Below are 225144 nucleotides of genomic sequence, written 5' to 3' on the forward strand. Positions count from 1 at the left end.
CTGCACGAAGCGCATCAGCCCGCGCCTTTCCTCCGAGGCGGCACGGTCGAGGAAGACCGGCCCGGCGCTGCTCATGAATATTTCGACCCGCAACCCGCGCCGGTGCGCCGCCAGCGCCAGGCCGTAGGGGTCGCAGCCGCCCGGGCCGCTCGGGCCGATGATGGTGGTGGCCTCGCGCCACAGCTCGACCTCCAGCGAACGATCCGGCAGCAAGGCCGGGTCGAGGCCAGCCATGGCCATGGCGAGCGCCGACGGTCCGCAGGTGAAGCCCGCCGTCTGCGGCCAGGACGGCGGTATACCCTCCGGCCGGCGCGTCGGCCCGGCGCCGATCCAGCGTTGCAGGAACCCGTCCCCGTGCTCCCATTGGCCGCCGATGCGCGGCGCCATATCCTCGTCGGTGCGCAGGCAGAGGACTTCTTGCGCAAGCGCCTCCGTCTCCAGTGCCTCCAGCAGGCACGGGCCGTCGCCCGCGATGAAGCTGTCGGCGGACCAGGACAGGGCAATGCGCATCATCGCCGCCGACGGCCGCCGCTGGCCGACCATGATCGCCTCCGGTCGGCCTTCCCTGTATCGCGCCACGCCGGCGACACCGGCAATCTCCCGCAAGCCGGCCAGACGATCGCCGATCTCCGCCGGCACGACCGCCATCAGGTCCGTCCAGACGGATGCGTCTTCGGCCGTGAAGACTGTCACGCTGGCCCTGCTGGTCGGCAACGAAGCTGGCATGGGGTCGTCTCCATTGAAAATCGATACCGGCCGGGTTGCAGCAGCCGGCAGCGTCATGATTTTAGCGGCAGCAGGCCTTCCTGTCGCAGCTGTTCCGTCACCACCTCCGTCGCTTCGCGCAGGATGGCGGCCAGCTCGTCGATCTCGGCCCTGGTGATGATGAGCGGCGGCGACATGATCACCATCGAACCCATCGGCCGCACCATGAGTCCGCGCGGCATGGTCTCGCGGATGATGCGCTGGGCGATCTGCCAGGCCTGCGGCGGCACGGTCCTGGCGTTCTTGTCGCTGACATATTCCACGCAGGCCATCAGGTGGCTGCCGCGCACGTCGCCGACGATCGGCGAGTCCATCAGCGGCTTCAGCGCGGCCTGGAAATAGGGGCCGACCTCGCGAACATGGGCGCAAATCCCCTCGCGCTCCATGATCTCCAGATTCTTCAGGCCGGCGGCGCAGGCGACCGGATGCGAGGAATAGGTGAAGCCGTTGGCGAAGATCCTGCCTTCGGTTGTTTCCGCGATCTGCCGGTAGAGTCGGTCGGACACAATCACCGCGCCCAGCGGCACATAACCTGACGTCAGCCCCTTGGCGCAGGTGATCATGTCGGGCACGATGCCATAGACCGGTTCCGAGGCAAAGATCGCGCCGTTGCGGCCGAAACCGGTAACGACCTCATCCGAGATGTAGAGCACGTCATGGCGCCGGCAGACCTCCAGCGTGCGGCTGTGATACCCCACGGGCGGGACGATGACGCCGCCCGAGGCCAGGATCGGCTCGGCGATGAAGCAGGCGACGTTCTCGGGCCCAAGCTCCAGGATCTTGTCTTCGAGCTCCCGCACCTTCTGATCGAGGAATGCCTCGGCCGACACGCCTTCCGGGCGCCGGTAGGGATTGGGTGCCGAGATATGGTGGATCGTGCCCTCGACAAGGTCGATCAGCCCTCGGTCGGACGGCTTGCCCGACAGCGAGGCGCTGAGATGCGTCGAGCCGTGATAGGCGAGATCGCGTGTGATGATGTGGCGCTTGCCGGGCCGTCCGGTGACATTGAAATAGAAGCTCGCCAGCCGCATCGCGGTATCGACCGCGGTCGAGCCGCCGGTGGTGAAGAAGACGCGGGTCAGGTCGCCGGGCGCGTAGGAGGCTAGCTTTGCCGCCAGCTCGATCGACGGCGTGTTGGAGAGGAAGCCGAACGGCGAATAATAGCAGAGCTTCTCCGCCTGGGCGGCGATCGCCTGCGCCATCTCCTTGCGGCCATAGCCGATGTTGACGCACCACATGCCGCCGATGCCGTCGATCATCCGGTGGCCGTTGCTGTCGCGGACATGGACGCCATTGCCCTCCTCCAGGATCAGCACCGGCTGCTCGCGGAAATCGGTCCAGGGATGGATCAGGTGGCGCGCGTCGAGCGCTGCGCGTTGGTCGTTGGCGAGGTCCTGCGGCGGCATGGCACGGCTTCCTGTTTTCCTGGCAACCGTTCCTGCGTTTCCGGTTGCGGCTGGCCGATAATCTCGTAGACTGATTGATCAGTCAATGATGATTGTGCCAGTGGACCGTCGCATGAGGGGCAGCGCCAACGCTCCCGAAAGGGAGATGGAAGGCCCACCGCCTCCAGTGATCGCCTGCACGCACGGCCATCCACCAAGCATTGCTTCGCCGGCCGAAAACCGGATACGAAACCACTCCAGGGAGAACGTCGCCATTGAGCAAGCCCGACAAGAAAAGCCGCGATGCCGAAAAGGTCGCGCGCCGGCGGCAAAGCCTGACCCAGGCGGCGATCACCGTTATCGCGCGAAAAGGCCTGCCAGGCGTGACGCTGGCCGATGTCGCGCGCGAGGCCGGCTGCGGCTACGGCCTGGTCTCGTTCCACTTCGAGACCAAGGACCGCCTGCTTCTGGCCGCTCTCGACGCCCTGGTCGAGGAATACCGCGCGGCCTGGCATGCGCGCAGCGACGCCCATGACGATGCCGCGGCCAAGCTCGAGGCGCTGATCGATCTCGACCTCGGTTCCGATGTCACCGACGACAGGCACATCGCCGTGTGGACGGCGTTCTGGGCCGAAACCTCGCGCAACGCCGACTACCGGGCGCGGTTCAGCGAACTCAACAGGGCCTATCTGGCGCGGCTCGAACCGCTGATATCGGCCCTCGCCCAAAAGGAGCCGCCGGCCGCGGACTACCGGCTGGTCGCCGGCGGGCTGAGCGCCATTTTCGATGGGCTGTGGATCGAAAGCCAGGTTGGCGACGGGCAAGGCAAGACCGACTGGACGCGCGCCCGCGCCATCTGCTGGGCTTATCTCCGCGCCTTCTTCCCAAAAAGTTTCGGTACCGAAACGAGCAAACGGCCATGACCCTGCGCAAGCTGCTGCCCTCGCCCAATGCGATCTTCATGTTCGAGGCAGCCGCGCGCCATCTCAACTTCACCAGCGCGGCGCGCGAGTTCAACGTCACCCAGTCGGCGATCAGCCGCATGATCGCGCGGCTGGAAAGCCATCTCGACGTCAAGCTGTTCGTGCGCGCGCCGACCGGCATCGACCTGACCGATGACGGCCGCCTGCTCTATGGCGCCGTCGGCAGCGGCTTCCAGCAGATCGAGATCGCGCTCGACGATATCAGGGCGCGCCAGGGCGAGGCCGGAACGGTGACGCTGTCGCTGTCATCGGCCTTCGCCATGCACTGGTTCATGCCGCGCTTCGACCGTTTCCAAGCCAGCTTTCCCGGCATCGATCTGCGCTTCCAGCTGGTGCGCGGCGAGCCGACCGGCCCGATCGAGGATGTCGATCTCGCCATCCGCTATAACCAGCCGCCCAATGCCGAACAACAGAGCTGGGCGCTGATGGAAGAGGTCGTGCTGCCGGTGTGCAGCCCGTCCTACCTGGCCGAGCACGGCAGCCTCGACGATTGCAGCGATCTCAGCCGGCACACGCTCGCTCATCTCTCCGGCGCGCTGCGCATTCCCTGGCAGCACTATCTCGCGCAGTTCGACTATCCACAGCCGGTGGGCAGCCGCAGCCTGACCTTCTCCGACTACACGCTGGTCGTCCAATCGGCGATCAAGGGTCGCGGCATGGCGCTCGGCTGGTGGCATGTCGTGGCCCACGAACTGTTGCAGAAGGGCCTGGTCAAGGGCGGCAGGCATGAGTTGCGCACCGGCGACCACTATTACCTGGTGGCAACGGCACGGCGCCCGCTGCGCAAGCCGGCCGTGCTGGTGCGCGACTGGCTGCTCAATGAAATGGCCGTGCTGAAACGGGAAATCCTCGCTGGCTGAACCGCCGATGGCCGCGTTTGCCCTTACCCCCATGACTGCAGGTCATCGCCTCGTGACTATTCGGAGCGTGCGCGAACGTTTCCCGGTTCTATAGTCGCCATCGGTCCGACAGCTCGCAAAACCAAAACCAGAGCGCCGGGACGAGATGGCTTTGGGAACGAGCCGTGGGAGGAAGAGATTTGGCTGGGATTCCTGCCGCCCTCGGTGGCATGACGAACGCAGGACATCGTCTCGATCCGCTGTTGCGGCCGGCGTCGATCGCCTTCGTCGGTGCGTCCGTGCGCCCCAACACGCCGGGCAATACCATGGTGCGCGCCGCGGCGATGGATGGCTACTCTGGCCGGCTCTACGCCATCAACCCGAAATACGACGTCGTGGAAGGCGTGCCGTGTTTTCCCGATCTGGCGAGCCTGCCGGAGAGGGTCGACCATGTCGTGCTCGGCGTCGCCAATGACTATCTCGAGGACAACCTGCTGGCGGCCGCCCGCCATGGCGCCAAGGCGGTCACCATCTTCGCCAGCTGCGACCTGACCGGGGCGGCCAATGACCCGCTCGCCGACCGGCTGACCGAAATCGCCCGCGAGGCCGGCATCGTCATTTGCGGCGGCAACGGCATGGGCTTCTGCAACCCCGGCATCGGCCTGCGCGTCTCCGGCTTTGCCTCCAGTCTCGCCATGAAGCCCGGCGGCGTGGCGCTGATCACGCAATCGGGCTCGGCCTTTTCCGCGCTCGCCTACAACGACCAGCGGCTGAAATTCCAGCTTTGCGTGTCCAGCGGCCGCGAACTGACGACGACGACATCAGACTATGTCGACTGGGCGCTCGACCAGCCCGACACGTCGGTCATCGGCCTGTTTCTCGAAACCGCGCGCCGGCCGGACGATTTTGCCCGCTGCCTGGAAAAGGCCGACCGGCTCGGCATTCCGGTCGTTGTCCTGAAGGTCGGGCGAACGGAATTGAGCGCCGGCTTCGCCGCCAGCCACAGCGGCGCGATTGCCGGCGACAATGCCGCCTACGAGGCGCTGTTCGACAAATGGGGCGTCTTCAGCGTCGAGACGCTGGACCAGCTCGCCGCCAATCTCGCTCTGTTTTCGGCCGGCCGGCCAGCCGCCAGCGGCGGCCTTGCCAGCCTGCACGATTCCGGCGGTGAACGCGAAATGGTCGCCGACCTCGCGGCAAAGGCCGGCGTGCCGTTCGCAGCCATCTCGGAGCGGACGAAGGAGGGGTTGCGTCTGCATCTCGACAGCGGCCTGCAGCCGGCGAACCCGCTCGATGTCTGGGGCTCGGGCCTCGACTTCGAGACGCATGTCGAGGCCTGCATGGACGCCATGCTCGCCGACCCCGACACCGCCATCGGCGTGCTGTTCCAGGACATACGCGACGGCTCCTACGTCGCCGAAGGCTTTACCCGCGCCGTGATCCGTTCTCACGCCAAGACCGGCAAGCCGGTTGCCGTGGTCAGCAACTACGCCACGGTGAACCACCGCGCACTCGCCTTGTCGACCACGGAGGCCGGCGTGCCGGTCATCGACGGCACCGATGAAGGCCTGCAGGCCATCCGCAATCTGCTGGCGTTTCGCGACCGGCGCGCCGCGACCCATACCTATCCCGACGCCGTGGCGCGCGAAGTCCGCGAGCGCTGGCGCCGGCGCCTTGGCCAGGAGAAGCCGTTCGGCGAAAGCGAAGCGCTGGCGCTGCTGGCCGACTATGGCATCGCCACGCCGCGTGCGATCGCCGCCGCCACGCCGGAAGACGTTGTCGCCGCAGCGCGAAAGATCGGCTTTCCCATTGCCTTGAAGACCGCCGCCGCCGGCATCCAGCACAAATCCGATGTCGGCGGCGTCCGCCTCGGCCTGGCCGATGAATCGGCGCTGGCAGTCGCCTATGCCGACATGACGGCGCGGCTCGGTCCGCAGGTGCTGGTTGCCGAAATGGCGCCCAAGGGCGTCGAGATCGCATTCGGCCTGATCCGCGACCAACAGTTCGGGCCGTATCTGGTCATTGCCTCCGGCGGCATCTGGATCGAAGCGCTCAGGGACCGCGCGGTCGCCTTGCCGCCGCTCAGTCTCGAACAGGCGCAAGCCCTGGTCGTCAGGCTGAAGACAAGCCCGCTGCTCGACGGTGGGCGCGGCCGGCCGGCCGCCGACAGGGCAGCGCTCCATGCCGCCCTGGCCCGGTTCTCGATGCTCGCCGCCGATCTCGGCGACCTCATCGACGAGATGGACGTCAACCCGCTCCTGGTTTCCGACCATGGCTGCATGGCCGTCGACGCGCTCCTGCTCGGCCGCAACGCCGGGCGCCCGACCTGATGAACTGCTTTTAGAGGACTGCCATGAACTTCGATCTCAGCCCGCGCGAAAAGGAACTGTCGAAGAAGGGGCGCGACTTCTGCGACCAGGTGCTGCTGCCGCTGGAAGCGGTCACCGACGAGCACGGCGAACTGCCGATGGAGCGTCGGGAGGCCGTCCGGCAGCAGGTGCGCGACTGGGGGCTGGCCGGCATCAACCACTCGAGGGAAAATGGCGGCCTCGGCCTGACCATGGTCGAGCAGACGGCGATCGAGGAACAGCTCGGCCGCGTCACCAATGGCCTGTGGAGTTGTGTCTGGCGCCCGCCGGTGAGCCTGAAATTCGGTACCGAGACGCAGAAGCAGGACTATCTGATCCCGTCCTCGCACGGCCATCGCCGTGGCGCCTTCGCCATCACCGAGCCGGAGGCCGGCTCCGACCCGCGCAGGGTCAAGACCAGCGCGCGCTTGAAAAATGGCCAGTGGCACCTGACCGGCGAGAAATGGTTCGTCACCTCCTACAACGCATCCGATTTCGTCATCGTGCATGCCCATGTCGACGACGATCCCGACAAGCCGACCTTGTTCCTGGTCGACAAGCCGGTAAACAACATGGTGCATCTGCGCTCGCCGAAATTCATGCACAATTTCGCCTTCGACCATGCCGAATTGCGTTTCGAGGGCACCACGGTCGGCGAGGACAAGATGCTCGGCAAGATCGGCCAGGGGCTCGAGCTGACCAAGGACTGGTTCGTCGAGGCGCGCCTGCAGATCGCCTCGCATGCCGTGGGTGCCGCGACCCGCGCCGCCGAGATCGCCAATGACTATGCCACCTCTCGCCACCAGTTCGACCGGCCTATCCGCGATTTCCAGGGCGTGGAATTCATGCTGGCCGACATGGCGGTCGAGATCTTCGCCGCCAAGTCGATGCTCTACCGCGTCGCCTGGGAGATCGACCAGGGCCTCGACCGCAAGCGCGTGCACGCCCATGCCAGCGCGTTGAAACTCTACTGCTCGGAAGCCGCCGGCCGTGTCATCGACAAGGCGCTGCAGGTGCTGGGCGGGCGCGGCTACATGCGCGAGAACCCGATCGAGCGGCTCTATCGCGACATCCGCGTCGACCGCATATGGGAAGGCACGTCGGAAATCCAGCGCGTGGTCGTTGCCGGCCAGATCCGCAAGCGCGGCATCGGCGTCTTCAGCGAGGTGGCCTGGGCGTGACGGTAACAAGCACCTTGCCGGAGCCGAGAGCGCGGGCCGCCTTGCCGTCGCGCCGGCATGTCGAGACCGCATGCCTGCTCGGCCCGGCTCTGATCGTGCTGGCGTTGCTGTTCGTGGTGCCGCTGGCGCGGCTTTTCTCGCTGGCCTTCACCGACCCGGCCGGACCGTTCGCGACCTTCGGCGTGCTGGCCGAAAGCGCGGTCTACCGCCAGGTGATGTGGAACACCTTCGTCGTCGCGATCGTGGTCACCGCGCTCTGCACTTTGCTCGCCTGGCCGGTCGCCTATGTACTGTCGCGCCTCGACGGTGTCTGGTTCGGCCTCGCTCTTTACGGTGTGCTGTTTCCCTTCTGGATCTCGGTGCTGGTGCGCACCTTCTCCTGGATGCTGCTTCTGGAGCGCAACGGGCCGATCAACCGGCTGTTGATGGCGACCGGCATCACCGACTCGCCGCTGGCGCTGCTGTTCAACAATGTCGGCGTGCTGGTCGGCATGATCCACATCCTCCTGCCTTACATGATCCTGCCGCTCTACGGCGCCATGGTCCGCATCGACCGCCGCCTGCTGCTGGCAAGCGATGGGCTCGGCGCCAGCCTCGTCGACACCTTCCGGCGCATCTACCTGCCGCTCTGCCTGCCCGGCCTTGCCGGCGGCGCGACCTTCGTCTTCCTGCTGTCGCTCGGCTTCTTCATCACGCCTGCCCTGCTTGGCGGCTCGAATGCCATCACGCTGTCGATGCTGATCGCCAGCTTCGTCAACGACCGCCTCGCCTGGTCGCTCGCCGCCGCCGGCTCGCTGGCACTGCTCGCCATCGTGCTGGTGCTGATGGCGCTGGCCGCCCGGCTGCTGCCGATCGAGAGGGGGCTGTTCGCACGATGAACAGGTTGCCACTCCTGCTCCGCGTGTCAGCCAACGCCGGCGCCAGCCTGGTGCTCGCCTTCCTCGTGCTGCCGATCCTTGCCGTGGTGCCGGCCTCCTTCAACAAGGCGAGCTTCATCTATCTGCCGCCCCGCGCATGGTCCGGCGTCTGGTACGAGCGCTTCCTCGCCGATCCGGAATGGCGCACGTCACTCATCAACAGCGTCGAGGTCGCCATGCTGGCCACGATCATCGCGGTGGTGCTCGGCACGCTCGCGGCGATCGGCCTGCGCCGCATCGACGGCCGCCTGCGCACCCTCGTCACCGGCCTGTTCCTGGCGCCGATGATCGTGCCGGTCATCGTCACGGCGGTGGCGCTCTACCGCAGCGCGCTCGATGTCGGCCTGAGCGGCACCATCCTTGGCATGAGCCTCGGCCATGCCATACTGGCCCTGCCTTTCGTCGTCATCAATGTCGGCATCGCCCTGCGCGCCGTCGACGACAACTGGCTGCGTGCCGCCGCCGGCCTTGGTGCCGGCCCATGGCGGATCTTCCGCACCGTCACATTGCCCAACATCACGCCGGGCATCGTCGGTGGCGCCATCTTCTCCTTCATCACCTCCTTCGATGAAGTGATCATCGCCGTGTTCATGGCCGGCTATGCCTCGAAAACGCTGCCGGTGAAGATCTGGGAATCGATCCGGCTTGAATTCACGCCGGTCATCGCTGTCGCCGCGACGGTGATGATCGCGCTGGCCATCGTCCTGTTCGCGCTGGCGCAGATTCTCAGCCGCAAATCCGGGAGCCCGAGCCGATGACCGTGATCCATTCGGGACAGTCGCTGCGCTTGGCCGGCGTGTCGAAGACCTATGGCGGCTTTCGGGCGCTAGAGCCCACCGACCTCGACGTGGCATCAGGCGAGTTCCTGACGCTGCTCGGACCCTCCGGCTCGGGCAAGACGACGCTGCTCAACCTCACCGCCGGCTATATCGAGCCGACGGCGGGCGAGATCCGCATCGGCGAGCGCGACGTCACTCGCATGCCCGCCCGCCACCGCAACATCGGCATGGTGTTCCAGAACTATGCGCTGTTTCCGCATATGAGTGTCGGCGAGAACGTCGGCTATGGCTTGAGTGTGCGCCGGCTGCCCAAGCCCGACATCACCAGGCGGGTCACCGACATCCTGGCGCTGATGCGGCTCGACGGCTTTGCCGACCGCCCCGTCCAGCAACTCTCGGGCGGCCAGCAGCAGCGCGTGGCGCTGGCGCGCGCGCTGGTCATCGAGCCCGACGTGCTTTTGATGGACGAGCCGCTCGGCGCGCTCGACAAGCAGCTGCGCCGCTCGGTGCAGCTCGAACTGCGCCGGCTGCACCAGAAGCTCGGCCGCACCACGATCTATGTCACCCACGACCAGGAAGAGGCGCTGGTGCTCTCCGATCGCATCGCGGTCATGGACAGCGGCCGCATCCAGCAACTGGGCACGGTGGACGACCTCTACGACCGTCCCGTCAACGCCTTCGTCGCCGGCTTCATCGGCGAATCCAATCTGCTGCCGGTGCGCGTGCTCTCCTCATCCGGCGGCAAGGCCTCGGTCGATGTCGAGGCGTTCCGCAAGACCATCGCCGTCGACGCAGCGCCGGGAACGGCCCCGGGCGAGCCGGCGCGGCTGCTGATCCGGCCCGAGCATGTCGAGCTCGGCCGCGGCGGCGAAGGCGTCGCCGCCGAGATCGTCGAGGTGATCTATCTCGGCGAGTTGACCCAGCTCACCTTGCGGCTGGAGAGCGGCCAGACGCTCGCCGCCCGGCAGATCACCGACCGGACATTGCGGGCCGGCGCCAGGGTCCATGTCTCGTGGAAGCCTGGCCATGTCCGCGCGGTTCCTCATTCCCCATCCAAACCCACCAAAACGGAGAAAGCCGATGCATAGGCGTACTTTCCTTCTGACGGCAGCGGGCGGCGTGCTGGCCGGCGCGACGGGTCTTCCTCGACTGGCGCGCGCGGCGGACCGGCCTTTCACCTTCACCTCCTGGGGTGGCGCCCTGTCCAACGCCGAAAAAGCGGCTTTCATCGACCCGTTCGGCCAGCTCAAGGGCATTCCGGTGGTCAACACCTCGCCGACCGAGACCGCCAAGATCAAGGCCATGGTCCAGGCCAAGGCGGTCGAGTGGGATCTCGTCGACGTCGGCGGCCGCACGGTCTGGCAGGGCGCCAATGAAGGCTTCCTCGAACCGATCGACGTTTCGAAAATCCCCAATGCCGCGGCACTCGAAAAAGGCTGGGTCGCCCCCAACGGCATCGCCACCTCGACCGGCGCCACCGTCATCGCCTGGTCGAAGACGGCATTCCCGGATGCCGGACCGCAATCCTGGGCCGACTTCTGGGACGTGAAGCGCTTTCCCGGCCCGCGCGGCCTCTACCGCTTCTTCTACTACAATTACGAGGCCGCCCTGCTGGCCTCCGGCCTCAAGCCTTCGGAAGTGTTCCCCTACACGACCGAGAAGGCCGACATGGCGATGGCCAAGATCAAGGAGCTGAAACCGCATGTCACCGTCTGGTGGGGTAGCGGCGCGCAGCCGCCGCAGCTGCTCTCCTCGGGCGAGCTGGCGCTGTCCTCGGCCTGGAGCGGCCGCGTGCTGGCGGCGGAAGCGGAAGGCGCGCCCGTCGGCTTCACCTACAAGGACGGCATCGCCTGGGCGAACTGGTGGGTGATTCCCAAGGGGTCGCCCAATGTCGAGCTGGCGCATGAGGCGATCGATTTCGCGCTCGCGGAAGCCCAGCAGGCTAAGCTGCTCGCGCTCAGGACCTATGGCCCGGTGCTGAGCAGCGCGACAACGGGCGCCGATGCCGACACGAAGAAGATACTCGTCATGTCGCCCGACAACATCAAGGACATGCTGATCCTCAACGAGGGCGAAGCCGACAAATATTCTGTCGCCTATGAGGAAAAGTGGAACCAGCTGATGCTGCAGTGAACCGCGCCGACCGGCGTGGCTGATCCGAAACCCGCCACGCCGGAGCATCGGCCCAAGGACGGCGCCCGCGATTGAGGCGGCGCATCGCACGATCTCGCCGGAGTAGACATGCCTGTTGACCCACCCCAAGCCTTGCCGGCCAGCCTGTGGGCCGCGACCGCCACCCCCGCCCCGCTCTACGCCGGGGCAAAAGGCGATGCCGTGGCCGACGTCGCCATTGTCGGTGCCGGCTATACGGGCTTGAGCGCCGCCCTTCATTTGTCGCAGGCCGGCAGGAAGGTGATCGTGGTGGAGGCCAGTGAACCCGGCTGGGGCGCTTCCGGGCGCAATGGCGGGCAGATCATCGCCGGGCTGAAGCACGATCCCGACACGCTCGAAGCCAGGTTCGGCCGGAAACTGGGCAGGGCCATCACCGAGACCTTTGGTGCCGGCGGCGATCTGGTCTTCGATCTCATCGAGAAGTACCGCATCGACTGCCACGCCGAGCGCAGCGGCTGGATCCAGGGCGCGCATGGACCCAGGCCTTTTTCGGACATCGTGACGCCCCGCTTCCGGCAATGGCACGCCAGGGGCGTCGAGGCGCGCCTGCTCGACCGCCAGCAAATGGCCGATCTCACCGGCTCGGCGCCCGAGGCCTATCATGGCGGCTGGTTCGACCCGCGCGGCGGCGTGCTGCAGCCGCTGAGCTACGCGCGTGGCCTGGCCGCCGCCGCCATGTCGCAGGGCGCCACCGTGCTGGCGCGTTCGCCGGCGCTCGGCCTCAGGCGCGAAGGTGACAACTGGCGGCTCGATCTCGGGCAGGCCTCGGTCCGTGCGCGACAGGTCGTGCTGGCCACCAACGCCTACACCGGAAACCTGTGGCCAGGGCTGCGCCAGACCGTCATCCCGGTGACCAGCTTCCAGATCGCCACGCAGCCGCTGGCGCCGGCGCTGCGCCGCACCATCCTGCCGGGCGGCCAGGGCGTCGCCGACACCAGGCGGCTCCTGCTCTATTTCCGCCTCGACCATGAAGGCCGGCTGGTGATGGGCGGCCGCTCCCCGGTCGATGACAATCCGACCATGGACGATGCGGCGCCCCTGAAGGCCGCCCTTGCCCGCATCTTCCCGCAGGCCGCGGGCGTCCCTGTCGAATTCGTCTGGAGCGGCAAGGTCGCGATCACCAAGGACACGATGCCGCATATCCACATGCTGGCGCCTGGCCTGTTCACCGCGCTTGGCTGCAACGGACGCGGTGTTGCCGCCTGCACTACGACAGGCCGGCTGCTGGCCGATCTCGCCCTGGGCACCGCGCCGGCCGACCTGCCGTTCCCGGTCACCGCACCCGACCGCTATGCGCTGCATGCCCTGCGCAAGATCGGCGTCTTCGCCTTCAGCCAGTATTACAGGTTGCTCGACAGCCGAAGCGCCGCATGACCGGAAGATCAACCGGTTAGTGGCGGGTCAGTAGAGCGTGACGAAGGCCGGGAACAGCATGCCCGTCTCGCGGAAATACTCGATCAGCTCGATGGCCGGGAAGATGGCCAGGAAATAAAGCCCGTCATAGAAGGTGCGCTTGAGCGCGCGCGTCGAGAACTGCAGCTCGTCATTGTCACGGTAGAGCAGCGGATTCGGCCAGAACCTGGGCGTCGCCTTGATGTAGGCCGCATAGGCCGGGCCGAACTTGCCCAGGAGATATTCGGCTTCCTTGCGCGCCGTGACGCGGAAGATGAGAAAGCTGGCAAGGCCAAGGACTGCCGCCGCCACCAGCGAGCCATAGAGCAAACCGATGCCGACCGCGCCGACCGTCGAAAAGAAATAGAGCGGGTTCTGGCTCATGGAGAACGGGCCGGTTGAAACCAGCTCCTCGTTCTTCTTGCCGCCGACATAGAGAATGCTCCAGAGCCGGCCGGCGACGCAGACCAGCACCAGGCAGAAGCCGAAGAATTCGACGGCCTCGTGACTTTCCGAGCCCTCGGTGAGCGCCGGCTTGGTGAGAAACAGGAGCAGCACCGCCAGCACCGCCGCCACCCGCACGAAGATCAGCCGTTTGCGTTGGACGAACGCCTTCGAAACCGGCTTGAGGGAAGCATAGGTCATTCGGGTTTTCCTGGGGCACGGATTTCAGGTTCGGGCACTGGGGCACGCCATTGATGGCGGATACAAGGCGATGGCTTCTATCAGCGCAGCGCGCGCGGTTCGTAAAGGCCTTTTGCGCGGCCCATGTCCATTCTTACAAATTTGTATGCCGCCGGACAGGCTGGAGTGAAGTCGCTTCCCTATCGTTCGAATGCCAGCACGCCATCTTGGGGCCGGCTTCAGTTTACGGCAGCCGGACCACCGGCATCAGACAGGGAATGGTTTCATGAGAAAATTTGCGTTTGCGGTCGCATTGGGCCTCCTCGCCGCATCCGGTCCGGTTTTCGCGGCCCCCGCGCCTTGCGAGGCGACGCTGAAGGCACTGCGCGCGGCGGAGGCGGCGGCCAAGCTCAACGACGCGGACAAGAACAAGGTCTCGGAACTGGAGACCAAGGGCATCGAGCGCTGCAACGCGGATGACGACAAGCGCGCCGACGACTTCTTCGCCCAGGCGATGAAGGTCATGGGCAAGTAATCCATGCCGTCCAAAGCACCCTCGGGGATCATCCGAGGGTGTGCGGGCGATCGAGAAAGACATGCATCGAACAGGGGCGGATCGCATGAATCCCTCGCGATGCGCTTTCATCCCGCCACGACCACCAACCTCAGGACTTCAGCCATGCTCCCCAGCAACAAGCAGCCCGCCGGGCCGGCCCAGAACAGGGTTCCGGATGTCACCCTCGATTTCTGGCTGATCAAGCTGATGGCGGTGACCATGGGCGAGACGGCGGCCGACTATCTGGCCGTCAACCTCGGGCTCGGGCTGACCGCCACATCGCTGATCATGACCGGCGTTCTGGTCGTCGCCCTTGTCCTGCAGTTCGCGCAGAAACGCTACGTACCCTGGGCCTACTGGCTGGCGGTGGTGCTGATCAGCGTCGTCGGCACGCTGATCACCGACAACCTCGTCGACAATTTCGGCGTGCGCCTGCAGACCACCACGATTGCCTTCAGCGTGGTGCTCGCGGCGACGTTCGCGGTCTGGTACGCCAGCGAGCGGACGCTCTCGATCCACACCATCTTCACGACCAGGCGCGAGATCTTCTATTGGCTGGCGATCCTCTTCACCTTCTCGCTCGGCACCGCCGCCGGCGACCTGGTCGCGGAAAGCTTCGACATGGGCTATCTGACCACGGGCCTCCTGTTCGGCGGCGTGATCGCGCTCATCGCGCTTGCCTACTATCTCCTCCATCTGGACGCCATCCTGGCCTTCTGGCTTGCCTATATCCTGACGCGGCCGCTCGGCGCGTCCTTTGGCGACCTGCTGTCGCAGCCGGTCGAATATGGCGGCCTTGGTTTCGGCACCACTTTTACCAGCGTGATCTTCCTCGGCTGCATCGTCGCCCTGGTTCTCTACATGACGTTGAAGAGAACCGCCGACGACGCCGACGAGATCCTGCTGGAATCTGATTGAGGCTTCGGCATGCACTGCGTGGCTTGCCATTCCCTGACCGTCCTAGGAACGGACCCGTCCCGGTGATAGCCTGTCCCCGATATCGGCAATCACCCGGATAAGCCAATGCGACTTCTTCTTGTCGAGGACGACCACAGGACGGCGGACTACATCGTCAGGGGATTGACCGAGGCCGGCCATGTCTGCGACCTCCTGCGCGATGGCCATGACGCGCTTTTCGCGGCGACCAGCGGCGTCTATGACGTGATCATAGCCGATCGCATGATCCCGGGTCTCGACGGCCTGTCGATGATCAAGGCGGTCCGCGCCGCCGGCGTGCGCACGCCGGCCATCTTTCTCACCTCCGTCGGCGGCGTCGACGACCGCGTCGAGGGGCTGGAAGCCGGCGGCGACGACTATCTGGTCAAGCCCTTCGCCTTTTCGGAGCTTCTCGCCCGCATAAACGCCCTTGGCCGCCGGCCCGCGGCGTTGGAGCAGAAGACCGTTCTGCGAGTCGGCGACCTCGAAATGGACCTCATCATGCGCCGCGTTGCCAGGCAGGGCCAGCCGATCGACCTGCAGCCCCGCGAGTTCAGCCTGCTGGAGGTGCTGATGCGCGGCGAAGGCCGCGTTATCACCCGCACCATGCTTCTGGAGCGCGTCTGGGACTTTCATTTCGACCCCAAGACCAGTGTCGTGGAGACCCATATCAGCCGGCTGCGGGCCAAGATCGACAAGCCGTTCGAAACCCAGCTCATCCACACCGTCCGCAACACCGGTTACAGCCTGCACGCACCGCTCGCGTCATGACCGGAACCTGGGCCCGCCTGCTGCGCAGCACGCCGTTCCGGCTCGCCTTGACGTTTGCTTTCCTGTTCATGCTGGCCTTCGTTCTGGCGGGCGCCATCGTCTACCAGATGATGAGCGCCGATCTTGCCGATCAGCTCGATGACAGCATCAAGGAAACCTACTCCGTCATCGCCGCGACCTATGCCGACAACGACCTCAAGGAACTGGTGGAGACCGTCCAAAGCCACTCCACGCGCAGCCCGAGGAAGGAGCAGCTTTTTTCGCTGACCGACGCGGCCGGCAACCGTCTGGCCGGCAACTTCACCGCGGCGGAGCTTCCCGACGGCTTTTCGATGTTCGGGGCCGAAATGCCCGGCCTGCCTCCGGATACCGAATACCGCGCCTATTCCGGTTCGGTCGGCGGCAACAATCTGACCATCGCCTTCAGCCTGTCCGAGACGGAGGAACTGGAGACGATCATTCTGATGAGCTTCGGGTGGGCAACCCTGATCATCACCGGACTGGCGATCGCCGGCGGCGCCCTGCTCGCCTCGCGCGTCCAGCGCCGTCTCGACGGCATAGCCGCCACCATGGTCGACGTCTCGCATGGCCGGCTCGACACGCGCATCCCGCTGACCGGCAATGGCGACGACATCGACATGGTTTCCGGCCAGGTCAATGCGGCGCTCGACCGGCTGTCGGGCCTGGTCGACGGCATGAAACAGGTCAGCACCAACATCGCGCACGATTTGAAGACGCCGCTCAACCGGCTGCAGATGATCCTGGAAGGCGCCGCCGACAAGGCCGCGCGGGATCAGGACGTCTCCGACGATCTCGCCGATGCGCGCGCCGAGGGCTATCAGATCAACGAGACCTTCGATGCCCTGTTGCGGATCGCCCAGATCGAAGCCGGCGCGCGCAGGGCCCGCTTTACCGATGTCGACCTCGACGATATCCTGCGGACCATGGCCGAGATCTACGCCGACGTCGCCGAGGACGACGGAAAGGTACTATCGTTCTCGCAATTGAACGGAAGCGGAGACCGTATCCACGGCGACAGGGAACTGTTGACGCAGATGTTCGCCAATCTGGTCGAGAATGCGCTGCGCCATTGCCCGCCCGGCACGACCATCAAATTGTCGGTGGCACATCAGGGTGAGCGTGTCCTCGCCAGCGTCGCCGACGACGGACCCGGCATTCCTCCGGAGGAGCGCGAAAGGGTATTTCAGCGGCTCTACCGGTTGGACCACAGCCGCTCGACCCCGGGCAGCGGCCTTGGCCTCAGTCTTGTCAGGGCCATCGCCGATCTGCACGGGGCATCCATCGCCCTTGACGATTGCCGGCCCGGCCTTGCCGTTGTGGTGAGCTTCCCACTCGTAAGATCGCAAGCGCCCTGAGGCCGCAGCGAGCCAAAAGCTTGCAAAGCGCCGATAACTTACAAAAACGTATGGGACTGGCGACCCGTCCGTAAGCTTGCGGCGGCATACTGGATGGACCTCACCTTCCATCGAAAGGCCGTGGAAAATGATCCCCCATTTTCGGAAAGCCATCGGCGTCCTGCCGGCACTCGCGGTCGCGGCGTGCCTGGGCACGACAAGTCTGGTTCTGGCGCTTGGCTGCTTGCCGGCCTCGGCCGCCGAGAAGCCCATCCGGCCGGAGAAGAACCCTCCGGGCGACATTCCAGACTCGCAGGTCTTCATCGACTATACCTCACCGGAAGGGTTCAGCCTGAAGGTGCCGGAAGGTTGGGCACGATCGGACCGTGCCGACGGCGCCAGCTTCATCGACAAGCTGGACGGCGTCGTTGTCTCGGTTTCCAAGGCGGACGCCGCACCAACTGTCGACAGCGCCAAGGCGGACTATGTCGCCAAGCTCGAAGCCGCCGGACGCGCCGTGCAGGTGAGCGCCGTCAAGCAGGTCAAGCTGCCGGCCGGTGCCGCGATCCGCATCGTCTACACCTCGAACTCCGAACCGAACGCGGTAACCAACCGGCAGGTTCGCCTCGAAAACGAGCGCTATCTCTATTTCAAGGACGGCAAGCTCGTTGCACTCGAACTCTATGCGCCCAAGGGCGCCGACAATGTCGATCAGTGGCAACTGATGTCCGGTTCGTTCCGGTGGAAATGAGATGCACGCACTGACCGCGCATGAGATCTATCGGTTCTTCCACATAGGCGATGACGAGACGGCCGCCTTGCGAGGCGTCAGCTTCCACGTCGCGGCCGGTGAGATCGTCGCCCTGGTCGGGCCCTCAGGCAGTGGCAAATCCACTCTGCTGGCCTGCGTGACCGGCCTCGACGAGCCCGATGGCGGCTATGTCGAGGTGGCTGGCGTCCGGCTGACGCGGCGGCCGGAGGCGCATCGCACGCGCATTCGCGCCGCCAGTTTCGGTATTCTGCTGCAGTCGGGAAACCTTTTTGGCCACTTGAACGTTGAACAGAACCTGAAATTTCAGATGCTTCTGGCGCAGAAGCCGAACGACCGACGAATGGCCAGCCTGCTGGAAAGTGTCGGTCTTTCGCATCGCGCACGGGCCTTTCCGACGGAGCTGTCCGGCGGCGAGACGGCGCGCGCGGGCCTTGCCGTGGCGCTGGCCGCCGATCCGCCGATCCTGATCGCCGACGAGCCGACCGCGGAGGTTGATCGCGATACCGAATCCCGGCTGATCGCCCATTTCGAGGCAAGGCGCGACGCCGGATTGGCGACGCTGCTGGCGACCCACAGCAAGGCGTTGGCGCAAAAGGCCGATCGCATCGTCAGGCTGAAGGACGGGAGGATCGACCGTGGCTGAAACACTCGTTGTCGCAAAAGGCCTCGGGCGAGACTTCCGGGACGGCAACGCCGGCCGGATCGACGTGCTGCGCGGTGTCGACTGCGAGATCGCGTCGGGCGCGCGCATCGCCCTCGTCGGACCTTCCGGCAGCGGCAAGACGACCCTGCTGCATATTCTTGGCGGCCTCGACAGGCCGACCGCCGGCACCATCGAATGGCCTGGGCTCGGCGCGTACGAGACCCTGAGGCCGCGCCATATCGGCTTCGTATTCCAGTCGCCCAGCCTGTTTCCCGCCCTCACCGCTGTCCAGAATGTCGGCCTGCCCATGCTGCTGACCGGAGCGAACGCAGGCGCCGACGACATGGGAGCATCGCTTCTGCGGTCGTTCGGCCTCGGCGAACTCGCCGACAAGCTGCCGGAGGAACTGTCCGGCGGCCAGGCCCAGCGTATCGCCATGGCGCGCGCCCTGGCCATGGCTCCGAAGCTTGTGCTGGCCGATGAGCCGACCGGGCAGCTGGACAGCCGAACCGCGCTGCGCTTCTTCGACGCCGTGCTCGACCGCCTGGAAGGCACCGACACCGCCCTGGTCGTCGCCACGCATGACGAAGCCATGGCCAACCGCATGGCAACGCGCTGGACGATGGATCACGGCCGGCTCACCACCGGGCATCGGCCAGGGGCGGCCGCGGCATGATGGTCCTGCTGTGGATCCGCGGTGTGCTCGCCCGCCGCTTCCTGCGCGTGGCCGGCGCCGCGGCCGGCATCGCGCTGTCGGTCGCCTTGCTGGCCACGATGTCGCTCTTCCTCGCCGGGGCCGGTGCATCGATGACCGGACGCGCCGTGTCCGCGGTTCCAATCGACTGGCAGGTGCAAGTGATCCCCGGTGCCGATCCGGACCTCATCGGCAAGGCGCTGGCGCAAGCTGTTCCGGTCAAGGCCGTGCATCAGGTGCGCTATGCCGACGTCGCCGGCTTCGAGGCTCGGACCGGCGATACGACCCAGACCACCGGCCCCGGTCAGGCGGTTGCTTTCGACAGCCGGTATTCCGGCGATTTCCCGGCGGAAATCCGCTCGCTTTCCGGCACACTTGACGGCGCGCTGATTGCCCAGCAGACAGCCGCCAACCTTCATGTCGGTCCCGGCGACACCATCTCGATCCAGCGGATGGGCCTGCCGCCGGCGGAGGTGAGAATTGCCGGCGTGGTCGACCTGCCGGACGCCGACGCCCTGTTCCAGGCTGTCGGCCTGCCGCCCCAGGCAGCGCCGCGGGCCCCGCCCGACAATGTCCTGATCCTGCCGCGGGACATTTGGCGGCAATTGTTCGATCCGCAGCAGAAGGCCCGCCCCGACACCACCCGGCTGCAATTGCATGTACGGCTTGCCCGTGAGGCGCTGCCGCCGGATCCCGTCACGGCCTATACATTTGTCACCGACGCCCAGCGCAATCTCGAGGCAAGGGTCGCCGGCCAGGCGATCGTGGCCGACAATCTCGGCTCGCGCCTCGGGGCGGTCCGCGAGGATGCGCTGTACGCCTCCGTGCTGTTCCTGTTTCTCGGGTTGCCCGGCATCGCGCTGGCGGTCGCGCTTACCTTTGCGGTCACCGCGGCCGGCGCCGCACGCCGACGCACGGAACAGGCGCTGCTGCGCGTCCGCGGCGCGACGACCAAGGACATCCTGTTTCTGTCCGCCACCGAAGCCGCCATGGCGGCAATAGGTGGAACCGCCATTGGCCTGGCCGCCGCAGCGCTCCTTTCCGGTATCGGACCAGGTTTCAAGGCAACGCCTGGCGTTGACGGCCCGACATTGCTTCTTGTCGCCTCCCTCGGGCTGCTGGTCGGGTTCATCGCCTTTCTCTATCCGGCTTGGCGCGATGCGCGCTGGGCGACCGTCAGCGCGGCGCGGCGCACCGTGAGCCGGCTACAGGCGCCACTGTGGCAGCGCCTGTGGCTGGACATCCTGTTGCTCGCGGCGGCGGGATTGTTCTTCTGGCAGTCGGCGAGCACCGGATACCAGGTCGTGCTCGCGCCCGAAGGCGTGGCGGCAACGGCGGTGGACTACAAGGCGTTCATCGCGCCGGCCCTGTTCTGGGTCGGCATGGCGCTGCTGACGATCCGGCTGTCGGCCACGGTCATCGCCCGCAACGGCGCGCTTCTGCGCATGGCGGTTGCTCCGGCATCGGGAACATTGGCGCCCGTTGTATCGGCCGCCCTGTCGCGGCAAGCGGGGCGGCTGACGATCGGCATTGCCATGACCGCGCTGGCGATCTCCTTCGCCGCGTCGACCGCCATCTTCAACACCACCTACAATGCCCAGGCGCGCATCGACGCCGAGCTCACCAACGGTTCCGATGTCACCGTCTTCGGCACGACGGACAAGCCCGCCGGAACGCACTTGGCGGCTCTCGCCTCGCTGCCCGGCGCGGCGGCGGCGGAACCCATGCAGCATCGTTTCGCCTATGTCGGCGCGGATCTGCAGGACCTCTATGGCATCGACCCCAGCCGAATCGGACACGCAACCAGTCTTTCCGATGTCTATTTCAGCGGCGCCAGCGCGGCCGGCACGCTTGCCCTGCTCGCCGCGACGCCGGACGGTGTCCTGGTGTCGGAAGAGACCGTGCAGGATTTCCAGCTCCAGCAAGGCGATACCATCAATTTGCGGCTCATCGATGCCAGGGATCACCAGTATCATCCCGTGGCCTTCAAGTTCATCGGCGTCGCCCGCGAATTTCCGACCGCGCCCAAGGATTCCTTCCTTGTCGCCAATTCGGCCTATGTCGCCCGCATGACCGGCTCCGATGCGTCCGAATACGTGCTCATGCGCGCCAAGGCGGATCCTGCGGCGCTCGCGCGGCAGGCTTCGTCGATGCTCACATCCGATCCGTCGCTGAACGTGGGCGATATCGGCCAGGCAGCACATCTCATCGGCTCGAGCCTGACCGCGGTCGACCTCGGCGGCTTGACGACAATCGAACTGGGCTTCGCTGTCGTCATGGCCGCCGCCGCCGCCGGGCTGATGCTGGCCCTGGGATTCCTCGAGCGCCGCCGGCCTTTCGCCATCCTCGCGGCGATCGGCGCCAAGCCGCGCCAGCTCGCGGCCTTCCTGTGGAGCGAAGGTCTGCTGATCCTTGTCGGCGGTATGGTGTTTGGCCTGCTTTCGGGCCTGCTGACGGCGTGGATGCTGGTCAAGCTGCTGACCGGCGTTTTCGATCCGCCACCCGAGGCATTGTCGATCCCCTGGCTTTATCTGGCGATCATGCTCGGCCTCGTGGCCGCTTCGGTGGTTGCCGCCGTTTGGTCCGCCAGCCCATCGGCGGGACGGGCGGCGGAACAGTTGCGCGACCTGTGAGCTGGACGTCGGTTACTTATCTGTAAACTCGCGGCCGGCCCGCCGAAAACTCCACAGCCTAGGCTCGTTCAGCCGCCCGAAAGGCCAATGGCCGGCGGCTTCACAACCAGGCAAAAACGGGAAAAGACCATGAAGAAATCCGCTATCGGCGCCACTTGGAATCCATAAGGTCGAGGTTCGCCGGCAGCGATCCCGACAGCTGTCGGCGGGCTCCTTCAAAGTATTCCAGTGACCAGCCGATCGAGCCGGGTGTTTTCCCGGTACGCGAAGCGAACCAGGCCCGCGGCCAGAAAGCCGGTCGCGGCACCACCGAGAATGTCGCTGGCGTAGTGGGTACCGAGATAGACGCGCGACAGCCCGATCAGCAGCGCGGCCGCAAGGAACCAGAATCCGCGCCGGGACAGGCCGTGGACAAGAAAGGCCGCCGCGATGGCGAAACTTGCCGTCGCATGGTCGGACGGGAACGAGAAATCGACGGTCCTGTCGATGATCAGGTGCGTGACATGCGCTTCGTAAGGGCGAACCCGTTGCACGAACAGCAGGATCAGCTGGTTGATGCCAAGCCCGATAAGGAAAGAAAGACCGGCCGCTATCAGGACATGACGGATGGCCGGATCGGCACGCGGCACCCACCACTGCGCCACGACCGCCAGCACCAGCAGCGGCACGCCTGCCGTCGAGACCCCGATCATCACGGAATCAATCGTCGAAGCATGTCCGGCCCATGTGTTGATCCAGGCGGTGATCGCGGCGTCGAATTGATACATGCGTGGTCGGCCTCGGTTGGAGCAATCTCCGGAAAGTGCCTAACGGGTTTCCGTCCGGACGCGCGTCAAGGCAAGGAAATAAAGCGTTTCCGTGCAACGGGGAACCGCTCTATTGGCGGCGCCAGGTGATTGCGGAGTTGGTGATGTAGTTCCATGCCGAGCCCACGATTGCGCCGGCAAGGCCGGCGACCCACCAGCGTGAGTGGCCGCTGTAGAGAAGCGTCGACACGCCGACACCGGCCACGACGCCGAAGCTGCAAAGCGCCGCGAACATAAGCAGGCCGGTCAGGAACCGCCAGCCGCGCCGGCGCTGGTCGCGATAGGTGAAGGCGTTGTTCAGCGTGTAGTTGAAGGCCATCGCCGTGAACATGGCTGCTGTCTGGGCGACGACAAACGACAGGCCGTGCGGCAGCAATGCATGCAGGACCGCGAGATGGACGACAACGCCGGCGGACCCGACCAGGCCAAAGGCAAGGAAGCGCGTGGAGATCAGGTCTCCCGACATTTTCGCGACCAGCAGGCCGGCATATTCAAGCGCGACCAGGGAGTCGAGCTTGCTCTGTCCGTGCAGCCGCGGCGCAAACACGTAAGGGATTTCCTTGATCCTGATGGCGGTTGACGAAGACGCGACAATGTCGAGCAGGATCTTGAAACCTTGCCGCGACAGCCGGGGCGCCACCGCGTCGACGATTTCCCTGCGCAGCATGAAGAACCCGCTCATCGGATCATGGATCGGCGTTCTCAGCAGCAGACGCGCAAGATACGTCGCCAGCCGGCTGACGCTCGACCGCAGCCTGGTGAATCCGCCCTGGGCGCTGCCGTCGCTCCCGTAACGGCTGGCAATCACCAGGTCGGCCTCACCGCCTTGCAGCATAGCGAACATCGCGGGCAGGCATGTTTCGTCGTGTTGCAGGTCACCGTCCATCACGGCGACGATCGGCGCCGAGCTCGACAGGATGCCCTCGAGGCAGGCTCCGGCGAGGCCTCGCCGAGCAATGCGCCTGATGCCGCGAACCCGGTGATCGCCGGCGGCAATATCATGAACCGCCAGGATCGTGCCGTCCTTCGAGTCGTCATCGACAAAGACCACTTCCCAATCGATGTGCGCCAGCGATTGCCGCAGCCGGGCCACCAGCAGGCCGATGTTGGCGCGCTCGTTCAGCGTCGGAATGACGATCGTCACTTCCGGGCCACCATGCATGACGGGGAACGCGCTGTCCGCCGTCAACGCCACGGGGGCGTCCTGATAGGTGGTGGCCTGGTTCATGGCTGTCCCCCGGACGGCTGCCCATCGGCCTTGGAGAGCGGCGGCGCTACGCGCTTCACCGGCAGGATCAGCATGTCGAAGACCGGAAATCCGGAGATCCGTTGCGTTATGTGCCGGGCGTCGCCGTCGACGACGAACAGGCCGCCGAGATTGTCGCGATAGGCTTTTTCCTGGGCGGCCTCGTCGTCGCGGAAATTCATGGCGCCGATGAAGAAGCCGGTGGCTTGGCTGGCGAGTCGCCTGTGGTCCATGAACTGGAAGTGGCGCGGATCTCCGGGAAGCACGTCGACCGGAATGTCCGGGCCAAGTTCGTAGCCAAGCTTTGCCGCCTGCATCCAGTTCGAGGCAACGACATATCCGTTGGCGCGCCTGATCTCGTCGGCAACCTTGCTGTCCGTCAGCGCGGACCAGTCGACGAGCTGCCAGTTGACGTCGAACTTCGGCGCCCTCTGGAAAAATGGCCTCGTCAAGGCGCCGGTTGTCGCCTGCACCGCAAACCCCGTGGCCAGAAGCGGAACGACAGCGGCGGCGATAACGATGGACACGATGAGCAGCGTTCGCCTGCGCATCGAAAATGCGCCGCACCATTGGCCGACGAGCGGAAAGGCAAATAGGAAGCCACTCATCGACCAGTGCGGCAGCGAGTGGGCACTGAACAGGGCGATCAGGTCGAAGAACACGACGGGCAGCGCCGAAAGCAGCACGAAGAAGCGATCCGTTGCCGTGCCGGCCCAGGCGCCTCGCCACAGGCACGCCATGGCGACCAGCCAGATCGGCGGCCAAACATAGAGCGCCTGGCCGAGCAATGTGACGGCAAGGTTGCCGGGATGCAGGAGATGGCCTTCGTTGGCGGTACCCCGGCCGGACTGGAATGCCAGGGAAATCCAGCCATGATCCACGTTCCATATTATGACCGGCAGCAGACCAAGTGTCGCAATGGCGCCGGCCACCCATGGCCCGGCGGTTCGAAGCTGGTCCCGTCCGGGCTTCGTCAGCAGCAGGACCAGCAGGGCGGACATGCAGAACAGACCGGCCTGATATTTCGACATCAGCGCCAGCCCGAGCGCCACGCCGGCCGCACACCAGCGCAGAAGGGCAAACCGGGTTTCAGCGCCGAGAAGCATCGGTGCGGCCAGACAGGCTGCGGTCAGCAGAAAGAAATCAAGCGGCCCGTCGGGAACGACGAAATGCCCGGCGGAGATAAGAAAGAACGGAGCGACCGTATACCAGGCCACGGCCCAGAATGCGGCAACGGCGCCATAGGCGTATCGGGTCAGCGCAAACAGCAGCAACGCCGACGCGGAGCCGAGCAACACATAGGGAAGTCTCACCAAAAGCCGGCATTCGCAGCCGGAAATATCCGCCATGAACCGGGCAAGCGCGAAGCCGATCGGAGGATGATCGAAATAGGAAAGCGAGTGGCTGCGCGACACCACCACCGCATAGGCTTCGTCAATCGAAAGTGGGATGACCGATGCAAGCCCTATCCTGAAGATCAGGAAGAAGAAGACGAGAAGTGCCATCTGAGAAATCGGGTACGCCGGAAAGGAGCACGCCGTGCCGGATGTGGACCATGTGGGAACCCCGGCACCTCGCCAGGTCTCGTCGTACTGCATGTGGGCGCTACCAGAACCAGAACAGATGGCTGCCGTATTCTGGTATCGGCTCGTTTCCGGACATGACGATCAGCAGCAAGGCAATGGCCAGCAACGCGATGCCGGTCGTGATCCAGATCCACCGGCCAGCCCGGACGGGAATATTGCGCGGTACGGACAAAGCCACCTCTCGGAACACGACAGGCTTTCGGCTTGGGACGGTCTTAGCCGCAGCGGTTCAGGCGCGACACTGCCTCGTCAATCATACTGCCGCCTTGCCGGGTTCTTACAAATCAGTAAGGGGTGGAATTGTTCACGGACGATCCGGCCCCACACAGCCGGCCCCGACACTCACCGGTCGATGCGCGTCGACAGGATGATCGACGATGAGGTCCGCTCGACCCCCTCCATGGCGCCGATCTGGTCGAGCAGCGCGTCGAGGTCGCGGATCGACGGGGCGTCGACAATGACGATCATGTCGAAATTGCCGCTGACGGAATGCAGCGTCCTGACCGGCGGCAGCGCCTGCAGAGCCCGCACCACTCTGTCGGCAAGCTTCGGCGTGACCGTGAGCAGCACATGTGCCTTGACCAGCCCTTGCTCATAGTCGGCCGAGAGCCTGACGCCGTAGCCTGCAATGATGCCGCGCTGCTCCAGCCGTTCGATCCGGCTCTGCACCGTGGTGCGCGACACGCCGAGCCGCCGCGCCAGTTCGGCCGTCGAGGCGCGTGCGTTGGCGCGCAGCAGGGAAAGCAGGGCCTGTTCGGCTTCACTGAGCATTTCGACGAATCCATTCGGCAAATTGGCTAATATTAGGGTTCGATCCGCCAGATTCCACACTTCTTTTCGACAGGCAAGCTGCGATGATTCCCGACGGATTGAACTGACAGGGGTTATTGATCATGAATAACATCGTTATCGTCGGCGCCGGCAAGATCGGCTCGACCATTGCCGGGATGCTCGCCGCGACGGGCGACTACCAAGTTACCCTTGTCGACCGCTCGGCGGCGCAGCTCGCCGCGGCCGAAGTGCCCGCCGGCGTCGAGACGCTCGAACTCGACATCGCGGCGGTCGGCGCGCTCGAAGCGGCGCTCGCCGGCAAGTTCGCGGTGCTCAGCGCCGCCCCCTTCCATCTCACCACGCGCATCGCCGAGGCGGCGGCCAGCGCCGGCGTGCACTATCTCGACCTAACCGAGGACGTCGTCTCGACCCGCCGCGTCAAGGAACTGGCGCGTTCGGGCAAGAGCGCCTTCATTCCGCAATGTGGCCTGGCGCCGGGCTTCATCTCCATCGTCGCCAACGATCTCGCCAGCCGTTTCGACACGCTCGAAAGCGTGCGCATGCGCGTCGGAGCCTTGCCGCAATACCCGTCCAACGCGCTGAACTACAATCTGACCTGGAGCACCGACGGCGTCATCAACGAATATTGCGAGCCCTGCGAGGCGATCGTCGAGGGCGAGCTGGTCGAAGTGCCGCCGCTGGAGGAGCGCGAGGAATTCTCGCTCGACGGCGTCACCTACGAGGCCTTCAACACGTCTGGCGGGCTGGGCACCTTGGCCGAGACGCTGAAGGGCAAGGTGCGCACGCTGAACTACCGCACCATCCGCTATCCCGGCCATGCCGCGATCATGAAGGCGCTGCTCAACGATCTCGGCCTGCGCCACCGCCGCGACGTGCTGAAGGACATTTTCGAAAGTGCTTTGCCGGCGACGCTGCAGGACGTGGTCATCGTCTTCGTCACCGTATCCGGCCGCCGCAATGGCCGCCTGCTGCAGGAGACCTACGCCAACAAGATCTATTCGCAGCGCGTCGGCAATCAGGTGCGCAGCGCCATCCAGATCACCACGGCGTCCGGCATCTGCGCCGTGCTTGACATGCTGGCCGACGGCAGCCTGCCGGCGACCGGTTTCGTCAAGCAGGAAGAGATCGCGCTGGATGCATTTCTGGCCAACCGCTTTGGCCGGGCGTATGCACAGCACGAGATGGTAAGCCGGCTGGCGAGCTGAGCATCTGATCTCCCCCCTCGAGGGGGAGATGTCGCCGAAGGCGACAGAGTGGGTCGGCGCGTGAAGCGCCAGCTTCCTTCTGTCGCAAGAAGGCCGCATCCAGTCGAACCGACCCCCTCTGGCCTGCCGGCCATCTCCCCCTCGAGGGGGGAGAGCACCCTCTAAATATGCAGTGCGTGGCCCAGCGCCTTCAGCGCCGCTTCCTGGAAGCCCTCGCCTTGCGTCGGATGCGCGTGGATCGTGCCGGCGATGTCCTCCAGCCGCGCGCCCATTTCCAGCGCCAGCCCGAAAGCCGCCGACAGTTCCGACACGCCTTGCCCGACCGCCTGGATGCCGAGCACCAGATGGTTGTCCGCGCGGGCGACGACGCGGACGAAGCCATCCTCCCCCATCTTCGTCATCGCCCGTCCGTTGGCGGCGAACGGGAACAGGCCGATCTTGACCTCGCCCTGCGCCTTGGCCTCTTCGGGCGACAGCCCTGATGTCACCAGCTCGGGATCGGTGAAGCAGACGGCGGGAATCGAGCGCTTGTCCCAGCCGCGCTTGTGCCCGGCGACGATCTCGGCCACCATTTCGCCTTGGGCCATCGCCCGGTGCGCCAGCATCGGCTCGCCGGTGACGTCGCCGATGGCGAAGATGCCGCGCATCGAGGTGCGGCACTGGTCGTCGACCTTGATGAATTTGCCTGACATGTCGAGGTCGATCTGGTCGAGGCCCCAGCCTTCCGTCACCGGCTTGCGTCCCACCGTCACCAGGATCTTGTCGGCGGCTATCTTGGTGTTCTTGCCATCCGCTGTCTCGACCAGCAGGGCATCGCCCTTCGTCGACAGGCCCTTGGCCTTTGCGCCTGTCATCACCTCGATCCCGAGCGCGGCGAGCCGCTTGACGACAGGCCGGGTCAGTTCGGCGTCATATTGCGCCAGCACGCGCGGCAAGGCCTCGACCACCGTGACCTTGGCGCCCATTTTCGCGAAGGCCATGCCGAGCTCCAGCCCGATATAGCCACCGCCCGCCACGGCGAGTCTCCTGGGGACCTCGCTCAAGGCCAGCGCTTGCGTGGACGATATGACAGGCCCGCCAAAGGGAAGAAAAGGCAGCTCGACCGGCGCCGAGCCGGTGGCGATGACGATGGTTTCGGCGTGGATCATCTGGCTTCCGGTCTCGGTCTCGACCTCGACGGTCTTGCCGTCGCGGAACGTCGCCCAGCCCTGCACGGTCTTCACGCCAGCCTTCTTGAGCAGGCCGGCAACGCCGCTGTTGAGCCGGCTGACAATGCCGTCCTTCCAGGCGACGGTCCTGGCAAGGTCGAGCGCGGGCGCGGTGACCGAAATGCCGAGCGGGCTCTTGCCGCCAGCCATGTGCGACACTTTCTCGAACTCCTCCGCCGCATGGATCAGCGCCTTCGACGGAATGCAGCCGACATTGAGGCAGGTGCCGCCGGGCTTGCCCGCTTCTACGATGACCGTATCGACGCCGAGCTGGCCGGCACGGATGGCGCAGATATAGCCGCCCGGACCGGCGCCGATGACGAGCAGCTTGCAGGAGATTTCTTTCATGTTGGCTGTCCTTTCGGCGACGGTCGATACGCGCCTTCCCTTCTCCCCTTGTGGGAGAAGGTGGATCGGCGCGACAGCGCCGAGACGGATGAGGGGTGCTCCAGGGAACGCCGACGCCTCACTCCGCTGGAACACCCCTCATCCGTCGCCTTCGGCGACACCTTCTCCCGCAAATGGAGAAGGGGGAGCTCAAACCCCGACGCTGGCGCCTTCTGAACCGTTTCGATCAACTCATCGCCCTCAATCCACGAAAATCAGCGCCGGTGTTTCCAGCAGCGCCTTGATGCGCTGGATGAACACCGCCGCATCCCAGCCGTCGATGACCCGGTGGTCGAAGCTCGACGACAGGTTCATCATCTTGCGCGGGATGAACTGCGTGCCGTCCCACACCGGCCGCACCATCATCTTGTTGACGCCGATGATCGCCACTTCCGGATGGTTTATGACCGGGGTCGTCGCCACGCCGCCCATCGCGCCGAGCGAGGTGATGGTGATGGTCGAGCCCGACAACTCCTCGCGGGTCGCCGTGCCGGACTTGGCCGCCTCGGCCAGCCTGTTGACCTCGGCGCCGCAATCCCAGATGTCGCGCGCCTCGACATGCTTGACGACAGGCACCACCAGCCCCGACGGCGTCTGCGCGGCGATGCCGATATGGATGCCGCCATGCTGGTGGATGATGCCGGCTTCGTCGTCGAACAGGGAATTGAGGTTGGGCTGGTCTGATATCGCCTTGACCATCGCCCGCATCAGGAATGGCAGCAGCGTCAGCTTCGGCCTCTCCACCCCACCCCTGGCGGCGCGCTTCTCCTTGTTGAGCGCGGCGCGCAATTCCTCCAGCGCGGTGACGTCGATTTCCTCGACATAGGTGATGTGCGGGATGCGCGATTTGGACAGCGTCATCTTCTCGGCGATCTTGCGCCGCAGTCCGACCACCTTGATGTCCTCGACTGTGTCGTTGCGGGCGAGGCCCGATGCCTTGGCGACCTGCGGCCCGCGCGCCAGGAAGGCCTCGATATCCTCGTGGCCGATGCGGCCGGCCGGGCCGCTTCCCGCGACCTGCCTGAGGTCGATGCCCGCCTCTTTCGCGCGCAGGCGCACGGCCGGCGACGCCAGCGGTTTTTCGCCCTCCGGGCGCGGGGCGCCGGCAACGGACGTGCGCCCGACACTTTTCGAAATGGCCGGCGCGGGTTTCGCCTCCGGGCTGCTGGCCTTTGGCTTGGTCTTCGCGTCCGGCGCCGCGCTCTCGGGCTTCGGCGTCGGAAGCTTCACCGGTGGCTCGGCCACCGCCGCCTCGGCCTTGGCGCCACCCTTAGGCGTTACATTGCCCTCGCCCGCAACTTTCAGCCGCACGATCGGCGAGCCGATCGCCACCGTGTCGCCGATCTCGGCGCCCAGCCACAGGATCTCGCCATCGACCGGCGAAGGGATTTCGACCGTGGCCTTGTCGGTCATCACGGCGGCAAGCACGGTGTCCTCGCGCACGATATCGCCGACCTTGACGTGCCACTCGACCAGCTCGGCCTCGGCGACGCCCTCGCCGACATCGGGCAGCTTGATGATGTGTTCGCCCATGTCAGGCCTCTCCCACTTTAGGCTTCCAAGGTTTCGATGAGAGCGCGGCCGACCCGGGCGGGACCGGGGAAATAGTCCCATTCCTGCGCGTGCGGATAGGGCGTGTCCCAGCCGGCGACCCGCGCCACCGGCGCCTCCAGATGATAGAAGCAGTTTTCCTGGACGAGCGCCGAAAGCTCGGCGCCAAAGCCTGAGGTCAGCGTCGCCTCATGCACGACGACGCAGCGCCCGGTCTTCTTCACCGAGGCGACTATCGTGTCGAGGTCGAGCGGCAACAGCGTCCTCAGATCGATGATCTCGGCATCGATGCCGGTCTCCTCGGCCGCGGCTTGCGCGACATAGACCATGGTGCCGTAGGCGAGCACGGTGATGGCCGAGCCGGCCCTGCGGATCGCCGCCTTGCCGAGCGGCACGGTGTAGTGGCCATCGGCGACCTCGCCGAGTTCGTGTTTCGACCACGGCGTCACCGGCCGGTCGTGATGGCCGTCGAAGGGACCGTTGTAGAGCCGTTTCGGCTCGAGGAAGATCACCGGATCGGGATCCTCGATCGCCGCGATCAGCAGCCCCTTGGCATCATGCGGGTTGGACGGCACCACCGTCTTCAGCCCCGACACATGGGTGAACAGGGCCTCGGGGCTCTGGCTGTGCGTCTGGCCGCCGAAGATGCCGCCGCCGGTCGGCATGCGCACCACGATCGGGCAGGTGAAATCGCCGTTCGAGCGGTAGCGCAGCCGGGCCGCTTCCTGGGTCAGCTGGTCGTAGGCCGGATACATGTAGTCGGCAAACTGAATTTCCACGCAGGGTTTGAGACCGTACGCAGCCATGCCGATGGCCGAGCCGACTATGCCGGATTCGTTGATCGGCGCGTCGAAGCAGCGGCTCTTGCCGTATTTGGCCTGCAGACCCTGCGTGCAGCGGAAGACGCCGCCGAAAAAGCCGACATCCTCGCCGAACACGACGACCTTCTCGTCGCGTCCCATCGACACATCCATGGCGTCGCGGATGGCCTCGATCATGGTCCGTCTCGGCATGGCTCAGACTCCCGCCTGCTGGCGCTGGCGCCTGAGATGCGGCGGCATCTCGGCATAGAGGCCCTCGAACATGTCGCGGGTCGACGGCTTGCCGCCTGCATGCAGCGTGCCGTGGCTTTCGGCCTCCTTCTGCGCCGCGATCACCGTGTCGAGGATCTCGGCCTCGGCCTGCGCGTGCCGCTCGTCCGACCAGACGCCGAGCCCGATCAGGTGGTTCTTCAGCCGCACGATCGGGTCGCCGAGCGGCCAGGCGTCGGATTCGGTCTTCGGCCGGTAGGCCGAAGGATCGTCCGAGCTGGAATGCGCGCCGGCGCGGTAGGTGACGTATTCGACCAGCGTCGGTCCGAGATTCCTGCGCGCGCGCTCCGCCGCCCATTTGGCCACCGCGTGCACGGCGAGATAATCATTGCCGTCGACGCGCAGCGACGGGATGCCGAAGCCGAGGCCGCGCGCCGCGAACGTGCCGGAGCCGCCGCGTGCGATGCCTTGAAAGGTCGAGATCGCCCATTGGTTGTTGACGACGTTGAGTATCACCGGCGCCTTGTAGGTGGAGGCGAACACCAGGGCCGAATGAAAATCGGATTCCGCCGTCGAACCGTCGCCGATCCAGGCCGCGGCGATCTTCGAATCGTTCGAGATCGCGGAAGCCATCGCCCAGCCGACCGCCTGGATATACTGCGTCGCCAGATTGCCGGAGATCGAGAAGAAGCCGTGCTCCTTCGAGGAATACATGACCGGCAGCTGCCGGCCCTTCAGCGGATCGGCCTCGTTGGAATAGATCTGGTTCATCATGGTGACCATCGGATAGCCGTCGGCGATGAGCAGGCCGGCCTGGCGATAGGTCGGGAAATTCATGTCGCCCGGCGCGAGCGCCTTGCGGAATGCGCAACTCACAGCCTCCTCGCCCAGATGCTGCATGTAGAAGGAGGTCTTGCCCTGGCGCTGCGCCATCTGCATGCGCGCATCGAAGGTCCGCAGCGTCATCATGTGACGCAGGCCTTCCAGCAACTCGTCGTTGGAAAGCAGCCCGGCCCACGGGCCGACGGCTTCGCCATTGCGGTTCAGCACGCGGATGATCGAAAAGGCCATGTCGCGGATGGTGCGCGGATCGACGTCGATCTCGGGGCGCGGCACCGAGCCGGCCTTGGCGATGGTCACGTTGGAAAAGTCAGGCGTGCCGCCCGGCCGCACTTCCGGCTCCGGAACATGGAAACGCAACATCCCAGCATCGGCCATGACCTTTGTCCTCCAATGTTGCCTGGCGCCGATATTTGCACATCCGCGCCGCCAGACCAGAGCGAATTCGTCGGGCAAGCCTTTCGCATCGGGCCGGCGACGCCGGCCGTTTCAGCCTCCCGAGTACAAGATGAAGATATGTCCGCGAAATTTCTTGTCGATGTTTCATCGCGGCGCGCAATTTGGCGCAAGATTGGCTCGGGGTTTCCGCCAGATAAGGCGATTGGGCGGCAACAATTGCGCTGCTCTTCCCTCGTGAGGGTGTCCGACGGGAGGTGAGAACCGAGGGCTGGCCAGGCCTGGATCTGTCCGAACCGGATAGATAGGTAACAGAATGGACCGATAGCGTGGGTGACAGTTTTCCTATCCTCCGCCGATCGGGGGAGAGGAAGGGTCCCAAGGTCAGCGAACACGCGTTTCTCCCATCCCGATCCGACACTCTCGTCAGGGTGAGGAACCCGAGCCGGAAGCCGTTCACCCGGCGCTCACGCTGTGCTAACCACCCTCCATGGCACAGAAGAAAGCTTTCGAGGTCGATTCGTGGCTCGCGAAGCCGGATCCGCGCATCTCCATCGTCCTGCTTTATGGCCCCGATCGCGGGCTTGTTTCCGAGCGCGCGAAGGTCTTTGCCGAGAAGACCGGCCTGCCGCTCGACGATCCCTTCTCCGTGGTGAGGCTCGAAGGTTCCGAGGTCGACCGCGACGAGGGCCGACTGCTCGACGAGGCCCGCACCGTGCCGATGTTTTCCGACCGGCGCCTGCTTTGGGTGCGCAATGCCACCGGCCAGAAGGCGCTGGCCGAGGACGTGAGGGCGCTGACGGCGGAACCCGCGCGCGATGCCATCATCCTGATCGAGGCCGGCGATCTCAAGAAGGGCGTTGGGCTGCGCGCCGTGGTCGAGGGCGCGGACAACGCCATGGCGTTGCCGTGCTACGCCGATGAGGCGAGGGATATCGACACGGTCATCGATGACGAGCTGCGCAAGGCCGGCATGTCGATGACGCTGGAGGCCCGCCAGGCACTGCGCCGCAATCTCGGCGGCGACCGGCTGGCTTCACGCGGCGAGATCGAAAAGCTCGTTCTTTATGCCCACGGCCAGAAGGAGATCGGGCTGGAAGAGGTGCGGGCGATGTCGGGCGACGTGTCCGGCGCTTCGTTCGATGATGCGGTCGACGCGCTCCTCGAAGGCAAGGTCGGCGATTTCGACACCGCCTTCACCCGCCACTGCCAGTCCGGCGGCCCGCCTTTCCTGGTACTGTCCTCGGCGATGCGGCAAATGCAGCAGATCCAGGTCATGCGCGGCCAGATGGATTCTGCCGGCCGCAACGCCGCCTCGGTCGTTGCCGGCGCGCGCCCGCCGGTTTTCTTCTCGCGACGCAAGTTGGTGGAAAAAGCGCTCGAGCGCTGGAGCAGCGAGGCGCTGAGCCGCGCGCTGACGCGGCTGCAGACGGCAGTGCTGCAGACGCGGCGGCGGCCGGATCTGTCAGTGGCGCTGGCACGGCAGGCGCTGCTGGGGATTGCGGTGGAGAGCGCGAGGCTGGGGCAGCGGTAGGAGAACGCTGCTCCCTGCTTCCATTGGTCAATTCATCATCATGGCGCCCGCTGGCTGAAAGGTGGGCAGCGCCTGCGGAAAGACCAGTACAGCCGCGCCGTAGAGCAGCAGGGCGACACCCGACAGCTTTGCGATCCCCTCTCCTGACGGGAGGGTTTTTTCCGCAAACACCAGCAAGGTGACCACGGCCATTGCGGCGACGTTCATGATCCCGAGGGGAAAGAGGGCCAGAAACAAAAGCCAGCAGCAGCCCAGGCAGAAAAGCCCATGCTCCAGGCCCATGCGGACCGCGCCCCAGTGGCCATCGCGCCATGCGGTCAGGATGAAGCCGATCGGCGTACGGCATTTGGCCAGGCAGAGATCTTTCAGGGGCGAGAGTTGATAGGCGCCCGCGATCATCAGCAGCGCCCCGCCAATGCGCGCGGCCGCCGCCGTCGACAATCCCGCACGCCCGGCAAGCATCTCCGCACCCGCCGCACCGGCAAAGGCGACAGCACCCATCACGCCCCAAACCAGCATGTACCCGGCTACGAACACCCAGCTCGAGACAAAGGTCTCGCCCCGGCTCTGTTTGCCGGCCTGGACCTGGTGAAACGTCAGGATCATGGGCGCGGCGGTTGGAAACATCATGGCAATCATCATGATCATCCAGACGGCGAGAAACAGCGGCGCCTTCATGCCCATGGTGAGTGAGCCCATTTCCATGCGCATGTCCGCGTCCATGCCCATCCGCTGCCAGACAAGCAAGGCCCACGCCGCCGCCGCGATTGCGATCAGCAGCGCGAGAAGGACGTATCGCTGTAACGTCGGCGCCATGGACGAGCCCGTTCCATGCTATCCGGCCAACAGCTACTGCTGGCCGGACCAATTGATCGGGGCGTAATGTCCGTTTCGGCGGGAATTGTCCCAGCTCATGCCATGGTCGCCGAATGTGCTGCCTTCGGCCCCCATCGCCAGGGCGAGCCAGTCGGGATTGACCGGATGGCCGGTGGCCGCCCACATCTGCCCGTCCTCGCGCATTGTCGGCAGCGGCTCGACCGCCAACCGCATGACGCCGGCAATCTCCGCCGACCGCTTCTTGCCGTTTATCCGGTAGTCTATCGGCACTTTCCTGGCACCGAGATTCGTGCCGATCATGGGTGCCAACACCGCCATGGGGCCGCCCGCGGCACCCGTGAAGATGGCACCCAGCGCCTCGGTTTGCCGGTCATCGGCCCGTTCGTCGATATAGGCGGCGGCCGTCCAATTGCCGTTTGCCATCGGACCCGGCGTGTGAGCAACCATCGCGACGCTGAGCCCATCCAATCGAACGTCGCCGTAATTGCCCTTATCGATATGGAAGACCAAACCGACGTCGCAAACGCCTCTCGTCGGCTTCGATGTCAGCTGCGCGTTGGTGGACAGCAGGCAAGGACACACGACGTCGCAGCTACAATTCTCGAAGTAACTTCCGGACAACTGCCAACGGACTGCCATTTGCACCTCCCACTTGCGTCAGGCGCGTCGGCATATTCGGCGAGGCGGTGCCATTTCAGGACACTTGCAGGAATGGCAAATAGCCCTCGCCGCGACTGACCGGCACGCTAGGGCAGATAATTAAGCCATATCTAATTCAGGCTACTCCGTTGCCCGGCACTGTCAAGCCGCGAGTGGCTGGGCTTGCGACAGGCGCTGCCACTCGCGGTGGAGAGCGCGAGGCCGCGGCAGTACGGATAATCTCCCCCTCGAGGGGGAGATGTCGCCAAAGGCGACAGAGGGGGTCGGTGCGACTGGATGCGACTTCCTTGCGGCGAATGTAGGCCGACACCTGGTCATACTGCCCGCCATCTTCCCCGAGGGGGGAGACCAACGCTTCGGCCTTTTGCCCAACCATCAGCGCCATAAAACAAGGGCGGACCTGGCAGCCCGCCCTTGTTTTTCGAAAGAAATTCGTCGGCTAATTACCGTTCCTGCCTCAATCTCCGGCACAGTTCATCGAGCTGCTCCAGCGAGCGGTAGGAAACGCGAAGTTCGCCGCCCTTGCCCTTGTGATCGATGGACACGATCATGCCGAGCGTATCGGTCATCAGCTTTTCCAGCGCCAGCGTGTCGGTATCCTTTTCAGGCGCGGCTTGCGCCTGCTTCGGCTTGGACGGCGTCGGACCGGCCGGCATCTGGGCCAGCGCCTCGGCCTGGCGCACCGAAAGGCCTTCCTCGACGATGCGCTTGGCGAGACCGGCCGGATCCTCCGCCGTCACCAGCGTGCGGGCGTGGCCGGCCGACAGCGCGCCGTCGACCAGCATGTCGCGGATCACCTCCGGCAACTTCAGCAGCCTGAGCGTGTTGGCGACATGGCTGCGGCTCTTGCCGATGACATTGCCGAGGTCGGCCTGGGTGTAGCCGTGATCGTCGATCAGCTGCTGGTAACCCAGCGCCTCCTCGACCGCGTTGAGGTCGGTGCGCTGCACATTCTCGATGATCGCCAGTTCCAGCGCCGTACGGTCGTTGACATCCCTGATGATGACCGGGATCTCGGTCAGCCCGGCGCGCTGCGCGGCGCGCCAGCGGCGCTCGCCGGCGATGATCTCGTAGCGGCCAGCCTGCGTCGGCGACGGTCGCGCCACCACCGGCTGCACCACGCCGTGCTCGCGGATCGACTGGGCAAGATCGGTCAGTTCGGCGTCGCCAAAGTGCCGGCGCGGATTTTTCGGGTTCGGGCTGACGAACTCGATCGGCACCTTGCCGTCCGCGCTCATGCCGGGCTTTTCCGGTGCCGCCGGGCGATCGATCTCGCCGATCAGTGCCGCCAGGCCACGCCCCAGTCTTTTCCTCGAAAGGTCTTCGCTCATCTCTATTCCAGGTTCTTCAGATCGTTTCGGTATCGAATCGGCTGTTAATCATGCATCCGATCTAATCAAGCGGCGCGCAATTTACGCTCGCGGCGGATCACTTCCGAGGCCAGTTGCAGATAGGCCTGGCTGCCCGAGCATTTGAGGTCATAGAGGATCGCTGGCTTGCCATAGGACGGCGCCTCGGACACCCGCACATTGCGCGGGATGATCGTCTCGTAGACCTTGTCGCCCATGTGCTGCCGCACATCCTGGACCACCTGGTTGGCCAGATTGTTGCGGCCGTCATACATGGTCAGCACGATGCCCTGGATGGTGAGGTCCGGATTGATCGAACGGCGCACCTGCTCGACAGTCTCCAGCAGCTGGCTCAGGCCTTCGAGCGCGAAGAACTCGCATTGCAGCGGCACCAGCACCGAATCGGCGGCCGCCATCGAGTTGAGCGTGAGCAGATTGAGCGACGGCGGGCAGTCGATCAGCACATAGCCGAACCCGGCCGAACGCGCCGAGGCCGCACGCAAGGCATTGCGCAGCCGCAGCACCCGGTCCGGCGCCGAGGCGATCTCCATCTCGATACCGAGCAGATCGAGCGTCGACGGCACGATGGACAGGCCAGGCACGGCTGTCGGAATGGCCGCGGCTTCCAACTCCAGCTCGCCCGTCAGCACATCGTAGGATGACACGGTCCGGTCCTTGCGGTCGATACCGAGGCCGGTGCTGGCATTGCCTTGCGGATCGAGATCGACGATCAGAACCTTTTCGCCGATTGCGGCCAAGGCGGTGGCTAGGTTGATGGCGGTGGTGGTCTTGCCGACACCGCCCTTCTGGTTGGCTACGGTGATGATTCGGGGGCCATTCTTCATCATGGGTTTATGCCAGAAATTCATTTTGGGTCGCCAGATAGCTCGACAAGTCGAAGATCAGACAGGTCGCAGATTTGACAGTTCAAGGATGACGCCATGCGGGTCCGTCACACTGCGATGTTCTACCAGATCGAAGGACCATCGGTTAACGCTTTCTTGCACTTCCGCGCGATAATCCCGGCCTTTGTGGAACAGCCCGCGCGCGCCTGATGTCAACCAGGGCGCCGACAGGTCGAGAAGGACCGAAAGCGAGGCCAGGGCCCGCGCCGTGACGATCTGCGGCGCCGCAACAAGCGCATGGCTGTCCTCAATGCGGCGCGCCACGATCCGAGCCGGCAGGTTGAACTGGCCGACGACAGCCTGCAGGAACGAAGCCTTTTTGCGGTTGCTTTCCACCAGATCGATGCTGGCCCCTGGGCGCTCGGCGAGCAGGAAAGCCATGACAAGGCCAGGAAATCCACCGCCGGAACCGATGTCGGCCCAACGCACGGCACCGGGTTCTATGCGGGCGAGCTGTGCGCTGTCCAATATATGGCGCTGCCAGACATCGGCCGAGGTCGACTGCGCCACGAGATTGATGCTGCGGTTCCATTTCTGGAACATCTGTTCGAATGCCACCAGGCGGTCGAATGTTTCACGTGAAACCGGGCCGGCGGCGGCCTCCAGGCTCTCCAGGGAAAAAGAGCTCACGCAACGTCCCTTTGGTCGCCCTGGAGCCTTTGCGCGCTTTCATGGTGGCGGACATGGGCGACGATGATCGCCAGCGCCGCCGGCGTCATGCCCTCCATGCGCTGGGCATCCGCGATGGAACGAGGCCGACGTGCCTGCATTTTCTGCTTCAGCTCGTTCGACAGCCCGGGAACAGCTGTGAAATCGACCGTCTCGGGGATCAGTCGGCTCTCCTCATGGCGAATCTGCGCGACATCCGTCTTCTGGCGATCGAGATAGACGGAATATTTCGCCTCCGTTTCGAGGCGCTCGGCGGTCTTTGCATCGATCGCGGCAAATTTCGGCTCTATCCTGGCCAGCCAGGCAACGTCGACGCTGGGATAGGCCAGCAATTCATAAGCGGACCGGCGTACGCCGTCGCGATTGATCTCCAGCCCGTGCCGCGCCGCCTCATTGGGCGTCATGGTCAGGGCCTTGGCCAACGCCCGCGCCGCGTCGAGACGCTGCATCACATCGCCATAGCGTTGGCTCCGTTGCGCCGAAGCGATCCCCAGCCTCTCCGCCAGCGGCGTCAGCCGCTCATCGGCATTGTCGGCTCGCAGCGACAGGCGGAATTCGGCGCGCGAGGTAAACATCCGATAAGGCTCGCTGATGCCGCGGCTGGTGAGGTCATCGACCATGACACCGATATAGGCCTCGGTGCGGCTGAGCACGATCTGCTCGCCGCCCGCCGCTCGCCTCGCCGCGTTGAGCCCCGCAAGCAAGCCTTGGCCGGCGGCCTCCTCATACCCCGTCGTGCCGTTGATCTGCCCGGCCAGGAACAGTCCGGCAACCCGTTTGGTCTCCAGTGTCTGATGCAGTTCGCGCGGATCGACATGATCATATTCAATGGCATAGCCGGGCTGCAGCATGACCGCGCGCTCCAGCCCCGGAATGGTCTTGAGGATATCGAGCTGCACATCCTCGGGCAGCGAAGTCGAAATCCCGTTCGGATAGACCGTATCGTCGTCGAGCCCTTCCGGCTCGAGAAAGATCTGATGGCCGTCCCGGTCGCCGAACTTGACGATCTTGTCTTCGATCGACGGGCAATAGCGCGGGCCGACGCCTTCGATGGAGCCGGAATACATGGCGGAGCGGCCAAGGTTGGCGCGGATCAGTTCATGTGTGGCTGGCGTCGTGCGCGTGATGCCGCAGTCGATCTGCGGTGTCTCGATGCGGTCGGTCATCAGCGAGAACGGAACCGGATCTTCATCCGCCGCCTGGCGGTCCAGCGAAGCCCAGTCGATGGTTTTTCCGTCCAGCCGTGGCGGCGTCCCGGTCTTCAGCCGGCCGAGCCGGAACCCTGCCCGGTCCATGGTCGCCGACAGGCCGAGGCTTGCCTGCTCGTTCATACGGCCGGCAACAATCTTCTTATCGCCGATATGGATGAGCCCCCGCAGGAAGGTGCCGGTCGTTAGCACCACGGCGCCGCATGCCAGACGGCGGCCGTCCCCCAGCAGGACGGCGGCGATCTTGCCGTTGTCGATTTCGAAATCCAAAACCTCGGCCTCGACCACGTCGAGATCGTTCTGCTGCCGAATCGCTTCTTGCATCGCAAGACGATAGAGCTTCCTGTCGGCCTGGGTGCGGGGTCCGCGGACCGCCGGGCCCTTGCGCCGGTTGAGCAGGCGGAACTGGATGCCCGCCGCGTCCGCCACGCGGCCCATCAGGCCATCCATGGCGTCGATCTCGCGCACCAGATGGCCCTTGCCGAGGCCGCCGATCGCCGGATTGCACGACATGACGCCGATCGTATCGAAGCGCAGCGTCACCAGCGCGGTCCTGGCCCCGGCGCGCGCGGCTGCGCTGGCCGCCTCGCAACCCGCATGGCCGCCGCCCACCACAACCACATCATAGTGATCGGTCATTTCGAATTTCCCGGGACTCAAAAGATTGAGGGACACATGTCCCCGCGGGGCGAGCCTGTCAAGAAAACTTCGCTGCAAGTTTCACGTGAAACAAAGGATTACCTAGCCTCCCCCTTGTGAGGAGGGTGAGCGTAGCGCCATGTTTCACGTGAGTCACAGCTGTCGCAGCTGTTTCACGTGTTTCACGTGAGTCATGCCCACGCATTGAGCGGCGAGCACCCGAGCCAGTCTCCAACTCATTGTTTCACGTGAGTCATTTCCCGATGCAGAACTGCCCGAAGATCACATCGAGCATATCCTCGACATCGATGGCGCCGACGATCCGGCCCAGGCGATCCGCCCCCAGCCGCAATTCCTCGGCGCGCAGCTCCTGGCCCTCGGCGCCGTCATCGGTGGCGCGAAGCAGATGACGATTGGCTTCGCCGAGCAATTCGACATGGCGCAGGCGCGATGGCAGAACATCGCCGATATCTCCGACCGCTTCCGCCGCGCGCCGACCGATTTCAGCAAGCAAGGCTTCCACGCCAGTCCCCCTTACGGTTGAAATGACGAGGTCATAACGGCTGGCGGCTTCCTGAGCCGCCTGCTCATCCAGCAGGTCGACCTTGGTGCCAACCCGAAGCAAAGCTGCGGCACCCGGCAATGGGCCGACATCCCCAGGAGACAGAATGTCTTCCAGCAACAGCAAGAGATCAGCGCGATCCGCCTTGGCCAGCGCCTTTTCGATGCCGATCGCCTCCACCTTGCCCGGCGCATCGCGCAGCCCGGCCGTATCCGTCAGCCTGACGCGCATCCCGTCGAGATCAAGCAGCACCTCGAGCAGGTCCCGTGTCGTGCCCGGCTCATCCGTTACAATAGCTGCATCGCGCCGCGCCAAGGCGTTGAACAGACTCGACTTGCCGGCGTTCGGCGCACCGAGGATGACCACCTCGAACCCGTCGCGGATGATCTCGGCGGTGCGAAATCCGGCGACATGGCGATCGATTTCCGCGATCATCGCCCGCACGTCAGACCAAACCGTATCCGAAACGGAACCCGGCACATCGTCCTCATCGGCGAAGTCGATCTCGGCCTCGATCATGGCGCGCGCATGGATCAGCCGCCGACGCCAGCCGAGATAAAGCGCGCTCTGAGCGCCCTCGGCATTCCGGATGGCAAAGCGGCGCTGCGCCTCGGTCTCGGCATTGACCAGATCCGCCAGCGCCTCGGTCTCCACCAGGTCCACCTTGCCGTTGAGAAAGGCTCGACGCGTGAATTCGCCGGGTTCCGCGTGCCTGACGCCATCAAAAGCGACGATTGTCTCCAGCATTCTGGCCACGACGGCACGTCCGCCATGGACATGGAATTCCGCCACGTCCTCTCCGGTAAAGCTGGCCGGGCCTGGAAAGAAGATGACAAGCCCGCTGTCCAGCAGCGATCCATCCGCTGTCCTGAACCTGCGCAGTACCGCCGCGCGGGCCTTAACCGTGCCTCCCGCAATCGTTTCGACAACGAATCGAGTCTGCGGACCGGAAATACGCAGCACGGCAACGCCAGCCGGAAGCCGGCCGCTGGACAGCGCCACAATGGAATCGCCTGAAATCATTTGCCCGCTCTGCTGAACCGCCCTAGCTTTCGCGACACGTTGAACCGAGTTGCCCGAGTTCCATTGTGACATTGCCCGCGCAAAACCTGCTTGCCGACGAGGCCAGCCCCTATCTGCGGCAGCACAGCGGCAATCCCGTCCATTGGCGGGCCTGGTCGCCGGCTTCGCTCGAGGAAGCCAAGGCCCTCGACAAGCCGATCCTGCTTTCCGTCGGCTATGCCGCCTGCCACTGGTGCCATGTCATGGCCCATGAAAGCTTCGAGAATGACGCGGTCGCCGCCGTCATGAACCGTCTGTTCGTCAATATCAAGGTCGACCGCGAGGAGCGCCCGGACATCGACCAGATCTATATGGCGGCCTTGTCCTCGATGGGCGAACAAGGCGGCTGGCCGCTGACCATGTTCCTGACCCCCGACGGCAAGCCCTTCTGGGGCGGCACCTATTTCCCGCGCGAGTCGCGCTATGGCCGCCCGGGATTCACTCAGGTGATGGAAGCGGTCGACAAGGCCTGGCGGGAAAAGCGCGCCAGCCTGAACCAGAGCGCCGACGGCCTGACCAGCCATGTCGAAGCGCGGCTCTCCGGCACGCACGCCAAGGAAAGCCTTGACCGCGGTACGCTGAGCGACCTCGCAGGCCGCATCGACGGCATGATCGACCGCGACCTTGGCGGCCTGCGCGGCGCCCCGAAATTCCCCAACGCGCCATTCATGCTCACCCTATGGCTGTCCTGGCTGCGCGATGGCAACGCCACGCATCGCGACGACGTGCTCGTCAGCCTCGAACAGATGCTCGCCGGCGGCATTTATGATCACATTGGCGGCGGGCTCAGCCGCTACTCGACCGATGCCGAATGGCTGGTGCCGCATTTCGAGAAGATGCTCTACGACAATGCGGAGCTCATTCGCTTCTGCAACTGGGCCTATGCCGCGAGCGGCAGTGATTTGTTCCGGATACGAATCGAAGAGACCGTCGGGTGGCTTATGCGCGAGATGCGCGTTGACGGCGGGGCTTTCGCCGCCAGCCTCGACGCCGACAGTGATGGTGAGGAAGGTCTTTTCTACACCTGGAGCCGAGAGGAAGTGGAAGCCGTCCTCGGCGACGATTCTTCTTTGTTTTTCAATTACTTCACGCTCTCTAGCCCGCATGGCTGGGAAGGCAAGCCGATTGTCCACCAAACCCGCGCCCAGCAAGCCCGGGGCGTGGCCGACCGGGAACGATTGATCCCGCTCAAGGCGCGGCTTCTCGCCGCCCGGGAGGAGCGAGTCAGGCCGGGCCTGGATGCAAAGACCCTCACCGACTGGAACGGCCAGATGATAGCCGCGCTCGCCGGGGCCGGCCGCTCGCTGAACCGGCCCGACTGGATCGAAGTGGCGGCAAAGGCCTTTGCCCATATCGTCGCGGCCAGCCACGACAAGCGCCTGCCGCATTCCATGCTCGGCCCGAGAAAGCTCTTCCCCGCTCTGTCGAGCGACTATGCCGCCATGGCCAACGCCGCGATCTCGCTGTTCGAAGCGTCAGGCGATTGGGATTATGTCGATCAGGCCAGCGGGTTCGTCGAACAACTCGACCGCTGGCACGCCGACGCCACGGGGACGGGGTACTACCTGACCGCTTCGGACAGCACCGACGTGCCGATCCGCATCAGGGGCGATGTCGACGAGGCCATTTCGTCAGCCACCAGCCAGATCATCGAAGCGCTGGTCCGGCTAGCCTCGGTCACTGGCGATCTCGACCTGCACGAAAAGGCCTGGCAGGTCGCCGAGCACGCGGCCGGCCGTGCCGCGCATCAGGCTTACGGCCAGGCGGGCATCGTCAATGCCTGTTCGCTTGCAATCGAGCCTCTGAAACTGGTCATCGTGGACAGGCTGGAAGATCCGAAGCTCGTTCCGGTAGCGAATCGATGCCCTGACCCACGCCGCGTCGACATCATTACGACGATTGGTTCGGAAGCGAATCGACCGCTGCTGCCCGGCGGCATCTTCCCGCCGACCAACAGGCCGGGCGCCTGGCTTTGCACCGGCCAGGTCTGCCTGCCGGCGGTGACGGATGCCGAGGAACTGGAGCGGTTGTTGCGGCGAAAGTGAACCGCCGGCCCCGGCGCTGGCCCACCCCGCTCCGCTGCGCGGATCGACCCTCCCCACAAGGGGGAGAGTAAGCGCTTTACGTGTTCATCGAATCGAAGAAATCGGCGTTGGTCTTGGTCTGCTTCAACTTGTCGATGAGGAACTCGATCGCGTCGGTGGTTCCCATCGGCGCCAGGATGCGGCGCAGCACGAAGATCTTCTGCAGGTCGGAGCGTGGAACCAGCAGGTCCTCCTTGCGGGTGCCGGACTTCAATATGTCCATGGCCGGATAGATGCGCTTGTCGGCGACCTTGCGGTCGAGCACGATTTCCGAATTGCCGGTGCCCTTGAACTCTTCGAAGATGACTTCGTCCATGCGGCTGCCGGTATCGATCAGCGCCGTGGCGATGATGGTCAGCGAGCCGCCTTCCTCGATGTTACGCGCCGCACCGAAGAAGCGCTTCGGGCGCTGCAGCGCGTTGGCGTCGACACCGCCGGTCAGCACCTTGCCGGATGACGGCACCACGGTGTTGTAGGCGCGGCCGAGACGGGTGATGGAATCGAGCAGGATGACGACGTCGCGGCCATGTTCGACCAGGCGCTTGGCCTTTTCGATCACCATTTCGGCGACCTGGACGTGGCGCACCGCCGGCTCGTCGAAGGTCGAGGACACGACCTCGCCCTTCACCGAACGCTGCATGTCGGTCACTTCTTCCGGTCGCTCATCGATCAAAAGCACGATCAGATAGCATTCGGGGTGATTGGTGGTGATCGAGTGGGCGATGTTCTGCAGCAGCACCGTCTTGCCGGTGCGCGGCTGCGCGACGATCAGGGCGCGCTGGCCCTTGCCGAGCGGCGCCACCAGGTCGATGACGCGCGGCGAGATGTCCTTGGAGGTCGGAACCTCCATCTCCATCTTCAGCCGCGAGGTCGGATAGAGCGGCGTCAGATTGTCGAAGTGGATCTTGTGACGGATCTTTTCGGGATCGTCGAAATTGATGGTGTTGACCTTGAGCAGCGCGAAATAGCGCTCGCCCTCTTTCGGGCTGCGGATCGGCCCTTCGACCGTATCGCCGGTCTTCAAGGAAAAGCGACGGATTTGCGACGGCGAAATATAGATGTCGTCGGGACCCGGCAGATAGTTGGCGTTGGCCGAGCGCAGGAAGCCGAAACCGTCCTGAAGCACTTCGACCACGCCGTCGCCGATGATCTCGACGTCCTGGGCGGCCAGTTTCTTCAGGATCGCGAACATCAGCTCCTGCTTGCGCATGACGCTGGCATTCTCGACCTCGAGCGATTCGGCGTAAGCGATCAGCTCCGGCGGTTTCTTGTTCTTGAATTCGGTAAGCTTCATTTCTTGCATAGACGGACTCTGGGTGAGCTTTGGGAAAAAATATCGGCGGGATGCGACAAATGCCGGGCGCGGCCGAAAACAATGAGGGGCGGCGCATGACGGGAAGGAAGACCCGTCTTTTATCGTCGGTCGGATGAAAGAGCAAGCCGCGTTTTGCGGGCCGAAAAAGGCCTGGAGCGCGGCATGTCGTAACCTAAAACCGCGACCGCTTTCGCGCGGCCTGCGTCAGAACGGCTTGACGACTACCAGGATCACGATTGCTATCATCAGCAATGTGGGGATTTCGTTGATCATCCGCCAGTGCTTCGCGGACTTTTCATTGCGATCCTCAGCGAATTTCCGCGCCGCGCCCGCCAGATAGCCATGGACACCGGACAACAGAAGCACCAGGCCGATCTTGGCGTGCAGCCAGCCGCCCTGGAAGCCAAAGACTTTCCAGGCGAGCCACAGCCCGAACACCCAGGTAACGATCATCGCCGGATTGATGATGCCGCGCAGCAGGCGCCGCTCCATCACCTTGAAGGTCTCCGACTGCACTGAACCTTTCTCGGCATCGACGTGATAGACGAACAGCCGCGGCAGATAGAGCATGCCGGCCATCCAGGAGATGACGGCGAGGATATGGATCGCCTTTGCCCAGGGGTAGAAGCCTTCGGGTGCGACCAAAAACAGAAGCGCCGTCAGCACAATCAGTACGCCGATGCTGATGACCATGCGCATCATCGCCTGGCCGGTGCTGTTGGTGTTGTTCATCTCGGCCATCAGCGTACCGCGCTCCTCACCTGTTTCACCATTGCTTCGACATGCGCGATCGGTGTCTCCGGCGTGATGCCGTGGCCTAGATTGAAGATCAGCGGTCCGTCACCCAGCGCCTTCAGGATGGTCTCGACGCCATCGGACAGCGCCTTGCCGCCTGCCACGAGACGCAAGGGATCGAGATTGCCCTGAACCGCACCCGAGCGCTGCAGATCCTTCGCCGCCGCCAGCGGCACCGTCCAGTCGATCCCCAGCCCCGTCACGCCGGTCTTCTGGCGATAGGTCCGGTAGCGGGCGCCGGCGCCCTTGGGAAAGCCGATGATCGGGACATCGGGATGGACCGCCCGAACCTGCCTGACGATCTCGGCCACCGGCCAGACGCAAAACTGGTCGAACGACGCATCGTCGAGCACGCCGGACCAGGAATCGAAAATCTGCACGACGTCGGCACCGGCCTCGATCTGGCGGATCAGATAGGCCGCCGAATGATCGGCCAGCACCTTCAGGAGCTGTTGAAACGCCGCCGGCTCGCGATAGGCGAACAGCCGCGCCGGCGCCTGGTCGGGGGTTCCATGGCCGGCAATCATGTAGGTCGCCACCGTCCACGGCGCGCCGCAGAAGCCGATCAGGGTGGTTTCTTCAGGCAGCTTTACCCGCAACCGGCGAACCGTCTCATAGACCGGTTCGAGATTCACGTGAAACACATCGCTTTCCAGAGCCATGATCTCGGCAACCGAGATCGGCGTCAAAAGCGGTCCTCGCCCTTCTTCGAAGCGCACGTCGCGGCCAAGCGCATGTGGAACGACAAGGATATCCGAGAACAGGATCGAGGCATCGAAGCCGAAGCGCTCGATCGGCTGCAGCGTCACTTCGACGGCGAGATCGGGATCGTAGCAGAGGTCGAGGAACGAACCGGCGCGCCTGCGTGTTTCACGATACTCAGGCAGATAGCGCCCGGCCTGACGCATCATCCAGAGCGGAGGCGGAAACACTGCCTCGCCCTTCAGGACGTCCAGCATGATCCGGCTTTTGGGCATTGAACGCTCGCCTCTCCCAGCCTTCCTATAATCAAAGATTCTTATATCTAAGATTCTTCTGATTCTAAGAGTCTGTTGGTTGTGGTGGTTGTCACCTGTCCCGCTTCGTCAGGCAAAAAGCCAGCAAGCATATTGTCGCGCGCTTCTCTCTCCCGGCTGCACGGTTCTGGGGACAGTCCGGAATCTATCATTGGAGTCAAAGCCTTGGAACATCCCGCAAAAAACCGGCCCTGTGGATGGCGGGAAGGCAAAAGCGCCCGTCCCCAGATTTGTCCCCAGCCGCCCGGCGAAGCTGACAGAGGATCGAATTGTGGACAAACCCGCATCTGATACAGTCGCCCGCCACGACCCTGCCTTTCCATTCGACCTTATCCACATCCGCCCACAGCCCCAGGTGATCCCTGTGAACAAACCCCAGAGCTTCTTTCACCTGCATCTGATTTCCGATGCCACCGGCGAAACGCTGCTCGCCGCCGGGCGGGCGGCCTCCGCGCAATACAAGGATGCGCGCGCCATCGAGCACATCTACCCGCTCATCCGCACCGAAAAGCAGGTGGCCAAGGTGTTCGAGGACATAGAGGAGGAGCCGGGCATCATCCTCTATACGGTCGTCGACCAGAAGCTGGCGCGCGGCATCGACGAGCGCTGCGCCACCATGGGCCTGCCCTGTGTCTCCGTGCTGGAGCCGGTGCTCACCGTCTTCCAGTCCTATCTGGGCACGCCTGCCGGCCGGCGCGTCGGCGCCCAGCACGTCCTCGACGCCGAATATTTCCGCCGCATCGACGCTCTCAACTTCACCATGGACCATGATGACGGCCAGTTGCCGCTCAACATGGATGATGCCGATGTCGTGCTGATCGGCATCTCGCGCACCTCCAAGACGCCGACCAGCATCTATCTCGCCAATCGCGGCATCAAGACCGCCAACATACCGATCGTGCTTGGCGTGCCGGTGCCCGAAAGCCTGGTCGCCGCCAAGACACCGCTGATCGTCGGGCTGATCGCCACCGCGGAGCGCATCTCGCATGTCCGCCAGAACCGTATCCTCGGCAACAGCAGCTCCTACGTGCCGACCGACTATGTCGACCGCGCGGCGATCAACGAGGAGCTCGCCTATGCCCGACAGATCTGTACCCGCCATGGCTGGCCGATGATCGATGTCAGCCGCCGCTCGATCGAGGAAACGGCCGCGGCGATCGTTGCCCTGAGAGGGAAGAACAGATAATTGGGGCCGGGCTGCGGGTTTGTTTGCATCCACCGTCGCGAAGCTCGAAGGTCACGCCATGCCGTGACGGTGGCCAAGGGGTGCGGCGGTCGAATACACGCCACTCAGCCAGCATCCCAACCACAAATATCCAGGCACAAACCATGACCGAAAAAATCATCCTCGCCTCCGGCAGTCCGTTCCGCAAGGCGATGCTCGTCAATGCCGGGCTCGACATCGAGGCAGTGCCCGCCGATGTCGATGAGCGCGCGCTCGAGGCGCCGTTGCAGGACAGCGGGGTTTCGCCCGAGGATGTCGCCCTGGTGCTGGCCGAGGCGAAGGCCACCGAGGTCAGCGAGCGCCGGCCCGGCGCGCTGGTGCTTGGCTGCGACCAGACCTTGTCGCTCGGCGACGAGGTGTTCCACAAGCCGGCCGACATGGAGGGTGCGCGCCGCCATCTCCTGGCGCTATCGGGCAGGACGCATCAGCTCAACAGCGCCGCGGTGCTGGTCCGTGACGGCAAGGTGCTGTGGCGCCATGTCGGTATCGTCTCCATGACCATGCGCAAGCTCGACCCCGGCTTTATCGGCCGCCACCTCGCCCGCGTCGGCGCCAGGGCGCTGTCCAGTGTCGGCGCCTATCAGATCGAAGGTGAAGGCATCCAGCTTTTCGAGAAGATCGAGGGCGACCACTTCACCATTGTCGGCCTGCCGCTTTTGCCGCTGCTGGCGGAACTGCGCACACTGGGAGCCATCGATGGCTGAGGCAACGAAAAGGGCCTTCGTCACCGGCCATCCGATCAAGCATTCGCGCTCGCCGAAGATTCACGGCCACTGGCTGGCCAAGCACGGCATCAATGGCAGCTACGAGGCCATCGACGTGGCGCCGCGGGATTTTGCCGAATTCATCGCGACATTGCAGGCAAACGGGTTTCGCGGCGGCAATGTCACCATCCCGCACAAGGAAGCCGCCTTCGCCCTCGTCCACCGCCGCGACCAGGCGGCCGAGGAGATCGGCGCCGTCAACACGCTGTGGGTCGAGAACGGTGTCCTGTGGGGCGGCAACACCGACGGCCACGGCTTTGCCGCCAACCTCGATGACTACGCGCCGGGCTGGGCGAACACCGGACCCGCGGTCGTGCTTGGCGCCGGCGGCGCGTCGCGCGCCGTCATCCAGGCGCTGAAGCAGCGTGGCGTCGCCGATATCCGCATCGTCAACCGCACGCTGGCCCGGGCACAGGAATTGCGCGATCGTTTCGGCGCCGGCGTTTCGGCGCACGGCACGGCGGCGACCGACGAATTGCTGGCCGATGCCGGCCTGCTGGTCAACACCACCGCGCTCGGCATGGTCGGCAATGAGGGCCTCTCCGCCGATTCCGCCTTGCTGCCGGACCATGCCGTCGTCACCGACCTCGTCTATGTGCCGCTGGAAACGCCGCTACTTGCCGCCGCGCGCGCCAGGGGGCTGAGAACGGTCGATGGCCTCGGCATGCTGCTCAACCAGGCCGTGCCCGGCTTCGAACACTGGTTCGGCGTCAAGCCGCAGGTCACGGCCGAGCTGCGCGCGCTCATCGTCGCCGATCTGGTGCCGAAACCATGATCGTGCTCGGCCTCACCGGTTCGATCGGCATGGGCAAGTCGACGACGGCGAAGATGTTCGCCGAGGCCGGCGTGCCGGTCCACGATTCCGACGAGACGGTGCATCGCCTCTATTCGGGCGCGGCGGCGCCTTTGGTGGAGGCCGCCTTTCCCGGCACCACGAGTGGCGGCGTGGTCGATCGCGCAAAACTTGGCGCGCGCGTCCTTGGCGATGCCGCCGCGCTGAAGCAACTGGAAGCCATCATCCACCCGCTGGTCCGCGCCGATGCCGACGCGTTCCTGGCCAAGCATCGTAACGCCGGCGAATCGATTGCCGTGCTCGACATTCCTCTGCTGTTCGAAACCGGCGGCCGTGGCCGCGTCGACAAGGTCGTCGTCGTCACCGCGACCGCCGAAGTGCAGCGCCAGCGCGTGCTGGCGCGGCCGGGCATGACGGAAGAGAAACTGGCGGCCATACTGGCCAAGCAGGTGCCGGATGAGGAGAAGCGCCGGCTGGCGGATTTCATCATCGACACCGGCCAGGGGCTGGATGCAGCGCGGGCGGCGGTCGATGCGATCATTGCGGAATTGATCGGGTGTCGCTGACGCTTCCTTCCCTTCTCCCACAAGGGGAGAAGGGAAAAGAGGCATTGCCATTTTGTTCCGGTCTCGTGATTCTGCTCCTTTGGAGCGACTGATTCGATGCGCGAGATCATCTTCGACACGGAAACCACCGGACTTGATTCGCGCGACGACCGCGTGATCGAGCTGGGCGGCGTCGAACTGGTCAACCGTTTTCCGACCGGCAGGACCTTCCACCACTACATCAACCCGCAGGGCCGGGCGATCCATGAGGAAGCGCAAGCGGTGCACGGCATCAGCGCGGCCGACCTCGCGGGCAAGCCGACCTTTGCCGAAATCGCCGAGGAATGGCTGACCTTCACCGACGGCGCCAAGCTGGTCGCCCACAACGCCACTTTCGACATCGGCTTCCTCAATGTCGAATTCGGCCGGCTCGGTCATCCCGTCGTCGATCCCGGCCGCGTCGTCGATACGCTGGCGCTGGCGCGCCGCAAGCACCCGATGGGTCCCAATTCGCTCGACGCGCTCTGCCGGCGCTACGGCATCGACAACACGAAGCGCACCAAGCACGGCGCGCTTCTCGATTCCGAATTGCTGGCCGAGGTCTATATCGAGCTGATCGGCGGCAAGCAGGCCGCCCTCATCCTCGACAGTTCGACCGCGCCGGCGCGGGGCGGCGAAAATGTCCGGCATATCGAAATCATCGTCGCCCAACGCCCGGCCCCATTGCCGTCGCGCCTCACCGAGGCCGATCGCGCCGCTCACGCCGCCATGGTCGCCACGCTCGGCGAAAAGGCGCTCTGGCTGAAAGCGACGTCACCCGAAGCGAATATCGCGACGTCGTCCTAGCCTCAGTACGGCCATTCGCTCCGGCCCAGTGCGCCAACCGCCGCGATGATGCGCGCGAGTGCCTCGGCGGCCGCGGGCATCGTGGTGCGGGCGCGCAGGAAACTGTGAACCAGGCGCTTCTCCTCATGCCACCATGCCTTGCCGCCGGCGGCCAGGATGCGGTCGCGATAGGTCTCGCCATCGGATGACAGCGGGTCGCATTCGGCCGTGATGATCACCGTCGGCGGCAGGCCTGAAAAATCGCTGTCGCGCAGCGGCGAGAAGGTGGGATCGTCAGGCGCTTGCCGCCTGGCCGAGCGGACGTCGCGGTAGAAGGCGATGTCGCCGACGGACAGCAGCGGCGCCTCGGCATGCTCGACGTAGGAACCCTTGCTCTCGTCGCCGCCAAGGCCGGGATAGATCAGAACCTGGCCGATCGCGGTCCGGGCGTGTCGGCGCGTTGCGTGCGCCACCGCGGCGGCCAGATTGCCGCCGGCGCTCTCGCCGCACAGCACGATCGGCAGATCGGTGGCGGCCGCTGCCCATGCGAAAGCGGTCATCGCATCGTCGAAGGCGGCGGGATGGACATGTTCGGGCGCCAGCCGGTAGTCGACCGACAGCACGTCGAAGCCGGTGCCGGCGCAGAGTTCGGCGCAGATGTCGTCATGGCTGTCGAGCCCGCCAAGGATGAAGCCGCCGCCATGGAAATAGAGCACCATGGCGCGCGCGGGGCTGCCGGCGGGCTGGTAGTGGCGGATCGGAATGCCGTGGCCCGGCGCGGCGACCAGGCCATCGCTGACCTTGACCCCTGCCGGGCGCCCTTGATGGAAGGCCCGGCACATCCTGTCATAGACCGCGCGCTGCCTGTCGATCGGCAGGCCGGTGATCTCGGGCGGATACCAGGCGTTGACGCTGTCGATATAGGCCCAAAGCGCCGGATCGAGCCGTGTTTCATATTTGCCGCGGCCGGTCATGTCGGTCTGCTCAACCTGTTCACAGATCGGCGTAGAGGGCGGCTGCGTTGTCGAAACTGAAGCGCAGCGGCACCGAGCCCTCGACCTGCCAGGCGGAGACCACCTCGCCGGCCAGCAGCCGGCAGGCGCCGTCCGTGTCGGTGACCGCGCCGCCATAAAGCCGGTTGGCAAGGTTGAGGATGCCGGTCTGGTGCATGGCCGCACTGCCGCTGCCGCAGGCATCCTTGACCAGCAGCACGCGAAAACCTTTCGCAACCGCATCCTTTACGGATGCGTCGATACAGGCCTCGGTCCACACACCGGCGATGACCAGCCATTCGATACCGGACGCCTTGAGTCTATCGGCGGCCGAACCGGTGCGAAAGGCGCTGGCCTCGGCCTTGATCAGCAGCGCCTCGCCATCGGCGGGCGCCACCTCATGGCAGATTTCGGTCAGCGGATCGCTCTTGTCGGAGAAAGCCGACTTGCCGTCGGCGCCGACGGGATGAAAGGGCCGGTCCTGCTTGTCGAGATCGACGATATAGGCCCAATGCTGGAGCGGCACGTGGTTGGCGCGCGCCGCTTCCTGCAGGCGCCGGACATTGGCCAGGATGCCGGCGAAGCCCTCGACCAGATAGCGCGGGTCCTGCCGGTGCTCCTCCTGCAGGTCGATGAAGACCGCGGCCACGGTGCCGCGCTTGATGGCGATGGGGCTTTTCATGCGGAGGCGCCTTGGCTTCGTGTGGCCGCCGCCGCCGCTCCTTTCAGTGAGCTGGCGCAACCGGTGGTGATTGGCCGTCGCCTCCCCACCTTCGTCATCCACGGGCGGAGCAGGAGCGAAGCACCGTCGCGGTGACCCGAGGATCCATACCGTGACCTTTCTGACGGGCGCAGCGGAGAAGAATTCAGGACCGTGGCGACGCGTTGGAGTCCCGGCATGAATCCCAGGGTCTGCGCCGCGTCGCTGCGCTCCTTGCTCCGCCCTGGGATGACGAAGGGATGGGTATTCGCGCTGATTGCCAACGGACGGAGACCCCCCATCAGACCTGCTTCTCCAGAAACTCATCCTCATAGGGGAAGCGCGACAGAAGCTCCGTCCCGGTGTCGGTGATCAGGATCTCGTCCTCCAGCTTGACGCCCTCGCGGCCGCCCTTCTCGCCAATATAGCTTTCCACGCTCACCACCATGCCTGGCACGATATGGCCGTCGCGGCCATAGGTCTCGTAATCCATGGCATGCGCGATGAACGGCGTCTCGCCATGCATGCCGACGCCGTGCATGACCGAAGTGTAGCGCTGGTCGACGAAGCGGTCGGGGATTTTCCACGCCTTCTCGGCGATCTCGCGGAACGCCATGCCGGGTTTGACGATCGAGATATTGTGCTGAACCTGGTCGTGCGCCATGCGGTAGAGCGACTTCTGGTAGGGCGTCGGCTTGCCGGGTCCGCATCGGAAGGTGCGCGAGAAATCGGAATAGTAGCCGTAGCAGCCGATCGTGTCGGTATCGAGCGCCAGCAGCTCGCCCGGCCGGATTTTTCGCCCGCTGGCCTCGTTGAACCAGGGATTGGTGCGTTGGCCGGACGTCAGCAGCCGCGTCTCGATGAACTCGCCACCCTGGCGGATGACCTCGCCATACATGATGGCGAACAGGTCGTTTTCGGAGACGCCGGGCCTGATGGCCTCGCGCACCGCATAGACCGCGGCCTCGGCGCCGGCCATCGACACCTGCAGGCATTTCACCTCCTCCGGCGTCTTCACCGCGCGCACGGCCAGGATCTCGCCCTGGCAATCCCGCACCTCGCAGCCACGCTTTTCCAGCGCCAGCGCCTGCAGATGGCTGCAGCGGTCGAGCCCGAGCTTCATCGAGCCGCCGCCATGCTTCTTCAAAAGCTCGGCGATCTCGTCGGCGAAGGGTCCGGCGGTTTCGTCGTCGCGGCCCGAGACCGACGACCAGACCAGCTTGGAAGGCCGCGCCTCGTCGATCGTGTCGAGCACCATCGAGACATGGTAGCTCTGCGGATATTCGAAAAGCACGATCGGCCCTTCGGTGGGGATGAAGAAATAGCGGGTCGAGTTGCGCAGGAAATAGCCGAACATGTTGCGCGAGCCGGTGGCATAGCGCTGGTTGTACGGGTCGAACAGCACGACGCCGCCATAGCCCGCCTCGCGCATCCAGCCGCGCAATTTAGCCAGCCGGCCTTTGCGCAAGGCGTCGGCATCGATGAAGGATGGCTCCGTATCGGACAGCCACATGCCGCCGGCCGGATCGGCCGCCGCCGGGTGACGCATGCGATCCTTGAAGTCGACGTCCTCGGTGCTGTCTGGTTCGAATACGACGATGCTCATGGGGTGCCTGGCCTTGGGTGGATTTGCTAGGCCGGGAGCATGGCGCAGGCGGGGCCGAAGGATTGTGCGGAAAACCGCGTGTGTTGTGCCGGATGCCGCTGACGCCTGCCTTCGTCATCCACGGGCGGAGCAAGGAGCGAAGCGACGCGGCGAAGACCCGAGGATCCATGCCGGGGCGTCTGTGCTACATTAAAGCGGTTCAGAACCAGGCATTCTCGCGGGGGACGACACTTGGACCGCTGCATATTTTGGCCGATGTCGCGGCATGGATCCTAGGGTCTCCACGCCGCTTCGCGGCGCTCCGCCCTAGGATGACGAAGATAGCCCCTAATGCCGCCTCGCGAGTTTCGGCGGATGTCCATGCTCTTCCCGGAAAGCCCGGGCAAAACTCGACATCGAAGCGAAGCCGCAGGCCAGCGCGACGTCGCGCACCGCGAGCGTCGAATGCGCCAGCAGGTCGGCGGCGCGTTTCAGCCGCAGGCGCCGGTAATAGCCGTTGGGCGAGATGGCGAGTTCGGAGCGAAAGGAGCGTTCGAGCTTGTCGGAGGACACGCCGAGCCGTGCGGTGAGCTCGGCCATGCCGAGCCGCTCCTCCACCGCATCCTCCATGATCGCGATCGCCGACAGCACCAGCTCGTTCTGGACGCCGGTGCGCAGGCGCAGCGGCATCAGCTTGCGGTCGACGCTGGAGCGCAGCTGGCTGTGCACGAACCATTCGGCGACGCCGGCGGCAAGCTCGGCGCCGTAATCCCTTGTGATGATCTCCAGCATCATGTCGAGGCTGCCGACGCCGCCGGCCGAGGTGAAGCGCTTGCGGTCGATGACGTAGAGGTCGCGCTTGAGCTCGATGTTGGGGAAGGCCTCGGTGAAGGCGGCCTGGCTGGTCCAGTGCAATGTACAGGCGTGGCCGTCGAGCAGGCCGGCCCGAGCCAGGAAGAACGCCGCATCCGCCACCGCGCCGATATGGGCGCCATTGCGCAGGCTGCGGCGTATCCAGTTGGCGGCGTCTTCGGCGACGAGATGATCGGCGTCACCCCCGGAGCATACGACTATGCGGTCGACCTTGGGCGCATCCTCGGCGTAGAAACCGGGCTGGATGACGACGCCGTTCGAGGCCTCGACCGCACCTTTCGTGCCGCCGACTATGATCCAGCGGTAGCACTCCCGCTTCGCCAATATGTTGGCGGCGCGCAACGGCTCGATGACGGAGCTGAACGCCATCATCGGAAAGCCGGGGAATACAAGCACCGCGAAGGTCAGAGTCTCGGTGGGCCTTTGGGGTTCGCGCGTCGCCATGGGCGCTACATCTCGGGCGAATGGCGCGCGAGGTCAACCGGGCGGCGGCTGATCGATATCATGAAGCGTTGGCGCCGCCCCTCACCTGCCTGCTGTCATCGATGGTTTCGCCAATCGCACGGCGTTGCGGCCAGCCTCTTTCTCCCCGTCACTATACGGGGAGAAATGCCCGGCAGGGCAATGAGGGGCGGCGCTGACCTTGGCTCTCGATAGGTCTAGCCCCCCAGCGCCTGCTCCAGATCGGCGATCAGATCATCGCCATCCTCGATCCCCGCCGACAGCCTTACCAGTGAATCCGATATGCCGATCTCCTCGCGCTTCTCGGTGGGAATGGAGCCATGCGTCATCAGCGCGGGGTGCTCGATCAGGCTTTCCACGCCGCCAAGGCTTTCGGCGAGCGTGAACAGCTGCGTGCGTTCGAGGAAGCGTTTGGTGCCGGCCAGGTCGCGGTCGAGCACGGCTGATATCATGCCGCCGAAGGCGTGCATCTGCTGGACGGCGATGGCGTGCTGCGGATGGCTGGCGAGGCCGGGATAGATCACCCGGCGCACATCCTTGCGGGCTTCCAGCCACTGCGCGATCTTCAGCCCGTTGTCGGAATGCCGCTCCATCCTGAGCGCCAGCGTCTTCAGGCCACGCAAGGCGAGAAAACTGTCGAACGGGCCCGATATGGCGCCGATGGCGTTCTGCAGGAATTTCAGCTGGGCGGCGAGATCCTTGTTGTCGCCGACAACCGCCACGCCGCCGACCATGTCGGAATGGCCGTTGAGATATTTGGTCGTCGAATGGACGACGATATCGATGCCGAGCTCCAGCGGCCGCTGGATATAGGGGCTGCAGAAGGTGTTGTCGGCGACCGACAGGATGCCCTTGCGTTTGGCGAGAGCCGCGACGCCTTCGAGATCGACGATGCGCAGCAGCGGGTTGGTCGGCGTCTCGACCCACAGCAGTTTCGTTTCGGGCCGGATCGCGGCCTCGACCGCCGCCAGGTCTGTGAAATCGACGAACGAGACCTGCAGGTTGGCCGAGCGTTTGCGCACCCGCTCCATCAGCCGGAACGAGCCGCCATAGATGTCGTCGGTGGCGACGATATGGGCCCCGCTATCGAGCAGTTCGAGCACCGTCGAGATCGCCGCCAGGCCTGAAGCGAAGGCGAAGGCGGCGGTGCCGCTTTCGAGGTCGGCCACGGCGCGCTCGAAGGCAAAGCGGGTGGGGTTCTGGCTGCGCGCGTATTCGAAACCCTTGTGCACGCCGGGTGACTGCTGGCCGTAGGTCGAGGTGGCGTAGATCGGCACCATCACCGCGCCGGTCAGCGGGTCGTGGCTCTGGCCGCCATGGATGGTGCGCGTCGAAAAGGCCAGGCGGTTCTTGCCGGCTGGCGGGGTGTGTTTGGTCATCGGGCGCGCCTCAGATGGTTGATCAGGTCGATGCGGGTTATCAGGCCGACGAACTCGTCGCCGTCGAAGATGATGGCGACCTCGTTGCGGTCGAACACCGGCAGCAGCGCATCCAGCGTCTGGCTGGCCTGCAGCGTGTGCAGATTGGAGGTCATGGCCGTGCGCACGGGGCCGTTGAACCGCTCCCAGCGGCCGTCATAGGGGCCGTCGACCTTGGCCAATATGTCGCTCTCGTCGACGATGCCGACGAGCTTGCCATTGTCGAGCACCGGCAGCTGCGACACATCCGAGCGGCGCATGCGGCCATAGGCGTTGAGCAGGCTTTCGTCCGGGCCGACATAGACCGTGTCGCCGGTGCGGTGCGAGCGCATGACGAGGTCGCGCAGGTCGCCATGCTGCTCATGCTCGGCCAGGCCCTGCTCGGCCAGCCAGAAATCGTCGAACACCTTGGAGAGGTATTTGTTGCCGCTGTCGCAGACGAAGGTGACGACGCGCTTCGGCACCGTCTGCTCGCGGCAATAGCGCAGCGCGGCCGACAACAGCGTGCCCGACGACGAGCCGGCCAGGATGCCTTCGCGTGACAGGAGATCGCGCACCGCCAGCATGCTCTGCTTGTCCGTGATGGAATAGGCCTTCCTGACCAGCGACAAATCGGCATTGGGCGGCACGAAATCCTCGCCTATGCCTTCCACCGTCCAGCTGCCGGCCTCTTCCATCTTGCCGGTCTTGATCAAGGGCGCCAGCACCGAGCCGACCGGATCGGCCAGCACCATTTCGGTCTTCGGCGACACCTGGGCAAAATATCGGCCAAGCCCGGTCAGCGTGCCGCCCGAGCCGACGCCGACGACAACCGCGTCGACATTGCCGTCGAGCTGCGAAAAGATCTCCGGGCCGGTGGTCGTCTCATGTGCCAGCGGGTTGGCCGGATTGGCGAACTGGTTGGCGTAGAAGGCGCCCGGCACCTCCGCCGCGATTTTCTCGGCCATGTCCTGGTAATATTCGGGGTGGCCCTTGCCGACATCGGAGCGCGTCATGCGCACCTCCGCACCCAGCGCGCGCAGATGCTGGATCTTTTCGCGCGACATCTTGTCGGGCACGACCAGCACGATGCGGTAGCCCTTGGGGATGCCGACCTGGGCAAGGCCGAGGCCGGTATTGCCCGCGGTTGCCTCGACGATGGTGCCGCCCGGCCTGAGCTTGCCTTGCTTTTCGGCGGCGGCGATCATCGACAGCGCGATGCGGTCCTTGATCGAGCCGCCGGGATTCTGGCTTTCGAGCTTGATGAACAGCCGGCATTTGCCGGTGTCGAACTTGGTCAGCTCGACCACCGGCGTCTGGCCGATCAGGTCGAGAACCGAGGCATAGGGAGGGCGCAGCCGGGATGTTGCGCTGTCCGAGGCGGCATTGTCCGACGCGGCTTGCCTGTGCTCGCTCATTTCGATGCTCCATGATCAAGCGACCGCCTAGGGGGGCAGAGCGGCAGCGTAGCCTCTTTTCCAGCCGTTTGTCGCCGGAAAGAAGATAGATCATGCCAATCAACCGGCCAGACGGGGAATGAAATTCCAGTTTGTGCCACGGTCGGTGGGGCAGGCCAGAGGGGCGCCGCAGAGCGCAACCCACCAACGATTCACCCCAGCAACTGCTTGCTCAGCCTTGCACACTGCACGCGAATATCCGGGATGGCGTCGATCTCGAAGAAGGTGCCGCGCGTCAGCGGGCCGACGGCGAGGATCTTTCGCGAGACCGTGCCGTCGCTGGCGATGATCTCGCAATTGGGCGACACGTCGAGGCCGATGCGCATCGGGTCCGGCCGCGCGAGCCCGCGGTCGACCAGCGAGCGCACCACGCTGTTCGACGAGGTCGAAATGTCACGCACGATGCCCGAGCAATCATAGATACGAGCAACCTCGAAAGTCTCGACAAGCTGGCTGTGGCGCGACTGGACGTCGACGGTGAAAGTCTCCCCCGGCACGATGCCGACGACGCGGCCGGCGACAAGCCGGATGCGGCCGGATTGCACGGCCTCGGTCACCTTGGCGTAGACTTCCGGCGCCATGCGATGGCGGTGGATGTCCCACCAGGCCTTGGTGTGCTCGACGAAGCGGCGCTTGGCGGAAGCCGGCCAGTTCTGCCAGATCTTCTGGTTGAAGGGGCGCAGGCCGTCGACCACGTCGCGCCAGTCGATGCCGGCCTTCTGGTTCTCGCGGATCAGGTCGCGGAACCAGCCGACGAAATAGGAAAGCTGGGTGCCGAGCGGGATGTCGGCGACGTCGAGCTTGATCGGATTGCCCTTGCGATGCGGCGACGGCAGCAGGCCGCGCCGGGAAACCGCGATGATCTTGCCGGTGTGGCCGCGCTGTTCCAGCGCCAGGAACGCGTCCACCATGCTGAGGCCGGTGCCCAGCACCATCACGGGGCTGTGCGGATCGAGCGCTGTATCGGCTTCCGAGCCCATGCGGATCGCATGGCCTTGCGCCGGCTGTTCGTCATGGCCGGTGGCGAGTATGGCCAGATGGGCGACGACGCTGGTGCCGTTGGCGAGCGCCACCTCGACGCCGGATGGGGTCGGCGTGATCGACAGGCTCTCCTCGTGGATCAGGCGCAGCCGCCCGGTCGGCTGTTCGCGCGCTTCGAGTTCGTCGAGCAGCTCGCCGAGATAGCGGGCATAGATGCTGCGCGGTGCGTAGAATGGTGTCTGTGGCGTCTGCTCCTGGCTCACAAGGCCGCGCGCCTGCAGCCAGCGCCAGAAATTGCCGGGGTCGTCGGCATAGGCGCTCATGCCGGCGGCGCTGACATTCAGCACGTGCGCCGACAGCAGCGTCGAATAGGCGATGCCCTGGCCGAAATGCGGGCGCTTTTCGATCAGCGTGACACGCAGATCCGAATTGGGCGATTTCAGGAGATGCGCGGCAAGCACGACGCCCGAGGCGCCGCCGCCGACAATGATGATCGAATTGGCGCGCCCGCTCATGCGCGTTCCCGCGGTATGCGATGCGTCAGGCCTGGACCTTCACCGCGATCGGAAGATCGTGGATCTCCCTCGCGGCTGGAAGCTCGTCGAGGCCGATATCGCGCATTTCGGCGAGGCTGCGCTGGTCGAGCACCTCGGCGATCGCCTGCCGGACCTCCAGCATCAGATGTCGGACTTGGCATGTCGCCTCGTTGCAGTCTTCGCAGCGCTGATATTGTGTGCGGCTGGCGCAGGGAATTGGGGCCAGCGGCCCGTCAAGGACGCGCACGACGTGGCCGACCTTGATCTCGTCGGCGGGCCGAGCCAGACGGTAACCGCCATCCTTGCCCTTGCGGCTCTGGACGAAACCGGCATTGCGCAGCTCGCCCAGGATGGCGTCAAGAAACTTCTTCGGGATGTTGTTGCCGGTCGCGATGTCGTTGACGAAAGCGAGCTGCCCGGCCGGCATCCGCGCGAGGTGTACAAGCGCCTTGAGGCCGTACTTGCCTTTTTTGGTGAGCATAAACCGAACGTTTCTCTGTCATGCGATGGCTTGAAGCCATCCGTTGCGAAACGCCTGGCGTGCCTCCCCGCCGCGCCCAAGCATCCATGACACATAAATTCTAGTGACATGATATACAAGCCGAGAACTGTTGATTTTGCTTTGTTTTCAAGCCGTTTAGGCCATTTGTCAGGCTTTTGTGCCATTAAGGGCACAGAAATGCACATCGACCGCCCAAAGCGACAGGATGGCTCCCGGCGAGACAGCCGTGTCGCGCGCCGACTCACACAACATCGACAGCCGAATGCCGCGAGCGATCATGGTGGTGGGGTGCCCGCTCATCGTCGCCTCCAATTCCCTCATGTCGATAAGGATACTATACTTACCCTCGAACACGCGGAACGGCTTGTCAATTCCGTAGCCGTTCGAGGCATGGATTTGCGTGGTGCTGGCCTGGGTAAGAATTTATCATTCGTGCGTGAACGGCACAGACAAGCAGTCGAGTGCCGGAGCCTCTACAACTTCGTCATCCACGGGCGGAGCAGCCGCGAAGCGGCGTCGCGGAGACCCGAGGATCCATTCCGTGACGTTGATCGAAGAGTGCAGCGGTGCAGAGTTCTGAACCGTGGCGACGCTTACATGTCGCGGCATGGATCCTAGGGTCTGCGCCGCGTCGCTTCGCTCCTTGCTCCGCCATAAATGACTAAGGTTGGAAGGTTCGCGGAGCGCCATTCCTGCTCCTACAGCGGTCTGTCATCGAAGCAGCGAGCGGCCACAGCCGACCTATGCGCTCCAGCCTTCCGCAACCGACAGCTTTTTTCCAACAACCCCGCCTTCGTTGAAACAATTTAACTCTACAAGGCCGATAGAATTAGCGGACTATAATGGGGCGATCCGATTTTCTCTGTTTTCATGGAGCCCTTTGATGTCCACCATTTCGCGACGCATTCTCCTTCTGTCGTCGGCCGCCCTTGCCGGGGCCGCCTTCCTTGGCCCGGCCCTGGCCGACGACCTGAAGATCACCATCGGCTACCAGACGGTGGTCGAACCCTCCAAAGTGCCGCAGGCCGATGGCACTTACGAAAAGGCCACCAAGGCCACGATCGACTGGCGCAAGTTCGATTCCGGTGCCGATGTCATCGCCGCGGTCGCTTCCGGCTCGGTCGACATCGGCTATGTCGGTTCGAGCCCGCTGGCGGCGGCGGCCAGCCGCGAACTGCCGATCCAGACGATCTTCGTCGTCGGCCTGATCGGGCCGTCCGAGGCGCTTGTCGCCCGCAACGGCGCCGGCATCGAGAAGGTCGCCGACCTCGCCGGCAAGAAGGTCGCCGTGCCCTTCGTCTCGACGACGCATTACAGCCTGCTTGCCGCGCTCAAGCATGAGAATGTCGATCCGAAGTCGGTCCAGATCCTCAATCTCAGGCCGCCGGAAATCGCCGCCGCCTTCGCGCGCGGCGACATCGATGCCGCCTATGTCTGGGATCCGGCACTCGGCCAGATCAAGACGACAGGCAAGGTCGTGCTGGATTCCTCGCAGGTCGCCGCCTGGGGCGCGCCGACCTTCGACGCCTGGATCGTGCGTACCGATTTTGCCGAGAAGAACCCGGAAGCGGTGCGCGACTTCGTCAAGGTGACGGGCGCCGCCTATGCCGAGTACCTCGCCAAGCCCGATGCCTGGTCGGTGTCTTCGCCGCAGGCCGGAAAGATCGCCAAGCTCACCGGCGCCAAGCTGGAAGAGGTGCCCGAATTGCTGAAGGGCTACGTCTTCCCGACGCTCGAGGAGCAGGCCTCCGACAAGTTCCTCGGCGGCGGCACGGTCAAGGCGGTCGCGGCGGCCTCCGCCTTCCTCAAGGAACAGGGCAAGGTCGACGCCGTGCTGCCGGACTATTCGAAATACGTGACATCGAAATACGTCACCGAGGCGCTGGCCTCGAACTGAGCCCAGTGCTGAAGCGTCCCCGCATGCCTTGGCGGCAATGCGGCGGCGCTCAAATGGCTCGCGCGCTCCTTCCCTGACGCCGCGTGCTGCCTGCCCCGGACCTGCTGACAGGAGCCGTTCCGGGGCAGTCGGATTTCCTCAAAGAGGGCCCCATGCCGCATCTCGTGCTCGACAAAGTCTCGATCCACTACGAGGGCCAGCCGGCACCCGCCGTCGAACGGGTGTCGATCGACATCGCCAAGGATGATTTCGTCGTCCTTGTCGGCCGCTCCGGCTGCGGCAAGACCTCGCTGCTCAATGTCGCCGCCGGCCTCGTCGCGCCGGCGCGCGGCACGGCCACGATCAACGGCCAGCCGATCACGGCACCTGGTTCGGATCGCGCCGTGGTGTTCCAGAACGACGCGCTGTTTCCGTGGCTGACGGCGCGCGAGAACGTTGCCTTCGCGCTGCGCCTGCGCGGTGTCAGGCCCGACGAGCGGGCGCGCCGCGCCGACGAGCTTTTGGCGCTGGTCAAACTCACCGATGCCGGCGACAAGCGCATCTGGGAGCTGTCCGGCGGCATGCGCCAGCGTGTCGGCCTTGCCCGCGCGCTCGCCGCCGAGCCGCAATTCCTGCTGCTCGACGAGCCGCTCGGCGCGCTCGATGCGCTGACGCGCGAGCGCATGCAGACGACGCTGCTCGACCTCTGGACGGCAAGCCATGCCGGCGTGCTCATGGTCACCCACGGCATCGAGGAGGCGCTGGTGCTCGCCACCCGCATCGTCGTGCTGGCGCCCGGCCCCGGCCGCGTGGTGCGCACCTTCGAACCCGGCTTCTCCAGGCGCTACGCCTCGGGCGAGGCCATCCGCGCGATCAAGGCCGATCCCGCCTTCGCCGCGGCACGCGGCGAACTGACCGACGCGATCTTCGAGGGAGAGGCGGCATGACCATCTCCTCCTACACCGAACGACCCGGCTCGAGGACCGAAGAGGCCGACGGCCTGTCGGTGCCGTGGTCGCGGCCAAGCCCGAAACGCAAGGGCGTTTCGGCCCGCATGATCAGCGCGGTCACCATACTGGTGGTGCTGGCGGCGTGGGCGCTGTCGGCCCGCCTGCAACTGGTGTCGCCGGTGTTCCTGCCCTCGCCAGTCGCCGTCTGGAACAAATTCATCGTCGTCATCAGGGATGGCTTCGTCGACGCGACGCTGCTGCAGCATGTCGTCGCCAGCCTGGGCCGCGTGTTTGCGGCACTCGTCGCGGCCATCCTCGTCGGCGTCCCGGTGGGTCTCGCCATCGGCATCAGCACCGTCGGCCGCGGCATCTTCGATCCGCTGCTGGAATTCCTGCGGCCGATCCCGCCGCTCGCCTATTTGCCGCTGGTCATCATCTGGTTCGGCATAGGCGAGCCGTCGAAGATCCTGGTGATCGCCATCGCCATGCTGGCGCCGGTGGCATTGTCAACGGCGTCGGGCGTTCGCGGCGTCTCGCAGGAGCGCGTCAACGCGGCGCGTTCGCTTGGCGCCACAAAGCGCCAGGTGGTCCGCCACGTGATCCTGCCCAGCGCGCTGCCCTCGATCCTGACCGGCCTGCGCATCGCGCTCGGCGCCGGCTGGTCGACGTTGGTCGCCGCCGAACTGGTCGCGGCGACGCGGGGTCTTGGCTTCATGATCCAGTCCGCGGCCCAGTTCCTGGTCACCGACGTGGTGATCATGGGCATTCTGGTGATCGCGGTCATCGCCTTCGTACTCGAATTCACCATCCGCAGGATCGAGCGCGCGCTCGTCCCGTGGGCGGGACGGGAGTGACCAACCGCAAGTGCAGGAGAGAATGACCATGACCCATTCCACCGCCGTGCTGTTCGCCCATTTCGGCAGCTGGCTGCTGGGCCTTGCCTCCGACCGCAAGGCGACGAAGGAGGACAACCCTCCATCGCCGGCGCCAGTCCCGTTCCAGGCCGGGCGTGACCGCCTGCCGCCGCGCGACGAGAGCTTCTACTGGGCCTGGCAGTACTGGTCGCAGTGACTGGCGAGACCATGGACAGAGCGCCCCTCGCCCCGTTTACGGGGGATGCCGGCAGGCAGGTGAGGGGCGGCGCAGACCCAGGTGTGCAATCGAGTCCGGCGAACACAGGTCCGATTTAATGCTGCAGGCTACCAGTCCAATGCCGGCGCTGCCCCTCATTGCCCTGCCGGGCATTTCTCCCCGTTCACGGGGAGAAAGAGGCTAGCAACGGCCGCCGCCGATTGACCAAGCGGCTGAAAAACCATTCCGCCCTCCAGCCTCATCTCGCAAAATCGTTCCTCTACTAAATTTATAGAACTACCTAGCCTTATCTCTCTTCCAACCGGCGAGGACATGCTCCCGGCGCCGATCCACAGCGAAGGAGAGGGATCATGTTCAATTTGACGAGGCGCGCTTTCGGCATCGGCCTTGTGGCCGCGACGGTTGCCCTGTCGTTCGGCGCCGCGGCGCAGGAGCTGAAGCAGTTCAGCATCGGCTATCAGAAAACCGGCCTGCCGGTGATCGCCCGGCAGCAGCAGGTCATCGAAAAGGCGCTGGGCGACAAGGGCGTCACCGTCAAGTGGGTCGAATTCACCGCTGGCCCGCCGCTGGTCGAGGCGCTCAATGTCGGCGCCATTGACGCCGGCTGGACCGGCGACGCGCCGCCGATCTTCGGCCAGTCGGCGGGCGCCAACATTGTCTACGCGGCGGCGCTGCCGTCCAATGGCGACGGCGAGGCGATCTTCGTCAAGCCGGCGTCGCAGGTCCAGTCGGTCGCCGATCTCAAGGGCAAGCGCGTCGGCGTCGGCAAGGGCACCAGCGCGCATAATCTGCTGGTCGTCGCGCTGGAAAAGGCAGGTATCCCCTTCGATCAGATCACGCCGGTCTATCTCAGCCCCGCCGATGCCGCCGCCGCCTTTGCCAGCGACCAGATCGATGCCTGGGCGGTCTGGGATCCCTTCTTCGCCATCGCCGAAACGCGTTATCAGCCGCGTGTTCTGGCCCGCTCCAGCGACGTGCTCAAGGTCAACACCTATTTCCTCGCCAACAAGGATTTCGCCAAGGCGCATCCCGAGATCGTTACCACGACGATCGCCGCCCTCGGCGAGGCGGCGAAATGGGCGGACCAGAACCGCGACAAGGTGGCCGAGGCGCTGCATGAGGTGACCGGCGTGCCGCTCGACGCACAGACCATTGCCGCCAACCGCACAAAATTCGGCATCTTTCCGATCACCGACGAGATCACCGCCGGCCAGCAGGCGACAGCCGACCGCTTCTACAAGCTCGGCCTGATCCCGAAGGCGGTCCGCATCTCCGACGCGGTGTGGACCGCGCCGGGCAACTGATTTTTCTCGCATGGCGCCGGGCGGAAACGTCCGGCGCCTTTGTCGTTTCCGCTGATATCTTCAGGAGATCCGCCCGTGACCGCGCCAGACATGACCACGCCGGCCGGCACCGCGCCGCTCGATTTCTTCTGGTTCATCCCGACCCATGGCGACGGCTCATATCTTGGTTCCGAGCAACAGCAGCGGCCGCCGGAGTTCGGGTATTTCAAGGAGATCGCGCAGGCGGTCGACCGGCTCGGCTTTCCCGGCGTGCTGTTGCCGACCGGTCAGAATTGCGAGGATTCCTGGATCACCGCGACAGGACTTGCGACGCTCACCGAGAAACTCAAATTCCTGGTCGCCTTGCGGCCCGGTGTGACGCTGCCGACCTTCGCCGCGCGCCAGACCGCGGCACTCGACCGGCTGAGCAATGGCCGGCTGTTGCTCAATGTGGTGGTCGGCGGCAATCCGACCGAGCTCGCCGGCGACGGCGTCTTCCTCCCGCATGACGAGCGCTACGCCCAGGCGCGGGAATTCCTCACCATCTGGCGCGGCCTGGTATCCGGCGAGCGCGTCAACTTCGACGGCAAATACTACCGCGTCGAGAATGGTCGACTCGACCTCTTGCCGTTGCAGGAACGGCCGCCGCTCTATTTCGGCGGCTCGTCCGACGCCGGCCAGGATCTCGCCGCCGACCTCGTCGACATGTACCTGACCTGGGGCGAACCGCCGGCACAGGTGGCCGAGAAGCTGGCCTCGGCGCGCGCGAAGGCGGCCCTGCGCGGCAGGAAACTGCGTTTAGGCATCCGGCTGCATTTCATCGTGCGCGAAACCGAGGACGAGGCCTGGCGCGCCGCCGACCGGCTGATCAGCCATGTCACCGACGCCCAGATCGAGAATGCGCAGGCGCGCTTCCTCAACCAGATGGACTCGGTCGGCCAGCGCCGCATGGCCGAGCTGCATGGCGGCCGCCGTGACAAGCTGGTCGTCTCCCCCAATCTGTGGGCGGGCGTCGGCCTGGTGCGCGGCGGCGCCGGCACCGCGCTGGTCGGCACGCCCGAGCAGGTCGCCGAGCGCATCCGCGAATACCAGGCGATCGGCATCGATACCATCATCGGTTCCGGTTACCCGCATCTGGAAGAAGCCTACCGCGTCGCCGAGCTGCTGTTCCCACGTCTCGGGCTTGGCACCAGGCGGCAGCGGGCGCACCAGGACATTGCCAATGAATTCTCGGTCGGCTTCCACGGTGCCGTCCGCCTGCAGGCCTCTTCATGAGCCTATCCGCGCGCCTCCACGCAAACGCCATCGGCTGGGTGTTGCCGATGCTGGTGATTGCTGGCTGGGAAGCTGCGTCGCGCGCGGGCGTCATGCCGGCCAATGTGCTGCCGGCGCCAAGCGCCGTTGCCGAGGCCTTCTGGCGGCTGACGCTTTCGGGTGAACTGATCCGCAACATCGGTGTTTCCACGGCGCGCGCGCTTGGCGGCTTTGCCATCGGCGGCTCGATCGGCTTCGCGCTCGGCCTCGCCAACGGCCTGTCGCGGCTCAGCCGCGGCCTGACCGACACCACGCTGCAGATGATCCGCAACATTCCGCATCTGGCGCTGATCCCGCTCGTCATCCTGTGGTTCGGCATCGACGAGGAGGCAAAACTGTTCCTGGTGGCGCTTGGCGTGTTCTTTCCGATCTACGTCAACACGCTGCTCGGCATCCAGGGCGTCGACCCGCAGCTGGTCGAGATGGGCCGCGTCTACGGCATGGACCGGCGCGCGCTGTTCTTTCGCGTCATCCTGCCGGGCGCGCTGCCGGCGATCTTCGTCGGCCTGCGCTACGCGCTCGGCATCATGTGGCTGACACTGATCGTCGCCGAAACCATCTCGGCCAGTTCCGGCCTCGGCTACATGGCCATGCAGGCGCGCGAATTCCTGCTGATCGATGTCGTCGTGCTGTCGATCCTGATCTACGCGCTGCTCGGCAAGCTCGCCGACAGCCTCGCCCGCCTGCTCGAGCGGCTGTCGCTCGGCTGGCATCCGGCCTTCCAGAACGGATGAGATGCTGTCCATGACCGCCGCCAGCCTGACCGCCGCCCGATCCTTCGTCGCCACGCCGGCGCCGGCGCGACCGGCCATGGCGGTCGAAGGACGGCGCGCCTTCGCCTTCAAGGGCGTGGGAAAGCGCTTCGGCGACAAGACCGTGCTCGACGGCATCGACCTCGAAGTGCCGGCCGGGCAGTTCGTTGCCGTCATCGGCAAGAGCGGCTGCGGCAAGAGCACGCTGCTCCGGTTGCTGGCGGGGCTCGACCGCCCGACATCGGGATCGCTGACGCTTGGAGCCGGGGAAGAGGGTCACAGCCGCACCCGTTTCATGTTTCAGGAGCCGCGTCTGCTGCCCTGGGCCAGCGTGGTGAAAAATGTCGAGGTCGGGCTGAACGGCATCGCTGCCGGCGCGGACGCCAGGCAACGCGCGCTCGATATCCTCGCCGAGGTTGGCCTCGCCGACCGCGCCGGTGAATGGCCCTCGGTGCTGTCCGGCGGCCAGAAGCAGCGCGTGGCGCTGGCCCGCGCATTGGTCGGCCACCCGCAGATCCTGGCGCTCGACGAGCCGCTCGGCGCGCTCGACGCGCTGACCCGCATCGAGATGCAGCAATTGCTGGAGCGCATCTGGCTCGCCCAGAAATTCACCGCCGTGCTGGTCACGCACGACGTCGCCGAAGCGGTCGCGCTCGCTGACCGGGTGGTGGTGATCAGCGCCGGCAAGATCGCGCTCGATCTGGAGGTGCCGGTGGAAAGGCCGCGGCGGCGCGGTTCCGCCGAGCTCGCCCGCCTCGAAGGCACGATCCTGGACCGGCTGTTCGGCTAGGGTAGTCTTGCGGCGGGGCATTCTGTCTGAACCGGATAAATAGGTAACAGAATGGCCCGACGGCACGGGTGACAGTTTTCTTGCTCACCGGGCTAGGGCTGTCTTGCGGTTACGCGATTGACGAGCGGCTTCCCCCACTCCGTCGCGGCTTTGCCGCGCCACCTCTCCCCCCTCCCGAGGGAGAGGAAGGGAGCCAGCCGGCAAAAGCTCGCGTCTTTCCTCTCCCCCGTCGATCGGGGGAAAGGTGTCGAGCGCAGCTCGACGGAGTGGGGGTCGACCTTACCGCCACCCACCCCCTACCGGTTCGCCCACACCAGTCCGGCCAAGCCGACCAGCATGGTGACGATGCCGATATAGAGCCATTGCGGCTGGCCGGTCATGAAGCTGCCGCCGACCACGCCGATGCCTTGCAGCGACCACAGCGCACCGATGGCCAGCACAATCAAGGCCAGCAGATTTTTGGTCAGTCTCATTGACGGATCTCGCTTTTCAAGTCGATCGTTGGCCGTGCCGTGACCGTGATGAAAGAGCCAAAGGAAGTGGCACAATCACACCGGATTCTACTTGGAAATTAATTTGTCATTTTGTCAAAACGATCTCGGATATCGGCGCTGAGATCATCGAGAATGGATCAAATTGTGCCGGAAAATCCCTGACAGACTGTTACTCGGTGACTCCAAACGTGTGATCTCGCCACGGAACGGACAGATGCTTGCCGCATTTCCTGCCTTATTCGGCACCTAACGGCTTGGGTCTGTCAAAAACGGAGCCACCCCTTACAGATGAAGAACCTAAACCAGACCGCGCTTGTCGCGGTAACGATCGCTGCTGGCCTGATGGTCGGCGCTTCCGCCACTTCGGCGACCGCCGCCGCCGGCCAGTGCGGTCGCGCTTCATGGTACGCGCTGCACTCGAAAACCGCATCGGGCGAGCGCATGAACCCCTCGGCGATGACCGCCGCCCACCGCACCTTGCCTTTCGGCACCAAATTGCGGGTCACCAACCAGAACAATGGCAAAAGCGTCATCGTGCGCATCAACGATCGCGGCCCGTTCATTCGCGGACGCGTACTCGACCTGTCGAAGGGCGCCGCCGGCCAGCTCGGCTTCATCGGTTCCGGCCATACCTCGGTCTGCATGGCACGCGTCTGATGTGATTATCCCTGGACCATGATCTCCTTCGAAAACAGGAACCGGTTTTCGGGATCATGGTTCCGGCGGCCCGACATATTTCCTACACATTTCGGCAACGCACACTGAGCCGGCTCCGCCATTCCGGGCGGATTTGCAAGCCTTTGGACGAAAGAACCATTGGTCACGCCACGTGACGTATTGCATCGCAGCAATTAGTTGTTAACTTCGCCGCGAGACATTTGAGGCTCGGCGCTGCTCGTCGTCCCTTCGGTCGCAGGCAGCAGCGGGGTTGTCGATGTTCTATCAGCTCTATGAATTGAACCATGCGGCGCTGCAGCCGGCACGGCTTTATGCCGACGCGGTGCGGATGTTCTACTCCAACCCGCTCAATCCGATTGCCCACACGCCCTGGGGCCGCTCGGTCGCCGCGGGCGCGGAACTCTTCGAACGCACCACGCGCCGCTATGGCAAGCCCGCCTTCGGCCTCGGCAAGACCGTCGTCGACTGGAAGAGCGTCGAGGTCACCGAGAAGACCGTCTGGTCGAAGCCTTTCTGCAATCTGGTCCGCTTCGAACGCGCGGTGCCGGCCGGCCGCAAGCCGGATCCGAAGCTTCTGATCGTCGCGCCGATGTCGGGCCATTACGCCACGCTGCTGCGCGGCACGGTGGAAGCCATGCTGCCCTATGCCGATGTCCACATCACCGACTGGGTCGATGCCCGCATGGTGCCGCTGGCCGACGGCGGTTTCGATCTCGGCGACTATATCGATTACATCGTCGACATGTTCCATGCGCTGGGTCCTGACACCCATGTGATGGCGGTGTGCCAGCCTTCCGTGCCGGTTCTGGCGGCGGTGGCGCTGATGGAGGCGAAGGGCGATCCCTTCGTGCCCTCGACCATGACCCTGATGGGCGGCCCGATCGACACCCGCCGCAACCCGACCGCGGTCAATCTCCTGGCCGAGGAAAAGGGCATCGACTGGTTCCGCGACAATGTCGTCATGCGCGCGCCCTGGCCGGTGCCGGGCTTCGGCCGCGAGGTCTATCCGGGCTTCCTGCAGCTGTCTGGCTTCATGAGCATGAACCTCGACCGCCACATCATCGCCCACAAGGACTTCTTCATGCACCTTGTGAAGCATGATGGCGACAACGCCGAGAAGCACCGCGACTTCTATGACGAATATCTGGCGGTCATGGACCTGACGGCCGAGTTCTACCTGCAGACCGTCGACACCGTTTTCGTTCGCCATGCCTTGCCCAAGGGCGAGATGACGCATCGCGGCACCCGTATCGACCCGTCGGTCATCCGCAATGTCGCCCTGTTCACGGTCGAGGGCGAGAATGACGACATATCGGGCCTCGGCCAGACCAAGGCGGCGCAGGATTTGTGCGTCAATATCCCGGCCGACAAGAAGGCCCATTACATGCAGCCGGCGGTCGGCCATTACGGCGTCTTCAACGGCTCGCGCTTCCGCTCCGAGATCGTGCCGCGCATTGTCGACTTCATCACCAGCTATGGCCGCCAGAACCGCGTCGCGATGAAGCCGAAGCTGGTCCGCACTGCCAAGCGATAGGCAATTCCGGGACAGAATCGGCTTCAGGGCTGATTCTGTTGCACAAGTGCCGCTGTCCCTCCCCGCGGGTAACCATGCTGCAAATCAGCCTGTCGTCGTAATTGACACGGACTGTCGATCGCCCTTAACGTTTCGTTAACAACAGGGTGAGCGGGGACAATGAATTCCTCAACAATGGCGAGAAGGCTGCGCGTGTGCGTGGCCGCGGCCGGTCTGGCAGCCACGGGAGGCTGGATGGCACCGGCCTTGGCGGCCGGGGCGATGGCGACCGGGGGCATCACCTCGCAGCCGATCGGCCACTATGATTTCTGCAAGCTGCACCCAGCCGAATGCTCGATCCGTCCGAGCAACCTGGCTCCGGCCAGGATGACCGACGGGCTGATGCGCAAGCTCGTCAATGTCACCGCCAGGGTCAACGCCGCCGTCAAGCCGATGAGCGACATGGACATATACGGCAAGGACGAGGTCTGGGCCTATCCCGACAAGGGCGTCGGCGATTGCGAGGACTATGTGCTGGAAAAGCGGCGCCAACTGTTCCGCTCGGGCATCTCGCTTTCCGATCTTCTCATCACCGTGGTGCGCAAACCGGACGGTGAAGGCCATTCGGTGCTGACCGTGCGCACCGACAAGGGCGATTACGTGCTCGACAATTTGACCGACAAGGTCAGGGCCTGGGACCAGACCGGCTACCGCTTCCTCAAGCGGCAGGCGATCGACAACACAGGCCGCTGGGTCTCGATCCGCGGCGGCCAGCAGGTCCTGGTGGGGTCGGTGGAATAGGGACTGGTAGCGGTTTTTTAGCCGTGGCTTTCACCCGTTGTCGGTTATTATAGCAGAGGCTGGCGCTGCCCCTCATTGCCCTGCCGGGCATTTCTCCCCGTATAGTGACGGGGAGAAAGACGCTGTTAGGCGCTTTCGCCAACGTACAAGCGCCAGCGGCGCGGCTGTTCCCCATCTCCCCGTCTCTACACGGGGAGAAGGTGCCGGCAGGCGGATGAGGGGCGGCGCCGACATGCCCAGTCGCGCACCTCGCGCATCCCTCCCGAAAATTTTCTCAATCTCTCCGTGAACCATTTCCGTTCGCCCGGCGACACACAGCCGTGAATGACGAAACCCAACCATGGAGACTTCAAATGACTGCTTTTCTGCGAAACACCCTTCTCGCCGTTGCCGCCGTGTCGGCCCTGGGCGGATCCGCGATGGCCGACCAGACGGTCAGCTGCGCCCACACCAACCTCAATGACCTCTGGGCCGGCCGTTGTTGTGGCACTGCCGGCGCATCGGACTGCCTGGGCGGTGGAAACAATGACCACGGCCATGATCGCCCGGGCACCAACGGCGGCAACCCCAACGGCAGCACGGCCGGCAAGAACTGATCTCGCCACGCCTGCCCGCTGGCCGATGCCGGCGGGCACTGTCTTGCGGCCAGGCGAACGTCCCGCCGTCGCGGAATGCGGATAAAACCGGTTACTTCAGCCGGCCCAGCGCCGCGCGGATCGAGGCGGTGATGCGGCGCAGCTCCGCTTCGTCGAGCTTTTCGATGTTCTCGGCCAGAAGATTGGCCAGCTCGGTGGCGGCGGGGCTGAGACCCGACGTGTCGAGCTTCACGCGCGGATGCGAGGCTTCGGCCAGCCGCGCCAGCTCCTCGGCATCGTCCCAGATGATGTTGAAATAGCCGATGATCTTCTGGATCAGCGTCCAGGTCGGCGCGCCGCGCCTGCCATGCTCGAGCGCCGACAGATAGGCGGCGCTGATGCCGATCGCCGCCGCCATGTCCTTCTGGGTGACGCCGCGATCGGCGCGAAGCGCCCGCAGCCTCTCGCCGAACGGTGTCATGCGCCCCGCCCCACGGCTTCAGCCCTCATGAACGCACCCGCCGCAGCCTGATATAGAGCGCGCCCGAGCCGCCATGGTTGCGGGCGGCATGGTCGTGGCTGGAGACCAGCGGCCGGAACGCCGGCGTCGACAGCCAGGCCGGCACCGCGCGCCGCAAGACGCCGTCGCCGCCGGAGGACGACCCCTTGCCGGTGATGACCAGGACATAGCGGACACCGCCGGCATGCGCCCGGTGCAGGAACGAGAACAGCAGCGAATAGGCCTCGTCCTGCGTCATCCCATGCAGGTCGACGCGGCCCTCGATCGGCAGCCGGCCCTTCGCCAATTTGTCCAGCGTCGGCTCGTCGAGGCGATGCGTGACATGCTGCGCCTTCGGCTTTGCCGCGCCCGGCGCATTGGCGGCGGGTTGCGCCGTTTGCGACGATGTCGGCATGGCGTTGGCGGCGATATCGGGAATGTCGACGGCGGCCCTGCCCTTCAGCGGCTTGGCCGTGCGCGCCACCAGGTTCCACAGCACCCGGTCGTCCTCGCTGAGCTTGTCCGGACGCTTGCTCATCTGGCGCCCCCGGCCAGCGGGCGCGGCACCAGCGCGTAGAAATCGGCGGCGTTGCGCACCACGCCGGCGATTTCGCCGGCCGCGTCGCCGGAGCCGGCGAAGAGATCGCCCCGCGCCGGCCCGGTGATGGCCGAGCCGGTGTCCTGCGCGATCATCAGCCGCCGGAACGGTTGTTTGTCAAAGGCGGTGAGCGTCGGCGCGTCGATGTGGAAGGGCGTGCCGAATGTGTGCAGCAGCCGGTCGACGGCGACGGAGCGGCCCGGCGTCAGCGGCACCTTGGCGGCGGCGATCGGGCCGAGGGCCGCGTCCTCGACATCGGCCTCGCGGAAGAAGATGTAGGAGCGGTTCTGCCACAGGATCTCGTCGATGCGCCCGGGATGCGCTTTGAACCAGGCGCGGATCGACTGCATCGTCACTTGCGCCAGCGGGATTTCCCCCAGCTCGCTCAGGATTTTGCCCGGCCCGGTAAAACGCTGGCCCGATTTGGCCGCGTAGGTGACGCGGCGCAGCCGGCCATCGGTCATGGCGAGCCGCGCGGCCCCTTGCACATGGACGAAGAAGGCGTCGACCCTGTCGGCCAGCCAGGCGATCTCCAGGCCCAGGCCCTCAAGCGCCCCGCGCTCGATCGCGCCACGGTCGAAATACTCGACCGTTCCGTCCGCCGTGCGGCGCGCGAAGGCGAGATAGGAATCCATCCCCCGCGGCCGGTTGGCGTCGTCAACATCGACGAGATCGGGCGGACGCGACAGGAGCGGCACGGCAAACCGCCCGGTCCGCACCGGCGAGGCCTCCACTTGCGGCTCGTAGAAGCCGGTGACCAGCCCGGCGCCGGTCTCGGGCCGCACCAGCATGGGGACAAAATGGCGCTCGAAGAAAGTTCGCGCCTCCGACCGGTTCACGGGCGGCGCGGTGCGCGCCTCCGCGTAAGCCGCCTTGAAGGCACTGAAATCGACGCCGAGGGCGCCGCTGCGATAGGGTTTTACCGGCACATGGAAGGCGGAACGGCGAAAAGCCTCGAAGGCCGGCAGGTGGTCGTCGTCGCCCCAGCCGGGCAGGTCGTCAAAGGATTTTTCGAGGAAGAGAGGCGATAGCGACACCGGAGCCCCGTCGCTTTAAAGCGCGTCGTGTTTGAAGAGCGTCATGCGACGCGCTTCGAGTCTTGGTTTTGATGCAAGTCGTCGTCCCAAAACCGCTTCGCACTTTTGGGCGACATGCATCGGGACTCAGTCTTCTTCTTCGGTGGCGACGAGCTTCCAGTTCGGATCGCGCGAGCGCGTGTCGCGGGCGAAGGTCCAGACATCCTTGACCTCGGCCACGGTTTCCGGATCGCCGTCGATGACGGCGCCCGCCTTGTCACGCGTCGCCGAAATCAGCTCGCTGATGATACGCAGCGTCACATGCGCCTCGCCGCCCTTCATCTCGGCCGAGACGATGTCGGCCTTGTCGATGCCGACGAAGGAGGACTGGATCTTTTCCGACTTGGCCTCGCGCTCGCCGATCGCGGCGACGAAACCGTCATAGACTTCGCGCGACAGAAGGTTCTTCAGCGTTTTGCGGTCGCCGTCGGCATAGGCCATGACGATCATCTCATAGGCCATCTTGGCGCCGTCGACGAAGCCCTTCGGATCGAAGGACGGATCATTGTCCTTGATCGCGCGCAGGCCCTTGTTGAGATCGGTGTCGGGCTTGGCGAAAGCGTCGATCGCCGTGTAGGCATCGGCCGGTGCCGGCTCGCCCGGCAGCCGCTTGCGCGGCAGCGAAACGACATTCTCGGGTTTCTGGGTCGCGTCCTTGTCGGTGCGCGCCGCCGTGTAGGGGTCGAAGGGCGGCCGCTCGCTACCGGTCCGACGGCCCAGCACGTTGCGCAGCTGGAAGAAGATCACCACCGCCGCGATCAGGAAGAAAATCGTGCCGAAGTCGAAGAAACCCATATCTTCCGCCAATCAATCCCTGCCTCTAGGCCGGACCGTCCAGCCAACAGGCCGCGGTCGCATAGCGTTCAACATTCAAAGCATATAGAACGCAAGGTGCAATCATTCAAATCAAAGGCAGGCATACCTATCTAACAGCCTCCGTGCCAGCGGCGATTGGTCGCCAGCGGGCAAAACAATCGAATGGTCGGTAAAGACTTGCGCATTTCGCTGCTTCCCCTCTTCCTCCTCGCGCTCCCGCTGCTGGAAATCGCCGGTTTCGTCATCGTCGGCCGAGAGGTCGGCGCGCTGGCGACGGTCGGCCTGGTGCTGGCCTCGAGCATCGCCGGCGTGCTTTTGCTCCGGCACCAGGGCTTCGGCGTCATGGCCCGCATCCGCGCCGAGATGGATGCCGGCCATGATCCCTCCCGCCAGCTGGCGCATGGCGCCATGATCGTGGTGGCGGCGATCCTGTTGATCATCCCCGGCTTTATCACTGACATTATCGGCCTGCTCCTGTTCCTGCCGCCGGTGCGCGACTTCGCCTGGAGCCGCTTCAAGGGCCGCATCGTGGTGGCCACCGATTTCTCGGCCGGCGGTTTCCGCGGCCGGCCGCGCGAAAAGGTCATCGACCTCGACGACGGCGACTATTCGCGCGAGGACGATTTCAAGCGCGGCCCGGATCACAATTCGCCGTGGCGGCGTCTCAAGGACGACTGAGAACGCGGTTGCGGCCTGTTCCCGAACGTTAGCGCTGCCCCTCATTGCCCCGCCGGGCATTTCTCCCCGTAAACGGGGCGAAAGAAGCTGGCCGCGACGGCGGCGCCATCCTTGTAACGTTGGTGATTAGCGAAATCGGCGAGAACAGCGTCCCTCGCCCCGTTTACGGGGAGAGGGTGCCGGCAGGCAGGTGAGGGGCGGCGCCGGCTTCGAAAACGATTTCTCAAACGCCAAGTCGAAGCTGCACCAGCCTCGAGCCAATCCCCCGAACCACAAGGCGGCAAACCTTGTCTTGTCATGCCGGCCATGGTAGCGAACGCCCGATTTCAATTCGGTCAGCAACGCTGCCCAGGCAAAAGGAAAAGGCTCATGGCCAGCAATGATGACGCGCCGGTCGGCGCCAACGGAAACGGCAATGCGGCGGCGCAGCCATCGCTCAACGTCCTGGCCCAGTATGTGAAGGACCTGTCCTTCGAAAGCCCCGGCGCGCCGAATTCGCTGCGCGGCCGCGACAAGGCGCCCGGCATCGCCATCAACGTCAACGTCAACGCCAACCCGCTCTCCGACAAGCAGTTCGACGTCAATCTGACGCTGAACGCCAAGGCTTCCTTCGACCAGGAAGTGCTGTTCAACGTCGAGCTGGTCTATGGCGGCGTCTTCGCCATTTCGGGCTTCCCGCAGGAGCACATGCTGCCGATCCTGTTCATCGAATGCCCGCGTTTGCTGTTCCCCTTCGCTCGCCAGATCATCGCCGAGGCGACCCGCAATGGTGGCTTCCCGCCGCTGATGCTCGACCCGATCGATTTCGCGCAGATGTTCCAGCAGAAGATCGCCGAGGACCAGGCCGCGTCCTCGAAGGTCCAGGTCAGCTGATCGCTTCTCCTTCGTGTTTCTGAAAAGCCCGGCCTCGAGCCGGGCTTTTTGTTGGCGGCGCCCCTCCCTTCGTCATCCACGGGCGGAGCAAGGAGCGCAGCGACGCGGCGCAGACCCCTGGAGCTGCTTCGCAGCCCAAGGGATCCATGCCGGGACTCCAATGCGTCGCCACGGTTCAGATCCTGCACCGTTGAATCCCGTCGGCAAGGTCGCGGCATGGATCCTCGGGTCTCCGCGACGCCGCTGCGCGGCTGCTCCGCCCGTGGATGACGAACTGAGGAGGCCGTCACCCCACTTGCGGAACACCGCACAAGCTCTGCGGATTCCAGAACACTCCCTGACGTCACCTCACCCTATCATCGCCGCCTCAGGCAATGGCGCCCCGGCGGTCGCAACCGCCCCCGCGTAGGCGATCGATCGGGGCGGGCCTGCTTCCGTGCATGCCGTTGTCCCAAAACCGCTTCGCACCCTGGGCGGCATGCACCAACGACAAAGGGAACGACGATGAAATTCATGCTGACCGACCGCAATTTGCACCCGCGGGCCAAACCCGTCGCCGACGATTTCAAAACGGGCGGCATCAGCCGCCGCGAATATCTGGCGCTGATGGCCGGCCTCGGCGTCAGCGCCGCCGGCGCCTTCGCGCTGGGCGGCATCGCCGCGATGCCTGCCCGCGCCGCCGAGCCCAAAAAGGGCGGCACCTTGCGCGTCGCCATGAACGTCAAGGGGTTCAAGGACCCGCGCACCTTCGACGGCGTCGAAATGTCCAATGTCGCCCGCCACTGCAACGAATATCTGGTGCGCTGGAACACCGATTTCTCGTTCGAGCCGTGGCTCTTGGAAAAATGGGAGATGAGCGACGACGCCAAAACGCTCACGCTGCATGTGCGCAAGGGCATCACCTGGTCGAATGGCGACACCTTCAACGCCGACGATGTCGTCCACAACCTCACCCGCTGGTGCGAGGCGGGCGTGGCCGGCAACTCGGTCGCCGCCCGCATGGGCGCGCTGGTCGATGCCGACACCAAGAAAGTGGTCGCTGGCGGCATCGAGAAGGTCGACGACTACACGATAAAACTCAACCTTCCCAAGCCCGACATTTCGCTGATCGCCGGCATGGCCGACTATCCCGCGCTGATCATGCATCGCTCCTATGAGGGTGACGGCGACCCCATGAAGGCGCTGGCCATCACCACCGGCCCCTGCGAGCTGGTGAAATGGGACGCCGAAACAAGCGCCGAGGTGAAGCGCAAGGACAAGCCGTGGTGGAAGGGCGAGTTCTACCTCGACGGCATCCAGTGGATCGACTACGGCTCCGACCCCAACGCCATGCTGTCGGCCTTCGAATCCGGCGAGATCGACACCGACCACGAAACCGCTTCCGACGCCGTCTCGCAGACCGACAAGATGGGGCTTAGGAATTCCGAGATCGCCACCGGCTCCACCATCGTCGCCCGCTTCAATGTCGGCAACGCGCCCTATCAGGACGTCAAGCTGCGCCGTGCCGCCCAGCTCGCCGTCGACAATGCCGCCGTGCTGAAGCTCGGCCTCGACGGGCGGGGAAAACCGGCCGACAACCACCATGTCGGCCCCATGCATCCCGAATATGCCGATATCGGTCCCGCGAAACGCGACATGGAGGAGGCGAAAAAACTGCTCGCCGCCTCCAGCAAGCCGGGCCATGAGTACGAGCTCATCTCGGTCGACGTCGAATGGCAGAAGAGCACCGCCGACGCCATCTCGGCGCAGATGCGCGAGGCCGGCCTCAAGATCAAGCGCACCGTGCTGCCCGCCGCCACCTTCTGGAACGACTGGAGCAAATACCCCTTCTCCTGCACCGAATGGCTGGGCCGCCCGCTCGGCGTCCAGGTGCTGGCGCTCGCCTACAAATCGGGTGCGGCCTGGAACGAAAGCGCCTACGCCTCGAAGGCGTTCGACGACCTCCTCGACAAGGCGCTCGCCACCCCCGACGCCAAGGCCCGCAAGGAGATCATGGCCGGCATCGAGAAGAATCTGCGCGATTCCGGCATCATCATCCAACCCTACTGGCGCTCGGTGTACAGGACATACCGCAAGGGGGTGGAGGGCTGCGAGCAGCACCAGGCGCTGGAGCAGCACTTTGAGAAGGTTTGGCTGGAGAGTTGAGGCGCCGGCGCTTCTGCCTTCTCCCCTTGTGGGGCCCGAAGGGCGGGCGAGGCCCGTGACTCGCCCAGGGCGGTGGATTGCCGCGCAGCGGCAAGACGGATGAGGGGTGCGTGACGGATCGCTGCCTTGCAGACTAGGCGCTTGTAAGCACCCAATCTTTCTACCGCCTCACTCCGCTGGAACACCCCTCATCCGTCTCGGCGCTGACGCGCCGATCCACCTTCTCCCACAAGGGGAGAAGGAAGAGGCGCCGCGCTCACCGCTCCGCCCTGACCAGCGTCCAGATCCACCCAACAAAAGTCAGCACCAGGAACGGATAGCCGGCGGCGGGCAGCGGCGCAGAGGTCGGCAGCAAGGGCGCGCCCCACAGGATCATGCAAGCCGAGACGACAAACAGCACGGCGGCCAGGAGCGCGGTGATCCGCATCCAGAGCGCAAAAGTGTTCGGCGCGCTGACCATGATCAGCGCTGCCGCCCAGAGCGAAATGCCGCCGACATAGGAGGGCACGCTGGCCTGCAAGCCGGCCGCATTGCCAGCCAGCAGCAGCGTCTCGCCGGCGAGGAAGGTCAGGAACCCGGCGGCGACGCAATCATTGCCCAGCCGTTGGTATTTCATCGTCAGCAGCGCGGTGGCGACCACCAGCGCCGCGCCGTCGATCGTCCAGAGTGTCTCGCGGAGTGAGGCGCTGGGCACGAAGGTGCCGGCGAGGCCGAAGGCGCCACCGATGGCGAGGCCGAGAGAGGCGACTACATCCAGATTTGAGCGCATCAAGACCTCCCCAAGCCGGGCTCAAGGATAGGTCAGGATGGGACAATCTCCAAGGGTGACTTCGAAGGGAGCGCATTGCCCGATGCGTATTTGATCGCATCCCACATACACTCCCGGACTATATCGCTAACGCTACCACCGGGCGCCTTGCGACTTCTAGGAATTCATGTCGTTCAATGAAGCGTTCCACGGCTCTCACAACGCTTCTTAGATACATGGACGTGTTGTCGCTAATCTCTCGTAAGCCTGCGACAGTCTCGTTCTCTCCGCATTCCCTGAAAGAGATCGTGCCGTGCGCTAGATCGTTGCGAAGTTTGACCACAAGAGCTAGCGGGCCAAGATTATTTCTGAATATACGCTTTGCAGCCGCCCGCACTGGCGGCGTCAGTCTCAGACGTAATCCGACCCGCTGAAGCATGTCTTCTATATTGCTGTCATTCCAATTCCCGCCGCCACCCTTCTCTAATTTGAATTCCGGAATTGGGGCAGCATGTACCAACAAATCAGACAGCGCTACCGCATACTTTAATCGGTTGTCGGCGTTCATTTCCTTATTGGCAGCGATAACTACTTTGATCCACTCTTTCCTGAAATGCGGATTGAGGTCGGCCGCCTTCCAAGCACCGTTCCAAGAGGCGGAGGCGAGCGCATCCAAACAGCGAGTCATCATCGCTTCAATCAAGTTGTATAGCTGAACAAAAACGCCCGCCCTTAGGATCTGAATCTGTTGCGGCGACAGCGGATTGCCGGTGACACTAAACTTTGGAGGCCCCAATACCGCCGCAGCATCTAACTCATCCAGAAAGCTGAGGTAGGCGTTCACCTCGGCAAGTCGTTCGTCAAAAGCAGTCTCAAGCGGTCCCGGCATCTGTCAACAACCTGTTTCGGACAAAGTCGATTCGTGCCCGTAGCTTCGACACTACGTTAGCTCCATCTGACGTCGTCACGTTTGAGAACGCTTCTGAGTCCACCCACTCCGAGACCGGAACGTGGGGTCCATCGACCTGAAGCTCTGGCTTCTCCTTCATCGCAAGATAGGATCCGATCGCTAACGCCTCAAATCTAACCCGTGGTGTAGTGGTGCTGGTTTTGGTCTTGCGAAATCCGTTCGGGCTATTCTGCTCAATGAACATTATCATTTCGGCGAAGCGAATTCGGTAATCCGCGACAAGCTCAGGGTTTAACTCAAAGCGTTCGTTCATCCGGCGTGTATAATCAAAGAGGAAGATTGCTGGCCGGTCCTTGTACCCTTGAAGGCCGTCACCATATGCGAAGAAGCGGGTTACTAATTCCTCACGCTCTCTCTCGTGGAGGGCCTTTTCCGGAACCGGTGCAAGCTTCACGAAGCGCGGGTTTTTAGCCAACTCGATCACGAGATCAATAAACGGGCCACCCAGTGCTCCGCGACGCACCTCTGCCTTGTTGGCGGCCTTGCTTCCCGTATTGATTCGCTCGAACATATCGAACCGAGCTTGATCGTCCGCCTTCTCGTTCAATACGATCCCTCGGATCGAACGGTTCTTCACCTTCCGCTGTCGTGATTCCAGCAGGTCGGCGAAGCGAGAATTTGAAAGGGCGGGCAACTCTTCCAGTTCACCAAGGCGTAGGCCGCCATGAACCCATTCTTCGATGGTCCGCAGGCGCTGCGAGCCGTCTACGACTTCAAGTCGACCATTGGGCATCTCCCAAAAAAACAAAAACGGGATCGGCAGCCCCATCAGTACAGACTCAATGAAGCGTGATTTGCGATAAGGCTCCCACGTGAACTCACGCTGGTAGGCAGGCACGACGAAGTCGCCCTCTTTCATCTTGTCTGCCAAGAACTCAATTGTGAATTCTACGAGGTAGGAGTCGATGCGCTTCGAGCGCTCGAGTATTTCACGCTCTGCTGCATCTCTGGCAGATTCATCGAAACCGTCAGTTGTCTTTGATTTAGCCATGCGTACCCCCCCGAGCCAACGTTCTAGACGCTTGGAAGGTTTCAGGAAAGTCAGTTTTGCATCGACCGAATATTATCGAGATGATCCGATACGCTTCGCCCGATTGCTTCGCCCAATTTTGGAGGCACTGCATTGCCGATCAGCATTCCTACTTTGTCAAAGGTAGGCCGACTGCCATCTGGGATGAAAGAATATGATGCCGGAAATGACTGCAAGATCGCTGCCTCCCGGAGCGTAATAGCGCGATCCTGGTCCGGGTGTCCAAAACGACCATTGCCATAGCCGAAGCACTGAGTAGTCATTGTTGGCGCGAATTCGTCCCAAGACATGCGACCATAGACAGAAGGATAGGTCTCGCCGGTTTCCTTCATATGGCAACTCGCTCGAAGGTCCGACGGCCAATCTCGCCAAGTCCCGCCGGGCTTTGAAGCCCTTATCCTTCGAAGGTTAATTGAACTCAATCGGCAGGCCACATGCAAAGTATCGTGATTGGATGCCTGGCCAGCATCCAATCGGGGCAATGCGGCGATCGCGTCTCTTACCGTCAGCTTCACCGTTCCTGCTGCAGCCTTCGGTACACTTATCGGACCGATACGTGACGCGACCAAAACTAACCGCTTTCGGGTTTGCGGGACGCCGAAGTCGCTGCAAAGAACTTCGTCCCATGCAACTTTGTAGTTTGCACCCTCCAAACCCGTTACGAATTCCTGCCAGATCGATTTGCTCGCCAAGCCACGGACATTCTCCATGGTGACAATTTCGGGTAGGACTTCGACGGCTAGCTTTAAGAACGAGCGAAGCAATTCCCACCGAACGTCTGGCGTCTTCCGACTCTGCGAATAGGTGGAGAACGGCTGGCAGGGTGCACACCCAGCCAATACCCGAACGTCCGCTCCTGCAAACCAGCCGTCCAGCTCAGCCTTAGTCAGGTCGGAGACGCTTTTCTCAGCAAACTCCCCGCCACAGTTTGTTTCAAACGGATGACGGCAGGCGGGGTCGAGGTCAACACCTGCTGCAATTTCGAACCCTGCAGATTTCAGGCCGTAGGCAAGGCCTCCGGCACCGCAAAACAAGTCCACTACCTTCACGATGGGCGCGCGCTTCTTCGGCAAGGTGATCGAGTCAGACATGATAACCACCATATCTGATTCGCCTAGCTTTGAATCGTTCAAAGCTCGCTGGAAGGCGTATCATCCTAGCGGGATCAATCGCCCATCTTCAGCGCCTGGATAAACGCCTCCTGCGGAATATCGACCTTGCCGAACTGCCGCATCCGCTTCTTGCCTTCTTTCTGCTTGTCCAGCAGCTTGCGCTTGCGCGAGACGTCGCCGCCGTAGCATTTGGCGGTCACGTCCTTGCGCAGCGCCGAGATGGTTTCTCGTGCAATGACCTTGCCACCGATCGCGGCCTGGATCGGGATCTTGAACAGGTGGTGCGGGATGAGCTCCTTCAGCTTCTCGCACATCTGCCGGCCGCGCTTTTCCGCCGCCGTGCGGTGCACCAGCATGGACAGCGCGTCGACCGGTTCCTCATTGACCAGGATCGACATTTTCACCAGGTCGCCCTCGCGGTAGTCGGTGAGGTGATAGTCGAACGAGGCGTAGCCCTTGGAGATCGACTTCAGCCGGTCATAGAAGTCGAACACCACTTCATTGAGCGGCAGGTCGTAGGTCAGCATGGCCCGTTTGCCGACATAGGAGAGGTCGGCCTGGATGCCGCGCCGGTCCTGGCAGAGCTTCAATATGCCGCCGAGATAGTCGTCGGGCGTCAATATGGTGGCGCGGATCCACGGCTCCTCGATCGCCGAGATCTTCACCACGTCGGGCATGTCGGCCGGGTTGTGCAGTTCCTTCACCGAGCCGTCATTGAGGAGCAGCCGGTAGACGACTGACGGCGCGGTGGCGATCAGGTCGAGGTTGAACTCGCGTTCCAGCCGCTCCTGGATGATTTCGAGGTGCAAGAGGCCCAGGAAGCCGCAGCGATAGCCGAAGCCGAGCGCGGCCGAGGTTTCCATCTCGTAAGAGAAAGAAGCGTCGTTGAGGCGCAATTTGCCGACGGCGGCGCGCAGATCCTCGAAATCGGCGGCGTCGACCGGGAACAGGCCGCAGAACACCACCGGCTGCGCCGGCTTGAAGCCGGGCAAGGCATGCGCGGTGGGGCGCTTGTCCTCGGTGATGGTGTCGCCGACGCGCGTGTCGGCCACTTCCTTGATCGAGCCGGTGAAGAAGCCGAACTCGCCGGGGCCGAGCTCGTCGACATTGATGCGGGCGGGCGTGAACACACCGGTGCGCTCGACCAGGTATTTGGCGCCGGTGCCCATCATGCGGATGGTCTGGCCCTTTTTCAGCACACCGTCGATGATGCGCACCAGCACGATGACGCCGAGATAAGCGTCGTACCAGCTGTCGACCAGCATCGCCTTCAAGGGCGCGGTGGCGTCGCCCTCGCGCGGCGGCGGCAATTGGTGGACGATTGCCTCCAGCACGTCGGGAATGCCAAGCCCGGTCTTGGCCGAGATCAGCACGGCGCCCGAAGCGTCGATGCCGATCACCTCCTCGACCTGCTCGCGGATGCGCTCGGGCTCGGCGGCCGGCAGGTCGACCTTGTTCAGCACCACGACGATCTCGTGGTTGTTGTCGATCGCCTGGTAGACATTGGCCAGCGTCTGCGCCTCGACGCCTTGCGAAGCGTCGACCACCAGCAGCGAACCCTCGCAAGCGGCCAGCGACCGCGACACTTCATAGGCGAAGTCGACATGTCCCGGCGTGTCGATGAGGTTGAGGATATAGTCCTCGCCATTGTTGGCGCGGTATTTCAGCCGCACCGTCTGCGCCTTGATGGTGATGCCGCGCTCGCGCTCGATATCCATCGAGTCCAGCACCTGCTCCTTCATGTCGCGCAGCTCCAGCCCGCCGGTCAGCTGGATCAGGCGGTCGGCAAGCGTGGATTTGCCATGGTCGATATGGGCGACGATGGAGAAATTGCGGATGTGGTCGAGGGGCGTGCTCATGCGCGCGCTTTAGCAGGGGCGGCAAGCGGCGGCAAGGCTTGCGGCGCAAGGGCTGCCCTGCGGTCACAAAGTGAAGAGCGGCGCCGAAAAATCGAGAATATCGGTCAAGCGACCGTAAATGCATAAACTTTGATCGATCCCGTTAGACCTTGATTTTCCGGCTGCGTGGTATCGGCAAGGCCACTAATGTCCTTGGGGGTAAAGAAATGCAGAAAATTGCAGACAGGTTTGCCCGCTCCCGCAGCGGGTCCATGATGCCGCTGTTCTTCCTGAGCCTGGTGCCATTGATCGCAGCCGTCGGCTTCTCGGTCGACTATACCGATGCCGTCCAGACCCGCTCCGGCATGCAGGCCGCGCTGGATGCCGCGACGCTGGCGATCACCACGCTGCCAGCGAGCACGACGCTGCCTGACCGCCAGCAGGCGCTGCAGGACAATTTCGCCGCCAACAACGGCCAGGGCACCGCGACGCTGGTGAGCTTCAACGTCGCCTCCGACGGCACCGTCGCGGCGCAGACGTCGGCCAGCTTCGCCATGCCGACCAATTTCATGACCATCGCCAGGATCGACAGCGTGCCGGTCGCGGTCAAATCGGGGGTCAACAAGGCGCCCAGCCTGGTGCAGGCGACGTTCAAGGTCGACAAGGTGTCGGGTTACTGGAACAAGACGGTGACGCTTTACGGCACGAATTTCGGCGGCACGACGGCGCAGAAACTGATGACGGCCAGCTACGTCTACGCGCCCTACACCTATTCGTACAAGGTCGGGAGCAAGTCCTATTCGATGACGGAACAGAAGGGCTACGGCACCACGACGATATCGCTTGTCAACGGTTCGACGCCGACCGTGGTCCAGAAGCAGACCTGCACCACCGTGGGCTCGACATCCAATTTCACCAACCCGCCGGCGGGCGCGATAGTGACCCCCGAATACGACGGGAACAGCAAACAGACGATCTATTTCCAGATCACCTGCGCCACCACCAACGTGCCGGCCACCGGCGGCGGCGCCGCCGTCGACGTCAGCCAGATGGGCCAGCTCTCCCTGCAGATGGATGTCACGACCGGCAACAAGGCGACGTTCAAATCGAACGACACCACGACCTCCAACCACCTCTATCTGGGCACCACACCCACGCCCTTGACCGAGGTGGCCTCGGGCAAGCTGATCGACATCTTTTCCGTCGTGCCTTGCTCGCAGACCAGCTACCAGGCCTGGGAAGACGGCGGCAACTCGCTTCCGGCGGATTATACGAATGCCGACTTCTTCTACAATGTCACCGGCAAGTGCGCCTTCAACCAGCGGCCATCCGAGACGGCGCTGACGCAGTAAGCACCCCGCTCGCCCTTCGCCGACACGGGCGAAGGACGATCGCGCTCATCACAAACCGGTGAGCGCTGTAACGAAGCGGCAGGCATCAGCGAAATGGGGAATGACCGGCGCGTCCCAGCGCCGCCCCATGGAGCAAGCCGATGCCGAGATCACCAGCCCAAAGGTTCGCCGCACTGTCCAGCCTGGGCGCGCTCGCGCTCGCTGCCTCGCTCGGTGCCGCCGCCGCCCAGCCGCTCACCGTGGTCGAGCTGTTCACCAGTCAGGGCTGCTCGTCCTGCCCGCCGGCCAACGCCAACCTCATCAAGGTCAAGGACCAGCCCGGCGTGCTGGCGCTGTCCTTCAACGTCACCTACTGGGATTACCTCGGCTGGAAGGACACGTTCGGCAAGCAGGAGTTCACCCAGCGCCAGGTTTCCTACGAACCGTCGCTCGGCCATGACGGCCCGTTCACGCCGCAAGTGGTGGTCAACGGCCATGCCGATGTCGTCGGCGCCGCGCAAGGCGAAATCGAGCATCTGATCAAGGCAACGGCCAGGACCGGCGGTCCGTCGCTGTGGCTCGAGGGCGGCAAGGTCGCGATCGGTGCAGGCGCAGCGCCAGGCGGCAAGGCCGATGTCTGGCTGGTGCGCTACGCCAAGGGGGTCGTGCAGGTGCCGGTCGCGCGCGGCGAAAACACCGGTCGCACATTGCCGCATGCCAATGTCGTGCACGCGCTGACGAAGCTCGGCAGCTGGACCGGCGACGCCACCGCCTATGCGCTGCCCGCCGCGGCCGGTGGCTTGAGCACCGCCGTGCTGGTGCAGTCGCCCGGCGGCGGGCCGATCCTGGCCGCCGCGACCAACTGATCATCCTTTTTATCGCGCGGGGTCGTGGAACACGGCAACGCATCACCCGGCCCGCTTCCGCGCGCCAAAACCCAAGGAGACTCCCATGACCAAGTACCTGACCCTGCCGGCGCTCGCTTTCGCGCTTTCGGCCGCCGTTTTCGTCGCCGGCGCCCGTGCCGACGACACGACCAATGCCATGAAGCCGGCCAATGCGACGGCGACCGACGCCATGAAACCGGCCACGGATGCAATGAAGCCAGCCGATGCGATGAAGCCCGCGACCGACGCGATGAAGCCTGCCGACCCGATGGCCACCAATGCCATGAAGCCCGCCGCTGATGCGATGAAGCCGGCGGCCGACGCGATGAAACCGGCCAACTAGTGGCGCGTCACAGAGGATTTGACGGGCTGCAGATGTCCTTCTTCGATGGATCATCGCTGACATTGGGGATTAGCCGGAGCCTCCCCAACGTCGTCATCCCTGGGCGAAGCAGGAGCGAAGCTCCGTCGCGGAGACCCTGGGATCCATGCCGTTACCTTAGCCGAGGAGTGCAGCGGAGCAGAATTCTGCACCGTGGTGACACGTTGGAGTCCCGGCATGGATCCTCGGGTCTGCGCCGCGTCGCTGCGCTCCTTGCTCCGCCCGTGGATGACGAAACGATGGAATTTTTCCGTCAATAGCCAGGGCATGGATGGCGAGGACATGCGCCCGGCCACACGAATGTGAGGCTCTGCCGCAACTCGTGCATCGCGCCAACGTACCTGATCCAATAGACTGAACCCAATGGAAGCCATGAGGAGTGCAACCATGACCGACATCAAGACCCGTTCGACCGGCTTTGCCAGGAGTGCGCTCGCCGCACTCGCCTTGGCGGCCGCCGGTGCCGCCTTCTGGCAGACCCCCGCACGCTCGGCGGAAGACGCCGTGGTGATCCCGCCGCCGGCGCTGGACGAAAAGGCGGCTTCGGGCAGCGAGAAGGCGATCTTCGCCGGCGGCTGCTTCTGGGGCGTGCAGGGCGTATTCCAGCACGTCAAGGGCGTCAGCCAGGCCGTCTCCGGCTACACCGGCGGCGCCAAGGATGACGCCGTCTACGAGACGGTCGGCACCGGCCGCACCGGCCACGCCGAATCCGTCGAGATCACCTATGATCCCTCGAAGGTGACCTACGGCCAGCTGCTGCAGGTCTATTTCTCGGTCGCCCACAACCCGACGCAGCTCAACTACCAGGGCCCGGACTCCGGCACCCAGTATCGCTCGACGATCTTCGCCGAGAACGATGCCCAGAAGAAGATCGCGCAGAGCTACATCGCCCAGCTCGACAAGGCCAAGCTGTATGGGGCGCCGATCGTCACCACGATCGAGACCGGCAAGACCTTCTACCCGGCCGAGAACTACCACCAGGACTTTCTGACGCTGAACCCGACCTATCCCTACATCGTCTACAACGACCTGCCCAAGGTGGCGAACCTGAAGCAGCTGTTCCCGGCGCTGTACAGCGAGAAGCCGGTGCTGGTGCTGTCGGCGAGCAACTGAGTTCGGAGGCCGCGTGTAATCTCCCCCCTCGAGGGGGAGATTTGCGCCTACATGCCCTTCATCGCGTCGCACGACACATCGGGGTTCATGTCGGCGAAGGTGCCGGTCGGGTTCTTCTTCCAGGCCCAGACATGCAGCTCGTAGAAGGCGCCCAGGCCATAGCGATTGGGCGCGCTGTTGAAGTTGAACAGCTGCCCTTCCAGGGAGGCCGGGCCTTTCGAGGTTATGTATTCGACCGCCACCAGCTTGAGCCGGCCGTCCGCCATCGGCTCGTACATGACGGCCTCCGGCTTTGCGAGATCGACGGCATCGTCCTTCAGGTAGGCCGCGTTGACATAGTGGATGCCCATGGCGCCGCCGGCGATGCCGCTGGCGCAAGGGATCGGCGCATAGCCTTCGGCGGTGGCCATCGCCACGTTCTCGAAACGGCCATTGGCCGCCCGTACCTTCTCATCCAGCGTACCCGTGTCATGGGCATTGGCCGCCGTGGCCGCGATCGACAGGATCGACAGGTTGATGAGATGCTTGGTCCACACATGAATGTTCATTTTCTCTCCTCGGTGTTGATGTGCGCGGGAGCAGCCGCTCCCGCCGCCGGCAAGTCGGATGGCTGCACGTGTCAGTGGTCCGACCGGGTGAAATCCCAGTACCGCGGCAGCTCCTCGAGCTCCGGCAAGCCTATGTCGCGTCTCAGATAGTCGTCCTGCGGTGGCAACCGGCGCCGGCCCTTGCGCAATGGTGCCAACAGCAGCGAGGCAAGCCGCCAGGGAAGCCGGCCCAGTAGCGGCCGTCGTCCGACGGGTCTCGAATCCGCCAGCACCTCGCCGGGCGCTTCGTCAGGCATGTCGCCGCCGGCGCGAAGGGCAGTTTGACACCCATCGGAGGGATCAACGATAAAAGTAAGGGTCAAGGACCCGCACCTCCGTGATCTTGTCGACGGGCAGCGCGTTCTTCTGGGCCGTGCTGCGGATCGCTTCCGGCGAGGGCGCGTCATAGATGCAGAAGCTCTGCTTCTTGTCGGGCGACACGAAGGATTGCACCCAGGTCACGCCCTTCTCCGCATTGCGCATGATGACGCCGCCCAGCGCGTCGGCGCCGGCATCGTTCATCGGCACGCTGAGGCCGTCAGGAAATGTGCGTTGTACCACATAGCGAGGCATATCAAGTTTCCCTTTTTCGTTGATTCACGCTCGATTCGAGCGCGACTGGACATTGATCACGCTCGCCAAGGGCGCGCATCGGAGCCTTTCCCTATTTTTTGTTGGAAGATTCCCTATAGTGGCGACGTTATGTGGTAGGTGGCACCGAAAATGTGGGGAGGGGCACATTGTCGGTCATGGTCCCGGACGCTCGTGGCGGACGTCCAGGGATAGGCCCGGACACAATCCCTGTTGAGTGAATGACGATGCTTCTGGAACGGCAGGCACAGCTGGAGCAGCTGGATGGACTTCTCGCGCAGGCCACGCGTGGCTTCGGCCATGTGGCGGCGCTGTCCGGTGAGGCAGGCGCCGGCAAGTCGGCCCTTGTCGAGGCTTTCGCTGGCGGCGTTGGCGACGGCGTGCGCATTTTCCGCAGCGCCTGCGAGGATCTGTCGATACCGGACCCGCTCGGGCCGCTCTACGATCTCGCCCGCGAGGCGCGATGGTCGATGCCGCGGGCGATCGATGCCCGGCAGGGAAAGAGGCTGCCCCTGTTTTCCGACGCGCTCGAAGTCTTCGAGGCGAGGACGCAGCCAACGCTGCTGATCATCGAGGACCTGCACTGGGCGGATGACGCGACGCTCGATTTCGTCCGCTTTCTGGGCCGCCGCATCGCCAACACCCACATCCTGCTCGTCCTGACGGCGCGCACCGACCGCAGCGAAGGACAGATGCGCGTGCGTCGCGCGCTCGGCGAAATTCCGGCCGGTAATGTCGTGCGGATCGACGTGCCGCTGCTCAGCGAGGCTGCGGTGCTCTCGCTCGCCATCGCCGCCGGCCGCGACGGCGACGCCATCTACCGGGCGACGGCCGGTAATGCCTTCTTCGTTACCGAGCTTTTATGCGCCGACAATGAGATGACGCCGCCCGCCAGCGTGCGCGACGCCGTCGTCGCCCGCGCTGAACGGCTGTCGGCCGGCGCACGATCGATGCTCGACGCGGTGTCGGTGTTTCCCAGGCGCGCCGACGCCTGGGCCTTGCAGGGCCTGTGCGGCGTGGCCGCCGCCGGTCAGCTCGCCGAATGTGTGTCGCATGGGCTGCTTGACGATCTGGGCGACGGCTACGCCTTCCGGCACGAGATCGCGCGCCGCGCCATCGAGATGATGCTGACGACGAGTTCCCGGAGACTGTTCAACCAGCGTGCGCTGTCGGCGCTGCTTGAGAACAGGGATGTCGCCACCGCGCGTCTCGTCCACCATGCGGTGGAAGCGCATAATCTCGAGGCGGTGCGCGCGTTCGCGCCGGTCGCGGCGCGGGAGGCCTCGCGTGTCGGCGCCCATCGCGACGCCGCCGGCTATTACGAGGTCGCCTTGCGCCAGGCCGACACCTTGCCTGAGGAAGAGCGCGCCGGCCTTTACGAGCAATATGCCTTCGAATGCCATCTGATCGCGCGCATCGAAGAGGCCATCAAGGCGCAGGAACAGGCGCGCGTGCTGCGGCGGGCGCTCGGCAACACGCTGAAGGAAGGCGACAGCCTGAGATGGCTGTCGCGCTTTTCCTATCTTGTGGGCGACCGGCAGGCCGCCGACATGTTCGGCGCCCAGGCGGTCGCGTTGCTGGAGACCGTACCGGCCAGCGCCGAGCTTGCCATGGCCTATTCGAACCTCTCGCAACTGGCGATGCTGGCCGAAAGGCTGGACGAGACCTTGTCGCTGGGTGCCAGGGCGATCGAGCTCGCCGAACGGCTGAACAGGCCCGAAGTCGTCTGCCATGCGCTCAACAATGTCGGCGCCGCCGAGCAGTGGCTGGACCTGGACTCAAGCCGGCTGCATCTTGCCCGCAGCCTCGAAATCGCGCTTGAGCAGAATTTCCAGGAGCATGCGGCCCGCGCGTTCACCAATTGCGCTTGTGGCGAGATGAACCAGTTGGGCTACAGCCAGGCCCAATCCTTCCTTGATCGCGGCATCGATTATTGCATCGAGAACGATCTGGCGACGTGGCGCGACTACATGCGCGGTGTGCGGGCCCAGCTGCTGCTGCGCCAGGGATGCTGGAATGAGGCGGCCGCCGAAGCCCTGGATGTGATTGCCAACGACCGGGCGACCGCACTGGTGCGCTATCCGGCCCTTGTGGCGCTGTCGCGGCTGAGGGTCCGTCGCGGCGACCCGTCGGCCGAGCCGCTTCTGGCCGAGATGAAGCAGTTTCTGGAGAGGGGAGCCGAGCTGCAGCGGCTGTTGCCCTATGCGGCGGTGGTTGCCGAACGGGCCTGGCTCGGCGAGGCGGACAAGGCCGAGGCGCTGCGCCTGATCGGCCTTGCCGAGGGCCTGTCGCCGACGCGGGCGGTCTTCGCGGAGCTGGCCGGCTGGCGGCTGCTTCTGGCACCCGATACCGATCCGGGCGACACGTCAGGCATGGCCGCGCCCTACCGCATGCTGCTCGCCGGTGACTGGCGGGGCGCGTCGGCAGCCTGGGCGGAACTCGACGCGCCTTACGAACGCGCGCTGGCGCTCGCCCAGGGCGACGAGGCCGCGCAGCGCACGGCGCTGGAGATTTTTGAAGCGCTCGGCGCCGGGCCGGTCGCGAGCCATGTGCGCGACATGATGCGGCAGAACGGCGTCATTCACATTGCCAGGGGCCCGCGCCGCACCACTCGTGCCAACAGCGCCGGCCTGACCCAGCGCCAGATGGAAGTGCTGCAGCTGATCGAGCGCGGCCTGTCCAACAAGCGCATCGCCGAGCATCTCGCTATTTCGCCCAAGACGGTCGATCACCATGTCTCGGCGGTGCTGGGCAAGCTGGACGCCGTCTCGCGCGGCGAGGCGACCGCGGCCGCGCGCGACAGCGGGCTGATCTGACCCTTCGCCGTGCCTTGGCGGCTGCGAAGGCGGCGTATCAGTCGTAGGTGAGATCCGTCGCCTTGCCGCCGAATACCCGGTAGGCATAGAAGGAATAGAAGATGATGATCGGCAGCACCACCACGGTGCCGACCAGGATGATGGCCAGGCTTTCGGTCGCCGACGCCGCCTGCCAGATGGTCAGCTTATCGGGTACGACGAACGGGTAGAACGACCAGGCAAGGCCGGCAAAGCCGAGCACGAAGATGCCGGCCAGCGTCAGGAACGGCGTCAGCGAATGGCGGTCGTCGGGTTTCGGCAAATGGAAGGTCTGCCGCCACAGCCACAGGAACAGCAGCGCCGACAGGATCGGCAGCGGCGACAGGTACAGCATTTCCGGCCAGACGAACCATTTGTCGAAGATGCGCGGGCTGGCGAAGGGCGTCGCCAGCGACACCGCCGCCATGCCGAGCGCGGTCAGCACCAGCGCCGTGCGCAGCCAGCGCACCGCCTTCTTCTGCAACGCGCCTTCGGTCTTGTAGATCACCCAGGCGGCGCCCATCGCCGCGTAGGCCGCGGCCAGGCAGAACGCCACCAGCGCGCCGAATGCCATGCCACCCACGCCGACATCGAGGCCGAGCACATAGACGCCCAGCATGTAGCCTTGCGCCAGCGAGGCGATGACCGAGCCGAGGAAGAAGATGCGGTTCCAGCGATGCTTTTTGCCGCTCGGCACCTTGGCGCGGAAATCGAAGGCGACGCCGCGCAGGATCAGCCCGACCAAAAGCACGAAGACCGGAATGTAGAGCGCGGTCAGGATGACGCCATGCGCCATCGGGAAGGCGACCAGCAGCAGGCCGACGGCCAGCACCAGCCAGGTCTCGTTGGCGTCCCAGAAAGGACCGATCGCCGCGATCATCGTATCCTGCTCGGCGTCCTCGGCGGCCGCGAACAGGATGCCGATGCCGAGGTCGAAGCCGTCGAGAATGACGTAGATCAGGATGGCGAGGCCCATCAGGCCGGCGAAGATGAGGGGGAGGGCGGTTGGCCAATCGAAGCTCATGTCACTCTCCCGCCGCCGGCTGTGAAAGCGCTGCTTTCATGACGCCCGGCAATGGCGAGGTGTCGCCATCCTTGGCCGCCTTCAGCGCCAGGTGCACCAGCACGCCGAGATAGGCGATCAGCAGCAGCACGTAGAGGATGAGATAGATGGCGAGCGTCAGCGCCACATGGTTGCCCGCCACCGGACCGACGGCGTCGGCGGTTCTGAGCACGCCCGTCACCAGCCAGGGCTGGCGGCCGATCTCGGTCGTGTACCAGCCGGCCAGCGTCGCCAGCCAGCCCGACAGCGCCATCGGCACCATCAGCATGGCGAGCGGCTTCGGCAGGCTGTGCCGGCGCTTGAGGAAGAAGGCGGCCGTCCAGGAAACGGCGAGCATCAGCAGGCCGGTGCCGACCATGATGCGAAAGCCCCAGAACACCGGAAAGACCGGCGGGTGGTTGCCGGGAAAATCGTTCAGCCCCGGCACCACGCCGCTGGGGCTGTGCCGCAGCACCAGGCTGGCGCCGTCGGGAATGGCGATCTCGAATCTGTTCTCCTTCGCCGCCTCGTCGGGCAGCGCGAACAGCACCAGCGGCACGTTGGGCCCGGTGTTCCAGTTGGCTTCCATGGCGGCGATCTTCTGCGGCTGGTGTTCCAGCGTATTCAGCCCGTGCTGGTCGCCGGCGAAGATCTGGATCGGGATCAGGACCGCCGCGGTGAAGACGCCGGTGCGCAGCGCCTTCCACATCGATTCCGAGCGGTCGCCCTGGAGATAACGCAGCGCCGACAGGCCCGATATCAGGAATGATACGGTCAGGCCCGATGCAAGCAGCATGTGGACGAGGCGGTAGGGCATGGACGGGTTGAAGACGACAGCCCACCAGTCGACGGCGTGCGCCACGCCGTCGCGGATCTCGAAACCGGCCGGCGTCTGCATCCAGGAATTGAGCGCGATGATCCAGAAGGCCGACAGGGTCGTGCCGCCGGCGACCAGCACCGTTGCCAGCGTGTGGACGCGGTTGGAGACGCGGCGGAATCCGAACAGCATGATGCCGAGGAAGGCGGCTTCGAGGAAGAAGGCGGTGAGGATTTCGTAGGCCAGCAGCGGCCCGGCGATGTTGCCGACCTTTTCCATATAACCTGGCCAGTTGGTGCCGAACTGGAAGCTCATGGTGACGCCCGAGACCACGCCCATGGCGAAGGACAGCGCGAACACCTTCACCCAGGTGAAATAAGCGCGCATCCAGGCGGAATCATTGGTGGCGTTGTAGCGCAGCTTGAAGAACAGCAGCACCCAGCCAAGTGCAATGGTGATCGTCGGAAACAGAATATGAAACGAGATATTCGCGCCGAACTGGATGCGCGACAGTATGAGCGGGTCCATGGTGGGCTCCGGCTGCTGCAAGTATTGATGAAGGATAGGCTCGAAGCTGCTTCAGGTCAAAGCGGCGTCCTGCCGCGAGGCTCAACGCCACAGGACAATTTTACCGCTTCACGCCGCGTGTCTCTTTGCTCGCAATTCCGGACGCACAACCGTTTCACACTTTTCCCGGAATTGCTCGGTTGAGGCAATTCCGGGAAAAGCATGAAGCGGTTTCCCGGCGGGATTGCGTCAAGGCAAGAGCCCTGGCCGCCCGCAACCGCTGTCCAGAACTGTCAGCAGCGCCTTGACTTGCGGTTGCACATAACGACATTCGGCCTATATCAGGGGACCTCTTTCAGGCAGCCGTTTTCAGCCCATGCCCTCCATCCTGTCCATTTCCGGGGTCTCCAAGACCTACGCCACCGGCTTCACCGCGCTCAAGCAAGTCAATCTCGACATCAACCGCGGTGAGATCTTCGCGCTGCTCGGCCCCAATGGCGCCGGCAAGACGACGCTGATCTCGATCGTCTGCGGCATCGTCAACCGCTCGACCGGCACCGTCACCGTCGACGGTCACGACATCGGCAAGGACTACCGCGCGGCGCGCAGCCTGATCGGCCTGGTGCCGCAGGAATTGACCATCGACGCCTTCGAGAGTGTCTGGGCGACGGTCAATTATAGCCGCGGCCTGTTCGGCAAGCCGGCCAATCCCGCCTTCGTCGAAAAAGTGCTGCGGGATCTGTCGCTATGGGACAAGAAGGACGCCAAGGCGATCACGCTGTCGGGCGGCATGAAGCGCAGGCTGATGATCGCCAAGGCGCTGTCGCACGAGCCGCGCATCCTATTCCTCGACGAGCCGACGGCGGGCGTCGATGTCGAACTGCGTCAGGACATGTGGGAGATGGTGCGCCGGCTGCGCGAGGATGGCGTCACCATCATCCTCACCACCCACTATATCGAGGAAGCCGAGGCGATGGCCGACCGCGTCGGCGTCATCAACCGCGGCGAGATCATCCTGGTCGAGAACAAGGCCGAACTGATGCGCAAGCTTGGCCGCAAGCGGCTGGTGCTGGAGTTGCGCAATGCGCTGACGGCCATACCGGAAGCCTTCTCGCGCTATGCGCTGGAGCTGTCGCCTGATGGCGGGCAACTGACCTACACCTATGACAACCAGGCCGAACGGCCGGGCGTCGCCTCGCTGATCCGCGATCTCGAGGCCGGCGGCATCCAGTTCCGTGACATCGACACGCAAAACAGCTCGCTCGAGGAGATATTCGTCAATCTGGTGAGGAGAGAGCCATGAACCTGCGCGCGGTTTGGGCGATCTACCGGGTCGAGATGGCGCGTGCGTTCCGCACCGTGCTGCAAAGCATCATCTCGCCGGTCATCTCGACATCGCTCTATTTCGTCGTCTTCGGCTCGGCCATCGGCTCGCGCATCACCGAGATCGACGGCATCAGCTATGGCGCCTTCATCGTGCCGGGGCTGATCATGCTGTCGCTGCTGACGCAGTCGATCTCCAACGCTTCCTTCGCCATCTACTTCCCGAAATTCGTCGGCTCCATCTACGAGCTGCTGTCGGCGCCGGTCTCCTATCTGGAGATCGTCATCGCCTATGTCGGCGGGGCGGCCACCAAGTCGATCATCCTCGGCCTGATCATCCTGGCCACCGCCTCGCTGTTCGTGCCGCTCAGGATCGAGCATCCGTTCTGGATGATCGCCTTCCTGGTGCTGACGGCGGTGACCTTCAGCCTGTTCGGCTTCATCATCGGCATCTGGGCGAAGAGCTTCGAGCAGCTGCAGCTGGTGCCGCTGCTCATCATCACCCCGCTGACCTTCCTCGGCGGCAGCTTCTATTCGATCCATATGCTGCCCGGCGTCTGGAAGACGATCACGCTTTTCAACCCGGTCGTCTACCTGATCAGCGGCTTCCGCTGGAGCTTCTTCGGCAAGGCCGATGTCTCGGTCGGCATCAGCCTCGGCATGACGCTGGTCTTCCTGGCCGCCTGCGTCGCGGTCGTCGCCTGGATCTTCAAGACCGGCTACCGGCTGCGCAACTGACGCCCCCATGAGGCATGGCCAAGGCCGCGCGACGCGGGCATCGTCGTCTCCCGACTGATCGCATTGTGGCGTGGGTTGAGCCTTGATCCCTGGGCTTGTGGCAATTGCGGCGCTTCGATCGCGCGCGGTCCCCTCGTGAGCGACCATGATCGAAGTTCCAGCTTCGGGATATCGCGTCACTTCATGGTGACGACCACCTTCCCCTTGGCGCGTCCGGTGTCGATGTAGGCGAAGGCTTCGTTCAATGTTTCGAAGGGAAAGCTGCGATCGACGACCGGGCGGATCGTGCCGTCTTCGATCAGCTTGGTGATCCTTTCGAGCTGCCCGCCATCGGCGCGCATGAACAGAAAGGAATAGTCGACGCCCGCCCTCTTCGCCTTGCGCCGGATGCCCGCGCTCATCAGGCGCAGCACGAGCTGAAGCACTGCATTCATGCCCTGGGCGCGGGCGAAGGTGGGGTCGGGCGGGCCGGAGATAGAAATCAGCTTGCCGCCGGGCTTCAGAATCTTGAGCGATTTTTCCAGCGTCCGGGCGTCGAGGCTGTTGAGGACAAGGTCGTAACCGGACAGCTCTTCCTCGAAGTTCTGGCTGCGATAGTCGATGACGATGTCCGCGCCCAGTTGCTTCACCATGGCGGCGTTGGCGGCACTGGCCGTTGTCGCGACGGTCGCGCCGAGATGCTTGGCGAGCTGGATGGCGAAGGTGCCGACCCCGCCTGATCCCGCATGGATCAGCACTTTCTGCCCCGGCCTGATCTGGGCACGCTCCACCAACACCTGCCAGGCGGTCAGTCCGACCAGCGGGATCGACGCCGCTTCCGACATCGACAGATTGGCGGGCTTGAGCGCGAGGTCGGCTTCCTTCACCGAAATCCGCTCGGCGAAGGCTCCGATCTGTCCGTCACGCGCACGGGCATAGACGGCATCGCCCGACTTGAAGCGTCGCACCTTCGCGCCGACCTTGACGACCGTACCTGCCAGATCATGACCGAGCACGAGCGGCGGCTTGTAGGGCAGGATCGGCTTGAACGCACCGTCCCTGATCTTGGAGTCGAGAATGTTGAGGCCGGCTGCCTCCACCTCGACAACCACGTCGTCGGGGCTGGGCGTGGGCTCGGGGAGGTCGCCGAGACGCAGCGTCTGGTTCTTGCCGTAGCGGTCGAGGATGAAGGCTTTCATCGTATGCTTTCTCCAATCAGTCTGGCGATGCCGCGTCACGACCATCGGCGAGGCATCGCGTCACCGACCCGCTCCAGCGCGTTGGTTGAGAAGTCGAAATGTGTCGTCGTCCGCGCCTGGACCGGGACGAAGCTGAGCGCGCTCGTGGGGAATGGCGATGCCCGTTTCGGCATCGACGAGCGCCAGAGTCAAAGGGCGTCCGGTCTCCCGATCGACCATTTCGATGGAGGGCGCGCCAAAGCCGGTCGCATCCCAGCGATCTCCCCATTCGCGCAGGGCGGTGCCGACCTTCCACAGATCGAGCCCTTTGGGCGTCAACCGATATTCGTCGCGCGGCGGACTTACCTGATAGCGCACGCGCTCCACAAATTCATGCTCGACGAGGTGCTTCAGGCGGGCTGCAAGAGTCGCTGCGGGAATGCCCGTATTGGCCCGCAGGTCGTCGTAGCGTCCGAAACCCAGCGAAAGGTCGCGGATCAGTAGCAGCGTCCATCTGTCGCCGATCTGCTCGAGCGCGCCCGCGATCGAGCAGCGCATTCCGGCAAATGATTTGGGCTTCATAAGCGTGGTTCTCGAATAAGTTCAATTATTGAAGTAAGAGAGGCGCGCGCCATATGCAAGGGCGGGACTGAGCGGACGTATCGATCGCTCCGATGCTCGCCGCAAATAACAGGGAGAATGCCATGCCCAGTCGGCGATCTGGGATATGTAGCCTCCAAGCGCTTTGCTTGTCGGCCAATGTAGGAGGGACATGGAGCGCTACGTAGGCCTAGTTCTGCGTTTTGTCGTTCTCAGCCGCCGGATGAGATTCGAACCGCAAGTGTGTGGCTGAAAGTGTCCGGAAAGGCTGCTTTCGCCGGCCTTCAGATGCTGTCATTCCGTAGTCATGCAATATCAGTACGGGAATGAATGACCGCTTTTTCGTGATCCTGTCCAAAAACGGACTGGCAAGAAACCACCCCATCTCTGTCATTCCGCATTTATGAGTTCACGGCCTAGATCGCCTTGACCAGCCGCAACAACCCCAGCATCTCGATATAGGTGCCCTGGCGGAAGGCGATGTAGACCGGCTCTTCCGCACCGTGGAAACGGCGCTTGAACGCCGCCTGGCCCTGCAGGTTGAACCTGCGGCGGTTGACCCATGGCGAGGAGTAGGCGCGCTGGAAGGCGTTGCGCCAGAAGTCGCTTTCGGCAAATCCGCTTGGTGTCACGTCGACGAGCGGCGACAGGCCAAGCGTGACCACGGATATGCCTTCCTCGCGAAACCGGTCGACCGCGAATTTGGTCAGGCCGATCTCGGCGTGCGGCGAGGCATCGATATGCTTGCGCTTGAAGGCGGTGGTGTAGCCGATGACCTTGCCGTCGCGAAACAGCGGATCGAAATCGAGCAGCGCGACCAGCTCGCCATCGGGTCCATGCAGCACGAAACGGCGCATGTCGGTGCCGAGTTGATCGTAAAAGGGGCGGTTCAGAAAACCCATTTCCCAGCGCTTGACGATGCGGTCGCCGCGCCAATTGTCGGAAAGTCGCGTGATCTCGTCGAGGAAGACGGTCCTTTTGTCCTCGTCGAACGAAAACCCCTTCTTCAAGAGCCAGCGCTCTGAATAGCGCACGGTCTCGTTTCGCTTTCCGGAAAAATCATGCTTGGGCAGGACAAGGCGGGTATCGATGCCCAGCCGGTTGACCTTGTAGCCGAGCCCGGCCAGCACGCGCGCGGTATCCTCGCCGATCTGCACGAACCAAGGGTCGCCGGCGGTCTCGACAAAGCGCCTGATGTAGTCGGCCCGCCGCCCCGGCGCCGCCACCGGGTCGCCAAGCGCGAAATGATGCTTCATCTTGGTGCCGAAGGCGATGTAGCCGTCGGCATCGCCAAAATAGGAAAGCTTGCCCTGCACGGCAGTGGAATAGGCGAGCGAGAAGTCGCCATGGCGGCGGACGATCGCGAGGCGTTCGACATGCGTCAACGCCTGACGCTCGACCTTGGGCGAAGCGCCCTCGAGGATTTTGTCGAAATAGATCCGCAAGGAGGGCATGGTCGAGATTCCGCGTGCCGTCTGTGGCGTGGCGTGCCTGTCGACACGCAAGACGCGCCACGGCGTCTTGATTCTCGCGGGAAGCCGAAATCGGTTTCGAATTCCTGCGCCGGTAACGAGATCCGCCAGCCCCCGGAGCTCGAATCAATCACATTGCCGCGACCTGATTATCGCCGATGCCGCCGATATGCCATATAGGGCTGGATGTATTCGGACAGAAGCGGGCGTTCCGCTCCATCTCGTTGTTTTGGCCGCACTTCCGCGATCCAGTCGTTTCCGCTTGGCGACGAAATCTCCTGGAGCGCGGCCGCGGCCCGGCGCAGGGCTCGGCAATGATACCCATATATGAGGCTGCGCGCGATCAAACGGTTACAGCCTGCTGCGAGCCTTGTGGCAATGCGCGGCTGAATGGGACTAGAGAGTGAATGGCTGATACGGCAACCAGACCGATGGTGGAGCAATTGGTGACGGTCGAGCCGGCGATCGTGATTGGCGCCGGGGCCGCCGGACTGACCGTCGCCCATGCCTTGATCAAGGCCGGCGTGCCGACGGCGATCCTGGAAAAGGAGAGCCGGCTGGCCGAACCCTGGCACCGGCGGCACCAGCAATTGCGTCTCAACACCCACCGCGATCTCTCGGCGCTGCCCGGTCTTGCCTATCCCCGGGGTACCCCCGCCTTTCCGCCCAGGGACGTCGTTATCCGCCATATGAACGATTTCCGGGAGGCGAACCGCCTGCCGGTGGAGTTCGGCGTTGCCGTCGAGGCCATCGTGTTCAGGGGCGACCACTGGGCCGTGCGGACCAGCGCCGGCTCGCGCCTGGCGCGTCATGTCGTGATTGCCACCGGCCGCGACAGGGAGCCCTTCACCCCACAGTGGAAGGGCATGCAAGCCTTTTCGGGCCGGATCATCCATTCCGCGGATTTTGGCGACGCCACGGCCTATGCCGGCAAGAGGGTGCTGGTCGTCGGCGCCGGCAATTCGGGCTTCGACACCCTCAATCATCTGGCCGGCGTGGATACGGCGGCGCTTTGGTTGTCGGCCCGCAATGGGCCCGCGCTTCTGCCCAAGCGCATCGGCAAGATTGCCGTGCACCGGCTCTCGCCGTTCATGGCGCGTTTGCCGCTGCGCGTCGCAGATGCGGCGATCGCCGCGACGCAGCGCCTGGTTTTCGGCGATCTGACCAAATTCGGCATGCCACCCGCGCCGTCGGGCGGCGCCAGCCGCCTGACTTCGGATTACACGGCGATCGCCGCTGACGACGGTGCGGTCGACGCCATCAAATCGGGCAAGATCGTCGTCGTGCCGGCGATACGGGAATTCACCCGCGACGGCGTGGTCCTGGCCAATGGCAGCCTGGTCGATCCCGATATCGTCATTGCCGCGACCGGCTACCGCACCGGGTTGGAGCGCATGGTCGGCAATCTCGGCGTGCTCGACGGCAAGGGCGTCCCGCTCTTTAACGGCGGGCAAGCCGATCCGAAGCTGCCAGGCCTGTGGTTCACCGGCATGCGGCCGAGCATCCGCGGCTGCTTCGCCAATGCCGCCATATTGGGCAAGGCGATCGCCAGGCGGATCGCCGGCTCCTCCCGGCCCTCGGGCGCGTCACGCTGATTTGATCGCGCAGCCGGGCGGCGAGGCTGTACGAGCCGGCCGGCTTCAGCTTGAGGACCCCGATCAATGTCGCCGTCGTTCAGCGCGCGGCATAGGGCTGGACGCGAACGCGGACATCACGCCGATTTGGGTTCGAGCCGGCGGAAACCGACGGCTTCCATCAACATCTCCTCGTCGACCATGCCGGCATTGTGGAGCGCAAGCAGGGTCAGGGCGATTTCGCGCGCTTCCGGCGAATCAGGCTGCGCGTCGCGCCGCAGGCAGGCTTCGTCAAAGACGCGCTGCAGCCTGGCGATTTCGCCAGGCTTGAGCAGGCCACGATCATAGACTGACTTTGGCATGGCGGCGGTCTCCTGGGAGAGGAGTTAGGGCGCCATTCCTAAATTGCCAGTCTTTCCCGAGGCTTGAGCTTCGGGCCTTGGCGCCGAGATCAGACCGCGATCTTGCCGCCACCTTGCCTGGTGATGGCGACGACCGCAGGTCGCACCGGCATGTCGGGCTTGAAGTCGGGCCAGCGCGTCGACGGATCCTCGTAGTAGGACGGGCGGCCGAAGCCTTCCCAGTCCTCGCCGCCATCGCCGGGATGCTGGACGGCGACGAAGGCGGTCTGGTCGTCGGGCGCAAACAGCGGGCCGCACATTTCGGCGCCGATCGGCACACGGAAGAACAGTTTCGAGGTCGCCCGCGCGGCACCTTCCGTGTCGACCGCCCACAGGCCGTCGGTGCGCCCGGTGGCTTTCGGGCCCTGGCCGTCGGTGGCGACCCACAGGCGCCCGGCCGAATCGACCGCGCAATTGTCGGGCATGCCGAACCAGCCATTGGCCGTCGTCGCCGTCGAGAAGGTGGCGCCGACATCGGCCACTGAAGGATCGCCGCACTTCAGCAGCACTTCCCATTTGCCCTTTGCGGCCGTGAAATCGCCGTCGGTCTCGGTGATCTCGATGATGTGGCCGAAGGCATTCTCGGCGCGCGGGTTGGCCGCATCGACCTGGTCGGCCTTGCGCTTCGAATTGTTGGTCAGCATCACATAGACCTTGCCGTTGACGGCGTTGGGCTGGATGTCCTCGGGCCGGTCCATCTTTGTGGCGCCAAGCAGGTCGGCGGCACGGCGTGTCTCGATCAGCACGTCGGCCTGGCTGGCGAAGCCGTTCTCGGCCGTCAGCGGGCCTTGACCAAAGACGATCGGAAGCCAGTCCACCGTGCCGTCCTCGGCGAATTTGGCGACATGCAGCGTGCCGTCGTCGAGCAGGTCCTTGTTGGCCGCGCGGTCGCCGGCGTTGAAGGCGCCCTTGGTGACAAATTTGTAGACATAGTCGAAGCGCTCGTCGTCGCCGAGATAGAAGACGACGCGGCCGTCCTTGGCGACGATCGATTCAGCGCCCTCATGCTTGAAGCGGCCCATGGCGGTGCGCTTCCTCGGGATCGAGGTTGGATCGTTGACATCGACCTCGACGATCCAGCCGAAACGATTGGGCTCGTTCGGTTCCTTGGCCAGGTTGAAGCGGTCGTAATGCGCGCCCCATTCATAGGCGCCTTCGGGAATGCCGAGCCGCTTGTAGTTGGCGGCTTCCTTGTGGCCCTCGGGCAGTTCGCCGGAGAAATAGCCATGGATGTTTTCCTCGGCCATCACATAGGTGCCCCACGGCGTGACGCCGCCGGCGCAGTTGTTGAAGGTGCCGAACACCTTGGTGCCGGACGCGTCGGCATTGGTCTTGACGCGATCATGGCCGGCGACCGGGCCGGACAGCGCCATCTCCGTGGTGGAGGTGATGCGGCGATTGAGCTTGCCGTCGCGCACCACCTGCCATTTGCCGCCTTCCTTGCGGATCTCGACGATGGTGCCGCCATGCGCCGCCATTTCGACATCGACCTGCTCCTTCGAGAGCGGGGCGACTTCGGCCTTCTTCTTCCCGTCCTTCTCGACGATCGAAACGATGCCGGGGAACATCAGATGCGGGTTGGTGTATTCGTGGTTGACCACGAGCAGGCCGTGCTCGGCCGAGCCGTCGATCGGGATATAGCCGACATAGTCGTTGTTGTAGCCGAACTGCCTGGCCTGCGCCTCAGCCGACTGCTTTGTCGGGTCGAATTCCGGCGAATCGGCAAACAGCGGATCGCCCCAGCGCAACAGCACGTCGGCGTCATAGCCCGGCGCGACATGATGCTTGTCGTCGATGCCGGCCTCGAGCTCGTCGAACTTGAAGGCCGAGCCTTCCGCGGCACGGGCATCGTCCGCGGCGATCATGGCCAGCGGGCTGACGGTGGCGGCGATCGCCGAGACGGCGAGCGATCCCTTGAGGAACGCCCGGCGCGAGAACCGCGCGGCGATGATCTCGCCCATGGTGCGGTTGTCGGTCGGGTTGATGGCCGGTCCTTCGTTTTCCTCGAGCAGGCTGGTGCGGAATCGGGCGTCGGGGGAGCGATGTTCGGTCATGAGGGCCTCTGGCTTTCGAGTGGCTGGAGCTTCTGTCGCCTGTCGACCCCTACAGCCGGCTGATCACATTTTCGTGACATCATACCTGTTCCACCACTCCGCGCGAGGCAGTTGTCATCCATGACGTCGGACTTTGGTCCGGTCTTGCGCTTCCAAAGGTCCTGGGTGACAAACGCAACGGTCGGAGGTCGCTTCCGGTCAATACATCTTTCGGCGATGTTGCTGGTTGCAACGTTGGGGTGGGCGCGCCGGCTCAATCGACGGAGATCAGGATGAACGGATCGATCACGGCCCGTTGTTGCCGGCTGGCGCTCGTCTCCGCGGCCACGCTGCTGTTGACCATCGCCCCCTATCGAATCGCGCTGCAAGGCCCCGCCTCCGGGATCAATGCCGCTGTCGCACAGGCCGCCAAGGGCGGCAATGGCGGCGGCAACGGCGGCAACAGCAGCGGTAACGGAAATGGAAGCGGCGGCAGCGGCGGCAACAGCAGCAGTAACGGAAATGGAAATGGCGGCAACAGCGGCGGTGGCAATAGCGGCAACGGAAATGGAAACGGCGGCAATTCCGGAACAGATGGCGGTGATGATGGTGGCGGCAACTCAGGACCGGGTGCCAGCCAGAGCACCGGCACCAGCCATGTCAACGCCACGACCGGCGACAAGGTCAGCGTGGACGGCAGCAAGATCTCGGTCGAGCACCCCAACGGCATGACGGAAAAGATCGAGAACGGTCGTTTCAGCATGCGCGACGCGCTCGGCCGCACGATCATCGACCGTCGGGCCACGCCCGCCGATGTCAGGCGTCTCAAGGCCTTGTGAGGCCGGTCAACAGGCAACGATCAGCTTCACACCTCACCTCCGCCGCCCCCGGCGGAGGTGACCTCGTTTTGTCCGCCTCTCGCGCGGTTCCGCGATGGCCTACGCGCGGTTCCTGTCTCGGTCGCGCAACTCACGCATCATGAGGGCCGCCTCGGTTCGGTTTCGCACGTTGAGTTTTGACAGCACCCCGGTCATGTGGTGCTTGACCGTCTTCTCCTGCAGCTGCAGGCGCAAGGCAACCTCCTTGTTGCTGAGCCCCTCCGCCACCAACCGGAGGATTTCCGTCTGTCGTTCGGTCAGTTGCCGCAGCCGGTCCGCCTCGGCATTGGCAGGCTGCGGGGACTGCAGATCGGACAGCAGCCGCGCCGACAGCGTCGGTGAAAGATAGCTCTCGCCGGCCGCGACGTTGCGCAGGATGTCGGCCAGGGCGCGCGACCCGACACCCTTGAGGATATAGCCGTGCACCCCCGCATTCAGGGCCTTGGTGACATCGGCATTGGCCTCCGAAACGGTCAGCATGACGATCTTCTGGGCGGGGTTGTCGGCAAGGATGCTTGCAACCGCGGCCAAGCCGCCGCCCGGCATGGAGATGTCGAGCAGCAATATGTCGGGCTGCGCCGTCGAGGCGATGCGTTCGGCATCCTGCGCCGTCGCGCCTTCGCCGACGATCTCGAAGCCTCCGATCTCCGACAGGCTGCGCGTCACGCCTTCGCGAAACAGCGGATGATCGTCGACAATAGCGATTCGAATGACGCCAATCATGCTTGCTCCTCAACCGATAGACTGATTACCAATCGCGTGCCTTGTGCTCCGGTCAAGGTCTGGAACTGGCCACCAATGCTTTCGACCCGCTCCCGCAGGCCGGCCAGCCCCAGCCCCTCGACCCGCGCCGGATCGAAGCCCGGCCCGCTATCCGACACCTCTACAAAAAGCCGGCCATTCTTCATCCCGGCACGCACTGTCTGATCCTTGGCCCGCCCGTGGCGATACGCATTGTTCAGCCCTTCCTGCACGAAACGATAGATGCTGATCTTCTCGGATGCGCCGGGTTCGGGCAAATGCTTGGGCATGGTAAGCGTCACCGAGGTTCCCGTCCGGCGCTCATGTTCGTCGACGGCCAGCCGCAATATCTCCTTGGCGGCGGCCGTCTCTATCTGCGGCAGCACAAGGCCGGTGCAGATACCGCGTATTTCGCGCATGGCATCCTCCAGCGTCCTGCGGATCATCGCGACCTCGGCCGAACGGCTCTCGGTCCAATGGCCGTCGTCCGAAAATATCGGGCTGTCCATGCGTAACGCCGCCAGCGCCACCAGTTGCGCCGGTCCGTCATGGAGGTCGGCGCCGATCCGGCGCAGATATCTTTCGTTGAGTGCGGTGGCGCGGCGGGACGCCCGCTGCACACGCTGCCGCAAGGCGCTGTTTTGCGTCACCAGCTCCTGCAGCTCCGACACCTGGTGACGCAGCGCCCCTCGCTGATCGTCGATGGTGCGGCTGGCGCGCAGGACGATGCCCGACAGCAGCAGAAAGGCCGTCAAGGTGGTTCCGGCCACGACCAGCCAACTCGACAGCAGCGCGGAAGCCAGCGTGGCCTTGAAATCGCTGGCGACCTCGAAGAACTCGGTGACGGCCACCACATTGCCGGACCAGGGTTCGCGCACCGGATTGTAGATCTCCAGCAAGGGCGTGCCGACAGCCTGTTCCTTCGTTTCGTCTTCGTCGAACGTATCGAATTGGGCGGTGACGTTGCCCTGGAAGGCGGACCGCAGATTGTCGGTCAGATTGAAGCGGCGGCCGATCAAGGCCGCATCCTTGGCGTAGAGCACCGTGCCGTCGCGCCGCCAGAGCCTGAACGAAACCAGCCGCTTGCCGAGCGCGCCCTGGCCGAGCGTCTCGTCGAGCGCCTGCTTGACGGCCTCGCTGAGCTCTTCGCTCTTGCGCAGGTCCGGCAGCAGCGGGGCGATCACGCTGTCGACATAAAGCGCCGTCGTGGCGGCCGAATTGCGCATGACGCCGTCCCGGATCTGCGTCGTTACCCAGGCGCCGACCACGAGCATGACGGCCAGGAGGCCAAAGCCGCCGGCAACGAGGAATTGCAGGGCAAGCGAAAGTTCGCTCCAGCGCCGCGCCAAATTCTGCAGAATACGAATCATAAGCCCCTGACCGCCCCCCTCCCCATCGACAGCTGGGCGACATTGGCACATTGAGCCTCAGTCTTGCCGTTGCCAAGACCTTAGTTGGAACGAGTTCGCTTGACGTCTCGGGGCGCTTCGGAAACAAGGTCCGCTGCGCACGCGGCGGCAGCCGCTTCTAAGGGGACGGGACATTGGGGTTTTCGGGACTGCTGCAGCTTGGCTTTTCAACGGTGATCTTCCTTCTGGCGGCGACCGCCGCCAAGCAATGGGGCCTTGCGCCGAGCCTCGGCAAGATCCTGCTGACGCTCGCGCTCTATTCACTGGGCAATTTGATCATGCTGCGGCTGATCCGTGAGTTCGGCATGTCGGTGTCCTTCAGCCTCTCGGCCGTCATTCAGCTGGTCTCGGTCAACGTCGTCGCGCTGGTGTTCTTCGGCGAGCGCGTCAACGCCCTGCAGGCCGCCGGCATCGTGATGGCGATCGCGGCCGTGGCGCTGATCACGCTCGGGCCCTATCTGCAGGGACGATGACCGAATGAAGGCCGCGGTACCGATCCGATGAAAGACACTGCAAGCACCCTGCTTAACCGGATCGAATTCCCGGTCCTGCTGGCTGGCCTCGTCGTCGCCGGCGGGCTTTGGGGCTTCGAGGAGTTGATGGAGGTGGCGCGCGCCACCACGCCACACGCCTTCGACACCGAAATCCTGCTTGCCTTCCGCCAGGCGGGCCAACCCGGTATTCCAATCGGCCCGCCATGGCTGGAGGGGGCGATGCGCGACATCACCAGCCTGGGCAGCGCCAGCGTGCTGGTGCTGATAACGACGGCAACGATCATCTATCTGCTGTTGATCCGCAGGCCTGGGACCGCGCTTCTCATCTTCGCCGCCGTGGCGGGTGGCCAGATTTTGTCGAGCCTGCTGAAGGTCGGCGTCGACCGGCCGCGGCCCGAGCTCGTCTCGCATCTGGTCAGCGAGACATCGCTTTCCTTCCCGAGTGGCCACGCCATGCTGTCGGCGGTGACCTATCTCACGCTCGGTTCGCTCGCGGCGCGCTTCCTGCATGGCCGGGCGACGAAGATATACGTCCTGTCCCTCGCCGTGCTGACGACGGTGCTGGTCGGCGTCAGCCGCATCTATCTCGGCGTCCACTGGCCGTCGGATGTGTTGGCAGGCTGGTGCGCGGGCTTCGCCTGGGCGATGCTATGCTGGTTGGTGGCGCGGATGCTGCAGCGGCGCAAGGTGGTGAGCGACGATACCTATGGCGCCTGACCGCATCGCCCGGGCTTGCCCTCAGATCAATCTGTTGATCAGGTGTCCACCACAGCCTGCCAGCGCCAGAACCATTGACAGCCAGCATGCCGATGTCACCAAAGTTTTGAAACTGCTCAACCGCGTTATCCCTTCCCTCAGATGGACAACATCCTAGCTTGCAATGCTCGGGAAGTATCGGAAATGGACAATCAGGCGACGGTGTTTAAGTCACAAAGATTCATATTGATGCTTGAAACGTCATGCGCCATTTCCGCGGACGCGGACATGGGTTCCGGCCGATGATCACTGCCGCGCAGATGCGTGCCGCGAGGGCTTTGGCCGGCATCGATCAGAAGACGCTGGCCGAGCGCGCCGGCGTTTCGCTTCCAACCATCCAGCGCATGGAAGCGAGCGATGGCGTGGTCCGGGGCGTGGTCGATACGCTGATGAAGGTCATCCAGGCGCTCGACGAGGCCGGGGTGGAACTGATCGGCGAGAACCAGGCCAGCGAGCGCGGCGGCAGGGGCGTGCGCCTCAAGCCCGCCGCACCACCGGCGCAAAGCGGCCGCTGATGACCTGTGCCGGCTCCACGACGCGCGGGCGCGGCTGGCGGGGAAGTGAGAGGCGCGGTCCCTTCGGTCCAGCTTCCTTTCAACGGAGGAGGGCGGCTGGCCGGCGTCTCATCGGTTGAGCGATCTCGGACCGCTGACGAACGGGCTGCCCCTGAGATAGAAGCGCAGCAGGCGGTCGGCATCCTTCGAAATGCCGATCCTGATGCCCTGCCCGATCTCACCGGGGCTCTGGCCATCGCCTGCGAGCCATAAAGGCCCTTTCTGGCAGAGGTCGAGCCCGTCGAGCGAACGATCGATCCGCAGTGCGGAGGCCAGCCTTCCCGGCCCGCGCGCCAGGTCGCGCAAGCGCTCGATGCCACGGTTCCGCCGCATGATCGCGATGCCTTCGAGCGGTTCCAGCGCCCGGATCAGGACACCGGTGCCGATCCCCTGCCCCTCGCTCGAGACATTCAGCATCATGGAGGTGCCATAGGCGAGATAGACATAGGCATGGCCGCGCTCGAGGAACAGCGAGCGGTTGCGCGGGGTCATTCCCCTGAAACCATGCCCGGCGGCGTCGCCGACGACATAGGCCTCGGTCTCGACGATGCGGCCGCCGACAATGCCTTCGGGTAATGCCCGCATCACCAGCTTGCCGATCAGGAAGCGGGCGAGAGCGACGGTCTCGTTCGGCAGTTCCGCACGGGCGATCGGCGGATGATTTTCCCCATGGCTCACAGTATCCGCTCGGCCCATTGTGCCCGCGAGGCTCCCGGCTCGAATGGATCGCTGAAATACTGGGTCTCGCGCGCCACCTTGCCGTCCAGGAACTCCATGATGCTGACGCTATGGGATGGCCGCCCGTCATAGGTCAGGACATATTCGGTGACCCAGAGGTCATCCTTGCCGATGATCCGCCGCACGGTGAAGTGCTTGCGGTTCGGCTGCGCGGCGCGGGACGACTGGATGTTGCGCCGTCCACGGATGCGCTCGCCCGATTGCGGATAGTCGAGCACCGCATCCTCCCGGTAGATCTGGTGTTCCGCCTCGAAGTCACCTGCGTCGGAAGCCGCCCAGTGGCGATCCAGGGCCGCCCGGATGCCCCCGTCTTCCATGGCAAAGTCTTCCATGGCAAACCTCCATCGCCGTCGAAGGACCTTTCCTACCACGGTCCATCGACGGCTGTTAGCAAAGGTCGCGGCTCGCCCCGAGCCGCCGTTTCTCAATCGAGCTTCAGCGCCGCCACCTCGCCCTCGTTCATCAGCGGCACATAGAGGATCGACTTGCCGTCGGTGCCGATGTCGGCGCTGCCCGGCTTGAAATGCGCCACCGCTTCTGGAGTTCCGCCGGCCTCGTAGCGGTAAAGCGTGCCGGTCAAGTAAGCGGTGGCGTAGATGGTGTCGCCAATGGCGATGACGCCGTCGAGGTCGGCGAATCTCCGCGCGCCGGGCAGCGGCGAAACCACCTTGCTGGCGAGGTCGACCGACAGCAGCCCGCCCGGCTCCGCCGTGCTGAAGTCGGGCTTGATGCCCTTGCCCCAGGAGGCCACGATCAGCCGGCCGCCGTCGGCGAAGACGCCATTGGGCGAAGCCAGCAACGCATCCCTGACGAACGGCTCCGGCCTGTCGCCGTCGATGCGGTAGATCGTGTCGGCCAGCATGTCGCTGACATAGACCTTGCCTGTGTGGTCCGCCGTCATGTCGTTGAGGAAGACGGCATTCGGCACCACGATGCTGGCGACCAGCCTGCCGCTGGCGAGATCGACGACGCGGACCTTGGTGATGTCGGCGACATAGAGCTTGCCGGCCGATATCGCCATGCCCTTGGGCGCGTCCATGCCGTCGGTCCAGTGCTGGGTGACGATCTTGCCGTCCAGCGACAGCACGCTGAGATAGCCGTTGCCGTCGGCATCGCCCGGGTTACCGACGATATTGGAGACGATGATGCGGTTGTTGGCGGCGTCGAACAAAGCTGATTCCGGTTGTTGGAGGCCCGTTGCGCGCCAGAGTTCGCCGGCCTGGACCGCTGGTGCGGCCGCGATACCGATGGTGGCGACCAAGGCTGGGATGATGAAGCGTTTCATGGCTGTTCTCCTGTGCTGACAGGCGACGAGCTAGGATTTTCGATACTTTTCGAAAAGCCTGATTGCCGCTAGTATCGAAAATCGATACGAAATTGCCGGCAAGAGGTGCATCCCATGAACGGTCTGATCTTCGAGGCGCTGAAGCGGACGCTGAAGGCGAAGGGCGTCACCTATCGCGAGCTGGCCGATCGCATGGGCGTTTCCGAGCCGACGGTGAAACGCATCTTCCACGAGCGCAACTGCAAGCTCGACCGGTTGGTCGAGATATGCGCCGCAGCCGGCGTCGAGCTGGAAAACGTGCTTGGCTCGATGAACCGGGGGCCGGGGCCGGTCAACCATATCGCGCCCGAGATCGAGCGCCGGCTCGCTGGGCGGCCCGCGCTGCTGTTCATCTTCGTCATGCTGTCGGAAAAGTTCACGCCGCAGGGCATCATGCGCTCGCAAGGCCTGAGCGAGGCCTCGATGTTCCTCTATCTGCGCGACCTCGAGGAACTGGGACTGATCGCGCTCGGCCGGGGCCTCACGGCAAGATTGCTGGTCGAAACGCCGATCCAGTGGAATTTCGAAGGGCCGCTCAGGCCGCTGTTCGAGATGACCAACAAGAATTTCATCGGCTGGGCCATCACCCATATCGAGAAGGAGGCGACCTTCGTCAGCTTCTCCAGGCGGATGCGGCCTGAGACGGCCGAGATGGTGCGGCGCGAAGCGGAAGACCTTGCCGAGCGCGCCAAATTGCTGGCTCACCACGACCAGCATACGACGCCCGAGGACGGGCTCACCGGCTACAAATGGACGTTTGCCTTTGGAGCGACGCCATTTCCCGCGATCATGCCGATCGGCCCGCACCCGCGCGATGCCGGCGCCAGGACGCCTGAGCAGCCCACCGCAAAAGGACGGCCCGCTTCCGGCTTGAAAGGCCGCTATTCGGCGGCCTTCGCGTCGGCGGCCTTGTCGTCCCAGGTCACGGACCGGTAGTCGAAGCCATATTCCAGCGTCGGCTTGACGATGCGGAAAAACGGCGACAGGTCGAAGTCGCGCGGCGTGTAGAGCGAGTGGTGGCGGATGTGCAGGATTTCCTTGCGCATATAGCTCGACTGCGCCGAGGCGCGGCCCGGCGCACGGGTGATTTCGGGCAGGATCGGGTAGTGGATCCGGCCATAGGCCTCGGCGATGAGCGAGGAGCAGATGGCCCGGGTCGGGTCGCCGGAGCCGAAGGCCAGCATGCGCCGGCGCCAGCGCACCGGCACCGGCGGCGTCGGCAGGAAATAGCGCAGCATGTCGAAAATGTTCTTGAGGTCGTATTTCAGACCAAGCTTGCCGATCATGAAGGCGACGACCGTGTCGCGGTCCTCCGGCGTCAGCCCGCTCGCCCGGCAGATGCGGGTGTTGTAGGTGCGGTAGCGAGACAAGGGTACCGCCACGCAGCCTTCGCCGAGCGTGACCTCGACCAGCCGCCGCCGCTCTGTTCCGTCCTCCGGTTCGGCCAGCGCGTCGCCGACATAGAGGGCCGCATGCGACCATGTCGACTGGGTGAGGTACTTGATCGCCGCCGAGATCTTCTGGTTGCCCTCGATCAGCAGGATGTCGCCGGGTTCCAGCGTGCGGCGCAACGTTTCGGGATCCGACGGCGTGTAGGGTTCATAGCCGGAGGACTCTTCCTGCAACCGGCCGGCGAGCCAGCGGCCAAGTCGGTCCAGGAGCGTGTCGCCGGGCTCGGTCATGATGCAGCGTGACTAGCACACGCCGGCGGGGAAGTGCCAGCGTGCAGGCCTCGTCAGCCGGCCGAAGCGCTCGTCTCGTCGCGCGGCGCCGGACTGGCCAGATCACCGCGCGCCTTGCGGGCCAGCTTCTTCGTCGAATGCTTGGGGCTGTCGCCGAACAGTTCGGCCGCCTCGGCAAGACATGATTTTCTCAGGCTCTTCTCCGAACGTTTCATGAGCTTGCCGAGAAGTTTCGTGTCCTCGGGCGGGCCAAGCGGCTCGTCATCCGCCTCGAGCAAGGCGCGCATGACGAACAGATCATGCAATTCGCCGAGCCGCTCGCCCAGTGCATCGACCGCCTTGCGCCGCGCCTTGATAGGCGTCGGCCAGAGCCTGCCCAGCAGCGACAGGTGCATGCCATGCGTCTTGGCCGCTTTGCGCAGATCGTGGAAATCGTCGGCCTCGCCGCGCGAGCCAGCCTTGTCGAGCGCCTTCCTGGCACGGCGCAGGGTGACCCTGGCGCCTTCGGCAAGCACGTCGGCCGCCTGTTCCGGCTGGTCTGGCAAGTCGAGGCTTTCGATCCGCTTCATGCCGTCTTCGCAGGCGGCGGTCGCCGCGCCGATCGCCGCTTCGAGGCCGGCGGCTTCGTGGAGATCGTGCTGGCGGGCAATCATCCGGTCACGTACGGTATCGAGCCCGCCATCGGCGCTCTCTTTCGGGAAAGCTGCCGCCAGCCGGTCGATGGTCTCGATCAGCGCCGTTGCCTCGCGTGGGCCGGCAAGCAGGGCCGCAACGTTGCGATAGCACTGGTTCTCCGTCGTGCAGAATGTTTCGTCACCGGAATGAACCAGACGCAGCAAGGCACGCGCACTCTTGAGCCGCTTGCGGCATTTGTGCAGTCCCTGCTCCGGCCGGCTGCGCGCCGTATCCAGATGCAGGAGCGCCTTGCCAATTTCCTCGGCAAGGATGCGCCTGACCTCGCCGGTCAGCGGCAGGCGCGGGTCGATACGAAAGCTCATGCGGCGATCTCCGGTATCCCCCCGAGGGCGAGCGACGCGTTGTAGAATTTCTGCTCGCCGGTGACTTCACGGCCGAGCCAGTCAGGCAGCATTTCGTCCGGCACGTCTTCCGGCGTCTCGAGTTCGGCCACCACAAGTCCCGCGAGTGCACCGCCAAAGACGTCGACTTCATAGAGATAGCCGCGATGCCTAACATGGTGACGTGTCTTCTCGATGACACGTCCGATGGCGAAGTCCAGCATCTCGACGGCATCGGCGAGCGGGATTGGATACTCGAACTCGTCGCGCTCGCGCGCGCCGCTGCCGAATTTGAGCGTCAGCTTGGCGGAAGCGCCGTCGCTGATGCGAATGCGCACGGTCCGGCCAGGCGTCGCGGCGAGATAGAACTGGAGAATGCGGATATCCGCCTCGACCAACTCCCGCCACGCGGTGCTGGAGACCAGGAACTTGCGCTCGACTTCCTTGCCCATGGCCGCGCACTAAAGCGTTTGCCACGGGCGATGGCAAGACAACTCCGAACACAAGTTGACTTTAATCAATCGATTGATTAAAGTCTTGCCATGATCAAAGTCCCCGACACCAAAAATCCCCGACGCGAGACCTCTCCGGCGGATCTGACGCGCACCGCACTCGTGCGGGCGGCGCTGAAACTGTTCGGCCGGCAGGGTTTCGATGGTACCTCGACCCGTCAGATCGCGGCCGAGGCGCAGGCCAATATCGGGTCGATCGCCTATCATTTCGGCGGCAAGGAAGGCCTTCGCGCCGCCGCCGCCGACTATATCGTCGAAACCATCCAGACGATTGCCGGCCAGGCATTGGGCAGCGCCCAGGCCGCGGCGGCAAACGATCCGGAGGCCGCGCGTCTGCTGCTCTTCGGGGCGCTGGAGCGGATGGTCGGCTTCATCGTGGCGCAGCCGCAGGCCGGCGAGATCGTGCAGTTCGTCCTGCGCGAACTGTCGCATCCGACAGCAGCCCTCGACCGCATCTATGACGGCGTGTTCGAGCCGACGCATCGCCGGTTGTGTCTGATCTGGGAGCAGGCGACCGGCGAGCCGGCCGAAAGCGAGCGGACCCGGCTCACCGTCTTCACGCTGATCGGCCAGGTCATCTATTTCCGCATCGGCCGCGAAGCGGTGATGCGCCGCATGGGTTGGCACGATATCGGCGCTGTCGAGGCCGCCAAGGTCGTGGCGGTCACGACGGACAACCTCGGCGCCATACTGGCCGCCCGAAAGATCGAGGATCGAGCGGCAGGGATGAAGGGGCAAAGACCATGAGCTTTCTGTGTTCGCTGCCGCTCGCCGCGCAGCTTCTCGGGGCCTGTGCCCCCACCGCCCCCCTGGCCGTCGGCTATGTCGAGGGCGACTATGTGCTCCTGGCGCCGATCGAGGTGGCGCAGGTCGAGGCCGTCGCCGTGAAGCGCGGCGATCGCGTCACGCCGGGCACGACGGTGGTGACGCTGGAAAGCGCCGACGCCAAGATCGCGGTGGCGCAGGCCGAGGCAAGCCTCGCCCAGGCGCAGGCGCAACTCGCCGATTTGCAGGTCGGCAAGCGGCCGGAAGAAATCGCCGCACTCAAGGCGCAGGTCGACATGGCCAAGGCGCAGGCCGACGACGCGAAGCGCAAATACGACCGCGCCGCCGATCTGTTCAAGCGCGGCACCGGCACCCAGGCCGATTACGACACCGCCTCGGCGACGCTGGAGACCGCCAATGCCCAGGTCGGCCAGGCCAGGGCCAATCTCGCCGTCGGTGGCCTGCCGGCGCGGCCCGAGACGATCAAGGCCGCCGACAATCAGGTCAAGCAGGCGCAGGCAGCGCTGGAGCAGGCTCGGTGGCGGCTGTCCAAGCGCACGCTGGCCGCGCCCTCGCCCGGCCGGGTCAACGACATCATCCGCAATCCCGGCGACACGGCCGGCCCGACCGCGCCGGTCATCTCGATGCTGCCTGACGGAGCGGTGAAGCTCAGCGTCTACATACCGGAGGCCGCCTTCTTCTCGGTCAGGATAGGCAGCCTGCTCAACGTTCATTGCGACGGCTGCGGCGGTGGTGTGAAGGCGCGCGTCAGCTATGTCTCGCCCGATCCCGAATTCACCCCGCCGGTGATCTATTCGCTCGAGAACCGGCAGAAGCTGGTCTATCTGGTCGAGGCCCGCCCGGAGGGCGATGCCGGCCCGCTGCAGCCCGGCCAGATCGTCGACGTCGATCTTGCGGAAACGGCCAGATGAACGCCATCGACGTTCACGGCCTGGTCAAGCGTTTCGGCGACAAGACCGTCGTCGACCATGTGACGATGTCGGTCGCCGAAGGCGAGATCGTCGGCTTCCTCGGCCCCAACGGTTCGGGCAAGACCACCACCATCCGCATCATGTGCGGCCTGCTCACGCCAGACGAAGGCGAAGGCACGGTGTTGGGTTTCAACATCCGTACGGAGTCGCTCAGGATCAAGCGCGAAGTCGGCTATATGACGCAGAAATTCTCGTTCTACGAGGATCTGACGATCGGCGAGAACCTAGAATTCGTGGCGCGGCTCTACCGGCTGAAACCGGTCGAGGAGTATGTCGCCAGGACAGTGGAGGAACTCGGTCTCACCTCGCGCCGCAACCAGTTGGCCGGCACGCTGTCCGGTGGCTGGAAGCAGCGGCTGGCGCTCGCCGCCTGCATCATGCACAAGCCTAAGCTTCTTTTGCTCGACGAGCCGACGGCCGGTGTCGATCCGAAGGCGCGGCGCGAATTCTGGGACGAGATCCACCGCCTCGCCAGCGGCGGCCTCACCGTGCTGGTCTCCACCCACTACATGGACGAAGCCGAGCGCTGCCACCGCATCAGCTACATCTCCTACGGTAGGATGCTGGCCACCGGCACCGTCGCCGAGGTGGTCAGGAATGCCGGCCTGACGACGTTCGTGGTGCAGGGTCCGCGGCTGGCCAAGGTGGCCGAAGAGCTGCAGGGCCGCCCCGGCGTCGACCAGGTGGCGCCCTTCGGCGCGACGCTGCATGTCGTCGGTTCCGACAGGAAGAAGCTCGAAGCAGCGCTTGCCGATGTCGAGAAGGAGCACGAGGGCGTGACGGTCGCGCCGGGCGAAACCAGCCTGGAGGATGTCTTCATCCAGTTCATGTCGGGGTCGAAGGACAATATGGCATGAACAGTGTCTTCTCCTTCGCTAGGCTTGGCGCGCTGCTGATCAAGGAGTTCATCCAGATGCGGCGCGACCGCATCACCTTCGCCATGATGCTCGGCGTGCCGCTGCTGCAGCTGGTGCTGTTCGGCTTTGCCATCAACAACGATCCGAAGGGCTTGCCGACGGCGCTGGTGGCGATGAGCAACGACCAGTACACGCGCGCCATGGTCTCGGCGCTGCAGGTGACGGGCTACTATCGTTTCGACCATGTGACCCAGAGCGCCGAGGAGGCGGAATTCCTGATGGCGCGCGGCGACGTTTCCTTCGTCGTCACCATCCCGGCCGACTTCGCCAGGCGTGTCGAGCGGGGCGACAATCCGCAAATCCTGATCGAGGCGGACGCGACCGATCCGTCGGCGGCGAGCGGCGCCATTTCCACGCTGAGCACGGTGGCGAGCCAGGCGCTGCTGCGCGCCCAGGGCATGCAGGCCGCGGCCGCCGAGAATGCCAGGCAGCAGCTGCAGGTGGTGGTGCACCAGCGCTACAATCCCGAAGGCATTTCGCAATACAACATCGTGCCCGGCCTGCTCGGCGTCATCCTGCAGATGACCATGGTGATGATGACGGCCATGGCGCTGACCCGCGAAACCGAGCGCGGCACGATGGAAAACCTGCTCGCCATGCCGTCCAGCCCGGCCGAGATCATGCTGGGCAAGGTGCTGCCCTTCCTCGTCGTCGGCGCGGTGCAGGTGGCGGTGGTGCTGGTGGCGGCCAAGCTCCTGTTCGACATTCCCTTCGTCGGCAGCCTGACGCTTCTGTTGTCGTCGGTACTCGTCTTCGTGCTCTCGCTGGTGCTGCTCGGCTACACCATCTCGACCATGGCCCGCTCGCAGATGCAGGCCATGCAGCTGACCTTCTTCTTCTTCCTGCCGTCCCTGCTCTTGTCCGGCTTCATGTTCCCCTATCGCGGCATGCCGGGCTGGGCCCAGGCGCTGGGCGAAATCTTCCCGCTGACGCATTTCCTGCGCATCACCCGCGCGGTGATGCTGAAGGGCGCCGATTTCCACGCCATCGCCACCGAGATAGGCTGGCTGGCCGTGTTCGTGCTGGTCTTCGCGGGCACAGCGCTTTTGCGCTTCAGGCGCACGCTGGACTGACCGGCGCTCGCGAACCATGATCGCCAATGACGACGGCCGGATCGTAAAACGGCGTCGATCGCCCGCATCTCCCGCATGGCAGAGGCGCTGATGGCGGGCATGGCGCGGCGGACAAAGCGCTCAGGCGGCCGCCATGATCCCGGCATAGGTACTGAAATCGACATTGCCGCCGGACAGCACCACGGCGACATTCTTGCCCGACAGTTCGATCTCGCCCGATGACAGCGCCGCCAGCGCGACGCAGCCGCCCGGCTCGACCACCAGCTTCAGATAGGCCATGGCGTCGCGCATCGCCTGTGCCGTCGCCTTATCGGAGACGGCAATGGCGCCGGCGAGGTTCTTGCGGTTGATCTCGAACGTGATCACGCCCGGCTCGGCCGTCAGGATCGCGTCGCAGATCGAACTGTAGCCCGCTTCGTTGGAAACCCGGGCGTCGGCGGCGAGCGAGCGGCGCGTATCGTCGAAATGCTCGGGCTCGACCGCCCAGACCGCTGTGCCTGGCGAGGCGTCCTTGACCGCCACCGAAATGCCGCTCGACAGGCCGCCGCCCCCACAGGGGATCAAGACGGCGTCGACGCTGACGCCGAGCGCCCTGGCCTGCCGCATCAGTTCAAGGCCGATCGTGCCTTGCCCGGCAATGATGGCAGGGTCGTCGAAGGGCGGCACCAGCACCATCCCCCTGTCGATATAGGGGCGAACCACGGTCATGCGGTCATCGCGGAAGCGGTCGAAGGGCACCACCTCCGCGCCCATCTTGCGGACATTGCCGATCTTCATCGCCGGCGCGTCCGCCGGCATGGCGATGACCGCCTTGACGCCGAACATGGCGGCGGAAGCGGCGACCCCCTGCGCATGATTGCCCGACGAGAAGGCGACGACACCCCGGCTGCGTTCCGCCTCGCTCAGTGATGACAGTTTGTTGTAGGCGCCGCGGAACTTGAACGAGCCGGTGCGCTGCAGCGTCTCCGGCTTGAACAGGACGCGGCCGCCGAAGCGCTTGTTCAGCTCCTGCGATTCGATCAAGGGGGTTTCGACGATCAGGCCGGAAAGACGGGCCGCCGCGGCGTGGATGTCGGCGATGCCGGGAAGGGTGGTGGCGGTCATGCGAGGTCCAGTGAAAGTGGGTGTCTTCTCATGATGCGCGCAAACAGCCGTGGCGCACCATCGAAAAAATGTGACCGTTACAATGTTGGGTGAGTCAAAATCCGATGGACGGCGCTGCCCCTCATCTGGCTGCCGCCATCTTCTCCCCGTGAAAGGGGGAGAAGGGCGCTGTCGCCTACGCTTTCGCCAGGAAGCGGACGTTGCTGGAGGAGCGGCGACGGTGAGACCAGCTTCTTTCCCCCCGTTCACGGTGAGAATGCCCGGCAGGGCAATGAGGGGCAGCGCCGACCATGACGGTTGGCCCCGGCCCTCCTCTATGGCTCCGGGCGTTCGTCGCTCGAAAAGCCCATTTGGGGGCTTTTCGTCCGCTGCGCGGACCGCTCCTCATCCAAGCAGCGTCCGCTGCCTCTTGGTTCCGCCCAGCTTGCGCCAATTGTTGAAGCGGTGGGTGGCGGCCGCAAAGGAGATCTTCATCTGCTGGGCGACCGAATAGCGCGACTTGCCTTCGTCGAACATGCGGTAGCAGCACTCGACCCCCTCCTCGGTCAGCTTGCCGTCGGGGGCCTTGTTGTGCGGGTTGGCGGGGTCGAACTTCTCGATCTGCTGCTCGACCAGGCCCTTCAGGCGCTGCAGATCGGCCTCGATGCCGGCAATGAGATCGAGAACGGGTTTCGGGTCGAAATGCTGCGGGTGCGGCTTCGTCATGCGCATGCTCCTCATTCTTGTGTTAGGTTCAGCTATATAGGTGAATCTTTGCCAATAATAAAGAAGCGGGGCCACTTGAGTGTTTCAACAATTCTTGAACCCGTGGCCACGGCGCGATTGACCCGGAGCGTGGCAAACCCTAGTTTAGAACTATTCTAAACTAGGGTCCTTTCCTCATGCTTTCCCGTGTTTTCGGCTTCGGCCGCCGCCCCTTCGAATCGCTCTCCGAACAAGAAATCCTGGCGCTGGCCATTTCATCCGAGGAAGATGACGGTCGCATCTATCGGGCCTATGCCGACGGGCTGGCGGAAAGCTTCCCGCAATCGGCGAAGGTGTTCGAGGAGATGGCCGAGGAGGAGGACGGCCATCGCGACGCCCTGATCGAACTCTTCCGCAAGCGTTTCGGCGAGCGCATTCCGCTGATCCGGCGCGAACATGTGAAGGGCTATTTCGAGCGCAAGCCCGACTGGCTGGTGAGGCCGCTCGGCATCGAGCATGTGCGCCGCCAGGCCGAGGCGATGGAGCAGCAGGCCTACCTGTTCTACGTCGAGGCGGCAAAGCGCACCACCGATGCCTCGACGCGTAAACTTCTCGACGACCTCGCTATAGCCGAACAGGGTCACGAGACACTGGCGCAGCGGCTGGAGCAGAAACATGTGCCGGGCGACGTGAAGGATGAAGAGGCCGCCGCCGAGCAGCGCCAGTTCATCCTGACTTACGTTCAGCCGGGCCTTGCCGGCCTGATGGACGGTTCGGTGTCGACGCTGGCGCCGATCTTCGCCGCTGCCTTCGCCACGCATGACACCTGGCAGACCTTCCTGGTCGGGCTTGCCGCGTCGATCGGCGCCGGCATCTCCATGGGTTTTACTGAAGTCGCTTCCGACGACGGCAAGCTGTCGGGCCGCGGCTCGCCGATAAAACGCGGCATCACCACCGGCGTCATGACATCGGCCGGCGGTCTGGGCCACGCATTGCCCTATCTCATTCCGCATTTCTGGACGGCGACGGCCGTCGCCGCTGTGGTGGTGTTCTTCGAATTGTGGGCCATCGCCTTCGTCCAGAACCGCTACATGCAGACGCCCTTCCTGCGCGCCGCCTTTCAGGTGGTGCTGGGCGGCGCGCTGGTGTTCGCGGCGGGAGTGCTGATCGGGAATGCTTGAGCGCTGCCGCGCCAGCCACTCACCCATTCACCGCCCGGCTGTCCGCCGGCGCCTCGTCCCTTTCGGTCAGTCCGTAGTCGCGCACCACATGCGCGATGCGCAGCCGATAGCCGGCAAAGATGCCGCCGCGGCCGGCCTGCTGCGCCTGGCGGTGCTCTTCGGTGTTGCGCCAGGCCTTCACCGCGTCCTCGTCGCGCCAGAACGACAGCGACAGGATGCGGTTCTGGTCGGCGAGACTCTGAAAGCGCTCGATCGAGATGAAGCCGTCAATGCCGTCGAGCAGGGGCCGCAGCTTGGCGGCGATGCCGAGATAGGCATCGCGCCGGCCCTCCGCGGGCTGCACCTCGAAGATGACGGCGATCACGGCAGCACCAGCTTGGCGTGGGGGCCGGAGACGTGTTTCAGGAACATGCGGTCCTCCTTGAGGATGAATCTTTCGCGCCTGGCGAACTCATAGTTTGCCTTGCCGGCGGGATCGGCGGCAAGGCGGGCCCGATAGGCTTCGTAGGCGGCCAGGCTTTCAATGTTGTAGGCGGCGTAGGCCGTCGTCGCCGACCCCTCATGCGGGGCGAAATAGCCGATCAGGTCGGCGCCGCAGCGCGGAATGGCCTGGCCCCAGTTGCGGGCATATTCCTCGAAGGCGGCCTTGCCGAACGGGTCGATCTCATAGCGGATGAAGCAAGTGATGGTCATGGTCGGCTCCCTGGGATCTTGCATCGACGCTTCGAGCGCTGTCGAAACGTCATGCGCATCGATGTGCTAGGCAGTTTGGTGTCAGGAGCCATCGTCGCTTGCGTCGCCGGCTCCTTGAGCTGGAGCCAGATTAGTGGTTGTCTCACAAGAATGCTTCGATGAGGATCAAACCATGCGTGAAGGACCTGATATCGCGCGCATCGCCAGCCTGGTCGGCGACCCGGCCCGCGCCAACATGCTCAGCGCGCTGATGGGCGGCACGGCGCTGACGGCGAGCGAACTGGCGCTGGAGGCCGGCGTCTCCTTGCCGACCGCCAGCTCGCATCTGTCGAAATTGATGGAGGGTGGGCTGCTGACCTTGGCCAGCCAGGGCAGGCATCGCTATTACGGTCTCGCCGGTCCGCAGGTCGCGGGCATGATCGAAGCCATCACCGGTGTGGCGGAAGCCGTTGGCCCCAAGCGTGTGCGGCCGGGTCCGCGTGACGCGGCGATGCGCGTCGCGCGCGTCTGCTATGACCATCTCGCCGGCGAGCAGGCGGTGGCGATGCTCGACCGCCTTGTCGAGAGAGACATCCTGCTGCGCGACGACAAGGAGATCAGGCTTGGTCCGTCGGCGGCATCGCATTTTTCCGCCATGGGCATCGATGTCGATCCCAGGCCGCGCCGGCCGGTCTGCCGCGCCTGCCTCGACTGGAGCGTGCGCCGCTCGCATCTCGCCGGCACGCTGGGCGCCGCCATCCTCGACAAGATCCTTCTGGAAAAATGGGCACGTCGTGAAAAGGACAGCCGCGCGGTCATCTTCTCGCCGCCGGGCAAGCAGGCGTTTGAGAGGGCGTTTTTGGCGTAGTTTGCCAGCGCTCACCCACCTTCGTCATCCTGGGGTCTGCGCTGCGTCGCTTCGCTCCTTGCTTCGCCCTACGATGACGAAGTCGAGTAGGCTTACCCCCGCTTCAACGCCTTCCCCTGCTCGAAAAACCCCTTCCACGGATCGGCTTGCGCCAGCTGTTTCAGCGTCGTCTTGTCGCCGATCGGGAACGCGTTCGGCGCCAGCCCGGCCTCGATCTCGGCCCAGGTCACCGGCATCGACACGGTAGCCCCCTTCTTGGCCCTCGACGAATAGGGCGCGACCGTCGTCGAGCCGCGGCCGTTGCGAAGATAGTCGACGAAGATTTTCCCGGTGCGCGCCTTCTTCGACAGCGTCGCCGTGTAGCGGCCGGGGGCGCCCTGTTCGAGCGCCTTGGCGAAATCATGGGCGAAGGTCTTTACCGCATCCCAATCCGCCGAGGGCTTGAGCGGCACCAGCACGTGATAGCCCTTGCCGCCCGATGTCTTGACGAAATTCGGCAGCGACAGCTCATCGAGCTTGCCCCTGATGTCGAGCGCCGCCTCGCGTACCGCTTCCACGTCGACACCCTCATCGGGGTCGAGATCGAAGATGATCTGGTCCGGCTGTTCGAGCTTGTCGATCGTGCAACCCCAGATATGGATCTCGACCACCCCGTACTGGACGAGCGCCGCGACGCCATCGAAATCCCGGACGAACAGGATCTCCTCGCCATCGGTTGGGTCTTTCATCCGCGCGATCTTGTCGCTCATGCCGGCCGAGGCGTGTTTCTGGAAAAAGCGTGGCCCGCCAACGCCGTCCGGCGCCCGCACCAGGCTGAGCGGACGGTTGACGACGAACTGCTCCATGCGCGGCCAGACCTCCGCGTAATGGTCGAGCAGGCCTTGCTTGGAGATCTTTTCGTCGGGCCACAGCAGCTTGTCGGGGTGGGAGAGCTTGACGGTGGTCGTTACCGCAGCGGCGGATTTGCCGGCGCCGCTTGACGACGGCTTGGCCTTGCCTGTCGCTGCCTTGGGCCTTTCCTGCACAACGTCCTCCGCCGGCTTGTCCTCGCGCAGCCCCTGGAACGAGGCATGGCGTATTATACGGTCCGAGGTCCAGCTGCGAAACTCCACTTCGCCGACAAGCTCCGGCTTGACCCAGACCAGACCCTTGCCCTTCGGCACGGCCCTGTCGAAAGGAGAATCCTTGGCCTTCAGCCCATCGAGTTTTGTCTTCAGCTCCGTCGCACCCTTGGCGGAGAAGCCGGTGCCGACACGCCCGGCATAGTGTAGTTTGGCGCCCTCATAGTAGCCGACCAGCAGCGAGCGCAGCCCGCGCCCGGTCTTGTCCGACGGCAGATAGCCGCCAATGACGAATTCCTGCCGCGCCGTGCATTTCGACTTCACCCATGTCGGGCCGCGCCCGCTGCGATAGGGCGCATCGGCACGCTTCGAGACGACGCCTTCCAGCCCCATGCGGCAGGCATGCTCCAGCATGATCTTGCCGGGCTCGGAAAAGTGGTCGGAGAAACGCACCGCCGGGTTCTCGGGCTGCTTGCCGAGCAGCTCCTGCAAGGCCTGCTTGCGCTCGACCAGCGGCTCGGCGCGCAAATCCTTGCCGTCGAGGCGCATCAGGTCGAACACATAGTAGATGAAGCGATGTGTCCGCTTTGCCGACAGATCTTGCTGCAGCAAGGCGAAGGACGAGACGCCGCTGTCGGCCAGTACGACGATCTCGCCGTCGATGATGGCATCGCTGCATTTCAGGCCGGCGAGTTCGGTGACGATTTCGCCGCCGAATTTCTCCGTCCAGTCGAGTCCGGTGCGGGTCAAGAGCCGCACATCGGTACCGGCGATCTGCGCCTGCATGCGATAGCCGTCGAATTTCACTTCGTGCAGCCAGTCCTTGCCCGGCGGCGCATCCCGTTCGAGTGTCGCCAGCTGCGGTTCGATGAAGTCGAGTTTCCGGGCGGCCGCCTTCGCGTTGCCGGCCGCCGGCCTGTTCGAATGCCAGACGTCGGGCTTTCGGCCTTTCGCCGTCTTGCCTTCGCCGATCTCCTCGATCGTCAGGCCGGACTTCACCGATTGCGGCGCTTCCTTCAGTATATCCTCGCCCGGGCGCGCCGCTGCATCGTCCGATTTGATCAGCAGCCAGTTGTCGCGCTTCTCGCCCGGACGCGGTTTCAGCCTGACCAGATGCCACAGCCCATGCAGCTTGTGACCCTTGAGCTCGAAGTTGATATGGCCTTTCTTCATCGCCTTGGCCGGGTCGGTCTCGGGCACCCATGTCCCTTCGTCCCAGACGATGACCGAGCCGCCGCCATATTCGCCCTTGGGGATCGTGCCCTCGAACGGCGCGTAGTCGATTGGGTGGTCCTCGACATGGACGGCCAGCCGCTTCTCATGCGGGTCCAGGCTGGGGCCACGTGTCACCGCCCAGCTCCACAGCACGCCACCATGTTCCAGCCGAAGGTCGTAATGCAGCCTCGTCGCCGCATGCTTGTGGATGACGAAGATGCCGCCCTCCTCGCTTTTCCCGGTCCGCGCGACCTTGCCGGCCGGTTCCGAGGTCTTCTTGAAATCGCGCTTGGCGTTATATTGCTCGAGGCCGGCCATTTGTTCCCTCAGGCCGATTTGCGCTTGGGCGCGGCCGCTTTCGGCTTGGCGCGCTTGGCCGCCGGTTTGGCTTTCGCGGACGACGCTTTCGTGGAGGCTGAATCCGAGGAAAGGCTCTTCTTCAGCGCATCGAACAGGTTGACGACATTCGAGGGTTTGGGCGTCGCCTGGGCCTTGGGCGCCTTCTTGCCGGCCTTCTTGGCGCGGATCAGTTCGAGCAGCGCGTCCTCATATTTGTCGTCGAATTTCGACGGATCGAACTTCGCCTTCTTCTTGTCGATGATCAGCTCGGCCAGATCGGTCATCTCCTGGTCGGTCTTCACCGCCTTGATCTCGCCGAACACGCTGTCCGGCTGGCGCACCGTATTGTCGTAGCGCAGCGTCGTCAGCACCATGCCCTTGCCGAGCGGCTCGATGACCACTGGGCGTTCCCGGCTGTAGAGCACGATGCGCGCCAGCCCGGCCATCTTCTTGCCCGCCATGGCATCGCGGATGACGGCGAAAGCCTCCTCCGACACCTTGTCGGCCGGCGCGACATAATAGGGCGTGTCGAGATAGATTTGCTGGATCGAGGCTTTGTCGACGAAACCGTCGAGGCTCATCGTGTGCGAGGATTCGATCTGCACCGCCTCGATCTCGTCCTCCTCGATATGGACGAAGTCGCCGTCGTCCAGCTCATAACCCTTGATCTCGTCGCCATCCTCCAAGGGCTTGCCGGTTTGCGCGTCGACATAGATGCGTTTCACCGTGTTGCCGGTCTTGCGGTTGAGAATGCGGAACGAGACCTTTTCGGTATGGGTGACGACATTGGTCAGTTCGACCGCGCAGGTGACCAGCGACAGCTTCAGATAACCCTTCCAGGCAGGGCGCGGCGCCATGGCAATTCCTTTCCGCGATCAGATGAAGGGAAGAACGGGCAGGGCGCGCTCCAGTTCCGCACGCGCGTGACATCAGGCATGCCAAAGCGCGCCTGAGCCATTGTGGCGGCCAAAACGGAAATTTCACCGCTGGTCAAAAATTGGAAACAGAACCGCGCCCAGGCGACATTCAAACGAAACATATGTGATGCAAAAGTCACACTCGGCGGAATGGCGACAAAAGGCATGGAAACACCCCGAATCAGCCGCATTCCGGCCACGAAGCAACGGGTTTTCGACCAGAAATTAACATCACGTTCACCGACTATTCACGCCTCGATGCTATCATCCGCGCAATTCGGAAGGGACATCCGAAAATCGGGACAGGGACGGGTAAAATGAACTTCCTAACGCACCTCATCGGCTATGCCGCCGCCATTCGCGAATTCGTCGCGCCGACCTATCGGCCGGAGCGCTACTACATGCGCGGCCCCGGCCCGGCTTGCGCCCGTCGCGGTACCTCGCTCGGCGCGCACTGACCATGACGTTCGAGAGCCGCCACAACAGCCGGATCTGCCGGCCAGGCGCCAACTCCCGCGCCACCACCTATCGCGCCGAGCGCCCGGCTTTCGCCGACGAGCGGCGCTCGACAACGCCGCGTCTTTGACCACCTACGGCTGGTGTCCCAGGACACGAGCAGCCCAGGCCCGCGTGACCGACCTTCCTCGGTCTAGTCTGCCAAGCCAGTCCTCCCGCTGAACCATCTTTCGATGCAAGCCGTCCGTCGATCGTCTTCGACGGCGCCTGTCTGCTGTGCTCCGGCTTCATTCGCATGCTGGCGAGGCAGGCATGCCATGGTTCAGCTCAATCCGGCAGGGCGGCGATCGCGACAATTTCAATGACGATGTCGGCTTGAGCGAGCGCTGCAACGCCGATCACCTCCGAGGGCGGCGGGTTGTTGTAACTGCAGTGCTTCGGGCAATGCTCGGCGAAGAATGCGTCCAGAACGTCCAGGCGAAAATTGGGAGAGCTGAGAACGCCGCCATCGGGAAATGGTCCTCTGACAAAGAACGTCAGTTTGACGAGGTGTTCAAGCGTGGTGCCCAGCTCCTCAAGATCGGATTTGATATTGCCCAGAACCTCAAGCCACTGCGCCGCCGCATCGCCAGCGAAACGACCGCCCCGCTTGCCCATAGGATCGTAGTCGGCGGCGGTCGCCGTGTTTCCACAGAGGTAAGCGAATCCCTTCGCTCCGCTGACAACTGTCCCCTTGCCCCACGGCATCAACCGGTCGTTTTTGAATTTCCTGTGGGTCACGAGTTCCATTTCTCATCTCCCATCTCTGGTGTGACGTGCCCGGATCATAAAGGCTGGTCGCAAGGATAGTGCTGCGAGGCATGGTCGCCAGTCCGCGGCCGGCCGCCTGGTGAAACCTGGTCCTTGCGAAACCGCGTGACGAAGCCGAAAATTTTTCTTGGCGCGCTGTCGAAATCGGTCGTCGCCGCGCGACATACGTCTGGCCCCGCAAGGACGCGGCCGCCGAAACCACGGGAGATGACCCATGCGATACATGCTGATGATCAACAACGACGAAGCCGCGATGGCGGCCATGCCGATCGAGAAGACCCGGCAGATGAGCGCGGCCTATAGCGCCTATACCGACGCGTTGAAGAAATCCGGCGCGTGGCTGGCCGGCGAAAGGCTGCGCCCGACCCAGGCGACCACCTCGGTGCGGATCGCCGACGGCAAGACCAATGTGATCGACGGCCCCTATGCCGACACCAAGGAGCAGCTTGCCGGCTTCTACATGATCGAGGCGGCCGACATCGATACCGCCATCGAATGGGCGGCGCGCTGTCCGGCGGCCAGCACCGGCACGGTCGAGTTGCGGCCGATCTGGGAAATGGCCGACTACCTGCCCAAGGATTGACCGCGTTGGACAGTCGCCCGGATATCGCCCGGGCGGCCGCCGAGGCCGCCGCCAGGCAGAGCTATGGCAAGCTGGTCGCCTGGCTCGCGGCGCGCACGCGCGACGTGGCCGCGGCCGAGGACGCGCTGGCCGACGCCTTTGCCGCGGCGCTCGAACGCTGGCCGAAATCGGGCGTGCCCGAAAAGCCGGAAGCCTGGCTTTTGGCCGTGGCGCGCCGGCGTCGTGTCGATGCCGTGCGGCGGCGGCTCACCCGGGAGGCCGCCCGCGATCATCTCAAGCTGATCGCCGAGGAGATGGAGGCGCGCATGACCGACGAAGATCTGCCCGACGAACGGCTGCGGCTGATGTTTGCCTGCGCGCATCCTGCGATCGAACCGGGCGTGCGGGCGCCGCTGATCCTGCAGACCATCCTCGGCTTCGATGCCGCGACGATCGCTTCCGCCTTCCTGGTCTCGCCGGCAACGATGGGCCAGCGCTTGGTGCGCGCCAAGACGCGCATCCGTGAAACCGGCATTCCGTTGCGGGTTCCGGAGCGGGCCGAACTCGGCGAGCGGCTGGACGCCGTGCTGGAGGCGATCTACGCCGCCTTCGCCGAAGGCTGGTCGGATCCGGCCGGCACCGAGACGCGGCGCCGCAACCTCGCCACCGAGGGCATCTGGCTCGGCCGCCTGGTCGCCACGCTGATGCCGGAGGAGCCGGAAGCGCTTGGCCTGCTTGCGCTGATGCTGTTTGCCGAGGCGCGCCGCGCGGCCCGGCGTAGCGCCGAAGGCGAGTTCGTGCCGCTGGCCGAACAGGACTGCGACCTCTGGGACCGCGCCCTCATCGATGAGGCGGAGGCGCTTCTTTCCCATGCCGCGGCGAGCGGCGTGGTCGGCCGCTACCAGCTTGAGGCAGCCGTGCAGTCGGCCCACGCCGCGCGACGGCTGACCGGCCGCACCGACTGGGTGGCGATCCGCGCGCTTTACGACGCGCTGTTTTCGATTGTGGGATCGCCGGTGGTGGCGATCAACCGCGCGGTTGCGCTCGCCGAAACGCAGGGCGCCATGGCGGGGCTGGCGGCCCTCTACGTTCTGGGTGACGACAAGCGGCTGAATGAATATCAGCCTTACTGGGCGGCGCGGGCCGGTCTCCTGGCCAGGCTTGGCCAGGTGCCGCAGGCGACCGAGGCCTATGACAGGGCGATCGGCCTGGAACGCGATCCTGCGGTGCGCCGGTTCCTGCAAGGCAAACGCGCAACGCTGCGAAACTGAGCTTCAGCCCGGCCACATCTCGTGCGACGTGTTGAGCGTCCTCAGCAATGGATGCTCGCGCAGCTTCGCCCACAAGCGTTCAATATCAGGCCATGCCGTCCGCGCGCTTTCGATGTCGGGATGCCAGGCCACGAGCATGACGAGATAGATGTCGGCCAGCGACATCGCCTCACCCACCAGCCAGTCACGGCCGCGCAAGGCGGCGTCGAGAACGGCGAAGCCGCGGTCCATCTCGGCGACGGCTGCCTGCTTGACGGCTTTCGTTCCGTCGGCATCGGCCGTGTAGCGGTAGGCGTAATACAGCCGCAGGATCGCGGGATAGAGCACCGACGACATGAACGCCATCCAGCGCAGGAACTCGACGCGGGCCGGCGCGTCGATCGCCGGCGCCAGGCTGGCCTCGGGATGGCGTTCCGCAAGCAGAATGCAGATCGCCGCCGATTCGGTCATCGAGCGCCCGTCCGGCAAGGTCAGCACCGGCACCTGGTTTAGCGGGCTGATGTCGAGGAACGCCGGATCGGGCCGGTCGGACTTCGGCACGTCGATCTGTTGGAACGGCGCGTTCGCCAGCGCCAGCGCGGCCTCGACGACGAAACCGCCGCTGCCCGGACGTGTATAGAGCTTGTACATGGAATTCTCCCCCCGGCCTGCACCCAAAGCAGGCCGATGGGGATATGAACCGGAAGCAGGGTGCCGCTCAAGCCGGCGGCAGGCGCCACCGGCGGTTTTTCAAAGGGCCAGCAGCCGCGACGAGTTACGCGCCGAGCCCTTCGAACAGGATCGTCGACAGATAGCGCTCGGCGAAGGACGGGATGATCACCACCAGGGTCTTGCCCTTGTTCTCCGGCCGTGAGCCGACGACGATCGCCGCCTGCAGGGCAGCGCCCGACGAGATGCCGACCGGCACGCCTTCGAGGCGGGCAACGAGGCGCGCATTGGCAACCGAATCCTCATTCGAGACCTTGACGATCTCGTCATAGATCGTGGTGTCGAGGATCTTTGGCGCAAAGCCGGCGCCGATGCCCTGGATCTTGTGCGGGCCGGGCTGGCCACCCGACAACACCGGCGAGGCTTCCGGCTCGACGGCGACGATCTGGACCGAGGGCTTGCGCTTCTTCAACACCTGACCGACGCCGGTGATGGTGCCGCCGGTGCCGATGCCGGCGACGAAGATGTCGACCTCGCCCTGCGTGTCGTTCCAGATCTCCTCGGCCGTCGTCGTGCGATGGATTTCCGGATTGGCGGGGTTTTCGAACTGCTGCGGGATGATGGCGTTGGGGATCGTCGCGGCCAGCTCGTCGGCCTTGGCGATGGCGCCCTTCATGCCTTTTGGGCCTTCGGTCAGCACCAGCTCGGCGCCGAGCAGCGCCAGCATCTTGCGGCGCTCGATGGACATTGTCTCAGGCATGGTCAGGATCAGCTTGTAGCCCTTGGCGGCTGCGGCGAAAGCGAGCGCGATGCCGGTGTTGCCCGACGTCGGTTCGATCAGCGTCGTCTTGCCGGGTGAAATCTTGCCCGCCGCCTCCAGCGCCTCGATCATCGCCACGCCGATGCGGTCCTTGACCGAAGCGATCGGGTTGAAGAATTCGAGCTTGGCCACCAGGTTGGCGACGATCCCCTTCTCCTTGGCGAACTTGTCGAGCCGTACCAGGGGCGTGTCGCCGATCGTGTCGGTGATGGAATTGTAGATGCGGCCGCGGCCGGGGACGCGGGCGGAGGTGACGGGCTTGTTCATTGGTTTCGCTCCCAGGATTTCAGGCGAGTGAGAATTTCAAGCAAGTGGCATTGCAGCCGGCAAGATAGGGCTTTCAGCCGCGCAACATAAGCTGTCGGCCGGAAATATCCGAGTGGGGCGTTTGTCGAAAACGCCGTTGTCCCGGAAAAGCATTTCGCGGAAAGGCCCGACCTCGGAATGTTTTGGCTGAAAGAGTGCTACTGGCGGGCGGCGATCGCTGCCGCGGCGCCGACCATGAAGCCGGCGGCGGTGCGGTTCAGCACCTTCAGGGCGCGTGGCGATTTCAGGAACCAGCGCGCCTTGGCGGCGAGCGCCAGGTAAGGGACCAGCACGACGAACAGGACGACGACCGTCAGAGCGGCGAGAATGCTGTAGTCGGCCAGCGTGATGGTCTTCAGGTCGACGATGGTCGGCGTGATGGCGAGGTAGAAGATCATTGTCTTGGGATTGCCGAGCGTGACGGCGAGGCCGGCGGCAAAGCTCGAAACCAGCCCGCCCTTGCCCTTCCTGGCCTCAACCGTTTCGGGCGTGATGCCGGCGGTCCAGAAGCGCCAGCCCAGAAACGCCAGATAGGCGACGCCGGCCCATTTGATCGCCAGGAACACCATGCCGAAGGTCTGCGCGACAAAGGCGAGGCCGAGCACCACGGCGGTCAGATAGGTGAGGTCGCCGACCATCAGGCCGAAGAACATCGCCAGCGCCGAACGAAAGCCGGAGCCGAGCGCACGCGCGACAAGCGCGGTGATGCCGGGGCCGGGGATGGCGGCGGCGATGCCAAGGGCGGCGCTGTAGGTGAGGAAGCCGGTGAGGGTCATGGATTCGGTCTCGGATCGGAAAGCTTTATCGCATGGCGCGGGCCACGGTTGAATTCCCTGGGTGTCCGAATCCGTTGCACCAGACATGCCGGCCTTCGTCCTGCGAGGTCCCCTCATCCGGCTGCTTCGCGGCCACCTTCTCGCTGTTCGCGGGAAGAGGGATGACGCCGGCGCCGGCAATCCGGGATGAAGGGCCTGTGCCAGCCGAGCAAGATCCATCAGGAGCGGGCGCCACCATAAGTCACGCGCCAGATGGTGCCGTTGCCGTCCTCGGTGACGATCAGGGCGCCGTCGCTCGCCACCGCCACGCCCACCGGCCGGCCCCACACCTCGCCATTGGAGACCACGAAGCCGGTCATGAAATCCTCGTATTCGCCGGTCGGCTTGCCATCCTTGAACAGCAATCGGACGACCTTGTAGCCGGTCCTGTTGCCGCGGTTCCACGACCCGTGCAGGGCCACGAAGGCGTCGCCCCTGTAGTCCTGGGGAAAACCGGTGCCGGCCGGAAAATCCTGGCGGTCGTAGAAGGCGATGTTGAGCGGCGCCGAATGCGCCTGCATCAGCACATCGGGAATGGTTGCCTTGCCGGCGAGATCGGGCCGCGCTCCCTTGTGGCGCGGATCCTCATTGTCGCCGATATAGTACCAGGGCCAGCCGTAGAAGGCGCCGTCCTTGACGGATGTTGCGTACTCGAACGGCACATTGTCGCCGAGCGCATCGCGCTCGTTGACGACGCACCACAGCGCCCCGGTCGCCGGCTGCACGGTCATGCCCGAACAATTGCGCAGGCCGGTGGCGACGATGCGGCCGTTCTTGCCGTCCGGGTCGAAGGCCAGCACGTCGGCGCGGCCGTCCTCGGAGCCCCATGTCGCGCCAAGCGGCTTCGACTTGATCCACGCTTCGAGGCCGCCATCCGGCGCCTTGCCCATGTCCTCGGCGATGTTCGAACCCGAGCCGACCGACAGATAGAGCGTCTTGCCGTCAGGCGAAAAGACGATGTCGCGCGTCCAGTGGTGGTTCGAGGGAATCTTGTCGACGATGGTCTGCGGTTCGCCGGCGGCTTTCAGCTCGCCATTGCGGTAGGCAAAGCGCACGATCCTGTCGCTGTTGGCGACATAGACCCATTGCGGGTCATTGCCCGGCGGATAGAAGGCGATGCCATAGGGCTGGTTGAGATTGCGGGCAAAGATGGCGTCTTCGGCGGGCTTGGCACTGTCCTTGGACAGGCGGTAGACGCGGATCTGGTTGGCTTCGCTGTCGGCGACGAACAGGTCGCCGTTCGGCGCGATGCGCACGGCGCGCGGATTGTCGATGCCGGAGGCGATCAGCTCGGCCGAGAATCCCGGCGGCAGTCGCGGCTTCGCGCCTGCCGGCATGTCGGCGAGCCCGGCGCTGTTCGAGGCGGATTTGGTGACATAGGGCTTCGGCAGGTCTTCCGGCTTGATCAGGCGGCGTATACCTGGCTTGTCGGCGCGCCAGTCGCCGAAGGCGGCCGCGCCTTTCAGCACCCGTTGGTCCGCCTGCTGCGCGAAGGCCACTGTTGCGAGAAAGAGCGCTGGAAGCACCAGGCCGGCCGATCGGATCATCTTGTCCTCCATCTGGTCGCGAACGAAACCAACGGCAGGTCTGTCCAGAGGTTCCGCCTCATACGATGCGTCGAGGAGCGAAAGACCGGTTTCCGGTCTATGTCCCGGCAGCGTAAAAATCGTCGTCGAGGCGTTTTTCCAGCGCGACGAGATCCGCCGGCAGCGGCAGGCCCATGGCGCGCATCTCCCGCAGTTTTTCGCGCAGCTGTTCCTGGATTTCGTGCTGGTCTTCCGGTTGGTTCACCATCTCCTCGAGCAGCAGGCTGATCCGGGCCTTGAATTCTTCGAGCGCCATTCTTCTTCTCCTTGCTGCCCGTCTCTTGCTATCCGGGGCGCTACCTTAACATGCGCGATATCAGCTGCGCGGTATAATCGACCATCGGCACGATTCGGGCGTAATTCAGACGGGTCGGGCCGATGACGCCAAGCGCGCCGACGACGCGGGCATCCTTGTCGCGATAGGGCGCGACGACCAGCGACGAGCCGGACAGCGAGAACAGCTTGTTTTCCGAGCCGATGAAGATGCGCACGCCCGATCCTTGCTCGGCGAGATCGAGCAGCTGGATCAGCCCGTCCTGCGTCTCCATGTCCTCGAACAGATGCCGCAGCAGTTCGATGTCGGCCTGGGCGGTGACGTTTTCGAGCAGGTTGGCGCGGCCGCGTACGATCAGCCTTGCCGGCAGGCCGCTTTCGGCGCCCGCCCACACCGCAAGCCCCTTCTCGACCAGGTCTTGCGACAGCGTGTCGAGAGCGGCTCGCGTCTCTTCCTTGATGCGGGCGATCTCGGTCCGCGCCTCGGCCAGCGTGCGGCCGCGGATATGCGCGTTGAGGAAATTCGAGGCCTCGTGCAGCTGCGAGACGGTGATGCCGGCGGGCAGCTCGACAACGCGGTTCTCGACGTCGCCATTCTGCGACACCAGCACGGCAAGCGCCTTGGTCGGTTCCAGCTGGATGAATTCGATATGCTTCAGCGCCACCTCGTTCTTGGCGGCCAGCACCAGGCCGGCGCCGCGCGACATGCCCGACAGCATCTGGCTGGCCTCGGTCAGCATGTGCTCCAGCGTCGCACCCGAACCGGAGGCCCGCACCTGTGCCTCGATGGTGCGGCGCTCCTCGTCGGAAAGGTCGCCAAGCTCCATGAAGGCGTCGACGAAGAAACGCAGGCCGGCCTGCGTCGGCAGCCGGCCGGCCGAGATGTGCGGCGCGTAGATCAGCCCGAGGTGCTCGAGGTCGCTCATCACATTGCGGATGGTGGCCGGCGACAGCGAGGAGGGCAGGATGCGCGACAGGCTGCGCGAGCCCACCGGCTCGCCGTCCCTGAGATAGGAATCGACAATGCGCCGGAAGATGTCGCGTGAGCGCATGTCGAGTGATTGAAGTGCGAGCGGTTGCGAACCCGGATCGATTGCCTTGGTCATTCGGCCAGAAACCTCCTTGTTCAGGATATAGACTTCGGCACGGCGGGCGCAACCCGGTGTCTGTGTCGGATCGTCCGGTCCGTTTTCCTTTGCGCGCTGCCCCCCATGCGTCTAAAAGCCGGCCACGATTCCGAAAAATGACTGGAAAGAAGCCCGAATGCGCCCCTCCAAACGCCAATTCGACGAAATGCGCGCCATCTCCTTCGAGCGCGGCGTCTCCAAGCACGCCGAAGGCTCGTGCCTGGTGAAGTTCGGCGACACCCATGTCCTGTGCACGGCGAGTCTCGAGGAGAAGGTGCCCGGCTGGATGCGCAATTCCGGCAAGGGCTGGGTGACGGCCGAATACGGCATGCTGCCGCGCTCGACCGGCGAGCGCATGCGCCGCGAGGCCTCCGCCGGCAAGCAGGGCGGCCGCACGCTGGAAATACAGCGCCTCATCGGCCGTTCGCTGCGCGCCGTGGTCGATTTGCAGGCGCTGGGCGAACAGCAGATCACCGTCGACTGCGACGTCATCCAGGCCGATGGCGGCACCCGCACCGCCTCGATCACCGGCGGCTGGGTGGCGCTTTATGACTGCCTGCGCTGGATGGAAGCCCGGCAGATGGCCAGCGTCGCCAAGGTGTTGAAGGACCATGTCGCGGCGATTTCCTGCGGCATCCATGACGGCCAGCCGGTCATCGATCTTGACTATCTCGAGGATTCCTCGGCCGGCACCGACGCCAATTTCGTCATGACCGGCAAGGGCGGCATTGTGGAGATCCAGGGCACCGCCGAGGGCGAGCCCTTCTCGGAAGGGCAGTTCGCGGAATTGATGGGCCTGGCCAAGAAAGGCATCCAGCGCCTGGTCAGCCTGCAGCAGATGGCGGTGGCGTAAGCCATCGATTTTCTGGTGACCCCCTCCGCCATCCTTGAATCAGCCCTGTACGTCACCGATCTGGCGGCGGCGGAAGAATTCTATGTCGGCGTGCTCGGCCTCGATCTGCTCGGCAAGGTGGACGGCAGACATCTTTTCTTCCGCTGCGGGCCGGGCGTGCTGCTGGTCTTCAATGCCGAGGCGACCAAGATACCTCCGGCGCCGGACGCGCGGCTGAAAGTGCCGCCGCATGGCGCGGTCGGCGAAGGTCATCTCTGCTTCGCGGCGAGCGCTGCGGAAATCGTGGCCTGGAAAGCCCATCTGGAGGCAAAAAGAATTGCCATCGAAAGCGAATTCGAATGGCCGCAAGGTGGCCGTTCGCTCTATATACGCGACCCCTCGGGCAATTCGATCGAGTTTGCCGAGCCAAGAATCTGGGGGCTTTGATGCATTCTCTTGATGGAAAGAAGATCGTCGTCGCCAGCCACAATGCCGGCAAGCTGCGCGAATTCGCCGATCTGATGGGGCCGTTCGGCTTCGAAGCGAAGTCGGCGAAGGACTATGGCCTGCCGGAGCCGGACGAGACCGGCACCACTTTCGAGGAGAATGCCTACATCAAGGCGCTGGCCGCCGCAAAGGCGACCGGCCTGCCGGCGCTGTCGGACGATTCGGGCCTCTGCGTCGACGCGCTCGACGGCGCGCCCGGCGTCTACACCGCCAACTGGGCCGAAACCCCGGACGGATCGCGCGACTTCGCCATGGCCATGCAGCGCACCGAAGTGGCGCTGCAGGAGGTCGGCGCCGCTCTGCCGGAACAGCGCAAGGGTCGCTTTGTCGCCGTCATCTGCCTCGCCTTTCCCGACGGCGAGGCCGAATATTATCGCGGCGAGGCCGAAGGCACGCTGGTCTGGCCGCCACGCGGCGAGCTTGGCTTCGGCTATGACCCGGTGTTCCTGCCCAATGGCTTCGAAAAGACCTTCGGCGAGATGAGTGCCGAGGAAAAACACGGCTGGAAACCAGGCCAGGCGACGGCGTTGTCGCATCGCGCACGCGCCTTCCAGAAATTCGCCAAAGCGAGATTGGGAGAGGCATGAGCATGCTGCTCGACCGGGCCCCCGGCTTCGGCGTCTACATCCATTGGCCTTTCTGCGCGGCCAAATGCCCCTATTGCGACTTCAACAGCCATGTCCGCCACCAGCCGGTCGACCAGGAGCGCTTTGCCGCCGCCTTCGAGGCGGAACTGGCGACGATGCGCCAGCGCACCGGGGCGCGTGAGGTGACCAGCATCTTTCTCGGCGGCGGTACGCCGTCGCTGATGAAGCCGGAAACCGTGGCCAGGGTCCTGGACGCCGTGGCGAGGAACTGGACGGTGCCTGAAGGCATCGAGGTGACGCTGGAAGCCAACCCGTCCTCGGTCGAGGCCGAGCGCTTTCGTGGCTATCGCGCCGCCGGGGTCAATCGCGTCTCGCTCGGCGTGCAGGCGCTGAACGACAAGGATCTGCGCTTCCTCGGCCGGCTGCACAATGTCGATGAAGCGCTGCACGCCATCGGCCTCGCGCGGGAAATATTCCCAAGGCTGTCCTTCGACCTGATCTACGCCCGGCCCGGCCAGACGCCGGAGGCCTGGGCGGCCGAGCTCGAACAGGCGATCGGCCATGCCGCCGATCATCTGTCGCTCTACCAGCTGACCATCGAGGAAGGCACGCCCTTCCATGCACTGCATGCGGCGAAGAAGTTCATCATTCCCGACAATGACCATGCCGCCGACCTCTATGCGCTGACGCAGGAGATTACGTCCGCGCATGGCCTGCCGGCCTACGAGATTTCCAACCACGCCAGGCCGGGCGCCGAGAGCCGGCACAACCTGACCTATTGGCGCTATGGCGAATATGTCGGTGTCGGTCCCGGCGCGCATGGCCGCTTCGTCGAGAATGGCCGCCGCACGGTGACGATAGCCGAGCGGATGCCGGAAACCTGGGCCAACCTTGTCGAGGCCAAGGGCCATGGTGTCACCGGCGGCGAGATCCTGACCCGCTCGGAAGAGGCCGACGAATTCCTGCTGATGGGGCTGAGGCTCGCCGAAGGCATCGATCTCTCGCGCTACGAGGCGTTTTCCGGGCGCGGCCTGTCGAGCGCGCGGCTGTCCATGCTGCAGGGCGAGGGGCTGGTGGCGCCGATCGGCAATGCGCGCCTGCGCGCCACGCCGGCCGGCATGATCGTGCTCGACGCCGTGGTGGCCGACCTGGCGCGCTGATCCTTGAAAAACGTCCTTTTCGTCTGCAGCCAGAACCGCTTGCGCAGCCCGACCGCCGAGCAGGTGTTTTCAACGCGCCGGGACATCGAGGTCGCATCGGCGGGGACCAACCATGATGCCGACACGCCGCTGACGCATGAGCTGGTCGCCTGGGCCGACATCATCTTCGTCATGGAGAAGGTGCACCGCACCAAATTGCAGAAGAAATTCAAGACGAGTTTGAACAAGGCCCGAATCATCTGCCTCGATATACCGGATAACTATGAATTCATGGATTTGGAGCTGATTGAGCGCCTGAAGGCGAGCGTTTCACGCTATCTGGGGTGACAGATGGCTTGCCGCGTGTGCCTGACCATGATGCGTCGGCCACCGCGCAATCCGAACCCGAGTCGACCTCAAAGAAGAAATCCTGATGGTGAAAATCGCCGCCGTCCTCCCAGGATTGTTGGGTGAGGCCACAGCCTGCGTAGGAAAACACGTCGATCTTTGTGGCTCGCGGCGCCTGGATCCATTGCTCGCCAACTTTATGGAACATGTAGTGTGACGTGGCTGGATCGTCTGAACGCATATGCAAGTGGATGCCCGGCATCGCGAATTGCGGATCAATGTCCAGTTGCAGATAGGCGGCGGAGAGACCTTGGACGGTTATCCAGTCCCGGCTGGAAACAGGCTGGTTGATTGCCGGGTAGCGAATTCTCGCGAATTCCCGTTCCTCGGTTTCGCCGACCAGTACCCCTCGGAGCGAAAGCGTCTTGCCAAAGAGGCCGCTGGCAGCCGTTGCCCTGAACTTGACCGTTCGTGGGCTTCGGGAGGCTGATGAGGAGCCGGCCTCCGCGTTGTTTCTTGTATCGGCCGGGGACGTGAGGGCAAAAAGGCCGACCGCAAGGGCCAACATTCGCGGACCAACCAGCTTTTCAGTCGCGACGCGCCTCAATTTGTCAGCGATCTCGTCAGGCGTCGTGCTTGAAACGGCGCTTGCCGCGATCCTTCTCGGCATGCGCCTCTCCGCTGCGGGCCGGCTTGGCGTCGGCCTTTTCGCGGCGAACGCTGTGCTGGTCGTTCATCGGATGCGGGGGCACGCCTTCCCTGGCGCTTTTCGTTTCAAGACGGGTGATGAAGATATCGAAGCGATTGGGCATCGTTCGGTCAGTGCTCCGTCGTGCTGTCTGGTTTGTTGTCGGAAAGCCTGACATTGGTGGGCAAGGGCTTGGCGGCCCACTTGGTCGGGCTGGCGTCGTTCTCGGCGGGCAGGCGCTTTTCCCTGGGCGGGGAGGTGCTGTTGCGGCCGGCATAGTAGGGCGCGAAAGCGTCCTGTATCTTCAGGCTGTCCATCCTGTCCTCCCTTGGGAATCAGGGGCTAAATCTGCCAAACCCGGTTTCGTTCCCTACTGTGGCGAAGGAATGGCGCTTAGCTTACATCGGCGTGAGTTTTGCAAGCCGGCACCAGCCGTGCCAAACAAGATCTGGCAGGCCAGACAGGGCTGAACGGAGACGGCATCGGTGACTGACGAGACGGGCAAGCGCAGCTATGTGGTCGGGCAGACCGAGATCGTGGCCCGTCCGCTCGGGCCGGCGCTCTATCTGGTGGCGACGCCGATCGGCAATCTCGCAGACATCACGCTGCGCGCGCTGGAGACGCTGGCCGCCGCCGACATCGTCGCCTGCGAGGACACGCGGGTGTCGCGCGTGCTGCTCGACCGCTACGGCATCCGCCGCCGCACCACGGCCTATCACGAACACAATGCCGGCGAGGCCGGGCCGAAGCTGATCGCGGCCCTTCATGCCGGCCAGAGCGTGGCGTTGATTTCCGATGCCGGCACGCCACTCGTCTCCGATCCCGGCTACCGGCTGGTCGGCGAGGCGATCGACCACGGCATTCGTGTCGTGCCGATCCCTGGTCCGTCGGCACCGCTTGCCGCGCTGACAGCGTCCGGTCTGCCGTCGGACGCCTTTCTGTTCGCCGGATTTCTGCCGGTGAAGGTTGGCCAGCGGCTGGCGCGGCTGGAAGCGCTGAAGGCCGTACCGGCAACGCTGATCTTCTTTGAATCGCCGCGCCGGCTGGCCGAGTCGCTGGGCGCCATGGTCGAGGCGTTGGGCGGCGAGCGAAAGGCTGCCATCGGCAGGGAATTGACCAAGACCTTCGAGGAAATGCGCATCGGCGCGCTGCGGGCGCTGGCCGACCACTATGCCGCGGCCGATACGCCAAAGGGCGAGATCGTCGTCTGCGTCGGTCCCGCCGAGGCCAAGGCGGACGAGCCGGCGGATATCGACCGCCTGCTGTTGTCGCTCGCCGCCGAAATGCCGGCCTCCAAGGCGGCGGCGGAAGCCGCGAAGATGACCGGGGGCCAGAAACAGGCTCTCTACCGTCGGCTTCTGGAGCTCAAGGATGCTTCCGGAGAGGGTAGTGGCTGAGCGCCCCAGCGCCAGCCGCCAGAAAGCCTATCGGCGCGGCCATCGCGGCGAATGGCTGGCGGCGGCCGCGCTGATGCTGAAGGGCTACCGGATTCTCGCGCGCCGCCATCGCACCCGTTTCGGCGAGATCGACCTGATCGTGCGGCGCGGCGACCTGGTGCTGTTCGTCGAGGTCAAGGCGCGCCGCACGCTGATGGAAGCCATGGAGGCGATCAGCCACGAATCGGAGCGCCGCATCGAGGCGGCGGCCGACATCTGGCTATCGCGCCAGGCGGATTATGGCAGGCTGTCGATGCGCTTCGACATGGTCGCGGTGCTGCCATGGCACTGGCCGGTGCATGTCGAGAATGCTTTTTATGGACGGAATTAGGGGAGCATTTGACCGGCGTTGCTCGCCCTTCGCGGGCTCAGGGCGTTCGTCGTTCGGAAAGCCAAGCAATTGGCTTTCCGTCCGCTGCGCGGAACACTCCTCACCCCCAAACCATCAATGCCACCAACCCGACAATCCCCACCACCAGCCGCCACCAGCCGAACAGCGAGTAGCCGTTGCGCGAGACGTAATCGAGCAGGAAGCGCACCACGAAGAGCGCGGTGACGAAGGCGGCGACGAAGCCGATCGCGATGATCGGCAGGTCGGCGGATGTGAGCACGTTGCGGTTCTTGAACAGGTCGAAGGCAAAGGCGCCGACCATGGTCGGAATGGCGAGGAAGAAGGAAAATTCCGCCGCCGCCCGCTTGTCGACCCCCAGAAGCAGCGCGCCGACGATGGTCGAGCCGGAGCGCGAGGTGCCGGGGATCAGCGACAGGCACTGGAAAAGCCCGATCTGCAGGTAAAGCCTGGTCGGGAACCGCTCGACGTCGCGATAGACCGGCTTCAGGTTCATGCGGTCCACCACCAGCAGGATGACGCCGCCGATGATCAGCATGATGCAGATCAGCCTCGGTGATTCGAACAGCACCGTCTTGATGAAGTCGTGCGCCAGCGCGCCGATGATCGCCGCCGGCAGGAAGGCGATCAGGATGCCGATGACGAAATGCCTCGTCAGCCGGTCATGCGGCAGGTCGAGGAGCATCTGCCACAGGCGGCGGAAGTAGACGCTGAGGATCGCCAGGATCGCGCCGAGCTGGATCAGGATCTCGAAGGCCTTGCCGGTCGAATGAAAGCCCAGGAAATGGCCGGCAAGCAGGATGTGTCCGGTCGAGGAGACCGGTATGAATTCGGTCAACCCCTCCAGCAGGCCCAGCAGCAGGGCTTCGACGAAGGTCTGGCTTTCCATGGCTACCTCGGCTTTTGCTCGACGGCTAACAGAACGGCTTGCTTGTCATGGCGTTGAACTGCCCCTATAGGTCGCAACACCCTGACGGCCCGCTAACCGGGCGGCCAAGACTTACCGGTGCGCCCGGCGATTCGCCAGTCCACACTCGTGCGCTTTATCATCGCGGAACCATGCTGACGCTTTTCCATCATCCCATGTTCGCCACCTGCCGCTTCGTCCGCCTTGCCTTTGGCGAGTATGGCGAGGAGCTGGCGCTGATCGAGGAAAAGCCGTGGACGCGGCGCAAGGAGTTCCTGGCGCTGAACCCGGCCGGCACGCTGCCGATCCTGCTCGCCGAAGGCGATGTGCCGATCGTCGGCGCGACCGTGATCTCGGAATATCTCGACGAGACGCGCGGCGTCTTGAAGCGCGACAAGCGGCTGTTCGCCGAGGACCCGATGCAGCGCGCCGAAATCCGCCGGCTGATCGACTGGTATCTCAACAAGGCCGAAAGCGAAGTCACCCGGCATCTGGTGCGCGAGCGCGTGTTGAAGCCGATCATGCCGGAAACGGCCGGCGGCGGTTCGCCCGATTCGGGCGCCATCCGTGCCGCGCGCGCCAACATCCGCCAGCATATGAAATACACCAACTGGCTCGCCGGCACCCGCCATTGGCTGGCCGGCGGCAGGGTCACCTATGCCGATCTCGCCGCCGCCGCGACGCTGTCGGTGCTCGACTATCTCGGCGAGATCGATTGGCGCGAACACGCCGCGGCGCGCGAATGGTACACCAGGGTAAAGTCGCGGCCCTCCTTCCGGCCGCTCCTGACCGACCGTGTGCGCGGCCTGTCGCCGGTGTCGCATTATGCGGACCTCGACTTCTGACGCCGCAAAACTGCGCGCGCTGATCGACGCTGAGGCGCATCGCGCCGGCTTCGATGCCATTGCCGTCACCTCTCCCGATGCGATCCCGCTGGCCCCGGCCCGCCTCGCCGAATTCGTCGCCGATGGCTTTCACGGCTCGATGGACTGGATCGCCGAGACGCTGGAGAGGCGCAGCGAGCCTTCCACGCTTTGGCCTGAGGTGCGCTCGATCGTCGTGCTGGCGATGAATTACGGCCCCAATCATGATCCGCGCGACCTGCAGGCCCGGCACGACCGGGGCGCCATCTCTGTCTATGCGCGGAATCGCGACTATCACGATGTGATGAAGGGCCGGCTGAAGGAAATCGCCGGCAAGATCGTGGCGCGCGCCGGCGGCGACGTGAAGGTCTTCGTCGACACGGCCCCGGTGATGGAAAAGCCGCTGGCGCAAGCCGCTGGCCTCGGCTGGCAGGGAAAACACACCAATCTGGTCAGCCGCGAACACGGCTCCTGGCTGTTCCTCGGCACCATTTTCACCACGGCCGAACTTGCGCCCGACCGGGCCGAGATCGATCATTGCGGCTCCTGCCGCGCCTGCCTGGACGCCTGCCCGACCGATGCCTTCCCCGCGCCCTACCGGCTCGATGCGCGGCGCTGCATCTCGTACCTCACTATCGAGAACAAGGGGCCGATCCCGCACGAATTCCGCGAAAAGATCGGCAACCGCATCTATGGCTGCGACGATTGTCTGGCCGCCTGCCCCTGGAACAAGTTCGCCCAGGTAGCCTCAGAAGCAAAGCTCGCCGCGCGCGACGATTTGCGCGAGCCGCCGCTCGCCGAACTGTTGCAGCTGGACGACGCGGCCTTCCGCGCCTTCTTCTCCGGCTCGCCGATAAAGCGCATCGGCCGCGATCGCTTCATCCGCAACGTGCTGATCGCCGCCGGCAATTCCGGCGATGCCGGGCTGGCCGGCCCTGTCCGTGCGCTGCTCGGCGACGCCTCGCCGCTGGTGCGCGGCGCGGCAATATGGGCGCTGGCGCGGCTGGTGCCAGATGCCGAATATGCCGAAAGGGCCGCGACCGGCCTGATGACCGAGAATGATGCGGCGGTGCGCGAGGAATGGCGCCTGCCGCGGCCAGACAGGGCACATGTATGAGCGAAAAGCGGATATTCATCTTCGGCGCCGGCTACTCCGGCAAGGCTTTTGCCCGCGCCAATCCGGGCGCCGCCACCATCCTGGGCACGACGCGCTCGCCCGACAAATTCCAGGCATTGCGTCAGGCTGGCATCGCCCCGCTGCTGTTCGACGGCGTTCTGACTGGTGAAAACGCCGAAGCACTGAACAAGACGACGCATCTGGTGATTTCAATCGCTCCGGAAGAGGCCGGCGATCCCGTGCTGAATGCCGCCCGCGACGCGCTCGCCAAAATGCCGGCGCTGCAATGGATCGGCTATCTCTCGACAGTCGGCGTTTACGGCGACCATGGCGGTGCCTGGGTCGATGAAAAAGCCGCGTGCCGGCCAGTGTCGAAACGCTCCGTCATGCGGGTCGAGGCCGAGCAGGATTGGCTGAAGCTCGGCGAGCATATCGGCCGGCCGGTGGCGATCCTGCGCCTGTCCGGCATCTATGGTCCGGGCCGCAACGCGCTGGTCAACCTGGAAAACGGCACCGCGCGGCGGCTGGTCAAGCCCGGCCAGGTATTCAACCGCATCCATTGCGACGACATTGCCGGCGCGCTCTGGCAGCTGATCGGGGACAACACAGGCGGCATCTTCAACGTCACCGATGATGAGCCTGCGCCGCCGCAGGATGTCGTTGCCTACGCCGCTTCGCTGATGGGCGTCGAGCCGCCGCCGGAAATTCCATTCGACGCCGCCCAACTTTCGCCCATGGCGCGGTCCTTCTATGGCGAGAACAAGCGTGTCGCCAATGCGGCGATCAAGGCGGCGGGCTATCGCTTTCGCTTTCCCGATTACCACGCTGCCTTCGACCATATGTGGGCAAGCGGCGATTGGCTCGACGGCGAGGCGCGCAGCCCGATGAAGGGCTAAAGCAATTCCAGGAAATAGTGTGAAGCGGTTTTCCGTCCGGAATTGCGTCAAAACAACGAGATAGAGCGGTGAACCGCTCTATCGATCGCCTGGCGGCCGACGTGCTATGATTCGGTTTCGGGATTGCGGTGGGGATCCGGTTTCATGAACTCAGCGATGCGTCCATATTTCGGCAGATCGTCACGGTTGGCGGTGGCTCTTGGCCTGCTTGCCCTGAGCGGTCTCGCCGCGCGGCCGGCACTCGCCGAGGAACGGGCAAAAGACCTGTTCGGCGCCGAAAAGCTGCCGGCAGCGGCCGCGGCGCAGTCGATCGGCTTCTATTCCAAGGGCTGTTTTGCCGGCGGCGTCGCCATTCCCATGGATGGCCCGACCTGGGAGGTGATGCGGCCGTCGCGCAACCGCCGCTGGGGCCATCCGGCAATGATCGCCGTAATCGAGAAGCTTTCACGTGACGCCGCCGCCGATGGCTGGCCAGGCTTGCTCATAGGGGACATTTCGCAGCCGCGCGGCGGTCCGATGCTGACCGGCCACGCCTCGCACCAGATCGGCCTCGACGCCGACATCTGGCTGACGCCGATGCCCAGCCGTCCGCTGTCGATCGCGCAGCGCGAATCGATGAGCGCCACCTTGATGGTCGACGAGAAGACGCATCTGGTGAAGGACGCGCTGTGGAAGCCGCAGCACACCGCGCTTTTGAAGCGTGCCGCGAGCTACCCCGAGGTCGAACGCATCCTGGTCAATCCGGGCATCAAGAAAAAGCTCTGCGACACCGTCAAGGGCGACCGCACCTGGCTGCGCAAGATCAGGCCGTTCTGGGGTCACGACTATCATTTCCACATGCGCATCGGCTGCCAGCCGGGCTCGCCCAACTGCAAGGCGCAGGAAGCGACGCCGGCCGACGACGGCTGCGGCAAGCCGCTGGCCTGGTGGTTCACGGAAGAACCGTGGCGTCCCAACAAGAACCCGGACGCGCCGAAGGCACGCGACGTGATGACGATGGCCAGCCTGCCCAAGGAATGCCGCGCCGTGCTCGACGCGCCCGGTCCGGCCTCGGCCGAGGCGGCGACCTATCACGGCGGCGCCATCCCGGTCGCGGTCGCCGAACCGGAAGCACCGTCGCTGCCCGCCACCACGGCCAGCGGCACGGCCGGCCTGCCAGGCACGCTGAACGCCTTCACGTCGACGCCCGAGGTCGGTGTGCCGGTGCCACGGCCACGCCCGCCAGCGCACTGATCGATGCGTCGGCGTCGGCCGTCTCAATCGGTTTAGCATCGCGTTTTCCGCGAAATAGTGGCCGTTTGGCCGCAGAACCTCGCCCTGCGCGTCGCCCGGTTCGAAAACCGTTTCCCTTTTCAAACTCATGCGCTAGTCAACGGAAGAACGGCGAGAACGCCGTCAGGGGCGCCGGGGACGGACCAGAGCATGCCAAGCGTAAGCGATACCGACACGTCGTTGCGGTTTCCGATCCTGATCGGCGACATTGGCGGCACCAATGCGCGCTTCTCGATCGTGCTCGACGCCAATTCGGAGGCCGGCGAGCCGACCATCGTGCAGACCGCCAACTACAACACGATCGACGAGGCGATCCAGTCGGCGGTTCTCGACCGCTCTTCCGTTCGCCCGAATTCGGCGGTGCTGGCGGTGGCCGGGCCGGTCGATGGCGACGAGATCGAGCTCACCAACTGCCCATGGGTCGTCAGGCCGAGGCAGATGTTCGCCAGTCTTGGCCTGAGCGACATCGTCGTGCTCAATGATTTCGAGGCGCAGGCGCTGGCCGTCGTGGCGCTGGGCGAAGAGCATATGGAAAAGATCGGCGGCGGCGCGCCGGAGCCCAATGCCGGCCGCGTCGTGCTTGGGCCGGGAACCGGTCTCGGCGTCGCCGGGCTGGTCTACGCGCTGCGCCACTGGATACCGGTGCCCGGCGAAGGCGGCCATATGGACATCGGCCCGCGCACGCCGCGCGATTTCGAGGTTTTCCCGCACATAGAGAAGCTCGAGGGCCGCATTTCCGGTGAGCAGATCCTGTGCGGGCGCGGCCTGGTGAACGTCTACAGGGCGGTGGCCATGGCGGACGGCAAGCCGTCACCTTTCACGACGCCGGCGGAGATCACCGGTGCGGCACTGGCCAAGACCGATCCGGTGGCCGAGGAAGCGCTGCGGACTTTCGTCACCTGCCTCGGGCGCACGGCCGGTGACCTTGCCTTGGTGTTCATGAGCCGTGGCGGCGTCTTCCTCACCGGCGGCATCGCGCAAAAGATCGTGCCGGCGCTGAAGGAAGGCAATTTCCGCGCCGCCTTCGAGGACAAGGCGCCCCACAGCGCGCTGATGCGCACCATGCCTGTCTACGTCATCACCCAACCGCTGGCCGCACTTCTCGGCCTTGCCGCCTATGCCCGAAACCCCTCGCTGTTCGGCGTCCAGACCGCTGGCAGGCGCTGGCAGGCCTAGCTCTTCGACTGGATGCGCCTATATCCCCCGCGAGCGCGCTTGAGCCGCCCGCGACGAAGTTAATCAGCCGCGGGCATAGGCAAGCCGGCCTCATGACGTTAAGAGGGGTGCCGAATTCGCAGCCCGATCCTACGAGGCGGAAAACCACAAAGCGCTCCTGATTTGACACTTCAAGCCCCCAAACAGAAAGTCCAGCCTGGCGAGGTCACGGCGGTGCTCCGCCGCATCCTCGCTGAAAACGGCAATGAATATCGCTGGACCTATGTCGTTGCCGTCACCTGCCTGCTGATCGTTTCCGGCACCACTGCCTTCACGGCGTGGATCATGGCCCCGATGATCAACCAGATCTTCTACGAACGGCGCGGCGATATGCTCTGGTTGATCTGCGCCGGTTTCATGGGAGCCTCCCTGCTGCGCGGCTTCGCCGGTTACGGCCAGGCAGTCGCGTTGGCCAGTATCGGCAACAATCTGGTCGCGCGCTACCAGAAGCGCAGCTTCGACCATCTGATGAAGCTCGGCGTCAACTTCTTCAACGATACACGTTCCGGTCGGCTGGCGGCACAGGTCAGCGAGAATGTCGGCGGTGTTCGTGACCTGCTGTCGCTGACACTGACCTCCATCAGCCGCGACGCGGTCACATTGGTCGCTCTCGTCGGCGTGATGATCTATCAGGATCCGGTGTTGTCGCTCAGCTCGCTGCTGATCGGGCCGCCGCTGATCTGGGCCGTCGTCTACATCACCCGCCGACTGCGGCGTATCAACCGTGAATCCGTCCTGATCAATTCGCGGCTGAACGGGTCCGTGCAGGAGGCCACGCAAGGCATAGCCATCGTCAAGGCCTTCACCCTGGAGGAAGAGCTGTCGCGCCGCATCGGCATCATGGCCGATACGGCCGAGCAGCGTAACAACAAGATCGCCCGCGTATCGGAGCGGCTGTCGCCGATTTCCGAGATTCTGGGCGGTCTCGCCATCACTGCCGTGCTTGCCTATTCCGGCTACCGGGCGCTGTATCTTGGGCAGCCGCCAGGCGCGGTGTTTTCCTTCATCACCGCGCTGATCATGGCCTACGATCCGGCAAGGCGCCTGGCGCGCACGCAGGTCGGGATGGAGCGTGCCCTGGTCAACGCGCGCATGATCTACGAGTTGCTCGACCTGGAGCCGAAACAGGGCGATGCGCCCGACGCTGTCGATGCCAGGATCACCACCGGAGAGGTGCGCTTCGACAATGTGACGTTCGGCTACAGCGCAGACATGCCGGTGCTGAGGGAGCTGAGCTTTGTCGCTGCCGCCGGCAAGGTCACGGCCATCGTCGGCGCGTCCGGCGCCGGCAAGTCGACGCTGGTGGCGCTCTTGCAGCGCTTCTACGACGTCGACCAGGGCAGTATCGAGGTCGATGGCCAGGACATCTCGAAGGTGACCAAGCATTCGCTGCGGCAATCCATCGCCTACGTGGCGCAGGCGCCTTATCTGTTCGAGGGCACGATCCGCGACAACATCCGCTACGGCCGGCTGTCGGCCACGGACGCCGAGATCGAGCAGGCGGCGAAACAGGCGGCAGCCGACGAGTTCATCCGCCAGCAGCCGCAAGGTTACGACACGCCGGTCGGCGAAGGCGGCTCGACCCTTTCCGGCGGCCAGCGCCAGCGCGTCTCGATCGCCCGTGCCATCGTGCGCCAGGCGCCGATCCTGCTGCTCGACGAGGCGACCTCGGCACTCGACAACGAGGCGGAGGCGCGCGTCCAGGAGGCGCTGAGCCATGTCATGCAAGGCCGCACGACCATCGTCATAGCGCATCGCCTGTCGACGGTGGTCAATGCCGACCACATCATCGTGCTGGAAGAGGGACGGTTGGTCGAGGAAGGCACCCATGCGACGCTGATGGCCGACCCTCACAGCATCTATGCCCGCTTCCACCGCATCCAGGGCAAGAAGGGGCTGGGGCTTGTTGATGACAGCAAGCCGATCCAAACTCCGGTCAGGGCCACGCGTGCGAAGAAGACTGCTGTGAGGAGCACATGAGCGAAGCAAGCGATATGGGCCTTGTGGTGGTGGGTGCCGCAGGCCGCATGGGCCAGACGCTGATCCGCGCCATCCATACTATTCCGGGCGCTCGCGTCATCGGCGCTGTCGAGCGCGCGGATTCGCCCTACCTGGGCAAGGATGCCGGCGAACTGGCAGGTATCGGCATCATCAATGTGCCGATATCGGACGATCCGCTGCCGGTCTTCGCCAAGGCTGACGGCGTGCTCGATTTCACCACGCCGGCCTCATCGGTCGAATTCGCCGGCTACGCGGCGCAGGCGCGCATCGTCCATGTCATCGGCACGACCGGCTGCTCGGCCGACGACAATGCCAGGATCGCGGCGGCGGCGCGCCATGCGACGGTCGTCAAGTCGGGCAATATGAGCCTCGGCGTCAATCTGCTGGCGGTGCTGGTCGAACAGGCGGCGCGCGCGCTCGACGCCGATGATTTCGACATCGAGATCCTAGAGATGCACCACAAGCACAAGGTCGACGCTCCCTCCGGCACCGCGCTGCTGCTCGGCGAGGCGGCCGCGGCCGGACGCGGCATGGCACTTGCCGGCAACGACGTGCGTTCACGCGACGGCCATACGGGTGTGCGAAAAACCGGCTCGATCGGCTTCGCCACGCTGCGCGGCGGCTCGGTGGTCGGCGACCACAGCGTCATCCTGGCCGGCACCGGCGAGCGCATCACGCTGTCCCACCACGCCGAGGACCGCGCCATCTTCGCCCGCGGGGCCGTCAAGGCGGCGCTGTGGGCACGGGGCAAGAAGCCAGGACTGTATTCGATGCGGGACGTGCTCGGCCTGAGCTGAAGCGGCCGATCTGCCAAATTTGCCAATTTGAAGGAGCAAACATGTCGAGAACCCTCGTGCTCGTGCGCCATGGCCAGAGCGAATGGAACCTGAAGAACCTGTTCACCGGCTGGCGCGACGTCGACCTGACCGAGCAGGGCCACGCCGAGGCCAAGGCCGCCGGCCAGAAACTCAAGGCGCGCGGCCTGAAATTCGACATCGCCTTCACCTCGGCGCTGATCCGGGCGCAGAAGACCTGCCAGCACATTCTCGACGCGGTCGGCCAGAGCGACCTGAAGACCATCCGAGACCAGGCGCTCAACGAGCGCGACTATGGCGACCTTTCCGGCCTCAACAAGGACGATGCGCGCAAGAAATGGGGCGAGGAGCAGGTGCATGTCTGGCGCCGTTCCTACGACGTGCCGCCGCCCGGCGGCGAAAGCCTGAAGGACACCGGCGCCCGCGTCTGGCCCTATTACCTGCATGACATGCAGTCGCACGTGCTGCGTGGCGGCACCGTGCTGGTCGCCGCCCACGGCAATTCGCTGCGCGCGCTGATCATGGCGCTGGACGGCAAGTCGGGCGAGGAGATCGTCAAGCTGGAACTCGGCACCGGCGTGCCGGTCATCTACCAGCTCAACGCCGATTCGACCGTGGCGTCGAAGGAAGTGCTGGAGGGCTGAGCCGGCAAGCGGCGAACCGCTTTGAAAAAAGCGCGTTGACAGCCATCGCTTGCCCGCTTACATGAGCCCGCACCAGCCCAGATGGCGGAATTGGTAGACGCGCACGGTTCAGGTCCGTGTTCCGCAAGGAGTGGAGGTTCGAGTCCTCTTCTGGGCACCAAATTCCAGTTTCGAGCCACTCTATGGTTCAGAAACCCAAAGAAAAAGCCCGGTTCGCCCGGGCTTTTTCTTTTTGAAGCAACCTCCCCTTCTGGCCAGTCCCGAACAAACCGCTTCAAACCGCGCGCCTGCTTAGCTACGCTCGCAGCCATGTCTCAATCATCCACCGCGATCTTCGGCGCCCGGCGCGATCAGGCCTTCCCAACGCTGAGCGAGGCCGACATCGATCACATGCGCCGTTTCGGCGAAGCCAGCTCCTATGCCGCCGGCGAGCACATCATCAGGGCTGGCGACGTGGCGCCCGGCCTGATCGTCGTGCTGTCGGGCAGGGTCGATATCACCCAGGATGGCGGGCTCGGCCGGCACGAGACGATCGTCACCCATGGTCCGGGCAGCTTCGTTGGCGAACTGGCGCAGCTTTCGGCCCGCCCCTCGCTGGTCAATGCCGAGGCCGCCGAGCCCGTCGAGGCGTTTGTCATTCCCTCTCGGCGCGTGCGCGACCTGATGGTGCAGGAGGCCAATCTCGGCGAGCGCATCATGCGGGCGCTGATCCTGCGCCGCGTCGGGCTCCTGGAAAGCGCGACCAGCGGGCCGATCATCATCGGACCATCAGGCAATGCCGATGTCCTGCGGCTGCAAGGGTTCCTCGCCCGCAGCGGCCAGCCGCACCGTGTGCTCGATTCCGCCAGCGACCCCTGCGCGAAAACCCTGGTCGAGCGCTTCGACGTCGACCCTCACCATCTGCCGGTCGTGCTGTGCCCGAACGGCAGGCTGCTGATGAATCCCGGCGAGAAGGACCTCGCCCGCTGCATCGGCCTGCTCAGGCCGATCGATGCCGACACGCTGTATGACGTCGCCATTGTCGGCGCCGGACCTGCGGGCCTGGCGGCGGCGGTCTATGCGGCGTCGGAAGGGCTGTCGACCATCGTGCTCGATTGTCGTGCTTTCGGCGGGCAGGCCGGCGCCTCCTCGCGCATCGAGAACTATCTCGGTTTCCCTACGGGCATCACCGGCATGGCGCTGATGGCGCGCGCCTACAACCAGGCGCAGAAATTCGGCGTCGAAATGGTAATCCCGGACGAAGCCAGGCTGCTGAGTGCCGCGACCGATAATTCAGGCGCCCGCTACCTGCTCGATGTCGGCGACGGCGAGACGGTGCGCACCCGCAGCGTGGTGATTGCCAGCGGCGCGCGCTACCGGCGTCTCGATGTCACCAACCTGTCGCGGTTCGAGGGCACGTCGGTGCATTATTGGGCTTCGCCCATCGAAGGACGGCTTTGCGCCGGCCAGGAGGTGGCGCTGGTGGGCGCCGGCAATTCGGCCGGGCAGGCGGCGGTCTACCTCGCCAGCCATGCGCGCAAGGTGGCGCTGCTGGCGCGCGGCGGCAGCCTCGATGCCTCGATGTCGCGCTACCTGGTTGAGCGCATCAAGGCGCAGCCGAACATCGAGGTGCTGACCGGGACCGAGATCGAGGCGCTGGAGGGCGAGGACGGCAATCTTGCCAGCGTGCGCTGGCGCAACCGCGTCAGCGGGCAGCAGACGACACGCCCGATCCGCCATCTCTTCCTGTTCATCGGTGCCGATCCGAACACCGACTGGCTGGCGCAATGCAACGTGGCGTTGGACGCCAAGGGTTTCATCCGCACCGGATCCGAGCTCGGACCGGACCGGGGTCTGATGGAAACCAGCCGCAGCGGGGTGTTTGCCATCGGCGATGTACGTTGCGGTTCGGTCAAACGCGTCGCGGCGGCTGTCGGCGAGGGCGCCCAGGTGGTCGCGGCGCTGCATGCCTATCTCGCGCGGGACGCCAGCCACGCCGCGGACAGCAATTTCAGGAAAAGTGTGTAACGGTTTTCGCGGGAAAAGCGCAAAAAAGGAAGAGTTGAGCCTCAACTGGCCAGGAGAGTGTGATGGCGGATGAATGCAAGCATGCGGCTGGGATCAAGGACGTGACGCCGAGCGCGCTCGGTTGCGAGGAGTGCCTGAAGAGCGGCTCGTGGTGGGTGCATCTGCGGCTCTGCCGCACCTGCGGCCATGTCGGCTGCTGCGACGACTCGCCCAACCGCCACGCGACCAAACATTTTCACGCCACCAGCCATCCCATCATCGAGGGCTATGATCCGCCGGAAGGCTGGGGCTGGTGCTATGTCGACGAGGTTTTTCTCGACCTCGGCGACCGCACGACGCCGCAGAACGGCCCTATCCCGCGCTTTTATTGAGGGCGCCGAGAGATCCGAAGAAGAGCCCGGTTCGTGCGGGCGTTTCTTTGGCCGACGCATCGCGCCATCGGATGCCCTGTTGTCAGCGAACTGACAGGTTGCCTGTTCCAGTGTCCACCGAATCACGGTCATCACAGCCCGGCCCCTGGACGTTCCCTTCATAAGAGGATCGTCGCCGCCAAAGCTTTGACATGATCGCGGCTAGTTTAGAAACGTTCAAAACTGGAAACTCGCATGCACCCCACCTACACAAGCGCGCAGAAAGCCATTCACTGGGCAGTGTTCCTGCTGGTCATCGGCCTTTATGGCTTGACTTACGTCGAGGAGGTTTTTCCGCGCGGCGATCCGGGGCGGGCGATGGTCTGGTGGCTGCATATTTCGTTCGGGCTGCTGCTTTTCGCGCTGGTCGTCATCCGTGTCGGCCTGCGGCTGACGCTGGGGACGCCCGGCCTGCCGCAGGAAATGTCACCGCTTGAACGAAGTGCGGCCAAAGTCGCGCATCTTGCGCTTTACGCGCTGCTGATGGCCATTCCCGTGCTCGGCATCTTGCTGACCTGGTACAGGGGCGATGCCTTGAGTTTCTTCGGCCTTTTCACCATCCCGGCTCCAGTTCCGCCGGATCGCGACACGGCCCGGTTCATCAGGGAGCTGCACAGCCTCTGCGCGAATTCGATCCTCATCCTTGCCGGCGTGCATGCGGCAGCGGCGCTGTGGCATCATTTCATCCGTAGGGATGACGTGCTCAAGCGAATGCTGCCGGAAGGCACGCCCTGACAAGGCGCACGCCATCTTCCTTTGATCAGTCCCGCTTCGGCGTCACCGGCGCGGATGCCGGATTGTCGACGCTGTTCTCATTCACCTGGAAGGCTTTTCCTTCGACCTTCTTTTTCCTGAGGTCGTCACCGGTCTCAGGCTGCGGCGGGCGTTTCGGATTTTCTTCCGTGTTGTCGTTTATATCGAAAGCTCTGGTCATCATGTCCTCCAAGGGCTGTCCTGGGACACAATGTCCGACGGTGCGTGGGGTTCCGCCGGCAAGGCAAGGGCGCTCCCTAGCGGTCAGGCGTTTGTAGCCGGACCGCGACAGCGTCCGCCATCGATCCGTCGGTCCATGTGCCGACGTCCAGGAAACAGGGACAAGGCCGCCAACGCAACCATCATGCCGGCTTGTGCTGCCGCACGATCCTCCATTCGTGCCAGATCAACACCATGACGACCGCATCGAAGACGGTCAGGACCAGCAGGCCGAATGATTGGGTGTATGAGTAGCGGTAGACTTGATAGACCATGAACAAGCCCAAAGCCGCGAGCGAGGCAGGGTAAGACCAGAGCTTGCCTCTCAAAAGCCCGACCACCAAGGCAAGTTTTATCAGGCCGTGGCTAAGCAGGTAGAAGGCATAAAACTCCTTGCTGGCGACCGAAAAATGGCTTGCCATCCGCGACAGATGGCCGGCGATGAAATCGTTGGGATCCTCGATCAATTCCTCCGCGGTGAGGGCATTGACCCAGGAGGCAATGGTATCGGTGGTGACGACATAGAGCAGAATTCCGCCGACGCATTCGATCAGGGCATGCGCGCCCTTCAGCCATAGGCTGACTTCGAAGATCTGGTGGATGCGGTGTTCATCGATGCGCTTCAAGAACCCACCTCACAACCAACCACGAAAACCCATGCCGATGGATGTCGCTCCAAAAACGCAATCGGGAGCGCCATTGCGCTGTTGCACCTTACAGGACGCGGCTTCAAGATCGGCCGGTGAAGTATCGATATGCCAGCCATCCCGCCAGCGCGACCGAGACGGCCCATATGCAGGCGATGATCACCGCCGCGCTGCGGCTCACGGGCCTGTCAACGGCAAGAGCGGCGGCCTCCCTGTGCTCTGCCATGACCTCGGGCGGTATCATCTTTACCACGGCAAGGATTCCCAAGGGGACCAGGATCGCATCATCGAGGTAACCAACCAAGGGGATGAAATCGGGAATCAGGTCGATTGGAGACAAGGCGTAGCCCGCGACACATACGGCAAGCGCCTTGGCGTACCACGGCGTTCGGGGATCGCGCGCGGCAAGGTAGAGCGCATGCACGTCGCGCTTGATCGCTCGGGCCCATTCGCGCAGTGCAGTAGCCATTGGATGACTGTAGCGCCAAAGGATGACGCGCCCAATAGCGCACATCGGCCGGCATTCGCGGCCGGCTGTCGTGACGTCTATCGCACCGACCCGGTTACCGTGCGGTCGACATCGGGAACGGATTTGCGTTCGTTGCCGGCAAGTGCCGCTATGATCAGCAGGCTGGCGACAACCGGAACGAACAGGACGGCGACGCGGGCCTGTACGTGGAGAATGGCGCGCCATTCGTTGCTGCGCTTGTCGGGGCTGTCGCTCATCATACTCACTTCGCCATGGACCCCCCGGGAGGTCACATAGAGGTGAACGGTTAAACAACTCCTTCCGACTTCGTTAACGGGAGATTCAAGCCCGGAGCAATTCCAGGAAAAGTATGAACGGTTACCGTCCGGAACTGCTCTAAATCAGCTGAGCCCGATGCGCCTTGCGCCTTGCCGGAACAGCGCCTCGGCATCGGGATCGAAGCGGAACGTGCCGATGAAATCGTCGGCGCGATAATCAGGCAGTGTCTTGCGGATGGCGGCGGCAAAGCCGCGTGCCTCGTCGAGCCGGCCGGCCAGCGCCAGGCAGTGCGCGGCAATCGCCAGGATGATGGTATGCGCGTTCGGCCGCGCCGCCGCCTTCAGCGCCCAGTCGGCCGCCTCTTCGAACTGGCCGAGCCGTACATGCGACATCGCGCGTGACCCCAGCATGCCGAACAGCAGCGGGTCGAAGGGGCTGAGATGACGCGAATGGTCGGAGGAACTTATCGCCGCCCGCGGGTCGCCGGACTGCGAGTGGACGAAGGACAGCGCGTAATGGCCGAGCGCGAAATTCGGGCTGAGATCCACCGCCCGCCCCAGTTCGGACAGCGATCCGTCCTGCTCGCCGCGCAGCCACAGCGCCCGGCCCATCGCCCAGTGCGCGGCCGGATTGTGGTCGTCGACCAGCAGGCTGTGCCCGGCGCTCTCATAGGCCAGCGCGCTTTCGCGGTCGCGGTCGCCCCAGCGCTGGAACGCGTTCTGCCAGTGGGTGAACGACAGGCCGGCATAGGCGCGGGCAAAGGTGGGATCCAGCTGCAAGGCCTTGTCGAAGAATTGCCGCGCCTGCTCGTTCTCGGCCTGGGTGAAGCGGTACATGTGCCAGAGGCCGCGATGGTAGGCCTCCCAGGCGTTGAGCGAATTGGGTGCCTTCAGCATGGCGCGGTTGCGCTCGACCGTTTCGATCTCGGCCGAGATCGACGACACGATGCTGTCGCCGATATCGTCGAGCACGGCAAAGATGTCGTCGGGCCGGCGCTCGAAGGTCTCGGCCCAGACGATCCTGGCCGTGCGCACCTCGACGAGCTCGACGCTGACGATCAGCCGGCCGGCCGTGTTGCGCACCATGCCGGTGGCGACATAGTCGACGCCAAGTTTTCTGCCGGCTTCTTCCGGCGCGATGGTCTTTTCGGCCAGCGCAAACACCGATCCGCGCGCGATGACGAAGAAATCGCGGAGTTTGGCGAGGCGGGTGATGATGTCATGGGTGAAGCCGTCGGCAAGCCCGCCGCGTGTGCCTTCGCCGGCTTCCTCGACAAACGGCATTACCGCCAGCGAGGCCTGGCTTGGCTCGACCGTGCCGGCATCCGATGGGACTGCCAATTGCGATGGTGTGGACAGGCACGCCGGTTGCGCCTTCAGCGAGTTGCCGGACCGTTGGTCACGGATTGCCTGCCAGGCCGCGCGAAGCGGAGCGAAATCAAGCTCTTCCGATTGGAACAGGCGAGCCGCAGAAGCCAGATGCTCCTCGGCCGCGCCGATGGCGCCGCGCTCCGCCAGATTGGACAGCAAGGCCAGATGCGCGCGCGTGTCGAACGGCGCCAGCTCGACCCATTTGTCGAGTTGCATGGACGTTTCGGGCGAGCCCGCCGGATGGTTTACGGCAAGCTGTTCGAGCACGGCGGCGTGGTACGCCTGGAAACGCCGGCGCTGGGCGATCAGCCAGCTGTCGAAAAGCGGGCTGCGCTCGAGCTCCAGCCCGTCGAGCAAATCGCCGGCGAAGAGTTCCGACAGCGCCCGCAACCGCTCCCTATCGAGCGTGCCGATCCCTTGCGCGGCGGCGCGAGTGACGTCCAGTGCATCGACAAGGCAGCCATCGAGATCAAGCGCCACCGTGTCGCCCCGTGTCTCCACCCGGCGCCGGACCGGCGTGTCGAGGGCCGCGCGCAGCTTGCTCAGGTACCAGCGCAACTCGCCTCGCGGATCGTTGGGCACGTCCCACAATAGCTCGCACAGGCGGCTGCGCCCCACGGCGTGCGGCGCCAGCGCCAGATAGGCGAGCAGCGCGCGCAGCTTGCGCGATGCCGGCAGCGCGACTGGCGTCCCATTACGCAAGATTTCCAGCGGTCCGAGCAGGCGCACGGACAGGCGCGGCATGTCGCCGTCCAGCGTCGATGGTGCGGATTCCACGTCCGTTTCCACGCCTGCTCCCACGCTGGCCCATCGGCCCTTGCTGTATCACCAAACACGACACGGCGCATCCGGCGGCGAATTTCCACGCCGGGTATCGTTATTGCCGCATCGTCGGCACGCCAGTCCTAACGCGGCCATGTCTCGAAACCTCGCCGCCCAAACCGTCGGTTTGTAACCGGCCTGTGAAAATGAACACGATCGAGGAGATCAACGATGTTGAATAAGCAGAAAATCAGGACCACGACCGGACGCGGCCGCCTGTTCGACAGCATTCTCGACACTGTCGGCGATACGCCGGTGGTGCGCATCAACAATCTCGGACCGACCCATGCGACGATCTATGTCAAGGCCGAGTTCTTCAACCCAGGCGCCTCGGTGAAGGACAGGCTTGCGCTCAACATCATCGAGGAGGGCGAGCGCAGCGGCGCGCTGAAGCCTGGCCAGACCGTGGTCGAGGCGACCAGCGGCAACACCGGCATCGGGCTTGCCATGGTCTGTGCGCAAAAGGGCTATCCGCTGGTCGTCACCATGGCCGACAGCTTCTCCGTCGAGCGCCGCAAGCTGATGCGCATGCTGGGCGCCAAGGTGGTGCTGACGCCGCGCGCCGAAAAGGGCTTCGGCATGTACAAGAAGGCGGTTGAACTGGCCGAGGCCAATGGCTGGTTCCTCGCCCGCCAGTTCGAGACGGCGGCCAATGCGGCCATCCACGAGGCGACCACGGCGCGCGAGATCGTCAATGATTTCGCCGGGTCGCGGCTCGATTGCTTCGTCACCGGCTATGGCACTGGCGGTACCGTCGTCGGCGTGGCGCGCGTGTTGCGCCGCGAGCGGCCGGACACCCGCATCGTGCTCTGCGAACCGGCCAACGCCCAGCTGGTCGGCAGCGGCAAGGCGCAGCAGCGCGGCGCCCATGGCGCCCCCGCCGCCAGCCATCCGGCCTTCGAGCCGCATCCCGTCCAGGGCTGGACGCCGGACTTCATCCCCAATGTGCTGCAGGAAGCGATCGACGCCGGCCTCTATGACGAAGTGATCCCGATCGCGGGGCCCGAGGGCATCAAATGGGCCAAGGCCCTGGCGCAGAAGGAGGGCATCTTCACCGGCATTTCCGGCGGCGCCACCTTCGCCGTGGCACGGCAGGTCGCGGAGAAGGCGGCGGCCGGATCGGTGATCCTGTGCATGCTGCCCGACACTGGCGAGCGCTACATGTCGACGCCGCTGTTCGACGGCATCGAGGCCGAGATGGATGCCGACGAGATGGCGCTGTCGCGCTCGACGCCCGGCTGCCAGTTCCCGGCGGCCTGACGGGAGCCCGGTCATGGATATCGCGCAGGAGGCCCTCGGCACGGTGGCCGAGGAAACGCTCGACCCCGCCGACTGGGCCGCTGTGCAGGCCCTGTCGCATCAGGTAATCGATGATGCCGTCGGTTATCTCAGCGATATCAGGGACCGGCCGGCCTGGCGGGAGATGCCGGCGGATGTGAGGGAAGCTTTCTCGGCACCCTTGCCGCGATCGCCGGCGCCGCTGGCCGCTGTCTATGGCGAGGTCTCGCGCACCGTGATGTCCTACCCGATGGGCAACGTCCATCCGCGTTTCTGGGCCTGGTACATGGGCTCGAGCAACTTCACCGGTGCGCTCGGCGACTTCCTGGCGGCAATCCAGGGCTCCAACCTCGGCGGCGGCAACCACGCCGCCGGGCTGATGGACGGCCAGGTGGTCAATTGGTGCAAGCAGATGCTGGGCTTTCCCGCTTCCGCCTCCGGCACGCTGGTCAGCGGCGGCTCGATGGCCAACATCATCGGGCTGACGGTGGCGCGCAACACCAAGGCCGGCATCGACGTGCGCGAGCACGGCGTCGCCGCGATCGAAAAGCCGCTGCGCTTCTATGGCTCGGACCAGGTCCACTCCTGCCATCGCAAGGCGATGGAAGCGCTTGGCCTCGGCAATCGGGCGCTGCGCCGGATCCCGACCGATGCCGGGTTGCGCATCGATATATCGGCCTTGCGAGCAGCGATATCGGAGGATCGCGCGGCGGGTTTCAGACCGGCCTGCGTCATCGGCAATGCCGGCACGGTCAACACCGGGGCGATCGACGATCTGTGGGCGCTGGCCAAACTCGCTCATGAGGAAGACCTGTGGTTTCATGTCGATGGCTGCATCGGCGCGCTGATCGCGATTGCGCCTGATAACGCGCATCGCGTTGCCGGCATCGAATGGGCCGATTCGGTCGCGCTCGATCCGCACAAATGGCTGCACGCGCCATTCGAGGTCGGCTGCGCCCTGGTCAGGGACGCAATCGCGCATCGCCGGACCTTCGCGGTGACGCCGGAATATCTGGAATCGATGCCGCGCGGTCTTGCCTCAGGCGAATGGCTGCACGACTACGGCCTGCAGACGTCGCGCGGCTTTCGCGCGCTCAAGGTCTGGATGGCGCTGAAGGAGCATGGCGTCGACAAGTTCGGCCGCCTGATCGACCAGAACATCGCGCAGGCGCTCTATCTCGCCGAACGCATCGAGGCCGAGCCGCTGCTGGAGCTGGCGATACAGCCGACCATCAATATCGTCTGCTTCCGCTACCAGCCTGGCGTCAAGGGCGAGGCGCTGAAGGCGCTCAACACCGAGATCATGCTGCGGTTGCAGGAGCAAGGTATTGCCACCCTCTCCGACACCACCGTGCATGGCGAGCACTGGCTGCGCGTGGCGATCGCCAACCATCGCACAAGGCGCGACGACCTCGACCTTCTGGTCGGTGAGACGCTGCGGCTCGGGCGGGAGATCACGGCGCAGGGGCCTTCCGGGAAATAGCCGGAAAACGCGAGCGACAGGCACGGGCGGCCATGCGATTCTGCGGCGATGATTCGGGAGGCCAGACCGTGACGCTCTTTCGTATGGCCGTGCTCGTGGCGCTGGTCTGCACCAATTCAGCCAAAGCCGCCGACATGGCCTTCTTCGTCAAGAACCTGCACAGCCGCGCGGTTGCGGTCGAGCTGTTCAGCCGCGACCGCGAGACGGTCTGGCCGGGCAACGACAAGGTGTTCCTGATCGATCCGGGCTCGCAGAAATCGGTGCCGCTGTCCTGCAATCAGGGCGAGCGCATCTGCTATGGCGCCTGGGTCGACGGTAACGACCAGATCTCGGCCGGCGTCGGGCCGGACAACGACCAGCCTTGCGACAATTGCTGCTTCATCTGCGTGGAACACTCCACCGAGACGATCGATCTGGTGCCGTGATCGACCGGCACGTCAGTCCGGCAAACCGGCCTTGCGGAAGCCGTCGACGAAATGCTCAAGCATCGCGGTGTCGCGGAATGGCTCCGTCCAGACCCAGTGGCGGGTTGTGAAGTGCGGGTTGCCGACGAGGAACAGCTCGACCTCGGCGCGCGCCTCGTCGAGCCGGCCGAGTTGGGCCAGGCTTGCCGCCAGGAAACGGCGTGAGCTCGTCCGGTAGGTCTCGTCCCGGCGCAGCGTCTCGACGGCGGCCTCGTAGTCGCGCGCCGCATATTGCGCCTGGCCAAGGGTGAGATAGTACCAGCTTGCCGGAAACGGATTCAGCCGGAACGCCTTGCGGATCTGCTCGAGGCCTTCCGCGACCCGCCCGGCCAGTGTCGTGATATCAGACAGTGTCGCCCAGGCGTCCGCCTCGTTGGGGTCGAGCTCGAACGCCCTGGCGAATTCGGCATCGGCCTCTTCGAAGTCGCGCTCATAGGCAAGCAGATTGCCGAGCACCCAGTGGCAGCCGGCATCATTGGGGTCGATCGCCACGGCCTTGCGCGCCAGCTCCAGGGCAATGCGACGGTTGGGTTCGACCGGCTCGCCCCAATGCACCCATCCCATCCAGTGGTTCATGGCAAGCCAGCGATAGGCCTCGGCGTAGTCCGGATCGAGCGACAGCGCACGCGTCAGCATCAGATGCGCTTCCCGTGCCGACTGCGGTGAATCGTCGATCAGCTTGCGCGCCCGCACGCACAGATCGTAGGCCTCGAGATTTGTCGGCCGGTTGCGTGCCGGCGGCGCGCGCAGCCGGCCGAGCAGCGCCTCCACGATCTTGGCCGTGGCCTCGTCCTGGACGGCAAAGATATCGTCCAGGCCGCGATCGAAGCGTTCCGCCCACAGATGCTCGCCGCTCAACGCGTCGACCAGCTGCGCGTTGATGCGCACGCGTCCCGCCGCGCGCCTCGCACTCCCTTCCAGGAGGTAGCGCACGCCAAGCTCCTCGGCGATCGCGCGCACGTCCATCGCCTTGCCCTTGTAGGCAAAGGTCGAGTTGCGCGCGATGACGAACAGGCCCGGGGCCCTGGACAGGTCGGTGATCAAATCTTCGGTCAACCCGTCGGCGAAGGCCTCCTGCTCGGGGTCGTTGCCGAGGTTGACGAAAGGCAGCACCGCGATCGATGGTTTGTCGGGCAGCGGCAAGGGTTTTCGCTTCGCGCGGTCGAGCTGCTTGATGGCGCCCGTGAAGCGGTAGCCGACGCGCGGAACCGTCGATATCCATTCGCCGCCGTCGGCGGGCGGCCCGAGCAGCTTGCGCAGCTGTGCGATCTGGACCGTGAGGTTGCCTTCCTCAACCGCCGTGTCCGGCCACACCGCGTCCATCAATTCGGCTTTCTCCAGGATTTCGCCTGGCCGTCCGACGAGCGCCGCAAGCAGCTTCAGCCCGCGATAGCCGACGGCAACGGGATCGTCGTTCCGAAGCAGCGTTCCCGCACCCGGATCAAGCACGACGGACCAAAGGCAAAGCGCGATCCCTGCATAGGGCGCATCTATAGAGCATTTCCGGGAAAAGCGTGAGGTGGTTATCGGAAAACGCGATGCGCTTTCACCGGGGAATGGTGCCAAAACAAAGGGTTAGAACCCATTTGTAACTTTTGGGAACTATTTGGCAGGGCTTAATTACGGCGCTGTCCGTATCCTGCAGAATTCAGCCTCTTTCAGTTCGAGGGTCCCCATTCTCAAACCGTTTGGGCTCCAAGCCACATGGAGGTTGCCATGACCAATAGCTTTGCATCGGCCCCGCATCAGGCCGTACGGCGGGGAACCCCCGTGGGGCAGGCCTCGCGTCGTCGCTATAGCCTTGCGACCCTGCGAAACACCATCGCGGCCTGGCGCGAACGGACACGCTATCGCTGGGACCTCAAGCGAATCTCGGAGGTCAATCCGCATCTGATCGATGATATCGGCCTGACCAGACGACAGGTCGAGGATGAAATCGCCAAGCTGCCGTTCTGGCAGCGATAGGCGAAGTCTTGAGATCAGGCGTCGGATTAAGTCTTGGATTGTCGCCATCATCCCTTTAGCGCCCGCCCGCGTCATGGCATGATCCCCTCCATCGGCCGTGGGGGCCGATTCTTCATCGGGGGCTTCCATGTTTTTCACGTTCGCGCGCCGGCTAGCCGCCGCGTTTTCGCTTGCCGTCCTGTTTGCGCCTGCCGCCCATGCCGGCGACGTCACCTTTACAGTCAAGAACAGCCATCCCAATGCCATGCGCCTTGAGCTCTACAGCCAGGATCGCGACTATGTCTGGCCGGGCGAAGGCAAGGATTTCTACCTCGACGACGGCGAAACCAAGTCGCTGCCGATCTCCTGCAACGAGGGCGAATCGATCTGCTACGGCGCCTGGGTCGATGGCGACGAAGGCACCTATTGGGGCGTCGGTCCCGGCAACAAGGAAAAATGTGACGACTGCTGCTACACCTGCAGCGGCGGCGAGACCGAGGAGATCGATCTCGTCCCCTGACCGGTTTGCCAGCTTGACGGTTTTCCTGTTCGAGCCATAGCCTGCGCCGAGACGATCACCCCGGGCACGCCGCGCGGCTTCCTTTGAAACGCGGCGTGCTCCAGGCAACAGGAGCACCGCGATGGCCGGCATGGTCGAAAGCGATAAAATCGACGTCGGATTTTCCGGCAAGCGCTGCATCCATTCGCGCAATTGCGTGCTCGGCGACCCGCATGTCTTCGTGCCCAATGCGCCGGGGCAGTGGATCCACCCCGAGGCGGCCAGCGTCGAAAAGATCGTCGCCATCGCCGAAAGCTGCCCGTCCGGCGCCATCACCTATGTCAGGAAGGATGGCGGGCCGCAGGAACAGCCGCCGGTGGTCAACACCGTGCGGTTGCGCGAAAACGGCCCGCTCGCCGTCCACGCCGAGATCGTGCTCGACGGCGAGACCTTTTATCGCGCCACGCTGTGCCGCTGCGGCGCATCGGAAAACAAGCCCTTCTGCGACGGCAGCCACGGCAAGGCCGGCTTCACCGCCACCGGCGAACCGGCACTGAAGGACGCGCCGGCGCTCGAAGCACGCAATGGCCCGCTGAACGTGACGCCGACCACCAACGGCCCGCTCAAGCTCGAGGGCAATGTCGAAATCGTCACCGGCACCGGCCATACGATCGACCGCACGCAACGCGCCTTCCTCTGCCGTTGCGGCCACTCGGCCAACAAGCCGTTTTGCGACGGGTCGCATAAGAAGGTTGGGTTTGTGGGCTAAGGCAGGAATCTCCCCCCTCGAGGGGGAGATGGCCGGCAGGCCAGAGGGGGTCGGTACGACGGGACGCGACCTCCTGCGGCAGAACGTTGGCGCGTGAGGCGCTGGCATCCTTCTTTTCAAGGCTAGAAGGTCGTCGCATCCGGTCGAACCGACCCCCTCTGTCGCCTTCGGCGACATCTCCCCCTCGAGGAGGGAGATTACACTGGCCCAGCGCTCGCGCCTTTATCCGTAAGTCCGTATCGGCTAAGGGGCGGGGCAGAAGACCTCTCGGACCCGCAAAAAAATGACCGCCAAGACCAAGCCAAAACCCCTGTTCCTCGGCATCGACACCGGCGGCACCTATACCGATGCCGTGCTGTGGTCTGAAACAGAAGGCCCGCAGCAGGGGCCGAACAAGGGCAAGGTGCTGGCCAAGGCCAAGTCACTGACCACCAGGCACGATCTGGCCGTCGGCATTTCCGGCGCCGTCGACGCGGTGCTCGAAAAGGCCGGCACCGATCCGGCTGACATCAAGCTGGTCTCGATGTCCACGACACTCGCCACCAATGCGCTGGTCGAGGGCCAGGGCGGCCGCGTCGCGCTGGTCATGATCGGCTTTTCCGAAGCCGACCTCGCCCGCGACGGGCTGAAGACGGCGCTCGGCACCGATCCGGTGGTGTTTTGCCCGGGCGGCCATGATGTCCACGGCAATGCCGCCAAGCTCGACCTGTCCGGGCTTGAGGCCGCCTTGCCGGAACTCGGCGCCTCGGTGTCCGGCTTTGCCGTCTGCGCCTATTTCGCCACCCGCAATCCGGCGCACGAGATCGCCGCGCGCGAACTGATCCGCGAGAAGACCGGCCTGCCGGTCACGGCAAGCCATGAACTGTCGGCCAAGCTCGGCGGCCCGCGCCGGGCGCTGACCACGCTGCTCAACGCCAGGCTGATCTCGATGATCGACCGCTTGGTGGCGGCGACCGAAGGCTTTCTCACAGAGCGTAACATCGCCGCCCCGCTGATGGTGGTGCGCGGCGACGGCGCGCTGGTCTCGGCGGCGTTCGCCCGCCAGCGGCCGATCGAGACCATTCTCTCCGGCCCCGCCGCCAGCCTGGTCGGTGCCCGCCACATGACCGGGCTCGACAATGCCATGGTGTCCGACATTGGCGGCACCACCACCGACGTCGCCGTGCTCGACAACGGCCGGCCGCGGCTCGACCCGGAAGGCGCCACCGTCGGCGGCTTCCGTACCATGGTCGAGGCCGTCGCCATGCGCACTTTCGGCCTGGGCGGCGATTCCGAAGTGGCGCTGGAGGATGGCGCGCTCAACCCGAAAATCCTGCTTGGGCCGCGCCGCCTGGTGCCTTTGGCGCTGGCCGGCATGGCGCATGGCGAGGCGGTGACGTCAGAGCTCGAGCGTCAGCTGCGCGCGCCCAACACCGGCCGCATGGACGGCCGCTTCGCGGTTCGCACCGGCGTTCCAGACAGGCTCGCCGCCGGGCTGACCGCCCCGGAAGCGCGGCTCTACGAGGCGATCGGCGCGACCCCGCTCGCCCTCGACAGGCTGCTGACGTCGAATGCCCAGAACGCCACCTTGAACCGGCTGGTCTCGCGCGGGCTGGTGCATATTTGCGGCTTCACCCCGTCGGACGCGGCGCATGTGCTCGGCAAGCAGGCCAACTGGGATGCCGCCACCGCCCGCCTCGGCGCCGACCTGTTCGCCCGCAAGCGCGACGGTCGTGGCCAGCCCATCGCGGCTTCACCGGAGGTGATCTCGGAGCGGGTGCTGGTGACGCTGACACGCTGGTCGGCCGAATACATCCTTGAAACCGCTTTCGCCGAGGACGGGCTCGATGGCGCCGCGACCGTGGCGCACGCGCTGGTGCAGCGCGCCGTCGACGCTCATCCCGGTATCGCCCGGCTGAGCGTCGCGCTCGACCGCCCCGTCATCGGCCTCGGCGCCTCGGCGCCGCTGCATTATGCCGGCCTGGCGCCCCTGGTCGGCAATGACTGCGTGGTGCCGGAAGACACCGATGTCGCCAACGCGCTCGGCGCCGTCGTCGGCCAGGTCAGGGTATCGGCCGAAGCGCGGGTCAGCCAGCCCAAGGAGGGCCTGTTCCGGCTTGCCTCGGGTGAGACGGTGCGCGATTTCCTCGACGAGGCGGCTGCGATCGTGGCGGCCGAGGCCGATGTGCGGGCGATTGTCGCCGAGCGCGCCCGGGACGCCGGCACCGACAACGCCGAGATCGACGTCGCGACCGAATTCAGGGTTTCGACGGTCGAAGCTCAGCGCATGTTCATCGAGGCGCATGTCGTGGCGGTGGCCTCGGGACGGCCAAGGATCGCGGTGTAGCGGCTGATCTCCCCCCTTGAGGGGGAGATGTCGCCGAAGGCGACAGAGGGGGTCGGTTCGATGGGACGCGACCTCCTGCTTTGAACAGAACAGGCCAGCACCTTATGTCGGGCGACCCCCTCTGGCCTGCCGGCCATCTCCCCCTCAAGGGGGGAGATCGGCGCTCCGCCAACTTGCCTAAATACGCCACCTTCACCCTAAGCTGAATTGACCCGGCAAACTCAACATGCCAAACGCCCCGCAAAGCCTTTCATCTGGAGTAGCCTGATGACCGATCGCGTCGAGATCGCCGGATTGCGGATTGCCCGCGAGCTGCATGACTTTGTGGCTGGCGAGGCCTTGCCCGGCACCGGCATCGTCGCCGATGCGTTCTGGAACGGCTTTTCGGCCATCGTCCACGATCTCGCGCCGAAGAACCGGTCGCTTCTGGCAAAACGCGACGCTATGCAGGAAAAGCTCGACGGCTGGTACCGTGACAATGGCGCGCCCGTCGACATGGACGTCTACAGGGCATTCCTGAAGGAGATCGGCTATCTTCTCCCCGAGGGGCCGGCCTTCAGCGTGTCGACGGAGAATGTCGACCCGGAAATCGCTGATGTCGCCGGGCCGCAGCTGGTCGTTCCGGTGATGAATGCGCGCTATGCGCTCAATGCCGCCAATGCGCGCTGGGGCTCGCTTTATGACGCACTCTACGGCACCGATGCCATTCCCGAGACGGGCGGCGCGGAAAAAGGCAAGGGCTTCAATCCGGCGCGCGGCGCCAGGGTCATCGCCTGGGCCAAGGATTTTCTCGACCAGTCGGTGCCACTCACCTCGGGTAAATGGGCGGGTGTCAACGGGCTGTCGGTGGCCAATGGCGCGCTGAAGCTCGGCGCCGGCGCCGGCGGCACCACGCTGGCCGATCCCAAACAATTCGTCGGCTATCGCGGCGATGCCGCCAATCCGGATGCCGTGCTGCTGGCGAAAAATGGGCTGCACATCGAGATCGTCATCGACCGCGCCAACCAGATCGGCCGCACCGATCCGGCGGGCATTGCCGACGTCATCCTGGAATCGGCGCTGACCACCATCCAGGACTGCGAGGATTCGGTCGCGGCGGTGGATGCCGAGGACAAGGTCGTGGTCTACCGCAACTGGCTCGGCCTGATGAAGGGCGATCTCGCCGAGGAGATCACCAAGGCCGGCAAGAGCTTTGTCCGCAAGCTCAATCCCGACCGTGCCTACACCGCGCCCGCCGGCGGCCAGCTCACCCTGCCCGGCCGCTCGCTGATGCTGGTCAGGAATGTCGGTCACCTGATGACCAATCCAGCGATCCTGGACCGCGACGGCAACGAGGTGCCGGAAGGCATCATGGACGCGGCGCTGACGGCGCTGATCGCGCTGCACGATGTCGGACCGAAGGGGCGGCGCGCCAACTCCCGCGCCGGCTCGATGTACGTCGTGAAGCCCAAGATGCACGGGCCGGAAGAGGTCGCCTTCGCCGTCGAGATCTTCGACCGAGTCGAAGCGCTGCTCGGCATGGCGAGAAACACCATCAAGATGGGCATCATGGACGAGGAACGGCGCACCACCGTCAACCTCAAGGAAGCGATCCGCTCGGCAAAAGACCGCGTAGTGTTCATCAACACCGGCTTCCTCGACCGCACCGGCGACGAGATCCACACCTCGATGGAAGCCGGCCCGATGATCCGCAAGGGCGACATGAAGCAGGCCGCCTGGATTTCCGCCTACGAGGCCTGGAATGTCGACATCGGGCTCGAATGCGGCCTCGCCGGCCACGCCCAGATCGGCAAGGGCATGTGGGCGATGCCGGACCTGATGGCGGCCATGCTGGAACAGAAGATCGCCCATCCCAGGGCCGGCGCCAACACCGCCTGGGTGCCGTCGCCGACGGCGGCGACGCTGCATGCGACCCACTACCACAAGGTCGACGTGCATGCCGTGCAGGCGGCGCTGAAGAGCCGCCCGAGGGCGAAGCTCGACGATATCCTTTCCGTGCCGGTGGCGGTGCGGCCGAACTGGACGCCCGACGAGATCCAGCGCGAACTCGACAACAACGCGCAAGGCATTCTGGGCTATGTCGTGCGCTGGATCGACCAGGGCGTCGGCTGCTCCAAAGTGCCCGACATCAACGATGTCGGCCTGATGGAAGACCGCGCCACGCTGCGCATCTCCTCGCAGCACATCGCCAACTGGCTGCGCCACAAGGTGTGTTCGGAAATCCAGGTGCGCGATTCCCTGCAGCGCATGGCGGCCATCGTCGACCGCCAGAATGTCGGCGATCCGCTGTACCGGCCGATGGCGCCGGATTTCGACACCTCGATCGCCTTCCAAGCCGCCTGCGACCTGGTGTTCAAGGGAACGAGCCAGCCGAATGGCTACACCGAGCCGGTGCTGCATGCTCGGAGGTTGGAGCTGAAGGCGAAAGCGACGGCCTGAACAAAAGGTCCAGAAGAGATCCGCGCAGACCGAGGCTGGGCGGAAGCGCCGGCGGCCTCCTCTCACTTGATAGAGGTCAGATTGCGAGCCGGAACGGTCCTCCTCGCCTGAAATCTTGCTGGACGGCCGGGCTGGTTGCTCAGGACACGCCGACGCCGGACACCTACGCCGCCTGCGCTACACGCTCCGAGCTCATGCGATAGGAGATCGCCTCGGCGAGATGGATGCGGCCGACGGTCTCGCTGGCGTCGAGGTCGGCCAGCGTGCGCGCCACTTTCAGCACGCGGTGGTAGGCGCGCGCCGAAAAGGCGAGTTTTTCGCTGGCGTCCTTGAGCAGCGAGAGGCCGGCGGCGTCGGGCATGGCGATGTCTTCGATGACGGCCGGCGCGCAATGCGCGTTGGTGGTGGCGCTGGTCACGCCGAGCCGCTCGAAACGCTCGCGTTGCAAGGTGCGGGCGCGTGCCACGCGCATCGCCACCGCCGCACTCTTCTCCGCCCTGTCGGGCCTTATCAGGTCGCTGGCCGAGACCGCGGGAACTTCGATCCTGAGATCGATGCGGTCGAGCAGCGGACCGGAAATGCGCGCCTGGTAGTCGGTACGGCAGCGCTCGCCGCGCAGGCAGCGATAGCCCGGCTCGCCGGCCATGCCGCAGCGGCACGGGTTCATCGCCGCCACCAGCTGGATGCGCGCCGGATAGGTGACGCGGTGGTTGGCGCGCGCGATCATGCAGTCGCCGGTCTCCAGCGGCTGGCGCAGCGCATCGAGGGTCTGCGGCGTGAATTCGGGGAACTCGTCGAGGAACAGCACGCCGTGATGCGCCAGCGACACTTCGCCCGGCCGCGCGCGCAATCCGCCGCCGACCATCGCCGCCATCGAGGCCGAGTGATGGGGGGCGCGGAACGGCCGCCGGTCGGTCAGCTTGCCTTCGCCGAGCTCGCCCGCCACCGAGGCGATCATCGAGACTTCCAGCAATTCCTTCGGCGCCAGCGGCGGCAGGATCGACGGCAGCCGCTGCGCCAGCATCGATTTGCCCGAGCCTGGCGGGCCGACCATCAAGAGATTGTGGCCGCCAGCGGCCGCCACTTCCAGCGCCCGCTTGGCTGTCTCCTGGCCCTTGATGTCGGCGAGGTCGGGCAGGTCGCGCGCCGGGGCGTGGATGCCGGCCTCGGGGCGCGACAGCACCTGCGTGCCACGGAAATGGTTGGCGATGGCGATCAGGCTGCGCGGCGCCAAAATGTCGAAGTCCTTGCCGGCCCACGCCGCTTCCGGCCCGCAGGCGAACGGGCAGATCAGGCCCTTGCCTTCGGCATTGGCGCCGATCGCCGCCGGCAAGGCACCGGCGACGGCGGCAATCGTGCCGTCGAGCGAGAGTTCGCCGAGCACGACATAGCCGGCCAGCATGTCGCCCGGAATGGCGCCAAGGGCTGCCATCAGGCCAAGCGCGATCGGCAGATCATAGTGGCTGCCTTCCTTGGGCAGGTCGGCGGGCGCTAGGTTGACCGTCACCTTCTTCGAAGGCATCGACAGGCCCGACGCATGAAGCGCGGCCTGCACCCGCTCGCGGCTTTCGGCCACCGCCTTGTCGGGCAGGCCGACGATCTGCATGCCGACCTTGCCGGGCGCGATCATCACCTGCACGTCGACCGGCACGGCCTCGATGCCCTGGAAAGCGACCGTGCGAACCCGCGCCACCATTTTCCCACCCCGGATGCGGGCTGGCCCCAGCCCCTGCGATCAGGCCAGGAATGGCCCTTGGCGAGACAATCACAGTTTTCCGGTCAAATCAAGAACATTACGGGAACAGGCAATCGCTGGGGTTGCAACCGAATTGCGCTCGGTTGCAAAAGCGGAACATGGTTAAGACAAAGTGAAAACGCTTACTTCCGCTTGTCCTCGACCGCATCCCAGAACAGGCTGGCAATGTCGGCGCCGCCGAAACGCCGCACCTCGCGCACGCCGGTCGGCGACGTCACGTTGATTTCAGTCATGTAGTCGCCGATGACGTCGATGCCGACCAGGATGAAGCCGCGTTCCCGGAGCGACGGCCCGATGCGGGCGCATATCTCGCGCTCGCGTTCCGTCAGCTCGGTTTTCTCGGCGCGTCCGCCGACATGCATGTTGGAGCGGGAATCGTGCTCGGCCGGAACCCGGTTGATGGCACCGACAGGCTCGCCGTCTATCAGTATGATGCGCTTGTCGCCCTTGCGCACCTCCTTCAGGTAGCGCTGCACGATATAAGGCTCGCGGAACAGCTGGCCGAACATCTCGAGCAGCGAGGCGAGGTTGCGGTCGGCCTCCAGCAGATGGAAGATGCCGGCGCCGCCATTGCCGTAGAGCGGCTTGACGATGATGTCGCCGAACTCCTTGCGGAAGGCGGCGACCTCCAGCGGATCCTTGGTGATCAGCGTGTCCGGCATCAGGTCGGCAAACTCGGTGACGAAGATCTTTTCCGGGCTGTTGCGCACCCAGGCCGGGTCGTTGACGACCAGCGTCTTCGGGTGGATGCGCTCGAGGATATGCGTGGTCGTGATGTAGTTCATGTCGAAGGGCGGATCCTGGCGCAGCAGGATGACGTCCATTTCGGAGAGATCGGTGCGCACTTTTTCGCCCAGCGCGTAGTGATTGCCCTTCTCGTCGCGCACCTGCATCTCCTCGATGCGGGCAAACACCTTGCCGTCGCGCAGCGACAGCCGGTCGGGCGTATAGTGGAACAATTGGTGGCCGCGCCGCTGCGCTTCCAGTGACAGTGCGAAAGACGTGTCGCCGGCGATAGACACGGCGGAGATATGGTCCATCTGGACGGCGATTTTCAACTTCATGGCGGGTCCCCAGCGCGATTGGAGCGGCGTGCTCCCCCTGGATGCACAAGTACGCTCCAACACTTTAAGTCGAGAGCGATATAAGGGTCGCGGCGCCTTCTGCCAATCGGGCCAGCGATCTAAAGCGCATCCTTGCGGCGTGCTTTAGCTCCTGGTTTCATGCATGTCGTTGTCCCAAACGGGAGCCACTTTCGGGCGACATGCATCAACGGTCGAAGACCAGCCTGGAATAGCCGAGGAAGGACAGCGCCATGGCGGCCAGCGAGGCGGTGGCGAGGGCGGCAAGCGGCGGCGCTGCCGGCAGCGCGAACAGGATCGCGGAATAGACGAGGTAGTTGACGATGCTGGTGGCGATGCCGACGCCGCCATAGCGGGCGCCTTCTCGCGCCATGCCGCGCCGCGAGGGCGCGAAGGTCAGGTGCCGGTTGATCCGCCAGGTGACGCAGAGCGCAAAGCCTATCGACAGCAAGCGGGCGGCGAAGGGCCCGAGCGGCGTGAAGGTGAGCAGCAGCCAGAGTGTCGCCGCGTCGGCGGCGAAACCGATTCCGCCGGCAAAAACGAAGCGGACGAGGCGGCTCACCGCCTCAGGCTGCCCGGGGTGTCTTGCCCGGCGCGACCTTTGCCGCGGCGGGCGCGATCGCGCCGGTGCGACGCTCGGCACGGCCCGAAGGCATGGAAAGATAGAAGATGCGCTTCTGTTCGGCCCGCCCGCGCGACACCGAATCAAGGATCAGCCCGGTCACCGCCGCAAGCATCGACAGGAGCAGCAAACCGACCGACAGCACCCAGGTCGGTATGCGCGGGACAAGGCCGGTTTCGGCGAACTCGACCAGCACCGGCGCCATCAGCAACAGGCTCGAGGCCAGGAAGAACAGCGAAAAGGCGCCGAAGAAGCGCAGCGGCTGCGTCTCCTTCATCAGCATGGCGAACATCCACAGGATCCTGGCGCCGTCGCCAAAGGTCGACAGTTTCGATGACGACCCGACCGGCCGGCGGCCGTAGTCGAGCGCGATTTCGCTGACCGGCAATTTGAGCTGCGAGGCGTGTACCGACATTTCGGTCTCGATCTCGAAGCCGCCGGAGACGGCTGGAAAGCTCTTGACGAAGCGCCTGGTGAAGACGCGGTAGCCGGAGAAGATGTCGGTGAAATCGCTGCCGAACAGCCATTTGAAGAGCGCGTTGAAGGCGCGGTTGCCGAAAGCATGGCCGGCCCGTCCGGCGTCGTCGGCGACGCCGCGCCTTGTGCCCACCACCATGTCGGAACGTTCGGTCAGCAGCGTGTTGATCAGCTGTGGCGCGTCCTCGGGCGCATAGGTGCCGTCGCCATCGGCCATCAGATAGATGTCGGCATCGATGTCGGCGAACATGCGGCGCACCACATTGCCCTTGCCCTGGCGAGGCTCGCGCACGACGATGGCACCGGCCGCTCGGGCGCGCAGGGCAGTCAGGTCCTTCGAATTGTTGTCATAGACATAGACGGTGGCGGCCGGCAGCGTTTCGCGGAACCGCCGCACCACCTCGGCGATGGTCGGCTCCTCATTGTAGCAAGGCAGGAGCACGGCGATGAAAGGTTCGTGGTCTTGCGGCATTTTCGTCTCCGAATGCCTTGTCGACCACACGGCCGCGCGCCGGAAACCGGCCTCATCCAGGCGGTTTTACTATTTATTGAAGCCGTTAAGGCTAGGTTTAAGACCGACTTCATGAGTGTCGATTGGCCTGGAAAGGCCCGGCATTCCCGCCAAGGGCGATCGGGATGGGCACAGCAAGGGGAACTTCCGCGGGGAAGTCCGATATCGCGTTCGCGCTGCTCGCCGCCTTGCTGCTGCTGGCCCTCAATGCGTGTGCCGGGTTCCCGCAGCTGGCCAATCCGGCGGGTGACAATGACAGCCTGATGCAACTGGTCGAAGTCCGCGATCTGCTGGCCGGCCAGGGCTGGTTCGACCTGCACCAGTACAGGATGGGGCTGGAAGGCGGCTTCGTCATGCATTGGTCGCGGCTGCTCGACGCACCGCTGGCGCTTGCGATCCTCGCTGTTTCGGCCCTGACTGGCAGCACCGCCCTGGCCGAACAGATCGTGCAGATAGTCTGGCCTTCCCTGCAATTCTTTCTCGCGATGTTCTTCATCATCCGCGCCGCGCGCGCTTTCGCCGGGGCACACGCGGTGCTGCCCGCCGCCGTCGTAGGTGGCGCGGCCCTGTACTACGTCGGTATTTTTTCTCCCGGCGCGCTCGATCATCACAATGTCCAGTTGGTGCTGACCCTGGCGAGCCTTGCCCTGCTGCTTGAGGCACCCACGCGCCGACCGGCAGCCTTTGTCGCGGGCATCTGCGCGACATTGACCTTGGCCATCGGCATGGAAAGCGCTCCCTATGCCGGAGCCCTCGGCGCCGTCGTCGCGCTGCTGTTTCTCGCCGCGGGTGATGCCGAAAGGCTGATCGCCAGGGATTTCGGCCTCGGCGTCGCCGGCGTCTCGGCCCTTGTCTTCGTCGCCACCGTCCCGGCTTCATCCTGGAGCCAGGCCCAGTGCGACACATTCTCGGTCGTGCAATTCGCGGTCACCGGGCTTGCCGGAGCCGGTTTGGCAGCGATTGCCTCCTTGAGGGCCGCCAATGCAACGGCTGCCCGCCGCCTGACCTCGCTCGGCCTGCTTGCCCTCACGCTCGCTCTGGTCGTGGTGCTCCTGTTCCCGCAATGCCTGGCGGCGCCCTATGCCCATCTCGACCCGCGCCTGCAGCAGATGTGGCTCGGCCATATCGAGGAGGCGCAGTCGATCGTCCAGCTTGTCTCCGACGACCCGGCCAGGGTGGTGGCGCGTTTTGCCACGCCCCTGGTGGCGATTGTGCTGATGGCGCTTCGCCTCGGCCATGGCGGCTGGCGGCGGCAGGACAGCCTCGTCGGCGCGCTGCTGATCGTTGCGGTCCTGGTCAGCGCCTGGGAAGTACGCGGCTCGACCTTCTCCATTGCCTTCGCGGTGATCCCGCTTTCGGCCTGGATCGCCAAATGGCGGCAGCAGGCCGAGATCAGCCCGTCCGGCGGCTCGATGCTCAGGATGGCCGCCGCCTGGTTGATCTCGGTCAATGCGATCTGGTCGGGCGCCGCTCAAGCCGCATCGCGCGCCTTCGAGACCGGTGCGCCTGCCAGCGACGCCAGCATCGATGCGCCCTGCAACAGCAAGGCCTCGTTCGCGGCACTCGGCGCGATGACGCCCACCACGGTCCTTGCCATCTCCAATCTTGGCTCGCCGATCCTCGCCTTCACCGGTCACCGCGTTTTAGCCGGTCCCTACCATCGCAACGTCGCGGGAAACCTGCTCGTGTTCGATGCCTTGCTGGGCTCGGCCGCCGACGCGAAAGCCATCGTCGAAAGCCACCATGTCGGCCTTGTCGCGCTCTGCCGCGGCAACACGGAAAGCCGGCTGTTCGCGGCCAAGGCGCCGGACGGTTTCCTGGCCGGGCTGATGCGCGGCAACGTACCGGACTGGCTGGAGCCGGTGGCGGGAACCCGTGGCACGCCACTTGAACTCTACCGCGTCAAGTCAAGCGGCTGAAAATCCGCGTGAAAACAAAGGCCTGATGCTCTCTGCGGTCGGCCTCCCGAAGGCATCCGGCTGTCTGTCTGGGCGAGATGGCCGGTGAACCCCGCATCCATTTTCCGGGATCATGCGCCGGCTGCGAAAAATTGGTTTTCAGGATACGTTTCCTAAAGGGTTTGCTGCCAGTCTCGGAAATAAATTCCGACGTCAAAAACAGGGACACCGATGCAAACTCCGTTTGGCACCGGTCAGGCAAACAGGGAGAGCACGGATCTGGCCTTCACCGATCCGTTGACCGGGCTTGGCAATCATCGCCGCTTCTTCGACAAGGTCGATCGCCTGATCAGCGACCGCGCCGACGATCCCGCGCCGTTCACCGTCGGCATTCTTGACCTTGACGGCTTCAAGCCGATCAACGACCTGTTCGGTCACAAGGCCGGCGACGACATCCTGATCCAGGTCGCCATGCGGCTGCGCGCCTCGATGGACAACCACTCGACGGTTTGCCGCATCGGCGCCGACGAATTCGCCTTCCTCTATCCGCTGGTGTTCTCGGAGGAGGCGGCGGCGGAAAAATCCCGCATGCTGATCGAAATCCTGTCGGCGCCCTATGATGTCGGCGAACGCACGGCCAGACTGTCGGCCTCGGTCGGCTGCTCGCTGTTCTATTCCGGCGACGAGACCACCGAGATCCTCATCAACAAGGCCGAAACGGCGCTCTACCACGCCAAGCGCTCTGGCCGTGGCCGGGTCGTCGTCTACACGCGCGAGATGGAAGAGGCGGCCAAGCGCGTCACCCGTATCGAGCAGGCGCTTCGCCGTGCCGTCTCGGCCGGCGAGGTTGAGCCGCATTTCCAGCCGATCGTCGATCTCGCCACGCGTCGCACGATAGGCTTCGAGACGCTGGCGCGCTGGACCGATCGCGACCTCGGCGCGGTGCCGCCGACGGTCTTCATTCCCATCGCCGAGGAACGCGGCATCATCGGCCCGTTGTCGCAGCTGGTGCTGCGCAAGGCGACCGAGGCGGCCAGGAGCTGGCCGAATGACCTGTTCCTGTCCTTCAACCTTTCGCCCTCGCAGCTCGTCGACCAGAACACCGGCCTGCACATACTGGCGATCCTCGACCGCACCGGTTTCGACCCGCGCCGGCTGGAGATCGAGATCACCGAGACCGGCCTGATGAACGATCCGGCCTCGGCGGCACAGATCGTCGACGATCTGCGCCGCGTCGGCATCCGCGTCTCGCTCGACGATTTCGGCACCGGCCAGTCCTCGCTTGGGCGCCTGCGCGAATTCCATTTCGACAAGCTCAAGATCGACCGCGCCTTCGTCTCCTCCATTCTCGATGACCGCCCGTCCGAACACATCATCCGCGCCATTCTGGCCATGTGCGAGGGGCTGGGCATGGATGTGGTCGCCGAAGGCATCGAAGAAGAAGCGCAGGCCGACCGCCTGGTCCAGTTCGGCTGCGCCGGCGGGCAGGGCTATCTGTTCGGCCGGCCGGTCGATGCCGACGCCACGCTCGGCTATCTCCGCGATTCCTTCCGTGGTGCCTTGCGCGCCAAGGCGATCTGACCGGGATCCCTGTTCTGCCGGCCATCGCGACATGCGGCGCATGTCGTTTTGTCTGACATAAGCGCGCAAATCCAGCTTTTCGCCCTTGCCCGCGCGACTTGCGTGGCTAGGATGCGCGCCGGTTGGGCTGCAGCGCCACGCGTCCTTCAGCACGCGTAAAGGACGCTGCAGCAGTTTTGGTTTGCACATGAGCCTTTCCGAAAATCGATCCGATTTTCGGGGTCATGTGCGAGGAGAGAAAAGACATGATGCCATCGGCGGATTTTGCCGACCTCAAGGGAGCCTCGGTGCTGATCACCGGCGGCGGGTCCGGGATCGGCGCGGCCCTGACCGAGGGGTTTGTGCGCCAGGGCGCCAACGTCGCCTTCATCGACATCGCCGACGGCCCGAGCACGCTGCTTGCCGACCGCATCGAGAAGGAGTTCGGCCGGCGGCCGCTTTACCTCAAGACCGATCTGCGCGACATCGAGGCGCTGCGGGCCTCGGCGGCCAAGGCGGCCGAGGCGCATGGCGATGTCACGGTGCTCATCAACAATGCCGCGTGGGACGAGCGCCATGCCATCGAGGACGTGACGGTGGAGTTCTGGGACAACAACCAGGCGATCAATCTGCGGCCGCATTTCTTCACCGCGCAGGCGGTGGCGCCGGGCATGAAGCGGGCCGGCGGCGGCTCGATCATCAATTTCACCTCGACATCCTACCTCATCAACCACCCCGACATGCCGGCCTACACCGCCGCCAAGGCGGGCATCCTCGGTTTGACAAAGGGCCTGGCCGGCAAGCTCGGACCCGACCGCATCCGGGTCAACGCCGTCGCGCCCGGCTGGGTGATCACCGAACGCCAGCAGGAACGCTGGGTGACCGAAGGGGCGCTTGCCGCCCATGTCGCCAAGCAATGCATCAAGGACGTCATGCGTCCGGACGACATGGTCGGCACGGTGCTGTTCCTGGCCTCGGACGCGTCGCGCATGCTGACGGCGCAAATGCTGATCGTCGATGGAGGCTTCCTGTGAGCCCACCCAGCAACGCTCCGGCGGTCGCGGCGCTCGACTGGGGCACGACCCGGCTTCGGGCATGGCTCATCGACGGCAGCGGCAAGGTGCTCGCGGAGCGTCGCGGCGATGACGGCCTGATCACGGCGCGCGAAAAGGGGTTCTCCAACGTCCTCGAGGCTCACCTTCGCGCCATGGGGGCACCGGAAAAATTGCCCGTCATCATCTGCGGCATGGCCGGCTCCCGCCAAGGCTGGATCGAGGCGCCCTATGTGCCCGTGCCGGCGCCGATCGGCGCCATCCTGCGCGGTGCGGCCCGCGTCGAGGACGGGCGCCGCGACATCCGCATCGTGCCGGGCCTTGCCCAGCGTCTGGCCGACGCGCCGGATGTCATGCGCGGCGAGGAAACGCAGCTTGCCGGGGCTGGTTTGCCGGCAAAGGGGCGGCATCTCGCCTGCATGCCGGGCACGCACTCGAAATGGGTCGTGGTCGAGGAGGGCGCGGTCGCCGGCTTCGGCACCTGGCCGACGGGCGAATTGTTCTCGGTACTGGCGGAGCATTCGATCCTCAAGCATTCGCTGGGCGAGCATCCGGCTCCGGTGGCCGTGGACAACCCATTCTTCCGGCAATGGTGCGAACGCGCGCTTGGCGAGGGCGGCGACGTCACCTCCAAGCTGTTCGCCATCCGTGCCGCCGGGCTCCTGCAGGACCTGCGGTCGCAGGATGCGTCGGCCTGCCTGTCCGGGCTTTTGATCGGCGGCGAGATCGCCTCGGCGAAGCGCCGCTACGGCGCCGGCGACGCGCCGGTCGTGCTGATCGCGTCCGGCGCGCTCGCATCGCTCTATTCGGCCGCGCTTGACCTTGCAGGACTTGCCTTCCGCACGGTCGATGCGGATGAAGCGGTGCGTGCCGGCCTTGTCGAGGCCGCGCGCGAGAACGGCATGATCGCCAGAACCGGAGCCTTGGCATGACCGAGACCGCAGCCTTTCCGAAGCTCAAGCGCGGGCTGGTCGCCATCCTGCGCGGCCTGAAGCCGACTGAGGCGATTGCCATGGGGCAGGCGCTGTTCGACGCCGGCATCGAGGCGATTGAAGTGCCGCTCAACTCGCCCCAGCCATTCTCGTCGATCGCCAGGATTGTCCAAGTGCTGCCGAAGTCGGCCCTGGTCGGCGCCGGCACGGTTCTGACGGCGGCCGATGTCGACGGCCTGCACAAGGCCGGCGGGCGGCTCCTGGTCAGTCCCAACATCGATGCCGAGGTGATGGCGCGTGCCACGCACTATGGCATGGTGACGATGCCCGGCGTGTTCACGCCCACCGAGGCTTTCCAGGCGATCCGGCTCGGCGCTTCGGCCCTGAAATTCTTTCCGGCGAGCGTGCTCGGGGCAGGCGGCATTTCGGCGATCCGGGCGGTGCTGCCGGCACAGACCCTGGTCGGCGCGGTCGGCGGCGTTTCGGAGAAGGATTTTGCCGGCTACAAGGCGGTCGGGGTCACGGTCTTCGGCCTCGGCTCCAGCCTGTTCAAGCCCGGCATGAGCGTCGACGATGTGGCGGTGCGTGCGCACGCCGCCGTCGCGGCCTGGGATGCGGTGTTCGGAGACGCATGATGATTGAAGCGATCGTTTCCGTTTTTTCCGACCATGTCTGCCAGCTCGGCGAAGGACCGAGCTACGATCCCGCCACCGACGCGCTGTTCTGGTTCGACATCGTCAACGGCCAGCTTCTGGAGAAGCAGCTGTCGGGCGGCGCGACCAAGGTCCATGATCTCGGCCAGATGGCGAGCGCCATCGCCATCATCGACGACAAGCGGCAGCTGATCGCCACCGAGACGGGGCTTTTTGTCCGCGACGTCGCGACAGGCAAGATGGCTCTGCACACGCCGATCGAAGCCGACAATCCGGTCACCCGCTCCAATGATTCCCGCGTCCATCCCTGCGGTGCCTTCTGGGTCGGCACCATGGCCAAGGACGAGCGCAAGGACGCGGGCTCGATCTTCTGGTTTTTCAAGGGTGAGCTGCGCAAACTGTTTTCCGACATTACCGTGTCGAACTCGATCTGTTTTTCCGAGAACGGAACGATCGCCTATTACACCGACACCGCGACCGGCCTTTTGATGCGCGTCGCCTGCGATCCGTCGACTGGTCTGCCGGTTGGCGAGTCGAAAGTGTTCGTGGATCATCGCTCTTCGAAGGGCTACGTCGACGGCTCCGTCGTCGACCGCGACGGCGTGCTGTGGAACGCGGTGTGGGGCGGTAAGGCGGTCAAGGCCTATTCGCCCGATGGAACATTGTTGCGCGAAATTCCAATGCCGGTGACGCAGGCGTCCTGCCCGGCCTTCGTCGGCGCCAAAGCCGACCGGCTGGCGGTGACTTCGGCCTGGAAAGGTAAGGATGACAAACAGCGCCAGCTCGACCCGCAGGCAGGCATGACCTTCCTCATCGATATTCCCGTCAACGGCCGCTTTGAGCCGCGCGTGCTGATCGCCTGAACGGATCGGTCACCGCTCTGGCGCTGCTATCACGCAGGCGTCTGGCCTGCGTCGGTTTCCCGAAAGCCGTTTGCGTCCGCCGTGCGATGGTAGGCGATCGCACCGCCGGAGTCGGATGATTTCAGGTCGATTCGACCTGAAATCTGAAGCCGTCTCCAAATCGAAGAGATAGAGCATTATGTCGTCCGAAAACCGCTCCGCGCTTTTCGGCATCATGCTCCAGGAACCGTTCATCGATGTCGAGCCACAAGCCAAAGCTGATCCTTGTCTACGAGCCGGAAAAGGCCTGCTTCGACCGATTGATCTCCGACGGCCACCCACCGCAGCGCGCCGCCGAAATCTCGTCCTACCTGGCACAATCGACGGATCTTGCCCCTGAATTCGGTGCCCTTGCCGCCGCCTGCGAGGCACGCGGTCTCACCTTTACGCCGGTGGCACTCGACGATGCCGCCCAGGCGCTTGACGGCGGGGATGCGGAGAACACGCTGATCTGGACGCTGTCCGACGGCGTCGCCTATTTCCGTGGCGGCGCCGCTCCCGCGCTGGCCAGGCTCAAGGGATTGAGGACCATCGGCGCCGACGATTCGCTGTTCGCGCTCTGCCAGGACAAGTTCCGCTCTGGCGCAGTGCTCGGCGCGCTCGGCCTGCCGGTGCCGCAGGCCGGCCTTGCCCGGAATGGCAAATGGCTGGTCGAGCCGCCGGCTTCCGCCGCCGGCTGGTTCGTCAAGCCAAACCGGCTCGGCGCCAAGATCGGCATCTGGCCGGATTCGCGTGCGGCCGATCTCGGTCACGCGCTGGAGCTTAGCCGGCGCGTCTTTGCCGCCTATCGTGACGACGTCGTCGTCCAGCCCTATGTCGCCGGCCGCAACGTGCGCGCCAGCTTCCTCGGGCTGACGCCGGAAACCGGCACCGAAGCGCTCGGCATTGCCTTTGTCGATTCGGGCGGCGATTTCCAGACCATGGCCGACAGTCTGGCGCTCTACGGTGAAACCGGCGAGGCCGCGAAGGCGGCGGGACTCTATGCCGAGCCGGAACTGGTTGCCGTCGCCGACCTTCAACCCGCCGCCGATGCCAGGATTCGTGCGATCGCCGGGCGGCTGATCAGCGGGCTTGGCCTGCGCGACGTGTTTTCCGTCGACCTGCGCGTCGAGGCGGACGACACGGTTCATCTGATCGAATTCGAGGTCTGCCCCGGCCTGCCCTGCTTCGATTTCCGCGCCTATTGCCGCCAGCAGTGGGGTCTGGAGCTTGCCGACGCCATGGCCGAAACCGCGGCGAGCCGGCTGATCGGCCAGAAGCGTCTATAGACGGCACTGCCGAAACCGCCGAACTTGGCGGCGTGCGGCTCGGGCCGCACGCCTTGACGCGTCCCGCTCTGCCCTTAGTGTCGGCTTGACAACTTACTCCTGCCAAGGCCGCGCGATGAACACCACGCCTGTCGTCCCTGAAACCCTGCACCATCACATCAGGCGGATGACCGGGCGCGATCCGCATGAAGGGCATCGTGTCGCCACCCCGCTCGAACTTCTGTTCGATCTGACCTTCGTCACGGCGTTCAGCTTTGCCTCCTCGCAGCTGGCCCACGCACTGGCGGAAGGCCATTACACCTCGGCCTTGCTCGGCTTTGCTTTCGCCAGCTTCGCCATCTGCTGGGCCTGGATCAATTTCTCCTGGTTCTCCTCGGCCTATGACACCGACGACTGGGTTTTCCGCCTCGTCACCATGGTGCAGATGATCGGCGTGCTGGTGCTGGCCGTCGGCCTGCCACGCATGTTCGCTTCCATCGAGCACGGCGAGCATCTCGACAATTCGGTGATGGTGCTTGGCTATGTGATCATGCGGGTGGCCATGATCTTCCAGTGGCTGCGCGCCGCGAGACAGGATCCCGCCCGGCGCCGCGCCTGCCTTACCTATGCCAAGGCAATCGCGGTTGCCCAGATCGGCTGGGTGGTGCAGATCGTCGTCGATTTCCCGGTCGGCACCAGCATCATACTGGCCATCATCCTCGGCCTCATCGAGCTGGCGGGGCCGGTGGTCGCCGAACGCAGGGATGGCGGCACGCCGTGGCATGCGCACCACATGGCCGAGCGTTACAGCCTGTTCGCCATCATCGCGCTGGGGGAAGGGGTTGTCGGCACGCTCGCGAGCCTGTCGGCCGTGGTCGAGGAACAGGGCTGGTCCCTGGACGCGGCCCTGGTCTGCATCGCCGGCACCGGGCTCACCTTCGGCATGTGGTGGGTCTATTACATGCTGCCCTCAGCGCCGATATTGCACGCCCACCGCAACCGCGCTTTCGTCTGGGGCTATGGCCAGATGCTGATCGTCACCGCCATCGTCGCGACCGGCGCCGGCCTGCATGTCGCGGCCTACTTCATCGAGCACAAGGCGCATGTCGGCCCGCTTGCGACGCTGCTTGCCACCGCGATTCCTGTCAGTGTCTTCCTGGCGGCGATCTATGCGCTCTACACCTATCTCGTCAGGCGCTTCGACCCGTTCCACATCTGGCTGCTGGTCGCGACGGCGGCGGTCGTGGCGCTTGCCATCCTCGCCGCGCTTGCCGGTGTCGATATGGCGGTCTGCCTCGTCATCCTGATGCTGGCGCCGGCCGTCACCGTCGTCGGCTACGAAACGCTCGGGCATCGCCACCAGGCGGAAGCACTGGCCAGCGACGAGCATTCGGCGGTGACTTAGTACACCGGCTATCCCGCAGGCATTCGCTCGAATGCCTGCAAGGAAGGATCGAGAATATCCCAGCCATGGCCGCGGATCGTGTAGGTGACGGCCTGCGGCTTGAAATCGCTGGGGTCGTCGAGGCTGGCCGCGGAAACCGTGATCAGCTCCGGCATGGCGACATATGTCAGATAGACCGGTGTTCCGCAGGTCGGGCAGAAGGCGTGGATCTTTTCGTTGCCGCTGTCAGCGGCCACCCGCCAGGTGCTCGCGTCGCCGGTAATCGCCATATCGGCGCGCTGGCCGAAGGTCAGATAGGATCCGTGGCCAGTGCCGGCGCGCCTCTGGCAGTCGCGGCATTGGCAATGGTTCTGGAAGATCGGCTCGCCGCTGGTCTCATAGCGGATCGCGCCGCACGCGCAGCCGCCTCGATAGCGCTTGGTCATTGTCGTTCTCCGCTGGCCTGGTTCCGCACGATATCCCGGCATGTCAGGCCGATTTCGGCTTGGCGAAAAGGTCGATGCCGCTGCCGGTTTCGAGGAAGGATTTCATGCTGGACAGCACGGCCGGCCAGCCCTGGCTGACGCCTTTCGCCATGCCGCTGCCGGCTTCGAGTTCGTCATGGGTGACGGTCAGCCGCACCATGGTGTCGTATTCCTCGATGCCGAACGTCACCCGGCTGTATTTGGACGGGTCGTCGGCCTGCGAGGCGTTCGCCCAGGTCATCACCAGACGGGTCGGCGGTTCGATTTCGACGACCTTGCCGACCAGTTCGACGGTGCGCTCGTCATTGGCGCGGATATGTTCCCATTTCGATCCCGCCTTCCAGTCGGAGACGTTTTCGTGACCCCAGTAGCGCCGTGCGATGTCTGGCCTGGTTATGGCCTCGAACACCTTTTGCGGCGTCGAGCGGATATAGGTCACGTAGACAAAACTGGTCGTCTCTCGGGTCATTGGCCCTCTCCTTCGAGTTCTTGCTTCAGGTCGTGCAGCAGGCTGAGCCGCTGCCGTTCGAACTTTCGCACCCAGCGCTCGTAGACTTCGTGCAGCGGCACCGGGTTGATGAAGTGCAGCTTCTCGCGGCCGCGCTTGACCGTGCTCACCAGATTGGCCGCCTCCAGGAGGTCGATGTGCTGGGTGGCGGATTGCCTTGCCATGTCCAGATGTTCGCAAAGCTGGCCGAGCGTCTGCCCGTTCTTCTCGCAGAGAAGGTCAAGCAGCCTTCTGCGTGTCGGGTCGCCCAGCGCTTTGAAAACCTTGTCGGCGTCCATCGGTCTCAATCTGTTGTGGGGTCATAATATGCAGGCAAATACCTGCATGTCAATCGTCAATCGTTCCCGCCTCGCCCTGCTCAACGAAGCTATCGGGCTCTGACCTCGATTGCTGGATGGCTAGCGTTGTCCCGTTGCCGGCCAACGGCTGTGGCGGGTCGTCGGCCAGGCCGCACGGCTGGCTGACAACATTACGGATGATGTGGGCTTCGGAGTGGGTGCTGCGCCCTTGGGCCAAGCACGGGGCGCGCCTTCACGACTTCGCCGGGATCATTCCCAGCTCCCACTCTACCGAAATGGGGTCTCAGATGCCTTCGACCAGCACGATCTCGCCGTCGGCGACCTTCTGGCGGATGGCGACAGCGCGCTGGTATTCGGGTGAGTGATAGCAGTCATGCGCGACCGCGAGCGATTCGAATTCGATGATCACGTTGCGTCCGCGCCCTGGCCCTTCGGCCTTTTCATGCGCGCCGCCGCGCGCCAGGAATTTGGCGCCGAACCGGTCGAAGGCCAGCTTTGAAGCGGCGACGTAGTCCTTGTAGCCTTCGGCATCGCGCACATCGACGCGGGCGATCCAATATCCCTTGGGCATGCTTTTTCTCCGAGTTTCTGTCCGTCAAGCGAGGACCGGTCTTAAGAATCGCCCCGCGACGGCTCGTGGTTCTTGGGTCACCGCAGGGGGACAAGCGCAGCGTACCCAAAGCGGCGGAGCATCGGAAGCGCGGAAAACGCCGCCGCCGGGGCGGAGTTTGGAACTGGCCCTCAGGCAGAGCGCATTTCTTCCAGAATGGCTTCGGCCGCCTCGCGTCGGTTGGCCGCCGCGACGATCGGCCGAGCCACGACAAGGTGGCTGGCACCGTTGCGGATCGCCTGCGCCGGCGTCACCACGCGTTTCTGGTCGCCATGGTCGCTGCCCGCCGGCCGGATGCCGGGCGTTACCACCGCCATGTCGGGTCCGACGATGCGGCGCACGGCTTCGGCTTCGGCGGCCGAGCAGACGATGCCGCCCATGCCGGCGTGCAGCGCCTGTTCCGAACGCCTGAGCACCAGCGTGTGCGGATCATATTCATAGCCGACATCGATCATGTCCTGCTCGTCCATCGAGGTCAGCACGCTGACGGCGAGCAGGCAAAGGTCGCTGCCGCGTGCCGCCTCCACCGCCGCGCGCATTGCCTTCGGATAGGCGTGGATGGTCAGCATGGTCATGCCCATCTTGACTATGTTCTCGACGCCCTTGGCCACCGTGTGGTCGATGTCGAGCAGCTTCATGTCGAGGAAGATCCTGGTGCCGCCGCTGGCCAGTTCCCTGGCGAAGTCCAGTCCGCCGGCGAAGGCCAGCTGATAGCCGATCTTGTAGAAGGAGACGACGCCGTCGAGTTCGCGCACCGCCTGCTCGGCTTCCCTCACGGTCGGCACGTCGAGACCGACGATCAGTCTTTCCTGCATGGATTTCGCCTGCATGGGCTGGGTCTGCATGGTTGCGGAGATCACGCCTCGATCCGCGTGGACAGCATGCGCGAGGTTTCGATCAGCGTGCGGCATAGATGCTCCATCGATTTGTGCAGTCTCTCGTCACGAAAATTGCCGCCTTCCGCGAAGGCGTCGTCGCCGTCGGGCACCGAGCATTCCGGCGTCACCACCTCCATCTGGCAGCGCACCAGCACGGCGCGCAGATGGTTGATGCAGCGGATGCCGGCGAAGTGTCCGTTGGAGGAGGAGCAGAGGGCGGCCACCTTGCCGGCAAGCGGCCTGACCGGCCGGCCGCCATCGCGGCGCACGCGGCTAACCCAATCGATCGTGTTCTTCAGCAGCGGCGGGATCGAGCCATTGTATTCCGGCGTGGCGATCAGCATCCCGTCATGCGCGGCGATCAGGCGGCCGAGCTTGACGGCGTTTTCCGGAACGCCCTTTTCCTTCTCAAGGTCCTCGTCGAGGATCGGCAGGGGATAGTCTGCGAGCGAAATGCGGGTCACCTCGGCGCCCTGCACCGCAAGTTCCTTCTGCGCCACGTCGGCGGTCCTGCCGCTATAGGCGCCCGTCCGGTTCGACCCGGCGAAGACGAGGATTCTGGGGATCACTGCCATTAGCCATCCTTGCTCCCGGACAGGTACAGCCAAGGTTCGATCAAATCAACGCCAACTTCGTCATCCCTGGACGAAGCAGGAGCGAAGTTCCGTCGCGGAGACCCTGGGATCCATGCCGTGACCTTGGCCGCGGAGCGCAGCGGAGCAGAATTCTGCACCGCAGAGGAACTAATGCGCTTCCCTGCGATAGATCCACAGCTGCGTCGGCGGGATGTTGCGGATGATGAAATCGAAATGCTTGACCGTATAGTCGCCACGTCCGGCCGGGATCGGCGACATCGGGCCATAGGTCAGCTGCACGATAGGCCGGCCAGCCGGGATACGGTCAAGCAGGCTCTCTATATAGGCGATACGCTGGGCGACCGGGAAGTTGAGCAACGGCACGCCGGACACGACGGAATCGAAGACCATCCCGCTCCGCTCGCCAAGCGTGGCGTTGAGGTTGAAGGCATCGCCCTCGATGACGTTGACGCCGGGATAGAGGCGACGCAGGTGGCGGACGAAATCGGTGTTGTATTCGACCGCGTAGAGGTTTTCGGGCCGCACGCCCTGGGCGAGGATGGCGCGAGTGATGACCCCGGTTCCGGGGCCGACCTCGAGCACCGGCAGGCCGCACCTGGGATTGACGATCGAGGCCATCTTGCGCGCCGTGACCGAACTGGTCGGAACGATCGAGCCGACCGTCTTGGGTTTGTCGATCCAGCCCTTGAAGAATTTGAGTTCGTCGTCGAACTTCTCGGCTAGCGCCTTCCGCAGTCCGTGACCACGTGTCATGCAAGCTCTCCTCAACGCTCCCCGCAAGCTACTTAACACCTGGTTGACGCAAGGCAAGGCACGGCCATGCCGATGTCGTGGATAAGATAGATTTCGTCGCGCCTCGGGATTCGGCGCGTTTCATCCGACCACGCGCCATTCCTGCTCGATCAACGCTCGCCGAAGGATTCGAAGAAATCCTTCATGCGGGCGAAAAACCCGCTCGATTGGGGCGAATTCTCCTGCGAGGAGAGCTGTTCGAATTCCTCCAGCAACTCGCGCTGGCGGCGGGTAAGGTTCTGCGGCGTCTCGACCGCGGTCTGGATATAGAGATCGCCGACATTGGGCTGGCGCAACACCGGCATGCCCTTGCCCTTGAGCCGGAACTGGCGCCCGTTCTGGGTGCCTTCGGGCACCTTCACCTTGGTCTGGCTGCCGTCCAGCGTCGTCACCTCGAACGAGCCGCCAAGAGCTGCCGTCGTCATCGAGATCGGCACCTTGCAGTAGAGATCGGCGCCATCGCGCTGGAAGAATTCGTGCGGCTTCACCGCCAGGAAAATGTAGAGGTCGCCCGAAGGCCCGCCGCGCAGGCCGGCCTCGCCCTCATTGGCCAGGCGGATGCGGGTGCCGTCCTCGATGCCGGCCGGAATGTTGACCGACAGCGAGCGCTCCTCGGTGACGCGGCCCTGGCCGGCGCATTTCGGGCATGGATCCTTGATGGTCTGGCCGCGGCCCTGGCATTGCGGGCAGGTGCGCTCGATCGAGAAAAAGCCTTGCGTGGCGCGCACCTTGCCGTGGCCGTGGCACATCGAGCAGGTGACAGGCTGGGTGCCGGGCTTGGCGCCGCTGCCGGAGCATTCGGAGCAGGAGATCGAGGCCGGCACGCGAATCTGCGCGGTTTTTCCCGCGAAGGCCTCTTCCAGCGAGATTTCCATGTTGTAGCGCAGGTCGGCGCCGCGCTCGCGGCCACCCGACGAGCGGCGCTGACGCCCGCCCATCATGTCGCCGAAAATATCCTCGAAGATGTCGGCGAAGCCGCCGGCGCCAAAGCCTTGCGCGCCGCCATTCATGCCCTGCTCGAAGGCGGCGTGACCGAAGCGGTCATAGGCCGCGCGCTTCTGCGGGTCCTTCAGCGTCTCGTAGGCTTCGTTGATTTCCTTGAACTTGTGCTCGCAGGAATGATCGCCGGGGTTGCGGTCGGGATGGAACTGCATGGCGAGCTTGCGGAAAGCGCTCTTGAGCTCCTTCTCGTCGGCGCCCTTTTGCACGCCCAGCGTTTCGTAGAAATCAGCTTTCATTTTTTCCCGCTGTCCGGATGCTCAACGTCTTGATGCATTGTTGCGTCGTTTGCCGGCACGTCGTCTCGATTTAGGATTGGTGCCGCCCGGATGCCAGTGCTGGCGTGCGCCTGTCCGGGCTTTTCTGTCGTTTTTTCGGCAAGGCCCCGCACTTTTTCGGCAAGGGTTGCAAAAAAGCCCGGCTTTACGCCGGGCTTTCCGCTTTATTTTGCCGTCGGGCGGCTCAGGCCGACTTCTTCTTGTCGTCGTCCTCGTCGATTTCCTCGAAATCGGCATCGACCACGTCGGAGTCCTTGGCGGCATCCGCCTTGGCGTCGGCTTCCGCCGCTTCCTTCTGCGAAGCCTCGTACATGGCCTGGCCAAGCTTCATCGAAGCTTCGGCAAGTGCCTGGCTCTTGGCCTCGATGTCGGCCGCGTCGTCGCCCTCGGCCGCGGTCTTCAGCGCCGCGATCGCATCCGATATCGCCGTGCGTTCGGCTTCCGAGACCTTGTCGCCATATTCCTTCAGCGACTTCTCGGAAGAATGCACCAGCGCCTCGGCCTGGTTGCGGGCCTCGACCACGGCGCGACGCTTCTTGTCCGTCTCGGCATTGGCCTCGGCGTCCTTGACCATCTTCTCGATGTCGGCGTCCGAAAGGCCGCCAGAAGCCTGGATGCGGATCTGGTGCTCCTTGCCGGTGCCCTTGTCCTTGGCCGAAACATTGACGATGCCGTTGGCGTCGATGTCGAAGGTGACCTCGATCTGCGGCACGCCGCGCGGCGCCGGCGGAATGCCGACCAGGTCGAACTGGCCAAGCGCCTTGTTGTCGGCCGCCATTTCACGCTCGCCCTGGAAGACCCGGATGGTCACCGCCGACTGCGAATCCTCGGCGGTCGAGAACACCTGGCTCTTCTTGGTCGGGATCGTCGTGTTGCGCTCGATCAGCCGTGTGAACACGCCACCCAGCGTCTCGATGCCGAGCGACAGCGGCGTCACGTCGAGCAGCAGCACGTCCTTGACGTCGCCCTGCAGCACGCCGGCCTGGATGGCGGCGCCGAGTGCGACGACCTCATCCGGGTTGACGCCCTTGTGGGGCTCCTTGCCAAAGAACTGCTTCACGATCTCCTGGATCTTGGGCATGCGGGTCATGCCGCCGACCAGGACCACTTCGTCGATCTCGCCGGCCTTCAGGCCGGCATCCTTGAGCGCCGCCTTGCAGGGCTCGATGGTGCGCTGGACGAGATCCTCGACCAGGCTTTCGAACTTGGCGCGCGTCAGCTTCAGCGTCAGATGCTTCGGCCCGGTCGCGTCGGCGGTGATGAAGGGTAGGTTGATTTCGGTCTGCGTCGTCGAAGACAGCTCGATCTTGGCCTTTTCAGCCGCCTCCTTGAGGCGCTGCAGGGCCAGCTTGTCGTTCTTCAGGTCGATGCCTTGTTCCTTCTTGAACTCGGCCGCCAGGTACTCGACCAGGCGCATGTCGAAATCCTCGCCGCCGAGGAAAGTGTCGCCATTGGTCGACTTCACCTCGAACACGCCGTCGCCGATTTCCAGCACCGAAATGTCGAACGTGCCGCCGCCAAGGTCATAAACGGCAATGGTCTTGCCGTCCTTCTTGTCGAGGCCGTAGGCAAGCGCTGCCGCCGTCGGCTCGTTGATGATGCGCAGCACTTCAAGGCCGGCGATCTTGCCGGCATCCTTGGTCGCCTGGCGCTGGGCATCGTTGAAGTAGGCCGGAACGGTGATGACCGCCTTCTCGACCTTTTCGCCGAGATAGGCTTCCGCCGTCTCCTTCATCTTCTGCAGGATCATGGCCGAGATCTGCGAGGGCGACTGCTTCTTGCCGCCGGCCTCGACCCAGGCATCGCCATTGTCGCCCTTGACGATCTTGTAGGGGACAAGCTTCTTGTCCTTCTCCGTCACCGGATCGTCATAGCGGCGGCCGATCAGGCGCTTGACCGCGAAGATGGTATTTTCAGGATTGGTGACCGCCTGGCGCTTGGCCGGCTGGCCGACCAGACGTTCGCCGTCGCCAGAGATGGCGACGATGGAAGGCGTCGTGCGTGCGCCTTCCGCATTCTCGATCACCTTCGGCTCCTTGCCATCCATGATGGCGATGCAGGAATTTGTGGTGCCGAGATCGATACCGATTACTTTTGCCATTTTTCTAGTCTCTCCGCTAAGCAGGCTTTCAGGACCCGTGAAGGCGTTCCGACGAAAGCCCCTGTTCACAAGAAATCCCGTTCGGCAACCGGTGTCCCCGGCGTCGGACGGCTTGGCGCGTATATAAGAACAGGCAGCATCGGGCGCAAGCATTCTGCGCAAGGCTTTCATGAACCTTTCCACCTCCGCCCGCGACTGACGTCCAGGTGCCGCATGGTGCGGCCCGGAAAGGAAGTCCCCATGACCAGCAACCGAGAGGCTCCACGGTCTCCCGGAACAACAGGAACTCGGCGCGACCGCCGCCTTCGGGACGGTGTCGACGCGCTGGGCTTCCCGCTGCTTCCGTTGACCCTAGGTAAGAGCAGGCGTATCGTAATGAAGAGGAAAGCAGACAATTCGATCAGGGATGAACGTGCCGGACCGCCGCGCCCTGCCCTGATTTGCGCGGCACAGCCGGATATTCCTCCCGTAGACTTCGGGGGGAGTTCTATGTCTTGCGATCACGGCCTGTCAGTGTCTTCTCGCGTCAGCCGTTTGCGCCGCCTGGTCAAGAAGACCGGCGGCGTTCTTGCATTCGCCCTGACCGCCGGCCTCTGGCTTGGCGGCGCCGCCCGGGCGCAGGACACCCAGATCATCTACCCAGGCTCGATGGCGGTCACCGGCTTTCCCGGCACCGTCATCCCCAATTTCGACGAGGGCCTGCCGCCCGGCGTCGATCCGGTCGACGAAACCTTCATCGACACCACGCGCGCCACCTTGCGCGTGTTCGACGTTTCGCACCTGGGTGGACCGGCATCGGGCCAGCTCGTCTTCACGCCGCCGCCTTTCGAGGTGACATCAGGCCAGATCGGCGAGGTGTTCGGCCTCACCTATGATGACGGCGTGCGCGATGGGGTGCCATCGGGCATTCCCAACCTTTATGCCGCCGCCACCTCGCTGCATGGCATCGAGATCGTCACGCCGGACGCCGACAAGGATGGCAGGCCGGAGCGGCAGCGCCGTGGAACGGCAGGCGCGACCTTCATGGATGGCCAGTTCGGTACCGAAAATGGTGGCGGGCCGGGCACCATCTGGAAGATCGACGGCATCACCGGCCAGGTCGCCAAATTCGCCGACATCGACACCAACAGCGGTCCTGGCATCGGCAATATCACATTCGATCCCAGCCACCGCCAGTTCTTCGCCTCAGACCTCGACACCGGCCTGATCCATCGCATGGACGCCAATGGCAGGCTGATCGACACCTTCGATCATGGCGTCGCCGGGCGGCCGGCGCATGGCCTGGCTCCGATCGCCGACGACGGCGCGGTGATGGACATACAGGGCGCGGCGTTCGACACGGAGGACCCCGAGACCTGGGGCTACACCCAGGACGAACGCCGCGTCTGGGCCGTTTCCTATCATGGCGGCCGTCTCTATTATTCGGTCGGCGAAAAATCGGAGGTCTGGTCGGTCGGCATCGCCCGAGACGGCACCTTTGCCGGCGACCCGCGCTGGGAGCTGACGGTCAAGGCCGACAAGGACTACGCCGTCACCGACATCGCCTTCGACAACAGCGGCTTCATGTATCTCGCCCAGCGCGGCCCGATCGAGAACCGCTACGACTACAGCCGCTTCGCAGATTCCGGCAAGGGCGAGGTCATCCGCTACTTCAGGGAAAATCCGGACGATCCGGCAACGGAATCGGTCTGGGTGGAAGCGCCGCAGGAATACGCGGTCGGCTTCCCGCAAGGTTTCAGGCAGTCGGCCGGCGGCCTCGACCTGCAATATGGCTATGACGCCGACGGCAATCTCGACACTTCGGTCTGCACGCAGACGCTGGTCAACACCGGCGACAAGCTGCGCGACAATCCGACGCTCGCCGAACAGCTCGCCGCCGGCGGCCCCCTCGCCGTGCATGGCGTGCAGATCACGCCCAAGGATCTGGTCAAGCCGGCCAACGCGCCGCCCTTCGGCTCCTGGTTCGTCGATTTCGACGGCTATTTCGAGGATCCCGAGGTGGAAGGCCATGTCGGCGACGTCGCCGTCTGGCACCCCTGCGATGGCCGCGCCGGCTATTATGAAGAAATCCCGGGCGGCTATCTGCCACCCTTCTACCCGCCGGACTTCCCACCGCCCGGCAACCTGCCACCGTGTCTCGACGTTGAAGATATCAGGTACTACTGCACGCCTTCGGGCCTCGAGGCCGATCTCTATCTCCATGACCATGCCGGCTTCGGCGGCGATTCGATCAAGGTCCAGCCTTCGAATGAGACAAAGTCCAGGACGCCAGGCGTCGGGGTGACCACACCCATGTCGCATGCGCCCGGCACGCCGTACACGATCAACATCACCGGCCACTATCCGGGCGACAGAGTAGACGTTGGACTTTGCTTCTACAGGAAGTCCGACAAGGACAAGGGTGGCTACTACCCTTGCTGCAAGATGACCTTGCCGCTCCGCACCCCAGCCGTCAGCTGCGAACGTTGAGGAGGGGAAGATGAACAATCTCACACTCTCCCCGCTCGCGCGAAACAACTCAACCGACAAGCTGTTAATCGTCATGGAGACGATCATGAAACCCCTGTCATACGCCAGGCGCGGCGCGCGCTGGCTGATGGCGGCCGGGGTCGCGGTCGCCATGCTCACCCCCCTCGCAAGCCACGCGGAAGACGCCGCGCCGGTCACGCCGGAACTGAGGCTCGACCTCGACAATTCGCGCGTCGTCAATCCGAGGCCGGAACGGGTCGTGCCGTTCTTCACCAAGAAAGGCACCCAGAGAGGCTGCGACTATGTCGTCTACTCCCTGAGCTTTGGCCTGCGCGGTGATCCTCAGGGCTTTGCCGATCCGGGTCTTGTGGCCTTGCTGAAGAAACTCAAGATCGAGTTCAAGGACCAGCTTCCGCACGGCTTGGCCATCGTCAACGTGAATGTATCCGGCGACGGCACGGATGCCTCCGGCGGATCACTGCCGGGCGCGACGATCAGCAACACGGCGGGTCCCAGCGATACCGCAACGGTGTCCGACTTCCGGCTCTCCGCCGACGATCTCGACGGCGCCGGGGCCGCCAATGAACGCGTCATCAATTTCCAGATCACGGCCAGGATCGACCATGCTGCGTTTCCTTCGCCGACGATCATCGACAATCAGGGCCTGATCAAGGTGAGCAACGGAGCCGGCACCGGCACCATCATCCCGTCGCAGGATCCGAGCAAACCCGACGATGGCGACTACAAGACCGGCGTGAAGACCTCGATCAAGATCGATGTCACCAAGTGCGAACCGCCGCCGCCACCTCCCGGCAAGGAATGCTTCAAGGTGGAACGCGGCACCGTCGATTGCGTACCCGGCGGCGGTGCCTTCATCTACCACATGCCGGTCGGCCCGGAGATGGGCGGCAAGTGGGTACAGGTGTCGACGACCACGCCCGGCATCACCATCATCCCTGACACCCAGCTGGTGCCGGCGGGCGGCGGCGTGCTCAACTGGAAGATCGTCGGCGCATCGCCCGGCGACGTCATCCATCTCGTCGTCACCGGCATCGAGACCTATGCCGGACCGAAGGAAGGCTGGGGCCTGTGCTGCACGCAGACCATCGACATCGTCATCCCGCGTGACCAGCGTTGCCCGCCCAGGGACAAGGAGCCGGACCTCAAGGTCGAGAAACGCGCCGATGTCGCGCGCTGCACCATGGCCGGCGGCTGCGATTTCACCATCAGGGTCACCAATGTCGGCACCGCGCCCTACAACGGCAAGATCGTGCTCGACGAGGTGACGCTGCCGGCCGGCTCGACGCTGAGCTCAGGGCCCAATCCGCCTTGGGTCTGCGTGCCCGGCACCACCCCGATGACGTGCACCTATCCGGTGACCACGCTCAATCCGGGGGCCTTTGTCGACCTCAAGCTCGGCTTCAAGCCGGCCGGGGGCTGGCAGGGCGGTGCGCTGCGCAACTGCGCCGCCTACAACTATGCCGCCAGCGGCAAGCCGTTGTTCGGCAGCCAGTCGAACGACCGTGGCTGCGCCTCGATCCCGATCTGCCGCCGTGGCGATCGTGACCGCGACTGCCAGCCGCCGGTCGAGAAGAAGGTCGACCTGATCCTGAAGAAGCGTGCCCGCACCGAAATCTGCACGGCCGACGGCGTCTGTTTCTTCGTGATCGACATCATCAACAACGGCACCTCGACCTATACCGGGCCGCTGACGGTGATCGACAACTATCCCGGCGGCGCACCGGCCTCCTCGACCTTCGGGCCGAGCCCGCCCTGGACATGCGGCCCGAACGGCCCCGGTCAGTTCCGCTGCGACAATCCCGGCATCGCGCTGCCCGTGGGCGCCTCGACGCCGATCTTCGTCAAGGCGGTCATGCCGGCCGATTACCGGTCGGACACGGTCGAGAACTGCGCCGAGGTGAAGGCCGTTCCCGGTGAGATCGACCTCACCAACAACAAGGCCTGCGCCAAGGAGCGCATCCGTCGTCCCAATGGTGGCCAGCCCGGCCTGCGCATCACCAAGGTGTGCAGCGGCTCGCTGGCCGGTGCCGCGGCCGTTTCTTGCCGCATCACCGTCTCCAACGCCGGCACGGCGGCTCCCACCGGTCCGGTGCGGGTCAACGATGCCGCCACGCTGGTGTCGGGAGGCGCGCCCGTCCAGATTCAGACCGTCACTCCAGACGGCGCGGAATGGGCGTGCGGACCGGTTCCGGCCAACACGCTGTCGTGCCAGATTCCCGGTGCCGTCATGGCGCCCGGAACCAGCCGCCACTTCGACGTGACGGTCTCGGCCAATGGCGAGTTCGAGAACTGCGCGCGCGGCTCCTATGGGCCGGCGCAAGGCGACGATGTCGTCTACCCGATTGGCCAGGCCTGCGCCAAGGGCGGCGGCTCCTCGACCATCCGTGTCGAGAAGACCGGCGACCGCGAATGCCGGCTGGGCCAGCCCTGCTCGTTCGACATCACCATCTCCAATGACGGAACGAGCCCCTTCTCCGGTCCGGTCCGAATCGGTGATGCGATCGGCGTGGAAGGGCTCGGCCGGCTGGACGGCGTTGCGATCACCTCGATCGACCCGCCCTTCGGCTGCTCGCCCGAACCGGCGAGCTTGCCTCTGTCCTGCATAGCCACCCTGACGCTCGGGGCCGGCGAAAACCAGTCGCATCATGTCACAGTGGTCATTCCCGACGACGGGCGCCTTGCCAATCTGCAGGGCGACGTCAATGGCCAGAACTGCGTTGGTGTCCTGTCTCCCGACACGCGGGTCCAGGGCGGCGGCGACGTGCTGTCCAAGGATGCGACCAATGTGCAGGGCGATCGCGGCAAGGCCTATGCGTGCCACCCCTTCACCATCACGCATGAGGTGAAGAACCAGTGCTCGCCGGGCTTCGTCATGAACGACGCCGGCCGCTGCGTCTGCCCGGAAGGCACCACCTTCCGCAATGGCCAGTGCACCGGCGGCGGCACCAATCTTCTGCCGCTTCCCGTGCCGCCGCCCAAGCGCTGCGTGCTGCTCGAAGGCCAGATCCGGACCGAGGACGGGCGCTGCGTCTGCCCGCGCGGCACAGCGCTGGAGAACGGCGCCTGCGTCAGGACCGACAGGCCCGAGCAGTGCACCATCCGTGGCCAGATCCACGATGCCAACAGCGATTGCGTCTGTCCGCAAGGCACCGAGGTGCGTAACGGCGCCTGCCGCCCGGCCCGGCCGAAGCCTCAGCAGTGCCGCATCCCCGGCCAAGTCCGCAATGCCGACGGCGATTGCGTCTGTCCGCAAGGCACCGAGGTGCGCAACGGCGCCTGCCGTCCGGTCCGGCCGAAGCCCGACCAGTGCACCATCCGGGGCCAGGTGCACGATGCCAACGGCGATTGCGTCTGCCCGCGGGGTACCGAGGTGCAGGGCAATGCCTGCCGGCGCAAGCAGCCGCAGGTGGAGCCGTGCGACATACGCGGCCAGGTCCACAACAAGCGCGGCGAGTGTGTCTGTCCGCGTGGGACCGATGTGATCGACGGCGCATGCCGCAAGCCCAGGCAGCAGGCGGAATGCGCACCGGGCTCGCAGATGGTCAATGGCCAGTGCCAGCCGATCTTCAAGAGGCGTTGCCCGGAAGGCACGGTTGGACGCTATCCCAACTGCCGGCCGATGCGCGGGCAGCCGTCACTGGAGCTCAACCCCGGCCTGCTGCTGCAGCAGGTCTTGCCACGGCGCCTGCCGCAGGCTGAACAGCAGCAGGATCCGGCACCAAACAGGATCCTGAAGCTCCAGCAGCAGTAGCCGTCCGCTTGACGCCAGACCTTGGGCCCGCCGGAGCAATCCGGCGGGTTTCTTCGTCATGTCCCGGCAAGCGGGAATTGGCTGCGGCAGGATCGGAGATCCCGCAACGCCGCCCAAGCCTGTGGAGCCCCCGTGCTTGCACCCTCGACAAGTCCCCCGCCGGGCATTAGGCAGTCGATCCAGGGTGAACGGTATGAAAAGGGCGCCCGGAAAGGCCGCGAGATGAGCAAGAAGACCTTGATCGCACCATCGGTGCTGGCTTCGGACTTTTCGAAGCTTGGCGACGAGGTCGAAGCCGTCGCGGCCGCTGGCGCCGACTGGATCCATCTCGATGTCATGGATGGCCATTTCGTCCCCAACATCACCTTCGGTCCGCCGGTGATCAAGGCGATCCGCAACCGCACCAGGGCTTTTTTCGACTGCCATCTGATGATCGCGCCGGCCGATCCCTATCTCGCCGCCTTCGCCGAGGCCGGCTGTGACGGCATGACGGTCCATGCGGAGGCCGGGCCGCACCTCGACCGCTCGCTGCAGACCATCAGGAACCTCGGCAAGAAGGCCGGCGTGTCGCTCAATCCGGCGACGCCGGAAACGATGATCGAATATGTGCTCGACCGGCTCGACCTGATCCTGATCATGACCGTCAATCCGGGGTTCGGCGGCCAGGCCTTCATCCCGGGGATCGTCGACAAGGTTAGAAGGGTCAAGGCGCTGATCGGCGACCGGCCGATCCGCATCGAGATCGACGGCGGCGTTTCGCCCGAAACGGCCCCTTTGGTCACGTCAGCCGGGGCCGATGTGCTGGTGGCCGGCGCGGCGATCTTCAAGGGCGGCAGCGTCGAGGCGTACCGTGCCAACATCGAGGCGATCAGGACAGCGGCCGACAACGCCGCCGGCTAGGGACCGTTTCAAGGAAACGGCCAACCGCCCTGAATTGCTCGAACGCACCGCGATCATCCCGCTTCGAATCCAACCGGCTGGCTGGCTGACAGCTTTTGCGCGGACACGGTTCTTCAGGAGCACGGTGACGCCCGAATCAGATCGGCGCCGGACGGATGAGCAAGCCCAGCCGTGCGGTATCTTTGCGCGCGACAGAAAAGATGCTCGCACGGGCACACAAGGAACAGATGATCCTGCGTGCATACAAAACATGTTAAGTTCCATTGGTTGTAGAGGCGCGCCAATTCCCCCGATCAGGCGGCGGATAGCGCTATATTCCTTAGTGCTTAAGTACTAGGATGGCGTCTTGTGCTTGAGCCTCTTGACGAAGGCACTGTAGGGTACATGTACGGAAGGATTCTTTTTCGGACTCGAATTGCCCAGAGAGACATGGGGACAAGGAGTCGAATTTGACATACGGCGCTGCCAACCTGAACGACGACGGCACAGGATCCAAGAGTACGCTTGCCAGTACGGTCTATCACCAATTGCGGGATGATCTTCTTGGCGGCGCTCTGGAAGCCGAAAGCAAGCTGCGGGTCGAGTGGGTTGTTTCCAAGTATGGCGCCGGTGCCTCCCCTGTCCGTGAAGCCCTTAATCGCCTTGCCTCCGAGGGTCTCCTTGGCCGTCACGATCAGCGTGGCTTCTTCATCATGCCGGTCAGTGCGACGGAGCTGGAGGAGCTGACGCGCACCCGCTGTTGGCTCGAGGAACGGGCGCTTCGCGAATCCATTGCCCACCGCACCACCGAGTGGGAAGAACAACTGGTGCTGGCGCTGCATCGCCTGGGCCGCGCATCTCGATGTTCCCCGCAAAATCTCCCGTCGCTCGATCCGGACTGGGAGAAATTGCACCGCACCTTCCACCGTGTGCTGATCTCGGCCTGCCGGTCGCACTGGCTGGTGGGTTTCTGCGATCAGCTTTCAGATCACGCCTATCGCTACCGGCAAATGGCCAATGACAGCGAGAGCATGCAGCGCGACGATTTCGGGGAACACCGGCGGATCGCCGAATGCGCGCTGGACGGCAATGCCGACGGCGCCGTCCAGGCCTTGATCGATCACTACCAGCTGACCGCTTCCATATGCATGGAGCGCTTCAAGCAAGGCGAAGTCGCAAAAGCCGCCGCTTCGGCCGAGCGCGCTAGGCGGTAACGACCATTTCCTCGGCGGAGCTTGTCGCCATCATTCGCGATTTCTTCGGCGGATGCGACGCGCCGCACAGCCGTTTGCGGTCTTGACGGCACGGCCCGGAAACGCGAACTCTGCGCGCCCCAAGTGCATTGCCGGCGCCGCATTGCCATCACAGCAGGAAAATTTCATGAGCAATCATCTGTTCGATGCGTTCCGGTCCCGGATGCCGCCGCCCGGGCGCCTGTTGATGGAAACCGATGATGGGCGCTCGCTCAGCTATGGCGACATGCTGGCGCGGTCGGCGCAGCTCGCGCACGCGCTCCTGCAATTGCATGTCGAGCCCGGCGACCGGATCGCCGTGCAGGTCGAGAAGAGCCCGGAGGCGGTGCTGCTCTATCTCGCCTGCGTGCGCGCCGGTGCCGTCTTCCTGCCCCTCAACACGGCCTACACGCTGACCGAGGTTGGATATTTCTTCGAGGATGCAGCACCTCGGGTCATCGTCTGCGATCCGGCGAAATCGGCGGATATCGAGCGGATGGTCGCGCCATCCGGTGCCGTCGTGGTCACGCTCGGCCGCACTGGCCGGGGATCGCTGACGGACCAGGCATCACGGCAATCCTCCGATTTCCATGATGTCGAGCGCGGCGAGGACGATCTCGCGGCGATCCTCTACACGTCGGGAACGACCGGCCGCTCGAAAGGTGCTATGCTCAGCCATGGGAACCTGGCATCGAATGCGCGCGTGCTGGTCGACCAATGGCGCTTCACATCAGGCGACGTGCTGATCCATGCGCTGCCGATCTTCCACACGCATGGCCTGTTCGTCGCCACCAATGTCATCCTGATGGCCGGCGCCTCGATGCTGTTCGAGCAGAAATTCGATCCGGCCCGCATCATCTCACTGCTGCCGCGCGCCACGGCGGTGATGGGCGTGCCGACCTTCTATACCAGGCTGCTGCGGCAGGACGGGCTGGACCGCGAGGCGGCGAAGAACATCCGCCTGTTCGTGTCCGGCTCGGCGCCGCTGCTGGCCGAGACGCACAGGGCCTGGCGCGAGCGCACCGGCCACGCCATCCTCGAACGCTACGGCATGACCGAGACCAACATGAACACGTCCAACCCCCATGAGGGCGAACGGCGCGCCGGCACGGTCGGCTTCCCGCTGCCTGGCGTGTCGCTGCGCATCACCGATCCCGATAGCGGCAAGCCGCTGGCCCAGGGCGAGGTCGGCATGATCGAGGTCAAGGGCCCGAACGTGTTTGGCGGCTACTGGCGCATGCCGGAAAAGACCAAGGCGGAATTCCGCGCCGACGGCTTCTTCATCACGGGCGATCTCGGCATGGTCGACGCCGACGGTTATGTCCATATCGTCGGCCGCGGCAAGGACCTGATCATCTCGGGCGGCTACAACATCTATCCCAAGGAGCTCGAAAGCGAGATCGACGCGCTTGATGGAGTGAACGAAAGCGCCGTCATCGGCGTCGCCCATCCGGATTTCGGCGAAGGCGTCACGGCCGTCGTCGTGCGGGCGCCGGCATCCCGGATCACCGGAGCCGAAATTCTCAGCGCCATCGCCGGGCGCCTGGCCAGGTACAAGCACCCGAAGCAGGTGATCTTCGTCGACGAATTGCCGCGCAACACCATGGGCAAGGTGCAGAAGAATATTCTGCGCGACACGTACAAGGACCTCTACGCATCGTAGTGGTGGGCGCGCATCCCCCGTTATTTCGTCTTGCGCGGCTTTTCGGTCGTCGTGCCCGAGCCCCACAAGGCGCGCGTGAGCAGGCCGCGCTTGCGGTTGCGCGGCACGAGGTCGATATCCCTGACTAGTTTCGCGCCGCCCTTGTGCCGCTCGAGCGTGATCTTGCGGGTGTGGAAGGCTTCCAGTTCGGCGCGATGCGCCACGCTGAGGATCGTGACTTCAGGCAATTCGCGGATCACCGTTGCCATCATCTGGTCCTGGCTCTTTTCGTCCAGCGCCGAGGTCGCCTCGTCCAGAACGACGATGTCGGGGCGATGCAGCAAGAGCCGCGCGAAGGCGACCCGCTGCTTTTCGCCACCCGACAAGGTCTGGTCCCAGGGCGCTTCCTCCTTGATCCGGCCGGCGAGATGGCCGAGGCCGACCTTGTCGAGGGCGGCCTTGATCTGGTCGAGCTTCCACTTGTCGGCGGCCGCGGGGTAGGCGACCACGCGGCGCAGCGTGCCGGACGGGATGTAGGGCCGCTGCGGCAGCATGAACAACCGCCTGTCGGGATGGAAATTGACGCTGCCGCTTCCCCATGGCCACAGGCCGGCGATCGCCCGCACCAGCGTCGACTTGCCCGAACCGGATTCGCCCGAAACCAGCACCCGCTCGCCCGATTCGACGGCGACCTCCGTCTCCTTGACCACGGACGTGCCGTCGTCGAGCGTCACGGAGAGATTGTCGAGGCTGAGCATGGCGTCGCCCTTGGTCTCGCCACGCTTGATGCGCCCGAGCTCGTCGCTCTGCTCGGCACGTTCCAGCCCGTCGAGGGACATCATCAGCGAAGCGATGCGGCGTGCGGAGGCGTTCCAGTCGGCGAGGCGCGGATAATTGTCGACCAGCCAGCCGAAAGAGCTCTGAACAATGGCGAAGGCGGAGGCCGCCTGCATGACCTGGCCGAGCGACATCGACCCTTCGAGGAACTTTGGCGCGCACAGCAGGACCGGCACCACCGGCGCGAACAGGCTCGATCCCTGCGAAACAAGTGCCGTGCGCATGTGCTGGCCGGTCAGTTGCGCCCAGCGCTTCAGCACGCCGGCAAAGGTTCTGTCGATGCCGCTGCGTTCCTCTTCCTCGCCGCCGAGCAGGGCGATGCTCTCGCCGTTTTCACGCACGCGCGTCAGCACGTAGCGGAATTCGGCTTCCGTCTGGTTCTTCTCCTCGGACAGCCGCACGAAATCGCGGCCGATGACGAACATCGAGGTCGAGGTGATCGCGGCATAGATCACCGCGGTGATGACGAGGAAGCCGGGCACGGTGATGGTCGAGCCGCCTAGCGGGAAGCTCAAGGCGCCGCCGATCGTCCACAGCACTACGATGAAGGTCGAGGCCGACAGGGTGGCGACAATCACGCCGGCGACGAAATCGACGGGTGACTCGGTGGCGACCCGCAGATCTTCAGACAGGCGCGCCTCCGGGTTCTGGTGGTCGCCCTTGACGAGGTTCAGCTGATAGTAGCGGCCGTTGGCGAGCCAGCGCGCTATCACCGAGGTCGTCAGCCAGGCGCGCCAGCGGCGCTGCATGGTCATGCGCAGCCAGACCTGCGCGACGACAAGGCTGATGCTGCCAAGCACCAGCGGCACAAACACGGCGCTGAGGAAATAGACGGTATGGGCGTCGCGCTTCTCGATGGCGTCGAAGATCGAGCGGTTCCAGACATTGATCCCGTACTGGAAGCCGACATTGACGACGATCAGGATCAGCAGCCCGGCCGACAATGGCCAGGCGAGCCTGTCGCCATGCCGTCCCCAATAGCCGCGCCCGCTGATCCAGAAGCGCTTCAGCAGGTATTTCTTGCGCGCCTGTTCTGCTTCCTCGGGCGTCAACTGCGGGTCGGGTTCGACGGCTTCCGGCGGCGGAGCTTCGCCTGCGATGTCGGGCGCGGCCGCTTCGACGATCGGTGCCTTCTTGTCGCCTGGCTTCTTTTTGCTCGCCTCCTCCGCGCGCGGGCGCTCGTCGCGCGGCTTTTGCCGCCGCCGCTTGGGGGCGCCGCGCGGCTTTATGCCGTCGGCCGGTTTCGATCTGGGTTTCGCCTCGGACATACGTCCCGACAACGACCTCGAAATCAAAAGGTTTCATGGCATCGGCCTCAGCGGAAGAATTCCCGCCGGCGCTTATAATCGCGTATGCAGCAGCTCGGCGACATGGTCGGCGATCGCCAGGCTCGCGGTCAGGCCGGGGCTCTCTATGCCGAACAGATTGACGATCCGCCCGGCGCCATGATCGGCCGGCCCCTGGATCATGAAATCGGCGGCCGCCTGACCCGGTCCGGATAGCTTCGGCCTGACGCCGGCATAGGCCGGTTGCAGGGCACCGTCGGCAAGATCAGGCCAATAACGCCGGATCGCCTCGTAGAAGGCAGCGCCTCGGCCGGGATCGACTGTATAGTCCACGCGCTCGATCCATTCGACATCAGGCCCGAAACGCGCGCTGCCGCTCAGATCGAGAGTCAGATGGACGCCAAGGCCACCTTCGACCGGAACCGGATAGATCAGCCGCGAAAACGGCGATCGGCCTGGAAGGGCGAAATAACTCCCGCGCGCGAGCCATTGCCGTGGGATGAGATTCCCTGGAAAGCCGTCGATCCGGCGGGCCACGGCCTGCGCATCGAGGCCCGCGGCATTGACGAAGGTGTCTGCCTCCAGGGCGAAGGTCTCGCCATTGGCATCGCGCGTTTCGATCCGGATCCCGCCGGCCTCGATCGCCGCTCCGACGACAGTGGTGAGCAAGGCAAAGGACGCGCCGGCCGCCTCGGCGTCGCCGCGCAACGCCAGCATCAGCGCATGGCTGTCGACAATGCCGGTCGACGGCGACGACAGCGCGCCCGCGCATGCCAGCGCCGGTTCCAGGCTCATGGCCTCGCCGCGCGTCAGGAACTGGAGATCGTCGACCCCGCAGCGTCGGGCATTGGCCTCGATCTTCCGCAACCCATCGATCTGGCTGGGCTCGCTGGCAACGATCAGCTTGCCGGTGCGCGCGTGGGCGACGGCGTGCCCGGCGCAGTAGGCATAGAGAAGCCGCCGCCCTTCGACGCAGAGCCGGGCCTTCAGGCTTCCCAGTGCGTAATAAAGACCGGCATGGATGACTTCGGAATTGCGCGAACTGGTGACTGTACCGATCGCGTCGGCCTGTTCGACCACAACCACCTCGCGCCCGGACAAGGCAAGCGCCCTGGCGATGGCAAGCCCGACGACGCCCGCTCCGGCGACGACACAATCGACCGTCTGCATGGCCTCTCTCAGCGTGGAGCGCCGGCCTTGAACACCTTCTCGCCGCCGATCCAGACGCTTCCTATGCCAAGATCGTCCGACAGCGCAACGATATCCGCCGCCGTGCCGTTGGCAAATCGGCCGAGCCGATGCGACTGGCCGATCGCTTGGGCCGGATAGAGCGAGGCCATGCGCAGGGCTTCCGAGAGTTCGACGCCGACGACGCCGTGCATGAACCGGATCGCCGATATCATGTCGAGATCGGCGCCCGCCAGCGTTCCGTCGGCAAGCCTGAGACTCCCGTCCTTGCGGTAGATGGTGCGGCCGTTGAGCGTGAACGAGGTCATGTCGGTGCCGATCGGCGCCATGGCGTCGGTGACCAGCACGATCTTGCCCGGTCCCTGCTTGGCGTCGAGCGCGATCCGGATGGTCGCGGGATGAACGTGTATGCCGTCGGCGATGAGCCCGGCGGACAAGGAGCCGACATCGATCGCCGTGCCCGCCAGTCCAGGCTCGCGGTTGCCGATCTGGCTCATGGCGTTGAACAGGTGGGTGACCACGCTGGCGCCCGCTTCGGCGAAGGTTTTTGCTCTGAGGTAGCTGGTGTCCGAATGGCCGAGGCTCACGACAACGCCGGCCTTCGCCAATGCCGCGACCCGCGCCGGTTCGACGGATTCCGGCGCGACCGTGGTGAGCAGCACCGGCAGCTTCCGCCGCGCCGCGATCAGCATCGCCTGGTCGGCGTCCGTCATCGGCCGGATCAACGCCGGATCATGCGCGCCCTTGCGCGCGATCGACAGATGCGGACCCTCGAGATGCAGGCCGAGGAAACCGGGTACCTTCCGCAGCGCGGCTGCTTCGCCGGCGGCGATGGCCGCAGCGGTGATCGCGGGCGTGTCGGTGATCAGCGTCGCCAGCAGCGCCGTCGTGCCGAACGGCGCGTGCGCCCGGCAGATGGTTTCGATCGAGGCGACATCGGGGTGGTCGTTGAGCATGACGCCGCCGCCGCCATTGACCTGGATGTCGACAAAGCCCGGCACCAGCATGCCGCCGCCGGCGTCCACAACACGGACGTCCGAGGGCAGGGCACCCTGGCGCACTATGGCCTCGACAAGGCCGTCGCGCACGACGAGCGCCGAGCCTTCATGCCAGTTGTCGCCATCGAAAATGCGGGCGCCTGTCAGGGCAAAACGGTCGCTCATACGGTCTCCGTCACCTTGCGAAGGTTGCGCGGCGTGTCGGGGTCGAGGCCGCGATGGCGCGCGAAAGCCTCGACGAACACGTAGAACGAGACGATCAGCGTCAACGGATCGGTCAGCGGGTGTCCAGTGGCGACATGCGGCAGGCGCGTGGCGCGGTTGGCAAGCGCTGATGTGACGAACACCGGCGCCCCCTTTGCCGCCAGGCTGTCGGCCGCCTCGGCGATGGAGGGCTCTGACGCATCGCGCGCTGCCAGCGCCAGCACCGGAAAGTCGGGGCCGATCAGCGCCAGCGGGCCGTGCATGACTTCGGCCGCACTATAGGCCTCGGCATGCATGCCGCAGGTCTCCTTGAATTTCAACGCCGCCTCGTTGGCCATCGCCGCCGACGGTCCGCGGCCGAGGATGAACAGCGATTTCTGCTTCTCGATGGTTTCGGAGAGCACGCTCATCCAGTCGCAGGCGATCGCCTTGCCGAAATGCTCGGGCAAGCCGGCAAGTGCCTTGAGAAGCGCCTCGTCGCCGGTGGAATGCGCCATCAAGGCGAGACCGGCGACGGCGGAATTGACGAAGGTCTTGGTTGCCGCGACGCTGCGCTCGGGGCCGGCCAGGATGTCGATCGCATAGTCCGAGGCCCGCGCCAGCGGCGACTCGGCGGTGTTGGTGACAGCGATGGTCAGCGCGCCCCCGGCGCGTGCGGTTTCGGCCATGGCGACGATGTCGGGGCTCTTGCCTGACTGCGAGATCGCCAGGCAGGCCGAGCCCTCGAGCCGCAGCTTGCGGCCGTAGATCGAGGCGATGGATGGACCGACCGAGGCGACGGCAAGGCCAGCGGTCAGTTCGACGGCATATTTCATGAAGGTCGCGGCATGGTCGGATGAACCGCGCGCCACGGTGACGACGAAATGCGGGTCGCGTTCCCGGATGCCGCGCCCGGCCTCGGCCAGCATGGCGCCAGAACCATCGAGCAGTCGGGCGACGGCCTGCGGGATCTCCTCGATCTCGCGCTGCATATGTGTGGTGTTGGAGGTCATGGTCGGCCCTCTTCGCTCGGCCCTGTCAGCCGCAGTTCGGCGACGAAATCATAGGCGTCGCCCCGATAGATGGAGCGGGTGAACTCGATCACCTTGCCGCTCGCCAGGTAGGAAATGCGTTCGATATGCAGGCCGGCGACACCCGGGGGTACTTCCAGCAGGCGCGCATCGTCGTCGCCGAGATTGGCGGCCGAGATGCGCTGCACCGCCCGAACCGGGCGATTGCCGGTCAGTTGCAGCGCCGCATAGAGCGACGAGCCGATGCCCGCCGGGTCGGGCAGCACGCTGGCCGACAACGAGGCGCGTTCGATCGCCAGTGGCGTGTCGTTGGCGATGCGCAGGCGCGCCACGCGCGCCACCAGTTCGCTCGACGACAGGCCGAGCACCATCATCTCGTCGGGCGAGGGCGCATATAGACCGCGGTCGAGCCATGCCGAGCGCACCGCCATGCCGCGCCGCGCCATGTCCTCGGTGAAGGAGGTCAGCCGCGACAGCGATTGCTCGACGCGCTCCATGCGTGGCGCCACGAAGGTGCCCGAGCCATGGCGCTGCACAAGGATGCCGCCCTTGACCAGATCCTGCACCGCCTTGCGCACGGTGACGCGCGAAATGTCGGCCTTGGTGGCGATGTCGCGCTCGGAAGGCAGCGCGTCGCCAGGTCCGATCAGGCCACGGTTGACCGCATCCTCGATGCTTTTCCTGAGCTGCAGGTAGAGCGGCGCGCCGCTCTGCGACGATTGCTTCAGCGCGGCGAAGATCTGGTCGGCGGCATCGCTCATCGGGCCGCCTCCGCCTGTCCGGCGAACAGCCGCACCGCCATCTGCACCGCCCCGCCCAGCGCATCGTCGAGCGGTGGCTTGAGCAACGCTCGATAGCGCGGCGACAGTCGTGGCGCGTAGAGCGGCGCCAGCCCGCCGAGCAGGCAAAGCGGCGCGTCATCGGAGAGGCCGAGCGCGCCGAGCGAAGCCTCGACATCGCCGACCGCCTTGTCGACGATCCAGTTGGCGACGGCATCGCCCTTCTCGGCGTGCTCGAACACTTTGGGCGCGAAGCCGCCGAAATCGCCGGGCTTGGCATTGGTGGTGAATTCCACCACGTCCTCGGGATTGTTGCGGAAGATGGCCATCATCGCGTCGGTCAGCGGCGAAGCCGCGCGCACGCCGTCATGGGCAAGCAGCGTCTGTTCGAGCAGATCGCGGCCCATGCGGGCGCCGCTACCCTGGTCGCCGACCTGGAATCCCCAGCCGCCGATCGCCCGTGACTTGCCGCCCTTGCGGGCCATATAGGCGGTGCCGGTGCCGAGGATCGCCATGGCGCCGTCGCCCGAGCCAACCGCCCCTTCCAGCGCGATTTCGGCGTCGGTCTCGACGCGGCTGGTGCTGAACGGCAGGATCGCTTCCAGCTGCTGCCGGTAGGTGCCGACATTGGCGCCGGCTAGGCCGAGAATGGCCGGTGTTTGCGGGATCAGTTCGGGATCCTCCCCGGCGGCGATGAAGGCTTGCCGCGCGGCGTCTACGATGTTCGACCGCGCCCCGGTGAGGTCGGTTCGAATGTTGGCGGCACCACTTTTGGCGCGACCGACGACCGTACCGTCCGCTGTTGCAAGGGCGGCCCTGCAGCTGGTGCCGCCGCCATCGATACCGAGCACGAAATTCACGCGATTTCTCCTCCGGGTCGATAATACCAATAAAATACCAATAGCCAAGACTTAATTTCTGTTTCAAAAAGATTAAGCCGTATTTTATTGAAAAATCTGCACATTTCGTCGGCTCAGCGATTTCCTGTCCGCGAATTCGTTAATGCGTGTGGACAAGTGGTATTTTTTTGGTATTGTTCTGGTATTGGAGGAACACGGATGGCTGAAACGCGCACCGAAGCGCTTCACAGGAATGCCGAGGGGCTGGATATCCAGGCTCCGGAAGCCATCCTTGTTTCGCTGGCCGATGCGCAGATCGAAGCCGCGAAAGCCGTCCGCAACGCCATTCCCGCCATCGCCAAGGCAGCCGAGATCATTGCGGGCCGATTGAACGGCGGCGGCAAGCTTGCCTATGCGGCGGCCGGCAGTTCCGGCCTGATGGCGCTGGCCGATGCGTTGGAACTGCCGGGCACTTTCGGCATCCAACGCGACCGCATCGCCATCCTGGTCGCCGGCGGCGACGAGGCTTTCAGGACGCTGGCGGGCGGCCCCGAGGATGATGTCGAGGAGGCAGCCGCGGCTGTCGCCAATGCCGGCATCGGCGCCGGCGATTGCCTGATCGCGCTTTCCGCCAGCGGCACCACGCCCTACGCGGTGCGCGCGATCGAAGAAGCCGCCCGTCGCGGTGCGGCCACCATCGGCATCGCCAACAACCGGGACTCCGCCCTGCTTCGCCAGGCCGAAACCGCGATCCTGCTCGAAACGCCGCCGGAAGTGATCGCTGGTTCGACGCGTATGGGCGCCGGTACCGCCCAGAAGATCGCGCTCAACATGCTGTCGACCCTGACCGCTGTTCATCTTGGCCATGTCCATGACGGCTACATGGTCAATCTGATGGCCGACAACATCAAGCTGCGCGACCGCGCCGCGCGTATCGTCGCCGCCATCAGCGGGCGCGGCAAGGACGAAGCGGCCGGGCTGCTGGAGAAAAGTGGCGGCGCGGTCAAGACCGCAATTCTGCTCGCCGCTGGCGCCGACAGCGCCGCCGCGGCACGGAAGATACTGGAAGAGGCTGGCCAGAAACTGCGGCCGGCCCTTTTTGCGCTTGGGCATGATCCCGAAAAGCGGGGACCGCTTTCCGGAAAAGATCATGCTCGAACAGAGAAATAGAGCCTGTTTCATCCCGATTTCCATCGGGGTGAAACGGGCTTGCGAGGGGAGCAAGGGGCCAAAAGCCCCCGTTCTCATCAAAACCGAACCTGAAAAAGGTCAACAGGGAGACTGAGCATGACAACGAAACTACTGACGGCACTGCTTCTGGGCACCAGCATTCTCGGGTCCGCCGGGTTGGCTCACGCCGAGGACGTAACGCTCAACATCGAAAGCTGGCGCGGCGACGACCTGTCCATCTGGAAGGACAAGCTGATCCCCGCCTTCGAAGCCAAGAACCCCGGCATCAAGGTGGTGTTCGCGCCATCGGCTCCGACCGAATATGACGCCGCGCTCGGCGCCAAGCTCGCCGCCGGATCGGCCGGTGACCTGATCACCTGCCGCCCGTTCGACAAGTCGCTCGAACTGTTCAAGAAGGGCAACCTCGCCGACCTCAGCGCGCTGCCCGGCATGGAAAACTTCTCGCCGGTGGCCAAATCCGCCTGGCAGACCGACGACGGCAAGGCGAGCTTCTGCGTGCCGATGGCCTCGGTCATCCATGGTTTCATCTACAACAAGGACGCCTTCGACAAGCTCGGCATCAAGGTGCCGCAGACCCGTGACGAGTTCTTCGCCGCGCTCGACAAGATCAAGGCCGACGGCACCTACATCCCGATGGCGATGGGCACCAAGGATCTCTGGGAAGCCGCGACCATGGGCTACCAGAACATCGGCCCCAACTACTGGAAGGGCGAGGACGGCCGCGCTGCGCTGATCAAGGGCACGCAGAAGCTGACCGACAAGGACTGGGTCGCGCCCTTCGAGGAACTGGCCAAGTGGAAGCCCTATCTGGGCGACGGCTTCGAGGCGCAGACCTATCCGGACAGCCAGAACCTGTTCACGCTCGGCCGCGCCGCCATCTACCCGGCCGGTTCGTGGGAGATCGGCCTGTTCAACACCCAGGCCCAGTTCAAGATGGGCGCCTTCCCGCCGCCGGTCGAGAAGGCCGGCGACACCTGCTACATCTCCGACCATACCGATATCGGCATGGGCCTGAATGCGGCTTCCAAGCACGCGGACGCGGCCAAGACCTTCCTGTCCTGGGTGGCCTCGCCGGATTTCGCCACCATCTACGCCAACGCGCTGCCGGGCTTCTTCAGCCTGAACTCCTCGCCGGTGAAGATGGCAGACCCGCTGGCGCAGGAATTCGTTTCCTGGCGCGGCAAGTGCAAGTCGACGATCCGCTCGACCTACCAGATCCTGTCGCGCGGCACGCCGAACCTCGAGAACGAGACCTGGGTTGAATCGGCCAACGTCATCAACGGCACCGACACCCCGGAAGCTGCGGCCAAGAAGCTGCAAACCGGTCTCGACAGCTGGTACAAGCCGGCGAAGTAAGAGCTCAGGCAACGGAGCCGGCCGGGCGCATGCCTGGCCGGTTCCGGATACTCCTGGTTTTGAGCGTGCACCCGTTCAGATAGCGATTGTCGGCACCGCCTCGCGGCCTTACCCTTAATCTCCTTGGGAAGGCTGGCTGATCAGTCGCAGGCCTTTGTTCTTGCGGTATCGGGCAAGGATGGATGGGCCGTGCATCGAGGCATCATCTAGCATCAACATCGTCTGGAACCGAGAGACGGCGGGAACCGAACTCATGGCCGCAGAAATACGACCGAAAAGACCGTTTCGCTGGCACATCGCCGTCTTCCTGGCGCCGGCCGTGCTCGTCTACACGGCGATCATGATCCTGCCGCTCGCCGGCACGCTGCAGCTGTCGCTGTTCCGCAACATCGAGCAGCACCAGATCTTCGTCGGACTGGACAATTTCCGCGCCTTGTTCGGCGACCCCAACTGGTCGGTGGGTTTCTGGAACGCGCTGAGGAACAACACCTGGTTCTTCATGATCCACATGCTGGTGCAGAACCCGATCGGCGTCATGCTGGCCGCGCTTCTGTCCAGCCCGAAACTTCGGTTCGCGGCCTTCTACCGCACGGCGATCTTCGTGCCGACCATCCTGTCCTTCGTCATCGTCGGCTTCGCCTGGAAGCTGATCCTGTCGCCGCTCTGGGGCGTGGCGCCGCACATGATGGACCTGGTCGGCCTGAAAAGCCTGTTCACGCCCTGGCTCGGCAAGGAGCAATATGCGCTGACAGCGCTCAGCCTGATCTCGGTGTGGCAGTTTGTCGGCATCCCGATGATGCTGATCTACGCCGCGCTGCTGTCGATCCCCGACGAGGTCATCGAGGCGGCCGAATGTGACGGCATCACCGGCCTGTCGCAGTTCTGGAAGATCAAGCTGCCGCTGATCCTGCCATCCATCGGCATCATCTCGATCCTTACCTTCGTCGGCAATTTCAACGCCTTCGACCTGATCTACACCGCGCAAGGGGCGCTCGCCGGGCCGAACTATTCGACCGATATTCTCGGCACCTTCCTCTACCGCGCCTTCTTCGGTTTCCAGCTGCAGGTCGGCGACCCCAACATGGGCGCGGCGATCGCCACGATGATGTTCCTGATCATCCTCGGTGGCGTCTGCGTCTACCTCTTCCTCGTCCAGACGCGCCTGCGTCGCTACCAGTTCTGAGGGGCCAGGAGATGAGCACCGCCACCCGTTCGCTGCCCCGCACCATCGGCGCCCACGCGATCCTCTTGACCTACACGGCGATCGCGCTGTTTCCGGTGATCCTGGTGATCATGAATTCGTTCAAGTCCCGCGCCGGCATCTTCGGCGCGCCGCTGACGCCGCCGACGCCGAAGACCTTCGACCTGATCGGCTACACCACGGTGATCGGCCAGGGCGACTTCATCCACTATTTCCAGAACAGCCTCGTCGTCACCGTCGCCTCGCTGTTCTTCGTGCTCCTGTTCGGCGCCATGGCCGCCTTCGCCCTGTCGGAATACCGCTTCCGCGGCAATTCGCTGATGGGGCTTTATCTCGCGCTCGGCATCATGATCCCGATCCGGCTCGGCACCGTCGCCATCCTGCAATTGATGGTGGCGAGCGGGCTGGTCAACACGCTGACGGCGCTGATCCTGGTCTACACCGCGCAAGGCCTGCCGCTCGCCGTCTTCATCCTGTCGGAATTCATGAAGCAGGTCTCCGACGATCTGAAGAATGCCGGCCGTATCGACGGCCTGTCCGAATACACCATCTTCTTCCGCCTGGTGCTGCCGCTGGTACGGCCTTCCATGGCGACCGTCGCCGTCTTCACCATGATCCCGATCTGGAACGATCTGTGGTTCCCGCTGATCCTGGCGCCGTCGGAGGAGACCAAGACGGTTACGCTCGGCGCGCAGCTCTTCCTCGGCCAGTTCGTCACCAACTGGAACGCCATCCTGGCCGCGCTTTCGCTGGCGATCATGCCGGTACTGATCCTCTACGTCATCTTCTCGCGGCAGCTGATCCGCGGCATCACATCGGGAGCCGTCAAGTGAGTTTGGAAAAGCCTCTTCGTGTCGTCGTCGCCGGGCTCGGCAATATGGGCCGCAGTCATGCGCTGGCCTACCACACCAATCCGGGCTTCGAGATCGCCGCCCTGATCAATCGTTCCGACGTGCCGCTGCCGGACGGGCTGTCGGGCTACGGCATCAGGCGTTCCTTCGACGAGGCGCTGCGTGACCAAAAGCCCGATGTCGCCTGCATCGCCACCTATTCCGACAGCCATGCCGACTATGCGGTGAAGGCGTTCGAGGCCGGCTGCCACGTCTTCGTCGAGAAGCCGCTGGCAACGACGGTGGCCGACGCCAGACGCGTCGTCGCGGCCGCCAAGGCCAACGACAAAAAACTGGTGATCGGCTACATACTGCGCCATCACCCGTCCTGGATCCGGCTGATCGCCGAGGCGCGCAAGCTCGGCGGCCCCTACGTGTTCCGCATGAACCTCAACCAGCAATCCTCGGGCCATACCTGGGAGACGCACAAGCAGCTGATGCAGACGACGTCGCCGATCGTCGACTGCGGCGTGCATTATCTCGACGTCATGCTGCAGATCACCGACGCCAGGCCGCTCGAGGTGCGCGGCATGGGGCTGCGCCTGACCGAGGAGATCGCGCCGACGATGTATAATTACGGCCATCTGCAGGTGCTGTTCGATGATGGCTCGGTCGGCTGGTACGAGGCTGGCTGGGGACCGATGATTTCCGAAACCGCCTTCTTCGTGAAGGACGTCATTTCTCCGAAGGGCTGCGTGTCGATCGTCATGAAGGAAGGTGTGAAGTCGGACGACATCGACACCCACACCAAGACCTCGACCATCCGCCTGCACAGTGCGGCGACCGGCGCGGACGGCAAGTTCGCCAAAGCCGACGAGATGCTGTCGATGGAAGGCGAACCCGGCCACCAGGACCTCTGCGATCTCGAGCAGGCCTTCGTGCTGAAGGCGATCCGCGAGGATCTGGATCTCACCAAACACATGGACGACGCGGTGAAGTCGCTCGCCGTCTGCCTTGCCGCCGACGAGAGCGTGCGCAGCGGCATAGCCGTCAAACTCTAACGACAGGAACGAAGCCGTGGGTTCGCTGAAGATCGAGAATGTGAAGAAGGCCTTCGGGCCGGTCGAGGTGCTGAAGGGCATCGACCTCGAAGTGACCGATGGCGAATTCGTCGTCTTTGTCGGCCCGTCGGGCTGCGGCAAGTCGACCTTGCTTCGGGTCATCGCCGGGCTGGAGGATTCGACTTCCGGCCGGGTGTTGATCGACGGCGAGGATGTGTCGGTCACGCCCCCGGCCAAGCGCGGCATCGCCATGGTGTTCCAGACCTACGCGCTCTACCCGCATCTGACGGTGAAGAACAATATGGGCCTTGGCCTCAAGCAGGCCGGCACGCCCGCGGCCGAGATCGACCGCCGCATCGGCATCGCCTCGTCGATGCTGTCGCTGGAGCCCTATCTGGAGCGGCGGCCGGCCGAGCTCTCCGGCGGCCAGCGCCAGCGCGTCGCCATCGGCCGCGCCGTGGTGCGCGAGCCCAAGCTGTTTCTCTTCGACGAGCCGCTGTCGAACCTCGATGCCGCCCTGCGCGTCAACACGCGGCTGGAGATCGCGCAGCTGCACCGCCGGCTGAAGGCGACGATGATCTACGTCACCCACGACCAGGTCGAGGCAATGACATTGGCCGACAAGATCGTGGTGCTGAACGCTGGCAGGATCGAGCAGATCGGTGGCCCGATGGAGCTCTACAATGCGCCGGCAAATGAGTTCGTCGCCGGCTTCATCGGCTCGCCGAAGATGAATTTCATCGACGGCGCCCGCCTCGGCGAAACGGCCAAGACCATCGGCGTTCGGCCGGAGCATCTGACCGTCGATCCGAAATCGGGCGCCTGGAAGGGTACGGTGGTTCATGCCGAGCATCTCGGCGCCGACACCAATCTCTATCTCGATTGCGAGAAGGCCGGGCTGATCACGGTGCGGATTTTCGGCGTCTACGACGCCGAGCCGGGCGCAACGCTCTATGCGACGCCGGATCCGGCGAAGACCTACCGGTTTGGCGCGGATGGGAAGACGATCAAGTAATCTGGCGCCAACGCCTCTTTCCTTCTCCCCCTGTGGGAGAAGGTGGATCGGCGCGCAGCGCCGAGACGGATGAGGGGTGTTCCAGCGGAGTGAGGCGTGAAAAGGCCGAAAGACTTCACGCGCTTGACTTCTGCAAGCAGAGATCCTTCGCGCACCCCTCATCCGACCTCGCTTCGCGAGGCCACCTTCTCCCACAAGGGGAGAAGGGGAAGAACTGCCGCGGCTACAAATCAGCCTTGAACGTCTGCTTCTGCTGGCCCAGGCCCTCGATGCCCAGTTCCACCACATCGCCGGACTTCAGGAACACCGGCGGCTTCATGCCGAGGCCGACGCCGGGCGGCGTGCCTGTCGAAATGATGTCGCCGGGATGCAGCGACATGAACTGGCTGAGGTAGGACACCAGATATTTGACGCCATAGACCATGGTCTTGGTCGAACCGTTCTGCATGGTCTTGCCGTTGACGGTCAGCCACATTTTGAGGTTTTGCGGATCGGCGACTTCGTCCTTGGTCACCAGCCACGGGCCGGTCGGGCCGAACGTGTCGCAGCTCTTGCCCTTGGTCCACTGGCCCTGGCGCTCGGCTTGGAAGGCGCGCTCGGAGACGTCGTGGGCGACGCAATAGCCGGCGACATGGTCCAGCGCATCGGCTTCGCTGACATATTTTGCCGTTTTGCCGATGACCACGGCGAGTTCGACTTCCCAGTCGGTCTTCACCGAACCGCGCGGGATCAGCACGTCGTCATCCGGGCCGACAATGGCCGAGCTTGCCTTCATGAAGATGATCGGTTCCGGCGGTACCGTGGCGCCGGTCTCGGCGGCGTGGTCGGAATAGTTGAGGCCGATGCAGATGAACTTGCCGGTGCCGGCGACGCAGGCGCCGAGCCGTGGCTTGCCGGAAACCGCCGGCAGCGACTTCGGATCGAGCTTGCCCAGCATCTCCAGCGAGGCCGGATGCAGCACCGTTCCGGCAATGTCGGCGACATGGGCGGAGAGATCACGGATCGTCCCATCCGCATCGAGCAGGCCGGGACGTTCGCTCCCCACCTCGCCATAGCGCAGCAGTTTCATCTAAATCCTTCTCCTGGTTGCGGCCTCGCGGCCTTTTGCAAATTCTCCGCCGAGGCGATGGCTTCCTTGAAGAGCCGGGCGGACCCTACCCATCGACCTGAGCCCGGGCAAGCGCGGACATTTGGTGAGCGGGCCCGCGCCCCGGATTTTCAGACTTCCCGATCTTCCGAACGCGGCGAAGGATCCTGATCTTCCTGTTTGTCCGCGATCTCTCGGCGTCCGATGGTCAGATCGACCAGCCGCCGTCGATATTGTAGGCCTGTCCGGACGTATAGGTCGCCCCGGCCAGGTAGACGGCGAGGTCGGCGATTTCCTCCGGCGTGCCGAGCCGGCCCATCGGCTGGCGGGCGATGAAGGCGGCGCGGGCGGCCTCATAGTCGCCTTGCGCATGCATGCGGTCCTGCAGCGACGGGCTTTCGACCGTGCCGGGGCAGATGGCGTTGCAGCGTATGCCCTTGCCGACATAGTCGGCGGCGACCGCCTTGGTCAGGCCGATGACTGCCGCCTTGCTCAGGCCGTAGACGAACCGGTTCGGCACGCCCTTGGTCGAGCTCGCCAGCGAGGCCATGTTGATGATGGCGCCATCGCCGCGCTCCAGCATGCCGGGCAGCACGGCCCGGATGGTGCGAACCATGGCGCGGACATTGAGGTTCAGCGCGAAATCGAGATCGCCATCCTTCATCTCGAGTATCGATCCGGAATGGACGAAGCCGGCGCAGTTGAACAGCACGTCGACGCGGCCGATCTCGGCAAAGGCCGTATTGACGGCCTCGTCGTTCAGCACATCCAGCTTGCGGGTCTTGATCCCGGACGTCTTGGCGAGTTCGGCGAGCAGCGCCTCGTTGATGTCGGTGGCATGGACGGTGGCGCCAGCCTTGGCGAAGGCCAGTGCGCTCGCCTTGCCGATGCCTTGCGCCGCCGCCGTGATGACAACGACCTTGCCTGCCAGATCCGCCATGCTCTTCTCCTCGCTCCTCTGGATCATCCGGATTTACCGGCATCCTGCCACGGCGTCGTGTGCCAGTAAGGCATCACCATGCAGCCTGGGTCGCCGTCAGTTTACAGATAAAGATGTTTTTTCTCGTTAAAGAACATGTGTCCGGGCGTCAAGCCCGAACGCGATCACCATTGCGACAGCACGGAAACGTCAGTCGCCGTAAGGCACCCAGACGTTCTTCACCTCGATGGCGCGGCGCAGGAAAGCATCGCCCGCCGCTTCCCCGGATGCCCAGTCCAGGCCGCGGCCATTGCCGCTCCAGACGCGCTTGAGGTTGCCGATGGACTCGGCTTCCGCCTTGGCGCAGGTCTCCGCATCGGCGAATACCCAGAGCCCGTCGACATCGTCATGCCTGGCCAGCACGCCGGCAAGCTCGGCGCTGCGTCCGGTGACGATGTTGATGGCGCCGGCCGGAACATCGGAATACTCGATCACTTGATAGAGGTCGGTGGCGAGCAGCGGATAGCGTTCGGACGGCACGGCGACCACGGTGTTGCCCATCGCGAGCGCCGGGGCGATGAGCGAGATCAGGCCAAGCAGCGGCGAGGCATCGGGTGCTACGATGCCGACGACGCCGACGGGCTCATGCAGGGCCAGCGTCACGGCGCGTGCCGGCGGCTGATGCACGCGACCCTCGAACTTGTCGGCAAGGCCGGCATAAAGGAACAGCCGCTCGATCGACTGCTCGACCTCCTCGCGCGCCGCCTTGGCCGTCACGCCTGTGAGCTGCACGAGGCGTGCGGCAAACTCATCGGTGCGGCCGGACAGGTTCTCGGCAAGATAGTAAAGCACCTGCGAGCGGTTATAGGCGGTCGCCTCCGGCCAGGCCTTGCAGGCACGGGCGGAGGACACAGCGTCGCGGATGTCCTTGCGGCTGCCGAGCCCGACCTCGCCGGCCAGCTTGCCCTTGGCAGTAGCGACGGCCAGCGAATAATTGCCGTCCGGCCGTACCTGCTTGCCGCCGATGAACAGCTTCGCCGTGCGGTCTATTGCCAGGCCATCGGCTTGCTCGACCGGTTGCGCCGAGACAGTCGCGGCCTTGATGACCGGACCGAGCGGCAGCCTTGCCGCGAGATACTCGAACATGCCCTCGCGCCCGCCCTCGCGTCCGAAGCCGCTCTCGCGGTAGCCGCCAAAGCCGCAGGCGGCGTCGAACATGTTGGTGCCGTTGACCCAGACGACGCCGGCCTTCAATTGCGGCGCGACATGCAAGGCCAGATTGACGTTCTCACTCCAAACCGAAGCCGCCAGTCCATAGCGCGTGTTGTTGGCGAGTTCGATCGCTTCGTCGGTGTTGCGGAAGGTCATGGTCGCCAGAACCGGCCCGAACACCTCTTCCTGGGCAAGTATGTTAGCCGGCGAAACACCGGTGGCCAGCGTCGGCAGATGGTAATAGCCGGAGGACGGCAGCGCCGCGTCCGGCTGCCAGCAGATGGCGCCCTGTTTCGCGCCCTCGGCGACCAGTCCCTTGACGCGGTCGAGCTGTGTGATGTCGACCAGCGGGCCGATATCGGTGTTCTTGTCGAGCGGACTGCCGACGCGCAACCTGCTCATCCGCGTCTTGACCTTGGCGATCAGGGCTTCGGCGATGCCTTCCTGCACCAGGAGCCGCGAACCGGCGCAGCAGACTTGGCCCTGGTTGAACCAGATGCCGTCGACCAGGCCTTCCACGGCGCTGTCTAGATCGGCATCCTCGAAGACGATGAAGGCCGACTTGCCGCCGAGCTCCAGCGAAAGCTTTTTCCCTGATCCGGCGGTGGCTTTCCTGATGATCTTTCCCACCTCCGAGGAGCCGGTGAAGGCGATCTTCTGGATGCCGGGATGATTGACGATGGCAGCGCCCGCTTCGGGTCCGCCCTGCACGATGTTGACGACACCTTTCGGCACGCCAGCGCGTTCGCAGATCTCGGCGAACAGGATCGCGGTCAGCGGCGTGAACTCGGCCGGCTTCAGCACCACGGTGCAGCCGGCGGCAAGCGCCGGCGCGATCTTCCACGCCAGCATCAGCAGCGGGAAATTCCACGGGATGATCTGGCCGACGACGCCGACGCCCTTATGGCCTGGAAAATCCTTGTCCAGTGCCTGCGCCCAGCCGGCATGATGGATGAAATGGCGGATCGCCAGCGGCACGTCGATGTCGCGGCTTTCGCGGATCGGCTTGCCATTGTCGATTGTCTCCAGCACCGCGAACAGGCGCTGGTGGCGCTGCATGGCGCGGCCGATCGCGTAGAGCACCTTGGCGCGCTGGTAGCCTGGACTGGCGCTCCATTTCGGCAACGCCTTGGTGGCTGCCGCGACCGCCGCCTCGATATCGGCCGCACTGGCGTCCGAAACCTTGGCCAGCAGCTTGCCGGAAGACGGCTCGCTGGTCTCGAACGTCTTGCCGCCGGACGCGGCCTTCCAGGCACCGTCGATGAACAGCGCCTTGCCGAAATCGCGCGCGGCAAGCCACGCATCGGCCTCGTTGCGGGCTTCCGGCGCCGGGCCGTAGTCCATGGCGTGATAGCGGTCGAGAACGTTCATTGTGTGCCTCCTTCACCCTCCCTTTCAAGGGAAGGGTCGGCAAAGCCGATCGGGGTGGGTGCTCAAGCCATCGCGTGGCGGTGATTGGCCGAATAATGCCCGGTCAAATGGTGCTCCAACTGGCGCTCGATGTCGGTCAGCAGGCTCGACGCGCCGAAGCGGAACAGCTCGGGTTCGAGCCACGGCCGGCCGAGTTCTTCCTTCATCAGCACCAGCCAGTCGAGCGAGACCTTCGCGGTGGAGATGCCGCCGGCCGGCTTGAAGCCGATGAGATAGCCGGTCTCCTCGAAATAGGCCCTGATGGCGCGCACCATGGCCAGCCCGACAGGCAGCGTCGCATTGACGCTTTCCTTGCCGGTCGAGGTCTTGATGAAATCCGCGCCCGCCATCATCGCCACCATCGAGGCAAGCATGACATTGCGCAGCGTGGCGAGGTCGCCGGTGCCGAGAATGACCTTCAGATGCGCGTCACCGCAGGCGGCGCGCATGGAGACGATCTCATTGTAGAGCTCCCGCCACTTGGCGCCGAACACCAGCCCGCGCGGAATCACGACGTCGATCTCGTCGGCGCCGTCGCGCACCGAAGCCTCGATTTCCTGCAGGCGCGTCGACAGCGGCGCAAGGCCATGCGGAAAGGCCGTGGAGACGGCGGCGACATGGATGCCGGTGCCGCGCACGGCGTCGACGGCGGTGGCGACAAAGGGATGGTAGACGCAGACCGCCGCGGGCCGAATGGTTTCGCCGGAAATGCCGAGGCCTTCGACGATATCGCGGCGCAGCGGGTTGATCGCCTTGGCGCAGAGCCGGCGCACCCGCTCCTCGGTGTCATTTGAACTCAGCGTCGTCAGATCCATGCAGGCAATGGCGCGCAGCAGCCAGGCCGCCTGGTTGTCGGCCTTGATCGAGCGCCGCTTGGTCAGGCTGGCGACGCGCCGTTCGAGTGCCGAGCGGTTGACGCTGCGAACCGATTCCATGAAGCCGAGATCGAGCTTCATGCCGGGATTGCGCGCGATGCGATGATCCGGCGGTATCGGGGTGTTGGCGGCGGCGCGGGCCGGCAGCGGCGTCACCTTCGACGCGCTGGTGCCGGGCTCGGCTTCGCGGATCGTGTTGCTCATTTCCTGCCCTTTCTCGTTTAGGGCGATACTTACACGATCGTTTGGACCGAGGCCACAAGCTGATGTCGGCCCGCGCGCCGGCGCAAGCCTGCTCGGCCGCCAGCTTGCGCGCCGCCGCGCCGATTTCAGCCTCGATGCGTTCGGGTTCGCCGTGCTCCGGCTCATGCGCGCTGCGGTATTTTCGGTCGGGATGGAGTGGCCCACCTATCCCGGCAGCCTATCCGATATCAGGCGTTCGCCTGGAAGGCGGCATGTCCCACAGCGTGGGCGGCAGGCCTCAGCCGACGAAGGCGCGCTCGACGACGAAAGTCGCGGGATGGCTGAGCGAACCTTCCTGGAAGCCGAGGCTCTCGGCAAGTTCCTTGACGTCCTTCAGCATATGCATCGAGCCGCAGATCATGATGCGGTCGGTCTCGGGATTGAGCTTCTCGATGCCGAGGTCGGCGTAGAATTTGCCGGAGCCGATCAGCGCGGTGATGCGGCCCATGCAGGCCGACTCTTCGCGGGTCGTCGAATTGTAGAGCGTCACGCGCCCGGCGGTCAGCTCGCCGATCAGCGGGTCGCTTTCAAGGGCTGCGACCAGCTCCTGGCCGTAGGTGAGTTCGGCATTGTCGCGGCAGGTGTGGGTCAGGATCAACTGGTCGAATTTCTCGTAGGTGTCGGGATCGCGCAGCAGGCTGGCGAAGGGCGCGATGCCGGTGCCGGTCGAGATCATGAACAGCCGCTTGGCTGGCGTCAGCGCATCGACCACCAGCGTGCCGGTCGACTTCTGCCGCATGATCACGGTATCGCCGACCTGGATCTTCTGCAGTTCCGAGGTCAGCGGGCCGTCCGGCACCTTGATCGAGAAGAATTCCAGCTCTTCGTCCCAGGCCGGGCTCGCCACCGAATAGGCCCGGAACACCGGCTTCTCGGCATTGGGCAGGCCGATCATGACGAACTCGCCGGAGCGGAAGCGCAGCGATTGCGGACGGGTGATGCGGAACGAGAACAGCCGGTCGGTGTAGTGTTTCACCGAGACGACGGTTTCGGCATAGACATTGGCCGGAATCGGAAACTGCAGCGGGCGGGCGCCGGCGGTGTTGAAGGCGGATGTGGTGTTCATCAAATCCAACTTTCTGGCCCAACCGGGGCGCTGGCGCCAAACCTTTTCCTGCGCGCCCGAACCATTCAGGTTCCGGCGTGCTGCTCGCACACTCCAAGGCGGTAAGCTCTTGTGTCCGGAATTTATTAGTATACAAACGATATTTGCGTCAAGATACCGTCGCGAAACACCTTTCCAAACTGTGCCGTATCCGTAGTCCCAGCATTTCGGGTTTCGACAATGAAAGAGAATTTTTCGGTGCAGCCGCCGGATTCCCTGGGCAGCGTCGTGGCCGGCATCGATGTCGGCGGAACCTTCACCGACCTGCTTCTGATCGACGGCAGGCACGGCGGCAAGGTGCACATCGCCAAAACCCCGACCACGGTCGACAACCAGGCCTTCGGCGTGGTTTCGGCACTCGGCGCCACCGGATTTCCCATCGACGGCATCGACCTCATCGTCCATGGCACCACCACAACGACCAATGCGGTGCTCGAGCGCCGGCTGGCCAGGACCGGCATGATCACCACGCTTGGTTTTCGCGACGTGATCGAGCTTGGCCGGCGCACACGGCCGCAACCCTATGGCATGACTGGCACCTTCGTTCCCGTCATCCCGCGCAATCTCAGGCTCGAAGTGTCGGAGCGCGTCGAGGCTTCGGGTGCGGTGCGCACGCCGCTCGACGAGGCCGGGATGCGTGAAGCGGTGAAGACGCTGATCGCGGCCGGCTGCGAATCCCTCGTCATCCATTTCCTGCACGCCTACGCCAACCCTTCGCACGAGCGGCGCGCCGCCGAGATCGCCGCCGAGCTCTGGCCGAACGGCTACATCACCACGGGCCATGCGCTGCTGTCGGAAGCGCGCGAATTCGAGCGCGGCGTTACCGCTTCGGTCAACGCCTCGGTGCAGCCGATCCTCGAGCGCTATGTCGAGCGGCTGCGCAAGGAATTGGCCGCCAAAGGCTATGCCCGCGACTTCCTGATCATGAACGGCAATGGCGGCATGATCTCGGCCCGCTTCGTCACACGTGAATCGGCCAAGACCGTCATGTCCGGTCCGGCCTCCGGGGTGATTGCCGCTGCCTATACGGGCAAGCGCGCCGGCTTCGAAAACCTCGTCACCTACGACATGGGCGGCACCTCGACCGACGTGGCGCTGATCCGCAACGCCGAGCCGGCGGTCTCGAACGAGATCGAGATCGAATATGCCATGCCGATCCACGTGCCGATGGTGGCGGTGCACACGGTCGGCGCCGGCGGCGGTTCGATCGCGCGCGTCGATGCCGCCGGCCTGATCCAGATCGGCCCGGAAAGCGCCGGCGCCAATCCCGGCCCGATCTGCTATGGCCGCGGCGGCCTGGAGCCGACCATCACCGACGCCAATCTGGTGCTCGGCCGGCTCGCGCCGAAGAAGCTGCTGGCCGTCGAAAACCCAGTCACCGTGGAGCGCGTCACCGGCATCTTCGAAGACAGGATCGGCAGGGCGACGGGCCTGTCCGGCGTCGAGGCGGCGGGTGCGGTGCTCAGGCTCGGCAACATGAAGATGGCCGGCGCCATCCGCATGGTGTCGGTGTCGCGCGGCCATGACCCGCGCGATTTCGCGCTGTTCGCCTTCGGCGGCGCCGGTCCCCTGCACGCCACCGCGCTCGCTCGCGAGCTCGGCCTGCCCAAGGTGCTGGTGCCGGCGCGCCCCGGCATCACAAACGCGCTAGGCTGCGTCGTCGCGGACCTGCGCCACGACTTCGTCAACACCGTCAACCAGCCCGTGGCCGTGCTCGATGAAACCCAACTTCACGCTGTATTGGAACGGCACCGAAACGAAGGTGAGGAGCTGATCGGCAAGGAAGCGGTGAAGCCGGAGACGATACGCGTCACCCATTCCGCCGACATGCAGTTCGTCGGCCAGACCCACATCATCAACGTGCCGCTGCCGTCCTCGACAGTCAGTCGCAACGAGCTGCAGGCCCTGTTCGAAAAAGCCTATTTCGCCCGCTTCAAGGTCGAGCTGCCGGAGATCCGCGCCAACCTGGTCAACCTCAACACCTCGGTGACCGGCGTGCGCCCGGCGATCGACCTGTCGCGGCTGATCGATCCGGCGGGGCGCGCGAAAACGCTGGACGAGGCACGGCGTGAGATCCGCCCGGTCTGGTATGCCGGGCGCTGGCACGACACGCCGGTCTATATCAGGGAAAAACTGCCGCTCGATGCCGTCATCCAAGGCCCGGCGATCCTCGAACAGATGGACGCCACGACCGTGCTTGAACCCGGCGATCGAGCGCGCTCGGATGCCGACGGCAACATCATCATCGACATAGGCGAGGCCTGAGATGCCCGAGGCAAAGCTCGACGCCATCACGCTTTCGGTTCTCCAGGCCGCCTTGCAGCAGGTCTGTGACGAGATGGACCTGACCTTTTCCCGTGCCGCCTTCTCGCCGGTCATCGCCGAGGCCAATGACCGCTCCGACGGCATCTATTCGGCGGTCGACGGTTCGCTGATCGCGCAGGGCAGCCAGGGCCTGCCGGTGTTCGTCGGCGTCATGCAGTATTCGACCAAAACGGTGATCGAGATGATCGCCGACGGCCGCTGCCTGGCTCCGGAGCCTGGCGACATCTACATCGTCAACGATCCCTATCTCGGCGGCACGCATCTGATGGATGTGCGCTTCGTCATGCCGGTCTACCGGGGCGGCAAGATCTTCTGCTGGCTATCCAACACCGGCCATTGGCCTGATATTGGCGGCTCGGTGCCGGGCGGCTTTTCCGCCTCCGCCACTGCCGTCGAACAGGAAGGCCTGCGGCTGCCGCCGGTAAAACTGTTCAAGAAGGGCGTGCTCGATCCCGAGATCTACGCCATCATCTGTTCCAACATCCGTGTCGCCGACCAGCGCATCGGCGATATCAGGGCCCAGGCCGCGGCGCTGCTGATCGGGCAGGACAGGCTCAACGGAATCCTTGATCGTTACGGCGACGAAACTGTTGTCGAGGCGATCGCCGAGCTGCGCCGCCGTGCCGCCGAGCAGATGCGCGCCAACATCGCGGCCATTCCCGACGGCACCTACCGCTCGAAAGCCTTTGTCGATTCCGACGGGGTGGTCAACGAACCGCTGACCATCGCGCTCGCCGTCGAAAAGCAGGGCGATACGCTGACCTTCGATTTTACCGGTTCGTCGAAACCTTGCGCCGGGCCGATGAACAGCGTGCTGGCAACGACCCTGTCCTCGGTCTATCTCGCCATGCGGCACATCTTCCCGGATGTGCCGATTAGCGCCGGGGCCTTCGAACCCTTGATCGTCAAGCGGCCGGAAGGCACTTTCCTGGACGCCAAATACCCACGCCCGGTCTCGGGCTGTGCGGCGGAAGTCTCGCAGCGCATCGCCGAGGCGGTTTTCGCGGCCATGGTGCAGGCGCTGCCGGACAAGGTGACGGCTGCCCCCGCCGGCTCCAGCGGCAATTTCGCGCTTGGCGGCAACGATCCGGCGCGCGGCCGCGACTACGTCATGTACCAGATCTCCGGCGGCGGCTATGGCGGCAATTCCGGCCATGACGGCCTGACCAATGGCTGCTCGACCATCGGCATTTCCAAATCGCCGCCGGTCGAGATCATGGAGCAGGCTTTTCCCGTGCTCTA

General features: G+C 64.7%; 216 protein-coding genes, 1 tRNA gene and 1 pseudogene (2 of these 218 cut by a window edge). 111 read left to right on the forward strand and 107 right to left on the reverse strand.

Annotation, left to right across the window (positions count from 1 at the left end):
* Together AC07SZ_RS10985 and AC07SZ_RS10990 are read right to left on the reverse strand one after the other, a co-directional pair.
* Positions 1-726: the 5' portion of a peptidase C39 family protein gene (locus AC07SZ_RS10985; protein ID WP_494914253.1), read on the reverse strand. Its footprint begins 330 nt before the window's first position; only the first 726 of its 1056 coding nucleotides appear in the window; it begins with the start codon at positions 724-726; its stop codon lies beyond the left edge, outside the window.
* A gap of 53 nt (positions 727-779) precedes the next feature.
* On the reverse strand, positions 780-2171 hold the full coding sequence (locus AC07SZ_RS10990) for an aminotransferase (RefSeq protein WP_494914254.1): 1392 nt from the start codon (positions 2169-2171) through the stop codon (positions 780-782).
* Between the two features lie 254 nt (positions 2172-2425).
* Here AC07SZ_RS10990 and AC07SZ_RS10995 point away from each other — a divergent pair, with 254 nt between their 5' ends.
* From AC07SZ_RS10995 to AC07SZ_RS11035, 9 genes are all read left to right on the forward strand, one after another.
* Entirely contained in the window at positions 2426-3073 is a 648-nt protein-coding gene (locus AC07SZ_RS10995) for a TetR/AcrR family transcriptional regulator (protein WP_494914256.1), read from the forward strand.
* Positions 3070-3993, forward strand: a complete 924-nt coding sequence (locus AC07SZ_RS11000; RefSeq protein ID WP_172371646.1) for a LysR substrate-binding domain-containing protein — start codon at positions 3070-3072, stop codon at positions 3991-3993. Before AC07SZ_RS10995 ends, AC07SZ_RS11000 begins: the two co-directional genes overlap by 4 nt.
* 179 nt (positions 3994-4172) lie before the next feature.
* Positions 4173-6302 carry an acetate--CoA ligase family protein gene (locus tag AC07SZ_RS11005; protein ID WP_494914258.1) on the forward strand — a complete coding sequence of 710 codons (2130 nt, stop codon included), beginning with the start codon at positions 4173-4175 and terminating at the stop codon, positions 6300-6302.
* A 23-nt stretch (positions 6303-6325) separates the two neighbouring features.
* The gene (locus AC07SZ_RS11010) at positions 6326-7501 is read left to right on the forward strand and encodes an acyl-CoA dehydrogenase family protein (protein ID WP_494914260.1); all 1176 of its coding nucleotides are present in this window, start codon (positions 6326-6328) and stop codon (positions 7499-7501) included.
* A complete protein-coding gene (locus tag AC07SZ_RS11015; RefSeq protein WP_244494117.1) occupies positions 7498-8379 on the forward strand; it encodes an ABC transporter permease in 882 nt (293 codons plus the stop codon). The genes AC07SZ_RS11010 and AC07SZ_RS11015 overlap by 4 nt, the downstream gene beginning before the upstream one ends.
* Positions 8376-9176 carry an ABC transporter permease gene (locus AC07SZ_RS11020; RefSeq protein WP_056574311.1) on the forward strand — a complete coding sequence of 267 codons (801 nt, stop codon included), beginning with the start codon at positions 8376-8378 and terminating at the stop codon, positions 9174-9176. Before AC07SZ_RS11015 ends, AC07SZ_RS11020 begins: the two co-directional genes overlap by 4 nt.
* Positions 9173-10285 (forward strand): ABC transporter ATP-binding protein, encoded by a 1113-nt coding sequence (locus AC07SZ_RS11025; RefSeq protein ID WP_056574309.1) that lies wholly within the window; start codon positions 9173-9175, stop codon positions 10283-10285. The genes AC07SZ_RS11020 and AC07SZ_RS11025 overlap by 4 nt, the downstream gene beginning before the upstream one ends.
* The gene (locus AC07SZ_RS11030; protein ID WP_494914261.1) at positions 10278-11330 is read left to right on the forward strand and encodes an ABC transporter substrate-binding protein; all 1053 of its coding nucleotides are present in this window, start codon (positions 10278-10280) and stop codon (positions 11328-11330) included. The genes AC07SZ_RS11025 and AC07SZ_RS11030 overlap by 8 nt, the downstream gene beginning before the upstream one ends.
* A gap of 108 nt (positions 11331-11438) precedes the next feature.
* Positions 11439-12743: an NAD(P)/FAD-dependent oxidoreductase gene (locus tag AC07SZ_RS11035; protein WP_494914262.1), complete on the forward strand. Its 1305-nt coding sequence runs from the start codon at positions 11439-11441 to the stop codon at positions 12741-12743.
* A 27-nt stretch (positions 12744-12770) separates the two neighbouring features.
* Here the strand turns inward: AC07SZ_RS11035 and AC07SZ_RS11040 are convergent, their stop codons facing one another.
* Positions 12771-13406 carry a methyltransferase family protein gene (locus AC07SZ_RS11040; protein WP_056574303.1) on the reverse strand — a complete coding sequence of 212 codons (636 nt, stop codon included), beginning with the start codon at positions 13404-13406 and terminating at the stop codon, positions 12771-12773.
* 265 nt (positions 13407-13671) lie between these two features.
* Here AC07SZ_RS11040 and AC07SZ_RS11045 point away from each other — a divergent pair, with 265 nt between their 5' ends.
* From AC07SZ_RS11045 to AC07SZ_RS11080, 8 genes are all read left to right on the forward strand, one after another.
* The gene (locus AC07SZ_RS11045; protein ID WP_494914264.1) at positions 13672-13920 is read left to right on the forward strand and encodes a hypothetical protein; all 249 of its coding nucleotides are present in this window, start codon (positions 13672-13674) and stop codon (positions 13918-13920) included.
* A gap of 144 nt (positions 13921-14064) precedes the next feature.
* A complete protein-coding gene (locus AC07SZ_RS11050) occupies positions 14065-14859 on the forward strand; it encodes a COG4705 family protein (protein WP_056574297.1) in 795 nt (264 codons plus the stop codon).
* Between the two features lie 105 nt (positions 14860-14964).
* The gene (locus tag AC07SZ_RS11055; RefSeq protein WP_056574294.1) at positions 14965-15648 is read left to right on the forward strand and encodes a winged helix-turn-helix domain-containing protein; all 684 of its coding nucleotides are present in this window, start codon (positions 14965-14967) and stop codon (positions 15646-15648) included.
* Positions 15645-17024: a sensor histidine kinase gene (locus AC07SZ_RS11060; RefSeq protein WP_056574291.1), complete on the forward strand. Its 1380-nt coding sequence runs from the start codon at positions 15645-15647 to the stop codon at positions 17022-17024. Before AC07SZ_RS11055 ends, AC07SZ_RS11060 begins: the two co-directional genes overlap by 4 nt.
* A gap of 127 nt (positions 17025-17151) precedes the next feature.
* Positions 17152-17754 (forward strand): hypothetical protein, encoded by a 603-nt coding sequence (locus AC07SZ_RS11065; protein ID WP_494914265.1) that lies wholly within the window; start codon positions 17152-17154, stop codon positions 17752-17754.
* 1 nt (position 17755) lies between these two features.
* Positions 17756-18418: an ABC transporter ATP-binding protein gene (locus tag AC07SZ_RS11070; RefSeq protein WP_494914266.1), complete on the forward strand. Its 663-nt coding sequence runs from the start codon at positions 17756-17758 to the stop codon at positions 18416-18418.
* A complete protein-coding gene (locus AC07SZ_RS11075) occupies positions 18411-19094 on the forward strand; it encodes an ABC transporter ATP-binding protein (RefSeq protein ID WP_494914268.1) in 684 nt (227 codons plus the stop codon). The genes AC07SZ_RS11070 and AC07SZ_RS11075 overlap by 8 nt, the downstream gene beginning before the upstream one ends.
* The gene (locus AC07SZ_RS11080; RefSeq protein ID WP_494914270.1) at positions 19091-21745 is read left to right on the forward strand and encodes an FtsX-like permease family protein; all 2655 of its coding nucleotides are present in this window, start codon (positions 19091-19093) and stop codon (positions 21743-21745) included. Before AC07SZ_RS11075 ends, AC07SZ_RS11080 begins: the two co-directional genes overlap by 4 nt.
* A gap of 215 nt (positions 21746-21960) precedes the next feature.
* Here the strand turns inward: AC07SZ_RS11080 and AC07SZ_RS11085 are convergent, their stop codons facing one another.
* The 5 genes from AC07SZ_RS11085 to AC07SZ_RS11105 all read right to left on the reverse strand — a co-directional run bounded on the left by AC07SZ_RS11085 (position 21961) and on the right by AC07SZ_RS11105 (position 26154).
* Entirely contained in the window at positions 21961-22512 is a 552-nt protein-coding gene (locus AC07SZ_RS11085) for a phosphatase PAP2 family protein (RefSeq protein ID WP_494914271.1), read from the reverse strand.
* A gap of 109 nt (positions 22513-22621) precedes the next feature.
* Positions 22622-23779, reverse strand: a complete 1158-nt coding sequence (locus AC07SZ_RS11090) for a glycosyltransferase family 2 protein (protein ID WP_172371628.1) — start codon at positions 23777-23779, stop codon at positions 22622-22624.
* Positions 23776-25302, reverse strand: a complete 1527-nt coding sequence (locus AC07SZ_RS11095) for an ArnT family glycosyltransferase (protein ID WP_494914272.1) — start codon at positions 25300-25302, stop codon at positions 23776-23778. The genes AC07SZ_RS11090 and AC07SZ_RS11095 overlap by 4 nt, the downstream gene beginning before the upstream one ends.
* 100 nt (positions 25303-25402) lie before the next feature.
* A complete protein-coding gene (locus AC07SZ_RS11100; protein ID WP_155772489.1) occupies positions 25403-25555 on the reverse strand; it encodes a hypothetical protein in 153 nt (50 codons plus the stop codon).
* Between the two features lie 170 nt (positions 25556-25725).
* On the reverse strand, positions 25726-26154 hold the full coding sequence (locus AC07SZ_RS11105) for an Lrp/AsnC family transcriptional regulator (protein WP_056576358.1): 429 nt from the start codon (positions 26152-26154) through the stop codon (positions 25726-25728).
* A 122-nt stretch (positions 26155-26276) separates the two neighbouring features.
* Between AC07SZ_RS11105 and AC07SZ_RS11110 the strand changes: the two genes are divergently transcribed.
* Complete coding sequence (locus AC07SZ_RS11110) at positions 26277-27380, forward strand: saccharopine dehydrogenase family protein (RefSeq protein ID WP_494914273.1); 1104 nt, start codon at positions 26277-26279, stop codon at positions 27378-27380.
* 161 nt (positions 27381-27541) lie between these two features.
* Here the strand turns inward: AC07SZ_RS11110 and lpdA are convergent, their stop codons facing one another.
* The 4 genes from lpdA to AC07SZ_RS11130 form a co-directional block, all read right to left on the reverse strand.
* A complete protein-coding gene (gene lpdA, locus AC07SZ_RS11115; RefSeq protein WP_494914275.1) occupies positions 27542-28936 on the reverse strand; it encodes a dihydrolipoyl dehydrogenase in 1395 nt (464 codons plus the stop codon).
* A gap of 240 nt (positions 28937-29176) precedes the next feature.
* A complete protein-coding gene (locus AC07SZ_RS11120; protein WP_494914276.1) occupies positions 29177-30508 on the reverse strand; it encodes a dihydrolipoamide acetyltransferase family protein in 1332 nt (443 codons plus the stop codon).
* Between the two features lie 17 nt (positions 30509-30525).
* Complete coding sequence (locus AC07SZ_RS11125; protein WP_172371616.1) at positions 30526-31539, reverse strand: alpha-ketoacid dehydrogenase subunit beta; 1014 nt, start codon at positions 31537-31539, stop codon at positions 30526-30528.
* Between the two features lie 3 nt (positions 31540-31542).
* The gene (locus AC07SZ_RS11130) at positions 31543-32775 is read right to left on the reverse strand and encodes a 3-methyl-2-oxobutanoate dehydrogenase (2-methylpropanoyl-transferring) subunit alpha (RefSeq protein WP_172371614.1); all 1233 of its coding nucleotides are present in this window, start codon (positions 32773-32775) and stop codon (positions 31543-31545) included.
* A 508-nt stretch (positions 32776-33283) separates the two neighbouring features.
* Here AC07SZ_RS11130 and holA point away from each other — a divergent pair.
* Positions 33284-34327 carry a DNA polymerase III subunit delta gene (gene holA, locus AC07SZ_RS11135; RefSeq protein ID WP_494914278.1) on the forward strand — a complete coding sequence of 348 codons (1044 nt, stop codon included), beginning with the start codon at positions 33284-33286 and terminating at the stop codon, positions 34325-34327.
* Between the two features lie 27 nt (positions 34328-34354).
* On the opposite strand, the gene AC07SZ_RS11140 is transcribed toward holA, so the two are convergent.
* From AC07SZ_RS11140 to mnmE, 7 genes are all read right to left on the reverse strand, one after another.
* Positions 34355-35143, reverse strand: coding sequence for a DUF2182 domain-containing protein (locus AC07SZ_RS11140; protein ID WP_494914280.1), 789 nt, complete (start codon positions 35141-35143; stop codon positions 34355-34357).
* Positions 35144-35176: 33 nt separating this feature from the next.
* Entirely contained in the window at positions 35177-35803 is a 627-nt protein-coding gene (locus AC07SZ_RS11145; protein ID WP_494914281.1) for a DUF1326 domain-containing protein, read from the reverse strand.
* Between the two features lie 464 nt (positions 35804-36267).
* On the reverse strand, positions 36268-37155 hold the full coding sequence (locus AC07SZ_RS11150; protein WP_494914282.1) for a ParB/RepB/Spo0J family partition protein: 888 nt from the start codon (positions 37153-37155) through the stop codon (positions 36268-36270).
* A 65-nt stretch (positions 37156-37220) separates the two neighbouring features.
* The gene (locus AC07SZ_RS11155; protein ID WP_081689605.1) at positions 37221-38021 is read right to left on the reverse strand and encodes a ParA family protein; all 801 of its coding nucleotides are present in this window, start codon (positions 38019-38021) and stop codon (positions 37221-37223) included.
* A 54-nt stretch (positions 38022-38075) separates the two neighbouring features.
* The gene (gene rsmG / locus AC07SZ_RS11160) at positions 38076-38708 is read right to left on the reverse strand and encodes a 16S rRNA (guanine(527)-N(7))-methyltransferase RsmG (protein ID WP_494914283.1); all 633 of its coding nucleotides are present in this window, start codon (positions 38706-38708) and stop codon (positions 38076-38078) included.
* Positions 38705-40594 (reverse strand): tRNA uridine-5-carboxymethylaminomethyl(34) synthesis enzyme MnmG, encoded by a 1890-nt coding sequence (gene mnmG / locus AC07SZ_RS11165; RefSeq protein WP_494914284.1) that lies wholly within the window; start codon positions 40592-40594, stop codon positions 38705-38707. Before mnmG ends, rsmG begins: the two co-directional genes overlap by 4 nt.
* A gap of 253 nt (positions 40595-40847) precedes the next feature.
* Positions 40848-42179 carry a tRNA uridine-5-carboxymethylaminomethyl(34) synthesis GTPase MnmE gene (gene mnmE / locus AC07SZ_RS11170; protein WP_494914285.1) on the reverse strand — a complete coding sequence of 444 codons (1332 nt, stop codon included), beginning with the start codon at positions 42177-42179 and terminating at the stop codon, positions 40848-40850.
* A 65-nt stretch (positions 42180-42244) separates the two neighbouring features.
* Here mnmE and AC07SZ_RS11175 point away from each other — a divergent pair, with 65 nt between their 5' ends.
* Positions 42245-44263 carry a thioredoxin domain-containing protein gene (locus tag AC07SZ_RS11175; protein WP_172371604.1) on the forward strand — a complete coding sequence of 673 codons (2019 nt, stop codon included), beginning with the start codon at positions 42245-42247 and terminating at the stop codon, positions 44261-44263.
* A gap of 76 nt (positions 44264-44339) precedes the next feature.
* Here the strand turns inward: AC07SZ_RS11175 and rho are convergent, their stop codons facing one another.
* From rho to hemE, 3 genes are all read right to left on the reverse strand, one after another.
* The gene (gene rho, locus AC07SZ_RS11180; protein WP_081294988.1) at positions 44340-45605 is read right to left on the reverse strand and encodes a transcription termination factor Rho; all 1266 of its coding nucleotides are present in this window, start codon (positions 45603-45605) and stop codon (positions 44340-44342) included.
* A 216-nt stretch (positions 45606-45821) separates the two neighbouring features.
* Complete coding sequence (hemJ, locus tag AC07SZ_RS11185) at positions 45822-46358, reverse strand: protoporphyrinogen oxidase HemJ (RefSeq protein ID WP_494914286.1); 537 nt, start codon at positions 46356-46358, stop codon at positions 45822-45824.
* Positions 46358-47389: a uroporphyrinogen decarboxylase gene (gene hemE, locus AC07SZ_RS11190; RefSeq protein WP_494914287.1), complete on the reverse strand. Its 1032-nt coding sequence runs from the start codon at positions 47387-47389 to the stop codon at positions 46358-46360. Before hemE ends, hemJ begins: the two co-directional genes overlap by 1 nt.
* 403 nt (positions 47390-47792) lie before the next feature.
* Here hemE and AC07SZ_RS11195 point away from each other — a divergent pair, with 403 nt between their 5' ends.
* The 5 genes from AC07SZ_RS11195 (at position 47793) to dnaQ (ending at position 51601) form a co-directional block, all read left to right on the forward strand.
* Complete coding sequence (locus AC07SZ_RS11195) at positions 47793-48614, forward strand: pyruvate, water dikinase regulatory protein (protein WP_056574226.1); 822 nt, start codon at positions 47793-47795, stop codon at positions 48612-48614.
* 143 nt (positions 48615-48757) lie between these two features.
* On the forward strand, positions 48758-49357 hold the full coding sequence (locus tag AC07SZ_RS11200; RefSeq protein ID WP_494914288.1) for a Maf-like protein: 600 nt from the start codon (positions 48758-48760) through the stop codon (positions 49355-49357).
* Complete coding sequence (locus tag AC07SZ_RS11205) at positions 49350-50192, forward strand: shikimate dehydrogenase (protein ID WP_494914289.1); 843 nt, start codon at positions 49350-49352, stop codon at positions 50190-50192. The genes AC07SZ_RS11200 and AC07SZ_RS11205 overlap by 8 nt, the downstream gene beginning before the upstream one ends.
* Complete coding sequence (gene coaE, locus AC07SZ_RS11210) at positions 50189-50776, forward strand: dephospho-CoA kinase (RefSeq protein ID WP_172371600.1); 588 nt, start codon at positions 50189-50191, stop codon at positions 50774-50776. Before AC07SZ_RS11205 ends, coaE begins: the two co-directional genes overlap by 4 nt.
* Before the next feature lie 96 nt (positions 50777-50872).
* The gene (gene dnaQ / locus AC07SZ_RS11215) at positions 50873-51601 is read left to right on the forward strand and encodes a DNA polymerase III subunit epsilon (protein WP_056574212.1); all 729 of its coding nucleotides are present in this window, start codon (positions 50873-50875) and stop codon (positions 51599-51601) included.
* A 2-nt stretch (positions 51602-51603) separates the two neighbouring features.
* On the opposite strand, the gene AC07SZ_RS11220 is transcribed toward dnaQ, so the two are convergent.
* The 9 genes from AC07SZ_RS11220 to AC07SZ_RS11260 all read right to left on the reverse strand — a co-directional run bounded on the left by AC07SZ_RS11220 (position 51604) and on the right by AC07SZ_RS11260 (position 61365).
* Entirely contained in the window at positions 51604-52554 is a 951-nt protein-coding gene (locus tag AC07SZ_RS11220; RefSeq protein ID WP_494914290.1) for an alpha/beta hydrolase, read from the reverse strand.
* Between the two features lie 19 nt (positions 52555-52573).
* A complete protein-coding gene (locus AC07SZ_RS11225) occupies positions 52574-53254 on the reverse strand; it encodes an isochorismatase family protein (protein WP_056576352.1) in 681 nt (226 codons plus the stop codon).
* A 319-nt stretch (positions 53255-53573) separates the two neighbouring features.
* Complete coding sequence (locus AC07SZ_RS11230) at positions 53574-54878, reverse strand: M24 family metallopeptidase (protein WP_172371594.1); 1305 nt, start codon at positions 54876-54878, stop codon at positions 53574-53576.
* Positions 54879-55205: 327 nt separating this feature from the next.
* Positions 55206-56174, reverse strand: a complete 969-nt coding sequence (locus AC07SZ_RS11235; protein WP_056574201.1) for a GlxA family transcriptional regulator — start codon at positions 56172-56174, stop codon at positions 55206-55208.
* A 215-nt stretch (positions 56175-56389) separates the two neighbouring features.
* On the reverse strand, positions 56390-57571 hold the full coding sequence (locus AC07SZ_RS11240) for a trans-sulfuration enzyme family protein (RefSeq protein WP_494914291.1): 1182 nt from the start codon (positions 57569-57571) through the stop codon (positions 56390-56392).
* Entirely contained in the window at positions 57568-59007 is a 1440-nt protein-coding gene (locus AC07SZ_RS11245; protein ID WP_494914292.1) for a pyridoxal-phosphate dependent enzyme, read from the reverse strand. The genes AC07SZ_RS11240 and AC07SZ_RS11245 overlap by 4 nt, the downstream gene beginning before the upstream one ends.
* 191 nt (positions 59008-59198) lie before the next feature.
* On the reverse strand, positions 59199-60542 hold the full coding sequence (locus tag AC07SZ_RS11250) for an FAD/NAD(P)-binding protein (protein ID WP_494914293.1): 1344 nt from the start codon (positions 60540-60542) through the stop codon (positions 59199-59201).
* Positions 60543-60567: 25 nt separating this feature from the next.
* Positions 60568-61044, reverse strand: coding sequence for an RrF2 family transcriptional regulator (locus tag AC07SZ_RS11255; protein ID WP_172371587.1), 477 nt, complete (start codon positions 61042-61044; stop codon positions 60568-60570).
* 168 nt (positions 61045-61212) lie between these two features.
* Positions 61213-61365 (reverse strand): hypothetical protein, encoded by a 153-nt coding sequence (locus AC07SZ_RS11260; RefSeq protein WP_155772488.1) that lies wholly within the window; start codon positions 61363-61365, stop codon positions 61213-61215.
* Positions 61366-61948: 583 nt separating this feature from the next.
* Between AC07SZ_RS11260 and tauA the strand changes: the two genes are divergently transcribed.
* The 8 genes from tauA (at position 61949) to AC07SZ_RS11300 (ending at position 69122) form a co-directional block, all read left to right on the forward strand.
* The gene (tauA, locus tag AC07SZ_RS11265; RefSeq protein ID WP_056574181.1) at positions 61949-62962 is read left to right on the forward strand and encodes a taurine ABC transporter substrate-binding protein; all 1014 of its coding nucleotides are present in this window, start codon (positions 61949-61951) and stop codon (positions 62960-62962) included.
* A 152-nt stretch (positions 62963-63114) separates the two neighbouring features.
* A complete protein-coding gene (locus AC07SZ_RS11270; RefSeq protein ID WP_494914294.1) occupies positions 63115-63888 on the forward strand; it encodes a taurine ABC transporter ATP-binding protein in 774 nt (257 codons plus the stop codon).
* On the forward strand, positions 63885-64745 hold the full coding sequence (locus AC07SZ_RS11275) for an ABC transporter permease subunit (protein ID WP_172371584.1): 861 nt from the start codon (positions 63885-63887) through the stop codon (positions 64743-64745). Before AC07SZ_RS11270 ends, AC07SZ_RS11275 begins: the two co-directional genes overlap by 4 nt.
* Before the next feature lie 28 nt (positions 64746-64773).
* Positions 64774-64962 (forward strand): hypothetical protein, encoded by a 189-nt coding sequence (locus AC07SZ_RS11280; RefSeq protein ID WP_494914295.1) that lies wholly within the window; start codon positions 64774-64776, stop codon positions 64960-64962.
* Between the two features lie 371 nt (positions 64963-65333).
* Positions 65334-66287: a sulfonate ABC transporter substrate-binding protein gene (locus tag AC07SZ_RS11285; protein WP_494914296.1), complete on the forward strand. Its 954-nt coding sequence runs from the start codon at positions 65334-65336 to the stop codon at positions 66285-66287.
* A 90-nt stretch (positions 66288-66377) separates the two neighbouring features.
* Complete coding sequence (ssuD, locus tag AC07SZ_RS11290; protein ID WP_494914707.1) at positions 66378-67541, forward strand: FMNH2-dependent alkanesulfonate monooxygenase; 1164 nt, start codon at positions 66378-66380, stop codon at positions 67539-67541.
* A complete protein-coding gene (locus AC07SZ_RS11295; RefSeq protein ID WP_494914297.1) occupies positions 67538-68314 on the forward strand; it encodes an ABC transporter permease subunit in 777 nt (258 codons plus the stop codon). Before ssuD ends, AC07SZ_RS11295 begins: the two co-directional genes overlap by 4 nt.
* A gap of 10 nt (positions 68315-68324) precedes the next feature.
* The gene (locus tag AC07SZ_RS11300) at positions 68325-69122 is read left to right on the forward strand and encodes an ATP-binding cassette domain-containing protein (protein WP_494914298.1); all 798 of its coding nucleotides are present in this window, start codon (positions 68325-68327) and stop codon (positions 69120-69122) included.
* 296 nt (positions 69123-69418) lie between these two features.
* On the opposite strand, the gene AC07SZ_RS11305 is transcribed toward AC07SZ_RS11300, so the two are convergent.
* Positions 69419-69595, reverse strand: coding sequence for a hypothetical protein (locus AC07SZ_RS11305; protein ID WP_494914299.1), 177 nt, complete (start codon positions 69593-69595; stop codon positions 69419-69421).
* A 309-nt stretch (positions 69596-69904) separates the two neighbouring features.
* Here AC07SZ_RS11305 and AC07SZ_RS11310 point away from each other — a divergent pair, with 309 nt between their 5' ends.
* The 4 genes from AC07SZ_RS11310 to AC07SZ_RS11325 all read left to right on the forward strand — a co-directional run bounded on the left by AC07SZ_RS11310 (position 69905) and on the right by AC07SZ_RS11325 (position 73204).
* Positions 69905-70273: a septal ring lytic transglycosylase RlpA family protein gene (locus tag AC07SZ_RS11310; RefSeq protein ID WP_056574162.1), complete on the forward strand. Its 369-nt coding sequence runs from the start codon at positions 69905-69907 to the stop codon at positions 70271-70273.
* Between the two features lie 277 nt (positions 70274-70550).
* Complete coding sequence (locus AC07SZ_RS11315) at positions 70551-71828, forward strand: polyhydroxyalkanoate depolymerase (RefSeq protein WP_494914300.1); 1278 nt, start codon at positions 70551-70553, stop codon at positions 71826-71828.
* Positions 71829-71987: 159 nt separating this feature from the next.
* Positions 71988-72608 (forward strand): transglutaminase-like cysteine peptidase, encoded by a 621-nt coding sequence (locus tag AC07SZ_RS11320; protein WP_056574155.1) that lies wholly within the window; start codon positions 71988-71990, stop codon positions 72606-72608.
* A 353-nt stretch (positions 72609-72961) separates the two neighbouring features.
* Complete coding sequence (locus tag AC07SZ_RS11325) at positions 72962-73204, forward strand: hypothetical protein (protein WP_056574152.1); 243 nt, start codon at positions 72962-72964, stop codon at positions 73202-73204.
* Positions 73205-73295: 91 nt separating this feature from the next.
* On the opposite strand, the gene AC07SZ_RS11330 is transcribed toward AC07SZ_RS11325, so the two are convergent.
* From AC07SZ_RS11330 to AC07SZ_RS11345, 4 genes are all read right to left on the reverse strand, one after another.
* Entirely contained in the window at positions 73296-73664 is a 369-nt protein-coding gene (locus tag AC07SZ_RS11330) for a helix-turn-helix domain-containing protein (protein WP_056574150.1), read from the reverse strand.
* A 25-nt stretch (positions 73665-73689) separates the two neighbouring features.
* Positions 73690-74220 (reverse strand): Smr/MutS family protein, encoded by a 531-nt coding sequence (locus tag AC07SZ_RS11335; RefSeq protein WP_494914301.1) that lies wholly within the window; start codon positions 74218-74220, stop codon positions 73690-73692.
* Positions 74217-75317, reverse strand: a complete 1101-nt coding sequence (gene mltA, locus AC07SZ_RS11340; RefSeq protein WP_494914302.1) for a murein transglycosylase A — start codon at positions 75315-75317, stop codon at positions 74217-74219. Before mltA ends, AC07SZ_RS11335 begins: the two co-directional genes overlap by 4 nt.
* 126 nt (positions 75318-75443) lie before the next feature.
* Positions 75444-76151 (reverse strand): Tim44/TimA family putative adaptor protein, encoded by a 708-nt coding sequence (locus AC07SZ_RS11345; RefSeq protein WP_172347762.1) that lies wholly within the window; start codon positions 76149-76151, stop codon positions 75444-75446.
* Between the two features lie 198 nt (positions 76152-76349).
* On the opposite strand from AC07SZ_RS11345, the gene AC07SZ_RS11350 reads away from it, so the two are divergent.
* The 3 genes from AC07SZ_RS11350 to AC07SZ_RS11360 all read left to right on the forward strand — a co-directional run bounded on the left by AC07SZ_RS11350 (position 76350) and on the right by AC07SZ_RS11360 (position 79868).
* Positions 76350-76850: an FxsA family protein gene (locus AC07SZ_RS11350; RefSeq protein ID WP_081295061.1), complete on the forward strand. Its 501-nt coding sequence runs from the start codon at positions 76350-76352 to the stop codon at positions 76848-76850.
* Positions 76851-77219: 369 nt separating this feature from the next.
* Positions 77220-77723 (forward strand): protein-export chaperone SecB, encoded by a 504-nt coding sequence (gene secB, locus AC07SZ_RS11355; protein WP_056574136.1) that lies wholly within the window; start codon positions 77220-77222, stop codon positions 77721-77723.
* A 504-nt stretch (positions 77724-78227) separates the two neighbouring features.
* Positions 78228-79868: an ABC transporter substrate-binding protein gene (locus AC07SZ_RS11360; RefSeq protein ID WP_494914304.1), complete on the forward strand. Its 1641-nt coding sequence runs from the start codon at positions 78228-78230 to the stop codon at positions 79866-79868.
* Between the two features lie 256 nt (positions 79869-80124).
* On the opposite strand, the gene AC07SZ_RS11365 is transcribed toward AC07SZ_RS11360, so the two are convergent.
* From AC07SZ_RS11365 to lepA, 5 genes are all read right to left on the reverse strand, one after another.
* Positions 80125-80637 (reverse strand): hypothetical protein, encoded by a 513-nt coding sequence (locus AC07SZ_RS11365; protein ID WP_494914306.1) that lies wholly within the window; start codon positions 80635-80637, stop codon positions 80125-80127.
* Positions 80638-80755: 118 nt separating this feature from the next.
* Positions 80756-81505 (reverse strand): MAE_28990/MAE_18760 family HEPN-like nuclease, encoded by a 750-nt coding sequence (locus AC07SZ_RS11370; RefSeq protein WP_494914308.1) that lies wholly within the window; start codon positions 81503-81505, stop codon positions 80756-80758.
* The gene (locus AC07SZ_RS11375) at positions 81489-82577 is read right to left on the reverse strand and encodes a DUF262 domain-containing protein (protein WP_494914309.1); all 1089 of its coding nucleotides are present in this window, start codon (positions 82575-82577) and stop codon (positions 81489-81491) included. Before AC07SZ_RS11375 ends, AC07SZ_RS11370 begins: the two co-directional genes overlap by 17 nt.
* A gap of 50 nt (positions 82578-82627) precedes the next feature.
* Positions 82628-83707, reverse strand: a complete 1080-nt coding sequence (locus tag AC07SZ_RS11380) for a DNA cytosine methyltransferase (RefSeq protein ID WP_494914311.1) — start codon at positions 83705-83707, stop codon at positions 82628-82630.
* Positions 83708-83781: 74 nt separating this feature from the next.
* A complete protein-coding gene (gene lepA / locus AC07SZ_RS11385) occupies positions 83782-85587 on the reverse strand; it encodes a translation elongation factor 4 (protein ID WP_056574126.1) in 1806 nt (601 codons plus the stop codon).
* Between the two features lie 206 nt (positions 85588-85793).
* On the opposite strand from lepA, the gene AC07SZ_RS11390 reads away from it, so the two are divergent.
* From AC07SZ_RS11390 to msrA, 4 genes are all read left to right on the forward strand, one after another.
* Positions 85794-86918 carry a TadE/TadG family type IV pilus assembly protein gene (locus AC07SZ_RS11390; RefSeq protein ID WP_172371561.1) on the forward strand — a complete coding sequence of 375 codons (1125 nt, stop codon included), beginning with the start codon at positions 85794-85796 and terminating at the stop codon, positions 86916-86918.
* 140 nt (positions 86919-87058) lie between these two features.
* On the forward strand, positions 87059-87763 hold the full coding sequence (locus AC07SZ_RS11395; RefSeq protein WP_494914312.1) for a DUF1223 domain-containing protein: 705 nt from the start codon (positions 87059-87061) through the stop codon (positions 87761-87763).
* 85 nt (positions 87764-87848) lie between these two features.
* Positions 87849-88127, forward strand: coding sequence for a hypothetical protein (locus AC07SZ_RS11400; protein WP_494914313.1), 279 nt, complete (start codon positions 87849-87851; stop codon positions 88125-88127).
* Between the two features lie 426 nt (positions 88128-88553).
* Positions 88554-89279: a peptide-methionine (S)-S-oxide reductase MsrA gene (gene msrA, locus AC07SZ_RS11405; protein ID WP_494914314.1), complete on the forward strand. Its 726-nt coding sequence runs from the start codon at positions 88554-88556 to the stop codon at positions 89277-89279.
* 47 nt (positions 89280-89326) lie between these two features.
* On the opposite strand, the gene AC07SZ_RS11410 is transcribed toward msrA, so the two are convergent.
* The 3 genes from AC07SZ_RS11410 to AC07SZ_RS11420 all read right to left on the reverse strand — a co-directional run bounded on the left by AC07SZ_RS11410 (position 89327) and on the right by AC07SZ_RS11420 (position 90439).
* Positions 89327-89827, reverse strand: coding sequence for a hypothetical protein (locus AC07SZ_RS11410; protein ID WP_494914315.1), 501 nt, complete (start codon positions 89825-89827; stop codon positions 89327-89329).
* Positions 89828-89898: 71 nt separating this feature from the next.
* Positions 89899-90123 carry a hypothetical protein gene (locus AC07SZ_RS11415; protein WP_244494115.1) on the reverse strand — a complete coding sequence of 75 codons (225 nt, stop codon included), beginning with the start codon at positions 90121-90123 and terminating at the stop codon, positions 89899-89901.
* A 43-nt stretch (positions 90124-90166) separates the two neighbouring features.
* A complete protein-coding gene (locus AC07SZ_RS11420; protein ID WP_095775628.1) occupies positions 90167-90439 on the reverse strand; it encodes a DUF4242 domain-containing protein in 273 nt (90 codons plus the stop codon).
* A 245-nt stretch (positions 90440-90684) separates the two neighbouring features.
* Here AC07SZ_RS11420 and AC07SZ_RS11425 point away from each other — a divergent pair, with 245 nt between their 5' ends.
* On the forward strand, positions 90685-93273 hold the full coding sequence (locus AC07SZ_RS11425) for an ATP-binding protein (protein ID WP_494914709.1): 2589 nt from the start codon (positions 90685-90687) through the stop codon (positions 93271-93273).
* A 37-nt stretch (positions 93274-93310) separates the two neighbouring features.
* On the opposite strand, the gene AC07SZ_RS11430 is transcribed toward AC07SZ_RS11425, so the two are convergent.
* Both AC07SZ_RS11430 and AC07SZ_RS11435 read right to left on the reverse strand, forming a co-directional pair.
* Positions 93311-94315 carry a cytochrome d ubiquinol oxidase subunit II gene (locus AC07SZ_RS11430; protein ID WP_494914316.1) on the reverse strand — a complete coding sequence of 335 codons (1005 nt, stop codon included), beginning with the start codon at positions 94313-94315 and terminating at the stop codon, positions 93311-93313.
* A 1-nt stretch (position 94316) separates the two neighbouring features.
* Entirely contained in the window at positions 94317-95678 is a 1362-nt protein-coding gene (locus AC07SZ_RS11435; protein ID WP_494914317.1) for a cytochrome ubiquinol oxidase subunit I, read from the reverse strand.
* A 355-nt stretch (positions 95679-96033) separates the two neighbouring features.
* Here AC07SZ_RS11435 and AC07SZ_RS11440 point away from each other — a divergent pair, with 355 nt between their 5' ends.
* Positions 96034-96960, forward strand: coding sequence for an ABC transporter ATP-binding protein (locus AC07SZ_RS11440; RefSeq protein WP_172371547.1), 927 nt, complete (start codon positions 96034-96036; stop codon positions 96958-96960).
* Entirely contained in the window at positions 96957-97718 is a 762-nt protein-coding gene (locus AC07SZ_RS11445) for an ABC transporter permease (protein WP_494914318.1), read from the forward strand. Before AC07SZ_RS11440 ends, AC07SZ_RS11445 begins: the two co-directional genes overlap by 4 nt.
* A gap of 176 nt (positions 97719-97894) precedes the next feature.
* On the opposite strand, the gene AC07SZ_RS11450 is transcribed toward AC07SZ_RS11445, so the two are convergent.
* From AC07SZ_RS11450 to AC07SZ_RS11460, 3 genes are all read right to left on the reverse strand, one after another.
* Positions 97895-98896, reverse strand: coding sequence for an NADP-dependent oxidoreductase (locus AC07SZ_RS11450; protein ID WP_056574091.1), 1002 nt, complete (start codon positions 98894-98896; stop codon positions 97895-97897).
* 60 nt (positions 98897-98956) lie between these two features.
* Entirely contained in the window at positions 98957-99457 is a 501-nt protein-coding gene (locus tag AC07SZ_RS11455; protein ID WP_056574088.1) for a winged helix-turn-helix transcriptional regulator, read from the reverse strand.
* A gap of 434 nt (positions 99458-99891) precedes the next feature.
* Entirely contained in the window at positions 99892-100929 is a 1038-nt protein-coding gene (locus AC07SZ_RS11460; protein WP_056576338.1) for a phosphatidylglycerol lysyltransferase domain-containing protein, read from the reverse strand.
* Positions 100930-101354: 425 nt separating this feature from the next.
* On the opposite strand from AC07SZ_RS11460, the gene AC07SZ_RS11465 reads away from it, so the two are divergent.
* On the forward strand, positions 101355-102542 hold the full coding sequence (locus tag AC07SZ_RS11465; RefSeq protein ID WP_056574085.1) for a flavin-containing monooxygenase: 1188 nt from the start codon (positions 101355-101357) through the stop codon (positions 102540-102542).
* 116 nt (positions 102543-102658) lie between these two features.
* Here AC07SZ_RS11465 and AC07SZ_RS11470 read toward each other — a convergent pair whose 3' ends face one another.
* Together AC07SZ_RS11470 and AC07SZ_RS11475 are read right to left on the reverse strand one after the other, a co-directional pair.
* The gene (locus tag AC07SZ_RS11470) at positions 102659-102883 is read right to left on the reverse strand and encodes a hypothetical protein (protein WP_056574082.1); all 225 of its coding nucleotides are present in this window, start codon (positions 102881-102883) and stop codon (positions 102659-102661) included.
* An 89-nt stretch (positions 102884-102972) separates the two neighbouring features.
* On the reverse strand, positions 102973-104976 hold the full coding sequence (locus AC07SZ_RS11475) for a PhoX family protein (RefSeq protein ID WP_494914319.1): 2004 nt from the start codon (positions 104974-104976) through the stop codon (positions 102973-102975).
* Positions 104977-105248: 272 nt separating this feature from the next.
* Here AC07SZ_RS11475 and AC07SZ_RS11480 point away from each other — a divergent pair, with 272 nt between their 5' ends.
* Positions 105249-105794, forward strand: coding sequence for a hypothetical protein (locus AC07SZ_RS11480; RefSeq protein ID WP_494914320.1), 546 nt, complete (start codon positions 105249-105251; stop codon positions 105792-105794).
* A 99-nt stretch (positions 105795-105893) separates the two neighbouring features.
* On the opposite strand, the gene AC07SZ_RS11485 is transcribed toward AC07SZ_RS11480, so the two are convergent.
* Together AC07SZ_RS11485 and AC07SZ_RS11490 are read right to left on the reverse strand one after the other, a co-directional pair.
* Positions 105894-106556, reverse strand: a complete 663-nt coding sequence (locus AC07SZ_RS11485; RefSeq protein ID WP_056574071.1) for a response regulator — start codon at positions 106554-106556, stop codon at positions 105894-105896.
* Positions 106553-107944 (reverse strand): sensor histidine kinase, encoded by a 1392-nt coding sequence (locus AC07SZ_RS11490; protein ID WP_172371538.1) that lies wholly within the window; start codon positions 107942-107944, stop codon positions 106553-106555. Before AC07SZ_RS11490 ends, AC07SZ_RS11485 begins: the two co-directional genes overlap by 4 nt.
* A 173-nt stretch (positions 107945-108117) precedes the next feature.
* Here AC07SZ_RS11490 and AC07SZ_RS11495 point away from each other — a divergent pair, with 173 nt between their 5' ends.
* The 3 genes from AC07SZ_RS11495 (at position 108118) to AC07SZ_RS11505 (ending at position 109748) form a co-directional block, all read left to right on the forward strand.
* Entirely contained in the window at positions 108118-108456 is a 339-nt protein-coding gene (locus tag AC07SZ_RS11495; protein WP_056574065.1) for a hypothetical protein, read from the forward strand.
* Between the two features lie 27 nt (positions 108457-108483).
* Entirely contained in the window at positions 108484-109194 is a 711-nt protein-coding gene (locus AC07SZ_RS11500; protein ID WP_056574062.1) for a phosphatase PAP2 family protein, read from the forward strand.
* A 281-nt stretch (positions 109195-109475) separates the two neighbouring features.
* Complete coding sequence (locus tag AC07SZ_RS11505) at positions 109476-109748, forward strand: helix-turn-helix domain-containing protein (protein WP_494914321.1); 273 nt, start codon at positions 109476-109478, stop codon at positions 109746-109748.
* A gap of 108 nt (positions 109749-109856) precedes the next feature.
* Here the strand turns inward: AC07SZ_RS11505 and AC07SZ_RS11510 are convergent, their stop codons facing one another.
* The 3 genes from AC07SZ_RS11510 to AC07SZ_RS11520 form a co-directional block, all read right to left on the reverse strand.
* Positions 109857-110483 (reverse strand): DNA-3-methyladenine glycosylase, encoded by a 627-nt coding sequence (locus AC07SZ_RS11510; protein ID WP_494914322.1) that lies wholly within the window; start codon positions 110481-110483, stop codon positions 109857-109859.
* On the reverse strand, positions 110462-110842 hold the full coding sequence (locus AC07SZ_RS11515) for a nuclear transport factor 2 family protein (RefSeq protein ID WP_494914710.1): 381 nt from the start codon (positions 110840-110842) through the stop codon (positions 110462-110464). The genes AC07SZ_RS11510 and AC07SZ_RS11515 overlap by 22 nt, the downstream gene beginning before the upstream one ends.
* A gap of 107 nt (positions 110843-110949) precedes the next feature.
* Positions 110950-111810, reverse strand: a complete 861-nt coding sequence (locus AC07SZ_RS11520; RefSeq protein ID WP_172371525.1) for an SMP-30/gluconolactonase/LRE family protein — start codon at positions 111808-111810, stop codon at positions 110950-110952.
* A gap of 114 nt (positions 111811-111924) precedes the next feature.
* Here AC07SZ_RS11520 and AC07SZ_RS11525 point away from each other — a divergent pair, with 114 nt between their 5' ends.
* The gene (locus AC07SZ_RS11525; RefSeq protein WP_494914323.1) at positions 111925-112785 is read left to right on the forward strand and encodes a helix-turn-helix domain-containing protein; all 861 of its coding nucleotides are present in this window, start codon (positions 111925-111927) and stop codon (positions 112783-112785) included.
* Here AC07SZ_RS11525 and AC07SZ_RS11530 read toward each other — a convergent pair.
* From AC07SZ_RS11530 to AC07SZ_RS11540, 3 genes are read right to left on the reverse strand one after another with little or no spacing between them, the layout of a single operon-like run.
* Positions 112731-113531: a YiiX/YebB-like N1pC/P60 family cysteine hydrolase gene (locus AC07SZ_RS11530; protein WP_172371521.1), complete on the reverse strand. Its 801-nt coding sequence runs from the start codon at positions 113529-113531 to the stop codon at positions 112731-112733. The genes AC07SZ_RS11525 and AC07SZ_RS11530 overlap by 55 nt on opposite strands.
* A gap of 53 nt (positions 113532-113584) precedes the next feature.
* Positions 113585-114529: a CHAD domain-containing protein gene (locus AC07SZ_RS11535; RefSeq protein ID WP_494914325.1), complete on the reverse strand. Its 945-nt coding sequence runs from the start codon at positions 114527-114529 to the stop codon at positions 113585-113587.
* Positions 114526-114999, reverse strand: coding sequence for a CYTH domain-containing protein (locus AC07SZ_RS11540; protein ID WP_172371517.1), 474 nt, complete (start codon positions 114997-114999; stop codon positions 114526-114528). Before AC07SZ_RS11540 ends, AC07SZ_RS11535 begins: the two co-directional genes overlap by 4 nt.
* Positions 115000-115089: 90 nt before the next feature.
* Between AC07SZ_RS11540 and AC07SZ_RS11545 the strand changes: the two genes are divergently transcribed.
* The 4 genes from AC07SZ_RS11545 to AC07SZ_RS11560 are packed head-to-tail and all read left to right on the forward strand — an operon-like array spanning position 115090 to position 118806.
* The gene (locus AC07SZ_RS11545; RefSeq protein WP_056574040.1) at positions 115090-115806 is read left to right on the forward strand and encodes a CerR family C-terminal domain-containing protein; all 717 of its coding nucleotides are present in this window, start codon (positions 115090-115092) and stop codon (positions 115804-115806) included.
* Positions 115803-116756, forward strand: a complete 954-nt coding sequence (locus AC07SZ_RS11550) for an HlyD family secretion protein (RefSeq protein WP_494914326.1) — start codon at positions 115803-115805, stop codon at positions 116754-116756. The genes AC07SZ_RS11545 and AC07SZ_RS11550 overlap by 4 nt, the downstream gene beginning before the upstream one ends.
* Positions 116753-117673: an ABC transporter ATP-binding protein gene (locus tag AC07SZ_RS11555; protein WP_494914327.1), complete on the forward strand. Its 921-nt coding sequence runs from the start codon at positions 116753-116755 to the stop codon at positions 117671-117673. Before AC07SZ_RS11550 ends, AC07SZ_RS11555 begins: the two co-directional genes overlap by 4 nt.
* On the forward strand, positions 117670-118806 hold the full coding sequence (locus tag AC07SZ_RS11560) for an ABC transporter permease (protein ID WP_056574031.1): 1137 nt from the start codon (positions 117670-117672) through the stop codon (positions 118804-118806). The genes AC07SZ_RS11555 and AC07SZ_RS11560 overlap by 4 nt, the downstream gene beginning before the upstream one ends.
* Before the next feature lie 120 nt (positions 118807-118926).
* On the opposite strand, the gene AC07SZ_RS11565 is transcribed toward AC07SZ_RS11560, so the two are convergent.
* Both AC07SZ_RS11565 and AC07SZ_RS11570 read right to left on the reverse strand, forming a co-directional pair.
* The gene (locus AC07SZ_RS11565; protein WP_494914328.1) at positions 118927-119910 is read right to left on the reverse strand and encodes a threonine/serine dehydratase family protein; all 984 of its coding nucleotides are present in this window, start codon (positions 119908-119910) and stop codon (positions 118927-118929) included.
* A 384-nt stretch (positions 119911-120294) separates the two neighbouring features.
* Positions 120295-120615 carry a hypothetical protein gene (locus AC07SZ_RS11570; RefSeq protein WP_056576330.1) on the reverse strand — a complete coding sequence of 107 codons (321 nt, stop codon included), beginning with the start codon at positions 120613-120615 and terminating at the stop codon, positions 120295-120297.
* A 176-nt stretch (positions 120616-120791) separates the two neighbouring features.
* On the opposite strand from AC07SZ_RS11570, the gene mbfA reads away from it, so the two are divergent.
* A complete protein-coding gene (gene mbfA / locus AC07SZ_RS11575; protein WP_056574025.1) occupies positions 120792-121775 on the forward strand; it encodes an iron exporter MbfA in 984 nt (327 codons plus the stop codon).
* 19 nt (positions 121776-121794) lie between these two features.
* Here the strand turns inward: mbfA and AC07SZ_RS11580 are convergent, their stop codons facing one another.
* Positions 121795-122139: an antibiotic biosynthesis monooxygenase family protein gene (locus AC07SZ_RS11580; RefSeq protein ID WP_494914329.1), complete on the reverse strand. Its 345-nt coding sequence runs from the start codon at positions 122137-122139 to the stop codon at positions 121795-121797.
* Positions 122136-122468 carry an NIPSNAP family protein gene (locus AC07SZ_RS11585; RefSeq protein ID WP_056576328.1) on the reverse strand — a complete coding sequence of 111 codons (333 nt, stop codon included), beginning with the start codon at positions 122466-122468 and terminating at the stop codon, positions 122136-122138. Before AC07SZ_RS11585 ends, AC07SZ_RS11580 begins: the two co-directional genes overlap by 4 nt.
* 172 nt (positions 122469-122640) lie before the next feature.
* Between AC07SZ_RS11585 and AC07SZ_RS11590 the strand changes: the two genes are divergently transcribed.
* Positions 122641-123315 (forward strand): ArsR/SmtB family transcription factor, encoded by a 675-nt coding sequence (locus AC07SZ_RS11590; RefSeq protein WP_494914330.1) that lies wholly within the window; start codon positions 122641-122643, stop codon positions 123313-123315.
* Between the two features lie 92 nt (positions 123316-123407).
* Here the strand turns inward: AC07SZ_RS11590 and ligD are convergent, their stop codons facing one another.
* Genes ligD through AC07SZ_RS11605 form a run of 3 tightly spaced genes read right to left on the reverse strand, consistent with a single transcriptional unit; the run spans position 123408 to position 127014 of the window.
* Positions 123408-125909 carry a DNA ligase D gene (ligD, locus tag AC07SZ_RS11595; RefSeq protein WP_494914331.1) on the reverse strand — a complete coding sequence of 834 codons (2502 nt, stop codon included), beginning with the start codon at positions 125907-125909 and terminating at the stop codon, positions 123408-123410.
* Positions 125910-125917: 8 nt separating this feature from the next.
* Positions 125918-126787, reverse strand: coding sequence for a non-homologous end joining protein Ku (gene ku, locus AC07SZ_RS11600; protein ID WP_494914332.1), 870 nt, complete (start codon positions 126785-126787; stop codon positions 125918-125920).
* Positions 126754-127014, reverse strand: coding sequence for a hypothetical protein (locus AC07SZ_RS11605; protein ID WP_172371503.1), 261 nt, complete (start codon positions 127012-127014; stop codon positions 126754-126756). The genes ku and AC07SZ_RS11605 overlap by 34 nt, the downstream gene beginning before the upstream one ends.
* Before the next feature lie 150 nt (positions 127015-127164).
* On the opposite strand from AC07SZ_RS11605, the gene AC07SZ_RS11610 reads away from it, so the two are divergent.
* Positions 127165-127305 carry a hypothetical protein gene (locus tag AC07SZ_RS11610; protein WP_013892047.1) on the forward strand — a complete coding sequence of 47 codons (141 nt, stop codon included), beginning with the start codon at positions 127165-127167 and terminating at the stop codon, positions 127303-127305.
* Positions 127306-127307: 2 nt separating this feature from the next.
* On the forward strand, positions 127308-127433 hold the full coding sequence (locus AC07SZ_RS11615; protein ID WP_274534592.1) for a hypothetical protein: 126 nt from the start codon (positions 127308-127310) through the stop codon (positions 127431-127433).
* A 197-nt stretch (positions 127434-127630) separates the two neighbouring features.
* On the opposite strand, the gene AC07SZ_RS11620 is transcribed toward AC07SZ_RS11615, so the two are convergent.
* Positions 127631-128092, reverse strand: a complete 462-nt coding sequence (locus AC07SZ_RS11620) for a RidA family protein (RefSeq protein ID WP_172371501.1) — start codon at positions 128090-128092, stop codon at positions 127631-127633.
* A 235-nt stretch (positions 128093-128327) separates the two neighbouring features.
* Between AC07SZ_RS11620 and AC07SZ_RS11625 the strand changes: the two genes are divergently transcribed.
* Entirely contained in the window at positions 128328-128696 is a 369-nt protein-coding gene (locus AC07SZ_RS11625) for a YciI family protein (RefSeq protein ID WP_494914333.1), read from the forward strand.
* 5 nt (positions 128697-128701) lie between these two features.
* On the forward strand, positions 128702-129946 hold the full coding sequence (locus tag AC07SZ_RS11630) for an RNA polymerase sigma factor (RefSeq protein WP_494914334.1): 1245 nt from the start codon (positions 128702-128704) through the stop codon (positions 129944-129946).
* 3 nt (positions 129947-129949) lie between these two features.
* Here AC07SZ_RS11630 and AC07SZ_RS11635 read toward each other — a convergent pair whose 3' ends face one another.
* The 6 genes from AC07SZ_RS11635 to hrcA form a co-directional block, all read right to left on the reverse strand.
* Positions 129950-130576: a glutathione S-transferase family protein gene (locus AC07SZ_RS11635; protein WP_056576325.1), complete on the reverse strand. Its 627-nt coding sequence runs from the start codon at positions 130574-130576 to the stop codon at positions 129950-129952.
* Positions 130577-130700: 124 nt separating this feature from the next.
* Positions 130701-131681: a cysteine synthase A gene (cysK, locus tag AC07SZ_RS11640; RefSeq protein WP_056574005.1), complete on the reverse strand. Its 981-nt coding sequence runs from the start codon at positions 131679-131681 to the stop codon at positions 130701-130703.
* Positions 131682-131878: 197 nt separating this feature from the next.
* A complete protein-coding gene (locus AC07SZ_RS11645) occupies positions 131879-132496 on the reverse strand; it encodes a LysE family translocator (RefSeq protein ID WP_056574002.1) in 618 nt (205 codons plus the stop codon).
* A 218-nt stretch (positions 132497-132714) separates the two neighbouring features.
* Positions 132715-134082, reverse strand: a complete 1368-nt coding sequence (locus AC07SZ_RS11650) for a PQQ-dependent sugar dehydrogenase (protein ID WP_494914337.1) — start codon at positions 134080-134082, stop codon at positions 132715-132717.
* 97 nt (positions 134083-134179) lie between these two features.
* Complete coding sequence (locus tag AC07SZ_RS11655; RefSeq protein WP_013892036.1) at positions 134180-134377, reverse strand: hypothetical protein; 198 nt, start codon at positions 134375-134377, stop codon at positions 134180-134182.
* A gap of 40 nt (positions 134378-134417) precedes the next feature.
* Positions 134418-135500 carry a heat-inducible transcriptional repressor HrcA gene (gene hrcA / locus AC07SZ_RS11660; RefSeq protein WP_010912575.1) on the reverse strand — a complete coding sequence of 361 codons (1083 nt, stop codon included), beginning with the start codon at positions 135498-135500 and terminating at the stop codon, positions 134418-134420.
* 157 nt (positions 135501-135657) lie between these two features.
* On the opposite strand from hrcA, the gene rph reads away from it, so the two are divergent.
* Genes rph through AC07SZ_RS11685 form a run of 5 tightly spaced genes read left to right on the forward strand, consistent with a single transcriptional unit; the run spans position 135658 to position 138934 of the window.
* Positions 135658-136374, forward strand: coding sequence for a ribonuclease PH (gene rph, locus AC07SZ_RS11665; protein WP_494914339.1), 717 nt, complete (start codon positions 135658-135660; stop codon positions 136372-136374).
* Positions 136375-136389: 15 nt separating this feature from the next.
* Positions 136390-136800: a VOC family protein gene (locus AC07SZ_RS11670; RefSeq protein ID WP_494914341.1), complete on the forward strand. Its 411-nt coding sequence runs from the start codon at positions 136390-136392 to the stop codon at positions 136798-136800.
* Positions 136800-137447: an RdgB/HAM1 family non-canonical purine NTP pyrophosphatase gene (rdgB, locus tag AC07SZ_RS11675; protein ID WP_056573990.1), complete on the forward strand. Its 648-nt coding sequence runs from the start codon at positions 136800-136802 to the stop codon at positions 137445-137447. Before AC07SZ_RS11670 ends, rdgB begins: the two co-directional genes overlap by 1 nt.
* Entirely contained in the window at positions 137444-138607 is a 1164-nt protein-coding gene (hemW, locus tag AC07SZ_RS11680; protein ID WP_056573987.1) for a radical SAM family heme chaperone HemW, read from the forward strand. The genes rdgB and hemW overlap by 4 nt, the downstream gene beginning before the upstream one ends.
* A gap of 3 nt (positions 138608-138610) precedes the next feature.
* Complete coding sequence (locus tag AC07SZ_RS11685; protein ID WP_056573984.1) at positions 138611-138934, forward strand: low molecular weight protein tyrosine phosphatase family protein; 324 nt, start codon at positions 138611-138613, stop codon at positions 138932-138934.
* Here the strand turns inward: AC07SZ_RS11685 and AC07SZ_RS11690 are convergent.
* Genes AC07SZ_RS11690 through AC07SZ_RS11700 form a run of 3 tightly spaced genes read right to left on the reverse strand, consistent with a single transcriptional unit; the run spans position 138876 to position 139939 of the window.
* Positions 138876-139604, reverse strand: coding sequence for a hypothetical protein (locus AC07SZ_RS11690; protein WP_494914343.1), 729 nt, complete (start codon positions 139602-139604; stop codon positions 138876-138878). The genes AC07SZ_RS11685 and AC07SZ_RS11690 overlap by 59 nt on opposite strands.
* Positions 139558-139746 (reverse strand): hypothetical protein, encoded by a 189-nt coding sequence (locus AC07SZ_RS11695; protein ID WP_056573981.1) that lies wholly within the window; start codon positions 139744-139746, stop codon positions 139558-139560. The genes AC07SZ_RS11690 and AC07SZ_RS11695 overlap by 47 nt, the downstream gene beginning before the upstream one ends.
* Before the next feature lie 7 nt (positions 139747-139753).
* Positions 139754-139939 carry a hypothetical protein gene (locus AC07SZ_RS11700; protein ID WP_056573978.1) on the reverse strand — a complete coding sequence of 62 codons (186 nt, stop codon included), beginning with the start codon at positions 139937-139939 and terminating at the stop codon, positions 139754-139756.
* Positions 139940-140107: 168 nt separating this feature from the next.
* Here AC07SZ_RS11700 and rsmI point away from each other — a divergent pair, with 168 nt between their 5' ends.
* Together rsmI and AC07SZ_RS11710 are read left to right on the forward strand one after the other, a co-directional pair.
* Complete coding sequence (gene rsmI / locus AC07SZ_RS11705) at positions 140108-141019, forward strand: 16S rRNA (cytidine(1402)-2'-O)-methyltransferase (RefSeq protein WP_494914344.1); 912 nt, start codon at positions 140108-140110, stop codon at positions 141017-141019.
* Positions 141012-141389 (forward strand): YraN family protein, encoded by a 378-nt coding sequence (locus AC07SZ_RS11710; protein WP_494914346.1) that lies wholly within the window; start codon positions 141012-141014, stop codon positions 141387-141389. The genes rsmI and AC07SZ_RS11710 overlap by 8 nt, the downstream gene beginning before the upstream one ends.
* Before the next feature lie 100 nt (positions 141390-141489).
* Here AC07SZ_RS11710 and AC07SZ_RS11715 read toward each other — a convergent pair whose 3' ends face one another.
* Positions 141490-142296 (reverse strand): undecaprenyl-diphosphate phosphatase, encoded by an 807-nt coding sequence (locus AC07SZ_RS11715; RefSeq protein WP_494914347.1) that lies wholly within the window; start codon positions 142294-142296, stop codon positions 141490-141492.
* A gap of 170 nt (positions 142297-142466) precedes the next feature.
* Here AC07SZ_RS11715 and AC07SZ_RS11720 point away from each other — a divergent pair, with 170 nt between their 5' ends.
* The 12 genes from AC07SZ_RS11720 (at position 142467) to AC07SZ_RS11775 (ending at position 154289) form a co-directional block, all read left to right on the forward strand.
* Positions 142467-143159 carry a glutathione S-transferase family protein gene (locus tag AC07SZ_RS11720; protein ID WP_010912586.1) on the forward strand — a complete coding sequence of 231 codons (693 nt, stop codon included), beginning with the start codon at positions 142467-142469 and terminating at the stop codon, positions 143157-143159.
* The gene (gene queG, locus AC07SZ_RS11725; protein WP_494914348.1) at positions 143140-144294 is read left to right on the forward strand and encodes a tRNA epoxyqueuosine(34) reductase QueG; all 1155 of its coding nucleotides are present in this window, start codon (positions 143140-143142) and stop codon (positions 144292-144294) included. The genes AC07SZ_RS11720 and queG overlap by 20 nt, the downstream gene beginning before the upstream one ends.
* Positions 144291-145190: an SDR family oxidoreductase gene (locus tag AC07SZ_RS11730; RefSeq protein ID WP_056573965.1), complete on the forward strand. Its 900-nt coding sequence runs from the start codon at positions 144291-144293 to the stop codon at positions 145188-145190. The genes queG and AC07SZ_RS11730 overlap by 4 nt, the downstream gene beginning before the upstream one ends.
* A 144-nt stretch (positions 145191-145334) precedes the next feature.
* Positions 145335-146423: a penicillin-insensitive murein endopeptidase gene (gene mepA, locus AC07SZ_RS11735; RefSeq protein ID WP_494914349.1), complete on the forward strand. Its 1089-nt coding sequence runs from the start codon at positions 145335-145337 to the stop codon at positions 146421-146423.
* A 189-nt stretch (positions 146424-146612) separates the two neighbouring features.
* Positions 146613-147638: a glucokinase gene (locus AC07SZ_RS11740; RefSeq protein WP_056573960.1), complete on the forward strand. Its 1026-nt coding sequence runs from the start codon at positions 146613-146615 to the stop codon at positions 147636-147638.
* Positions 147639-147800: 162 nt separating this feature from the next.
* On the forward strand, positions 147801-149657 hold the full coding sequence (locus AC07SZ_RS11745; RefSeq protein WP_172371485.1) for an ABC transporter ATP-binding protein: 1857 nt from the start codon (positions 147801-147803) through the stop codon (positions 149655-149657).
* Complete coding sequence (dapB, locus tag AC07SZ_RS11750) at positions 149654-150475, forward strand: 4-hydroxy-tetrahydrodipicolinate reductase (RefSeq protein WP_494914350.1); 822 nt, start codon at positions 149654-149656, stop codon at positions 150473-150475. The genes AC07SZ_RS11745 and dapB overlap by 4 nt, the downstream gene beginning before the upstream one ends.
* Positions 150476-150516: 41 nt before the next feature.
* A complete protein-coding gene (locus AC07SZ_RS11755; RefSeq protein ID WP_056573951.1) occupies positions 150517-151137 on the forward strand; it encodes a 2,3-bisphosphoglycerate-dependent phosphoglycerate mutase in 621 nt (206 codons plus the stop codon).
* A 75-nt stretch (positions 151138-151212) separates the two neighbouring features.
* Positions 151213-151297 (forward strand) — tRNA-Leu (locus AC07SZ_RS11760).
* Positions 151298-151446: 149 nt separating this feature from the next.
* The gene (locus AC07SZ_RS11765) at positions 151447-153144 is read left to right on the forward strand and encodes an FAD-dependent oxidoreductase (RefSeq protein ID WP_494914351.1); all 1698 of its coding nucleotides are present in this window, start codon (positions 151447-151449) and stop codon (positions 153142-153144) included.
* Between the two features lie 62 nt (positions 153145-153206).
* Positions 153207-153515, forward strand: a complete 309-nt coding sequence (locus AC07SZ_RS11770) for a UBP-type zinc finger domain-containing protein (RefSeq protein WP_023777710.1) — start codon at positions 153207-153209, stop codon at positions 153513-153515.
* Between the two features lie 234 nt (positions 153516-153749).
* Positions 153750-154289, forward strand: coding sequence for a cytochrome b (locus tag AC07SZ_RS11775; protein ID WP_056573943.1), 540 nt, complete (start codon positions 153750-153752; stop codon positions 154287-154289).
* A gap of 25 nt (positions 154290-154314) precedes the next feature.
* On the opposite strand, the gene AC07SZ_RS11780 is transcribed toward AC07SZ_RS11775, so the two are convergent.
* From AC07SZ_RS11780 to AC07SZ_RS11800, 5 genes are all read right to left on the reverse strand, one after another.
* Positions 154315-154488, reverse strand: coding sequence for a hypothetical protein (locus AC07SZ_RS11780; protein ID WP_200957766.1), 174 nt, complete (start codon positions 154486-154488; stop codon positions 154315-154317).
* A 181-nt stretch (positions 154489-154669) separates the two neighbouring features.
* Positions 154670-155143, reverse strand: a complete 474-nt coding sequence (locus tag AC07SZ_RS11785; RefSeq protein ID WP_494914711.1) for a DUF2127 domain-containing protein — start codon at positions 155141-155143, stop codon at positions 154670-154672.
* Positions 155144-155255: 112 nt separating this feature from the next.
* Positions 155256-155642 (reverse strand): YkvA family protein, encoded by a 387-nt coding sequence (locus AC07SZ_RS11790; protein ID WP_172371477.1) that lies wholly within the window; start codon positions 155640-155642, stop codon positions 155256-155258.
* Between the two features lie 77 nt (positions 155643-155719).
* Positions 155720-155899 carry a hypothetical protein gene (locus tag AC07SZ_RS11795; RefSeq protein WP_056576321.1) on the reverse strand — a complete coding sequence of 60 codons (180 nt, stop codon included), beginning with the start codon at positions 155897-155899 and terminating at the stop codon, positions 155720-155722.
* A 144-nt stretch (positions 155900-156043) separates the two neighbouring features.
* Positions 156044-158035, reverse strand: coding sequence for a transcriptional regulator (locus tag AC07SZ_RS11800; protein ID WP_494914713.1), 1992 nt, complete (start codon positions 158033-158035; stop codon positions 156044-156046).
* 249 nt (positions 158036-158284) lie between these two features.
* Here AC07SZ_RS11800 and AC07SZ_RS11805 point away from each other — a divergent pair, with 249 nt between their 5' ends.
* From AC07SZ_RS11805 to AC07SZ_RS11815, 3 genes are all read left to right on the forward strand, one after another.
* Positions 158285-159373: a PLP-dependent cysteine synthase family protein gene (locus AC07SZ_RS11805; protein WP_172371474.1), complete on the forward strand. Its 1089-nt coding sequence runs from the start codon at positions 158285-158287 to the stop codon at positions 159371-159373.
* Positions 159374-159386: 13 nt separating this feature from the next.
* A complete protein-coding gene (locus AC07SZ_RS11810; RefSeq protein WP_494914353.1) occupies positions 159387-160874 on the forward strand; it encodes a pyridoxal phosphate-dependent decarboxylase family protein in 1488 nt (495 codons plus the stop codon).
* 68 nt (positions 160875-160942) lie between these two features.
* On the forward strand, positions 160943-161299 hold the full coding sequence (locus AC07SZ_RS11815) for a hypothetical protein (protein ID WP_056576318.1): 357 nt from the start codon (positions 160943-160945) through the stop codon (positions 161297-161299).
* Positions 161300-161311: 12 nt separating this feature from the next.
* Here the strand turns inward: AC07SZ_RS11815 and AC07SZ_RS11820 are convergent.
* A pseudogene (locus AC07SZ_RS11820) lies at positions 161312-162828 on the reverse strand (winged helix-turn-helix domain-containing tetratricopeptide repeat protein).
* A 226-nt stretch (positions 162829-163054) separates the two neighbouring features.
* Between AC07SZ_RS11820 and AC07SZ_RS11825 the strand changes: the two are divergent.
* From AC07SZ_RS11825 to AC07SZ_RS11845, 5 genes are all read left to right on the forward strand, one after another.
* Positions 163055-163303, forward strand: coding sequence for a DUF1127 domain-containing protein (locus AC07SZ_RS11825; protein ID WP_056576315.1), 249 nt, complete (start codon positions 163055-163057; stop codon positions 163301-163303).
* A gap of 127 nt (positions 163304-163430) precedes the next feature.
* A complete protein-coding gene (locus AC07SZ_RS11830) occupies positions 163431-163802 on the forward strand; it encodes a hypothetical protein (RefSeq protein ID WP_056573926.1) in 372 nt (123 codons plus the stop codon).
* A 121-nt stretch (positions 163803-163923) separates the two neighbouring features.
* Entirely contained in the window at positions 163924-164550 is a 627-nt protein-coding gene (locus tag AC07SZ_RS11835) for a CDGSH iron-sulfur domain-containing protein (RefSeq protein WP_056573922.1), read from the forward strand.
* A 283-nt stretch (positions 164551-164833) separates the two neighbouring features.
* Positions 164834-166876, forward strand: coding sequence for a hydantoinase/oxoprolinase N-terminal domain-containing protein (locus AC07SZ_RS11840; protein ID WP_494914355.1), 2043 nt, complete (start codon positions 164834-164836; stop codon positions 166874-166876).
* A 267-nt stretch (positions 166877-167143) separates the two neighbouring features.
* On the forward strand, positions 167144-169315 hold the full coding sequence (locus AC07SZ_RS11845; RefSeq protein ID WP_494914356.1) for a malate synthase G: 2172 nt from the start codon (positions 167144-167146) through the stop codon (positions 169313-169315).
* A 163-nt stretch (positions 169316-169478) separates the two neighbouring features.
* Here AC07SZ_RS11845 and AC07SZ_RS11850 read toward each other — a convergent pair whose 3' ends face one another.
* The 4 genes from AC07SZ_RS11850 to AC07SZ_RS11865 all read right to left on the reverse strand — a co-directional run bounded on the left by AC07SZ_RS11850 (position 169479) and on the right by AC07SZ_RS11865 (position 173724).
* A complete protein-coding gene (locus AC07SZ_RS11850) occupies positions 169479-171011 on the reverse strand; it encodes a YifB family Mg chelatase-like AAA ATPase (RefSeq protein WP_056573911.1) in 1533 nt (510 codons plus the stop codon).
* A 182-nt stretch (positions 171012-171193) separates the two neighbouring features.
* Positions 171194-172135: a glutathione synthase gene (gene gshB, locus AC07SZ_RS11855; RefSeq protein ID WP_494914357.1), complete on the reverse strand. Its 942-nt coding sequence runs from the start codon at positions 172133-172135 to the stop codon at positions 171194-171196.
* 205 nt (positions 172136-172340) lie between these two features.
* A complete protein-coding gene (locus AC07SZ_RS11860; RefSeq protein WP_494914359.1) occupies positions 172341-172715 on the reverse strand; it encodes a GtrA family protein in 375 nt (124 codons plus the stop codon).
* Between the two features lie 4 nt (positions 172716-172719).
* Entirely contained in the window at positions 172720-173724 is a 1005-nt protein-coding gene (locus AC07SZ_RS11865) for a glycosyltransferase (protein WP_494914360.1), read from the reverse strand.
* Positions 173725-173888: 164 nt separating this feature from the next.
* On the opposite strand from AC07SZ_RS11865, the gene AC07SZ_RS11870 reads away from it, so the two are divergent.
* The 8 genes from AC07SZ_RS11870 to AC07SZ_RS11905 all read left to right on the forward strand — a co-directional run bounded on the left by AC07SZ_RS11870 (position 173889) and on the right by AC07SZ_RS11905 (position 183412).
* A complete protein-coding gene (locus tag AC07SZ_RS11870; protein ID WP_494914362.1) occupies positions 173889-175682 on the forward strand; it encodes a GtrA family protein in 1794 nt (597 codons plus the stop codon).
* 210 nt (positions 175683-175892) lie between these two features.
* Complete coding sequence (locus tag AC07SZ_RS11875) at positions 175893-177242, forward strand: putative bifunctional diguanylate cyclase/phosphodiesterase (protein ID WP_494914363.1); 1350 nt, start codon at positions 175893-175895, stop codon at positions 177240-177242.
* Between the two features lie 245 nt (positions 177243-177487).
* Entirely contained in the window at positions 177488-178255 is a 768-nt protein-coding gene (locus AC07SZ_RS11880; RefSeq protein WP_494914365.1) for an SDR family NAD(P)-dependent oxidoreductase, read from the forward strand.
* The gene (locus AC07SZ_RS11885) at positions 178252-179205 is read left to right on the forward strand and encodes a 2-dehydro-3-deoxygalactonokinase (protein WP_494914366.1); all 954 of its coding nucleotides are present in this window, start codon (positions 178252-178254) and stop codon (positions 179203-179205) included. The genes AC07SZ_RS11880 and AC07SZ_RS11885 overlap by 4 nt, the downstream gene beginning before the upstream one ends.
* Positions 179202-179840 (forward strand): 2-dehydro-3-deoxy-6-phosphogalactonate aldolase, encoded by a 639-nt coding sequence (locus AC07SZ_RS11890; RefSeq protein WP_172371458.1) that lies wholly within the window; start codon positions 179202-179204, stop codon positions 179838-179840. Before AC07SZ_RS11885 ends, AC07SZ_RS11890 begins: the two co-directional genes overlap by 4 nt.
* Complete coding sequence (locus AC07SZ_RS11895; protein ID WP_494914367.1) at positions 179840-180721, forward strand: SMP-30/gluconolactonase/LRE family protein; 882 nt, start codon at positions 179840-179842, stop codon at positions 180719-180721. The genes AC07SZ_RS11890 and AC07SZ_RS11895 overlap by 1 nt, the downstream gene beginning before the upstream one ends.
* A gap of 236 nt (positions 180722-180957) precedes the next feature.
* Positions 180958-182028, forward strand: a complete 1071-nt coding sequence (locus AC07SZ_RS11900; protein WP_494914368.1) for a D-alanine--D-alanine ligase family protein — start codon at positions 180958-180960, stop codon at positions 182026-182028.
* Positions 182029-182143: 115 nt separating this feature from the next.
* The gene (locus AC07SZ_RS11905; protein ID WP_494914369.1) at positions 182144-183412 is read left to right on the forward strand and encodes a low temperature requirement protein A; all 1269 of its coding nucleotides are present in this window, start codon (positions 182144-182146) and stop codon (positions 183410-183412) included.
* 8 nt (positions 183413-183420) lie between these two features.
* Here the strand turns inward: AC07SZ_RS11905 and AC07SZ_RS11910 are convergent, their stop codons facing one another.
* From AC07SZ_RS11910 to dnaK, 9 genes are all read right to left on the reverse strand, one after another.
* A complete protein-coding gene (locus AC07SZ_RS11910; RefSeq protein ID WP_494914370.1) occupies positions 183421-183837 on the reverse strand; it encodes a GFA family protein in 417 nt (138 codons plus the stop codon).
* A gap of 43 nt (positions 183838-183880) precedes the next feature.
* The gene (locus AC07SZ_RS11915; protein ID WP_172371452.1) at positions 183881-184345 is read right to left on the reverse strand and encodes an SRPBCC family protein; all 465 of its coding nucleotides are present in this window, start codon (positions 184343-184345) and stop codon (positions 183881-183883) included.
* Positions 184342-184662 (reverse strand): ArsR/SmtB family transcription factor, encoded by a 321-nt coding sequence (locus AC07SZ_RS11920; protein WP_056573871.1) that lies wholly within the window; start codon positions 184660-184662, stop codon positions 184342-184344. Before AC07SZ_RS11920 ends, AC07SZ_RS11915 begins: the two co-directional genes overlap by 4 nt.
* Before the next feature lie 304 nt (positions 184663-184966).
* Positions 184967-185254 carry a DUF1330 domain-containing protein gene (locus AC07SZ_RS11925; RefSeq protein ID WP_056573865.1) on the reverse strand — a complete coding sequence of 96 codons (288 nt, stop codon included), beginning with the start codon at positions 185252-185254 and terminating at the stop codon, positions 184967-184969.
* 170 nt (positions 185255-185424) lie between these two features.
* Complete coding sequence (gene pyrF / locus AC07SZ_RS11930; protein WP_056576310.1) at positions 185425-186123, reverse strand: orotidine-5'-phosphate decarboxylase; 699 nt, start codon at positions 186121-186123, stop codon at positions 185425-185427.
* Positions 186124-186149: 26 nt separating this feature from the next.
* Complete coding sequence (locus AC07SZ_RS11935; protein ID WP_494914371.1) at positions 186150-186746, reverse strand: NADPH-dependent FMN reductase; 597 nt, start codon at positions 186744-186746, stop codon at positions 186150-186152.
* Between the two features lie 168 nt (positions 186747-186914).
* Positions 186915-187520 carry a phospholipid N-methyltransferase PmtA gene (gene pmtA / locus AC07SZ_RS11940; RefSeq protein WP_494914372.1) on the reverse strand — a complete coding sequence of 202 codons (606 nt, stop codon included), beginning with the start codon at positions 187518-187520 and terminating at the stop codon, positions 186915-186917.
* A gap of 149 nt (positions 187521-187669) precedes the next feature.
* Positions 187670-188797 (reverse strand): molecular chaperone DnaJ, encoded by a 1128-nt coding sequence (gene dnaJ, locus AC07SZ_RS11945; RefSeq protein WP_056573856.1) that lies wholly within the window; start codon positions 188795-188797, stop codon positions 187670-187672.
* Positions 188798-189020: 223 nt separating this feature from the next.
* On the reverse strand, positions 189021-190937 hold the full coding sequence (dnaK, locus tag AC07SZ_RS11950) for a molecular chaperone DnaK (protein ID WP_056573851.1): 1917 nt from the start codon (positions 190935-190937) through the stop codon (positions 189021-189023).
* A gap of 213 nt (positions 190938-191150) precedes the next feature.
* Between dnaK and AC07SZ_RS11955 the strand changes: the two genes are divergently transcribed.
* From AC07SZ_RS11955 to AC07SZ_RS11975, 5 genes are all read left to right on the forward strand, one after another.
* Positions 191151-193406, forward strand: coding sequence for a hypothetical protein (locus AC07SZ_RS11955; protein WP_494914374.1), 2256 nt, complete (start codon positions 191151-191153; stop codon positions 193404-193406).
* Positions 193407-193416: 10 nt separating this feature from the next.
* Positions 193417-197178, forward strand: a complete 3762-nt coding sequence (locus tag AC07SZ_RS11960; RefSeq protein WP_494914375.1) for a DUF7929 domain-containing protein — start codon at positions 193417-193419, stop codon at positions 197176-197178.
* A gap of 222 nt (positions 197179-197400) precedes the next feature.
* A complete protein-coding gene (rpe, locus tag AC07SZ_RS11965) occupies positions 197401-198078 on the forward strand; it encodes a ribulose-phosphate 3-epimerase (RefSeq protein WP_056573842.1) in 678 nt (225 codons plus the stop codon).
* Positions 198079-198527: 449 nt separating this feature from the next.
* Positions 198528-199271, forward strand: a complete 744-nt coding sequence (locus tag AC07SZ_RS11970) for a GntR family transcriptional regulator (RefSeq protein ID WP_172371442.1) — start codon at positions 198528-198530, stop codon at positions 199269-199271.
* Positions 199272-199437: 166 nt separating this feature from the next.
* On the forward strand, positions 199438-200952 hold the full coding sequence (locus AC07SZ_RS11975) for a malonate--CoA ligase (RefSeq protein WP_494914376.1): 1515 nt from the start codon (positions 199438-199440) through the stop codon (positions 200950-200952).
* Between the two features lie 20 nt (positions 200953-200972).
* Here AC07SZ_RS11975 and AC07SZ_RS11980 read toward each other — a convergent pair whose 3' ends face one another.
* From AC07SZ_RS11980 to AC07SZ_RS12005, 6 genes are all read right to left on the reverse strand, one after another.
* Positions 200973-203036 (reverse strand): ABC transporter ATP-binding protein/permease, encoded by a 2064-nt coding sequence (locus AC07SZ_RS11980; protein WP_494914378.1) that lies wholly within the window; start codon positions 203034-203036, stop codon positions 200973-200975.
* A gap of 72 nt (positions 203037-203108) precedes the next feature.
* Positions 203109-204224, reverse strand: a complete 1116-nt coding sequence (locus AC07SZ_RS11985; protein ID WP_172371441.1) for an NAD(P)/FAD-dependent oxidoreductase — start codon at positions 204222-204224, stop codon at positions 203109-203111.
* An 8-nt stretch (positions 204225-204232) separates the two neighbouring features.
* The gene (gene nagA / locus AC07SZ_RS11990) at positions 204233-205405 is read right to left on the reverse strand and encodes an N-acetylglucosamine-6-phosphate deacetylase (RefSeq protein ID WP_494914379.1); all 1173 of its coding nucleotides are present in this window, start codon (positions 205403-205405) and stop codon (positions 204233-204235) included.
* The gene (locus tag AC07SZ_RS11995; RefSeq protein ID WP_172371439.1) at positions 205402-206436 is read right to left on the reverse strand and encodes an SIS domain-containing protein; all 1035 of its coding nucleotides are present in this window, start codon (positions 206434-206436) and stop codon (positions 205402-205404) included. The genes nagA and AC07SZ_RS11995 overlap by 4 nt, the downstream gene beginning before the upstream one ends.
* Complete coding sequence (locus AC07SZ_RS12000; RefSeq protein WP_172371438.1) at positions 206433-207215, reverse strand: GntR family transcriptional regulator; 783 nt, start codon at positions 207213-207215, stop codon at positions 206433-206435. The genes AC07SZ_RS11995 and AC07SZ_RS12000 overlap by 4 nt, the downstream gene beginning before the upstream one ends.
* On the reverse strand, positions 207212-208093 hold the full coding sequence (locus AC07SZ_RS12005) for a glucosamine kinase nucleotide-binding domain-containing protein (protein ID WP_494914381.1): 882 nt from the start codon (positions 208091-208093) through the stop codon (positions 207212-207214). The genes AC07SZ_RS12000 and AC07SZ_RS12005 overlap by 4 nt, the downstream gene beginning before the upstream one ends.
* Before the next feature lie 198 nt (positions 208094-208291).
* Between AC07SZ_RS12005 and AC07SZ_RS12010 the strand changes: the two genes are divergently transcribed.
* The 6 genes from AC07SZ_RS12010 (at position 208292) to AC07SZ_RS12035 (ending at position 214726) form a co-directional block, all read left to right on the forward strand.
* On the forward strand, positions 208292-209242 hold the full coding sequence (locus tag AC07SZ_RS12010; protein WP_056573817.1) for an N-acetylmuramic acid 6-phosphate etherase: 951 nt from the start codon (positions 208292-208294) through the stop codon (positions 209240-209242).
* Positions 209243-209359: 117 nt separating this feature from the next.
* Positions 209360-210619, forward strand: coding sequence for an ABC transporter substrate-binding protein (locus AC07SZ_RS12015; RefSeq protein WP_056573814.1), 1260 nt, complete (start codon positions 209360-209362; stop codon positions 210617-210619).
* Between the two features lie 253 nt (positions 210620-210872).
* Positions 210873-211802, forward strand: a complete 930-nt coding sequence (locus AC07SZ_RS12020; RefSeq protein WP_494914383.1) for a carbohydrate ABC transporter permease — start codon at positions 210873-210875, stop codon at positions 211800-211802.
* An 11-nt stretch (positions 211803-211813) separates the two neighbouring features.
* Complete coding sequence (locus AC07SZ_RS12025) at positions 211814-212653, forward strand: carbohydrate ABC transporter permease (RefSeq protein ID WP_010912697.1); 840 nt, start codon at positions 211814-211816, stop codon at positions 212651-212653.
* A complete protein-coding gene (locus AC07SZ_RS12030) occupies positions 212650-213711 on the forward strand; it encodes a Gfo/Idh/MocA family protein (RefSeq protein ID WP_494914385.1) in 1062 nt (353 codons plus the stop codon). Before AC07SZ_RS12025 ends, AC07SZ_RS12030 begins: the two co-directional genes overlap by 4 nt.
* A gap of 16 nt (positions 213712-213727) precedes the next feature.
* Positions 213728-214726: an ABC transporter ATP-binding protein gene (locus tag AC07SZ_RS12035; protein WP_494914387.1), complete on the forward strand. Its 999-nt coding sequence runs from the start codon at positions 213728-213730 to the stop codon at positions 214724-214726.
* A 223-nt stretch (positions 214727-214949) separates the two neighbouring features.
* Here the strand turns inward: AC07SZ_RS12035 and AC07SZ_RS12040 are convergent, their stop codons facing one another.
* From AC07SZ_RS12040 to AC07SZ_RS12060, 5 genes are all read right to left on the reverse strand, one after another.
* A complete protein-coding gene (locus AC07SZ_RS12040) occupies positions 214950-215795 on the reverse strand; it encodes a fumarylacetoacetate hydrolase family protein (protein WP_494914388.1) in 846 nt (281 codons plus the stop codon).
* Between the two features lie 226 nt (positions 215796-216021).
* On the reverse strand, positions 216022-216753 hold the full coding sequence (locus tag AC07SZ_RS12045) for an SDR family oxidoreductase (protein WP_065005452.1): 732 nt from the start codon (positions 216751-216753) through the stop codon (positions 216022-216024).
* A gap of 189 nt (positions 216754-216942) precedes the next feature.
* Complete coding sequence (locus tag AC07SZ_RS12050; RefSeq protein WP_494914390.1) at positions 216943-219315, reverse strand: aldehyde dehydrogenase family protein; 2373 nt, start codon at positions 219313-219315, stop codon at positions 216943-216945.
* A 62-nt stretch (positions 219316-219377) separates the two neighbouring features.
* The gene (gene deoC / locus AC07SZ_RS12055; RefSeq protein ID WP_494914391.1) at positions 219378-220433 is read right to left on the reverse strand and encodes a deoxyribose-phosphate aldolase; all 1056 of its coding nucleotides are present in this window, start codon (positions 220431-220433) and stop codon (positions 219378-219380) included.
* Between the two features lie 277 nt (positions 220434-220710).
* Positions 220711-221538 carry a ferredoxin--NADP reductase gene (locus AC07SZ_RS12060; RefSeq protein WP_056573788.1) on the reverse strand — a complete coding sequence of 276 codons (828 nt, stop codon included), beginning with the start codon at positions 221536-221538 and terminating at the stop codon, positions 220711-220713.
* Between the two features lie 219 nt (positions 221539-221757).
* Here AC07SZ_RS12060 and AC07SZ_RS12065 point away from each other — a divergent pair, with 219 nt between their 5' ends.
* Complete coding sequence (locus AC07SZ_RS12065) at positions 221758-223842, forward strand: hydantoinase/oxoprolinase family protein (RefSeq protein WP_056573785.1); 2085 nt, start codon at positions 221758-221760, stop codon at positions 223840-223842.
* A 1-nt stretch (position 223843) separates the two neighbouring features.
* Positions 223844-225144, forward strand: partial view of a hydantoinase B/oxoprolinase family protein gene (locus AC07SZ_RS12070; protein WP_494914393.1) — the 5' portion only. It continues 448 nt past the right edge of the window; 1301 of the gene's 1749 nt are visible here — the first part of the coding sequence; its start codon is at positions 223844-223846; its stop codon lies off the right edge, out of view.

The organism is Mesorhizobium sp. GW821-FHT07A06 (genome assembly GCF_059419085.1).

What these genes read in the sequence shown, in the direction of transcription:
- AC07SZ_RS11985 (WP_172371441.1), bottom strand. Translation starts at nt 204,224, where the DNA reads ATGCAGACGGTCGATTGTGTCGTCGCCGGAGCGGGCGTCGTCGGGCTT.
- AC07SZ_RS11325 (WP_056574152.1), top strand. Translation starts at nt 72,962, where the DNA reads ATGACTGCTTTTCTGCGAAACACCCTTCTCGCCGTTGCCGCCGTGTCG.
- AC07SZ_RS11850 (WP_056573911.1), bottom strand. Translation starts at nt 171,011, where the DNA reads ATGGTGGCGCGGGTTCGCACGGTCGCTTTCCAGGGCATCGAGGCCGTG.
- AC07SZ_RS11545 (WP_056574040.1), top strand. Translation starts at nt 115,090, where the DNA reads ATGATCAAAGTCCCCGACACCAAAAATCCCCGACGCGAGACCTCTCCG.
- AC07SZ_RS11345 (WP_172347762.1), bottom strand. Translation starts at nt 76,151, where the DNA reads ATGGGTTTCTTCGACTTCGGCACGATTTTCTTCCTGATCGCGGCGGTG.
- AC07SZ_RS11995 (WP_172371439.1), bottom strand. Translation starts at nt 206,436, where the DNA reads ATGACCTCCAACACCACACATATGCAGCGCGAGATCGAGGAGATCCCG.
- AC07SZ_RS12060 (WP_056573788.1), bottom strand. Translation starts at nt 221,538, where the DNA reads ATGAACACCACATCCGCCTTCAACACCGCCGGCGCCCGCCCGCTGCAG.
- AC07SZ_RS12065 (WP_056573785.1), top strand. Translation starts at nt 221,758, where the DNA reads ATGAAAGAGAATTTTTCGGTGCAGCCGCCGGATTCCCTGGGCAGCGTC.
- AC07SZ_RS11260 (WP_155772488.1), bottom strand. Translation starts at nt 61,365, where the DNA reads ATGAGCGGGCACCCCACCACCATGATCGCTCGCGGCATTCGGCTGTCG.
- AC07SZ_RS11520 (WP_172371525.1), bottom strand. Translation starts at nt 111,810, where the DNA reads ATGAAACGCTTCATCATCCCAGCCTTGGTCGCCACCATCGGTATCGCG.
- deoC (WP_494914391.1), bottom strand. Translation starts at nt 220,433, where the DNA reads ATGAGCAACACGATCCGCGAAGCCGAGCCCGGCACCAGCGCGTCGAAG.
- AC07SZ_RS11250 (WP_494914293.1), bottom strand. Translation starts at nt 60,542, where the DNA reads ATGAGCGGGCGCGCCAATTCGATCATCATTGTCGGCGGCGGCGCCTCG.
- AC07SZ_RS11835 (WP_056573922.1), top strand. Translation starts at nt 163,924, where the DNA reads ATGGCCGGCATGGTCGAAAGCGATAAAATCGACGTCGGATTTTCCGGC.
- AC07SZ_RS11310 (WP_056574162.1), top strand. Translation starts at nt 69,905, where the DNA reads ATGAAGAACCTAAACCAGACCGCGCTTGTCGCGGTAACGATCGCTGCT.
- AC07SZ_RS11540 (WP_172371517.1), bottom strand. Translation starts at nt 114,999, where the DNA reads ATGGGCAAGGAAGTCGAGCGCAAGTTCCTGGTCTCCAGCACCGCGTGG.
- dapB (WP_494914350.1), top strand. Translation starts at nt 149,654, where the DNA reads ATGAGCGAAGCAAGCGATATGGGCCTTGTGGTGGTGGGTGCCGCAGGC.
- AC07SZ_RS11605 (WP_172371503.1), bottom strand. Translation starts at nt 127,014, where the DNA reads ATGCCTTTTGTCGCCATTCCGCCGAGTGTGACTTTTGCATCACATATG.
- AC07SZ_RS11845 (WP_494914356.1), top strand. Translation starts at nt 167,144, where the DNA reads ATGACCGATCGCGTCGAGATCGCCGGATTGCGGATTGCCCGCGAGCTG.
- AC07SZ_RS11270 (WP_494914294.1), top strand. Translation starts at nt 63,115, where the DNA reads ATGCCGCATCTCGTGCTCGACAAAGTCTCGATCCACTACGAGGGCCAG.
- AC07SZ_RS11800 (WP_494914713.1), bottom strand. Translation starts at nt 158,035, where the DNA reads ATGCCGCGCCTGTCCGTGCGCCTGCTCGGACCGCTGGAAATCTTGCGT.
- AC07SZ_RS11235 (WP_056574201.1), bottom strand. Translation starts at nt 56,174, where the DNA reads ATGGCGACGCGCGAACCCCAAAGGCCCACCGAGACTCTGACCTTCGCG.
- AC07SZ_RS11515 (WP_494914710.1), bottom strand. Translation starts at nt 110,842, where the DNA reads ATGGAAGACGGGGGCATCCGGGCGGCCCTGGATCGCCACTGGGCGGCT.
- AC07SZ_RS10990 (WP_494914254.1), bottom strand. Translation starts at nt 2,171, where the DNA reads ATGCCGCCGCAGGACCTCGCCAACGACCAACGCGCAGCGCTCGACGCG.
- AC07SZ_RS11060 (WP_056574291.1), top strand. Translation starts at nt 15,645, where the DNA reads ATGACCGGAACCTGGGCCCGCCTGCTGCGCAGCACGCCGTTCCGGCTC.
- mepA (WP_494914349.1), top strand. Translation starts at nt 145,335, where the DNA reads ATGAACTCAGCGATGCGTCCATATTTCGGCAGATCGTCACGGTTGGCG.
- AC07SZ_RS11030 (WP_494914261.1), top strand. Translation starts at nt 10,278, where the DNA reads ATGCATAGGCGTACTTTCCTTCTGACGGCAGCGGGCGGCGTGCTGGCC.
- AC07SZ_RS11525 (WP_494914323.1), top strand. Translation starts at nt 111,925, where the DNA reads ATGAACGGTCTGATCTTCGAGGCGCTGAAGCGGACGCTGAAGGCGAAG.
- AC07SZ_RS11220 (WP_494914290.1), bottom strand. Translation starts at nt 52,554, where the DNA reads ATGACCGGCCGCGGCAAATATGAAACACGGCTCGATCCGGCGCTTTGG.
- AC07SZ_RS11700 (WP_056573978.1), bottom strand. Translation starts at nt 139,939, where the DNA reads ATGGACAGCCTGAAGATACAGGACGCTTTCGCGCCCTACTATGCCGGC.
- rdgB (WP_056573990.1), top strand. Translation starts at nt 136,800, where the DNA reads ATGCATTCTCTTGATGGAAAGAAGATCGTCGTCGCCAGCCACAATGCC.
- dnaQ (WP_056574212.1), top strand. Translation starts at nt 50,873, where the DNA reads ATGCGCGAGATCATCTTCGACACGGAAACCACCGGACTTGATTCGCGC.
- AC07SZ_RS12045 (WP_065005452.1), bottom strand. Translation starts at nt 216,753, where the DNA reads ATGGCGGATCTGGCAGGCAAGGTCGTTGTCATCACGGCGGCGGCGCAA.
- AC07SZ_RS11890 (WP_172371458.1), top strand. Translation starts at nt 179,202, where the DNA reads ATGACCGAGACCGCAGCCTTTCCGAAGCTCAAGCGCGGGCTGGTCGCC.
- AC07SZ_RS11230 (WP_172371594.1), bottom strand. Translation starts at nt 54,878, where the DNA reads ATGAGCATCGTCGTATTCGAACCAGACAGCACCGAGGACGTCGACTTC.
- AC07SZ_RS11045 (WP_494914264.1), top strand. Translation starts at nt 13,672, where the DNA reads ATGAGAAAATTTGCGTTTGCGGTCGCATTGGGCCTCCTCGCCGCATCC.
- AC07SZ_RS11040 (WP_056574303.1), bottom strand. Translation starts at nt 13,406, where the DNA reads ATGACCTATGCTTCCCTCAAGCCGGTTTCGAAGGCGTTCGTCCAACGC.
- AC07SZ_RS11285 (WP_494914296.1), top strand. Translation starts at nt 65,334, where the DNA reads ATGTTCAATTTGACGAGGCGCGCTTTCGGCATCGGCCTTGTGGCCGCG.
- AC07SZ_RS11905 (WP_494914369.1), top strand. Translation starts at nt 182,144, where the DNA reads ATGAACACCACGCCTGTCGTCCCTGAAACCCTGCACCATCACATCAGG.
- AC07SZ_RS11500 (WP_056574062.1), top strand. Translation starts at nt 108,484, where the DNA reads ATGAAAGACACTGCAAGCACCCTGCTTAACCGGATCGAATTCCCGGTC.
- AC07SZ_RS11305 (WP_494914299.1), bottom strand. Translation starts at nt 69,595, where the DNA reads ATGAGACTGACCAAAAATCTGCTGGCCTTGATTGTGCTGGCCATCGGT.
- AC07SZ_RS11120 (WP_494914276.1), bottom strand. Translation starts at nt 30,508, where the DNA reads ATGGGCGAACACATCATCAAGCTGCCCGATGTCGGCGAGGGCGTCGCC.
- AC07SZ_RS12020 (WP_494914383.1), top strand. Translation starts at nt 210,873, where the DNA reads ATGGCCGCAGAAATACGACCGAAAAGACCGTTTCGCTGGCACATCGCC.
- AC07SZ_RS11480 (WP_494914320.1), top strand. Translation starts at nt 105,249, where the DNA reads ATGAACGGATCGATCACGGCCCGTTGTTGCCGGCTGGCGCTCGTCTCC.
- AC07SZ_RS11790 (WP_172371477.1), bottom strand. Translation starts at nt 155,642, where the DNA reads ATGGCTACTGCACTGCGCGAATGGGCCCGAGCGATCAAGCGCGACGTG.
- AC07SZ_RS11070 (WP_494914266.1), top strand. Translation starts at nt 17,756, where the DNA reads ATGCACGCACTGACCGCGCATGAGATCTATCGGTTCTTCCACATAGGC.
- AC07SZ_RS11145 (WP_494914281.1), bottom strand. Translation starts at nt 35,803, where the DNA reads ATGGCAGTCCGTTGGCAGTTGTCCGGAAGTTACTTCGAGAATTGTAGC.
- mnmE (WP_494914285.1), bottom strand. Translation starts at nt 42,179, where the DNA reads ATGATTTCAGGCGATTCCATTGTGGCGCTGTCCAGCGGCCGGCTTCCG.
- AC07SZ_RS11720 (WP_010912586.1), top strand. Translation starts at nt 142,467, where the DNA reads ATGCTGACGCTTTTCCATCATCCCATGTTCGCCACCTGCCGCTTCGTC.
- AC07SZ_RS11360 (WP_494914304.1), top strand. Translation starts at nt 78,228, where the DNA reads ATGAAATTCATGCTGACCGACCGCAATTTGCACCCGCGGGCCAAACCC.
- AC07SZ_RS11080 (WP_494914270.1), top strand. Translation starts at nt 19,091, where the DNA reads ATGATGGTCCTGCTGTGGATCCGCGGTGTGCTCGCCCGCCGCTTCCTG.
- AC07SZ_RS11400 (WP_494914313.1), top strand. Translation starts at nt 87,849, where the DNA reads ATGACCAAGTACCTGACCCTGCCGGCGCTCGCTTTCGCGCTTTCGGCC.
- AC07SZ_RS11020 (WP_056574311.1), top strand. Translation starts at nt 8,376, where the DNA reads ATGAACAGGTTGCCACTCCTGCTCCGCGTGTCAGCCAACGCCGGCGCC.
- AC07SZ_RS11625 (WP_494914333.1), top strand. Translation starts at nt 128,328, where the DNA reads ATGCGATACATGCTGATGATCAACAACGACGAAGCCGCGATGGCGGCC.
- AC07SZ_RS12025 (WP_010912697.1), top strand. Translation starts at nt 211,814, where the DNA reads ATGAGCACCGCCACCCGTTCGCTGCCCCGCACCATCGGCGCCCACGCG.
- AC07SZ_RS11875 (WP_494914363.1), top strand. Translation starts at nt 175,893, where the DNA reads ATGCAAACTCCGTTTGGCACCGGTCAGGCAAACAGGGAGAGCACGGAT.
- AC07SZ_RS11155 (WP_081689605.1), bottom strand. Translation starts at nt 38,021, where the DNA reads ATGATGAAGAATGGCCCCCGAATCATCACCGTAGCCAACCAGAAGGGC.
- AC07SZ_RS11770 (WP_023777710.1), top strand. Translation starts at nt 153,207, where the DNA reads ATGGCGGATGAATGCAAGCATGCGGCTGGGATCAAGGACGTGACGCCG.
- hrcA (WP_010912575.1), bottom strand. Translation starts at nt 135,500, where the DNA reads ATGACCAAGGCAATCGATCCGGGTTCGCAACCGCTCGCACTTCAATCA.
- AC07SZ_RS11695 (WP_056573981.1), bottom strand. Translation starts at nt 139,746, where the DNA reads ATGCCCAATCGCTTCGATATCTTCATCACCCGTCTTGAAACGAAAAGC.
- pmtA (WP_494914372.1), bottom strand. Translation starts at nt 187,520, where the DNA reads ATGACACGTGGTCACGGACTGCGGAAGGCGCTAGCCGAGAAGTTCGAC.
- AC07SZ_RS11225 (WP_056576352.1), bottom strand. Translation starts at nt 53,254, where the DNA reads ATGAAAAGCCCCATCGCCATCAAGCGCGGCACCGTGGCCGCGGTCTTC.
- AC07SZ_RS11555 (WP_494914327.1), top strand. Translation starts at nt 116,753, where the DNA reads ATGAACGCCATCGACGTTCACGGCCTGGTCAAGCGTTTCGGCGACAAG.
- AC07SZ_RS11610 (WP_013892047.1), top strand. Translation starts at nt 127,165, where the DNA reads ATGAACTTCCTAACGCACCTCATCGGCTATGCCGCCGCCATTCGCGAA.
- AC07SZ_RS11775 (WP_056573943.1), top strand. Translation starts at nt 153,750, where the DNA reads ATGCACCCCACCTACACAAGCGCGCAGAAAGCCATTCACTGGGCAGTG.
- AC07SZ_RS11410 (WP_494914315.1), bottom strand. Translation starts at nt 89,827, where the DNA reads ATGAACATTCATGTGTGGACCAAGCATCTCATCAACCTGTCGATCCTG.
- AC07SZ_RS11915 (WP_172371452.1), bottom strand. Translation starts at nt 184,345, where the DNA reads ATGACCCGAGAGACGACCAGTTTTGTCTACGTGACCTATATCCGCTCG.
- AC07SZ_RS11795 (WP_056576321.1), bottom strand. Translation starts at nt 155,899, where the DNA reads ATGAGCGACAGCCCCGACAAGCGCAGCAACGAATGGCGCGCCATTCTC.
- rpe (WP_056573842.1), top strand. Translation starts at nt 197,401, where the DNA reads ATGAGCAAGAAGACCTTGATCGCACCATCGGTGCTGGCTTCGGACTTT.
- AC07SZ_RS11560 (WP_056574031.1), top strand. Translation starts at nt 117,670, where the DNA reads ATGAACAGTGTCTTCTCCTTCGCTAGGCTTGGCGCGCTGCTGATCAAG.
- AC07SZ_RS11330 (WP_056574150.1), bottom strand. Translation starts at nt 73,664, where the DNA reads ATGACACCGTTCGGCGAGAGGCTGCGGGCGCTTCGCGCCGATCGCGGC.
- AC07SZ_RS11050 (WP_056574297.1), top strand. Translation starts at nt 14,065, where the DNA reads ATGCTCCCCAGCAACAAGCAGCCCGCCGGGCCGGCCCAGAACAGGGTT.
- hemE (WP_494914287.1), bottom strand. Translation starts at nt 47,389, where the DNA reads ATGCCCAAAAGCCGGATCATGCTGGACGTCCTGAAGGGCGAGGCAGTG.
- AC07SZ_RS11920 (WP_056573871.1), bottom strand. Translation starts at nt 184,662, where the DNA reads ATGGACGCCGACAAGGTTTTCAAAGCGCTGGGCGACCCGACACGCAGA.
- AC07SZ_RS11010 (WP_494914260.1), top strand. Translation starts at nt 6,326, where the DNA reads ATGAACTTCGATCTCAGCCCGCGCGAAAAGGAACTGTCGAAGAAGGGG.
- AC07SZ_RS11130 (WP_172371614.1), bottom strand. Translation starts at nt 32,775, where the DNA reads ATGGCCGATGCTGGGATGTTGCGTTTCCATGTTCCGGAGCCGGAAGTG.
- AC07SZ_RS11715 (WP_494914347.1), bottom strand. Translation starts at nt 142,296, where the DNA reads ATGGAAAGCCAGACCTTCGTCGAAGCCCTGCTGCTGGGCCTGCTGGAG.
- AC07SZ_RS11765 (WP_494914351.1), top strand. Translation starts at nt 151,447, where the DNA reads ATGTCTCAATCATCCACCGCGATCTTCGGCGCCCGGCGCGATCAGGCC.
- AC07SZ_RS11645 (WP_056574002.1), bottom strand. Translation starts at nt 132,496, where the DNA reads ATGACCCTCACCGGCTTCCTCACCTACAGCGCCGCCCTTGGCATCGCC.
- msrA (WP_494914314.1), top strand. Translation starts at nt 88,554, where the DNA reads ATGACCGACATCAAGACCCGTTCGACCGGCTTTGCCAGGAGTGCGCTC.
- hemJ (WP_494914286.1), bottom strand. Translation starts at nt 46,358, where the DNA reads ATGGCCGAGATGAACAACACCAACAGCACCGGCCAGGCGATGATGCGC.
- AC07SZ_RS11035 (WP_494914262.1), top strand. Translation starts at nt 11,439, where the DNA reads ATGCCTGTTGACCCACCCCAAGCCTTGCCGGCCAGCCTGTGGGCCGCG.
- lepA (WP_056574126.1), bottom strand. Translation starts at nt 85,587, where the DNA reads ATGAGCACGCCCCTCGACCACATCCGCAATTTCTCCATCGTCGCCCAT.
- AC07SZ_RS11065 (WP_494914265.1), top strand. Translation starts at nt 17,152, where the DNA reads ATGATCCCCCATTTTCGGAAAGCCATCGGCGTCCTGCCGGCACTCGCG.
- AC07SZ_RS11365 (WP_494914306.1), bottom strand. Translation starts at nt 80,637, where the DNA reads ATGCGCTCAAATCTGGATGTAGTCGCCTCTCTCGGCCTCGCCATCGGT.
- AC07SZ_RS11830 (WP_056573926.1), top strand. Translation starts at nt 163,431, where the DNA reads ATGTTTTTCACGTTCGCGCGCCGGCTAGCCGCCGCGTTTTCGCTTGCC.
- dnaJ (WP_056573856.1), bottom strand. Translation starts at nt 188,797, where the DNA reads ATGAAAGCTGATTTCTACGAAACGCTGGGCGTGCAAAAGGGCGCCGAC.
- AC07SZ_RS11450 (WP_056574091.1), bottom strand. Translation starts at nt 98,896, where the DNA reads ATGAAAGCCTTCATCCTCGACCGCTACGGCAAGAACCAGACGCTGCGT.
- AC07SZ_RS11125 (WP_172371616.1), bottom strand. Translation starts at nt 31,539, where the DNA reads ATGCCGAGACGGACCATGATCGAGGCCATCCGCGACGCCATGGATGTG.
- AC07SZ_RS11960 (WP_494914375.1), top strand. Translation starts at nt 193,417, where the DNA reads ATGAACAATCTCACACTCTCCCCGCTCGCGCGAAACAACTCAACCGAC.
- AC07SZ_RS11900 (WP_494914368.1), top strand. Translation starts at nt 180,958, where the DNA reads ATGTCGAGCCACAAGCCAAAGCTGATCCTTGTCTACGAGCCGGAAAAG.
- AC07SZ_RS11470 (WP_056574082.1), bottom strand. Translation starts at nt 102,883, where the DNA reads ATGCCAAAGTCAGTCTATGATCGTGGCCTGCTCAAGCCTGGCGAAATC.
- AC07SZ_RS11975 (WP_494914376.1), top strand. Translation starts at nt 199,438, where the DNA reads ATGAGCAATCATCTGTTCGATGCGTTCCGGTCCCGGATGCCGCCGCCC.
- AC07SZ_RS11435 (WP_494914317.1), bottom strand. Translation starts at nt 95,678, where the DNA reads ATGGACCCGCTCATACTGTCGCGCATCCAGTTCGGCGCGAATATCTCG.
- AC07SZ_RS11370 (WP_494914308.1), bottom strand. Translation starts at nt 81,505, where the DNA reads ATGCCGGGACCGCTTGAGACTGCTTTTGACGAACGACTTGCCGAGGTG.
- AC07SZ_RS11485 (WP_056574071.1), bottom strand. Translation starts at nt 106,556, where the DNA reads ATGATTGGCGTCATTCGAATCGCTATTGTCGACGATCATCCGCTGTTT.
- AC07SZ_RS11825 (WP_056576315.1), top strand. Translation starts at nt 163,055, where the DNA reads ATGACCAATAGCTTTGCATCGGCCCCGCATCAGGCCGTACGGCGGGGA.
- AC07SZ_RS12010 (WP_056573817.1), top strand. Translation starts at nt 208,292, where the DNA reads ATGGCTGAAACGCGCACCGAAGCGCTTCACAGGAATGCCGAGGGGCTG.
- AC07SZ_RS11510 (WP_494914322.1), bottom strand. Translation starts at nt 110,483, where the DNA reads ATGGGCCGAGCGGATACTGTGAGCCATGGGGAAAATCATCCGCCGATC.
- AC07SZ_RS11465 (WP_056574085.1), top strand. Translation starts at nt 101,355, where the DNA reads ATGGCTGATACGGCAACCAGACCGATGGTGGAGCAATTGGTGACGGTC.
- cysK (WP_056574005.1), bottom strand. Translation starts at nt 131,681, where the DNA reads ATGAACAAGCCCGTCACCTCCGCCCGCGTCCCCGGCCGCGGCCGCATC.
- AC07SZ_RS11335 (WP_494914301.1), bottom strand. Translation starts at nt 74,220, where the DNA reads ATGAGCAAGCGTCCGGACAAGCTCAGCGAGGACGACCGGGTGCTGTGG.
- AC07SZ_RS11880 (WP_494914365.1), top strand. Translation starts at nt 177,488, where the DNA reads ATGATGCCATCGGCGGATTTTGCCGACCTCAAGGGAGCCTCGGTGCTG.
- pyrF (WP_056576310.1), bottom strand. Translation starts at nt 186,123, where the DNA reads ATGCAGGCGAAATCCATGCAGGAAAGACTGATCGTCGGTCTCGACGTG.
- AC07SZ_RS11415 (WP_244494115.1), bottom strand. Translation starts at nt 90,123, where the DNA reads ATGCCTGACGAAGCGCCCGGCGAGGTGCTGGCGGATTCGAGACCCGTC.
- AC07SZ_RS11245 (WP_494914292.1), bottom strand. Translation starts at nt 59,007, where the DNA reads ATGAGCGAGCACAGGCAAGCCGCGTCGGACAATGCCGCCTCGGACAGC.
- AC07SZ_RS11300 (WP_494914298.1), top strand. Translation starts at nt 68,325, where the DNA reads ATGACCGCCGCCAGCCTGACCGCCGCCCGATCCTTCGTCGCCACGCCG.
- AC07SZ_RS11090 (WP_172371628.1), bottom strand. Translation starts at nt 23,779, where the DNA reads ATGAACCAGGCCACCACCTATCAGGACGCCCCCGTGGCGTTGACGGCG.
- AC07SZ_RS11635 (WP_056576325.1), bottom strand. Translation starts at nt 130,576, where the DNA reads ATGTACAAGCTCTATACACGTCCGGGCAGCGGCGGTTTCGTCGTCGAG.
- AC07SZ_RS11590 (WP_494914330.1), top strand. Translation starts at nt 122,641, where the DNA reads ATGCGTGAAGGACCTGATATCGCGCGCATCGCCAGCCTGGTCGGCGAC.
- AC07SZ_RS11420 (WP_095775628.1), bottom strand. Translation starts at nt 90,439, where the DNA reads ATGCCTCGCTATGTGGTACAACGCACATTTCCTGACGGCCTCAGCGTG.
- AC07SZ_RS11780 (WP_200957766.1), bottom strand. Translation starts at nt 154,488, where the DNA reads ATGACCAGAGCTTTCGATATAAACGACAACACGGAAGAAAATCCGAAA.
- AC07SZ_RS12040 (WP_494914388.1), bottom strand. Translation starts at nt 215,795, where the DNA reads ATGAAACTGCTGCGCTATGGCGAGGTGGGGAGCGAACGTCCCGGCCTG.
- AC07SZ_RS11150 (WP_494914282.1), bottom strand. Translation starts at nt 37,155, where the DNA reads ATGAGCGAAGACCTTTCGAGGAAAAGACTGGGGCGTGGCCTGGCGGCA.
- secB (WP_056574136.1), top strand. Translation starts at nt 77,220, where the DNA reads ATGGCCAGCAATGATGACGCGCCGGTCGGCGCCAACGGAAACGGCAAT.
- AC07SZ_RS11315 (WP_494914300.1), top strand. Translation starts at nt 70,551, where the DNA reads ATGTTCTATCAGCTCTATGAATTGAACCATGCGGCGCTGCAGCCGGCA.
- AC07SZ_RS11205 (WP_494914289.1), top strand. Translation starts at nt 49,350, where the DNA reads ATGGCTGAGGCAACGAAAAGGGCCTTCGTCACCGGCCATCCGATCAAG.
- AC07SZ_RS11475 (WP_494914319.1), bottom strand. Translation starts at nt 104,976, where the DNA reads ATGACCGAACATCGCTCCCCCGACGCCCGATTCCGCACCAGCCTGCTC.
- AC07SZ_RS12015 (WP_056573814.1), top strand. Translation starts at nt 209,360, where the DNA reads ATGACAACGAAACTACTGACGGCACTGCTTCTGGGCACCAGCATTCTC.
- rho (WP_081294988.1), bottom strand. Translation starts at nt 45,605, where the DNA reads ATGCAAGAAATGAAGCTTACCGAATTCAAGAACAAGAAACCGCCGGAG.
- AC07SZ_RS11390 (WP_172371561.1), top strand. Translation starts at nt 85,794, where the DNA reads ATGCAGAAAATTGCAGACAGGTTTGCCCGCTCCCGCAGCGGGTCCATG.
- AC07SZ_RS11455 (WP_056574088.1), bottom strand. Translation starts at nt 99,457, where the DNA reads ATGAAGCCCAAATCATTTGCCGGAATGCGCTGCTCGATCGCGGGCGCG.
- AC07SZ_RS11740 (WP_056573960.1), top strand. Translation starts at nt 146,613, where the DNA reads ATGCCAAGCGTAAGCGATACCGACACGTCGTTGCGGTTTCCGATCCTG.
- AC07SZ_RS11430 (WP_494914316.1), bottom strand. Translation starts at nt 94,315, where the DNA reads ATGAGCTTCGATTGGCCAACCGCCCTCCCCCTCATCTTCGCCGGCCTG.
- mbfA (WP_056574025.1), top strand. Translation starts at nt 120,792, where the DNA reads ATGCTTTCCCGTGTTTTCGGCTTCGGCCGCCGCCCCTTCGAATCGCTC.
- AC07SZ_RS11295 (WP_494914297.1), top strand. Translation starts at nt 67,538, where the DNA reads ATGAGCCTATCCGCGCGCCTCCACGCAAACGCCATCGGCTGGGTGTTG.
- AC07SZ_RS11730 (WP_056573965.1), top strand. Translation starts at nt 144,291, where the DNA reads ATGAGCGAAAAGCGGATATTCATCTTCGGCGCCGGCTACTCCGGCAAG.
- AC07SZ_RS11565 (WP_494914328.1), bottom strand. Translation starts at nt 119,910, where the DNA reads ATGACCGCCACCACCCTTCCCGGCATCGCCGACATCCACGCCGCGGCG.
- gshB (WP_494914357.1), bottom strand. Translation starts at nt 172,135, where the DNA reads ATGAAGTTGAAAATCGCCGTCCAGATGGACCATATCTCCGCCGTGTCT.
- AC07SZ_RS11840 (WP_494914355.1), top strand. Translation starts at nt 164,834, where the DNA reads ATGACCGCCAAGACCAAGCCAAAACCCCTGTTCCTCGGCATCGACACC.
- tauA (WP_056574181.1), top strand. Translation starts at nt 61,949, where the DNA reads ATGTCCACCATTTCGCGACGCATTCTCCTTCTGTCGTCGGCCGCCCTT.
- AC07SZ_RS11200 (WP_494914288.1), top strand. Translation starts at nt 48,758, where the DNA reads ATGACCGAAAAAATCATCCTCGCCTCCGGCAGTCCGTTCCGCAAGGCG.
- AC07SZ_RS11655 (WP_013892036.1), bottom strand. Translation starts at nt 134,377, where the DNA reads ATGGCGCTCGAAGAATTCAAGGCCCGGATCAGCCTGCTGCTCGAGGAG.
- AC07SZ_RS11380 (WP_494914311.1), bottom strand. Translation starts at nt 83,707, where the DNA reads ATGTCTGACTCGATCACCTTGCCGAAGAAGCGCGCGCCCATCGTGAAG.
- AC07SZ_RS11000 (WP_172371646.1), top strand. Translation starts at nt 3,070, where the DNA reads ATGACCCTGCGCAAGCTGCTGCCCTCGCCCAATGCGATCTTCATGTTC.
- AC07SZ_RS11275 (WP_172371584.1), top strand. Translation starts at nt 63,885, where the DNA reads ATGACCATCTCCTCCTACACCGAACGACCCGGCTCGAGGACCGAAGAG.
- AC07SZ_RS11095 (WP_494914272.1), bottom strand. Translation starts at nt 25,302, where the DNA reads ATGGCACTTCTCGTCTTCTTCTTCCTGATCTTCAGGATAGGGCTTGCA.
- AC07SZ_RS11445 (WP_494914318.1), top strand. Translation starts at nt 96,957, where the DNA reads ATGAACCTGCGCGCGGTTTGGGCGATCTACCGGGTCGAGATGGCGCGT.
- AC07SZ_RS11690 (WP_494914343.1), bottom strand. Translation starts at nt 139,604, where the DNA reads ATGCCGAGAAGGATCGCGGCAAGCGCCGTTTCAAGCACGACGCCTGAC.
- AC07SZ_RS11490 (WP_172371538.1), bottom strand. Translation starts at nt 107,944, where the DNA reads ATGATTCGTATTCTGCAGAATTTGGCGCGGCGCTGGAGCGAACTTTCG.
- AC07SZ_RS11925 (WP_056573865.1), bottom strand. Translation starts at nt 185,254, where the DNA reads ATGCCCAAGGGATATTGGATCGCCCGCGTCGATGTGCGCGATGCCGAA.
- AC07SZ_RS11240 (WP_494914291.1), bottom strand. Translation starts at nt 57,571, where the DNA reads ATGACCAAACACACCCCGCCAGCCGGCAAGAACCGCCTGGCCTTTTCG.
- AC07SZ_RS11425 (WP_494914709.1), top strand. Translation starts at nt 90,685, where the DNA reads ATGCTTCTGGAACGGCAGGCACAGCTGGAGCAGCTGGATGGACTTCTC.
- AC07SZ_RS11440 (WP_172371547.1), top strand. Translation starts at nt 96,034, where the DNA reads ATGCCCTCCATCCTGTCCATTTCCGGGGTCTCCAAGACCTACGCCACC.
- AC07SZ_RS11110 (WP_494914273.1), top strand. Translation starts at nt 26,277, where the DNA reads ATGAATAACATCGTTATCGTCGGCGCCGGCAAGATCGGCTCGACCATT.
- ssuD (WP_494914707.1), top strand. Translation starts at nt 66,378, where the DNA reads ATGACCACGCCGGCCGGCACCGCGCCGCTCGATTTCTTCTGGTTCATC.
- AC07SZ_RS11755 (WP_056573951.1), top strand. Translation starts at nt 150,517, where the DNA reads ATGTCGAGAACCCTCGTGCTCGTGCGCCATGGCCAGAGCGAATGGAAC.
- AC07SZ_RS11530 (WP_172371521.1), bottom strand. Translation starts at nt 113,531, where the DNA reads ATGACCGAGCCCGGCGACACGCTCCTGGACCGACTTGGCCGCTGGCTC.
- AC07SZ_RS11280 (WP_494914295.1), top strand. Translation starts at nt 64,774, where the DNA reads ATGACCCATTCCACCGCCGTGCTGTTCGCCCATTTCGGCAGCTGGCTG.
- AC07SZ_RS11460 (WP_056576338.1), bottom strand. Translation starts at nt 100,929, where the DNA reads ATGCCCTCCTTGCGGATCTATTTCGACAAAATCCTCGAGGGCGCTTCG.
- AC07SZ_RS11025 (WP_056574309.1), top strand. Translation starts at nt 9,173, where the DNA reads ATGACCGTGATCCATTCGGGACAGTCGCTGCGCTTGGCCGGCGTGTCG.
- AC07SZ_RS11585 (WP_056576328.1), bottom strand. Translation starts at nt 122,468, where the DNA reads ATGACCATCACTTGCTTCATCCGCTATGAGATCGACCCGTTCGGCAAG.
- AC07SZ_RS12000 (WP_172371438.1), bottom strand. Translation starts at nt 207,215, where the DNA reads ATGAGCGATGCCGCCGACCAGATCTTCGCCGCGCTGAAGCAATCGTCG.
- nagA (WP_494914379.1), bottom strand. Translation starts at nt 205,405, where the DNA reads ATGAGCGACCGTTTTGCCCTGACAGGCGCCCGCATTTTCGATGGCGAC.
- AC07SZ_RS11980 (WP_494914378.1), bottom strand. Translation starts at nt 203,036, where the DNA reads ATGTCCGAGGCGAAACCCAGATCGAAACCGGCCGACGGCATAAAGCCG.
- AC07SZ_RS11870 (WP_494914362.1), top strand. Translation starts at nt 173,889, where the DNA reads ATGGGCACAGCAAGGGGAACTTCCGCGGGGAAGTCCGATATCGCGTTC.
- lpdA (WP_494914275.1), bottom strand. Translation starts at nt 28,936, where the DNA reads ATGAAAGAAATCTCCTGCAAGCTGCTCGTCATCGGCGCCGGTCCGGGC.
- AC07SZ_RS11055 (WP_056574294.1), top strand. Translation starts at nt 14,965, where the DNA reads ATGCGACTTCTTCTTGTCGAGGACGACCACAGGACGGCGGACTACATC.
- AC07SZ_RS11650 (WP_494914337.1), bottom strand. Translation starts at nt 134,082, where the DNA reads ATGATCCGATCGGCCGGCCTGGTGCTTCCAGCGCTCTTTCTCGCAACA.
- hemW (WP_056573987.1), top strand. Translation starts at nt 137,444, where the DNA reads ATGAGCATGCTGCTCGACCGGGCCCCCGGCTTCGGCGTCTACATCCAT.
- queG (WP_494914348.1), top strand. Translation starts at nt 143,140, where the DNA reads ATGCGGACCTCGACTTCTGACGCCGCAAAACTGCGCGCGCTGATCGAC.
- AC07SZ_RS11105 (WP_056576358.1), bottom strand. Translation starts at nt 26,154, where the DNA reads ATGCTCAGTGAAGCCGAACAGGCCCTGCTTTCCCTGCTGCGCGCCAAC.
- ku (WP_494914332.1), bottom strand. Translation starts at nt 126,787, where the DNA reads ATGGCGCCGCGCCCTGCCTGGAAGGGTTATCTGAAGCTGTCGCTGGTC.
- AC07SZ_RS11805 (WP_172371474.1), top strand. Translation starts at nt 158,285, where the DNA reads ATGTTGAATAAGCAGAAAATCAGGACCACGACCGGACGCGGCCGCCTG.
- AC07SZ_RS11140 (WP_494914280.1), bottom strand. Translation starts at nt 35,143, where the DNA reads ATGGCGCCGACGTTACAGCGATACGTCCTTCTCGCGCTGCTGATCGCA.
- AC07SZ_RS11810 (WP_494914353.1), top strand. Translation starts at nt 159,387, where the DNA reads ATGGATATCGCGCAGGAGGCCCTCGGCACGGTGGCCGAGGAAACGCTC.
- mnmG (WP_494914284.1), bottom strand. Translation starts at nt 40,594, where the DNA reads ATGACCGATCACTATGATGTGGTTGTGGTGGGCGGCGGCCATGCGGGT.
- AC07SZ_RS11620 (WP_172371501.1), bottom strand. Translation starts at nt 128,092, where the DNA reads ATGGAACTCGTGACCCACAGGAAATTCAAAAACGACCGGTTGATGCCG.
- dnaK (WP_056573851.1), bottom strand. Translation starts at nt 190,937, where the DNA reads ATGGCAAAAGTAATCGGTATCGATCTCGGCACCACAAATTCCTGCATC.
- AC07SZ_RS11865 (WP_494914360.1), bottom strand. Translation starts at nt 173,724, where the DNA reads ATGCCGCAAGACCACGAACCTTTCATCGCCGTGCTCCTGCCTTGCTAC.
- AC07SZ_RS12050 (WP_494914390.1), bottom strand. Translation starts at nt 219,315, where the DNA reads ATGAACGTTCTCGACCGCTATCACGCCATGGACTACGGCCCGGCGCCG.
- AC07SZ_RS11375 (WP_494914309.1), bottom strand. Translation starts at nt 82,577, where the DNA reads ATGGCTAAATCAAAGACAACTGACGGTTTCGATGAATCTGCCAGAGAT.
- AC07SZ_RS11535 (WP_494914325.1), bottom strand. Translation starts at nt 114,529, where the DNA reads ATGAGCTTTCGTATCGACCCGCGCCTGCCGCTGACCGGCGAGGTCAGG.
- AC07SZ_RS11615 (WP_274534592.1), top strand. Translation starts at nt 127,308, where the DNA reads ATGACGTTCGAGAGCCGCCACAACAGCCGGATCTGCCGGCCAGGCGCC.
- AC07SZ_RS11935 (WP_494914371.1), bottom strand. Translation starts at nt 186,746, where the DNA reads ATGGCAGTGATCCCCAGAATCCTCGTCTTCGCCGGGTCGAACCGGACG.
- AC07SZ_RS11570 (WP_056576330.1), bottom strand. Translation starts at nt 120,615, where the DNA reads ATGACGAAGCCGCACCCGCAGCATTTCGACCCGAAACCCGTTCTCGAT.
- AC07SZ_RS11910 (WP_494914370.1), bottom strand. Translation starts at nt 183,837, where the DNA reads ATGACCAAGCGCTATCGAGGCGGCTGCGCGTGCGGCGCGATCCGCTAT.
- AC07SZ_RS11505 (WP_494914321.1), top strand. Translation starts at nt 109,476, where the DNA reads ATGATCACTGCCGCGCAGATGCGTGCCGCGAGGGCTTTGGCCGGCATC.
- AC07SZ_RS11395 (WP_494914312.1), top strand. Translation starts at nt 87,059, where the DNA reads ATGCCGAGATCACCAGCCCAAAGGTTCGCCGCACTGTCCAGCCTGGGC.
- AC07SZ_RS11085 (WP_494914271.1), bottom strand. Translation starts at nt 22,512, where the DNA reads ATGTATCAATTCGACGCCGCGATCACCGCCTGGATCAACACATGGGCC.
- AC07SZ_RS11255 (WP_172371587.1), bottom strand. Translation starts at nt 61,044, where the DNA reads ATGCTCACCAAAAAAGGCAAGTACGGCCTCAAGGCGCTTGTACACCTC.
- rph (WP_494914339.1), top strand. Translation starts at nt 135,658, where the DNA reads ATGCGCCCCTCCAAACGCCAATTCGACGAAATGCGCGCCATCTCCTTC.
- holA (WP_494914278.1), top strand. Translation starts at nt 33,284, where the DNA reads ATGGCACAGAAGAAAGCTTTCGAGGTCGATTCGTGGCTCGCGAAGCCG.
- AC07SZ_RS11320 (WP_056574155.1), top strand. Translation starts at nt 71,988, where the DNA reads ATGAATTCCTCAACAATGGCGAGAAGGCTGCGCGTGTGCGTGGCCGCG.
- ligD (WP_494914331.1), bottom strand. Translation starts at nt 125,909, where the DNA reads ATGGCCGGCCTCGAGCAATATAACGCCAAGCGCGATTTCAAGAAGACC.
- coaE (WP_172371600.1), top strand. Translation starts at nt 50,189, where the DNA reads ATGATCGTGCTCGGCCTCACCGGTTCGATCGGCATGGGCAAGTCGACG.
- AC07SZ_RS11895 (WP_494914367.1), top strand. Translation starts at nt 179,840, where the DNA reads ATGATTGAAGCGATCGTTTCCGTTTTTTCCGACCATGTCTGCCAGCTC.
- AC07SZ_RS11550 (WP_494914326.1), top strand. Translation starts at nt 115,803, where the DNA reads ATGAGCTTTCTGTGTTCGCTGCCGCTCGCCGCGCAGCTTCTCGGGGCC.
- AC07SZ_RS11955 (WP_494914374.1), top strand. Translation starts at nt 191,151, where the DNA reads ATGGTGCGGCCCGGAAAGGAAGTCCCCATGACCAGCAACCGAGAGGCT.